Here is a 184,618-nt window from a genome sequence, read left to right on the forward strand (position 1 = left end):
TGTCATCGAAGGGTATGGAGCGCGTTCCCAGCCTGAGGCGGTGGAAGACCGTCTCCACGCCCGCCACCACGCCCGCGCGCGTGACGTAGCCGTCTCGGTCGTAGAACGTCACGCGGATGAGGTCGCCGCGACGCACCTGCACGAGTTCTCGTGAGAGCGTCTCGGCGGCCTCTTCGGTGAGCTCCCTCCGGGGCTCGACGACGCGCTCCTGCTCCCGTGCGAGCTCGTAGTAGCCCGTGAGGGCGGCGAACGGCATGAACTGGGCGGCCCGGTCTGCGCGGGGCCGCCCGTTTTTTGTGTACTCAGGCATGGTGCCCTCCCACCTGCTCGTTACGCTCGCGCCCGGTGGCGCCCGAGCGGAAGCTCGTGCCGCGCAGCAGCGCGTTCTTGCCGTAGCGCCCCTTCACCGCGTTGACCGTCTCGGCCAGCCGGTGCTCCTCTTCCTCGGCCGCCACGTCGGTGAAGAGGTCCAGGTCGGCGAACTCTTCGGGCATGAGGTCGCCGAAGCCTATGTTCACCCGGCGGATGGCCCGCGCGGGGTCCACCGTCTCGTGCAAGAGCGCGTCGAAGGCCGTCCAGAGCTTGCGGCGCGAGTTGGTGCGGCCGGGGAGCTTGCGCTGGCCGCCGCCGTGGCCAAAGCGCGCGGCCATGAGCCGCCGGGTGCCGTGCTCGCCCTGAAAGACGGCCCCCGCCGCCCGCGCCCCCTCGGCGGCCGCCACACGGGCCCGCCGGTCCAGGAGCAGCGTGTCGTCCTGCGCGCTCGCCCGCGAGGCGTCCACGCAGGCTGGTTCCGCGCCCGAGGGCGCCGGGCCCGACCCATAGCCCACGGAGAGCGAGATGACGCTCGCCACCGTACCGTGCTCCACCAAATCGAGCGCGCTGGCGTCCACCATCTCGCGGAGCACCGTGCGTGCCTCCTCGAAGCCGTAGTCGCGCGAGAGCACCTGCCCGGAGGTCTGGCTCGTGGCGGCGGGGCGGTAGGCGTGGATCTGGGCGATGGTGCAGGGCTCGCGCCCGTGCGCGTGGTCGATCAGGTACTCCGCGGCCACCCCGAACTCCCGATAGAGGATCTCCTCGTTCAGCGCGGCCACCCCCGCGAGGTCGTAGACGTGGTAGCGCGCCAGGCGGTTTGCGATGCCGGGGCCGATGCCCCAGATGTCCGTGATGGGGTGGTGCGGCCAGATGAGCTGGCGAAAGCTCTCCTGGTCGAGCACGCCGATGCCGTCGTTCACGTGCTTGGCCGTGACGTCCAGCGCCACCTTGGCCAGGAAGAGGTTGGGGCCGATCCCCGCGGTGGCGTAGATGCCCGTGGCCGCGCGCACGGCCCCCATGAGTTCGAGCGCGAACGCGCGGGCGTCCGTGTGGTAGAGCTTGAGATAGGGCGTGGCGTCTATGAAGCACTCGTCCACGGAGTACACGTGCACGTCGTCCGCGCTCACGTACTCCAGGTAGATGCCGTAGATGCGGGCCGAGACCTCCATGTAGTGCCGCATGCGCGGGCGCGCCATGATGTAGTCCACGCCCTGGGGAATCTCGAACACGCGGCAGCGGTTGCGGATGCCGAGCTTCTTCATGGCGGGCGATATGGCCAGGCAGATGGTATTGGGCCCACGATCGGGATCCGCCACCACCAAGTTGGTGGTGAACGGGTCGCGTCCGCGCGCCGCGCACTCCACCGAGGCGTAGAACGTCTTCAGGTCGATGCAGATATAGGTGCGTTCCTCTTCCATGGCCCTCCTTTAGGGTGTAGTATAGCGTAAAATACGAACACGCGTTCCTAACGAAAAACAAGTATATGTGTTCGGGCGGACACATCTTGCGTTCATCTGGGGACAGGGGTGGGGCGGTTACAATGACGGGGACGAAGGGAGATTGATGGAGAGATTCGACGACACCCGGATGACCGATGAGGAGCGCCGGAGCCTGCCGGCCCGGTTGGCGCGGCTCGTCCGCACGCATCGGCGGCTCGTGGTCGTGGCTTGCTGCCTGGCGCTGTTCCTGCTGCTGCTCGATGAGGTGCTCGAGCCCGACGCGCTCCGTATCGACCGATGGGCCTACGCGCTCATCGTGGAGCGCCTGCGCACGCCGTGGCTCACCCCCGTGATGGAGGGGTTCTCGGCGCTCGCGAGCCCGGTGGTGCTCGTGGTGCTGCTCCTCGTGATCGCCGCCTTCGCCCCGGGTGCCCGGCCGGGATGGTGCTGCGCCATCAACCTGGTGCTCGTGGCGCTCTTGAACGTGGGGCTGAAGACCCTGGTCCAGCGGCCCCGGCCCGAGGGTTTCCGCCTCATCGAGGAGACGGGCTTCTCGTTCCCCTCCGGGCACTCAATGGTGGCCATGGCGTTCTTCGGGCTCATCGTCTGGCTGGTGTGGCGCTACGAGCGGGACCGTCGCCAGCGGAACCTTCTGACCATCGCCTTCGGCATCGTGATCGCCGCGATCGGCATCAGCCGTATCTACCTGGGCGTCCACTACGCGAGCGACGTGCTGGGCGGCTTCTGTGCGAGCATCATCTGGCTGGCGCTCTACACCCGCCTGGTCGTGCCGCTCTTTTTGGGCGAGCGGGGGAGCGCGGCGTAGCACTGCGGCGCGCCCGGCGCCGCAGCCGCTCCTCACGGGCGCGTTCCCGCGCGCTCGCGCTACAATGGGCCTGTTTGCAAAAACGTCCAAGGAGGGACCGTACATGTCGAACATTCCCGCACCCGTCGATGCTGCGTCCACACCCGAGTGGGCCGCGCTCCAGGCGCATCAGCGGCAGATGGAGGGCTTCAGCCTGAAGGAGGCCTTCGCCGCCGATCCCGAGCGCGTGTCTCGCCTGAGCTACCAGATCGGTGACCTGCACTTCGACCTCTCCAAGAACCTCGTCACGAAGGAGACGGTCAAGCTCCTCGCCGCCTTGGGGCGCGCCGTGCACGTGGAGGAGCGCCGCGACGCCATGTTCGCCGGCGAGCACATCAACACCACCGAAGACCGCGCCGTGCTCCACACTGCGCTCCGCCGTCCCGCCAGCGAGGCCGGCGCGCTCATCGTGGACGGCCAGGACGTGGTGGCCGACGTCCACGAGGTGCTCGACCGCATGTACGCCTTCGCGGAGCGCGTGCGCTCGGGCGCGTGGAAGGGCATCACCGGCAAGAAGATCGAGCACGTGCTCTCCATCGGAATCGGCGGCTCCGACCTCGGTCCGGTCATGGTGTACGAGGCGTGCAAGCCCTACGCTGACGCGGGCATCGACTGCACCTACGTCTCCAACATCGACCCGAATGACATGGCAGAGAAGGTTCGCGGGCTCGACCCCGAGACCACGCTCGTAATCATCGTCTCCAAGACCTTCACCACGCTGGAGACCCTCACCAACGCGCGCGAGGCCAAGACCTGGCTGCTGAACGGCCTCAAGGCGGCGGGCGCCATCGACGGTAGCGCCGAGCAGGACGCCGAGGCGATCGAGAAGCACTTCGTGGCCGTCTCCACCGCGCTCGACCTCGTGGCCGACTTCGGCATCGACCCCGAGAACGCGTTCGGCTTCTGGAACTGGGTGGGCGGTCGCTACTCCGTGGACTCCGCCGTGGGCCTCTCGCTCATCATCGCGCTCGGTCCGGAGCGCTTCTCCGAATTCCTGGCCGGCTTCCATGACGTGGACGTGTACTTCAAGGAGACGCCGCTCGAGGAGAACGTCGTCGCCCTCATGGGCCTCATGAACGTGTGGTACGTGAACTTCCTGGGCTGCAAGTGCCATGCCGTGCTGCCGTACAACCAGTACCTGCACCGTTTCCCGGCCTACCTGCAGCAGCTCACCATGGAGTCCAACGGCAAGCACGTGCGCTGGGACGGCACGCCCGTCACCTCGGCTACCGGCGAGATCTTCTGGGGCGAGCCGGGCACCAACGGCCAGCACGCCTTCTACCAGCTCATCCACCAGGGAACGCAGCTCGTGCCGGCCGACTTCATCGCCTTCGTGAACACGCCGAACCCCGTTGAAGACGGGAACCAGGACGTCCACGAGCTCTTCCTCGGCAACTTCCTGGCGCAGACCAAGGCCCTCGCCTTCGGTAAGACGGCCGACGAGGTCCGCGCCGAGGGCACGGCCGAGTGGATGGTGCCCGCCCGCGTGTTCGCCGGCAACCGTCCGACCACGAGCATCTTCGGCGTGGACCTGACTCCGCGCGCCCTGGGTTCGCTCATCGCGCTCTACGAGCACATCACCTTCGTCGAGGGTACCGTGTGGGGCATCGACTCCTACGATCAGTGGGGTGTTGAGCTCGGCAAGCAGCTCGCCAAGCAGATCACCCCGGCGTTCCACGACGATGAGGCGCTCGCCGCGCAGGACGCGAGCACGCAGGCGCTCATCGCCTTCTACCGCGCGAACCGCCGGTAAGTCTGACTCCTCCATAGACCTCTAGACCTGGCTCCGAAGGGGCGGGACGACATGTTCGTTCCGCCCCTTTGCCGTTGTCAGGAGCGGTGTCTGCCTGCACCGGGGGAGGGCGCTGGCAGTTGCTAAGCAAACTTGTCCACCTAGGGGGACGTTGCAAAGCGGGCTGTCCACCGAGGGGGACGTTGCTAAGCGGGCTGTCCACATAGGGGGACGTTGCTAAGCAAACCTTCCAGCTAGATGCGCTTGCTAAGCATATTTTCCACGAAGGGCGCTGAAACGGGCCCTTCGTGGCAGAAGTGCTTAGCAACCGCCCCTTGGTGGCGTATCTGCTTAGCAACCGCTCCTTGGTGACGGATGTGCTTAGCAACCGCCCCTTGGTGGACAGTCTGCTTAGCAACGGCCCGGGGAAGCTCGGGGAAGTCCGGGGGAGGGGGTTTCCGACGGGTACGATTCGGCAGCTCGGTAGCTGCCACTCGTCCGTTCTGTGGCCTGGTGCGGCGGGAGCCCTGGAGTACCGGGGGTATCATGGTTCGGACCAGTGAAGGGGGGCATCGTGACGATCAAGGAAGTGGCGGAGCTCGCAGGCGTCTCCAGTGCTGCGGTGTCGCGCTATCTGAACGGCGGCTACCTGGCGGATGACAAGCGCGAGCGGATTCGCCAGGCGATCGAGCGCACCGGGTACGCGCCCTCCGCGCAGGCCCGAGCGCTGCGCACCGGTTCCACGCGCATCGTCGGCGTCATCGTGCCCAAGATCAACTCCGAGTCCATCAGCCGCATCACCGCCGGTATCGGCCAGGTGCTGCGTGAACGCGGCTGCCAGATGCTCCTGGCCAACACCGATAACCACGCCGAGCGCGAGCTCGAGTACCTCGAACTCTTCCAGGGACATCCCGTGGACGGCATCGTGCTCCTCGCCACGATCCTCACACCCCGCCACCGTGCCTTCCTGCGCGAGGCCAAGGTGCCCGTGGTGCTCGTGGGGCAGCGCGCCCGCGGCTTCAACTGCGTGTACCACGACGACGCCGGCGCCGCACGAGACCTCGGACGCCATGTGGCCGAGCAGGCGGGCCCGAGCGGACGGGTGGCCTACCAAGGGCGTGACCCGCGAGGACCGCGTCGCCGGCCGCGCTCGCATGGACGGCTTCATCGCGGGTCTGGAGGCAGGCGGCATCGGTTTCGACGAGCGCCTCTACCGCGAGGGCGCCTTCACCATGGAAGCCGGCTACGAGGGTGCCCTGAGCCTGTTCGATGACGGGTTCGCCGTTGCATCTGAACGAGGATCTGGAGCCGATTTCATATCCTGTGCCACCGACACCATCGCCGCTGGCGCCATCCATGCGATCGCCGAGCGCTTCGGCGGCCTTGCCGCGCACGGTGCGCCGCGCGTCTCCGGTTTTGGCGACGACCGGTTCCTCCGCGCGGCGACCGGTGGCATCCCCACCGTGCACTTCGGCTACATGACGAGTGGCATTAAGGCAACGCAGATGCTCATGGACATCATCGACGGCGAGACCACCGTGGCCAGGCAAATGGAACTCGGCTACCAGCTCGTGGGCGTGTAGCAACTATTTGCTGCCGCGTGAGTGCCCCGCCCCGGCCGGAGGGCCGTTGGGGGTTCTGCTCGCTGCTCGCGAGACTGGATGACCTCGGGGAGAACAGAACCCATGAGCAACGCTCTCGGATGCGACCTTGCCCGCCTCGTCGGCGCAGCTGAGCAGGCGCACGACGCCTGCATCGGTAACGGGCGCTTTTCGCAGCGCATCCACGTGCTCGATCGCGGGGGGCTGGCAGCACTGCCTGGGCCTTCCCCGCGAGCTCACCGCCGGCCAAAACGGAGCGCTGCGCCAGCAGCCGGTGCGCGAGGTCGAGGGGATGCGCGGCGCCGAGACGGCTGCCACGGGCGAGCTCGCCATCGAGGGCGATGCGGCCCGGTGCTTCGACTTCATCGCCATGGGTATCGATGCCTCCTTCGAGCTCGTGCTCGCGGACGGACTGCGCCTGGCGTGGCTGCCGGCGGGGGAGGGCCTGCCGGCGCGGCTCGAGCTGCGCTTCCTGGACGAGTCGCGCGGGGGCATCGGGTGCGGTTCTGGCCCTTGGGGTAACGGCGTGCGTAGGCGGCGTCTCCGCTTTTCAGGAGCGGTCGCTATTGCCTGTGGCCCTTGCATGGTTCCTCTCGGATTCCCCCGTGCGGCGCATCGCGGCACGGGGGAATCCGCTACACTGGAAAAACTTTGCAATGCGAGAGGGGGCGGCGCCATGGGGCTTTCATTCTCTGAGGTTGCCGAACGGTTCGCCGAGGCGCATCGCGGCCGCGCCGCCTGGTTTCTTTCTGCGCGCAACGTCCCCGAGGCCATCGCCAAGCTGGGGCTCGTGGGGCCGACGGACCGGCTGGTCGTCTGCGCCGACGATTTCGCGCACGCCTTCCACCGGGGCTTCCATGAGGGGACCGTTCGGTTCGTCGATGAGCCCACGCCGGAGGCGTTCACCGAGGCGTCCGATCCGGACGAGGAGCCGGAGCCCGATCCCGCTCGGACCTCCTACGCGTCCGCTCCCGAGCCCGCCCACCACGCGAGCTACGCGCACGCGGCGGGGGCCTGCGTGGATCGCCTCTTCTGGTTCGTGAACGCCATCGGCTGCCGGGGGCTTCGCGTACCCGACCTGCGCGCCCTCGTGCGCGCCGCCCAGGCGGCGGGCGCCGTCCTCATCGTGGACGACACCGTACCCTCCTCGTTTTGCTGCCACCCGCTCGCGCTCGGCGCCCATCTCGTCTTCGAGGCGCTCGACCGCGTGGCCGCGGGCGAGCTGTCGGAGAAACTCGTGGGCCTGGCTGTTGCGCCCTCCGTCACCGGCAAGGGCCGCCGGCGCCGTACCGACCCGCTCGCCGAGGATGCCTACCTGCTGCTCGCCATGCGCTTGGGCCAGGGAACGACGCCCTCGGCCTTAGCCCCTGCGGACCTGGATGCCGTCGCGCGCGGTCTCGAGACCCTCCCGGCGCGCATGCAGGCCCACCTGGACCATGCCCGCGCGCTCGCCGCCTACCTCGACTGCCATCCCGCCATCCCCTGGGTCGGCTATCCCGGCCTCGCCTCGCATCCCGACCACGACGTCGCCGCCGCGGTCCTCGAGCACGGGTTCGGTCCCGCGGTCGAGTTCGAGCTGCCGTACCCGGTCACCGCCGCCTCGCTCATCGCCGTGTGCGACCCCTCCTTCCGCGCGGCGCCTGCGGGCGGCGCCATAACGAGGATGTCGGCGCGCGACGGCGCAGAGGCGCGCTTCATCCGGCTCTTCGCGGGCGTGGACGACCCTCTGGCGGTTGCGGACAACCTGGACCAAGCGCTTCGCATGTTCTGCAACCCGCCGCAGCCTTAGCTTCGCCGGGCGCATCCGGGCGCATCCAATCTATCTCATCGTCAACCCCAAGCATCAGGGAGGGTGCCGTGGGTTCCTTCGACCTCGCCAATCTTGCCGAGGCGATGCTGCTCGGCGTCGCGCTCGCCATGGACGCCATGGCCGTCACGCTGTCCAATTCGCTCTGCGAGCCCCATATGCCGTTCTCCAAGAAGATTGCCATGCCGATCGCGTTCGCGATCTTCCAGGTCGCCATGCCTATTGCCGGCTTCTTCGGCGGCACGCTCATCGCGGGTCTCATCGACGCCTACGCGGGCATCGTGAGCCTCGCCATTCTCGCCTTCGTGGGAGGCAAGATGGTGTGGGAGGCGGTGCGCGAGCTGCGCGAGCCCGAGACGTGCGAGAACGCGAGCCTCACGTTCGCGACGATCTTCTTCGAGGCCATCGCCACGTCCATCGACGCATTCGTGGTTGGCGTCTCGTTCGCCGCCGCGCGCAAGAACATCGTCCTCTATTCCGGCGCCATCGGTGTGATGACGTTTCTCTGCTGCGGGTTCGTGCTCGTGCTCGGTCGACGCCTGGGCGAGCGATTCGGCGCGCGCGCCCAGGTAGCGGGCGGCTTCGTGCTCATCCTGATCGGCCTCAAGACGTTTTTAGGGTAGGATTCGGCGAGGAGGCTCGCCCTTCTCCGCGCGAATCCCTTACCGCGCGGAGGAGACGTTCGTGCGCAGCGCGCTAGAGCAGCTCCGGGAGGCGCCTCGCCACGAGCGCATCGACCTCTGCCTGGAGCTTCCGGTACCCGTCCACGGCGCGGTGGCCTTCCTCGGTGAGGGTCGAGCCGAGCGCGCCGTTGCGGTCGAGCAGCTTGCATCCCAGCTGGTCCTCGGCCTCGTTGACGATGCGCCAGGCCTTGGAGTACGCCATACCCATGCGCTTGGCGGCGCGGTTGAGCGAATGCTCCTCGTCCACGCCCTCGAGCAGCTCCACGCATCCGGCTCCGAAGCCGCCCGGCAGCTCTGCCTCGGCGTTGCGTACCGTGATGCGCGTGCTCGCCTTGAGTGCCATACGTGCTTCCCCTTGCTTTTTTCGCCCGCCTGGGCGCTCCCGCGCGGCGTGCAGATGTACATTCGACGAGTCGCATTGTAGCAGCCCCGCGTGCGCTACAATAGCTGCACTTGTACCGCTGCGTAGAATAGGAGCATCATGGCCACGATCTTCCCCGGTGAGTCGCATACCTTCTCTGAGTACCTGCTCGTCCCCGGTTACTCATCCTCGGAAAACGTGCCCGCCAACGTGTCGCTCAAGACCCCGCTCGTGCGCTACCGCAAGGGCGAGGAGCCTTCCATTACGCTGAACATCCCCATGGTTTCCGCCATCATGCAGTCCGTCTCCGGCGTCGACATGGGCGTGGCGCTCGCTACCGAGGGCGGCATCTCCTTCATCTACGGCTCGCAGAAGCCCGAGCAGGAGGCCGCCATGGTCAAGGCCGTGAAGGATCACAAGGCGGGCTTCGTCGAGTCCGATTCCACCCTCACGCCCGACATGACCATGGCCCAGGTCATGGAGCTTAAGGAGCGCACCGGGCACTCTACCATGCCCGTTACCGAGGACGGCACCTCGCGCGGCCGCCTGCTGGGCATCGTCACCTCGCGCGACTACCGCCCCTCGCGCGACGATCCCAAGATGCTCGTCGCCGACTTCATGACCCCGCGCGAGAAGCTCATCGTGGGCAGCTGCGACATCACCCTCTCCGAGGCCAATAACATCATCTGGGACCGCAAGCTGAACGCGCTTCCCGTGGTGGACGAGAACGACCACCTCATGGGCATCGTCTTCCGCAAGGACTACGACGCGCACAAGACCAACCCCAACGAGCTGCTCGACTCCGATAAGCGCTACATGGTGGGCGCGGGCATCAACACCCGCGACTACGCCGAGCGCGTGCCCCTGCTGCTCGAGGCCGGTGCCGACGTCCTCTGCATCGACTCCTCCGAGGGCTTCTCCGAGTGGCAGAAGCGCACTATCGAGTGGATCCGCGCCAACTACGGCGAGGACGTCAAGGTGGGCGCCGGCAACGTGGTGGACGCCGAGGGCTTCCGCTTCCTCGCCGACTGCGGCGCCGACTTCGTGAAGGTGGGCATCGGCGGCGGCTCCATCTGCATCACCCGCGAGACCAAGGGCATCGGCCGTGGCCAGGCCTCCGCGCTGCTCGACGTGTGCGCCGCGCGCGACGAGTACTACAAGGAGACGGGCGTCTACGTGCCCGTGTGCTCCGACGGCGGCATCGTCTACGACTACCACATGACGCTTGCGCTCGCCATGGGCGCCGACTTCCTCATGCTCGGCCGCTACTTCGCGCGCTTCGACGAGAGCCCCACCGAGCGTGTTAACGTGAACGGCCAGTACATGAAGGAGTACTGGGGCGAGGGTTCCGCCCGCGCCCGCAACTGGCAGCGCTACGACCTGGGCGGCGCGGCCAAGCTCTCCTTCGTGGAGGGCGTGGACTCCTATGTTCCCTACGCCGGCTCCCTCAAGGACGGCGTGGGCTCCACGCTCTACAAGGTCAAGTCCACCATGTGCAACTGCGGTGCCAACTCCATCAAGGAGCTCCAGGAGAAGGCCCGACTAACGCTCGTGTCCGCCACGTCCATCGTCGAGGGCGGCGCCCATGACGTCGTGGTCAAGGACTCCCAGCAGACGGTCGGTTTCAACTAATCCTTAAGCAGTAAGAAGGACAAGCGTATATGAGCGACATCATCTCTCGCGAGGTGCCCACCTATGATGCGCGGGCCATCGAGTCCCGCTGGATGAAGACGTGGGACGAGGAGAACCTCTTTGCCGTGGACACGGACCCCGCCAAGCCCAAGAAGTACGTGCTCGAGATGTTCCCGTACCCCTCGGGCGACCTGCACATGGGACATGCGCGCAACTACACCATCGGCGACGCCATGGCGCGCCAGGCCCGCATGCGCGGCTTCGATGTGCTGCACCCCATCGGCTTCGACGCCTTCGGCCTGCCTGCCGAGAACGCGGCCATCAAGCACAACACCCAGGCTGCGGCCTGGACCTACAAGAACATGGACCAGGCGCTCGCCACCATGAAGCGCATGGGCTTCTCCTACGACCTCGACCGCATGGTGAAGACCTGCGAGCCCAACTACTACAAGTGGGGCCAGTGGATCTTCGAGAAGCTGTGGGAGCGCGGGCTCGTCTACCGCAAGAAGAACCCCGTCAACTGGTGCCCCAAGTGCCAGACCGTGCTCGCCAACGAGCAGGTGACCGAGGGCCACTGCTGGCGCTGCGACTCCGAGGTGGAGAAGCGCGACCTCGAGCAGTGGTACATCAAGATTACCGCCTACTCGCAGGAGCTGCTTGACGACCTCGAGAAGCTGCCCGGCTGGCCCGAGCGCGTGAAGCAGATGCAGGCCAACTGGATCGGCCGCTCCGAGGGCGCCGAGGTGGACTTCACCCTCTGCGACGCCGCGGGCGAGCCGACGGACACCAAGATCACCGTCTTCACCACGCGCGCCGACACGCTCTTCGGCTGCTCGTTCTTCCTGCTCGCGCCCGAGTACAAGGGCCTTGCCGAGCTTGTGGCGGGCACCGAGTACGAGGCCGCCGTCATGAAGGTCGTGGAGGATTCCAAGCACGTCTCTGCGGTGGAGCGCGCCCAGGGCGAGCTCGAGAAGCACGGTGCCTTCACGGGCCGCTACGTGGTGAACCCGATCAACGGCGAGAAGGTTCCCGTGTGGGTGGCCGACTACGTCATCTCCGACTACGGCACCGGTGCCGTCATGGCCGTCCCCTGCGGCGACCAGCGCGACTTCGAGTTCGCCAAGAAGTACGACCTGCCCATCATCCCCATCATCCTCGCGGACGACGACCCACTCTACGCTGAGCTGAAGAACGAGCAGGGCCGCAAGGTCACCTCCGTGGACTGGGACGCCGCCATGGTGGCCGAGGGCACGCTCGTGCAGTCCGGCAAGTACACCGGCATGGAGGGCGGCAAGCACTCCGCGGGCGAGGCGGCCATCGTGGCCGACCTGGAGGCGGCGGGCTCCGGTAAGCGCTCCGTGCAGTACCGCCTGCGCGACTGGCTCATCTCCCGCCAGCGCTACTGGGGTAACCCCATCCCGGCCATCCATTGCCCGAAGTGCGGCATCGTGCCCGTGCCGGAGGAGGACCTGCCCGTCACGCTGCCCGAGGACCTGAACCTGGGTGCCGGCGAGACGCTTGCCGAGGACAAGGACTTCTACGAGTGCACCTGTCCCCAGTGCGGTGGCCCCGCGCGCCGCGAGACCGACACCATGGACACCTTCACGTGCTCCAGCTGGTACTACATCCGCTACACGGACCCGCACAACGATGAGCTGCCGTTCTCCCGCGAGGCCGCCGACCGCTGGATGCCCGTGGACAACTACATCGGCGGCATCGAGCACGCCATCCTGCACCTGCTCTACAGTCGCTTCTTCACCAAGGCGCTCCGCGACATGGGGCTGCTCGACGTGGACGAGCCGTTCACCAACCTGCTCTGCCAGGGCATGGTGAAGGACGAGAACGGTGACGTCATGAGCAAGTCCAAGGGCAACGTGGTGCCGCCGTCCTCCGTTATCGAGCCCTACGGCGCCGACACGATGCGCTTGACGATCCTGTTCATCGCCCCGCCCGAGAAGGACTTCGATTGGGATACGGACGCCGTGGCCGGCGCGAACCGCTTCATCAAGCGCGCTTGGCGCACCGTCTGGCAGCTCGTCGAGACGGGGACGGACGCGTCCGCCCTCGATAAGGCGGCGCTCTCCGAGGAGGGTCTGAAGCTCTACCGCGAGCGCCATCGCACGCTCGCCAAGTGCACCGAGGACTTCGACCGCCAGCAGTTCAACACCGCCATCTCCGCCATCATGGAGCTGGTGAACGCCGCGAACGCCTACCTCAACGCCGTGCCGGCGGGGGAGCGCGAGGCAGCCGACGCCGCCCTCGTCGCCCAGGTGGCCGAGGACATCGTCTGCACGCTTGCGCCCATCTGCCCGTTCGTCACCGAGGAGCTGTGGCATACGGCGCTCGGCCACACGGAGAGCGTCTACGTGGCGCCCTGGCCCACCTTCGACGCCGCGGAGGCCGCGGCCGACGAGGTCGAGATCGCCGTGCAGGTTCTCGGCAAGGTGCGCGGCCGCGCGATGGTGCCCGTCGTCGCGGATGCCGACGCCATGCGCGCCGCTGCCGAGCAGGTCGCTGCCAAGTGGCTCGAGGGCAAGACGGTCGTCAAGGCGATCTGCGTGCCCGGCAAGCTGGTGAACCTGGTCGTCAAATAGGCGATCCCACGGGGGAACCACAGCGGCGCGGCCGTCGCGGTTCCCCTGTGGACCTGAAGAGCGAGCTGAGAAAACTTCGGCGTAAACCCCAGGAACGAACCGCGGTATCGTGTCCCCTTACAAGCGTGGGCGCGATGTCGTTCGGTTCGTTCCTGCGGTTTTGCCCCATAGTTTTCCAGTTTCGCGAATCGGTCCGTCAAGGGAACCGCGACGGCCGCGCCGCTGTGGTTCCCCTGTAGGTTTTGAGCGGGCGTGGCTGCTCTTTCAGCAAACCTGATAAAGTGAAGTATCTCCGTGAATTGGTAGGCGGCATGATCCGCCTGTACATAGATGTTGTCGACAAGAAAGGATTTCAGCTACAACATGGCAAAAGACAACAACGCTAAGAAGAAGGCGCCGGCCCTCAAGATCATCCCGCTCGGTGGCCTCGACGGCATCGGCAAGAACATGACGGCCTTCGAGTACGGCGACGACATGATCCTGATTGACGCCGGCCTTATGTTCCCCGATGACTCCCAGCCCGGCATCGATCTCGTGCTGCCCGATTACACCTACGTTCTCGAGAACGAGGAGAAGCTGCGCGGCATCCTCATCACGCACGGCCACGAGGACCACATCGGCGCCCTGCCGTATCTGCTGCAGGATCTGAACAACCGTCCCGCGATCTACTCCAGCAAGCTCACGATCGGCATGATCCAGGGCAAGCTCGAGGAGTTCAAGCTCAAGAAGCAGAAGTACCACGACGTTCACGGCGGCAGCCATGTGAACCTGGGCGCCTTCGGCGTGGACTTCATCTCCACCACGCACTCCATCCCCGGCGCGCTCGCCATCCGCCTGAAGACGCCGGCGGGCACCGTGCTCCACACCGGCGACTTCAAGCTCGACAACACGCCCATCGACGGCGTGCGCCCCGACTACGCCACGTTCTCCAAGTTCGGCCGCGAGGGCATCGACCTACTGCTCGCCGACTCCACGAACGCTGTCAAGCCGGGCTACACGCTCTCCGAGGCAGCCGTGGGGCCGCAGCTCTACGAGGCCATCAAGAACGCGAAGGGCCGCGTGTTCGTGGCCTCGTTCTCGAGCCATATCCATCGCCTGCAGCAGATCTGCGACGCGGCCAAGAAGTGCCATCGCAAGATCGTGGTGACGGGCCGCTCCATGCTCACCAACACCCGCGTGGCGCGCGAGCTCGGCTACCTCAAGATCGACGAGTCCGACCTGATCGATGCCTTCGAGATCGGCAATATCCCCGAGAACCAGATCGTCGTCATGTGCACGGGCTCCCAGGGCGAGCCGCTCTCCGCGCTCTCCCGCATGTCCAACGGCGAGCACAAGACGCTCTCCATCCACGAGGGCGACACCGTGATCATCTCCGCCACCCCCGTTCCGGGCAACGAGAAGGCCGTCCAGGGCGTCATCAACAGCCTGGCCAAGCTCGGCTGCGACGTGTACGACAAGAGCCGCTGCCTGGTGCACGTCTCCGGTCACGGCAGCCAGGAGGAGCTCAAGCTCATGCTGGCCATGACGAACCCGCGCTACTTCATGCCCGTGCACGGCGAGGCCGTGCACCTGCGCGCCCACGCCCGCCTGGGCGAGCAGATGGGCATCCCGCGTGATCGCATCTTCATCATGGACAACGGCGACTCGCTCGAGATGCGCGACCACAAGGTCAAGCGCGGTCGCTCGGTTGAGTCCGGCGTGGTCTACGTGGACGGCCTGCGCATCGGCGACACCGATCCCATCGTACTGCGCGACCGCCAGAAGCTCGCCTCTGACGGCATGGTCACGGCGGTGGCCGTGGTCTCCATCAAGCGCAAGAAGATCGACGCGGTGGACTTCTCCGGTCGCGGCGTCTCGTTCCCCATCGACGAGGATTTCTCGGACGACGCCGCCGAGGCGATCATGCGCACCATCGAGCGCGGCAAGTTCAACTTCACCTCGAGCGGCTCCGACGCACTGCGCAAGGCCGTGCGCGACTCGCTCTCCAACTTCATCTGGAACCGCACCAAGACGCGTCCGATGATCATCCCCGTGGTGATGGAGGTCTAGCGTGGCCAAAGGGGGATCGGCGACAAAGGGGCGCGGCAAGGCCCGGGCGGCGAGCGCGCGCAAGCTGCGGGCCAACCAGGGCTGCGCCGTGGAGGTCGAGGCTGCTCCCGAGGAGCCCTTGATCGACCGCGACGCGGGGCGCGACATCGCCGGCGTGGTGCTCGCCATCGTCGCCGTGGTGTCGTTCTGCGCCGTGGTGATGCCCGCCTCCGCTCCCGTGGCGGCGGCGATTGCCGGCTTCTACCACCTGGGCTTCGGTTTGGGGGCCTATGTGCTGCCCATCGCGCTCCTCGCCGTGGCGGTGCTCCTGTTCCTGCGCGGCGGGGTCCCCGTGCGCGCCCGCACGGTCGTGGGCGTGGCCCTCATCTTCACGGCCGTGTGCACCTTCCTTTCCCTGCTCGTTCCCGGCACCGGTCAGTCCACGGACGCCATGTTCGCGCCGGAGAACCTCTCTGTCTCGGGTGGCTACCTGGGTGCCTTCGTGGCCTCCGCGCTGCAGGGCGCGCTCGGCAAGGTCATCGCCGTGGTGCTGGCGCTCGGCCTCGCCGTGCTGGGACTCGTGGTGATCGGGCTCTCCGTCTCGCAGATCGTGCAGGACGCCGCCGACCACGCTGCGGCCCTCTCGCGCCGGCGCCAGGTCGACGAGAACGCGAATCCCTGGGGCGAGGCCGTGCCCGCGCCCGTGACCGCGCAGGCCGCCGCGCCGCGCGCCCGCACCACCGGGTCCGCCGCACCGGCGCCCCAGCAGCAGCTCTTCGACGAGAGCGGCGCCGCTGCCACCACCTTCCTCGGCAACCGCGAGACCACGGTGCTCGAGCCCGAGGACCAGCCGGACGAGGATCCTTTCGTGGACGTCTCGGACGAGCTCTCCGCCGAGCGCGCCAAGACCACGCTCATCCCCGTGAAAGAGCGTTTCGCCGAGCATATGGACGAGGTCGACGCCATGCCCGTCGCGTCCGATGCCACTCCCACCGTACCCGCCGGCGCGGTGGGGGTCATCGGACGCGCGCGCCGCAAGCTCGATGGTGCCGGGGCCGAAGGCTCCGTCGCCGTCCCTCCCATCCCCGACTTCCTGAAGCCGGCTGCCGCCAAGGCGCCGGCCGACGAGACTCCGACGGGGGAGGATGAGGCCTCCGAGCTGCCGTGGGACGCCAAGCTGCAGGAGGGCCCGAAGCCCGCATCCAAGCCGAAGTCGAAGGTCGCCGCCGCACCCGTGGTGCCCGCCGCCGAGGATGCCGAGGACGGCCGCGAGCTGCCCCCGGCCTCCATGCTTCGGCACAGCCCGAACTCGGCCAGGGCCGCCGCGACCTCCAAGGAGCTCGAGCAGACCGCTGCGGCCCTGCAGTCCACCCTGCAGGAGTTCGGCCTCCGCTCCTCCGTGGTGGGCTGGATCGCCGGCCCCACCGTCACCACGTTCAAGATCCAACCGGGCGAGGGCGAGCGCGTGAGCCGCATCACCAGCTTGGAAGACGACATCGCGCTCACGCTCGCCACCGACTCGGTGCGTATCTTCGCGCCTATCCCGGGCACCTCGCTTGTGGGTATTGAGATTCCCAACCGGAACCGCCAGACGGTCTCCTTCGGTGACATCCTGCCCTATGTGAAGGGCGGCCCGCTCGAGTTCGCGCTCGGCCGCGACGCCGAGGGAACGCCCATGGTGGCCGACCTCGCCAAGATGCCCCACTTGCTCATCGCCGGTACCACCGGTTCCGGTAAGTCGGTGGTCATCAGCTCCATCGTCATGAGCTTGCTCATGCGCATCTTTCCCGAGGACGTGCGCCTGATCATGATCGACCCCAAGCGCGTGGAGTTCGCCCCCTACGACGGGCTGCCGCATCTTTACGTCCCCGTGGTGACCGAGCCCAAGCAGGCCGCCTCGGCGCTGCAGTGGGCCGTCTCCGAGATGGAGCGCCGCCTTAAGATCTTCGAGCGCATCGGCGTGCGCAAGATCTCGACCTTTAACGAGAAGCAGGCGGCCGGCGAGTTCGAGAAGTACGACAACCCGCCCGCCAAGCTGCCCTATCTGGTGATCGTGATCGATGAGCTCTCCGATCTCATGATGGTCGCCGGCAAGGACGTCGAGGCGAGCATCGTGCGCATCGCGCAGCTCGGCCGCGCGGCCGGTATCCACATGATCGTCGCCACGCAGCGGCCCAGCTCCAACGTGGTGACGGGCCTCATCAAGGCCAACATCACCAACCGGATTGGCCTCACGGTGGCCACGGGCATCGACTCCCGCGTCATCCTCGACCAGACGGGAGCCGAGAAGCTCACCGGTCAGGGCGACATGCTCTTCTCGCGCGTGGACTGGGGCAAGCCCAAGCGCATCCAGGGCTGCTACGTCTCGGACGAGGAGATTTTTTCTGTGGTGGAGTTCGTGAAGGAGCACTGCCACGCCGACTACCACGAGGAGATCCTCTCCGCCGTAGCGCCCGCCGCCATGGGCGGGGGAGCGGCGCCCGAGCCGCAGGAAGACGACCCGCTCCTCTGGGATGCCGCCCGTATCGTGGTCGATTCCCAGCTCGGTTCGACCTCTGGGCTGCAGCGGCGCCTCAAGGTTGGCTATGCGCGCGCCGGGCGCATCATGGACATGCTTGAGGAAAAGGGCATCGTGGGGCCGCCCGATGGGTCCAAGCCGCGCGAGGTCCTGCTCGATATGGAGGCTCTCAAGGCCCTCGAGGCGCTGGAGAGCCCGTTGACCGAGGAAGAGATTCGAGGTGACAACTGATGGCCATGACCTTTGGTGAGATGCTGCTCAACCGCCGCCGCCAGATGGGCCTCTCCATCCAGCAGGTGGCGAATACCATCAAGATGCGCCCGCAGATCATCGAGTACTTCGAGACGGACAACTTCGCCGCCATGCCCCAGCGCGGCTACGCGCAGGGCATGATCTCGAGTTATGCGCGCTATCTCGGGCTGAACCCGCGCGAGGTGGTCGAGGCCTATTTTGACGGCCTGCATCGCTATGAGCGCGGGATCGGCGGCAAGGGTGGCACGCTGCTCACGCCGGCCATGAGCGCCAGTCCCCGGAGCGCGAACGCGAACGGGCGCTACCTGCTCGCGCCCACCCAGGGCTCACGCTTCGGCCAGCGCCCGCCGCAGGCCGGGTACGTGTCGGACGCCATGCCGATGTATGGCGACCCGTCCGTCCTGGACCCCGCGGCGACGGGGCGCTTGGACCTGCGCCGCCTGCCGCCGCAGAGTCCAAGCGGCTCCCGCGACCCTCGCATGGGAACTGCTCCGCGCGATGGCCGTCGCCCGATGTCCCGCGGCGCCGCCGGCGACGGCACCGATCGCTCCCCCCTCGCGCGCCGTGCCGGAACTGACGGGCGCGTCCCCGTTCGCCAGGGCGTGCCCCGCAACGGCGCCCCCCGCGGCGGACGTCCCCAGGGCCGCGGTTCGGTACCCCCGCGGGGCGGCAACCGTCCCCGCTCCGGTGGTTCACGCGCCGCGCACGGCGGGCTCGACTTCTCGGCCCTTCAAGCCGACCCGCGTTTCGCCATGGGATGCCTCGGCGCTATCGGCGTGCTGCTCATCCTCGTGGTGGTGCTCGTGGTTCGCGGCTGCACGGGCGCGAACGCCCAGCCCTCGGCGGGTTCCGGTTCCGCTGGTTCCGCCCAGGGCACGGTGCCCCTGACCGATTTGGGGAGCACGACTGCCGGCTCCGGTTCCGCGGCGGCGGACTCGGCTTCCGGCTCCTCCGCGACCAACGCGACGCCGACCGAGTACACGGTCGTCATCAAGTACACCGGCGATTCCACGGCGTGGCTCGAGGTGCGCCAGGACGGCCAGTACGACAAGGACGTGGGAACCGTCACCAAGGGCTTCTCCAAGACCTACACCGTGACGGGTACGCTCGAGATCAGCACGGACAAGCCCTCCGACATCGTGGTCACCCGCGATGGGACGCGCGTCCGCTACGACAGCAAGTCATCGGGCGTGGGGCGCATCACGATCTCGGTGCCCAAGCAGGACACCGCGACGGACTCCTCCACGGACGGGACGGCGACGTCTGGCACGAGCTCCACGGACGGGACGGCGACCGGTACCACGGGCACCTCGACCTCGACGACGGCCACTGCCACGACGGGCGACGCCGCGAGTTCGACTACCGGAGCCACGGCCTCGTCGTCTCCCGCCACCGCGTAGGTTCCTCACCGCACGATCGGGCGGGGTCCGGACGGATCCCGCCCCTACCAGAAAGGAAGGTCCCATGGCCAAGGATTCAAGCTTCGACGTCGTGAGCCAGGTCGATATGCAGGAAGTCGACAACGCATACCAGCAGACCGCCCGCGAACTCACGCAGCGCTACGACCTCAAGGGATCCGGCGCCACCATCGAGCTCTCCAAGGGGGAGAAGCTCATCACCATCGCCGCGCCCGCCGACTTCGTGGCCCGTCAGATCATGGACGTGCTGAACGGCAAGCTCATCAAGCGCAGCATCGACATCTCGGCCGTGCGCTGGGACGACCCCCAGGCCGCCTCGGGCGGGACCGTGCGCGTGCTCGGCCACGTGGTCGAGGGCATCGACCAGGCCACGGCTAAGAAGATCAACAAGGACATCAAGGACACCAAGGCCAAGGTGAAGGTCACCATCGACGGCGACAGCCTACGTGTGTCCTCCGCCTCCAAGGACGCGCTGCAGGGCGTGATCCAGTTCCTGAAGGGACAGGATTACGGCCAGCCGCTCCAGTTTACAAACTACCGATAAGGGGGACGCCCGCACCATGTCCTTCGGCAAGCTCTTCTACATCACCCTCGGCTGCGCCAAGAACGAGGTGGACACCGACCGCATGCGCTCGCTTCTGAACGCGGGTGGCTATGATGAGGTGGACGCCCCGGCAGGCGCCGACCTCGTGCTCGTGAACACATGCTCGTTCCTCGCCGCCGCCACCTCCGAGAGCATCGAGACCACGATTCAGCTGGCCGAGGAGACCGCCGCGGGCGCCCGTTCGGTGCCCATCGTCATGTGCGGCTGCGTGCCTTCGCGCTACGGCTCGGACCTCCCTGCTGAGCTCCCCGAGGTCGCGGCCTTCGTGCGGACCGACGAGGAGGACGGGATCGTCTCCGTTGTGGACGGGCTTCTTGGGGTGGAGCGTCAGGCGCCGAGCCATGTGCCCAGCGTCAAGCGTACTGTGGAGGGCGCGGTCGCCTACCTCAAGATCTCCGACGGCTGCGACCGGTTCTGCAGCTTCTGCGCGATTCCCTACATTCGCGGCGGGTACCGTTCGCGCTCTGCCGAGAGCATCATCGCCGAGGTGCGCGACCTGGTGGCCGGCGGTGTGCGCGAGCTCGTGCTCATCGGCCAGGACACCGGCATCTGGGGCGAGGACTTCGATGATGGGCAAGTGGGCGACGGCCCGCGGACGCTCGCGGGGCTCTTGCGCGCCGTGGCTTGGGCCGTGCGCCCCGAGCACGTGTGGATCCGCGTGCTCTACCTGCAGCCCGAGGGCATGACCGACGAGCTCATCGCCGCTATCCGCGATATCCCCGAGGTGCTGCCCTACATCGATATCCCGGTGCAGCACTGCAGCGCCCACGTGCTGCGCGACATGAACCGTTCCGGTTCAGAGGAGGAGCTCGACCGTCTGTTCGAGCACCTGCGCGCCGAGATTCCGGGCATGGTCATCCGCACCACCTACCTTGCGGGCTTTCCCGGCGAGACCGATGAGGATGCCGAGGCCATGCTCGCCTTCATGGACCGGACGGGCTTCGACTACACGAGCGTCTTCGAGTACTCCCAGGAGGAGGGCACCGCGGCTGCCGAGATGGAGCAGCTGCCCGAGGACGTCAAGGTCGAGCGCGCGCAGGCCGGCATGGACCTGGCCGAGTCCCTCGGCTTCGCCGCCACCGCCGCGCACGTGGGCGAGGTCGCCGAGGTCATCGTGGACGGCATCGAGGAGGGCGACGAGGGCACCGAGCTCATCGGGCATGCCTGGTTCCAGGCGCCGGATTGCGACGGCGCCGTCCACCTGGACGCCTCGGAGGCTTCCGTGGGCGATATCCTGAAGGTCGAGTTCACCGACAGCTTCTGCTACGAGCTGGTCGGTCATGTTGTGGAAGGGGAGTAGTAAGCCAATGGCCCAAGCTCAGCAAAAGGAAATCAGGAGCATCTGGACGCCCGCGAACATCGTCACCTGCGTGCGCATCATCTTCATTCCGGTATTCATGCTGTTCGCCACCGATGCGTTCCTGGGCCTCGGCATGAGCTCCTATGCGCAGGCCGTCGTCGCATTCGTCCTCTACGTCATCTTGAGCCTCACGGACAAGGTCGACGGCACGCTGGCGCGCTCGCGCGGTGAGGTCACGGACTTCGGCAAGTTCCTCGACCCCATCGCCGACAAGCTGCTCGTGTTCTCCGCCCTTCTGGTGCTGCTCGCCCAAGGCGTGGTCAACGTGTGGCCGGTCTTCATCATCCTTTTCCGCGAGTTCCTCGTGAGCGCGCTTCGCATGGTGGCGAGCGCTAACGGCCAGGTCATCGCAGCCGACAAGCTCGGCAAGTGGAAGACGGCCACCACCATGATGGCGCTCTGCGGCTTCCTGCTCCTGCCTGTCGTGGCCGATTCGGGTATGCCCTTCGGGCTCTGGATGGTCTGCCAGGTTCTCTTCGGCATCGCCGTGGTCCTTACCATCGTTTCGGGCGTGCAGTACTTCTACAACGCGCGGCACATCGTGTTCCGCGTGTAGGGGAACTTACCGCCGCTACCCGCCGCGCGGCACCTTCCTATCCTCCGTCTGAGCTGCTGATTTAATCGTTCCCATATAGAGCCTTGCGGTATCGTTACCGACACTTTTCAGAAGTCGGTCCCTTGTACGCCACACTGGTTCCCGGATTGTTTCCACCGAAACATGAAGGGAAGGAACCTGTCATGAACAAGAAGCAACTGTTCGCGACGGCCATGTCAGCGGTGCTGCTGTTCAACTCAACGCCTACCTCAGCGCTTGCTGCCGAGCTCAATGCCCAGCAGCCCGCCGCCGTGACCGCCGGGCTCGCCGGCGCAGCCCAGGGCACTCCGGCGAGGGACACGGCTTCGCAGGCTGAGGAGAAGCAGGCCGATACTGCCCAGACCGATGCCGTAGACTCCGGTGCCGCGGCCGAGGACGGTCGGGCTGCGCAGGGTGATGCCTCCGCTGAACTCGCTCAGGCGGGTCAGGAGGCCGCAGCGCCCGGGGAGGTCCCCCAAGGTTACGAGCCGGCAGCGCCTGTGGCCGGCACGTCAGAAGGCGCCGCTGCCGCGGATGCCGCTGCAGCGCCGTCCGCGCCCGCGTTCAATGTGAACGACTACCTGACCAATGTCGGCGCGGTCTCCTACCGGTTCGTTGACGAGAACGGTAAGCAGGTCTATGCGGACTCCGTCACGCTCCAGACCGCGGGCGGCGCCACGCTCGTGTCCGGTCCGGCGGAGCAGGGCGGCAAGTGGGTCGCCCAGGTGACGCTCGACACCAGGAAGATCGACCCCGCGAACTTCGCGCCCAAATGGGCCGTGCCCGATCCATCCGACTACCAGCTCGACGCCGCTGGCTCCAAGCTCACCCTGGAGTACCGCACGAACGGCGTGAGTGCGGGATACAAGACGTACTACGCGAGCGGCAGCGATCGCGCATCCCTCGTCTTTAAGAAGAAGGCCGCCGCGCAGCCTGAGCTCGCGGTGCGGGAGAGCGCCAACCTGTCCCAGGCCGACCTTAAGGCCGCCTCAAGCATCTACGACCTCTTCAGGGTGACGGCCAAGGACGCCCAGGGCCAGGAGGTGGCGGACACCAAGGTCGACTACACGATCAAGGACGCCGCCGGCAAGACGTACGTGGCGGCAGACTGGTTGAAAGACACCACGGCGGCGGGCACCTACACCATCACGTGGACCTATGCGGGCATCACCAAGGTCACCACGGTGACCGTGCGCGCCGCCTACACGCTCGAGGCTCCCGCCACGGCGACGGTGGGCAAGGACCAGACCGACAACTTCAAGGCGTTCAACAAGGAGCTGGCGCAGCTGCTGGTCACCAAGGCGGTCGACGACAAGGGCAACGACGTGGTCGACCAGGTGCAGGTCTCCTACGCTGACGCCAACGGTCGAAGCGTGAGCTATAAGGCCTTCAAGAACGCAACGGTGGGCAGCGTGTTCACCGTCATGTTCACGATCGGCTCCGTCTCCGCGTCTACGAAGGTGACCATCGCCAAGACCTCCAAGCCGTCGGCGCCCGCATTCAACCTCGCCGACAAGATCAACACCTATGGTTCCGTGCGCGTTCGCGTCGACAGGGGTTCGGGCTACACCGACGCCACCTTCACCTATGTGCCGGCCACCGCACTTTCCCAGCTCGTGACCGCTCAGAGCGAGCCCGTGCAGCGCGCGAACGGCACCTGGGAGGTCACGGTGACCATCGATCCCTCGGTTGCCAAGCGGTACGTGAACCCCAAGATCGGCGACGACTACGCGCTCGACGCGGACGGCTCCCGTCTCACGGCGACCTTCGAGACCCTCAGCGCCACCGGTACCAGCTGGTATGTGAAGACGGGCTCCGGCGCCGAGCTGCTCTTCAAGAAGGCGCCCCAGAAGGCCGACCTGCACGTGTTCGGCAACCCTGAGAACACCGGCGTCGCATCCGTGATCCTCTCCGCCCGCGTGGGCGATAAGCTCGGTGACGTCGAGGGCTTCGAGATGGTCCCGACCCGCGAGGGCTGGAAGTTCGACGGTTGGTTCCTCGATGCGGGCTACCAGCAGCCGGCGAGCGCCGACACGGTGGTGTCCTCGCCGTGGTTCGCGGTCTACGCCAAGTGGGAGCGCACCACGAAGTACGAGCTTTCCGCGGTCGGTTCCGCCACGTACACGCCCGAGAAGGCCAAGGGCCTCTTCGGCTACAAGGGCTCCTATAAGAACGGAGACGCCAACATCCGTCGGGCGCTGGTGACGAGCGCGACGGCCGACGGCACGGCCGTCGACCTCTCGTCGGATGACGTGAAGGTGACCGTCTGGAAGAACGGCTCAAACGGCTTCTTCGACCTCGTCGCGGGCAAGGAGGGCACCTACCGGGTGGACTTCACCCTCGGCGACAAGACCGCGAGCACAGTCGTGACCGTGCGTGCCGGACAGCCCGTGGCCAAGGAGCATACGGTCACCGTGTACATCGGGTTCGACCGGAACGGCGACGGCAACGACGCCGACGATACCGAGGTCGTGAAGGTGCCCGACGGCCAGCTACTCACGATTGAGGAGGCGCGGCGCGCCGGCTACACGTTCGCGGGCCTGTCCTTTGACAAGGAGGGGACGAAGCCGTACGACCTCAGCACGCCGGTGACCTCCGACCTCACGCTCTACGCGCAGTGGAAGAAGGATGAGACGCCCGAGCAGCAGGGCGGTGCAAACGAGGCCAAGCCGGGGAACGAGAAGGCCCCGGGTACTAAGAAGGCCTCCGACGGCGAGGTGAAGGCGGCCTCCAAGAAAGCGGCGCTGCCCCAGACCGGGGATGCGTTCCCGGCGGCCATCGGCGCCACGGCCCTGGCCGGTGCCGCCGCGATCGCGTTGGGCGCCGCGGTGTCCAAGCGCCGTCGCGCTGAGTAGCGCGCTGCAGCGTCGACCTTTCGGGTCGCACGCGGTCATACGGTCTTAGGACGGCCGCACCGAGCGCATCGGTGCGGCCGTCCCCGTTTCGTGCTATGTTCGGGTGCGGTACATGAATGCGCACGGATGAAGCGCGACACCAGACGGCGCGGACGTCCACGCCCGTGAGGGGAGAGAAATCCATGACGAGTCAATGCAGCGCTGATGATCTGGCAGCGGAGCTCGTGCACAGGGCATCTCAGGCGGGCCTGACCGTCGCCACGGCGGAATCCTGCACGGCGGGTATGGTCGCGTCCACGATCGCGGACATTCCCGGATCGTCTGCCGTGTTGCGCGGCGGGGCCGTTACCTATTGCGACGAGATCAAGCACCGCGTGCTCGGGGTGGCGAGTGAAACCTTGGTCGAGCATACAGCGGTGTCCCATGAGACGGCGGGGGAGATGGCCGCGGGCGCGCGCCGGCTGTTCGAATCCGACCTCGCCGTGAGCTTGACGGGATATGCGGGGCCCGGCGGGGGTACTCCCGAGGACCCGGCCGGGACGGTCTACATTGGACTTGCCTCCGCAGGGGGTGTTCAGACGCTTCGCTGCACGTTTCCGGGGGAGCGCAACGTCGTGCGGCGTGCCGCGGCGGCACGGGCACTCGAGCTCCTGCTCGAGTTGCTGTAGTGGGGAATCTGGCGGTTTCGTCGCCTTTTGATGGTGACGGCCGCCGTTTAGGCTGGCTGGTTGGCCCTCTGAGCTGCGAGGTGTAGGTTGCCCCGGCATCTGGTTCAGCAATGTGTCAGATCGCTCGTAATCTGGTTCAGAACTTCCCTGATACGATGTCCGCAAGGTCTTGCAACGAACAGCTGTTCGTTGTAAAATGCGCGGGACAGCAACGCGAGGAGGAGAGCCGCATGGCCAAGAAGGACGCACCCGTTAAGGAGATCCACCAGCCCTCGACCGGCGAGGAGCGCGAGAAACGCATCGAGGATGCCAAGGCTGCCATCCTCAAGAAGTTCGGCGAAGGCTCCATCATGAAGTATGGGGACGACGATCCGCAGCTCGAGGTCGAGGCCATTCCCACCGGGGCCCTCGCGCTCGATTGCGCGCTCGGCATCGGCGGCGTGCCCCGTGGCCGTATCATCGAGATCTACGGACCCGAGTCCTCGGGTAAGACCACGCTCTCGCTCGAGATCCTGGCGGAGGCGCAGGCGCGCGACGGCGTCGTCGCCTTCATCGACGCCGAGCACGCGCTCGATCCCTCGTATGCGGCGCGCATCGGCGTGGATATCGACGAGGTACTGATCTCACAGCCGGATACGGGCGAGCAAGCGCTCGAGATCTGCGACATGCTCGTGCGCTCCGGTGCCATCGACGTCATCGTCATCGACTCCGTCGCCGCGCTCACCCCGCGCGCCGAGATCGAGGGCGAGATCGGAGACTCCAGCGTCGGCCTGCAGGCCCGTCTGATGAGTCAGGCCCTGCGCAAGCTCGCGGGCTCGCTGGCAAAATCCAAGACCACGTGCATCTTCATCAACCAGCTGCGCGAGAAGATCGGCGTCATGTTCGGCAACCCCGAGACCACCACGGGCGGCCGCGCGCTCAAGTTCTTCTCTTCGGTCCGTATCGACATCCGTCGTATCGACAGCATCAAGAACGGCAACGAGATCATCGGCAACCGCGTGCGCTGCAAGGTCGTCAAGAACAAGGTTGCCGCGCCTTTCAAGACCGCTGAGTTCGACATCATGTACGGCACGGGCATTTCCAAGGAGGGCTCGGTCCTGGACATGGGCGTCGATTACGGCATCGTAACCAAATCCGGTGCCTGGTACACCTACCGCCAGAATCCCGACGACGCTGAGGAGGCGCCGGAACGCCTGGGCCAGGGCCGCGAGGCCGCGAAGGAGACCCTGCGACAGAACCCCGAGCTCATGGACGAGATCGAGCACAAGGTCCGTGTCGCCTGCGGTCTCGACTTCGAGGATGAGCCGGTGGGTGTGGCCGTCGATGTGCCGGCGGATGCCGCGCTCGGCGACGTCTCCGACGCCCCGAAGGCATAGCGACCCATGACACAAGCCGTCGGTATGGAGATCGCGCTCCCGACGAAGGAGGAGCGGCGTGCCCGTTCCTCCTTCAGTCGGAGCAAACCCATGGCCCAGGTCGCGGTCAAGCTCGATAACGGCGGCGTCTGCGACATCGTCGTCCCCGTACGGGCCGCACGGCTCCTCCGCGATGAGGGCCTGTCGTTCCCCCTTGACGTGGACGATGCCTTCGATGCCATTCACGCGCTCGAGGGTCGAGTCTGCCTCACCATGCTCGTCGAGCTCCTAGGGCGTCGGGACCACAGCGCCGCCGAGGCACGAGAGAAGCTCGCCGCGTACGGATTCCGCGACGAGGAGCTCGATGCCGCGATCGCGCGCGGTATCGAGCGCCGTTACCTCGATGACGCTCGCTTCATGTCCTACTTCATCGAAGAGCGCAAGCGGCGCGGATGGGGGAGGAGAAAGATCGAGGTGGAGCTCAAACGGAAGGGAACCGACCCTGCGGAGTTGCCCGGTTACCCCGATGCCTACTTCACGTCCGAGGACGATGGCGCCCGCGCCACGGCGTTGCTCGAGCACAAGCGCGTCCCCGAGAACCGCGCTTTCGAAAAGCTCACGCGCTTTCTCATGACGAAGGGTTTTTCCTACGAGGTCGCTTCTGCCGCGGTGCGCGAGCGATTGGCCGATACCGCGTCGTGAACGGTCGCGCTGCTGGTACGGTCCCTGATCCAGTTCGCCTCGTTTGACATCGACCCTGCCACACCTTACGATGGGTACATCATTTGCAAGGCGTATGCGCTCATCACAGATGAGCTTGATGATACAAATCCGGTTCCCGGGGATGACCATATTCCGGCAGATGCAGCGCCCGTCGAGAGACGGGTGCGTTTTGGTATGCACAGGAAGTCTTAAAGGAGTCACAACCATGGAAATCATTATCGGCATCGTCTGCCTCGCGCTCGGGGTCGTCGTCGCCGTGGTTGCCATGCGCAGCTCGAAGGCCAGCAGCATCCGTGAGGCGGACAGCAAGGTGCAGTCCGCACACGCCGAGGCTGAGCAGGTCGTGAGCGATGCACGGCGGGCCGCGGAAACCCTGAAGAAGGAGGCGCTGCTCGAGGCCAAGGAAGAGATCCTCAAGAACCGCCAGGCGGCAGAGGCCGAGGACAAGCAGCGCAAGGCCGAGATCCGTACCCTCGAGAACCGCGTCATGCAGCGCGAGGAGTCCCTCGACCGCCGCAACGATGTTCTGGACAAGCGCGAGCACCAGCTCTCCAGCCAGCAGGGTCAGCTCGACCGTCGCTCCCGCGAGCTCGACGACCTCTACGAGCGCCAGACGGCGGAACTCGAGCGCATCGCCGACCTCTCCCGCGAGGACGCCCACCAGGAGCTGCTCGACAACGTTCGCTCCGAGGTGACCCACGAGGCCGCGAGCATCATCCGCGAGTCCGAGCAGAACGTGCGCGCCGAGTGCCATAAGACCGCGCAGGAGATCATCTCCCTCGCTATCCAGCGCTGCGCGAGCGATCACACCGCCGAGGTCACCGTCACCTCCGTGCATATCCCCTCCGATGACCTCAAGGGCCGCATCATCGGTCGCGAGGGTCGCAACATCCGCACCTTCGAGCAGGTCTCAGGCGTGAACCTCGTCATCGACGACACTCCCGAGACCGTCGTGCTCTCGAGTTTCGACCCCGTCCGTCGCGAGACGGCGCGCGTGGCGCTTGAGAACCTCATCGCCGACGGCCGCATCCATCCCGCGCGCATCGAGGAGATGTACCAGAAGGCCGAGTCGCTCGTGAAGCAGCGCGTGCAGGAGGCGGGCGAGCAGGCCTGCTTCGATGCCGGCATCCACGACCTTCATCCAGAGCTCGTCAAGACGCTCGGCGCGCTCCGCTACCGCACCTCGTTCGGCCAGAACGTGCTGCGCCACTCCATCGAGGTCGGCGAGCTCGCCGCCATCATGGCATCCGAGCTCGGCGCCGATGAGCGCACCGCCCGCCGCGCCGGCCTGCTGCACGATATCGGCAAGGCCGTCGACCATGAGGTCGAGGGCCCGCACGCCACGATCGGCGCCGACCTCGCCCGTCGCTACGGCGAGAAGCCGGTCATCGTCCACGCCATCGAGGCGCACCACGGCGATGTCGATCCCGAGACCGTGATCGACGTGCTCGTGCAGGCCGCCGACGCCATCTCCGCCTCCCGTCCCGGCGCTCGTCGCGAGTCCGCCGAGAACTACATCAAGCGCCTGGAGAAGCTCGAGGAGATCGCGAACTCCTACGACGGCGTCGAGCGCACCTATGCCATGCAGGCCGGCCGCGAGGTCCACGTCATGGTCCAGCCCGAGAAGATCTCCGATGCCCAGTCCACGGTCCTCGCGCACGACATCGCGCACCAGATCGAGGAGGAGATGGAGTATCCCGGACAGGTTCGCGTCGTGGTGATCCGCGAGAGCCGCGCCGTCGATATCGCCAAGTAGGTGCCCATGGCCGAGACGAACGACCTCATCTCCTTCATCGCCTCCATGTCGGGTGAGGGAAACCTGCGCGTTGAGGAGAACCTCGGCGAGGGGTTCGTCCGCCTTCGCGTCTCCGAGGCCGAGCGTCGCCAGGCCAAGCACGATATCCAGCATGTTGAGGATATCGTCATCGAGATGCTGCGCAACGCCCGCGATGCGGGCGCGAGCAAGATCTATCTCGCCACGTCCAAGGAGGAGGGTGTTCGCACCCTCCTTTTCCTTGACGACGGGGCGGGTGTTCCCGCGGACATGCGGGAGCGCATCTTCGATGCGCGCGTGACCTCCAAGCTCGAGTCGATGAAGATGGACCGGTGGGGCGTGCACGGGCGTGGCATGGCGCTCTTCTCCATCCGCCAGAACACGCGGGTGGCCCGCGTGGTCGCCTCCGCTCCCGGGCTGGGTTCGTCGTTTCTCGTGGTTGCCGACTGCGAGGTGCTTCCGGAGCGTGCCGATCAGTCCACCTGGCCGCAGGCCGCTCGCGACGAGGAGGGTGCCTGGGCCTGTTCCCGCGGCCCCCATAACATCGCCCGTGCCGCCGCCGAGTTCTCGCTCGAGGAGCTGAACGGCTGCGACGTCTACCTCGGTACTCCCACCGAGATCGCCGCGACGCTCTACGACCACGCGCAGGGCAAGCTCGACGCGAGCCGTCTGCTTTTCATCGACGATGCCTCCGAGCTGCCCGTTATCGATCGCGTGGGTTCCGCAGCGGATGCCGAGGACCTCATGCGCATCGCGGGCTCCCTCGGCCTCACCATCTCCGAGCGCACCGCCCATCGGATCATCGCGGGGCAGATCGCCCCGGTGAGAAGCGTTGCTGCGCGGCTTCTCCGGCAGCGCGACCGCTCCGCCACGCCCAGCGCCGTCGACCTTACGCGCGACCGGCGCGGACTCAAGATCTCGCGTGACGACCTCTCAACGTTCTCCCGGGCCGTGGAGCGCGATTTCTCGACTCTGGCCGAGCGCTACTACCTGAATCTTTCCGGTACGCCCCGCATCCGCGTCACGCGCGACCGCATCACCGTGACGTTCGACCTGGGTCAGGAGGAATAGCCTGCTTGCCCGTCGGTCTCGCCGGTGATAGAGTTACCGCGTATGAAAAACGCAGCTTAAACGCAGGAGAACACGTGGAGTTCCTCAAAGTCTCTTCAAAGTCATCCCCCGCATCCGTCGCCGGCGCCATCGCCGGCATGGTAAAGGACGGTGTCCCCGTCAACCTGCAGTGCGTGGGCGCTGGTGCCGTCAACCAGGCCATCAAGGCGATCGCCATCGCGCGCGGGTTCCTCATCCCCATGGGTCTCGACATCTCCTGCGCCCCCGTCTTCTCCGATATCCTCATCAACGGAGAATCCCGGACCGCGATCAGGTTGTCGATCTACGTGCACCACCTTTCCGTCTCGAGCGTGGACCCCGATGCCTCCATCGGCGGCATGCGCGAGGTGGGGTAGGAGATGACGACGTCCACTCTTCGCGGCAAGACCTACTTCATCCGCACCTTCGGCTGCCAGATGAATCTGCACGACTCCGAGCGCGTGAGCGGGCTCTTCGATTCGCTCGGCGCCCTCGAGGTCGCGGAACCCGCTCAAGCCGATATCGTCGTCTTCATGACCTGCTGCGTGCGCGAGGCCGCCGACACGCGCCTCTACGGTCAGTGCAACTCCTGCAAGAGCCTGCCGCCCGCGCCATCCGGCACGCGTGTGATCGCGGTGGGCGGTTGCATTGCGCAGCGCGATGGCGAGGGGTTGCTCACGAACGTTGATAACGTCGACGTCATCTTCGGCACGCATTCCATCGCGCATGTGGGGGAGCTGATCGCGGACGCCTTCGAGCAGGGCGGCCGCCAGGTGCGCACCGAGGAGCACGAGGCCGTCGATGCCACCAGCATGCCCTGGCACCGTGCGACGAGCTACCATGCGTGGGTTCCCATCATGACGGGCTGCAACAACTTCTGCACCTACTGCATTGTCCCCTACGTGCGCGGGCGCGAGAAGAGCCGGCCCATGGAGCAGGTAGTCGACGAGGTGACGGGGCTCGTGCGACAGGGCGTGCGCGAGGTCACGCTGCTCGGTCAGAACGTCAACTCCTACGGGCGCGACCTCTTCGGCGAGCCGCGCTTCGCTGAGCTGCTGCGGCGCGTTGGCGATACCGGCGTGGAACGCATCACCTTCACCTCCTCGCACCCAAAGGATCTCCTGCCTGAGACCATCGACGCCATGGCCGAGCTTCCGGCTGTCATGCCCCATTTGCACCTGGCGGTCCAGTCCGGCTCCACGCGCGTGCTCAAGGCCATGAACCGACGTTACACGAGGGAGTATTACCTCGAGCTCGTAGACGCCGTGCGGGAGAAGGTCCCCGGCATCGCGCTCACCACCGACATCATCGTGGGCTTCCCCGGTGAGACCGAGGAGGATTTCGAGGAGACGCTCAGTCTGGCCGAGCAGGTCCGCTATGCCCAGGCTTTCACCTTCATCTACTCCAAGCGCGACGGCACGCCTGCCGCCAAAATCGACGATCCCACGCCGCGCGAGGTGATTCTCGGTCGCTTCGATCGCTTGGTGAAGGTCATCGAGTCCACGGCGTACGACTTCAACCAGGGTGCCCTGCACACCCGCGTGCCCGCGCTCATCGAGGGCTCCTCCAAGAAGAACGATCGCGTCCTCCAGGGCAAGAGCCCGTGGAACCAGACGGTCCACTGCCCGCTGCCCGAAGGCGCGCAGGTGGAGGACTATGTGGGCAGGATCGTTGACGTGGACGTCGACCTCGCGCGCACCTGGTACCTTTCAGGTCAGCTCGTCGGTGGGCCTCGATGACCGCTGGGGATTCGGATCCTCGCCCCTCGGTGCTGGCTGTCGTTGGTCCAACGGCGGTAGGGAAGAGCGCCGTCGCCGATGAGGTTGCCTGCCGTCTGGGCACCTCTGTGATCTCTGCCGACGCCATGCAGGTGTACCGCGGCATGGATATCGGCACGGCGAAGACGTCCGAAGCCGAGCGTCGGGCGCCCCTGTTGCTTGTGGATGTGGTGGAGCCTCGCGAATCCTATTCCGCCGCCTTGTACCAGCGGGATGCCCGTGCGGCCATCGATGCCCTGCTCGATCGGGGCGAGATACCGGTGCTCTGCGGCGGCACAGGGCTCTACGTACGCGCTGCCTTGGATGAGATGGCGTTCCCGGCAGGCGATGTTGAGGGGGCTGCGCGCGGTCGCTACCAGGAGCTTGCCGAGGAGCTTGGCCCCGCGGGCCTCCATGAGCTGCTCGCCCGGCGCGATGCCGCGAGTGCTGAGGCCATCCATCCCAACAATGTGCGGCGCGTGGTGCGCGCCCTCGAGATGCTCGATGAGGGGAAGAGCTACGCTGAGCAGAAGGTGGGGTTTTCCACGCCCGTGGCCCATTACCCGTATCGGCTTTTCGCCCTTACCCGCGATCGTGATCGGCTCTATCGGCGGATCGACGCACGCGTTGACGCCATGATGGCCGCGGGCCTTCTCGACGAGGTGCGCGGTTTGGTCGCCGAAGGGGTTGGTGAGGCGATTACCTCTCGCCAGGCGATCGGTTACAAGGAGATCATGGGTGCCCTTGCAGGCTCCTGCAGTCTGGACGACGCCGTGGAGGCCATCAAACAGCGCTCTCGGCGCTATGCCAAGCGGCAGCTTTCCTGGTGGCGGCGCGATTCGCGGACGATCTGGCTCGATATGGACGAGCTGGGCGTGGCGGGCGCTGCGGATGCGATTCTCGAGGGGTTGATGGGTTAGCTCATGGGTAGGTTCTCCTACATCGAGACCGCGCCCGTGCCCGAGCGCGCGCTGCTTCTTGGAATCGATCGCGCCTCATCGCCCTGGCCCGTCGACCGCTCGCTCGATGAGCTCGAGCGATTGGCGTATACGGCGGGAGCCGAGGTCGTCGCCCGCTTGACGCAGCGTCTGGACCGACCGGTGCCACGCACCTTCATCGGTTCCGGAAAGGTCGAGGAGCTGGTCGGCATGGTGCGCCGGCTCTCGATCGACGTCGTGATCTTCGACGACGAGCTGACTCCCTCGCAGCAATCGAACCTTGAGCACGCCGTGGGCGAACCGGTGAAGATCATCGACCGCACGGCGCTCATTCTCGATATCTTCGGGCGGCACGCAAAGACGCGCGAGGGCCGCCTGCAGGTCCAGTTGGCGCAGCTGCAGTATCTGCTTCCCCGGTTGCGGGGCATGTGGACCCATCTCGCCAAGGAGCAGACCCGCGGCGGTATCGGCAGCCGGTTCGGGCAGGGCGAGAGCCAGCTTGAGGTTGACCGCCGTATGGTCCGTAACCGAATCGCGGCGCTCCGCCGGCAGCTGGAGACGCTGGAACGACGCCGCGAGGTGCAATCCCGGGCCCGCGTGGAATCCCCGGCGTTCCGCATCGCGCTCGCAGGCTATACCAATGCGGGGAAGTCCTCGTTGCTGAACCGTTTAACGGGCTCGAGCGTGCTCGCGCAGGACAAGCTCTTCGCCACCTTGGATCCGACGACGCGCTCCCTTGCCCTGCCCGGTGGCCGGGTCGTTACCGTCACCGATACGGTCGGTTTCATCCAGAAGCTGCCGACCTCGCTCGTCGAATCGTTCAAGTCAACCCTCTCCGAGGTTCTGACCGCCGATCTGATCTGCAAGGTCGTGGATGTTTCTGATGATGACTGGAAGCGCCATCTTGCAGCGGTGGAATCCGTGCTCGCCGACATCGGCGCCGACGAACGCCGTGCGATCACCGTTTTCAACAAGGTCGATCTGCTTGAGCCCTCCGAGCGAATGGGGCTTGCGAGGAGCCACCCCGATGCCGTGGTGGTTTCTGCAAGCTCGGGTTTCGGCATCGACGAGCTCATGGAGCGATTATCTCGCGAGGCGTCGTCGGCGGACAGATTGCTCACGGCGGTCATACCGTATCGTGAGGGCGCGCTCCTTCAGACATTGCATGAGCAAGCGCTCGTTTTGAACGAGGAGTACCTGCCCGAGGGAACGCGCCTCGTCGTTAAGGCGGCCCCCCGGCTCGCAGCAGAGCTTGAGCGCTATCGGGTTCTGTAGGGTCGCAAGGCCTCGAATACGTCTTGGCACGCCTGGAGGGTTCGGTCGGTGCAGGTTCCTTACGAGGAAGTCGACGTCGAGCGTACGGATAGTGGGGACGAACCCGGGCAGGATCCCTGCTTCCCGGTAGGCGAATTCGGCCCAGGAGCCTACGAGAATCACGTGGTTCAGGCATCCAGCCTCTTTCAGGAGCGAGGTGATGCGCTCGAACGCGCGTTGCTTCATTCATCATGAAGCTTCACCTGAGTTGGGCGAGCGCGTTGAGAACGTCTTGGCGCCGAACGGCTAGGAGCCGAACACGATGTTCAGCGCCAAGAGGGCGAGCGGTTGATGTGCAAGGTAGATGAGCAGACTATGCCGCCCGATTGCTTCGAGCGGTGACACACGGCGGGCATACATCCATGCGGGGGCTCCTGTTCCGAAGTGCCTCTTGAAAAGGTTCGCGGCATATGACCCGGCAAGATACATGAACGTGAAGGGTACGAGCGGGTAGTAGTCGCCCGAGGCGAAGGTGGGGCTCGGGAATCCGAGCCAGCTGAGTCCCCAGACCTCATAGGCTCGATGCGGTACCTGCCAGGTGAGGGCAAAGAGCGCGAGCAACACGATAAGGGCCGGAAGGGGAGGGACGCGTTTCAGGACCGGTTCCGCAAGCGCGAAGATGAGCGTGCTCGCCGCCATGCAGAAGAGGATGCCGAAGTTCACCGGCGTATCCACGGCTGCGACCGTGGTGGCTATGTAGACCGTGAGCGCCGAGAGCCCGTAAACGCCGGCACGCTTGAAGTTGTCCCGTGAGTAGATCGTCATCCATCCCGCGAGGGCGAGGAATGTCCAGCTGATACTCGAGCGCCAGATCTCCTGGAACGGTCCCACCGTGAACCACGGCATGCTTATGCCGTAGAGATACGCGAGGTCGTAGGATGCGTGGAATGCCACCATGGAACAGATGGTGAGACCGCGTAGCGCATCGAAGAAGGGTATGCGGCGGTGCGCGGTCTCGGGCGTTGCCTGGTGTTCAGGGGCGTGCGACATTGCGAGAACCCGCTAGAACCGGCGCATGAGCGCGACGACCTTGCCGAGGATGGTCGGGTTGTCCGCGTAGATGGGCTCCATCGCGTCGTTCTCCGGCTGGAGGCGAACGCGGCCGCGCTCCTTGTAGAACGTCTTCACCGTGGCGTCACCGTCGATCATCGCCACGACGATCTCGCCGTTCATGGCGGTCTTCTGCTCGCGTACGACGATGTAGTCGCCGTTGAGGATGCCTGCGTTGACCATCGAGTTGCCGTGGACCTCGAGGACGAACGAGCTCGCATCCGTGGCGATCTCGGTGGGAAGCGTGAAGGTGTCCTCGATGTTCTGCTCGGCCAGGATGGGAAGACCTGCCGCGACGCGGCCGACGAGCGGGAGCGCCACGGTGCCGTGCGGGGTCGCGTTCGCCGACTCCGTGGGCTTGGTGGAGGTGCCGTCCTCGTTAAAGACCTCCAGCGCGCGCGGCTTGGAGGCGTCGCGCTTGATGAGTCCGCGCTCCTCGAGAGCAGAGAGGTGCGCGTGCACCGTGGAGGGGGAGGAGAGGCCGACGGCGCTCGCCATCTCGCGGACGCTCGGCGGGTACCCGTTCTCCTTCTGATACTCCTTGATGTACTCGTAGATCTGCCGTTGGCGCTTCGTGACCTTGCGCGTCATGGTCGCTCCCTTCAAGCGTTGACGGACTATGCAAACAATTGTTCGAAATCTGATTGACAGGAACAACTGTTCGAAGATAATGATACACGAACACTCGTTCCGGCGCTAGAGAAATATGTCCGCGCCGCATCGTACGCTTTCACCGTCTAAACGTTTGGAGAGGAGTAAGAACATGAACGCTTCATATGCCATCGAGGGAAACCTCGCACTTGCCCTGCCTGCGGCTCAGCCTGCATCCGATCCCAAGCCGCATTTCGTCGTTGTTTCTGTAGGGAAGACCCAGCCTGCCTTCCTTCGGGTACACCAGGGCGGTTTCGTCCAGCATGCCCGGATCCGGCACGTTCTCATGTTCGGCATCGTGTTTGCCGTTCTCGCGGCAACCTGCGTCACGCTCGCCCTCCGCTTTGAATTTCATGCAGCTGCCATCGCGAACGCTACCTACGAACGTATCGAGGTGCACTCGGGTGATTCCCTCTGGGGTATTGCCGAGGATCACGGTATCGACGGGTTGACCACCGCCGATGTCGTTGAGGCCATACGGCAGCGGAACGACCTTTCTTCGGGTTCTCTGAATCCAGGGCAGATGCTCTCGGTTCCCGCCGTCGCGCGCTGAGTTCCGCGGTTTTGCCGCTCTACTCACTCGCGTGGTATTCTTGCCACGTTGCGAGCGGCTAGATGAGGAGGATGCGTGTACTGCCCTCAATGTGGAAGGGAGAACACCCGTGTGGTCGACTCCCGTATGCAGGAATCTTCGAACGCTATCAAGCGTCGTCGCGAGTGCCGGGATTGCGGGTATCGGTTCACCACCTTCGAGCGCTGCGAAGATCCGATCGAGGTGCTGAAGAGCTCGGGTGCCACCCAGCCCTTTGACCGGGGAAAGCTTCTCGCCGGTTTGATGCGCGCAACGTCGAAGCGCGATATCGACGTCAAGAGCTTGAATGAGCTCATTGACGATATCGAGCGCGAGCTGCGCTCCCGCACCCGTACCACGGTCACGTCCCACGAGATCGGCGACATGGTGCTCAAACGACTCGAGTCCCTCGACAAGGTCGCCTACATCCGCTTCGCATCCGTGTACCGTGACTTCAAAGATATCGATGAGTTCGTGAACGAGCTCGATAAGCTGAGGTGATCCATCGTGTCCCAGGTGAACGTCAACATCAAGCGCCTCGATCCCGAGGTTGAGCTTCCGCGCTACGCCTACGAGGGCGATGCCGGGCTCGATATCCGCGCGAACGAGTCGGTGGATATTCCGCCCCACGAGCGCGCGCTCATCTCAACCGGGCTGGCAATAGCTCTACCCGATGGCTATGCCGGCTTCATGCAGCCCCGCAGCGGCATGGCGCTCAAGCGCGGCCTCTCCATCGCCAACACCCCCGGTCTGATCGATGCGCACTATCGCGGCGAGCTCAAGGTCATCGCGGTCAACCTCGATCCACGCGAGACCGTCCATATCGAGCGCGGCGAGCGGATCGCACAGCTCGTGATCCAGGAAGTGCCCCTGGTGAAGCTCATCGAGGTCGACGAGCTCGATGAGACGGACCGTGGCGAGGGCGGCTTTGGCTCCTCGGGTACGCGATAGGAGCCGAACTCACTTGTAGGGCCGTTCACCCCATCTGTTCGATGCGATGGGCGGCACGTGTTCGGAAGCGTGCGGATTCATCGGTCGCGCATGGAGCCGTCTCCCTCATGAGGCCGCATCCGCCTACCGAATATGCGCAGGCTTTCCGCCCCAATAGAATTCGGCGAAGTGGCGCTCGCGCTCGCGCGGCACCCCCACGAGCTTCATCGTCGCCTCCACGATGTCCTCTGAGGCGCGGGGGCGGCGCAGTCCGTCGGCGTTCACGAGCAGCGCGTGGAGCGCTTCGGGGTTGCCGTGCAGGTGATCGAGCGTCGAGACGAGCTCGCGCGCCGTGGTGGCGTGCATGCTCGCGCCGAACGAGGTCAGCATGGTGGTGTTGGCCTTCTCCTGTCCGTATGATTTGCCCAGGAGCACCATCGGCAGGCGGGCGCAGAGGCATTCCGTCACCGTGAGACCTCCCGACTTCAGGATCGCCAGGTCGGAGGCGTGCATGAGCGCCGCCATGTCGTTCACGTAGTCGAAGACCGATACGTTGCCGAGCTTCATGCCGGCGAAGAGAGCCTTGAGGTTGTCGGAGTACTCGGTGTCGCGCCCCGGCAGGAACACGAAGTGCATGTCGTCGAAACGCCTGAGGAAGGGGATGGCCTGCTCGATTTCGGCTCGAAAGCGCACGTAGGGTTGGGGAAGGCTCGCGCCGGCGAAGATGAGCACGATGCGTTTGTCGGCGGGGAGGTTGAACTCCCGGCGCGCTTCTTGACGGTCCGCGGCCAGTTCGAATCCGTGTCGCACGGGGATGCCGGTGATGGCGATATGGTCCTCGGGCACCTTGCGCGGGCGGAGCGTCTCGGCCATGAACTCGGTGCCCACGCAGAAGAGGTCGCATTCGAGGTGCGGCCACCAGCCCTCGATCTCGTAGTCCGTGGGCACGCAGACGATGGGGTACTCGATGCCTGTGATCATGCGGGCGCCCACGGCTACGTTGGCTGCGGTGATGTGTGTGCAGATGATCGCGAGAGGGCGCTTCTCGGCCACATAGCGGTTGAAGGAGGGGAACATCACCTTGGACCAACCGGTACCGCCGCCCCAGAGCAGGCGTCCGGTGAGCACGTAGCGCCATGTCCAGTCGTAGATGGGGCGCGTGGCGCCGGTGAAGGACGCCGCGGTCTTGTTGCCGTCGATGCGCACCCGGCCGAAGTCGAGGATGTCGAGGACCTCGACATCCGCATCTTCGGGGACGCCGGCCTGCCCGCGCATGCGCTCGACCGCGCTCGCGATGGCCATCGCGGCAGCGCGGTGGCCGGAGCCCACGGACGCGTGCATGACGGTGATGAGGGGTGCCGGACGCGAGGAATCGCTGCGGCTTGTTGCCATCGGTAGCTCCCTGGCGAATCGACGGACGAATCAAGTATAGGATTATAGTACTCAACGGTTGGATGGTTGGGTACCAAGGGTGTGATTGAATCTATCGAGAAGGAGATGAACCATGGAACAAGGAAACGAGTGCGAGCTGCTCATCGTCGGCGGAGGCCCGGCCGGATACGCCGCCGCTCTCTACGGTGCGCGCGCGAGTCTCGACACGGTCGTGCTCGAGCAGGGCATGCCCGGAGGTCAGATCGCCACGTCGGACGAGATCGATAACTATCCCGGCATCCCGCATATCGGCGGGGCCGAGATCGGCCAGCGCATGCAGGAGCATGCCGAGGAGGCCGGCGCGCGGACGGTCTACGGCATGGCCACGGCCATCAGTCCCGCGGAGATTGGGTTCTCCGTGCAGCTCGGGGACCGAAGCATCACCGCTGGCGCCGTCGTTGCCGCCATGGGTGCCACGCCCCGCCCGGGAGGTTTCGAGGGCGAGGACGCCTTCCGGGGCCGCGGCGTCTCCTACTGCGCCACCTGCGACGGCATGTTCTATCGCGGCAAGCGCGTCTTCGTGATCGGCGGCGGCAACACCGCCGTGGAGGAGGCGCTCTACCTCTCGCGCATCGCAGATCGCGTGACCATGGTCGTCCGTCGCGATGAGTTCCGCGCCTCACGGGGCGCCGTCCAGCGCCTGGGGGAGCGGGGTAACATCGATGTGAGACTCCTCACGAGCATCGTCCGCATCGAGGGGCAGACCTTCATCGAGCGCATCGCCTTTCGCGACAACCGTACGGGGGAGGTTTCCGTTGAGGCCTTCGACCCCGGCTCGGTGGGCATCTTCGTCGCGACCGGCCAGGTCCCCCAGACGGAGCTGGTGAGCGGGCTCGTGGACCTCGCTCCGGACGGCGGCATCGTCACCGATGATGCCATGGCCACGCGCACCCCCGGCCTCTTCGCCGCGGGCGATATCCGCTCCAAGGGGCTTCGCCAGGTGGTGACCGCCGCCGCGGACGGCGCCATCGCCGCCACTTCCGCGTACCGCTATCTCGAGGGTCGTCTTTAACTGGCCGTCCAGGCCGGCAATCCGAGAACCGCCCTCTCTGAGTCCCTCTTCTGCAAATTCACTGGAATGGCCCCTCGCGTCGTCGTGAACGGCGCGGGGGCTTATACTGTTCGGGTTCAAAATCACGATTCGCATCCAGGGAGAAGCGCATGCCTGCTGACTTTCCTTCCATGACCACCGCCGAGATCCGCTCGGCCTACCTCAAGTTCTTCGAGGACCGCGGCTGCAAGCTGTACCCCAGCTCCAGCCTCGTGCCCGACGATCCCTCGCTGCTCCTCGCCAACGCCGGCATGAACCAGTTCAAGGAGTACTATCAGGGTAAGAAGACCATGAAGGAGATCGGCGCGTGCTCCTGCCAGAAGTGCGTGCGCACGAACGACATCGACGTCATCGGTTCCGATGGCCGCCACCTCTCCTTCTTCGAGATGCTCGGTAACTTCTCCTTCGGCGGCGTCTCCAAGGAGCAGGCGTGCTCCTGGGCCTTCGAGCTCATCACCAAGGTCTTCAAGCTGCCGGTGGAGCGCCTCTACTTCACCGTCTTCACGGAGGATGACGAGACGCACGACATCTGGCGCTCCCTCGGCGTGGAGGAGGACCACATCTCACGCCTGGGCGAGGACGACAACTTCTGGGCCGCCGGCCCCACCGGCCCCTGCGGCCCCTGCTCCGAGATCTACTTCGACCAGGGCGAGGAGTTCGGCTGCGGGAGTCCCGATTGCGCTCCCGGCTGCGACTGCGACCGCTTCCTCGAGTTCTGGAACCTCGTGTTCACCCAGTACGACCGCCAGGAGGACGGCTCCATGCCCGAGCTGCCCCACCGCAACCTCGATACGGGCATGGGCCTGGAGCGCATGGCGGCCATCATGCAGCACGCGAGCTCCAACTACGACGGCGACCTCATGCAGGGCCTCATCGCCCTCGGCGTGAAGATCTCCGGCAAGGCCTACGACCGCACGAGCTACACCGGCGCCTCGCGCAGCCTGCGCATCATCGCCGACGCCGCCCGTGCGGTGGACTTCCTCATCGCCGACGGCGTCCTGCCCGGCAACGAGGGCCGCGGCTACGTGCTGCGCCGCCTGCTTCGCCGCGCGGTGTTCCACGGCCGCCTGCTCGGCATCGAGGGCGCGTTCCTCGGCCAGTTCATCGACGAGGTCAACGAGCTCATGGGCGACGCCTACCCCGAGCTCCGCGCGAACAGCGCGCTCGTGCACGGCATCGTGAACGCCGAGGAGGAGCGCTTCTCCGCCACCCTCGAGCAGGGTCGCGCCACGCTCGACGAGGCCCTCGCCGCGCTCGCCGAGGGCGCCGTGCTCGACGGCGGCACCGCCTTCAAGCTGCACGACACCTTCGGCTTCCCGATCGACCTCACGGTCGAGATCGCCGGTGCCGCCGGCCACGAGGTCGACATGGACGGCTTCAACGAAGCCATGGCCGAGCAGAAGGCCCGTGCCCGCGCCGCCGCCGAGGGCGACGCCTGGGGCTCGTTCAACGACGTGTGGACCGAGCTCTCCGACAAGCTGCCCGCAACCGTCTTCGACGGCTACGACAACGATTCGCTCGATGGCGCAAAGGTCCTCGCCATCGTGCGCGAGGGTGTTTCCGTCGAGCGCGCCGCGGAGGGCGAGGAGGTCGAGGTCGTGCTTGACCGCACGCCGTTCTACGCCGAGATGGGCGGCCAGGTGGGCGACACCGGCGAGCTCGTCTCCGCCGGAGCCCGCCTCGCGGTGACCGACACCAAGGGCCATAACGGCCTCTACGCGCACGTGGCCCGCGTCGACTCCGGCGAGCTCTCCGTCGGCGACGAGGTGAGCGCCTCGATCGACGCCCATCGTCGCGAGCTCATCCGTCGCAACCACACGGCGACCCACCTGCTCGACGCCGCGCTGAAGCACGTGCTCGGTGAGCATGTGAACCAGGCTGGCTCGCTCCTCGACGACGAGCGCCTGCGCTTCGACTTCACGCACTTCGAGGCCTGCACCTCCGAGCAGCTCGAGACCATCGAGCGCCTTGTGAACGACGAGATCTTCGCCGCGAAGCCCGTCGTCACGAGCGTGATGGGTATCGAGGAGGCCAAGGCCTCCGGCGCCACCGCGCTCTTCGGCGAGAAGTACGGCGACGTGGTGCGCGTGGTCTCCGCCGGTACCGAGGACCAGCCGTTCTCCCGTGAGCTCTGCGGCGGCACGCACGCCCGCAACACCGCCGAGCTCGGCCTGTTCAAGATCGTCTCCGAGTCCTCCACGGGCTCCAACGTACGCCGCATCGAGGCAGTGACGAGCCTGGGCGCCGTGCGCTTCCTCGAGGAGAAGGGGCGCGTGCTCGCCGAGGCGGCCGCGACCCTCAAGTGCCGCGACGAGGAGCTCCCCGCGCGCATCGAGGGCCTCAAGGGCGAGGTCCGTGAGCTCAACCAGAAGCTCAAGGCCGCGCTCGTGGGCGGAAGCTCCGACAAGATCCAGTCCGCCGTCTCCGATGCCATCGACCTCGGTGCCTACCGCGCGGTCATCGCTCGCATGGACGGCCTTGCTGGCGGCGAGCTGCGCGACGCGTGGGACGCCATCCGCAACAAGCTGCAGGGCGCCGACGCCGCCTGCGTGCTCGCTTCCGCCACGCCTGATGGCAAGGTGGCGCTCGTCGCCGCCGCGACCGACGGCGCCGTGAAGGCCGGTTTCAAGGCGGGCGACGTGATTCGCCAGGTTGCTGCGTACGTGGGCGGTCGCGGTGGCGGCAAGCCCGCCATGGCCCAGGCCGGCGGCAAGGACGCTGCCGGTATCGACCGTGCGCTCGACGCGGCCCGCGAGCTGCTGCGGGCCTAGCCGGCTCGGCCCGCTCCCAGGACATGGTCGCGCTCGCGCTCGACATAGGGGAGGTCCGCATCGGAATCGCGGCCTCCGATCGCTCCGGCCGCGTCGCGGCGCCGGTGAAGGTGTTGCCTGCGGCCGAGGTTGAGGCTGTGTCCCGTAGCTTCCGGACCATCCTCGAGGACTATGAACCCGATATCCTCGTCTGCGGGCTTCCGCGCACGCTCGCCGGCGAGGAGGGGCCCCAGGCCGCTCGCGTGCGCGACGTCGCCCGGCGGGTGGCGGAGCAGACGGGGATTCCCATCGCGTTCACCGACGAGCGCCTGTCCTCAGCCGAAGCCAAGCGTATCCTGCGTGCCGAGGGTTTGTCCGAGCGCAAGATGCGCGGTAAAGTCGATATGATCGCCGCGTCGCTCTTCCTGCAATCGTGGCTCGACGCTCGAGCGGAGCGGAGCGGAACGGCTGACGGCCGTCCCTGTCCCTCCCTTCACGAAAGGACCGACCGTGGCGAACGGATACCGTAAAGATGAAGGCCGGGTAGCCGGTCGAAGTAGTCGCCCCGCGGGCGCCCGGCGCGCTGCCGGCGCGCGCTCGCGTATCGGCTCACACAGCGCCGTGCCTATGAAACGTGCCCGTCGCACGCCTACCGGTGCCCCGGTGGCGCGAAGGAACGCCACGCGCAGAAGGCCCACGCGCCCCGCCGCCCCCGCCGCCATCATCATCAGCTCCGTGCTCGTCCTCGTTCTGGCGGGTATCGCCATCTTCGTGGTGCCGCCGATCCATCGCGCGGTCTTTGGCTCCGGCGTCGCCTCCGGCCAGGAGGTGAGGGTGACCATCCCCGACGGTTCCGGCGGAGACACCATCGCCGGCATCCTCGTCGGCGCTCACGTGATCGAGGACCCCAAGGATTACTACGCTGCCGTCACCGCGCTCGGGGCGGAGCAGTCCATCAAATCCGGTTCGTACCAGTTCACGACCGGCCAGGATGCCGAGTCGGTGGTGCGTCAGCTCATGGAGGGGCCGAACGTCAGCGGCCTCAAGGTCACCGTTCCCGAGGGGCTCACCGTCTCCGAGACTGCCGCGAAGGTCCAAGATGCCCTGGGCGTGTCCGCGGACGATTTCATCGCCCAGGCCAAGGCCTCCACGTACGCCGCCGATTATCCCTTCCTCGACGGTGTGGCGCATGACGGCTACGACACGCTCGAGGGCTTCCTCTGCCCCAAGACCTACACCTTCGAGAAAACGCCCACGGTCGATACCGTCATCCGCGCCATGCTCGACCAGTACGCCAAGGAGTACGCCGCCCTCGACTTCTCGGGTGCGGAGAGCCTGATCAAGAGCCGCTACGGTCTGGACATGAGCGACTACCAGATCCTCATCATGGCCTCGATCGTGGAGCGCGAGGGGCTTACCGACGAGCAGCGCTTGAACGTCGCCTCGACCTTCTACAACCGTATGCGCGACGGCATGGCGCTCCAGAGCGACGCCACCCTCATGTACGAGACCGGCGGCGAGGTCACGGCATCCGACATCCAGACCATCGAGAGCCCCTACAACACGTACAAGAACTCCGGGCTCACGCCCACGCCCGTGTGCTCGCCTTCCAAGAACTCCCTCAAGGCGGCGCTCGCACCCGCCGACACCAACTACCTGTACTTCTACATCACCTCGGATAAGGCCGTCTTCTCCGAGACCTACGACGGCCACCTGGCCGCCATCGGGGAGAACAGCCAATGAGCCTTCTGAGTCCTACCCGCTACGTCGCCCGCGTCGAGCTGATCGACCTCGACGCGCTCTTCGCCTCCGGTAAGCGTGCCATCCTCCTCGATCGCGATAACACGCTCGTGCCGCGCGACCGCACTACCGCACCCGATACCGTCGCCGCATGGCTCGACCACGCCCGCGAACTCGGCTTCGAGCTCATCATGGTCTCCAACAACATGCACCGCGACGAGGTGGCGTGCTCCGCGGGCGAGCTCGGCATGGACTACATCTGCGGTGCCATGAAGCCGGCGCCCTTCGCCATCCGCTCCGGCATGCGGCGCCTGGGTGCCGAACCCGCTGAGTCCGTGCTCATCGGCGACCAGCTCTACACCGATGTCTGGGGCGGCAACCTGGCGGGCATCGATACCATACTCGTGCGCCCGCAGACCACTGTGGACCTGTGGTACACGCAGATCTTCCGTATCTTCGAGCGCCGCGCGCTCAGGAACCTGCCGTGCGAGGAGTGAGCGCGGTGGCCGAGGGTACCCTTGAGGATCCATCCGTCCCCGACCGGGTGGAGAAGCGCGGACGCGATCACATCTTCTTCGTCGGGTTCCACGGGGCGGGTAAATCCACGTTGGCGAGAAACCTGGGCGGGATGTTCAACCGCCGTTACGTGGATACCGACCGCCTGGTCGAGCGCCGGGCGGGGATGTCCGTGGCGATGATCTTCGAGTCCCAGGGAGAAGCGCGCTTTCGGGAGTTCGAGACGGCGGCGCTCGCCTCGCTCCGCGTCGAGCGGAGCCTGCTCGTCTCCTGCGGGGGCGGGATCGTCGAGACGCCGCGGAACATCACCCTGATGCGCGAGATGGGCTACTGCGTCTACCTCGACGGGGACCTCGACGACAGCCTTCGCCAGATCAGGCGCAGCGATACACGGCCCGACCTCGTGTCCGAGTCGCACGCTGCCCGCCTGCTCGAACGCCGCCGCCCGCTCTACCGACGCGCGGCCGATTACGTAGTGGATATCCGCGGCAAGAGCTTCACCGAGGTCTCGTACGCCGTGGCCGAGTTGCTATTGGAGCGTGGTCTTCTATGATCAGACGCAAGCTCATCAACTATGCGCAGGGTAGCTGCGACTTCCGTATCGGCGACGGCGCCTTGGAGGACCTCTCCAAGTTCGCTAAGTCGCTCGTCGCCGTGCCCCGCAGCGCCGTTCTCGTCACGCGGGCCGACCTGGCCGCCGGTCCCGCCGTCGCGGTCTCGCGCGGCCTGGCCGACGCCGGCTTCACGGTCCGGGACCTCTCGCTTCCCGCCGGGGAGGACGTCTGCACCGCCGCGTATGCCTTCCAGCTGCTCGAATTCCTCGAGGGCATGGCGCTGACCGCCGACGACCTGGTGGTTGCCGTGGGCGACGCGGAGGTCCTCGGCGTCGCCCAGTTCTGCGCCGGCATCTGGTGCGGGGGCACCGCCTCTCTGCTCGTGCCCACGACGCTCGATGCCATGGTCACCTGCGCCACCGCCTCGCGCGGGCTCGCCGTGGGCCCCTCCGAGCAGATGGCCTGGCTGCCCGCCCGTCCCGGCATGACGGTCTGTGACCTCTCCTTCGTGCGCGAGGCTAGCGCCGAGGAGAACCGTTTGGGTTACGTTCAGCTCATCGCCTCCGCCATGATGCAGAGCCGCCGCTCGTGGGAGCAGCTCGCCGAGAAGCTGTCCGACATCCTAGCCTCCGACGAGCTCTCGCTCATCGAGGCGGTGAACGACGCCCAGACCTCCCGCCTCTCCGTCGTCAAGGCTCCGAGCCTCTCCGGTAAGAGCGCGCTGCTCTACGGCGAGACCACGGCCCGCGCCCTGCGCTCCCTTCTCGGCCCCGAGGCTCCCTGGTGGCACCTCCTCGCCGAGGGCATGCGCTTCGAGGCGCGCCTGGGCGTGGAGGCCGGCAAGCTCGATGCGGACGACATGTTCGACCAAGACGACCTCCTGGACGAGGTCGGCGCCGAGGAGCTTCCCTTCGACGTGGCCCCCGAGGCGTTCATCGAGGCGCTCCGCGCCGCCCGCTTCAAGCGGTCCAACCGCTTCATGCTCGCCATCCCCCAGAGCGTGGGCACCGTGCGCCTGACCGTGCTCGAGGAGGACGTGCTCGAGCGCCACGCCCGTGCGTACGTGGCCAGCAGGGCGGAGCTCCTGTAGCGTTCCGCCGCGGTCCCCGGACGACCTCTCCGCCTTCTTGCGAGACCGGAAATCCCTCCAGCGAACCCGCAGGAAACGTATGAGCGAACACGTGCCCGGCTCTCCCAGCGAGCACCGGGCCGCGTTCGTTTCCTGGAGTTCGCCGGAGGGATTTCTCAGTTCGGTCGAAAGGCTCCGCGGCCGTCCAGGGTCCGCGGCGGCACCTCCGGGAAACTCGTATTAGAATCGTGGACGTCATTGTCGTGGAAAGGACTTTACGATGACCGATCAACTCGTAGGACCTGCCGGCCGCATCGCTCGCGTGCGCGCCCTCATGGAGAAGCGCGGCTACGACGCCGTCTGCGTGCGCGACGAGGCCAACCTGCGCTGGCTCACGGGCGCCCAGGGCGTCTTCGACTACACGGGCGAGTTCCCGCACGCGGCGCTCATCACAGCCGATGCGTGCCTGCTGCACACCGATTCCCGCTACTTCAACTCGTTCATCGAAAAGCTGCCCGAGGGTACGCCCTGGAAGGTGGACATGGATGAGATGGAGATCCCCAAGTGGGTCGCCAAGCACGCGGCTACCGCCCGCGTTCGCGTGCTCGCCGTCGAGGACGACATGCAGGTAGCCTTCTACCGCGGCATCGAGCGCGCGGCCGAGGACCTCTCCGTCGCGCTGGCGCTGCCGCTTATGCACCACGATATCCAGCTCATGCGCGCCGTGAAGGACGCCGAGGAGATCGAGCTCATGAAGCACGCGCAGTCTATCACGGACGCGGCGTTCCAGCACATGCTCGGCTTCATCAAGCCCGGTCTCACCGAGAAGGAGATTCGCCTCGAGCTCGAGAACTACATGTTCAGCCACGGCGCCGACGCGCTTGCCTTCGGCTCCATCGTGGCCGCGGGGGCGAACGCCGCCAACCCGCACGCGGTGCCGAGCGACTACGTGGTGCAAAAGGGCGACTTCGTGCTCATGGACTACGGCGCGGGCTATCACGACTACCGCTCCGACATGACGCGTACCGTCTGCCTGGGTGAGCCGAGCGCCAAGCAGCGCGAGATCTACGACCTCGTGCGTCGCACCCACGAGGAGTGCGCAGCCGCCGTGCACGCGGGCGTGGACGGCCATGACATCCACCTGCTCAGCAAGAAGATCATCGGCGACGCCGGTTACGGTGCCTTCTACGGTCACGGCCTCGGGCATGGCGTGGGCATCGACATTCATGAGAAGCCCATGTTCGGCCGTGTCTCCAACGAGGTGAAGGCCGGTGCCGTCATCACGGTGGAGCCAGGCGTGTACCTGCCGGGCGAGTTCGGCGTGCGCCTGGAGGACTTCGGCCTTGTCACCGAGGACGGTTACGAGCCCTTCACGCAGTCCCCGCACGAGCTGCAGATCATCGACTGTTAGGATCTTCGCTTTTCTACCTCGGGCCGCTCACCATCCGGTGGGCGGCTTTTTTATATGCAAAGTTGCAGGTAGATGCTTGTAGACAGGTTTGGTTGACAACTCTGTCGGCCTTGTTGACAGACGTATCGTACGCGTATTCACATACTCGAGGTGACTGAAGGCCGAATAGCTGAAAGGAGGCAATGGATTAGTACGTAAGACATCGATAGTTTGGAGATCGAAATGTCGATGAGTAGGAAGCCATTCTCACGCGAACGGCAAGAGCAAGGTGTATCGGAAAATGGTCAGTTCCGTTGTTTATCGGAACGCATTCCGAGCAGTTCGCGCCTAGGTCATCTCAATGTAGTTTTGGAGGCAGCCGCATGTCTTTGATTCCTTGGATACAGGGTGTTTCACGGAATCGTCTTGAGGGCTGTTCCATTGAGGATTCCCTCGCTCAGCGTCTAGCTCAGGATTACTCCCTTCCCGCTCGCGAGGCCGAGTGCTTGGCGTGTGCGCTGCGTGGGGAGCCGTCTTCATCGATTGCGAAGCGGCTTGGCATTTCTCCCTCGACGGTCCGTACCTACCTCGTTCGGTCCTACGGTCATGTGGGTGTTTCGTCTTTGGAAGGGGCCAAATCGCTGTTTTTACCCGAGCTCATGGTCGAGCCGGGCAAACTGCCCGAAGATGCTCGTTCATGGAGCTCGGTTTCCATCCGTATGGTGCGCCGGCTCTCAGAAGCGCCCTTTCAACGAGTAGTTTGCTCCATCGTATCCATTGCTGTTGTCGTTGCCATTTTCTGCCGGACCTCTTTTACCGCCCAGCTCACTTTCGTCATGGTTATATGGGGTTTCTTCGTTGCTGCATTGGTGCTCGCTCGCATGCTGCGGCCGCCTGCATCCTCTCGTTCTTCAACGTGCTCAGGTACCGTTTCAACAGTCCTTGTAGGGTTGGTCTTTGCCTGGGTCTTCCTCGACATGAACTCTGGTTATCCGCTCATGGGATTCGAATTCGTCGCTGTGCCCCCGCTCATCGCCTGCCTGACCTGTTCCGTGCTCGTCCCATTGTTTCGGTGCGAGCTGCACGACATGTCCTGGGTCGACATCGTACTCATCGTCGCCTGCCACATGCTCTTCTTCTGTGCCAGCGTGCTTCTTGACCAGGTATACGTCCTGTTCTTCGCTGCACTTGCCGCATTGCTCGCGTTTGGTGCAAGAGGGGCTGGGGAATACGTTGATGCTCCAGCGCCATTCAAACCTCTGATGCTGCTGGTCGGGTTCGTCGCCGGACTTCTCGCATATCACGTGTTCCAAGGGCTTTCTGCGTTGTTCCTTCCGCTTCTGTCCGAGGTGGAGATGTCTCAGGCCTTGGTAACCGCTGCGTTTGGCATCTACGGTGTCGGCGGCATGATGTTGGTCTCGATGTCGTTCTTTCTCTGGCCCATCATAGCCGCCGCTGTTTCCGGCACGCGCTCCTTGGACGATGACCTCGCCGGTCATTACTTGCGCGGAAGAGGTCTTAACGAGCTTGAGGCGGCAACGGCGCTCGGTTTGCTGCAGGGCCGAACGCTCGCCCAGCTCTCCGACGAGCTCGGGTATTCGGTGAGTTCAATCGGGGCCGCGCGGACCTCGTTGTTCAGGAAGCTCTCCGTGGCGTCTCGATGGGAGTTGGGGGGGCTCGTGGCGCGAGAAGTCCCCGGCATTCGCCCCGATCAAGTTTGAAAGTGAGGGACACTGTGACTGTGAAATCTAAGTTGAGCGTCATTCTCGCCGTCTTCCTCGGGATGATCGTCCTGGAAACGTCGATGTTCGCGCTCAATCTCTACCAAGAAAGCCGCTCCGTTGAACGGGGCGCGGAGCGTGGCTTCGACCTGGCGGGCACCTACGGGTATGGCGGCGCATCCCAAGAGAACGATGAGGACGGCTCCATTCGCTCGGCATCCTTCGTGCCGGGCACCTCGAACGATGGCCAGGGCTCGTACCAGCTTATTGGCGAATTCGACGGTGATCTCGGGTACCGGAACGGCACCTTCCGCAGGACCTTCGATCCCAACGTATTCGATCTCTATAGCGAGGACGGTTCCCACATGGGGTCGGCGCACCTGGCGTACGCGCGTCCCGATGGCTCGGGATTGATCTATCTCTCCGTGGACGGCCTGGACTGTTCGCTGTCCAAATGGAGTGCGACGCCCGGATTCGTCGAATGACGCCGCAGCGCATCGGAATCGACCAAGCGTGCAGCTTCTAAGGAAGGCCCCTGCGGGGGCCTTTCCTCGTTGTATAATTCACGGGTTTATGAATCATGCGGGTCGTCTTCCCGCAGTTAAGAGGAGAGGTAGTTCCATGGCAGCCATCACCACCGCCGACTTCAAGAACGGCATGGGTCTCAAGATCAAGGACAAGATCTACACCATCGTCGAGTTCCAGCACGTCAAGCCCGGCAAGGGTGGCGCCTTCGTGCGCTACAAGACCAAGGATCTGAAGACCGGCCGCGTGGTCGAGAATACCTGCAACGCCGGTTCCAAGTTCGAGAGCGTCCAGCTCATCACCAAGGAGATGCAGTACCTCTACCACGACGGCGTCTCCTACATCTTCATGGACAACGAGACCTACGAGCAGGTGCCCGTGCCCGACGATATGGTGGGCGACAACGCAAAGTGGCTGCGTGAGAACGACGTCTGCCAGCTGCTCTACGCGGACGATGACCTCATCGGCGTGCAGCCTCCGATGTTCATCATCGCCACGGTGACCGAGACCGTACCGGGCGCCAAGGGCGACACCGTTCAGGGCGCCTACAAGCCCGCCACCATCGACACGGGCGCCGAGGTCCAGGTCCCCATGTACCTCAACGAGGGCGAGCAGATCAAGGTCGACACGCGTACCGGCGAGTTCGTCTCCCGCGCGTAGGTCTGCCCGGACCGTCCGTTCCCATTTGTTTCGAACCGAGGAGCTAGCATGCCAGAGATCAAGATCGCGGGCATCGGCATCGCGCCCGAAGTCATCCAGGCCATCGTCTCCCGCGCCGCCGAGGGCGTCGAGGGCGTCGCCTCCGTGGGGTCCAAGGACCTCGCCCAGAACCTCGTCCAGATGTTCACCGCGCGCACCGCGGCGCCTGCCGGCCCCTCCGTCGAGGCCGAGGTCGAGGACGACCGGCTCGTCCTGACCGTGCACCTCACGGTCTTCTACGGTTATCCCTTCAAGCAACTGGCCGAAGCGGTCCGCGAGGCGGTTGCCGCCCACATCGACGCCCAGGTCGGCGTGGACGTGGCGCGCATCGACGTCTGTATCGACGGCCTCGTCTTTCCGAAGGAGTAGCGGGTGGGTGTCACTGAGACGGTCATCAAGGGTGACCAACTTGCCAGCTATCCTTCTCTGCGCGCGCTTATCAAGGGGGAGACGCCCGATGAGGTTCGCGTTGAGAGCTACGACCGCGCCGGCCGCACGGCTCGTGGCCGCACTCGTGCCCGCGCGCAGGCACTTCAGCTGCTCTTCCAGGCCGAGGCACTCGGTGTGAGTGTGGATTCCCTGCTCGATTCCCGCACGGAGCTCCTCTCCCAGCCGCCGCTCGACCCGTTCGCGGCCGAGCTCGCGCGTGGTTGCTTCGCCTCCATCGCTGCCATCGACCTCGCACTGCGCGACGCCGCCGACAACTGGACCCTCGACCGCATGCCGGCGATGGACCGGAGCCTGCTCCGCCTTGCCATCTACGAGATGCGCGTCATGCCCGGTGATGACGTTCCCGCGGACGCCGTGGTGATCGATGAAGCCGTGGAGATCGCCAAGGCGTACGGTACCGAGGAGAGCCCCAAGTTCGTGAACGGCGCGCTCGGGCGCATCGCCCGCGAGGTGCCGAGCGACCCTGACGCCCAAGGCGGTGTGATGGACCGCTTCCGCGCGAGCATCGTCGCCGCCGCGGCCGCCGAAGCTGCCGTGGCTGCCGGCGACGAGGCTGCCGAAAGCAACGAGGCCCTCGCATCCGACGAGTCCGGTGAGTAGCATGGCCGAGACCGGCGGCCGCACCTTCGACGACATCACGGCGCGCTTGGACGAGATCGTGTCCGCCGTGAAGTCCAAGGATACCTCGCTCGAGCGTACGCTCGACCTATTAGACGAGGCGATCGAGCTCGGGTCCAAGGCAGTGGAGATGGTCGATCGCGTGGAACTCTCCCCGCGCGAGGCCGACCTCCTCGACGCCAAGGAGGCCGAGGCGCGCGCCGCGTCCGGCGAGGATGCGGACGCCGTCCCAGTGAACGGCCCGCAAGATCCGCCGGCGGGGGAGTGACGATGAAACGCGTTCGTCTGGATGACGAGCTCGTGGCGCAGGGCATCTGCCAGGACAAGGCGGATGCCCTGCGCACCCTTATGGCGGGCCTGGTTTCCGCCCGGGGCGAGCGCCTGACCTCGCCCGGTCAGCTCGTCGTCCCCGGCATCGAGCTGCATGTGAAGGGTCGCTCCGCCTACGTGGGGCGGGGCGGGCTCAAGCTCGCCGGCGCGCTCGACTCGTTTCAGGTTGATCCCGCGGACCTCTCATGCCTGGATGTGGGATGTTCCACCGGCGGGTTCACCGACTGCCTGTTGCAACGCGGCGCGGCGCGCGTCCTCTCCGTCGATGTGGGCCGGGCGCAGTTTGCCTGGAGCCTGCGCAACGACGGTCGCGTCACCCTGCTCGAGCGCACGAACATCGCGGACTTGCCCGCGCTCGGATATACCGGATGCTGTGACCTTGCGGTCTGCGATGTCTCCTTCACGAGCGTGGAGCATGTGCTGCCGGCCGTGCTCGCCGCCCTGAACGGGGAGGGCCGCTTCCTCACCCTCGTGAAGCCCCAGTTCGAGGCAGCGCCCGAGGACGTGGGGGCCGGCGGCGTGGTCAGCGATCCCGCGGTCTGGGCTCGGGTGCTCCAACGAAACATCCACCTGTTCGCCGAGAACGGCCTGTTTCCCGTGGACATCTGCACCTCGCCCATCAAGGGCGCCAAGGGCAACCATGAGTTCTTCCTTCTGGGCGATCGCGCGCGGTTCGCCGCCACGCAGCCCCAGGAGCTCTCCGCGCATATACGAACGCTCGAGGAGAAAGCGGGTCGTCTATGAAGGTCTTCCTGGTTCCCAACTTCTACAGCAACGAGGCCGTCCAGAGCGGTCTCACCCTCGAGCTGTGGCTGACGCGTCAGGGCTACGAGGTCGCATGGGCCTCGGACCAGCGCTCGGGTATCCTGACGCCGCCCGAGGCGACGGAAGGGGCAGATCTCGTCATCAGTCTGGGCGGGGACGGCACCCTCTTGCGCGCGGTCCGCATCCTCGCCGGTCGCGAGGTGCCGGTGCTCGGCCTCTCGTACGGCCACCTGGGCTTCCTCACTGCCGCGAGCCCCGAGGAGCAAGACGTGCTCCAGGTGGTCTCCGACGCGCTCACCGGCGAGATGCACGTCAGCCGGCGCGCCATGCTCTCGTGCGAGGTCTTCTCCACGCGGGCGGGCGGCAGCGAGTCGGTGGTCACCGCCACGGGCCTGAACGACATCGCCCTCACGCGCGGGCCCCTCTCTGATATCGTCGAGTACGACATCACCGTCTCGGGCCACCACATCGACCGGCTGCGGGCCGACGGCGTGGTTGTCTCGACCGCCACGGGTTCCACCGGCTACGCCCTCTCTGCGGGCGGGCCCATCGTGAGTCCCGACTACAAGGGTTTCGTCTGCGTGCCCATCGCCCCGCATACCATCCAGGCGCGCGCCTTCCTCACATCCCCCTCCGACGTGGTGGAGGTCGCGCTCTCTAAGGATCGCCCCTCGGTGCCAGCGATCGCGGTGGACGGCCAGCATCTGGAGACCGGGGGCACGGTGGAGCGGCTTCTGGTGCGCCGCAGCGCCTCGGACGCGCTCTTGCTCGACTACGGCCCCGAAACCTTCTACGCGAGCGTCAGCCGGGTCTTCTACGGGGTGCGTCGGGGAGGTGTCGCGGATGATCGATGAGATCCACGTCGAGAACCTCGCGCTCATTCGCGAAGCGGCGCTGGCACCCTGCGCCGGGCTCACCGTGCTCACCGGCGAGACGGGAACGGGTAAGACGGCGTTGCTCAGCGCGCTCAAGCTGCTCATGGGCGAGCGTGCGGACGCCTCGCAGGTGCGCGAGGGCACCAAGCGAGCCATCGTCGAGGGGCGCGTGTTCAACGGCGCGCACGACTTAGAGGGTTTCACGGTCGCGCGGAGCGTCGGCGCGGACGGCCGCAGCAGGGTGAAGATCGACGGCTCGATCGCCGGCGTGCGCGAGCTCGCCGACCGCATGCGGCCGCTCATCGACCTCTGCGGCCAGCACGAGCACCAGCGCCTGCTCGATGCCCAGAGCCACGTTGACATGGTGGATGCCTGGGGCGCCGCGACCATCACGCCCGCACTCGAGGCGTATCGATCCGCGCTGCATGATGCCCGTGCCGCGGCCGCCGAGCTCGCGCGCATCGAGTCGGCGGCGCGTACCCAGGGATCGCGCGTTGAGGAGGCCCGGTTCGTCGTGGAGCGCGTGGGCGAGGTGGATCCCAAGCCCGGTGAGCTCGAGGAGCTCGAGGAGTCCCTTCCCCGTGCCGAGCACGCGGAATCGCTGGCCAGAACCGCCAACGACGCCCAGGAAGCCGTCTTGGGCGAGGGCGGTGCGCTCGATGCGCTGAACGGTGCCATCTTCGACCTGCAGCGTATGGGGCGCGTGGACCCCAAGCTCTCCGAGTTCGCCGACACCCTTTCCAATGCCGCCATCATCATGGAGGATGCCGCCTCCGACCTGCGCCGTTACCGCGACGAGGTGGACTACGACCCTGCTGAGCTCGCGCAGGCACAGGAGCGTTTCGGGGCGCTGCGCGGCCTTCAACGCAGCTTCGGGCCGACCATGGACGACGTCTTCCGCCGACGCGATGAGGCGACTGAGCTGCTCTCACTCGTAGATGACGGCGAGGAGCGGGTGCGCCGCGCCCGCGCTGCCGGAGATGCCGCCGAGCAGGCGCTCGCCACCGCCGCCCGCAAGCTCAAGAAGGCCCGTGCCGCCGTGGCGCCCCGGTTCTGCCGCGAAGTCGGTAAGCAGATGGCCCGGCTTGAGATGTCGCGCGCCGAGCTCGTGTGGGAGAGCCGTCCGCTCCCGCGCGCCCAGTGGACCGAGCAGGGAACCGAGAGCTCGGAGCTCCTCTACCGGAGTGGCGCCGGCCTCACGCCGCGCCCGCTCAGGAAGATCGCGTCGGGCGGCGAGCTCTCGCGCGTCATGCTCGCGTGCAAGGTCGTGCTCGGTGAGGCGGATGCCGTGGACACGCTCGTCTTCGACGAGGTGGATGCCGGTGTGGGCGGTGCCGTGGCGCGCTCGCTCGCCGCCGTGCTCGCGGATCTGGCACGCACGCACCAGGTCATCGTCGTCACGCACCTGGCCCAGGTGGCCGTGCTCGCCGAGACGCACTACGTTGTCTCACGCCTCGACGGCGACCTTCCGGAGACCCAGCTCACCTCGGTGACCGGTGATCAGCGCGTGCGAGAGGTCGCCCGCATGCTCTCGGGTGACGCCTCCGAGGAGTCGCTCGCCCATGCCGAGCAGATGCTTCGCGAGGCCGGGCGGCTGTAAGCGGAATGGGCTGTAAGCGGAATCCCATCGAATCTGTTTGAAAAGGGGGGAGGCCATGAAGGCGCTCGTCATCAACGGTCCCAACATCAACTTCGTGGGCATCCGAGAGCCGGGCATCTACGGCTCCGATTCCTACGACGACATCGTGGCGCTCTGCCAGCGCACCGGTCTTGAACTGGGCTTCGAGTCCGTAGAGTGCTTCCAGTCGAACCACGAGGGCGATATCGTGGACAAGATTCAGGAAGCGTACGGTGCAATCGACGGCATCGTCATCAATCCCGCGGCGTACACGCATACGAGCGTGGCGATTCTGGATGCGCTCAAGGCCGTGAGCATCCCCGCCGTGGAGGTGCACATCTCCGCCGTGGAGAGCCGTGAGGACTTTCGCCAGGTGAGCTTTGCCGGCATGGCGTGCTTCGCCAAGGTGACGGGCGAGGGCATCCAGGGTTACGCGCACGCGCTCAGGCTGCTCGCCGAGAAGCTTGACGAGCCGGCGGCGTAACCCGGGTGTTTCGAGCAGGTGAGCGGGCGGGTCCGGCGGGCATGCCCTCCCACCTGCTCACCTCATCATCTAAAGCATGGGTGGGAGCATGGCCGCCAGGTTCTCCGCGGTGTGCTCAGCGCGATCGGTGGAGCTGACTACCAAGTCCGCCCAGGCGCGGTAGAGCGGCATACGGCGCTCGGCGAGGGCCTCCACGCCATCGCGGGCGGTGATGGGGCGGTTCTTGCGGGCGAGTTCGCCGATCGGCCGGTCGATCATGCAGATGAGGCCGTTCTGGTGCAGCAGCGCGTAGTTCTCCGAGCGCTGGACCACGCCTCCGCCGCAGGAGATCACGCGTCCCGAGCGGGCAGCCACGTCGGAGAGCACCCCGGTCTCCACACGCCGGAAGTCGTCCTCGCCGTGCTCGCCGATGTACTCCGGGCAGCTTTTGCCGGTTCGTGCTTCCAGCTCGTGGTCGATATCCACGTGATCGCGGTTGAGCAGCCGTGCGAGACAATGTCCCACGTGCGTCTTTCCCGAACCTGGCATACCGATGAGCACGATGTTCTGCTCGGTTGCGGAGAGGCGTTCCGTGAGCTCCGTGACCTGCGCGAGGTCCACGGGCTGGCCCGTGTAGCGCTCCACCGCCTGTGCCGCCTGCGCCACGAGCATGAGGAGCCCGCCGGCGTGGGGGATCCCCCGCTCCTCGGCCTGCATCATGAGACCGGTGCGGGCCGGGTTGTACACGATGTCGATGAGGCCTTCGAGCGCCGGGAACGGATCGAGCGTGCAAGGGCTCGCGGGGCATTTCGGCCACATGCCCACCGGCGTGCAGTTGACCACGAGCGCCACGTCGTCTGCGCGTCCGGGCAGCTCGTCGTAGGTGAGCGCGGATGGGCCTCCCGCATGGTGCTCGCGTCCGACGAAGCCCGCCTGCAGTCCTAAGTCCCGGAGCACCATGGCGCAGGTGGAGCCGGCGCCGCCATGCCCGAGCACGAGGGCGCGCTTGCCGGAGAGCTCGAGGCCGAGGGATTCGGCGAGTACCTTGAAGCCGAAGTAGTCGGTATTGTCGCCGCGCAGGCGTCCGTCGGGCAGGCGGGTGATGGTGTTGACGTTGCCCATGCGCTCGGCCACGGGCGAGAGCTCGTCCAGATAGGGGAGGACGGCCTGTTTGTACGGGATGGTGACGTTCACACCCTCCCACTCCGCGCCGGTGATGAAGCTCTCGAGCTCGCCGGGCTCGCGCTCGAACCGCACATACTCAAGGCCCGCGAGCTCGCGGTAGATGGTGGGCGTGTAGCTATGACCCAGTACGCGTCCGAGCACACCGTACGGTCGGTCCATGTCGTCTCCTTTCGGGAACGTGGCGAAGCGGGACCTTCCCCCGCGCCACTGAGCCGGAACTATGACTAGAGCAGCTCCTGGTAGCTGCCAAGGTATTGGCAGCTGGCGCACACGCTCGGCAGCGAGTCAATGAGCTCCAGGAAAGCGGTGCTCCCCACCGGGCTCTCCACGTCGAAGTAGAAGCTGAACTCGAAGTCGCGCCCGGGGATGGGACGGCTCTCGAGCTTCACCAGGTTGATGTCGAGCGCGTAGAAGCGCTCGAGCACGTGGTAGAGCGAGCCCGGCTCGTGCTTCAGCGTGAGCATGAGCGAGGTTCGGTTGGCGCCGGGGTAGATCTTCGGGATGGCGGAGATGACGACGAAGCGCGTGTAGTTGTTGTCGGAGTCCTGCACGTCCTCGTCCAGGATCTGCAGGTCGTAGAGCTTGGCCGCGCTGCGCGAGGCGAGCGCCGCCCAGTCGCCGCGCCCGGAGGTGGCGACCATCTCGGCTGCCATGGCGGTGTTCTCGCACACGTTGGCGTGCAACCCGAGCCCCTCCAGATAGCCCGTGCACTGGCCGAGCGCCTGCTCGTGGCTGAACACCTCGCGGATGTCCTCGAGGCGGGCGCCGGGGATCGCCATGAGGTTGTGGTCGATCTTAAGGCGGAGGCTGCGCACGATGATGAAGCCGTACTCCGCGAGCAGGTCGTACACGGCGTTCACGGAGCCGGCGGTGGAGTTCTCGATCGGCAGCACGCCGTACTCGCAGAAGCCGTCGCGCACCGCGCGGAAGACCCCTTCGAAGGTGGTGAAGAAGCTGATGGCGGGCACGCTGAACAGGCGCGTGGCGGCGATCTGGCTGTAGGCGCCCTCCACGCCCTGGCACGCGACCGTCGCGGCGGCGGGGAAGGGCGCGTCCACCTGCTCGAAGGCGGCGCGCACGGAGTGCGAGGGGCTTGCCGGGTCGTTCCGGGAGAGAAGACGAGCCTGCTCGGCCTTGCTCATGCTCATGAGCAACGAGAAGAACGAGACCGTCTGGGCCTGGCGCGTATCCTCGGCAGCCTGGGCCAGCCCGTAGAGCTTCTGGCGCTCGCGGGCGGGGTCGTAGATCGCCTTGCCCATGGCGCGCTTGGCGGCGGCGACGTCGGCGGCAAGGTCGAGTCGCTCGTTGAAGAGGGCGAGCAGCTGGGCGTCCACGGCGTCGATGCGCTCGCGCGTTTCCTCAAGCGTCATGCGGATGGCTCCAATCATTCGCCGGCCGGCGCGGGCTCGGCGAGGGGTCGAGGGTCGGGTGTGGGATAGCGTCCGTCTTCGAGCAGGGCGTCCAGGAGGGCGAGGGCGCAGGCGGCCTCCACCACGGGAACCGCGCGCGGCACGATGCACGGGTCGTGGCGGCCACGGACCGTGAGCTCGGCGTCCTCGCCGCGGGCGAGGTCGACCGTGTGCTGCGCCTGCCCGATCGAGGGCGTGGGCTTGACGGCACAGCGCCACACGAGCGGGGCGCCCGTGCTGATGCCGCCCAGGATGCCGCCCGCGTTGTTGGTAACGGGCCGGGCGGCGCCGTTCGGGGCCGCGGCGTAGGGGTCGTTGTCCTCGCTGCCGTAGAGGCCGGCTGCAGTGAACCCGATGCCGAACTCCACGCCCTTCACCGCGGGAATGCCGAAGGCGATGTGCGCAATGCGGTTCTCCAGGCCGTCGAACATGGGGTCGCCCACGCCGGCAGGCAGTCCCCACACGCCGCACTCCACGATGCCGCCCACGGAGTCGAGGTCGTCTTTCGCCTCGAGGATAAGCTCGCGGGCACGGTCGGCGGCGTCCCCGTCCACCATGGGGATGCCGCAGCGCTCGAAGGTGTTGTCGCGGCGGGAGATCTCGTCTACCGGGGCCGCGGAACCGGATAGCGCGAGGAAGCTCGGCTCGGAGACGCCGGCCTTCGCGGGGCCGAGTACCTGGATGTGCGCGGCGATGGTGATGCCCGCCCGCTCGAGGGCCTGCAGCGCCACGCCGCCGGCGGCGCAGAGGGGGGCGGTCAGGCGTCCGGAGAAGTGGCCGCCGCCCGCCACGTCGTGCCAGTTGCCGTAGCGCTCGAAGGCGGGCCAGTCGGCATGTCCGGGGCGCGGCTTCCGGCGCAGCTCAGCGTAGTCACGGCTGCGGGTGTTGGTGTTCTGGATGATCGCGGCGAGCGGCGCCCCGCAGGTGTGCCCGTCGGCCACGCCCGCGATCAGGTGGACGGCATCGGCCTCGCCACGCTCCGTGGAGGTGTCGCGCGCACCGGGCGCGCGGCGGTCCATGAAGCGCTGCAGCCGCTCAGCGTCCACGGGAATGCCGGCGGGCAGGCCGTCGAGCGAGCAGCCGATCGCCGCGGAGTGGGACTGTCCGAAGATGGAAAGCCGGAGCACGTTTCCTATGCACGAGGACATGGGCCGACCTCCTCGTCTCGCTTGAGCACGACGTCGCCGCCGAGCAGCTTGTAGTGGTCGAAGAAGGCCGGATAGCTCTTGTTCACGGCCTCGGCGCCGAGGATCTCAACCGGACCGGCGCACCGGCTCGCGGCAACGGCGGCCATCATGGCGATGCGATGGTCGTTGTGCGAGCTCACCGTGCCGCCGGACAGTTCGGGCACGCCCGTGACCACAAGGTCATCGCCCTCGATCCGCACGTCCGCGCCCAGGTTCGAGAGCTCGGCGCGTACCGTCTCCAGGCGGTCGGACTCCTTGATGCGCAGGCGCGCGCAATCGCGGATGCGTGTGGTCCCCTCGGCCACGCTCGCCACGGCGGCCACCACGGGCACGAGGTCGGGGATGTCGGCTGCGCTTATGTCGAAGCCCCGGAGCTTGTCAGGGCGCACGGTGGCAGATTCCGGGTCGCGCCCGATGCGCGCGCCGAAGCGGGAGAGCACGGCGAGGATGGTCCGGTCGCCCTGGGCGGAGTTCATGAGCACGCCACGCACGGTGATGGGATGGCGCGCGAGCGCGCCCGCGCAGAGCCAGAAGGCAGCGTTGGACCAATCACCCTCCACCGAGACGGAACCGGGCGTGCGGTAGTCGCCAAGGGGGCGGAAGGTGGTCGTCTCCACTCCGGCCTCGGTGGCCCCGTGCTCGATCGCGACCTCGATGCCGAAGCTCGCGAGGGCCTGGATGGTGAGGTTCACGTAGGGCCGGCTCTCCAGGCGGCCGATCACCACCACTTCAGAGTCGCCCTCGAGGAGCGGGGCGGCCATGAGGAGGCCGGTGATGTACTGGGAGGATACGTTGCCGGGGATCTGGAAGCGCCCGGCACGCAGCCGCCCGCTGGTGCGGAGCGGGAAGCCGCCGAGCCCCGCGAGGTCGCAACCGCCGGCGATGAGCTCGTCGGAGAGCGGTGCGAGCGGGCGGGCGCCCAGGCGCCCCTGGCCGGTAAAGGTGGCGTCGGCGCCGAGCGCGCAGGCGATGGGCAGCATGAAGCGGAGGGTGGAGCCGGACTCGCCGCAGTCGAGCGTCTGGCCGCAGCACGCCTTCAGGATGCCGAGCGCGCGGCTCTTGGGGATGGGATGGATCTCGAGTCCGCCGTCCACGGGGTCCACGCGGGCACCCAGGGCCTCGAGGCAGCGCACGGTGGCCTCGATGTCGGCGCAGGTGGTGTTCAGCGCCACGTGCGTGACGCCGTTCGCGAGCGCCGCAGCGATGATCAGGCGGTGGGCCACCGACTTGGACGCGATGGCGGGGACAATGCCCGCGAGCGGGCGGGGGGTGATGACGGCACGCATGTTAGCGGTCCTTTCCCGCGGAGACGCCCGCGCGGATGAGCTCGTGGAAGCGGGGGAGCGGCGTGCGTTCGATGACGCAGTCGCCCACGGCGTGGGGGATGACGAGATCGATGGCGTCGCCCGCACGCTTCTTGTCGTGGAGGGCGGCCTCGAAGAGTTCGTCGGCGTCCCAGGTGCAGGCCGTGGAGAGCCCGTGTGCGCGGCAGACGGCGTCGATGCGTTCGGCGAGGCCCGGCTCGCAGCCGCCCTCGGCCTCCACGGCGCGCGTGATGGCGACCATGCCGGCGGCCACGCACTCGCCGTGTCCGCGCTGGAAGTGCTCGCAGAGCTCGATGGCGTGGCCGATGCTGTGGCCGAAGTTCAGGAGCTTGCGCATGCCGTGCTCGTGCTCGTCGGCATCCACCACGTCGCGCTTGATGGCGACGTTGCGCGCCACGATGGTCTCCACGGCCGGCACGTTGGCCATGAGGAGGTCGAGCGTGAGCGGGGTGCCCTCGAGCACGGCGAAGAGCTCAGGGTCGGCGATCACGCCGTGCTTGATGACCTCGCCGCAGCCGTCGGCGAACTGGGCGGACTCGAGCGTGGCCAGGCAGCCCACGTCTGCGAGCACCGCGCGGGGCTGCCAGAAGGCCCCCGCCAGGTTCTTGCCGGCCTCGAGGTCGATGGCGGTCTTGCCGCCCACGGAGGAGTCCACCATGGCGAGCAGGCTCGTCGGCACCTGGACGTACGCGATTCCGCGCAGGTAGCTCGCCGCGGCAAAGCCCGCGAGGTCGCCCACCACGCCGCCGCCGAGGGCCACCACCGCGTCGCCGCGGGAGAGCTCGCTCTCGGCCAGGAACTCCAGGCAGTCCACGAGCGTGGCGGCGCGCTTTCGCTTCTCGCCCGCCTCGAAGGTGAAGGTATGGGGCTCGAGCCCGGCTTGCGTGAGGGAGGTGCGGACCACCTCGGCGTAGAGGGGGCCGACGTTCGTGTCGGTCACGATCGTGGTGCGCGTGGCGCCGGGACACGTCTCGCGCACGGTCTGGCCCACGCGCTCGAGTAGGAACGTGCCCACGTGGACGTCGTAGGGAGTGTCGGTATGTACGGGAATCAGCTGCATGGTTTCTCCTTGTATCGGGCGCCGCCGAGCGTCCGCGGGCCTATTCGTCGTCGAGCGCGCGCTTGATCCGATCTCCCTCGGCCAGGAGTTCCCGCAGGCGGTCGCGGTCGCCTGCGGCGAGGGCCTCGCGGTAGGCGGTGAGTGCACCGATGATCTGGTCGAGCTCGTACCCGAGCGGGCCGGCGTCGTCCATCATGAGCTCCGCCCACATGCCCGGGTTGAGGTGCGCCACGCGGGTGAGGTCCTTGTAGCTGCCTGCCGAGAAGCCGGCGTGGACCTGCGCGGTCGGACTCTTCACGTAGGCGTTCGAGACCACGTGGCAGAGCTGGCTGGTGAAGGCGATGACCCGGTCGTGCTCGGCGGGCGTGGTGACCGAGAAGCTGCCGAAGCCACAGGGCGCGAGGAGGCCGTGCACGCGGTCGAGCAGGTCCAGGCGCTCGGAGTCGGTGAGGTCCTCGGGGGGCACCAGCACCATGGGCGCCCCCCGGAAGAGGTCGGCGCGGGCGTGGGCGAAGCCGGAGAACTGCGTGCCCGCCATGGGGTGCGCACCGCAGAACGAGAAGCCGTGATCGCGCGCGAGCGGGAAGGCGGCGTCGCAGACGCGCTGCTTCACGCCGGCGGTGTCGATGACGACCGGGTGCGGGCCCAGGTCGTCGGCGCGCGCGACGAGCCAGTCGCAGCAGGCCCCGGGGTACGCCGCCAAGACGATGAGATCGCAGGTGGCAGCGGTCTCGGCTTCGAGGACGCCGGAGACCGTCTCCACGCGGGCCACGTCCATGACGTCGTCGCTCACGTCGTAGGCGAGGACGCGCCAGCCGGCGCGGGCGTACGCGCGGGCGAAGGAGCCGCCGATGAGGCCCAGGCCGAGGATCCCGACGGTGCCGGGCGCCGTTGTATCGGGCACCGCTGCGTTGCCGTCCGGCGTGTCCAGGGGACGCTCGGGGATGCCCATGCTACTCGGCCTCCGGGGTCACGACGGAGCGGATGTCGCGGATGCGCTCCATGGTCTCGTCGAACTGGTCGGGCGTTAGGGCCTGGGCACCGTCCGACCAGGCATGGCTCGGATCGTCGTGGACCTCGATCTCCAAGCCGTCGGCGCCGGCGGCGGTGGCGGCGAGCGCCATGGGCTCCACGTAGCGGGTGTAGCCGGTGGCGTGGCTCGGGTCCGCGATGATCGGCAGGTGCGAGAGGTAGTGGACCACGGGGATGGCGTTCAGGTCGAAGGTGTTGCGGGTGCGCGTCTCGTACGTGCGGATGCCGCGTTCGCAGAGTATGACGTTATCGTTGCCCTCGCTCATGATGTACTCGGCCGCCATGAGGAGTTCGTCCACCGTGCCTGAGAGCCCGCGCTTCAGGAGGATGGGGGTCTTGGTGCGGCCGACTTCCTTGAGCAGCGGGAAGTTCTGGGCGTTGCGGGCGCCGATCTGCATGACCTCGATCTTCTTGTCCAGGAAGAGCTGGACGTCGCGCGGATCCATGATCTCGGTGACGATGGGCATGTCCAGCTCGTCGGCCGCCTCGCGGAGCAGGTCGAGACCGTGCTCGCCCATGCCCTGGAAGGCGTAGGGGCTGGTACGGGGCTTGTAAGCGCCGCCTCGGAGCATGGTGGCGCCGGCGGCCTTCACGCGGCGAGCGATGCGGATGAGGTTCTCGCCCTCCACCGAGCAGGGTCCGGCGATGACCTGGAAGTGGCCGCCGCCGAGCAGCACGCCGTGCCCGCAGTCCACCACGGTGTCGGCGGGATGGAATTTGCGGTTCGCCTTCTTGAAGGGCTCGGAGACGCGCTGCACGCGCTCCACGATGTCCATGGACTCGAGCAGGAACGGGTCGATCTTGGTGGTGTCTCCCACGAGGCCGATGATGGTCTCGTTCTCGCCGTGGCTCACGTGGGTCTGTAGACCCTTCTTGTGGATCCAGGCGATCAGGTGCTCCTCGGCCTCGGGAGCGGCGTTCTTCTTCAGGATTGCGATCATATGTGCGGTCCTCCGTGCGGATTCGTTCTACAAAAGTCTCGTTAGTTTACTCCATCGCGATGGAGGGCGAGAGGTGGCGCGCGGAACGACGAGAGGCCGTCACATGCGGCGGGGGTGCGCAGGTGCGGAGCAAAACCACGCGATACTTTATCGGTTTATTGCGGCGCGGAAGAAAGCAGGCCGATACTTTATCGGTTTTCGATGGGCGCACCGGGTATCGCTCACTCTGACGCGCGTCTAACCTGATGTTTTATCTCCGAGCATCGTGTTCCTACTCATCGGGAGCCCGAAAACCGATAAAGTATCGGCCTGCTTTTTCTTGTTACGCGTTGAACCAATAAACTATCGTCGAGTTTTCGGCTAAGCAGCATGCGCCATCGAGTCTAGCCTGCTTGCTCCGGTTCCGCGGGCCGTTGCCAAGCGGATGTGCCGCCACGAGGGCTGCGTCCCGAACTTTGGTGTATGAGCACCGCGCGATGTAGCGCGGCCGCCCCCTTTGGAATCGTCATCACCACAACAACCGGTTCTGAAGAAAGGACAGCCGCTATGGACAATTTAACTGAAAACACCGCAGCGAACCGCGTCGTTCTCAGGGAGGACGGTACCATCGACCCGAACGCCGCCGCGCTCCTCGAGGGCGCGCTGAACGCGGTGATGGACGAGCGGGCCTCCGAGCTGGGCGCCGTGCGCGCCGGCTACCGCGAGCGCGCCGGCTGCACCTGCGTCGGAAGGATCGCGCCGCGCCGTTCGTGCTCGCCTACCTCGACTTCCCGCGCGAGCACGGCAGGTGCGTGTTTGTTAACGTCGTGATTGCGGGAAGGGAAGGTCGCGTGGACTGGACCACGATCGACGGGCCCGAAGGGGGATGTACGCCACTTTTCGCCGCACGCCTCTGGAACCGCATCTACCGCACAAAAGACGTCATATGAACCCTAAAACGTTGCGTACCCGTCGCAGCCATACCCAGCGACACGCCAGGTAAACCCCATCAAATTGTTGCTCAACGGATTCAGACTTCGCGCTCGTAGACTGTAGTCGCCATTCCTGCAATGAGAAAGGAACACAGCTATGGCCATGACTACCTGCCTCGAATGTGGCAAGCCTGTATCCGATAGCGCCCAGACCTGCCCGAGCTGCGGATACGCGCTCCACCCGCATGACACAAACCACATAAGGCGTGCTGCCTTCCGATCGGGCGGCATCACCGGTTTCATCGGCGGTATGGGATACATCGTGCTCTTAGCGCTTCTCTCTGCTGGCATCTTCAACAATCCTGCGAATGACACCACAACGAGCGATGTCAGCGTCAGCGTGGAGTCCGGTCAGAATCCGCTCATGTTCGAAGTCGGACTCATTGCCGTCGTCGCTGTTACCGCTCTGTTCCTTGCGGGCATCATCCTTGGTAACCGGCTTCACAAGCGCCCCGCCATCATCCTTGCCTCCATCACCCTCGTTATATCGGTCATCGGCATGCTCGGCACCTTTTTCTTCTTCGGCATGCTCGCCCTCTGCGGTGGTTGGCTTTTCATGTGGCAGCCGGCCCTGGAAGTTATCGGTGCGTACAAAATGCTATCAAGCGCGTTGAAATATGAAGCGTGATACCCGGAGCAACAGGGTGTTGCCCAATAGAATCTGCGTGATATGGTTCGACCCCGCTTTCACGGGCGCCCGCACGACCACGTATACCGTCATCCTTGCCCTGTCCATGTTCATGATGGTCGCGCACGTGCATTATGCCTATTCAATGAGCGGTGAACCGTGCCTCGGTTGTGGGTTCAGGACTGCCGTGCGCCTTCTCTTGCAGGGCGATATAGCAGGATCGGTGATCTTGAACCAGCTCATCCTCCCTGCCGTTGTGTTCACCTGCTTCGCCCTCATCGATACGCTGGCAATCTTCCGAGACCGTCGCAGCAAAGTCCAACGAACGACCTCTGTGGAGCTCCAAAAGTAAGCCGAACGATACGGTTGGTTGGCTCAGGTTAGGTTGACTCACTCGCGGCAAAACCACGTCCATGCCAGAAGTGGAGGCATCTGAATGAAAATCGTCGGTGGAAATGCCAGATGCCGGGGGGATGTGAACGCTTGAGCCGCCTCGTATCGTTCACACCCCAAGCAACCTGGCATCCACGGTTCCTGTGCGGTAACCAACCGTGGCAACCAACCCACCGCCACCGCACCGGCTCCACACTCTAATTTGCGCTCATCCCCGATTGCCGTATAATGATTTCCGTCGTGCCCCGTTAGCTCAGTGGATTAGAGCGTCTGCCTCCGGAGCAGAAGGCCGTAGGTTCGAACCCTATACGGGGCACCAGCGTCGCACGTCCGCGCCCGTACCGGCCCCCGGTCCGGGCGCTTTTACTATCGCGGCTCCGGGACCGCGCCATCGGAGGACCCATGTCTGAACCGGTAGGGGAAGCGCGCGGTCTCACCTCCGCAGAGGTCGAGCAACGCATCGCCACGGGCAAGGTCAACGTCAACACGGGCATCAAGACCAAATCGGTCCGGGAGCTCTTCGCTGAGAACCTCTTCACCATCTTTAACCTCATCAACCTCGTCCTCGCCCTCTTGGTGCTTGCCACGGGCTCGTGGAAGAACATCGGCTTTTTGGGCATCGTGGTGCTGAACACGGGCATCGGCGTCGTGCAGGCGCTTCGTTCCAAGCGCATGGTGGACAAGCTCACGCTCCTCGCTACCAAGAAGGCCGTGGTCGTCCGCGACGGCGTCGAGGTCGAGCTCGACCTCGAGCAGATCGTGCAGGACGACCTCGTGAAGCTCGGCCGCGGCGACCAGATCCCCGCCGACGCCGTGGTGGTCTCGGGCGAGGCGAGCGTGAACGAGAGCCTCCTCACCGGCGAGAGCGACCTCATCCGCAAACAGCCGGGCGACCATCTCATGTCGGGCAGCTTCCTCGACTCCGGCCTGGTCTTCGCTCGCGTTGAGCACGTGGGCGCCGAGAACTACGTGGCCAAGATCAACGCCCAGGCCAAGTACGTCAAGAAGGTCAACTCCGAGATCATGAACTCGCTGAACGGCATCGTGCGGTTCGCGGGCGTGCTCATGATCCCCATCGGCATCGGGCTGTTCTGGGCGAGCGCGTCCGAGCTCCAGCGCCGTGCGGGGGACACGGGCGGGCTCCTGCCGTGGCTCGCCGCGGAGGTGCTCGCCGGCCGCGTGCCGAGCTCGGCCATCCTCTCCACGGTGGGGGCTCTTCTGGGCATGATCCCCCAGGGCCTGGTGCTCCTCACCTCCTCGGTCCTCGCGATCGCCACCGTCCGCCTCGCCCGCAAGAAGGTGCTCGCGCAGCAGCTCTACTGCATCGAGACGCTCGCCCGCGTGGACGTGCTCTGCCTGGACAAGACGGGCACCATCACCTCGGGCCACATGGAGGTCGCCGGTACCTACACGCTGGACGAGGTCGGCGACGCCGCCCCCGCCGCCGATGACGCGGCGTCCCGTCGGCTCGCCCTCGCCCTCTCCGGCGTGGCCCGGGCCACGGCGGAGGACGCCAACGAGACCTGCCAGGCCATTCTTGCGCATTACGCCAGCACGGACCTGCACGAGCCCTGCGTGGAGCGCGTGGTGCCCTTCTCCTCCGCCAAGAAGTGGAGCGGCGCCAGCTTCGACGGGACGAGCTTCGTCATGGGCGCCGCGCAGTTCGTGCTGGCGCCCGAGGCCTTCGCACGCATCGAGGGCGCGGTGTCCGAGCTTGCCCAGAGCTGCCGCGTGCTCGTGGTGGCCGAGGTGGACGGCTTCACCGAGGAGGGCGACCTGGTGGGGGAGGCCCGCCCGCTCGGTCTCGTGACCATCCGCGACGAGATTCGTTCCTCCGCGGCCGAGACCATCGGCTACTTCAAGGACCAGGGCGTCACCCTGAACGTCATCTCGGGCGACGATCCGCGTACGGTCTCGGGCATCGCCGCCACGGTGGGCATCCCCGGCGCCTGCGCCTACGTGGACGCCACCAAGCTCGACACGCCCGCCAAGATCGACGCCGCCGTCGACCGCTACCACGTCTTCGGCCGCGTGACTCCCGAGCAGAAGCGCGAGCTCGTGTGCGCGCTCAAGCGGCGCGGCCACACCGTGGCCATGACGGGCGACGGCGTGAACGACGTGCTCGCGCTGAAGGAGGCCGACTGCTCCGTGGCCATGGCCGCAGGCTCGGACGCCGCGCGCAACGTGGCCGAGATCGTGCTCGTTGACAACGACTTCGCAAGCATGCCGGCCGTGGTTGCCGAGGGCCGGCGCTCCATCAACAACCTGCAGCGCTCCGCGGCGCTCTTCCTCACCAAGACGCTCTTCTCCATGATGCTCGCTGTGATCTGCATCGCATTTCCGCCGTACCCCTTCGAGCCCATCCAGATGACGCTCATCAACTTCTTCTGCATCGGAATGCCGGGCTTTGTACTGGGCCTCGAGCCCAACCGCGCCCGGGTGGAGGGCAAGTTCATCCTGAACGTGGTGCGCCGCGCGCTGCCGGCGTCCGCGGGCGTGGTGGCCGCCGCGCTCCTCTGCATGGCATCCGCCTCGTTCTTCGGCTACTCCGACCTGCAGCTCTCCACCATGTGCCTGGTGACCACGAGCGCCGTGGCGACCTGCCTCATCTGGCGTATCTCGCAGCCCTTCACGCCACTGCGCCGGGCGCTGCTGGTCGTCGTGGTTGCGGGGCTCGCCGCGGGCGTGCTCGGGTTCCCCGGCATCTTCAGCATCGCGCGGCTCTCCGGGGGGATGGTCGGGCTCATGGCGGTGAACGCCACCGTGGGATGCGTCGTCTTCAAGTACTTCGCCGACTTCATGTCGCGTCAGACCGACCACGGCCGGCGCGTCCCCGCCACGGGATTCGGCCGCGGCGTGCAGGTGCGCATGGGGAAGCGGAGCCGTCGCACGGTCTCGAGCACCGGCTCGAGCATGCGCCGCTGGGCCAAGAAGGTTCGCTCCACGGTCCAGCGTCGACGCGAGGAAACGGCGAGCGCGCGCGCCCAGGAGCGGGCCGAGGAGTCTGCCGAGCGGGGCTTGGAGCAGGCTCGTCCCCAGGAGCCGCGGCGCGTCGCCAAGCGCGTCTCGCGCGCCTCGGATGGTATCCGCGTGAAGATGCCGCGCAAGAAGAAAACGGACAAGTAGGGCGCGTACAACAGATACACTGATAGCGCTTTAGCAAACAAAAGCAGGGGAGATCGATATGTCCGAGGAACGCTTCGCCGAACATGAGCTGGTCGCGGGTGGCTGCGCGTACACCTACTATGCTGTGCACGATATTCCCGGCGCGGACCGGCTGCCCGTGTCGCTGCAGGTCCTCGTGGAGAACGTGCTCCGCTGCGTGGCCGACCCGGTCGAGGCGCGCGCCCAGGCCGAGGCCATCGTGCGCGCGGGCCTTGCCGGCGAGGCGGGTCCCGAGATCGAGTTCATGCCGGCGCGCGTGCTCTTCCAGGATTTCACCGGCGTGCCCGTCTTCGTCGACTTCGCCGCTATGCGCGATGCCGCTGCGGCGCGCGGGGGAGACCCCGAGCGCGTGAACCCGCAGATTCCCTGCACGCTCGTCGTGGACCATTCCGTTGCCGCCGACGTGGTCTCCTGCGCCTGCGCCGCCGCCGAGAACGCGCGGATCGAGGCCGAGCGCAACGCCGAGCGCTTCGCCTTCCTCAAGTGGAGCCAGGTGTCCTTTGAGAACGTCAAGATCGTTCCGCCCGGACAGGGCATCTGCCACCAGCTGAACATCGAGCGCTTCTGCCGGGTGGCCATGGAGGGGCCCGCCGCGCACCGCGTCGCGGACGCCCCCGCGCTCGCGTTCGACACGCTCGTGGGCACCGATTCCCACACCACCACGGCCAACGGCATGGGTGTGCTCGGCTGGGGCGTGGGAGGTATCGAGGCCGAGGCTGCGGCGCTTGGCCAGCCCATCACCATGCTCGTGCCCGAGGTCGTGGGCGTTCGCCTGGTGGGCGAGCTCGGCCATGCGGCCTCGGCCATGGACGTCGCGCTCACCTTCGCCGAGCGCTTGCGCGCGCTGGGCGTGGTGGGCAAACTCGTGGAGTGCTTCGGCCCCGGCGTCTCGGCGCTCACGGCCACGCAGCGCGCCACCATCTCCAACATGACCCCCGAGTACGGCGCCACCGCCACGCTTTTCCCCGCGGACGCGGCCGTCCTCGCGCAGCTCGAGCTCTCCGGCCGCGCGCCGGAGCAGCTCGCCATCACGCGCGCCTACCTCGCCGCGCAGGGCCTGGACGACGCCGCGCCCCAACCCGAGCGCGTGTTCTCGCAGGTGGTCGAGATCGACCTCTCGGCCATCCGTCCCACGCTCGCCGGCCCCTCTCGTCCGCACAACCGGGTGGACGTGGCCGCCCTTCCCGCGCGCTTCGAGGACGCGCTCGCGGGGCACGGCCGCACGCCGGGCGGCAGCTTCCCGGTCGCCTTCGATGGGGAAACCTACGAGCTTCGCCATGGTGCCATCGCCATCGCCGCGGTGACCAGCTGCACCACCGCCACCGACCCGGCCATGATGGTGGCCGCCGGCCTCGTGGCGAAGCGCGCCTGCGAGCTCGGCGCCGAGCCCCTGCCTTGGGTGAAGAAGGTGCTCGCTCCCGGCTCCCATGCCACCACGGAGCTACTCGAGCGCGCGGGCCTGCTCGAGTCGCTCGCACGTCAGGGTTTCGCCACCTGCGGCTACGGCTGCATGAGCTGCATCGGCAACTCCGGCCCCGTCTTCGCCCCGATGCACGAGATCGCCGGCGACTGCGAGCTCACGAGCGTGCTTTCGGGCAACCGCAACTTCGACGGGCGCATCTCGCCCGACGTCGCCCAGAACTACCTGGCCGCTCCGGCGCTCGTGGTCGCCTACGCCCTCGCCGGGACCGTCGAGGTAGACCTTGAGCACCAGCCCGTCTGCCAGGGCACCGACGGTCCGGTCTTCCTTGCCGACCTGCTGCCTTCCGACGAGGAAGTCGCCGACGTTCTTTCTCGCGTGCTCGACCCGAGCCTCTATGAGGGCGCCGACGCCGCGCTTTACCAGGGCGACGAGCACTGGCGCGCGCTCGCCGCGGAACCCAGCCCCACGTTCTCATGGGACCCCGCCTCCACCTACGTGCGCCGTCCCTCGTACTTCGAGGACGCGCGCCCCGGTACCTCGTTCTCGCTCGAGGGCGCGCGCTGCCTGGCGCTCTTGCCCGACTTCGTGACCACCGACCACATCTCACCCGCCGGCGCCATCGCCCCCGATTCGCCCGCCGCGGCCTACCTGCGCGAGCGCGGCATCGCCGACGCCGATTTCAACACCTACGGCAGCCGTCGCGGCAACCACGAGGTCATGATGCGCGGCACCTTCGCTAACGTGAAGCTTGAGAACGCGCTGGCCAGTGGCCGCGTGGGCGGTTGGACGCGCGATCCCTTCTCGGGCGAGATCGTGAGCATCTTCGACGCCGCCGAGAGCGCCCGCGCCCACGGTGCCCCGCTCGTGGTCGTCGCCGGCAAGATGTACGGATCCGGCAGCTCGCGCGACTGGGCCGCCAAGGGTCCGGGCCTGCTCGGCGTGCGCGCCGTCATCGCCCAGAGCTTCGAGCGCATCCACCGCTCCAACCTGGTCGGCATGGGCATCCTGCCCCTCCAGTTCCTGGAGGGCGAGAGCGCGCAGTCGCTCGGCCTCACCGGGCGCGAGGTGTTCGGCATCGACGACGTCTCGTTCCCGCCCGCGGGCCCGCTTCCCATGCTCGCCCAAGTGCACGCGGTGCGCGAGGACGGTTCCGAGGTGGCATTCCAGGCGCGGGTGCGCGTGGACACGGCAACGGAGGCGGCGTATCTCCGCGCCGGTGGCATCCTGCCCTTCGTGCTGAATAGCCTGCTCGATCGATAGGGATTCCGAAAGGTGGGACATGATCTGCCCCCATTGCCTGAAAAGCGTTGACGACGACGTGTCGTTCTGTCCGCATTGCCATTCGTACCTGGGTTCTGGCGCTTCGAGCCATTCCGAGTTCGTCTTCTGCGAGGGCTGCGGCGCGCGCCTCCACCCGAAGGACCGCACCTGTCCCAAGTGCGGGCGTCCGGCCCCCGGCATCCTCTCCGCGGATTCGGCCTCCTCTGACCTGGCGGCTGGACGGACGGCGAGCTTCCCGCGTCTTTCGCACCAGATGATCGAATCGGAGCTTCCCGACCTCAAGCACGATGCCATGACCGCGTCCCGGACCGTCCATGAGGAGGTTGACCCGTTCGCCACGAGCGTGCTCGACGCCGGCGACATCGCCGCCGCCGAGCGTTCCGGGGAGAGCCGCGTGGCTCCCGCGGCGACGTCGGACGACGAGACGGCCGACCCGTACCACAAGCCCCGCCGCCGGTGGGTCCGGCGCCTCCTTGCCTGCCTGGTCCTGGTGGCGCTCGTGGGCGGCGGCGTGTGGTTCGTCCGCGAGGACCCACTGGGAGTCATGCCCACCGCCGTCTCGCGGCTCAAGAGCTCGGCGAGCCAGATGTTCCCCAGCCGCCAGCGGGCCGAGGCGGGCTCGGCGGGCGGGGCCGCGGCATCGACGGCGGAGCAGCCGCAAGACGAGGTGCTCACCGACGCTCAGGCATACCAGCGGCTGGTCACCCTGTACGAGACGATTACCGCGCAGCACGACGCGCTCTCCCAGATCGTGGACGACTACAACGGCGGGTTCATCGCCTCGGACCTGAATCGTCGCAAGAGCGCCTCCGAGGGGGCCTACGCCGCGCGCGACGCCCTGGATACCGCGATCGATGAGCTGAAATCACTCAGACTCGCCGATGGTTCCGCCTACTCCCAGGAGGTTCAGAACCTGCTCGAGCTCGCGGGCTGGGTCCGGTCGCGCGTGGACATCTACTGCGTCTCCTGGGATATCTCGCTCTCCTTTACAGGGGACGACCTCCCGCGCGAGCATCAATCCGAGATTCTCGCCCCCCTGCGCGAGCGCGCCCAGGAGGACGAGGACGCCAAGACGAGCTTCTACGCCCACGTGAACGAGTACAAGCCGCAGCAGCCCGCCGCCTGAGAGCGGGCGGCGGCATGGCGCGACCGCCGTTCCCCGCTCGGGCGGTCGCGCCATGCCGAATATGTGAATGCCCCTGCTTCTTGCTAGAATCATTGGGATACGACGATTCTTCCCGGGAAGGGGATGTATGTTCGGACAGAAGCTCCATCAGCCCGACTACCAGCTCGCCGGCGACGAGGGTGCCGTCATCACCACGTCAAAGGGGACCATCAAGGTCAAGCTCGACACGGTGGGCGCCCCCATCCACGCCGCAAACTTCTGCGAGCTCGCCACCATGGGGTTCTACGACGGTCTCAAGTTCCATCGCTACGTGCCCGGCTTCGTGATCCAGGGCGGTTGCCCCAACACGCGCGACATGACGCCCGAGCAGGTGGCGGCGGGCGAGCCCGGCCCCGACGGCATGCCCGGTACCGGCGGCCCCGGCTGGTGCATCAAGGGCGAGTTCGCCACCAACCCCAATAACAGCCATGTTGACGGAGCGCTCGCCATGGCACGCTCCATGAACCCGGATTCCGCGGGCTCCCAGTTCTATTTCTGCCTGGGTGCCCAGCACAACCTCGATTCCGGTTACACCGTCTTCGGCACCACGCTTGAGGGCCTCGACGTCATTCGCCGGCTGCGCGCGGGCGACGTCATCGAGCACGTGGAGATCATCCACGAGGCTTAAAGCCCAGCGGGCGGGGCTTCCCGCCACCCATTCGCACGCTCAAGGTAAGGAGCACACGTGAACGCCCAACTTCTCGAGAACGCTCGCAACGCCTATCGCGCCGGGGACTTCGCCCAGGCGGCCCAGCTCTTCGCCGCGGCCAAGCAGCCCGGCGAGGCGGCGGGGGAGGCTGACCACCTGCGCGGCAACTCGCTCATGCGCCTGGGTCTCTTCCGTGACGCCGCCATCGCCTACGGCGAGGCGCTTGCCGACGCCTCCTACGGCCGTCGCGGCGCGCTGCTTACCAACCAGGGCAAGGCCTACGCCGCCTCGGGCGACTTCGCGAGCGCCCAGGCGAGCTTCCAGGCCGCCACGCAGGACGCGAGCTACGCCACTCCGTACAAGGCGTATCTCGGCCTTGGCGACGCGCTGCTCGAGTCGGGCGACCCCACCAACGCCGGCGTGGCTTTCCGCCAGGCCGCCATCGACGGGACCAACCCCGCCCCCGCCCTGGCGCTCGCCAAGCTCGGTGCCTGTTTCCTGAAGATCGGTCGCGCCCAGGACGCCGCCGAGTCCTACCGGACCGCCGTCGACTACGCCGGCCCGCAGGACGACACGCGCTCCATCCAGGCCGGCCTGGGCCAGGCCCTCGCCGCCTGCGGTCGTCCGCAGGACGCGGTGGACGCCTTCCAGCGTGCAACGTCCGATGGCCTCTACCAGCTTACCGCCGAGGAAGCCGCCTCGTTCCAGTCGGCACAGGACGCCCTCTCGACCAGCCGCTCCATGGCGCCTGTCGCGGATGCGCCCCTGACCCCCGCCGTGGACCCACTCGACCCGCTCGGCAAGTCCGGACAGTTCATGCCCGACCCTTCCGACACCGGCTTCTTCACGCTCTCCGAGTCCGAGATGATCCAGCAGGACAAGGTCCAGCAGAAGGTGCGTCGCAAGCACAACCACACCGGCCTCAAGGTGTTCCTCACCATCTTCGTGCTGCTCGTGATCGTCGCGGGCGGTCTCGCCTTCGCCTACACGCGCGGGTTCGGCTATCCCAGCCAGCAGAGCTCGCTCACGGGCCTCTTCACCGCGGTGACGGATGGTTCCAGCACCGATGAGTACCTCGCCTCTGGGCTTTCCGACGATGCCAAGGCCGTGATCACGTCCACCATCCCGCAGGGCGCCACGCCCGCGATCGAGGGCATGGACCAATCCATGACGGAGTCCACGGCCACGGTCAAGGTGACGCTCTCCAAGGGCGGTACCCAGACCTACGAGGTCGGCTTCGTGCGCGAGGGTCTGGGCTGGCGCGTCTCGAGCGTGACCGTCGACCTCTCCGGCAACGGGAGCGACGCCACGGGCACTACCACCAATTCCACGAAGACCGATACCGGCTCCGCGGCCACGGACGCCTCCGCGGCGGACACGGCGGCTACCGATGGCGCCTCCAGCACCGATACCGCCGCGACGACCGACGGCACCGCTGCGACGACCGGCACCTCCAACTAGACCCTGACGACCACCTGGGAGCGTACCTGTGTTTTCCCTCATGGACATGTTCTTCGGACAGTACGACGGAGACCTCGCTATCGATCTCGGCACCGCGAACACGCTCGTGTCGGTTCGCGGCAAGGGCATCGTCCTTCGCGAGCCCTCCGTGGTCGCCATCAACAAGGACGATGAGCGCATCCTCGCCGTGGGCATCGAGGCCAAGCGCATGCTCGGCCGTACCCCCGGCAACATCGTGGCCGTGCGTCCCCTGAAGGACGGCGTGATCGCCGACTTCGACGTCACCGAGGCCATGCTTCGCTACTTCATCGACAAGGCGAGCGAGAAGCGCTATCCCTGGACACCGCGGCCCCGCGTGGTCGTCTGCGTGCCCTCGGGCGTGACGTCGGTGGAGAAGCGTGCCGTCTTCGAGGCGACCATCCAGGCCGGCGCGCGCCAGGCGTACCTCATCGAGGAGCCCATGGCCGCCGCCATCGGCGCCGACCTTCCCGTTGAGGAGCCCACCGGCTCCATGGTCATCGACATCGGCGGCGGCACCACCGAGGTCGCCGTCATCGCCATGGGCGGCATCGTCGTCTCCCAGTCCATCCGCGTGGCGGGTGATGAGTTCGACCAGGCCATTCTCACCCATGTTCGCGACGCCTACAACCTGGCGATCGGCGAGCGCACAGCCGAGGACATCAAGATCAAGGTCGGTTCCGCGGTGCCGCTCAAGGACGAGCTCGATGTGGAGGTCAACGGCCGCGACGTGATCTCGGGCCTGCCCAAGACGGTTCGCATCGAGAGCGAGGAGATTCGCCGCGCCCTCCAGAAGCCGCTCGACGAGATGACCAAGGCCGTGAAGGACGCGCTCGACGCCACGCCGCCCGACCTCGCCTCCGACCTCATGTACTACGGCATCCTGCTCACCGGCGGCGGCGCGCTCCTGCGCGGTCTCGACATCCGCCTGCGCGACGAGACCGGTGTGGCCGTGAACGTCAGCCCCACCGCGCTCGACAACGTCGTCAACGGGTGCGCGCGCGTGCTCGAGGCGAACGCGTTCGACGGCGGCTTCGTTCAGAGCAACGCCTAGAAGGAGACCCTGTTTTGGCGAAAAGCCCCAGGTACTCAGCACAACTGGGCGGCAAGCGACAGTCTTCGGGCATGGCTCAGCTCGTCGTTTGCTGCCTGATATCCCTGTTGCTGCTCACGTTCTACGTGCGCGAGGGCGACGGCGGCATCGTACACGGCGTGCGCGGCGCGGTCGAGACCGTGACCACGCCCGTGCAGATGCTCGGTTCTCTCGTGACCGCGCCCTTCGGCGCGCTCGGCAACGCGGCAGAGAACCTCTCCGCCTCCCGGGAGACGCTTTCGGACCTCAAGAAGCAGAATGCCGAGCTCACGGCCAAGGTGGCCGAGCTCTCGGAGGCCGAGGCCACGGCAACCCGTTTGGAGGGGCTGCTCGGCCTGCAGTCAACCTATAAGCTGAAGTCCACCGCCGCCCGCATCATCGGCGGCTCCGGCAGCTCGTGGTCGAAGACCGTCACGATCGACAAGGGCTCGGCCGCCGGACTCACCGTCGGCATGCCGGTCTGCAACTCCGTGGGCGTGATCGGTCAGATCGTGGAGGTCTCGGCCACCTCGGCGACCGTGCGCCTGATCACCGACGAGCAGTCCGGCGTCTCCGCGATGATCCAGAGCTCGCGCGCCCAGGGTATGCTGCTCGGCCAGTCCGACGGCACGCTTCGCCTGTCCTACGTGTCGGCTGACGCCGAGGTGAAGGCCGGCGATATCGTGATCACCTCGGGCATCGGCGGCGTCTTCCCCAAGGGTCTGCCGCTCGGCACCGTCTCCTCGGTCACCAAGGATTCCAACTCCTCGTACTACACCATCGTGGTGCGCGCCCAGGCCTCGGCCGAGAGCAACGAGGAGGTGCTGGTCGTCACCGCGCTGAGCGATGACCAAGTGGCCTCCGATGAAGAGGTGGCGGGCGCCAACGCCACGCCGCAGGGCAGTTCCTCCACCGACGCTTCAGCGGGAACCTCGACGGATGGTTCGTCCGGCTCGTCCTCGATCTCCACCGATTCCCAGTCCACGGATTCCAAGAGCTCGTCCACGAATACCCCTTCCACCTCGACCACTACCACGACGGGAGGGCAGTAGCATGCCGCTCAGCGGTCTCGGTTCCAATCCCAGCTCTTCCAAAAGCCGCTTCATCGCCCCCGTCGTCATCTCGCTCGTTCTGCAGGTGGCGCTCGCCTCGCATATCTCGATCCTGGGCGGGACCTTCAACCTGGCCGTCGCGCTCGCCTGCGCGCTCGCCCCGGCGCTCGCTCCGGGCCAGGCCGCGCTTGCGGGCTTTGCCCTCGGCCTCTTCTTCGACCTCACCAATGCGGTTCCCGTGGGGCTCATGTCGTTCTTGCTCACCATCGCGGCGTTCGCGCTCGCAGGTGCTTCGGGCGGCCATGCGCTCGGGTTCACCAGCGATGGCATCCGCCTGACCGCGGCCGCGGTGCTCGTCGTCTGCCTCGCTTACGGATTCGCCTCCTTCCTCCTCGGCGTCGACACGAGCTTCGTGAGCTCTGTTTTCGGTCACGGGCTCGCCACGGGCATCTTGAGCGTCATCGCCAGCCTGCCGCTGCTCGCCTGCTTTGGCTCGGGCGACGCGGGCCGGGGCTTCAGCGCGGCGCGACACGGCTCGCGGTACAAGGGGCTGAGGTAGGTAGCCGCCATGGATGCCAAGCTCATCGTCATCATCGCCGGCGCCATTCTCATGCTGGCGATCCTCATCTCGCTCTTTGTGCTGCGCAGCTATTCCGGGCGTTTTACGTTCGACACGGTTACCGGCACCCGGCCGAAGGCTTCGGAAGGGGAGGGCAACACCTCCGGCTCCCAGCTCAAGGGGCGCTTCCAGATCCTGTCTTTCGCCGCCGGGGCATCGCTCGTGGCGCTCATCGCTAAGCTCTGGAGCATGCAGATGGTCTCCTCGGACCATTACGAGACGCTTTCCGAGGAGAACCGCACCCGTACCGTCACCACCGCGGCCCCGCGCGGGCGTATCCTCGACCGCGACGGCGTGGAGCTCGTCACGAATCGGGCCACGCTGAACGTGTCCTCGTACCGGTCGCTCGCCGACGATACCGTGACCGTGCGCCATCTCGCGAATGTGCTCGGCTTGCCCTACATCGCCGTCATGCGGAGCATCCAGGACTACAGCCAGAGCGCGCAGAGCCTGCACGCCATCGCGTCCGACGTGCGCCGCTCCACCGTGGCCTACATCCAGGAGCACGCCGCGGAGTTCCCCGGCGTGAACGTGGTGGAGGGCTCCGAGCGCTCCTATCCCTACGGCACGCTCGCGTGCCACCTGCTCGGCTACACCGGCACCATCACCCAGGAGCAGCTCGATAAACAGAAGAAGGACTCCTCCAAGAGCGCCGGCGATATCACGTACGAGTCGGGCGATATCGTGGGCCAGGCCGGCGTGGAGGGCCGCTACGAGTCGCTGCTCCAGGGCATTCGGGGCGAGCAGACGGTGCGCGTGGACTCTGCCGGCACGGTGGTGGGCCAGGCAGGCTCCGTGGATCCCCGGCCCGGCAGCGATATCAAGCTCACCATCTCGCTCAAGATCCAGCAGGCATGCGAAGAGGGTCTGAAGATCGGCATGGAGCGCGCCCAGGGTACGGCCCGTGCCGGCGACGCCGCCGCCATCGTGTGCCTGGACTGCACGAACGGCGAGATCCTGGGCATGGCGAGCGCGCCGACCTTCGATCCCTCGGCGTTCGTGGGCGGCATCTCGAGCGATGATTGGGACAAGCTCAACTCCGAGGAGCACCGCACGCCGCTCGTTAACCGCGCCATCGGCGGCCAGTACATGTCGGCCTCGACCATCAAGCCGCTCTCCTCGCTCGCCGGCATGGAGTTCGGCGTCTACTCGGCTTCCCAGACCACCAACTGCACGGGCTTTTGGACGGGCTTCGGCAAGTCCAGCGGCAAGTGGTGCTGGAACCATAGCGGACACGGCACCATCAACCTGAGAAACGGCATCGTCTACTCCTGTGACTCCGTCTTCTACGACGTGGCCAAGGGCTTCTGGAACGCCAAGAGCGACAACGACGGCCTCCAGCAGGTCTTCCGCCGTCACGGCCTCGGCGAGGCCACCGGTGTCGATTTGCCGAGCGAGGAGCCGGGCCGCGTGCCCGACAAGGACTGGAAGGAGTCCTACTTCAAGGACTGGACGGACGACCAGCGCTCCTGGAACGCGGGCGACCTGCTGAACATCGTCATCGGCCAGGGCGATATCCTCGTCACCCCGATCCAGATGGCGTGCGTGTACGCCGGTATCGCCAACGGCGGCACCCAGTACGTACCGCACGTCTTCCTCTCCGCCGTCGCCCGCGACGGTGAGGGGGATGCCGCCACCTACCAGAAGAAGGAGCGCCTGACAGCGAAGATCCACGCCAAAGCCGATCTCGAGCTTATCCGCGATGGCCTCCATGGCATGCCCTACGAGGAGTCAGCCTCGGTCGCGGCGCACTTCAACAACCTTCCCGTGAGCGTGGCGGCAAAGACCGGTACCGGCGAGAAATCTGGTGAGGACGAGTATGGCTGGTTCGTCGCCTACGCGCCCTTCGATAAGCCGCAATACGTTGTGGCGTGCATCATCGAGCGCGGCGGATTCGGCGCCGAGTGCGCGATGCCCGCCGTACGCAACGTGCTCGGCGCCATCTACGACTCGCCCGATACGTCCTATAGCGGCACGTCCGATCAGACCATGTAGGGGGTGGATGCCATGTCTTCGAATGCCAGCAGCCTCAAGCGTGTGAACAAGCAGCGATCTTCCGTGCGCGGGGGAATCTCGCAGCAGGTGAACGTCACCGTGCTCCTTGCCACCGCGGCGCTCATCGCCTACGGCTCGCTCATCATCTGGACCGCCTCGCTCTCCATCGCTGAGGCGTCGTTCCCGCGCCACCTCCTGGGCATCGGCCTCGGCCTCGTCCTCGCCGTGCTACTCGCCCGCACGGACCTGCGGGGGCTCGCCGGGATGTCCACGGTGCTCCTGGCGATCGACATCCTGGTGATCTTCTCGCCCTACATCCCCGGCCTCTCGTACAACGCCAAGGGCATGACCGGTTGGATGAAGCTGCCCGGCATCGGCCTCACCTTCCAGCCGGTGGAACTCGCGAAGATCATCACGGCGTTCTTCATGGCCGGGTTGGGCGCCCAGTACAACGGTCGCATCGATTCCGTGCGGGAGTACGCTAAGCTCTGCGGCATGCTCGCCATTCCGTTCTGCTCGGTCGTACTCGCGGGAGACCTGGGCAGCGGACTCGTGGTCTTTATGGGCGGCGTGGTGATCATCTGCATGAGCGGGCCCCGCAAGGAATGGGTGCTCGCCACCATCGCCATGCTCATCGGCCTCGTCTCGCTGCTGCTCGCCGCCGACTCCGTACTCGACGGCCTGCTCGGGCACGACGTCCTCATCAAGCAGTACCAGATGAACCGCCTGCTCGTGTTCATCGACCCTGAGAACGCTAACTCCGACGACGCGTACAACCTCATGCAGTCGCTCATCGCGGTGGGTTCGGGCGGCTTTTTCGGCAAGGGCATCGGGCACGCCACGCAGTCGGGCTCGGGCTTCCTCCCCGAGGCGCACACGGACTTCGTCTTCGCCCTGCTCTCGGAGACCTTCGGCTTTCTGGGCGCCTTCCTCCTGATTGCGCTCTATGCCGTGCTCATCCTTGCCACCATCCGCGTGGCGTACAAGGCCGATTCGCCCTTCCAGCGGCTCGTATGCGCAGGCATCGTGGGCATGTGGACGTTCCAGATCTTCGAGAACATCGGCATGTGCATCGGTCTCATGCCCATCACGGGCATCCCGTTGCCCTTCATCAGCTTCGGCTCGTCGTCCATGATGATGCAGTGCGCCACGGTGGGTATCGTACAATCGGTGTGGCGCCATCGCGCCAAGTCATCTTAGGCGCACCGGTCGGTCGGGTATCCCGGGGCCGAGCGCTTCTCATAAGGGGGAGAGAACATGAACGTACCCATCGATAAGATCGCCGGTGCCTTCAAGGCGGCCGGGTCCGCCAAGAAGGATTCCGACGTGCCCGTGCGCGTCTCCGTCTTCGTGGACGGCAGCGCGAGCACCTTCCTGCTCCGGACGGTTCGAGAGGCGCTCGTGCCGCAGACCACCTCGGCGATCGTGCGCGTGGAGCGCCTGGGGGAGACGCCGGTGACGGTGAAGCCCGACACTGACGTCTCCATCGTCATCTCCTGCGGGTCCGAGCACCTGCAGCAGCGCGTGCAGGAGATCGTCATCGGCGGCGCCCCCACGGTCGTCCTCGCTGAGAGTGCCGTGGAAGTCGGCTTCATCCAGGAGGACACGCCCATGCTCGGACTCGTGGCCGCCACCAACAAGACGTACCTACTCGAATCCCTCGCCCGCTGGATTCTCGACCGCACGGAGAAGGACACCGCCTTTGCCGCGAACTTCCCGTTCATGCGCGTCGCCGCAGCCAACCGCATCATCCTGAATGCCTCGGCGGCGAACCTCGTCACGGGCGCGCTGCTCTTCGTTCCCGGTGCCGACTTCCCAGTCATGGCCGTGGCCCAGCTGGGCATGATGGCGCAGCTGGCGCTCGTGTTCGGCAAGCCCGTGCGCCCCGAGCGCGGCTACGAGGTGGCGGGGGTACTCGTCGCGGGGCTGCTCATGCGCGCCCTGGCGCGGGCGGTCGTGCCCGCCGCCGGCCATCTCGGCTTCGTGGTGAAGGCGCTCGTCGCAGGCTTCGGCACCTATGCCATGGGCCGGGCGCTCACCGCGCTCTACGAGGCCGATGTTGATTACGCGCGCGCGAACCAGGCCGTCGCCTCCGCGGCTCGCCACGGGCGCGATTTCATCTCGCTCGTCTCCGGACGCGCCCGCGCGGCCGATTCCGCCGACGTCGCCCAGGCAGCGTAAGCGCATGCGGGTCGCCTACGAGGACCGCTTCCACGAGCTCGAGCCGCTGCTCGCGCATGTTGAGAAGCCCAGCCGCTACATCGACCACGAGTGGGGCGCCATCCGCAAGGACGACGCGGACTACCGGTGCTGCCTCGTGTATCCGGACGTCTACGAGGTCGGCCTGCCCAACCAGGGACTCGCCATCCTCTACCAGTGCGCGAACGCCGTTCCCGGCGTGGCGTGCGAGCGCGCCTACGTTCCCTGGATCGACATGGCCGACGCGATGCGCGCGGCCGGCGTGCCGCTGCTCTCACTCGAGGGCGCGGCCCCGCTCGCCTCATTCGACCTCGTGGGCTTCCAGATCCCCCACGAGATGGCCGCTACCAACTACCTCGAGGCCCTCGACCTTGCGGGCATCCCCCTACATGCCGACGAACGCGGGGAAGGGGACCCGATCGTCATCGGCGGCGGTCCGAGCGTCTTCAACCCCGAGCCGCTCGCGGCCTTCTTCGACGCCTTCCTGATCGGTGAGGGCGAGGAAGCGATCGCCGAGATCTGCCGGGAGCACCGCCGTCTGCGCGACGCCGGGGCCAGTCGCCTTGAGGTCCTGCGGGGCTTGGCGCGTCTGCGCGGCGTCTACGTGCCGTCCCTGTACCGGCTCAGCCACGAGGGGCCCTGCACCCCGAGCGGCTACGCCGTCCCGCGCGTGGGCGAGGACGTTCCCCCTGTGGTGTACAAGCGCGTGGTGGAGGACTTCGGCGGCACCGACGCGCTCACCCAGTCCGTGGTGCCGTTTGCCCAGCTCGTGCACGACCGCCTCTCCGTGGAGGTGCTCCGCGGCTGCGCGCGCGGCTGCCGGTTCTGCCAGGCGGGCATCACGTACCGCCCGGTGCGCGAGCGTACGCCCGACCAGATCGTCTCCGCCGTCTCGCGCGGGCTCTCCGCCACGGGTTACGACGAGGTCAGCCTGACCTCGCTCTCCACCACCGACCACTCCTGCTGTCGCGCCATCCTGCGTCGCCTCAACCGCCGCCTGGAGGACACGGGCATCTCGGTGAGCATCCCCTCCCAGCGCCTCGACTCCTTCGGCGTCGACATGGCGCTTGAGGTGGCGGGCGAGAAGAAGGGTGGTCTGACCTTCGCGCCCGAAGCCGGAAGCCAGCGCATGCGCGACATCATCAACAAGAACGTGACCGAGGAGGACCTCGACCGCGCCGCCCGCGCCGCCTACCTCGAGGGATGGAACCGCATGAAGCTCTACTTCATGATGGGTCTCCCCGGAGAGACCGATGACGACGTAGTGGCCATAGCGAACCTCGCCGACCACGTGCTCGAACTCGGCCGCGAGGTCGTGTCCAAGGCGCGGCGCGGCAGCCTCTCCGTCTCCATCTCGGTCTCCGTCTTCATTCCCAAGCCGCACACGCCCTTCCAGTGGTGCGCGCAGCTCGATTACGAGGACGTGAAGCGCAGGCAGAAGCTGCTGCTCGAGAGCGTGCGCAACCGCGCGGTCCGCGTGCACTGCCACGATGCCTCCACCTCGCTCGTCGAGGCCGTGCTCTCTCGCATGGGGCGCGAGGCCGCGGGCCTCATCGAGGGCGCCTGGCGCCGTGGCCAGCGCTTCGACGCCTGGACGGAGCAGTTCAACCTGGACAACTGGATCGCCGCGGGCGAGGAGCTCGGGCTCGACCTCTACGGGATCGCGCACGAGCCGTTCGACCTCGATGCGCTCCTCCCCTGGGACCACGTGAGCCCCGGTTCCTCCAAGGGGTTCATGCAGCGCGAGTACCGCCGCGCGCTCGCCGGCGAGACCACGCCCGACTGCACGCGCACGAGCTGCACCGGATGCGGCGTCTGCCCCACGCTGGGCGTGAGGAACGTGTTGGTGGGTGAGCGCGTATGACGAGGAAGGCAAAAGGGTCCGGGAATTCGAATACTGCCGAGAAGACCGCCAAGCAGCTGCGGAGCGCCCCGCGGCCCGCTATCGAGCAGACGCTCTTCCGGCTGCGCGTCCGCTACGTGAAGCAGGGGCGCCTCGCCTATCTCGGCCACCTCGAGGTCATCCATTCCATCGAGCGCGCCATCCGCCGAGCCGGGCTTCCCTATGCGGTGAGCCAGGGCTTCTCGCCCCACATGCGCGTGGGGTACACCTCGGCGCTTCCAGTGGGGACGAGTTCCACCTGCGAGTGGTTCGACGTGTTCCTGACCGCGCTCGTCCCCGGACCCGAGGCGCTCGAGCGCCTGGTCCGGGCGAGCGCCCCCGATCTGCGTCCGGTCCAGGCAGGCTACGTGGGCGTGCGCGATCCGGCCCTCACGGCCCTCATCACCCGCGTGGGGTATCGGATCGACCTTTCCTGCGGCATGTCCCTGGAGGAGCTCAAGGCATCCATGGCCGCCGTTTCCGAGCTCGCCGAGATTCCCTACGAGCGCTCGGGCAAGCAGAAAGTTCTCGACCTCGCGAAGACCCTCGGCTCCTGGGAGCTCGAGCCGGCAGGGGAGGGCGCGTTCCATCTCGTGCTCCACACCCGCGCCGACAACGAGGGGTCGCTTCGGCCCGAGATCCTGCTCGCCCGGCTCGACCGCGAGCTCAGGGGGAGCACCGACGCGATCGCGTCCACGGGCATCCAGGACCTCGAGAGCATTCCCGTCTACCGGGTGGAGCGCATCTACCAGCGGGGCATGGGCGAGCATGGCGCGACCGTCGACCCGCTCTGAGCGCGGGGCCGTCAACGTCCTCCGCGTGGCTTCGCTCCGTTCGCTGTCGGGCGCACAAGTTGTGCATCCAGCGAAATCCCACAAATTGCCTGTTGACGGGCTAGGGGGACGCTGGTACCATGAACGACCGTTGCCAAGATACACCAGTGCATGAAGGGCAAGGAAATGTACGCAATCGTGAAAACCGGCGGCAAGCAGTATAAAGTCGCCACCGATGACGTCATCACCGTCGAGAAGCTCGAGGGCGAGGTCGGCTCCAAGGTCACCCTCCCCGTCGTGTTCCTGAACGACGGCAAGAAGATCGTCACGGACCCTGCCAAGCTTGAGAAGGCCAAGGTCACTGCTGAGATCCTCGACCAGTTCAAGGGCGAGAAGCAGCTCGTCTTCAAGTTCAAGAAGCGCAAGCGCTATCGCAAGCTGCAGGGTCACCGCCAGCAGCTCACCAAGGTGAAGATCACCAAGGTTCAGGCCACGAGCCGCGCAGCTAAGAAGACCGCATCCGTCGAGGAGCCTGCTCAGGCCCCCGAGGCCGAGTAGCGCACGCTGCTTCGGACGTTCTGTTTAGGAAAGAGGTACAGACATGGCACACAAGAAAGGCCTTGGTTCCTCCCGTAACGGTCGCGACTCCCGCGGCCAGCGCCTTGGCACCAAGCGTTTCGATGGCCAGACCGTGAAGGCTGGCGAGGTCCTCGTTCGTCAGTGCGGCACGCACATCCACCCCGGCGAGAACGTCGGCCGTGGCAAGGATGACACGCTCTTCGCGCTCGTCGAGGGCAAGGTCAAATTCACCAAGGGTCTCAAGCACCGCGTGAACGTGCACCCCGTCGTCGAGGCCTAATCGATCCTTCACGCACAAGGTTCACATGGGAGGCTCCCTGGCAGCGCTGGGGAGCCTCTTTTGATACCATCGGGAACAGCGGCGCCTGAGCGTTCGCTCCCGGTCTCACTCATCGTTCGAAAGGACCCTATGGGCCAGTTCACCGATATGTGCCGCATCAATGTGTGCGGCGGCGACGGCGGCGCGGGCTGCATGTCGTTCAGACGCGAGGCGTTCGTGCCCAAGGGAGGACCCGATGGCGGCGACGGCGGGCGCGGCGGCGACGTCGTGGTCGTTGCCGACCCCCAGCTCTCCTCACTGATCGACTACCGTTTCAAGCACCATTTCCGTGCCGAGCGCGGGACGCACGGCCAGGGCTCTAAAAAGGATGGTAAGGACGGCGAGGACCTGTTGCTGAAGGTTCCGCTGGGGACTGTGGTCTGGGAGCTCGACCCTGCCACCATGGAGCATACCGAGCGCCTGGCCGACCTCACGCACCCCGGCGAGCGCATCGTGGTCGCCCCCGGCGGCGCCGGGGGACGCGGCAACCCCCATTTCGTCTCGTCCACGCGCCGCTCTCCCGCCTTCGCCGAGAAGGGCGAGCCCGCGCATGAGCACTGGATCGAGCTCGAGCTCAAGCTCATGGCTGACGCCGCGCTCGTGGGCCTTCCCTCCGTGGGGAAGAGCTCGCTCATCGCTCGCATGAGCGCCGCCCGGCCCAAGATCGCGGACTACCCCTTCACCACGCTCGTTCCCAACCTCGGCATGGTGCGCGCCGGCGACTACAGCTTCGTCGTGGCCGACGTGCCCGGACTCATCGAGGGCGCGAGCGAGGGCAAGGGACTCGGGCACCAGTTCCTCCGGCATATCGAGCGCACGGCGCTCATCATGCACGTGGTCGATATCACCGGCGGCTTCGAGGGGCGCGACCCCCTCGAGGACTACCGCGTCATCAACCGCGAGCTCGAGGCCTACGCTCCCGAACTCGCCGCGCGCCCGCAGGTGGTGGTGGCCAACAAGTGCGATGCCTCCGGTATGACCGAGCGCGTGGAGGAGCTGCGCCGAGCGGCGGTGGCGGACGGCCATCGGTTCTTCGCCGTCTCCGCGCTGACCGGGGCCGGCATGAACGGCTTCAAGCTCGCCTGCGGCGAGATGGTCGCCAAGCTGCGTCGCCAGATCGCCGAGGAGGCCGCCGCCGAACCCGTGGTGGACGAGGGCCTCTGGGAGCGTCGTCGTCTCGCCCGCGAGCGCGCCTTCGCCATCCAGCGCGAGGAAGCGCATGCCTGGCGTGTGCGGGGCACCCGTATCGAGCGCCTGGTGGTCCAGACGGACTGGGAGAACGATGAGGCCGTCACCTACCTCCAGCACCGCTTCTCACGGCTCGGTCTGGACGACGCCCTGGTGAACGCCGGGGTGCAGCCGGGCGACGAGGTGCGCATCTGCGGTTTGGCCTTCGCCTTTGAAGGCGCCTCCGAGCTCGCCGACGACGATGACGAGCTCTCGGCCGAGGATATCGCGCAGATCGAGGCCATGAGCGTGGACGCTTCCGAGGACGGCGAGTAGGGTGTCCGTTCGCCAGCCGGGCCTTCCCGAGCTCGGTGCCGATCCCAGCCGGACCTATCGCCTGGGCATCATGGGCGGCACCTTCGACCCCATCCACTACGGCCACCTGGTGACCGCGGAGCAGGCGCGCGAGGCGCTTCGCCTCGATCTCGTGCTCTTCATGCCCGCCGGCCAGCCCGCCTTCAAGCAGGGGAGGGGCGTCACCCCCGCCGAGGACCGCTATGCCATGACGCTCCTCGCCACGGCTGCGAACCCCGCGTTCGACGCGAGCAGGTTCGAGATCGACCGCGAGGGCATCACCTACACGGTGGACACCCTGCGCGCGCTCCGGGCCCACTATCCCGAGAACGTGCGGCTGTTCTTCATCACCGGGGCGGATGCCATCCTGGACATCCTTTCCTGGCGAAACGCCGCCGAGATCGCGCGCCTCGCCACGCTCATCGCGGCGACGCGCCCCGGCTACGACATCAACCAGGCATGCGAGCGTGTCGAGGGTTCGGGCCTGCCGTTCGACGTTCGCTACATCGAGATCCCCGCGCTCGCGGTGAGCTCGTCCTACATCCGCGAGCGGGTGGCCGAGGGCAAGAGCGTCCGCTACCTCACGAGCGAGTCGGTCATGGGCTATATCAAGAAGAACGGCCTCTATCGCCGCGATCACCAGGAACGCGTGGAAGGAGCCGAGGTATGAACGGAAAGTCCACGATGACCGCCGCCGAGCGCGAGCGCTTGGACCAGATTCGCGGGGCACTCGAGGCGCATATGGAACCCGTCAAGCCCAAGCGGTACGAGCACTCGCTCGGCGTGGCGGAGACCGCCGGCCGGCTTGCGCGGACCTACGGCGTGGACGAGTTCCAGGCCACGGCCGCCGGGTACGTGCACGATTGGGACAAGGTGCTCACGAACGAAGAGCTGCTCGCCCGTGCCGAGCGGTACGGCATCAAGATCGTCGGTCCAGCCGAGCGCTCCGTGGCCCTGCTCCACGGCCCCGTGGCCGCCGTCGAGCTCCCGCGTCTTTTCCCTGACTTGCCGCCTGCGGTCTTCCAGGCCGTCGACCGGCACACCGTGGGCGCCGAGGACATGTCGCCCCTCGATATGGTAGTCTTCGTGGCCGACGCCATGGAGCCCCACCGCAAGGGCGATTACGCCGACCGCCTGCGCGAACTCGCGGGGAAGGTCTCACTGACCGAGCTCTTCTTCCAGTGCTTCTCCCAGGGGCTCGTCTACGTGATCCAGACGGGCCGCTACCTCTATCCCACCGCGGTGGGTATCTACAACACGTACGCTATGATGGACGGGCGAAACGAGCCCGCCTCGAACTGAAGGGATTTCATGAGCGATTCGATCGAGACGACAGAGCTGCCCGAGCTGGGCGAGGCCCTGAACACCGAGGATATCCAGATGCCCGTTGCCGGGGACCGCAGCTCGGCATCGCTTTCGAGCACGGGCGTCGACGCGCGCTCCGTGGCCGAGGAGGCCGCGCGCGCCGCGGACGCCAAGAAGGCCGAGGACGTCGTCGTGCTCGACCTCACCGAGCTCTCCGATGTCTGCGACTACTTCGTGATCTGCACCGGCACCAACGCCCGCCTGGTGGACGCGCTGGTTGACGAGGTGGAGGAGAAGGTCGCCAAGGCCTGCGGTGAGCACCCCTTCAGCATCGAGGGCCGCGACCAGCGCCAGTGGATCCTCATGGACTACGGCAGCGTCCTCGTGCACGTCATGACGACCGAGGCACGCGAGTACTACCGTCTCGAGAAGCTCTGGGGAGACGCGCCCAAGCTCGACTTGGGACTCGAGTAGCCCTCAAACATCCTTGTACTTATCGCGCCGGACGATGTCATCCTTGAATCGTGCGGCGCGTCCGTATGCAACGGCGTCCGCGCCAAAGCGCTCACGCAGCCGGTCCACGGCAACGGAGAGCTCACGACGGTTGCTGCTGACCGCTCCGCGCTCGTCTAGGTCCTCGAAGAGGTCCGCCTGCACCGGCGCGTCCGCATCCGAGAACCCGCTCATGCCGAGGCCGGCCAGGCGTACGTGCATGCCCTCGTGCCAGATCCCGCGCAGGAGCTCGAGGGCAATGGGAACGAAGAGGTTCTCGTCGTCGGTGGGATGGGCGAGCCGGCGCTGCATCGTGTGCCCCTCGCCATAGCTGTGCTTCAGCTTGACCGTGACCGTTCTGCCCGCGAGCCCCTTGGCGCGCAGGCGCCGGCCCACGCTTTCGCCGATGAGCGCGAGCGCGGCTTTCACGTCCGCGAGCTCCACGAGGTCCTTGGCGAAGGTCCGCTCGTTGCTTACGGATTTCACGTCCTCGGGCGCGTCGATCGCGTGCACGTAGCTCACCTCGGCCCCCGCAGCGCGCCTGCGGACCATCTCCGCGTTCACGCCGAAGATGGGGGAGAGCTGGGAGACGGGAGCCCCCGCGAGCTGTCCAAGCGTGCGGACGCCGATCTTGGCGAGCGCGCGGTCCGCAGAGGCCCCGATGCCGCTCATGGCGCGCACCGGGAGCGGGGCCAGGAAGCCGTGCTCGGTTCCCGGTGGCACCACGGTAAGGCCGCGCGGCTTGTCGCGCTCGCTCGCGATCTTGGCGACCGTCTTGTTGCATCCGAGTCCTATGGAGCAGGTGATGCCGAGCTTCGCTACCCGATCTGAGATGCGGCGCGCGATCTCGACCGGCCCCTCCACGGAGTAGCGTCCCGGCGTGATGTCGAAGAAGGCCTCGTCGATGGAAACCTGGTCCACGAAGGGCGTCTCGTCGGCGAGGATGGCCATCACGCGCGCGCTCATCTCGCGGTAGCGGTCGAAGTGCCCATGGGTCCAGATGGCCGCGGGGCAGAGGCGCTTTGCCTGGGCGCTGGACATCGCCGAGTGCACGCCGAACCTCCGCGCCTCGTAGGAGGCCGTCGAAACTACGCCGCGTTTCTCGGGGTCGCCGCCCACGATCACGGGCTTACCTCGCCATTCGGGATGGTCGAGCTGCTCCACGCTCGCAAAGAAGGCGTCGAGGTCCATGAGGCCGATGGCAGGCCCCTTCCAGCCGCCGAAGAGCCCCTCGGCGAACCGCAGTGCATCGATATCGTATGTATGTTCGGTATCCATGCTTCCAGTATATCTCAACCAACCCGTCCGTCCCCCGGTATCGGATGTCGCCGGCACCATCCGATACCGGGGGACGAGTCGGTCGGGACACCTTGCGCGCTCCTGCTCCTCCAGCTAAGATGTGGAAACGTTGTCGGCCATCCCGAAGAAGTGCCCGTAAGGGGCTTCACCTGCTCCTGCCGATGACGTATCATATCTAACGTTTGTTTATCGGTGCGGCCCGTGGTGGGTTGCAAAAGATGGAGGAGTTTGCATTGGCAGTCAAGATTCGCCTTGCCCGTCACGGCTCGAAGAAGCGTCCGTACTACCGCGTCGTCGTGGCTGATTCCCGTTCGCCCCGCGATGGTCGCCTGATCGAGGAGGTGGGCCGCTACAACCCGCTCACCAATCCCAAGACCATCGATCTGGACCTCGAGAAGATCGCCGACTGGCAGGGCAAGGGCGCCCAGCTCACCGATGCCGTTGCCGCTCTGGTCAAGGCCGCGAACGAGGGCCCCAAGGCCGAGGTCGAGAAGAAGAAGTCCAAGAAGCAGCTCGCCAAGGAGGCCAAGGCCGCCGAGGAGGCCGCTGCTGCCGAGGGCTCCGAGGAGTAAATCGTGGCCGAAGAGCTCATCTCATCTGATTTCGAGGCCACTGACGCCGCTGATGAGCAGCTTCTCTCCGATCGCATCGCCGATCTTGTGGAGTACCTTATCGTCAACATCGTGGACGATATCGACTCCGTGAGCCTCGAGGTTATCGATGGCGAGGACTCCTCGACGATCGAGGTGTCCGTTGCCGAGGATGACGTCGCCAAGGTCATCGGTCGCCATGGCCGCACCATCAAGGCCATCCGCACCCTCGCTCGCGCCCTCGCGGCGCGTCTGGGGACGAGCGTCGAGGTTGAGGTCATTGGCTAGCGTGCTGGCCAGGCCGTACAGAAACATTGCCCGCATCGTGAAGACGCAGGGCAGAAACGGGGAGGTCGTCGCAGTCGCGCTGCGCGGCCTTCCTTTCTCTCTACGGCCCGGCATGCAGGTTGCTCTCACGCCGCCGGCGCTCGACCGAGATCGCTTCGTTTCCGTCGAGGTCGTCTCGGCGCTCGATGACGATTCCGCGCGCGTGCGCTTCTCTGGCTGCTTGAGCATCGCGGATGCCGAGGGCCTGGTGGGGTGCCTCGTGCTCGCCCATGCCGAGGACCTCGAGCTCAGCGAGCTCGATATCGCCTTCGACGAGCTCATAGGGCGTGCGGTCGAAGATGTGCGCTATGGGAACCTCGGCTCCATCCGCGAGGTCATGGAGACGCCCGCTAACGATGTCTGGGTTGTGGACGGGGGAGGGTACGGCGAAGTGCTCCTTCCGGTGATTCCTCAGGTCGTCGATGAGATCTCTCCTGCGGGACCGATTACCGTCCGGGCGCTCGACGGGCTCATCGAGGCCTGATCGCTCTTCTCATCTGCCGTTTAACGCCTTACCGTTCGCCCCGCCTTTTCAGGGAGGTCATCCTATGCTCATCGAGACGCTTTCCGTTTTTCCGGAGGTCTTTGAGCCCTATATGTCCTCCTCCATCATGGGGCGCGCGCGTCGTGCGGGATTGTTCGACTTCCGGGCCCACGATCTTCGCGATTGGACCCATGATCGTCATCGCACGGTGGACGATGCACCCTTTGGCGGCGGTGCGGGCATGCTCATGAAGCCCGAGCCCATCTTCGAGGCCGTCGAGGCGCTCTCAGCAGACTCCGGACTGCCGAAGCCCCATGTGGTCTTCTTCACGCCCTGCGGCGATGTCTTCGATCAACACGTGGCCGAGCGCCTCGCCCGTAGCGAGCGCATCCTCATGGTCTGCGGTCGTTACGAGGGTATGGACGAGCGGGCCTACGAGCTCGCGGACGAACGCCTCTGCATCGGCGACTACGTGCTCACCGGCGGCGAGCTCCCGGCGCTCATCGTGGCGGACGCCGTGGTGCGCCTGATTCCCGGTGCGCTCGGCGACGACATGAGCAACGTGGACGAGAGCTTCGCCACGGCCTCCGGCGGAGGCCTCCTCGAGTACGAGCAGTACACGCGTCCCGCTGATTTCCGCGGCATGGGCGTGCCCGACATCCTGCTTTCCGGCGACCATGCCAAGGTCGATGCCTGGCGTCGCCAAAACGCCGTCGAGCGCACCTGTCGCTGGCGGCCGGATCTCATTTCCACGGCCGAGCTCACTGCCGATGAACGCGCGTATGCCGAGGATTTGTTGGAACGCTTGGACGCCTCTGCCGGTAAACCCGGTTCCCCTTTGGATGAAAGGTCGTAGTCTATGGCTCCCACGGGTAATTCGCTCATCCGCTCGGCCCTCGAGTGGGTCCTTGTCCTTGCCATCGCCTTCGTGGCTTCGTTTCTCATCCGCGAGTACGTGGCGAGCCCCTACACCGTGCCCACGGCCTCCATGGAGCCGACGATCCTCGTGGGCGACAACCTGATCGCCCAGAAGGTGACCCTCGAGATGGGCAAGGGCGTCTCTCGGGGCGATATCGTCGTCTTCCATAATCCTGATGGCAGCTCCGACCACGATATCCTGGTGAAGCGCGTCATCGCCACCGCCGGCCAAACCGTCGATCTTCAGAACGGTACCGTCTACGTGGACGGACAGGCCTTGGACGAGCCCTACGCCTCGGGGAGCAGCTATCCGCTCGACGTGCAGGCGCCGGGCGTTGAGGTGAGCTTTCCCTACACGGTTCCCGAGGGGTGCGTGTGGGTAATGGGCGACAACCGCGAGAACTCCGCGGACTCGCGGTACTTCGGTGCCGTGAGCGAGGACGACCTCATCGCCGTCGGGGTCTTCCGCTACTGGCCGCTCGATCGCATCGGACCGCTCGAGTAGGTCCATCCCCCCCTCGGTCCCCGGCCGCCCGCCGGCGCGATCTCCGCCGTTTCACCGCGGGCCTTACGAGCGAACTGAGAAGATATGGGTGTGAAGTCCAGGAACGCGCCGCGGCCCTGAACTTGTTGGGAGGACAGGGCCGTCTTCGTTTTGGCGCGTTCCTGAGGCTTCGCGCCCGTATCTTCCAGTCTCGCGAGAACGGCCCGCGGTGAAACGGCGGAGACCGCGCCGGCGGGCGGCCGGGGACCTCCATTTGCGCTATCATGCAGGCTCGTATGTCAACTGACGAGAAGGGACTTTCGCGTGGCATCTCAAGCCCTCACCTTCCAAGACATGATCCTCGCCCTCGAGCACTACTGGGCGGGCCATGGTTGCACCGTCATGCAGCCCTACGATTCCGAGGTCGGCGCCGGCACGTTCCATACCGCGACGCTCCTGCGCTCGCTCGGCAAGGATCCGTGGCGTACCTGCTATCCGCAACCCTGCCGTCGTCCGGCGGATGGCCGCTACGGTGAGAACCCGAACCGCATGCAGCACTACTACCAGTTCCAGGTGCTCATCAAGCCGAGCCCGGTGAACTCGCAAGAGCTTTACCTGGGGTCTCTCGCTGCCATCGGCTTGGACCCCGCTAAGCACGACGTGCGCTTCGTGGAGGACGACTGGGAGAGCCCGACGCTCGGCGCCTGGGGACTCGGCTGGGAGGTCTGGCTCGACGGCATGGAGGTCACGCAGTTCACGTACTTCCAGCAGGTGGGCGGCATCGAGTGCGATCCCGTGCCCGTTGAGATCACCTACGGCCTCGAGCGCATTGCCATGTACGCCCAGGGCGTCACCTCCGTGTACGACCTGGTCTGGAGCTATCTCCCCGACGGCACTCCCATGACCTACGGCGACGTTTTCCTGGAGAACGAGCGCGAGTTCTCGGCCTACAACTTCGAGATAGCGAACGTCGAGATGATGCGCCAGAAGTTCGACGACTACGAGCGCGAGTGCCATGCCTGCCTCGATGCGAACCTGCCGCTTCCGGGCTACGACTGCGTGCTCAAGTGCAGCCACGCGTTCAACCTGCTCGACTCGCGCGGTGCGCTTTCCGCCACGGAGCGCGCGGCGTACATCCTGCGCGTACGCACGCTCGCCAAGGCGTCGTGCGAGTGCTACCTCAAGCACGTGGCGTCAGCTCAAGATGACGAGAAGCAGGGCGCTGCCCTGGAAGGGGAGGTGGCGTAGATGTCCGAGTCCCGCGACTTTCTGATCGAGGTCGGCGTCGAGGAGATGCCGTCCGCACCGCTCAACAACGCCGTCAAGCAGTTCGGCAAGCTCGTGGCCGGTGGTCTCGACGCGGCCGGCCTCTCCCACGGCGAGGTGCGCGTCATCTCCTCACCCCGCCGCCTGGCCGCCTACGTTCGCGACGTCGCCACGGCGACCGAGGAGCTCCATGAGGTGAACCGCGGCCCGGCTGCGAACATCGCCTTCGACGCCGAGGGCAACCCCACCAAGGCCGCCCAGGGCTTCGCCCGCAAGAACGGCGTCGATGCCTCCGAGCTCGTGCGCCGCGAGGACGCGGATGGCCGCGAGTACGTCTTCGCCGAGCGCAACGTTCCCGCCAAGCCCGCGCTGCCCATCCTCTCCGCCCTGGGTCACGACGTGATCGCCAACCTGGAGTGGCCGAACTACCGCAGCCAGCGGTGGGGGAGCGAGCGCGAGACCTTCGTGCGCCCCGTCCGCTGGATCTGCGCGCTGCTCGGTACCGACGTGGTGCCCGTCGCCTACGCCGACGTGGAGAGCGGCAACACCACGCAGGGCCACCGCGTGCTCGCCCCCGGCGCGCACACCGTCCCCACGCCGTCCACCTACGAGCTCGTGCTGAAGGATGCCTTCGTGCTTACCGCCGAGGAGCGCGAGCGCGTCATCCGCGAGGGTATCGCCAAGGTGGAGGAGGAGCTCGGCGTCCGCGTGGACACGCCCAAGAAGGTCTTCGACGAGGTCGTGAACCTCTGCGAGTGGCCCACGGTGCTCGTCGGTCACTTCGACGAGGAGTTCCTGCACGTGCCGCAGGAGATCATCTGCGAGTCCATGCTCACCAACCAGCGCTATTTCCCCACCTACGACGCGGAGGGCAAGTTGACCCGCGCCTTCGTGGTGGTCTCCAACGCCGATCCGGCCGTCTCGGACACGGTCATCGACGGCAACGAGCGCGTGGTGCGCGCCCGCCTCTACGACGCCAAGTTCTTCTACGACGAGGACCTGCGAATCCCGCTCGACACCTTCCGCGAGCGCCTCGCCAACGTGGGCTTCCAGCAGAAGCTCGGTAACGTCCTGCAGAAGTCCGAGCGCATCGAGGACCTCGCCCTCGCAATCGCCCGCGAGGCGCGCCTGGGTGCCCAGCTCGCCGCCTCCTGCGCACGTGCTGCCCACCTCGCCAAGGCCGACCTCGTCTCCTCCGCGGTGATCGAGTTCACGAGCCAGCAGGGCGTCATGGGCGGCTACTACGCGCTCGCCCAGGGCGAGGGCGAAGAGGTCGCCGAGGGTATCCGCGACCACTACCGTCCGCGCTTCGCCGGAGACGACCTGCCCGCCGGCATCTGCGGCTGCGTGGTCGCCGTAGCCGATAAGCTCGACACCATCGCCGGCATGTTCGCCATCGACGAGCCGCCCACCGGTTCCAAGGATCCCTTCGCGCTACGCCGCGCCGCGATCGGCGTCGTGAACATCCTGCGCGACCGCCTGCACATCGGCTACGAGGGCATCGTCCGCGCCGCGCTTGCCGTCTACGCCGAGCAGGGCATCGAGTTCGACATGGACGCCACCGCCGATGCGGTCTGCGCGTTCATCCTCGGCCGCATGCAGCAGATCGCGCGCGACGAGCACGTCTCGCCCGACGTGGTCGCCGCCGTCTCGGCGGGCAACGTCACCGCCCCGGATGATTTCTTCGCGCTCGCCCACGCCCTCGAGGACGCCCGTGAGCAGGATCCCGAGGCCTTCGAGAACCTGGCCACGGCCTATGCCCGCGCTGCGCACCTGGCCCAGGCCGATCTTGGCTGCGAGGTCGACACGGCCCTCGCCGGCGACGCCGAGCGCGCGCTGATCGAGGCCGTGGACGCCGCCGGCGCGAGCATCGACTCCGCACTCGCCGCCAAGGACTTCACCTCTGTGATCGCCGCCCTCGCCGCGCTCCGCGAGCCCATCGACGCCTTCTTCGGCGATGTCATGGTGATGGATGAGGATCAGGCCCTGCGCGAGAACCGCCTGCGTCTGCTCAACCGCTTCGAGCGCGTCTTCGCCGGCGTCGCGAACATCGGCGAGATGGCCAAGAAGAAGTAACTCGTCAGCTGGCAACCCGCGCGAACCGCTCACCGGCTACTTTCGTGAAGATTTCGTGGCCGCAGCAGTACTCAACGCCCGGGTGCGTGGATATAGAGCACCTCATCTACCAGCGTGTGATATGATTTATAAGGAATTGAACGCAAATTTGAGTGGGAGTGGGGTTTCGGCCCCGCTCCTTTTTCGTGAACGAGGAGGTGTCCCATGGTGAAGACCGAGCTTGAGCAGCGGATCATCGACGCACTCGAAGCAGTGGCCGTACAGCATGGCATCGATGTCGTGGACGTTGAGGTCACGGGCGCCACCAAGGCTCCGTGCGTCCGCGTGCGCATCGACAACCTAGACGGGGGCCCCATCACGCTCGACGAGGTGACCGCGCAGAACGCGTGGGTCTCCGCCGTGGTGGAGGAACTCGACCCCGTGTCCGGCAGCTACACGCTCGAGGTCTCGAGCCCTGGTATGGCGCGCCCGCTGCGTCGGCCCGCGGACTTCGTCCGCTTCGCCGGTCAGGAGGTCGAGCTTGCCACTTCCGCCGTCTCGGGGCGCCGGAAGTGGACGGGGACCATCGTCGCCTCAACGGACGGGGGCGTCACCCTCGAGCTCGAGGACGGCGAGCGCCGTGATTTTCCGTTCGACACCGTCAAGAAGTGCAACCTGAAGCCCGTCTACGACTTCAAGCCCAAGAAGGAAGGGGAGTAACCCATGGCATCCAAGATGATGGAAGCCCTCCAGGAGCTCTGCCAGGAGCGTCATATCGACCAACTCGCGCTCATCGACAGCCTGGAGCAGTCGCTCGCCAAGAGCTACGCCGAGATCCTGCACCTCGACTGGGGCGCCAAGGTCACCATCGACCGCGATACCGGCAAGATCTACGTCTACAAGCTCGTGCCGGACGATGATTCCATGGACGAGGAGGGCAACTACACCCGCTTCGACGAGATCGACGTGACCCCCTCCGATACCTCGCGCATCGCCGCCCAGCACGCCAAGGCCGAGATCAACGCCATCGTGCGAAACGCCGCCCGCGAGCAGATCTACGAGGAGTTCTCCGGTCGCATCGGCGAGCTCATCAACGGCACCGTGCTGCAGTCCACCTCCGACTTCACGATCGTGAAGATCCGCGAGGGCGTGGAGGCCGAGCTGCCCCACTTCGATCAGCGCCGCTTCGAGAACGAGCGCAACGAGCGCCCGCAGGGTGAGCGCTACATGCACAACCAACGCATCAAGGCCGTCATCATCGACGTGCGCGACCCGAACTCCACGCTGCCCCCGGTGCGCGGCGAGCACAGCCGTCCGCCCATCGTCATCTCCCGCACGCATCCCGCCCTCATCAAGGCGCTCTTCGAGCAGGAGGTGCCCGAGATCTACGAGGGCACGGTCGAGATCAAGTCCATCGCACGTGAGCCCGGCCAGCGCTCCAAGGTGGCCGTACACTCCCTGGACGACCGCCTGGACCCCGTGGGCGCCTGCGTCGGTCCCAAGGGTAGCCGTGTGCGCGCCGTCGTGGGCGAGCTGCGCGGCGAGCGCGTCGACGTGATTCTCTGGAACGAGGATCCCGCCGTCTACGTCGCCAACGCGCTCTCCCCGGCGAAGGTCTCCCGCGTGCTCATCGACGAGGAGAAGAACTACGCCGGCGTGATCGTGCCCGACGACCAGCTCTCCCTCGCCATCGGCAAGGAGGGCCAGAACGCGCGCCTCGCCGCCCGCCTGACCGGTTGGCACATCGATATCAAGAACGAGACGCTCGCAGCCGACATCCTGAAGAACGTGCCCGCCCCCACCTCCGAGCCGGAAGACCTGCTCGATTCGAGCGAGGGCGACCTCGAGCCCGAGCGCTGCGCGTACGTGTCCGAGTCCGGCGTCCGCTGCCGCAACCAGGCGCGTCCCGGCTCCCGCTACTGCGGCGTGCACGAGGCCATGGCCGCCGGCGAAGACGCCGTCGAGGGCGTCGAGGACCTCGTCTAAGCGCTTTCGCGCCCGTCCGTTTGACCATTTGAACGAGCACGACCGTGCTTGAGAGGTAGGTAGATGCCCATGGCGAAGGTTCGCGTTTCCAAGCTCGCCAAGGAGTTCGGCATGACGTCCAAGGAGCTCCTGGAACAACTCGCCGAGATGAAGATTCCCGCGTCCACGGCGTCCTCGATGCTCGAGGACGTGTACGTGACCATCGTGAAGCGTAAGCTCGCGCCCATCCTCGAGGCGCGCGCCGCCGAGGTGGAGGCCGCCAAGGCCGCCGAGGCCGAGGCAGAGCGCGCCGAGGAAGCCGCTAAAGCCGCCGAGGCCGAGCGCCAGCGCCTAGCCGCCGAGGCGCGCCGACAGGAGGAGCGCCGCATTTCCCAGGAGCAGCGCGCCGCCGAGGAGGCCGCCCGCGCTGCCGCCGCGAAGGCCGAGGAGGAGGCGCGTGCGAAGGCCGAGGAGGAGCGCCGCGCCGCGGAGCTCGAGGCCAAGCGGCGCGCGGTTCCCGCTACCGATTCCGGCGCGCGCTTCCGCTCGTTGCTCGACCAGATCGCCGCGCAGGAGGCCGTCCTCGAGCAGAAGAAGGAGGAGAAGGCCGCTGCCGCCCCCGCCGCCGAGGAGCGCCCCCGCGGTCGCGGGCGCCGCGGTGAACGGACCGAGCGCCCCGAACGCCCCGAGCGCGGGACTGCGCCCGCGCACCGTCGCAGCAACGCCACGCCCGCCGTGCCCGCCGGTATGGACGTTCCCAATCCCGAGAAGGCCGGAAAGGGCGGCAAGAAGCGCCGCGGCGGCCACGATCACGGGGACGAGGATCACTACAGCCGCATGGCCCGCGAGGCCGAGGAGTACAGCCGTGAGAAGGTGCTCGAGGAGGCCCGTGCCGCCGTCGAGGAGGCTGGCCGCGAGAGCACCGGTCGCCGCAAGAAGCGCAAGGAGAAGCGTGAGCGCGAGGCTGCCCGCGCCGAGCTGCAGCGCAAGGAAGAGGAGGCCAAGAACCAGGGCATGACCGTCGAGGAGCTCGATGCCATCAAGGTCCCGCAGGGCGTGACCGTGGCCGAGCTCGCCGAGGCGCTGGGCGTCTCCGCTAACGACATCATCAAGCGTCTGTTCCTCCTGGGTACCCCGCTCACCATGACGCAGTCCATGTCCGACGACCTCGTGGAGCTCGTCGCCGACGACCTGGGCCGCCAGATCCGTATAACCACGCCGGAGGAGGAGAACTCCTATTCCTTCTACGATGACCCGGCCGACCTGAAGCCGCGCCCGCCCGTGGTCACCGTCATGGGACATGTCGACCACGGCAAGACCTCGCTGCTCGACGCCATCCGCCACACCGGCGTGACGGCCACCGAGGCCGGCGGCATCACCCAGCACATCGGCGCCTCCCAAGTGAAGATCAACGGCCGTACCATCACGTTCGTCGACACCCCGGGGCACGAGGCGTTCACCGCCATGCGTGCCCGCGGCGCCAAGGTCACCGACGTGGTCGTGCTGGTCGTGGCCGCTGACGACGGCGTCATGCCGCAGACGGTCGAGGCCATCAACCACTCCAAGGCCGCCGGCGTGCCCATCGTCGTCGCCGTGAACAAGTGCGATAAGCCCGACGCGAACCCCGACCGCGTGCGCCAGGAGCTCACCGAGCACGGCGTCATCCCCGAGGAGTGGGGCGGCCAGAACATGTTCGTGAACGTCTCGGCCAAGAAGCACCAGGGCATCGACGACCTGCTCGAGACCATCCTCCTGCAGGCCGACGTGCTCGACCTCAAGGCCAACCCGGACACCTTCGCCTCAGGCTACATCCTCGAGGGCAAGCTCGACCGCGGCCGCGGCCCGGTGGCCACGGCCCTCATCAACCGCGGCACCCTGAAGATCGGCGACGCCATCGTGGCCGGTCAGTGCTGGGGCCGCGTGCGCGCCATGCTGAACCCGCGCGGCGAGCAGGTAAAGGAGGCCAGGCCCTCCGATCCGGTCGAGATCCTGGGCCTGAACGCCGTGCCCGTGGCCGGTGACGAGTTCCGCGTCTTCGAGGACGACCGCGACGCCCGCGACCTCGCCGAGCAGCGCGCCCTCAAGGCCCGCATCGAGGAGCAGAACAAGGTCAAGCACGTCACGCTCGAGACGCTCTTCTCCGAGATGAGCGAGAACGAGCTCAAGGAGCTCAACCTCGTGGTCAAGGCCGACGTCCAGGGTTCCATCGAGGCCCTCGCCGACGCGCTGGGCAAGATGGACCAGTCCGAGGTGCGCATCAACATCATCCACTCCGCGGTGGGCGCCATCAACGAGACCGACGTCACGCTCGCCGACGCCTCTAACGCCATCATCATCGGCTTCGGCGTCCGCCCGGACGCCAAGGCGCGCGCGCAGGCCGAGAAGCAGAACGTGCAGATCAAGACCTACTCGATCATCTACAAGGCGATCGAGGACATCGACGCCGCGCGCATCGGTATGCTCAAGCCCACCGAGGAGGAGCGCCAGACCGGCTTCGCCGAGGTCCGCGAGACCTTCCGCGTGCCCAAGATCGGCCTCATCGCCGGCTGCATGATCACCGAGGGCGAGATCAGCCGTGACGACCGCGTCCGCGTGGTCCGCGACGGCGTGGTCATCTTCGACGGCAGCTTTGCCTCCATGCGCCGCTTCAAGGACGACGTCAAGAGCGTCAAGGCCGGTTACGAGTGCGGTCTCGGCATCGAGAAGTTCCAGGACATCAAGGTGGGCGACGTGCTCGAGGCGTACAAGATCGTCCAGGTTGCCCGTACCGAGTAGCAAGGGGGTCCCGCTATGAAGCAGACGAACGCCACGCGCCGTCTGGGGCAGCAGCTCCAGGAGAAGCTCGGCTACATCCTGCTCTTCGAGGTCGCGGATCCCCGGCTCGACCTCGTCACGCTCACCGGAGTGGACGTCGCGCCCGACCGCAGCTACGCCCGCGTGTTCGTGAGCTGCGACGAGGCCCGCTACGACGAGGTCCTCGAGGCGCTCGCCGCCGCGAAGGGCCGCATCCGGAGTCTGCTCGCGCACGCCCTCGACTGGCGCGTGACGCCGGAGCTCGACTTCCGGATCGATCGCTCCACCGATGAGGCGGAGCGCATCACCGAGGCGCTGAAGCAGCGTCCCGCCACGATCGATGTCGAGAAGGACGAGGAGGGCTATCCGATCGCCCCCGCGGACCCTGCCGACGCTACCGATCAGGAAACGGACTAGGAGGCCGCTCAAAGCAATGGGTGTTTCATCCCAGGCATGCTCGGACGCCAGCGTCGCAGCCTTTCAGGGCATCTTCAAGCTCATTGAGGGCGCCCATCGCATCGCCATCTCGGGTCATACGGCCCCCGATGGCGATGCCCTCGGCTGCGTGCTCGGTCTCGGACTCGCCATCCGCGAGCGTTATCCGGAGAAGGACGTCTCGTTCCTCCTTGCGGATGACGCCCCCGTGCCGCGAATCCTCGCCTTCATGGCGGGTGCCGACGAGCTAACGCCCGCCTGTCGCTATCAGGGGTCTCCTGACCTCTTCATCTCGGTGGACGTGCCCACGGTGGAGCGTTTGAAGGACGCTGGGCTCGTACTCTTGCGCTCCCGGCATGTCGCGTGCTTCGACCATCATCCCGCACGCCAGGAGTTTGCCGACATCGCCGTCAGGAGAACGGACTGCGCGGCGTGCGGTGTCATCATCGAGCGCTTCCTCGCTGCCACCGGCTTCACGCTCACGTCCGATGTGGCGACCTGCCTGCTCTGCGGTATCGTGACCGACACCGGGCGGTTCCAGTACCAGAACGCCGATCCGCTCGCCTTCCACGTTGCCTCCAAGCTCGTTGCCCATGGCGCCGAGCCCGCGCGCATCGCGCTGGAGGTCTACCAGAGCCAGCGTCTGGAGTATCTGCATCTGGAGTCCGTGGTCATGGGGCGCATCGCCTCGCTCGCCCATGGGCGCGTGGCGTATAGCTACAGCTTCGCCGGCGACCTGGCGCGCTTCGGGGTGGGCATGGACGAATGCGACGGCCTCGTGGACGTCGTTCGCTCCGTGGGAGGCGTCGAGGTGTGCCTCTTCCTCAAGGAAGCTCCCGGCGGGGGAGAGGTGCGCGGAAACCTGCGGAGCAAGGGCCCGCTCAGCGTCTCCGGCATCGCCGAGCGCTTCGGCGGCGGCGGGCACGCCGCCGCGGCCGGCTTTACCTACCATGGCACCGTCGCGCAGGCACTCGATGAGATCCTCCCCCTGCTCGTGCAGCTGGTGGGCGAAGATCCCACGGGCGTCTGCTGCCAGGCGCTTCCCGATGGTCGGTTGGTGCCGTTCCGCTCCACCGCCGTTGGGCGCACCTCGATGCTCTCCGCCGGAAACACCGGCATGTTCCCCCGTCCCTGAACGTCTTCTGCACCCATGTAGACGAGGCGATGCCGTCTCCCCGCCCTGCCGGGCACCGGGGAGACGGCATCGTGCTCGAACCCTGAAGGGAGCCAGTCCATGGCACGTCGCGGACAACCGTCGCAGCTGAACGCGCTCATCGCCATCGATAAGCCCGAGGGCTGCACCTCGCATGACGTGGTCGCCCGCGTGCGCCGCGCGTGCGACGAGCGCCGCGTGGGACACGCCGGGACGCTCGACCCCCTGGCATCCGGTGTGATGGTCGTCGGAATCGGCCAGGCGACCCGTCTGCTCGGGGCCCTCACCCTCGATACGAAGGGGTATGTGGCCCGCATCCGCTTTGGATCCGAGACCGACACCGATGATGCCGAGGGCCGGCGAACCGCGGCGGCCCCGTGCGCCGACGAGCTCTGGGACGAGTCGTTCGCCCACGCCGTCCTCAAGCGCTTCCTCGGCTCCTCGATGCAGGTTCCTCCCGCGTACTCCGCCATCTCCGTCAACGGCGTCCGTTCCTATAAGCGGGCGCGCGCAGGGGAGGACGTGGACCTTCCCGCCAGGCCCATCGAGGTGGGCCTGGCTGCGCTGCTCTCGATCGAATCCGAGGAGCTACCCGATGGGGAGGCGGGGCCGCGCCGAGCGGTTCCCGTCTGGACGGTCGCCTTCAGCGTGAGCAAGGGTACCTATATCCGCTCGCTCGCTCGCGACATCGGACGCGCGGCGGGGTCCGCCGCCCATGTCTCCGCGCTTCGGCGCACCTCGTCGGGATGCGTCGACCTCGGCCGGAGCGTTTCCCTCGAGGGGCTCGATGCCGATGTCGCGCGCGCCCACGCCCTTGACCCGGTGGCGGCGCTCGGCCTCACCGCGCGCGAGGTAGGGGAGCGCGAGCTCGCGGACATCTCCTTCGGCCGTTCGCTTCGCTGCGATGTTAGCCTGACCGATCTCGACGCGGCGACCCCTGCTTCCATCGCGCTCGTGCACGGGGGAAAGCTCCACGCCATCGCGCGGCCGGATGCCGGCCTACTCGTGATGGAACAGGTATATCCGCAGCCTATCGAAGGGGTTCGACTATGAGTGACGTTTCCCTGGCTCGGAAGCTCGCACGCGATTTCATGCTCTATGGAACGGCGGCCCCGCTGCTCCGTTTGGATCCAGGCCTTCCATCTCGTCCCGGCGCGACGGCTCCGCTGCCCGCCGCGATCGCCATCGGCGCCTTCGACGGCGTGCACCGCGGCCATCGCCACCTCCTCGACGGCCTTATCGCCGACGCGCGCGCCCGCGGGGTCGAGGCCATCGCGGTGACCTTCGACCCCGATCCCGACACCGTGGTCGCCCCTGCCCCGGCGCCCAAGCTCATGACCCGCCACGACCGCCTCGCGGCGCTGGCGCGCAGCGGCGTCGATCGCGTCGTCGTAGTGCCCTTCACCCCCAAGCTCGCGGCGCTCGACCATCGTGCGTTCTTCGATGACGTGCTCGGGCGCATCCTGGATATCCGCTCCGTCCACGTGGGCTCGAACTTTCGCCTAGGCGCCCACGGCGCGGGCACCGTCGAGGTGCTGAAGCGCTGGGGCGAGGAACGCGGCATCGCCGTGACCGGGCACGAGCTCGTTTGGGAGGACGGCTCCGCCATCTCAGCCACCCGCATCCGCGAGCTCATCGCCCAGGGCGATCTTCCCGAGGCCCATCGGCTGCTCGGGCGTCCCTATGCGGTGCGCGGCACCGTGGTCCATGGGCGCGGGAAGGGCACCGGCATGGGCTTCCCCACCGCGAACGTGGCACGCTCCGAGCTCATCCAGATGCCTGCCGACGGCGTCTACGCCGGCTGGACCCTCGTTCCCGGTATGCATGGCGATCCCGACGTTGCCTATCCCTCCGCCGTCAACGTCGGACTACCGCCCATGTTCGCGAACGATCCGAGTTCCGCCACGCTCGAGGCCACGCTGCTCGGCTTCTCCGGCGACCTCTACGGCCGCGAGGTGACGGTGCTCTTCACGGAGCGCCTGAGGCCCCAGATTCACTTTTCCTCGATCGGCGAACTCGTGTCTGCCGTACGGGGTAACATCGAGGATGTACGGCAACAGCTCGGTAGCGAAGGCGTCTCCCTTGCTCGATAAGCCGGGGAATCGGTTGGCATTGGTTCGGTTGTTGAAGGTTCGCTGCTATGGGGAGGTTCCCACATGATCTCTGACGAGGACATCGAGCGCGTGCGCGCTGCGACGGACCTGGTTCAGCTCGTGCAGGAAACCGTCGAGCTCAAACCGCGCGGTCGCGAGTTCTGGTGCTGCTGCCCTTTTCATGGTGAGAAGACCCCGAGCTTCCACATCATCCCCGCCACCCAGGTGTGGCACTGCTTTGGCTGCGGCGAGGGCGGCGACGCCTTCAAGTACGTCATGAAGCGTGAGAACCTGAGCTTCCCCGAGGCCATCCACTACCTCGCCGACCGGGCGAACATCGAGATCAGCGACACGCAGGGCCAACGGGGCTCCGGGACCAAGCGTGCTCGCCTCATCGCCTGCTGCGAGGAGGCGAGCACCTTCTTCCACACGATGCTCATGCGGGGCAAGGACGATACCGGCCGGGCGTACTGCAAGAAACGCCAGCTCGACGCCGCGGTGTGCAAGCGCTATCGACTGGGTTACGCGCCCGGGCGCGGCTCGCTCGTAGCGCACCTCCGCGCCGCGGGGTTCACGCCGCGGGAGATGATCGACGCCAACGTCGCGGTCTCTCGGAACCGCGGCCTCGCGGATCGCTTCTTTGACCGCGTCATGTTCCCCATCTTCGACGAGCAGGGCCGCTGCATCGCGTTCGGCGGGCGAATCACGGGGGATGGCGAGCCCAAGTACCTGAACACGGCCGAGACGCCCCTCTTTCACAAGAAACGCAACCTCTACGGCTTTAACTGGGCTAAGGAGCACATCGTCGCCCAGGATGAGGCGATCGTGGTCGAGGGCTACACCGATGCTATCGCCTGCTGGGAGGGCGGTATCGGCAACGTGGTCGCCACGCTCGGAACCGCGCTCACGGAGCACCACGTGAAGACCCTCACGCGCTTCGCCAAGCGGATCGTCTACCTCTTCGATGGCGACGCGGCCGGGCAGAAGGCCGCCGAGCGCGCGATCCAATTCGTCGAGGGTGCCGACGTTGACCTCCGCTGCGTGATACTGCCCGATGACATGGATCCCAACGACTTCGTCCACGCACGGGGCGGTGACGCGCTGCGCGCGCTCCTCGAAAAGGCCGAGCCGCTCCTGGACTTCGTGTTCCGAAAGCTTGAGGATCGAAGCGACGTCTCCACTCCGGGCGGTCGCGCCAAGGCGCTCGACGACGCGCTTCGACTCATCTACCCCCTGCGCGCGAGCTATATGATCGACTCCTACTACATGCGCATCGCGGACTTGCTGGACATCGACGTCGCCATGGTGCGCGAGGCTGCGCCCAACGTGTTCCGCGAGGTTGCACGGTCGGAGGAGCGTGCCCGAGTGCGCGAGGAGCGCTTTGAGGCTTCCGCCGCTGCGCGCGCGCGTCGAGGTGGCGCCACCGGTCACCAGCCTGCCGGTCGTCCCGAGTCCGCCGGCCCCGTGATCTCAACCGATTCCAGCGCGCCCTCCGATGAGGAGGTCCCGCTGGATACCTACGACGACATGCCGCTTCCGCCGGAGGACGGGGGCTTCGATGTCCCCAAAGCAACAGGGGCCGCCGGAGCCCCCTCGCCCTGGGCCCAAACGACCGCCGTGCCCGTCCTCACCGACCTCGAGCGCCGCGCGCTCGGCTGCGAGCGCGAGCTCCTCACGCTCCTCACGTCGTATCCCGACGTGTTCCGTCCCTATGCCGAGCGTATCGCGGACTTCAACTGGGTGGAGCCGAGAAACGAGGCGATCGCCTGGGCGGTGCTCTCAACGCCCGAGGGCACCGACGGCGCCGGGGCCATGGAAGCGGCGCGCGCCGTTTGCCCCGAAGCCGCCGAGCTCGTCTCGAGCGGAACCCTCGAGGCCACGAGCGCGCATCCCACGACGACCAACGTCAAGTTCCTGCTCGACACCCTCGAGCTCTATACCGTCAATCGCCGCATGCGCTCGACGCAGGCTAAGATCCGCAGCGGCAGGGTGTCTGACGCCGGCGAGCGCCGCGAGCTCACCATTCAGGCGACGCGCGACGCGGCACGGGCGCGCGAGCTTGCCAGAGAGCTCGAGGGCGTGGCCGACCCGTTCCGCAACGACGAGTAACCTTCGGGCCTTGCTGCGATTCCCTTGCCGGAAGACGCGAAGAAATACCGCGCGTTCGGGTATGGAACCCAAGGTAGCGGGGTAAAGCCAAGTATGCTAAAGTAATGTGTCCTTTTGTGTTATGGAGGGAGAACTTGTGCCCAAAAAGTCCGTGAACCCCGGTACCGCTCTCGACCAGTACGTCGACCTTCTCCTCAACAGGAGCGAGCGCACCGGAACCGTCACCGAGGACGAGATCCAGATTGCTCTCAAGGACATCGACGTCAGCGATGCGCAGTTGAATTCCCTGTACAAGAACCTTCGCGAGCGCGGCATCGAAATCGTCTCCGCGGGTGACGAGGACGCGTCCCTGGACGACGATGCCGGCTTGAACCAGGACGATGACCTCGAGATCGACGGGGATTCCGACGAGGAGACGAGCGAGGACCACGACCTCAAAGTCGCCAAGATGGCCGACGCCGAGATGTCCTCCGAGAAGCCCAAGAAGAAGTCCCGCGTGCGCACCACGCGCAACCGCACGCGCCCACGCGGCATCGACGCCTCCACCGTCATGCTCACCGGCGACCCGGTGCGCATGTACCTGAAGGAGATCGGCAAGGTCGACCTCCTCACCGCCGCCGACGAGGTCGATCTCGCCATGAAGATCGAGGCCGGTCTCGAGGCCACCGAGAAGCTCGAGGCCCAGAACCAAGGCGAGCTCGAGCTCACCCGGGCCGAGATGCGCCGCCTCTCCCGCGTGGAGCAGGTGGGTCTAGATGCCAAGCAGGCGCTTATCAGCGCGAACCTTCGCCTGGTCGTCTCCATCGCCAAACGCTACGTGGGCCGCGGCATGCTGTTCCTCGATTTGATCCAGGAGGGCAACCTGGGCCTCATCCGCGCCGTCGAGAAGTTCGACTACGAGAAGGGCTTCAAGTTCTCCACGTACGCCACCTGGTGGATTCGCCAGGCCATCACGCGCGCCATCGCCGACCAGGCCCGAACGATCCGCATCCCCGTCCACATGGTCGAGACCATCAACAAGCTCGTGCGCGTCCAGCGCCAGCTGCTCCAGGACCTCGGTCGCGACCCGACTCCCGAGGAGATCGCCAAGGAGATGGACATGACGCCCGAGCGCGTCCGCGAGATCCAGAAGATCAGCCAGGAGCCCGTGTCCCTGGAGACGCCGATCGGTGAGGAGGAGGACTCCCAGCTCGGCGACTTCATCGAAGACTCCCAGGCCGTGGTCCCGCCTGACGCCGCGAGCTTCTCTATGCTGCAGGAGCAGCTCACCCAGGTTCTCGACGGCCTCGCCGAGCGCGAGCGCAAGGTCATCGAGCTACGCTTCGGCCTGGCGGACGGTCATCCGCGCACGCTCGAGGAAGTGGGCCGCGAGTTCGGCGTCACGCGCGAGCGCATCCGCCAGATCGAGAGCAAGACGCTCGCGAAGCTACGCCATCCGAGCCGGTCTTCCAAGCTGAAGGACTATATCGAGAGCTAATCGCTCCAAATAGGTCGCATCGGACCCGTGTACCTTGCGCTCAGTCCTCGCGAGACTGGAAAACGGCTGCGCCGTTTTCGCAGTTCGCTGCGGAGTGTCGCTTCAGGTACACGGGTCCGATGCTTTTTCGGGTCGATGATTCTCGGCTCAGCTCATGCAAAAAGAAATAGTTCGCTGCGGAGTGTCGCTGTAGGTATGGAGGCCGGGGCTTTTTGCGGTTGATGACGCTCGCTCAGGTCGCAGAGCCGAAGGAAAAAAGAGTTGCAGTTCTCAACGAAAAAGAAAAAACCCGCCGGTTGGCGGGTCGATAATTCTGGCTCCCCGGGTAGGACTCGAACCTACAACAACGCGGTTAACAGCCGCGGGCTCTACCATTGAGCTACCGAGGAATTCGGTGCTGCCTCTTGGCAACGAAATCTAGTATACGGATTCTCCGACGCATGGCAAGAACCAATTTTGAAAAAATGCGTCCGCGGAAAGGAATCCGAGGATTGGGGTACTATTGACGGGTATGTGACTGCCGTCTGAAAAGGGGAGGACATCCATGGACCCCATCCAGATCGCCCTGATCGTTCTTATCGTCGCCGCTATTTGGGCTGTCGTCGAACTCGCCCGCGTGCTGCGGAGCACCCGCAAGACGATTAATTCGCTCGACCATACCGTCGCCGAGCTCAACGGGACCATCAACGAGGCTCGTCCCATGGTCGCCAAGCTCGATGGCGCCGTCGATGAGCTGCAGCCCGCGCTCTCCCAGATGGAGCCACTCATGAAGCAGGCAAACGTCGCCATGGAGGCACTTTCCGCCGACCTGCTCGAGGTGAACGGCGTGCTGCGCGACGTTTCCCAGGTGACGGACACCGCCGCTTCGGCTTCCAGCGCGGTCTCGAACATCACCGACGCCGCCGCGAGCAAGGTTCATCGCCTGTTCGGCAAGAAGGATTCCAAGGCCGCCGACCATGCCCTGGAGCAGGCTGTCCCCATGGCTTCCGAGCACGGCGGCGATGCTATCGCCCCCGATGCTCCGGCCGATTCCGAAGCGGGGGAGGAAGCCGCCTCGGCCAACCGGTACTACACCTACACCGACGCCCAGTCCACCTCGGAGGATTCTCATGAGTAGCGCACCCATTACCCTGACGCTCAACGCCGACCCGTCCTATGCGCGCCTGGTGCGCATGACCGCCTCCAACGCCGGCCTGCTCTCATCCATGTCCATGGACCGCGTGGAAGACATCCGCATGGCCGCTGAGGAAGCCTTCATCTACGCCTGTACGGTTCAGGCCGGCCATCCGCTCACCATCTCCTTCCTGGTGACCGACGAGGGACTAACCATGCGCTTCCAGCTCGCTGTGGACGAGTTCTCCGAGCCCGATCCCGAGAACCCCACCTCCCTCTACGCCGATCTCATCCTCGGGTCCGTATGCGACTCTTACCAGAAGCTCTGCTGCCCAGCCGCTCTCGTCCTCGAACTCGAGGCTGATGTCCGATGACCGAGGAACGTACCGATACCCCGGCTGCGGGTACCGCCGAAGCTGCTGACGCGCGTGCCGAGCGCGCCGCGGCCCGCGCCCGGGCCCGTGAGGCCGATCGAGAGGAACGGGCTGCCAACGCCGCGCTCGAGACCCAGCGCCCCGGCTCCCAGCCGCGCGCAGCCTGGGACAAGGAGAAGACCCGCGAGCTCTTCCGCCGCTACAAGGAGGAGGACGACCAGGAGGCGCGCCAGCAGTTGGTGATGTCGCACATGAACCTGGTGCGCTATCTGGCGAACAAGTACAAGAACCGCGGCGAGCCGCGCGAGGATATCGAGCAGGTGGGCTACCTCGGCCTGCTAAAGGCCATCGATCGCTTCGATCCGTCGCGCGGCCTGGAATTCACCACGTTCGCCACGCCGACCATCCAAGGCGAGATCAAGCGCCACTTCCGCGACAAGGGTTGGAGCGTGCGCGTGCCGCGCCGCCTGCAGGAGCTTTCCGCCAAGGTGAACCAGGCGCAGGACACGTTGACCACCAAGTTGCAGCGCTCGCCGACCATCGATGAGGTTGCGAACTACCTCGATGCCACGGTCGACGAGGTGCTCGAGGCCCAGGAGTCCTCTTCGGCGTACAGCTCCGTGCCGCTCGAGGGGTCCGGTAACACCGATTCCGACGATGCTCCCAGCATCATCGACCGTTACGCGACCGAAGACACCGACCTTGCCTTCACGGACGATCGCATGGCCATCGAGGAGGCGCTCAAGGGCTTCAGTCCGCGTGAGCGCGAGGTGATCGAGCTTCGCTTCATCGAGGGCATGACCCAGATCGAGATCGCCAAGAAGCTCGGTATCTCCCAGGTTCAGGTTTCCCGGCTGCTTCGACGGACGCTCCGCAAGATGCAGGAGAAGATCGACCCCGATAGCCCTTCGGCGGGCGCATGACGGCGCGCAGGAGGGAGGAGTACGCGCGGCAGTCGGCCCGCGCGCTCCCGGGTGCCCGGCTCGCGTTGTACCGCGTGTGGATCGTGGTCGGCGCGATCATCATCGCTGCCACGGTCCTGAACGTCATGAACGTGCTCGCGCCCATGATCCTGTTCCTGACCGTCGGCTCGCTCGTGGCGTTCGTCGCCTCGCCGATCGTGAACGCGCTCGATCGGCATCGCGTTCCGCGCGCGCTCGGGGCGTTTCTCGGCCTTGTCGCCGTGGTCGCGGCGGTGGTGGCGCTTTTCATGGTGATCGTACCGGTCTTTGCCCAGCAGCTGCTGGAGGTCCTCTACCAGGCCCCTGCGCAGCTGAGGGAACTCGGTAACTGGGTGCTTGAGCTCTCCAGCACACTCTCCGCGCTTTCCAGCTCTTCGGCCGAGTTCGGCTCGCAGATCGACAGCGCCCTCGGATCGCTCGCCGATTTCGCCTCCAAGCTCGGGGGAGATGTCGCCTCCAATCTCGGTAGCGGCGTGGTCCCCTTCATCTCCGACCTCGCCTCGACGCTCTTCATCGTGTTCCTCGGCCTTGTGCTCGCGTACTGGCTCGCGCTCGACTATCCGCGCATCCACCGCGAGGTAGGCCTCATACTCGGTGAGGGCAAGGAGGCGAATTACCGCCTCATGATGGCGATTCTCTCGCGCTCCATCGGCGGCTACATGAAGGGGATGGTCATTACCTCGCTCGTGGACGGTGTCATGACCTGGATCGGCCTGCTCTTCATCGGACACCCGTACGCCGCGCTCATGGGCGTGCTGACCGGCCTCTTACACCTGGTTCCCGTTATCGGACCGGCCATCTCCTCCGCGATGGCTGCGCTCATCGCGCTCTTCGTCAGCCCGATGATGGCTATTTGGACGCTGGTCTGGACCATGGTGGCGCAGAACGTGACCGACAACGTGATCAGCCCCAAGGTCATGCAAAATTCCGTGCAAGTGCATCCGGCCATGAGCCTGACCGCACTCGTGGTGGGCTCCGCGCTGCTCGGTCCCATCGGCATGGTCATCGCCATCCCGCTCTCGGCGGCCATCAAGGGCGTGTTCGTGTTCTACTTCGAGACGGACACCGGTCGCCAGCTCGTGAGCTATGAGGGGGCGCTCTTCCAGGGCACGCCCTTCCACAACGCCGACGGGAGCCCGGTTCCCGCCTTCGACGCACTGGGGGATGACAAGCTCGCCACGGATTCCCAGATCATCGACGAGGATCTTGCACCCGATGCCCACGCGGCTCCCAAGCCAGCCTTGGACAACCCCTGGGAAGGTCTCATCGACATGATCCACAAGGAGCATCGCGAGGGCGGCGCCGGTTCGGGGGATTCGAAGTCCTCGTAGCCATTTCTCGTTAGCAATGTGGACGGGCGGACTCTCTACGGATTTTCGCCCGTCCGTTGTCTCAGATAACTACTTTACATAACATATATTATCGTGATTTTACAGATATTTATGGGGAGTGCAATCGGCACTCACGGGTCCGCGTATAACCTCAGGCCCACTCGTAGCCGATGATGAGTCCAGACTCTTCGGCGTAATACGAGCAGAGGCCACCGCACGGAATCACAAAGACCTCGGCCGTGGGCCAACGGGTTTCGATGGCCGTGCGCAGCGCCATCGCGCCGGACTCGTTGTCTACATGGTCGATGTAGACCATGCCGCCGCGGTAACCGTCGGCCTCCATGACGTCCATGATCTTCTTGAACATCTTTTTCTCGCCGCGCGTGGGACCGACGATCTTGATGGTTCCCTCGGAGCTTGCCGTACCCAGAATGCGAATCGAAAGCTTGGTGGCAACGGCGCCCACCAAGCGCGGCATACGGCCGTTCTTCATGAGGTTGTCATAGCTCGAGAGCGAGTACTGAACCTGGGAGTTCTGCACGAGGTTCTCAACATATGCCACGGCACCCTCAAAGGTTGCATCCTTTGTAGTTAGGTACCTATCTAATAGGCGAACGATGACTTCAAGCTTGCCACCGGCGGCACGGGTATCCACCACCTGTATGTTCTTGCCGGTGATGATACCGCCGTTCTCACGCATGTACTCCTCCATGACGAGGTTGCGGGCGGTACAGGCGGCGTCATAGCTTCCGGAAACGTTGGACGAGATGCAGATGGCAATGATATTGTCCGCCGTGCGGAATATCTCGGCCCACTCCCCTACGCTCGGACAGGCACTCGAGGTGGCCTGGTCCTCGAGTGCCATGGCATCGAGCAACGCGCGAATATCCAGGTGCTCGTCATCAGTGTACTCAGTTCCGCCAACGTTGATCTTCAGTGGCGCGAGCCGGTACGTCGCCTCTGACTCCGGGGTGAAGGTACGGATGTTGCAGCTGGAATCTGCGGCGATGCACCAAGTCATGACGAACCCTTTCCTGACGCGTACTTTGAACGTAGTATAGCGCGTGCACCATTATCTAGTATTGAAAACTAGGTGAACCGGTATGCATCACTAGAAATTCTCGAACTTGAGCTTTATGCTGTGTGGCAAGGGAAAGGAGCGCGTATGGACGGCATTAGAACGGTCATACCCATGTCCGACGAATCAAAGCGCATCTCAGCCGAGGACATCTCCAGCCAAATACAGCCTGCAGCCTTTCTGGCATCCCCGGTCGCTCGCGATGCAATGGGGTTTTCTCTCCCCCGCTACGAGGATCTGCCGGCACTCGAGCTCTATCGAGATCAGGTCATCTCCTTCATCGAAGAAGTCTTCGCACCGCTGAGCGCGTGGTCCGATGGCCCCTGGCTCACGCCAGCGATGGTCAACAACTACGTCAAGGCCGGTGTGGTGCCCCCGCCCGTCAAGAAACGCTATGGACGCGAACATGTCGCCAAACTGCTTGCCGTCTGCGTGATGAAGCAATTGCTTCCCATAGCGGCCATCCAGCGCCTGATGCGAGCGCAGTCGATCACGTATCCGGTCGATGTCTCCTATTGCTACTTGGCGACGGAGGTCAACAACGCGCTCATCGCCGCGTTCAACCCGGGGGAGCCGTCGCCGGAGGACACCGCCACCACCATCACACGCGAGACCATGCTCGTGCACAGTGTCGCCGGTGCATTCGCGGCGCGGGCGTACCTTATGTCGTATCTCTCCTATGCGGGGTACGAAGGCTAGTGACCCACGCCTGTCTGTAGGTTCGTTACATGGCTTACGATAAGGCGCCCTGACCGGAAGAGCCGACCAGGGCGCCTCGATGTTCACTGCGAGACCAGCGAGCCTAGTACTCGATCCGCATCAGCTCGTTCAGCGCGACGATGTAGATCTTGAGCGAGAGCTTGAGCTGCTCCTCGCTCATGCCTTCGTCGTCACCGTGCATGGGGCCCACCCAGTCGGGATAGGTCACCCATGGCATTTCGGGGCCAAAGGCGGCCGCGTTCTTGAACTCACGGGCATAGGTGCCGCCGCCGATGGTGAAGGGCGTGCGGTCCTCGCCGGTCACGTCGTTGTACACGCGGATGAGCCGCTGGATCTCCTCGCCGTTCGGGTCGATGTAGAAAGGTTCCGTGTCGTTGTCCGTCGCGTACGTGGCGCCATAGCGCTCGGCCACGCTCGCGAGCGCCTGTTCGAACTGCTCGCGCCCGAACGTGGTGGGATACCGCGAATCCACGGACTGGTGCAGCCGACCGTCCTCGAGCCAGGCCATGCCGCCGATGATGGTGAGGTCGCCGAAGAGCTCGTCGCTCGCCGCGCAGTCCACGCCGGAGCCCGTGTAGTCGTCGATAAGCGCCTTCTGCAGCTCGAGGAAACGGCGCTCACTGGGAGACACCGTATCGTTTTCGAGCATGTAGTCCACGAGCATGCCGATCGCATTCACCGTGCCCGCGGGCATGGACGCATGGCCACCCTTGCCCTTGGCGGCGATGGTCACGGTGCCATCGCCGTTATCGGAAAGCGCGATGCCGGAACGCTCGGGCAAACCTGCAAGGTCAGCCTGGACGGTCACGCTCGCGTCCGTGGGGATGGCGTTGAAGGCCTCACCGGCTCGCCAGGAAACGATCTTGCCGTCCGCGATGGGACCAGAGGTAAAGACGCCCTGATAGATGCCTTTCTCCCCATAGCACACCGGGAACTCGGCGTCGGGCGTGAATAGGAACGTGGGCTGTTCAAAGTGCTCGTTGTAGTACTCCACGTCGCGAAGCGAGGTCTCCTCGTTGGAGCCGAGGATCATCCGCATCGTGTAGGGGAACTGGATGCCCTGCTCGTGCCAATACCGCATGGCGTAGAGACCGATGACGAAGGGGCCCTTGTCGTCGAGCGTGCCGCGTCCGATCAGGAAGCCATCTCGGCGCGTCATCTTGTGCGGATCTTGCGTCCAACCCGGCCCACAGGGCACGGTATCTAGATGCGCGATCTGGCAGATTTTCTTGGAGTCGTCGAGGCCCTTGTAGTCGGCAGTACCAACGTAACCCTCATGGCATTGGGCATCCATGCCGAGGCGCGCCGCGAGGTCCAAGCCAGCGTCGAGTGCCTTCCGCGGACCGGGACCAAAGGGCATGCCCGGACCGGCGTGTTCCAGGTCTTCCTGGCTCGGGATATTGACAAGCGTCTCGATCTCGGAGACGATCTCCTCCCATTTGGAATCGATCCACGCGTCGATGTTCTTCAAAAACTCGGTATCTGCCATAGCGGTTCCCTTCAACGGAGCCAACGTTCTAACACCCTCACCCTACCCGAGCGTATTCAGTTTTAGGCCGGCTATATTCATTATTCGGCGAAGGGTTGGGAAAGACGACGCCGCTTCAATACCTTTCAGGGGACCTCCGTGTCTCCGGCCCCGTCCCGGTTGGGATTCAGGCGTGAAGATTTCGAGCGAACCGAGGAAACCTCCCGAGAACAGCGCTGATGCACGCAGCGGCTCAGGAAACATCTGAAGGACGTAACCATCGTCGTTTTGCGCGCATCAGCGCTTTTCTCGGAGAGGGGCTCCAGTCTCGCGAGGACCGAACGCCCGAATCCCAACGGGGACGGGGCCGGGAGCGCCTAGCGCACCTTCACCAGGCTGTAGAGATCACTGACGCCGACCTTCTCCAAGGCCTTGCGGGGGTTCAGGAAGCAGAGCTCAAGGATGCAGCCGAAGCCGATGACCTCCGCACCCATGCTCTGAGCGAGCTTGGCGCAGGCAGCTGCGGTTCCACCCGTAGCGATGAGGTCATCCACCACGATCACGCGGTCGCCGGGTTCGATGGCGTCGGCGTGGATCTCGAGCGAATCGGTGCCGTACTCCAGCTCGTAGCTCATCGAGACGGTCTTGCGGGGAAGCTTGCCGGGTTTACGCGCGGGAATGAACCCGGCGTCGAGCACGAGGGCGACGGGGGTACCGGTCATGAATCCACGGGCCTCGGGTCCGATGACCTTGGTGACGCCCGCGTCCTTGAAATGCCCGGCGATGTCGGCCACGGTGCACTGGAGCGCGTGCGGGTCGGCGAAGAGCGGCGTGATGTCCTTGAAGATCACGCCGGGCTCGGGGTAGTCAGGGATGTCGGTGATACGGGACGCGTAGTCGAACTCAGCCATGAATCGCCTTTCTCAACGTGCTAGTGGTTCTTGCGAACAACTTTGGAGCTGGTTTTGCCAGCGTGCATGTCGCCTAAATCGAGCTGGTGCGTGGCGGGGGTGTGGACGGAAGCTGAGCCAGCCGCCGCGGTCTCGCGCTGCTTGTCACGTGCGGTGATCTGGGCATCCAGGGCATCTACGTCGGCATCGTCGATCTCGGCGTTCAGCGATTCGAACACGCGGTTCTTCAAAAGCGAGGTCCGGACGCCGTCTGTGAGGTCATGGAGCTTGTTGAACGCGCGCTCAAGCTTGCTCGCGCGGTCCTCATCGGAATCATCCATGCCGAGCATGCCCACGAGGACTTGCTCGAACATGGTGGATTCACGATTGGCGGCGCTCACGTACTGGCGCAGGTTGCGCGGTTCGATATGAAAGCGGGAGAGCTCGGCTGCGTAGCGAATGATCTCGAACTCGCGGCCGTCGACGAGCTCGCGGTTCTGCGGGCTCTTGATAACGCGGATGAGATCGTTGTCGGCAAGGTCGCGGATGAAGGAGATATCCACGCCGAGCATATCGGGCAGATCCTCGATGGGATGAAGCTTCTGCTTCGTCTCCTTGGGCTCAGCCTTCATGGGGACGTCGGAGAGCAGACCGACCTCGAAGGCGAGCATGGAGAGGTCCTGCGCGGCATCAAGCTTGTCCTTGATGACGTTCAGGGGCATGTAGCGGGTCTTCTGCAGGTGCAGGATGACCTCGAGACGGTCGACGTCTTCCTTGGAGTACTGGCGATACCCCTTGGGCGTACGATGCGGCGTGATGAGACCCTCGTCTTCGAGGAAGCGGATTTTTGAGTTGGAGAGGTCGGGATACGCTCCACGGAGCAGGTTCACCACCTGCCCGATGGAGAGGTAGCTGCGCTCAGCCACGTCTACTCACCGGTCTCGATGCGCTCCGACAAGCTCTCATGGTAGACGAGCGTAAAGGTGCCGATCTGAACCGAAGAGCCGTCGTGCAGCGGTGCGGAGTTCACGATCGCACCATCGACCCAAGTGCCGTTGAGCGAGCCGAGGTCCTCGATCACGGTGCCCGCGACGGAGCGGATGATCTTGGCATGGCTGCGGGAGACGGTCATGTCGTTCAGGAAGATGCCGTTGGCGGGATCGCGGCCCACCGTGGTCTCGGTACCCTCGAGCTCGAAGACATTGCCGGTCTGCGGTCCCTTGATGATGGTCAGGACCGGGGTGCTGACCATGGTGCTCTTGAGCAGGTCAGGTGCGGTGGCATCGTCGAGGGGAATGCGGAAGACGCGCGTGGAGTCTGCGGATTGGTTGGCATTGATATCGGGCATGGGTGCTCCTTCGCGCACGAAAACGGTAACAGAATCTATTCTACCCCACTGGTATCGGAATCAACGATCTCGGGGTTGAGGAAGTCCTCCTCGTCCTCGGGGTGCTGTTGGGCATGCCGAATGGCGAGAGCACCTCTAACCGTGTAGATGACACCGGTGGTCAGCGAGAAGATGACACCCAGGTAGACGAAGTAGATGCCAAGGGGAGCCGGCGTTCCGTTCAAGCCGGGAAAGGCGGTGGCGGAGGGGTTCAACAGGTCGAGGCCGGAGAGGATGGGCAGGCCGAGCAACATGAGCGAAAAGCCCGTCATGAGGAGCGCCGTGGCAATCTTGCCGGTGTAGACGACGTCGATGGGGCGCTTATGCCAGTGCTTGACGATGAGCCCGCCCGCGGCAAGGTAGACGTCGCGACCGATGATGGCGATGCAGATCCAGATGGGAAGCTCGCCCCGGGCAACGAGCCCGAGCACACCGGTGAATAGCAGGGCTCGGTCCACGATCGGATCCATGGTCTTACCGAGCCAGCTGACGGTGCGGGTCATACGGGCGATCTGACCGTCCATCCAGTCCGTGGACGCGGCGATGGCGTAGACCGCGAGCGCGACGTACCGATTGCCGTGTTGAGTGAACAGGTAGAGGAAGACGAAGGTAAGAATCAAGCGAATGAACGTGATGAGGTTGGAGATGGTAAAGATCTTGTTCGAAGGATAATCGGATGTTCCGATCAACTCCTTCTTAATCTTCTTCCTGAGGCTCACGTTCCCTCGCAATCGATTGGCTCGGTCTTTACAACGTAAGCATGGTACCCCACCGCGCGCGGCATAACCAAATAACCATGCGCACACGGGGTGCATGACATGCGAAACCTGCGGCTTAATATGCGTGGAACAGGAAATCTTGTAAATTTGCCTTGCACTTTGGAAAACGTTTCGCTAAAGTAACTCCTTGCGACGGGTGGTGGCGCAGCTTGGTAGCGCACTTGACTGGGGGTCAAGGGGTCGCTGGTTCGAATCCAGTCCACCCGACCAGAACTTTGAAGGGCACCTGCTCCGGCAGGTGCCCTTTTTCATTTGAATTGAAATGACCCTCAGTACGATGAGGACACGACGAGGGCTGAATGAGTGAAGGGGAAACGATGAGATCCCCTTCTTATCTACCTCAACGTCACGGCGCGATGAAGGATGTCGTACGCAAGCCCTTCTTTGGATTTCACGCCCAGATCTTCTTCGCCTGCTGCTGTGACCCAGGTCACCGCATCCGTGGCGCTGCCGAAGCCGGAATCGGCGCGTGAGACGTCGTTGGCGACGATAGCGTCGCAGCCCTTACGCTGCAGTTTGACGCGGGCATTCGCGAGCAGATCGTTCGTCTCGGCGGCAAACCCGACGACGACCTGGCCCGGCTGCTTACGCTCGCTCATGCGCGCGAGGATGTCCTCGGTCTCCACGAGCTCGATCGAATCGAGGCGCTCGTGCACCTTCTTGAGCTTATGGTCTGCAACCGTACGGGGCGTGTAATCCGCGACCGCGGCGGCTGCAACGAACATGGTGCACCGGTCGAAGCGAGTATCCACGGCGCGAAACATCTCGGCGGCGCTCACGACGGGAAAGACGTCGACCCCCGCGGGAGCATCGAGGTTGGTGGGAGCGCTCACGAGCGTGACCTCGGCGCCGAGCGCCCGCGCCGCGCGGGCGATGGCGTAGCCGAAGGTGCCGCTCGAGCGGTTGCCGATGAAGCGCACCGGGTCTATGGCCTCCTGGGTACCCCCGGCGGTCACGAGCACATGCTCGCCCTTGAGAATCTGGTCGGGCTGGAGCAGCTCGAGTGCTCGGTGGGCGATGTCCTCCACCGCAGCGAGCTTGCCGGAACCCACGTCTCCGCAGGCGAGACGGCCGTTAACGGGTTCCACAAGATGGACGCCGCGCTGGCGAAGAACCGAGACGTTCGCTTGCGTGGCGGGATTCGTCCACATGCCGGTGTTCATGGCAGGGGCTACCAGGATCGGTGCCTGGGTGGCGAGGAGCGTGGAGCTCATGAGGTCGTCGGCGATACCGTTCGCAATCTTAGCGATAACGTTCGCCGTGGCCGGGACCACGAGTACCAGGTCCGTCTCCTGGGCGAGCGAGATGTGATGGATGGCGTCGCCCGGTTCATCGAAGAGCTCCACGGCGACGGGCTCGCGCGTGAGGGCGCGGAACGTGGTCGGACCCACGAACTCGCAGGCGTGCTCGGTCATGAGCACCTTGACGCGCACACCCGCCTTCTGGAGCAGACGCAGGACCTCGCAGGCCTTGTAGGCGGCGATGCAGCCGGTCACGCAGAGCAATACGCATGGTTGCGACTTCCCCGCGTCCTTTCCCGTCACGGCCTACTCCTCGTCCGTTTTGATGACGAGGATGCGGTGGCAGTAGGGGCACTCCCCCACCTCGCCGGCGTGCGCGAGCCCGTCTACGGAGGAGGGCTGGAGCGCCATGCGGCAGGTGCTCGGCATCCAGCGGACCGTCTTAGAGCGACCGCGACCGACCTCTTCCTGCAGGAGCTTTTCCACCGCAAGGCCGTTGAAACGCTTGTAGGCGGTGTCGTACCGGACTGCCATCTCGGGACCGATCTGCTCCACCAGGCGCGCACGCCGCTTCTCGGCGTCGTCGATGCCCGCTCGAAGGTTGGAAGCACGGTTGCGGGCGGTTTCGGCACCTTGTAGGATGGCGTCGCCCACAACCTTCATGTGGGCGCGGTTCTCTTGCTCCTCGAGCTGAACCTGCTGCAAGTCTTCCTGAGTGCGCTCGCGGGCGAACGAGATCTTGTCGAGCTCCTTGGCGAGCGAGGAGAGCTTGATTTCGAGCTCCTGAACGGAACGGTAATCGGAACCGTCCACTCCCGCCTGAGCGGCGGCGATATCTTCCTTGCAGGTACGCTCCTCCTCGTCAAGATCGGCGAGGTCGGTCTCAAGATCCTTGCGACGTGCCAGGATGCCCGTGGCCTCGTGCTTGAGCTTGGCGTAGGCGCGGCGACGCTTGGCAAGGTCGCGCACCTCGGGCAGCTCTTCAAGGGTCTTTCGGTCGCGCATGAGGCCCAGGTCGAGTTCCTGCAGGTCGAGTAGGTTGCGTCCCAAGCTCATGAGCGATCTCCCCTTGTCAGTGTCCACCATTGCATTGGATGCTCTATTGTAGCGATGCAATCCCCGGACACGCCAGTACGGGCGAGCGCGTCCTTCAAGATATTCACGAACACCTCTTCCGACCGGTCGTGCCCGAGCAAGATGACCGAACAGCCCCTGAGGGAGAGGTCCTGGCACACGTGGTAACCCGCCTCGCCACAGACGATCGCGTCAGCGCCGGCAGCGAGGGCGAGCTCGCCCAGGTCTCCGAGAGAGCCGCCGAGGAAAGCCACGCGCTGGAGCGCGAGGTTTGGATTCCCCCAGATGCGCGGATCGGTTCCGAAGACGGCGGCGCAGCGCGCAGCGAGCGTTTGCAGGTCGAGGCCGTCCGCTTCGGCGATCGCTCCCAAGCCAGTGCGTTCGGGCTCTTCGGCGTGCTCGAGCGAAGAGATGGCCGTAAGCCCTGTGAGCGAAGGAAGCAGCCGTCGCGCATCCAGGCTCCGGTCGAGGTTGGTGTGAAGCGAGATGATGGAGACGCCGAGCTTTACGGCGGCGTACACCGTGGCAGCCGGCGCGGTGTGAGCGGCATCTGAGCGCGGCGTGAACGCGGCTGGCGCCTTGATGTACACCGGATGGTGCGTCAGGAGCACATTGGCACCCAGCTCAGCTGCCTCGCGCACGTTCTCCTCGCTTGCATCGAGCGCAACGACAACGCGGGCGACGGGCGCATCGGGGTCGCCGACGGAGAGGCCCACATGGTCCCAGTTCTCGGCATCGGTGCGTGGGAAAAGCCGGAGCAGCCGTTCCTCGAGTTCCCCTACGTTCATGGTTATCGGCCCCTTCCGGTCAATCTTCGCGAGCCCGTTTTAGCAGACGATCTGCAGCAGCGCGTCGGCAAACCGATCCAGGTCGGCCGGATCAGCGCGGTCATCGAAGGAGATGCGGAGGGAGCCGAGCGCCTGCTCGCGCGGCACGCCCATGGCGGTGAGGACATGACTCGCGTCGAGGGAGCCCGAGGAGCAGGCACTCGCCGCGGAGACCTCGAAGCCCGCGGCATCGAGCTTGAGGATCAGCTCCTCGGACTCGAAGCCGTCGACCGTGATGGAGACGATACCGGGCAGGCGGTCCACGGCAGCGGGGTCTCCCATGGAGGCTTTTATCTTGTCTGAAACGGTCAGGCGCGCGTAGAGGCCATCGGCGAGCTCGCGCACGCGGCGCGCATCCTTTTCCAGGCGCGCATGGCAGGCGAGGGCTGCCCCCTCCAGGCCCACGATGGCTCGCAGGTCCTGGGTGCCCGGTCGGCGTCCGGCCTCCTGCCCTCCCCCGCGCAACTGCGGCGAGAACGGGGTGCGCCCCTTGAGGTAGAGCGCACCGATGCCCACGGGGCCGCCGATCTTATGCCCGGCCACGGAAAGGGCGTCGACACCGAGGCAAGCGACGTCGAAGGGCGTGTGAAGCCATCCCTGCACCGCATCAGCGTGAAAGGCCGCACCGACTCGATGCGCCGACGCGGCGAGCTCGCGGACGGGCTGGAAGACGCCCGTCTCGTTATTGGCGAGCATGACGGAGACCAGAGCCACGTCGTCGCCGAGGGCGGCTTCCAGCGCCGCCGGCTCGACGTATCCCGCGCGACAGGGCTTGACGAGCTCGGTCTGAAAGCCCCAGTCACGCAGGCGGGGCAGGTTGTCCAAGATGGAATCGTGCTCGATCGCCGAGACGATGACGCGCGTGCGCTGCGGATGCTGGCGCCGCATGCCCTCGGCCATGCCGAACAGGGCGAGCGCGTTGGCCTCGGTGCCGCCCCCGCAGAAGACGACCTCGCTCGGACGGGTGCGCGAACCGAAGGTGGACGCGATCGCTCGCCGCGCCTCCTCGAGCCTCGTCTGGGCCGCGCGGCCGAGCGTGTGGAGCGAGTTGGGATTTGCGCCCGCGTACGCGCTTTCGTCATATGCGCGCTGGGCGGCGACGGCCTCCGGCCTCATCGGCGTGGAGGCAGCGTAATCGAGGTTGACGAGCTTTTCCATGCTGGTTACTCAGCTCCCCTGAGCGCAGCCGTGCCGATCGCGCGCAGGAGCTCGACCTCGGCGGCGGGGTCATCGGAACCGAACACGGCGGATCCGGCGACGAGCACGTCGGCGCCCGCCTCCACCACCTGCGCGGCGTTCTTGGCTGAGACGCCGCCGTCAACCTCGATCATGGGCGCGACCCCGTGGAGCTCACAGAGGGCGCGGAGCTCACGGAGCTTGGACAAGGTACCGGGAATGAAGCGCTGTCCGCCGAAGCCGGGGTTCACGCTCATCAGCAGCACCATGTCCACGTCCTCGATGACGCTCTCGAGCAGGCAGACGGGTGTTGCGGGGTTGAGCACCACGCCGGCTTTCACGCCGCGCTCCTGAAGGTGGCGGATCGTGCGGTTGAGATGCGTGGAGGCCTCCCAGTGCACAGTGATGATGTCCGCGCCGGCATCGGCGAACCAATCGGCCATATGGTCGGGGTCGGTCACCATCATGTGGACGTCCACCGGGACGTCGCTCACGCGCTTGACGGCCTTCAGCACGTCCACGCCAAAGGTGAGGTTACCGGTGAAGTGACCGTCCATGACGTCGAAGTGAATGAAGTCGGCGTTGGCTATGCGGTCCAGATCGCGCTGAAGGTTGGCCATATCGGCTGAGAGGATGGACGGGGCGATTCTGATGCTGTCGGCCATGGTGCGTCGCCTTTCTCGGTGCGTGCGGATGGACCCCGCGCGTTAGTCGATACCGTAGAACTCGGAATTGGGAATGCGTTCGACGAGCATCTTGAGGGCGTCGTCCACCGCGAGCCCGTGGTACAGCGTCTCATCGAGGGCAAAGGTCAGGGGAAGGTCCACGTTCAGCGAGCGCGCGAGCTGACTCACCGAGCGCGCGGCGACGGCGCCCTCAACGATCATGTGGGTGCGCGCCTGGTAGTCCGTCAGGCTCTCGCCGTGCGCGAAGGCCTCGCCGAAGGTCCGGTTGCGCGAATGGTGCGAGGTGCAGGTTACGACGAGGTCGCCCATGCCCGCGAGGCCCATGCAGGTCATGGGGTCGCCGCCCTGCGCGTGCACGAGGCGGCTGATCTCGGCGATGCCCCGGGTCATGATCATGGCGAGCGTGTTGTCGCCGTACCCAGCGCCCGCGGCGATGCCGCAGACGATGGCGATGACGTTCTTCACCGCGGCGCAGGTCTCGATGGCAACGGTGTCGTGGCTGAGGTAGAGGCGGAAGGTCGGCGAGATCAGGAGGTCGCGGAAGAAGCGGGCGCAATCCTCGTCCTCGCTCGCGATCACGGCGGCGGAGAGGCAGCCGCGGCAGACCTCCTCGGCATGGTTCGGGCCGGAGAGCGCCGCCACGCGCTCAGGCGCGCCGATCTCCTCAGCCACGACGTCGGTCATGAGCATGCCGGAGTCGGCTTCGATGCCCTTGGTGAGCACCAGCACAGGGGTCTTCTCGGGCACGTAGGGAGCGGCCTCGTGCATGGTGGCGCGCAGGAAGGGCGAAGGTACGACGACGATGACGCCGTCCGCGCCGGCGAGGGCCTCCTCGAAGCTTCCGGTAGCGGTCACGTTCCCCGGCAGCTCGTAACCCGAGAGGTAGAGGGGGTTTACGTGCCGCTTGTTGATGCCCGCGGTGGACGCGTCATCATGGGACCACATCACCACCTGGTCGGCGCGCTGGGCAGCGACGCCGGCAATCGCGGTGCCCCACGAACCGGCGCCGATGACGGTAATCTTCATCAGGAACTCCTTTCGAGGCGAGGCGGGTCTCCCCGTATCCCCCGGTTATTTATCGAGCGTGGTGACGCGTTTGGTGAAGCTCAGCTTGGATTCCGTGCCCTGGCGCAGGCGGCGGATGTTGCCCCTGTGCGCCCAGACGACCGTCCAGCCCAAGAGCGCCCAGATGGCGAGGGCGCCAGGCGTGGTCTGGGGGAAGAAGGCCCACATGGTGAGCGGTACCACCGCGGCCGTGGCGATGGATCCAACGGAGACGAGCTTGGTGAGGGCGACGAGCACGATGAAGATCGCGAGGTGCAGCAGCGCGAGCGGCCAGGAGAAGCCGAACAGGATGCCTACGCCCGTGGCGATGCCCTTGCCGCCGTGGAAGCGCAGGTACGGGCTGAACACGTGCCCGTAGAGGCACGCGAGCGCGACGAGCGCGACGTGCCAGTCCAGGGCGTCGCCTGGGGCTATGCCCGAGAGATGGCGGAAGAGCGCCACGCAGATGCAGCCCTTGAGCACGTCGAAAAGAAGCGTGATGGCTGCCACCTTGGGTCCCGCCACGCGGAGCGCGTTGGTGGTGCCGATGTTGCCGGACCCCGCCTGGCGGATGTCCTTATGGCCGAGCACCCGTCCGACGATGAGTCCGAACGGGATGCCGCACACCAGATACGAGACGACGATGAACGCGATAAGGCGAATCGATTCGGAATCCATGGTCGCCCTACGCCTCCTTACCCTCGTTCTTCTTACGGAAATGCAGGCGAACCGGCGTACCGGCGAGCTCGAACTTGGCGCGCAGGCGGTTCTCAACGTAGCGACGGAAGCTGTCGGTCACCAGATCGGGGGCGTTCACGAAGAAGGCGAAGGTGGGCGGGTTCACGGCGACCTGTGTGGCGTAGTGCATCTTGAGACGGCGCTTGCCGTCGACCACCGTGTGACCGAACTCGCGCAGCTCGGTGAGGAACTGGTTCAACTTGGCCGTGGGGATGCGCGAGGCGCGATGCTCCGCCGCCGCGTCCACGAGGGCCCAGATCTTCTCGACGGAGCGGCCGGTGAGCGCGGAGATGCGCAACACGCTCGCCCAAGGCGCGAGCGTGAGACGGCGCGCCACGGTCTCCATGACCTGCTCGCGGGCATGGTCGTCGGGCAGGAGGTCCCACTTGTTGAGGAGAATCACGAGCGCGCAGCCGCGCTCGATGGCAAGGTTCGCCACCTTCTGGTCCTGCTCCGTCATGCCGGTGGCGGAGTCCACCACGAGCAGGGCCACGTCGGCTCGGTCGATGGCGCGCAGGCCGCGTACCATGGAGTAGTACTCGATGTTCTCGTAGACGGTCGACTTCTTTCGGATGCCCGCGGTGTCGACGAGGCGGTAGCTGCGCTCACCGCGCTCGATCACGGTGTCGATCGCGTCTCGCGTGGTGCCGGCGACGTTCGAGACAATCGAGCGGTCGGACCCGATGATCTTGTTGAAGAGCGAGCTCTTGCCCGCGTTCGGGCGCCCGATGATGGCGACGGAGAGGATGCCGTCGTCGACGGGGGCCTCGGCCTCTTCTTCCTCGGGCGGCAGTAGCGCCACGACCTCGTCCAACAGGTCGCCGGTTCCATGCCCGTGCAGGGCGGAGAGCGGGCGCGGCTCGCCGATGCCGAGCGAGTAGAACGGCCAGGTTGCCTCGTCCTCGCGTGCGGGGTTGTCGAGCTTGTTCACGAGCAGGAAGATGGGCGTCTTCACGCGCTTGAGCATGCGCGCCACGCTCTCGTCTTCCTCCGTCACGCCCACGGACCCATCCACGACGAAGAGGATGACGGCCGCCTCCTCGCAGGCGGCGAGCGCCTGGTCGCGAATGGAACCCGAGAAGATGTCCTCGGACTTGAGTGGCTCGATGCCGCCGGTGTCCACGATGGTGAACGAGCGGCCGTTCCAGTCGGCCTCATGGTAGCTGCGGTCGCGCGTGACCCCGCGGCTCTCGTGCACGATGGCGTCCTGCGTCTGGGCCAGGCGGTTGACGAGGGTCGACTTGCCCACGTTGGGGCGTCCGACGATCGCGACGATGGGTTTCATGTACTTCAAGGCTCCTTACAAAGTCTTATACATCAGCGTTCGATGCCGAGGGTCCGCTCCAGCGAATCGAGGAGGTCGCCCGGCATCGTGGGGGCGACGAGCATGCTCGCCCCGCGCCCTTCGAGCTCCCGCAGAAGGGCGTCTTGATGATACCCGTCCAGCGTCAGGCGGTCGGCGTTGAACATGACGTCCGGCAGAATGACCATATGGCCGGAAAGCGCCCCCGGCAGCTGGTCCAGAAGGTCGCCGCCGCAGATGAGCCCCGTCACGTCCACGTTGCCGCCGAAGTAGCGGTTCTCGATCGCGCGTACCTCGCCCAGAAGCGGAGGCGCTTCCACGAGCCGGGCGACCGTGCCCTGGGCGGCGGCTCCGGAGACCACGAGGAGACGTCTCCCCTCGTCCGCAAGCGCACGGTGCACCGCGTCCAGTCGCTCGCGCTCGCCCGCAAGAAGCGCCTCGGCCTCGTCCAAGTATGCTCTGATCATACCGATCCCGTCGTAGAACTGGGGATAGCCGTCGTAGAAGTCGGCCTCGGGCGGGTCGACGTGCGCGGCGAGGTAGAACTCGTCGGACATCTGGAACGTGTGCCGACCGAAGCGCTCGAACGCGCGGTCCTGATAGGGACGAACCTGCTCGATGACGGCGCGGGCGGAGGCAGGGTCATCGGAGTAGGAGGTAGAGAAGCGCTTCTGATGCTTGGTGAAGCCCAGGGGGACGATGCCCAGGCTCGTGACCTGGGGATGCTCCTCGCAATAGGCCAGCGTACGGGCGAGCTCCTCACCGTCGTTCAGACCGGGGCAGAGCACCACCTGGGCGTGGATCTCGATGCCAGCGTCCATAAGCCGCTCGAGCACCTCGATGCCGCGGGCGGCGTTTCGACCGATGAGCCGCCGGCGGACATCCGGCGAGATAGCGTGCACCGAGACGTTCATGGGACTCAGGTTCTTCTGAATCACGTTCACCACGTCCTCGTCCGACATGTTGGTGAGCGTGACGAAGTTGCCTTGGAGAAACGAGAGGCGGTAGTCGTCGTCGCGGATCGAGAGGGTTTTACGGCTCTCCTTGGGCAGCATGGTCATGAAGCAGAAGACGCAGGCGTTCACGCAGGTGCGCATGCCGTCGAACACGGCGTCCCCGAAGGTGAGGCCCCAGTCCTCGCCCGGATAGCGCTCGAGCACGGTGGAGGCGAGCGTCTGGTCGCGCGGGTCGAAGACCTCGAGTTCCACCTCGTCTTCGTCGGCCTCCCAGAGCCAGACGATCATGTCGGTGAGCGGCTGGCCGTTCACGCTGGCGACGAACATGCCGGGTTCGATACCGGCGTCGTCAGCGGGGGATTCGGGCCGCACGGCGGTCACGGGCCCGCCGTGGAAGGGGACCGATCCCCAGGCGGCGCGATTGGTCGCCCCGTAGTCGGCGAAGGTTCCAAACTCGGCCATGATGCGATCAGCGTCCGATGCGATCGATAACCTCGCGGATATGGCGCTCCGGCGTGGATGCGCCGGCGGTGACGCCGACCAGCTCGGCGTCCACGAACCAGGAGGGGTCGATCTCGTCGGCGGACTCGATGTGGTACGTGCGCGGGCACGCCGCGGCGCAGATCTGCGCGAGGCGACGGGTGTTGCCGGAGTTCCTGCCGCCGATGACGACCATCACGTCGGCGCGGGCGGCAAGTTCCGCGGCGCTTTCCTGGCGCTCGTGCGTGGCCTTGCAGATGGTGTTCACGACGCGGACCTCGCGGGTACGCGGCAGCAGCGCCGAGACCACGGCGGCAAGGCGCTCGTCGGTCTGCGTGGTCTGGACCACGACGCCCACCTTGGGGGCGAGCTTCAGGCCATCGAGGTCCTCACGCCCAGAGACGACCACGGCCCCCTCCCCCGCATGTCCCATGATGCCCTCGACCTCGGCGTGACCCGCCTCGCCCACGACGATGACCTGGTAGCCTGCGGCGCGCAGGCGCTCAGCGGCAACGTGGACCTTCTTGACGTAGGGACAGGTCGCGTCAAGCACGGAGAGACCGCGCTCGCGCGCTTCGTCCTCGACGGCCGGAGCCACGCCATGGGCACGGATGATGACGGCGCCGGCAGGGATGTCCTCAAGGCGATTCGCCATCTGAACACCGGCCTCCTCGAGCTCGTTCACCACGCGGGGGTTGTGGATGAGCGGGCCCAGGGTGTGAACGGGCGGCAGTGCATCCGCGCCGGCGCGATGCGCGAGCTCGAGCGCGCGCTCGACGCCGTAGCACACGCCGGCGTGCCGGGCGATCTCTATGCGCGGGGTCACGGCTACTTCCTCCCCGGATGCTCGGCCTGCAGGGCATCGCGCAGTTCGTAGACGCGGCGCATGCCCTCGTCCTCGAGCCATTGCAGGCGATCGCGCCGCTTGAGCGAGGCGGGGGCGTCATCGAGCGAGAGCTTCTCGCCAGCGCGCATCCAGCAGGTACGCGGGCGCATGATGTGCTTCCCCTTGGGCGTGATGTCGCGGAAGCCGCAGACGGCCATGGGCGCCACCGACGCCTTCGCCATCTGGGCCATAAGCGCGAAGCCGCCGTGGATCTCGACCGGCTGGTCATCGGTGCGGATACGGGTGCCCTCCGGGAAGATCAGCACGTCCTCGCCTCGCTTGAGCGCGTGCTGGGCGCGACGGAGCGCGCGCATGTCGGCGGTGCCTCGGTCCACGGGAATGGTGCCCGCACGCGAGAAGAGCCAGACGACGATGCCCGTCCGATAGAACTCGCTCTTGGCGATGGCGCGCACGCGGCGGCCATGGGTGTATTCGTGCACGTAGATCGCGACGACCTCCGCCATGGAAGTGTGGTTGCAGATGATGATGGAGCCGGTCTCGGCGCCGGCTTCGGGTAGGAGCTCATCCGCGTTTTGCATGCGCCAGCGCCACATGAGCTTGGAGAAGACCCAGAGCACGGCGACCACGAAGGCAAGCACCATGCGGCTGCCCAGCGGGAACTCGCGCATGCCACGGTCGGCGTAGTCATCGGGCGACCAATGCGCCATGGCTACCGCCTCTCCCGGATGAGCTCGCCCACGCGCTCGACGATCTGGTCGATCGTGTGGGCGGTGGAGTCGATGTGCACGGCGTCCTCGGCGGCCTCGAGCGGGGCGACGGCGCGGGAGGAATCGAGCGCGTCGCGGCGTTCGAGGTCGGCGAGGGTCTGGTCGACCTCGGCCTCGATGGCCTCGGCGCTCGGCGCCTCCGCATCGTGCTCATGGCGTTGGAGGACGCGACGGCGCGCTCGCTCGCGGGGGTCGGCCGTGAGGAACACCTTGAGGTCGGCCTCGGGGAAGACGACGGTGCCGATGTCGCGTCCCTCGGCGACCACATCCCGGCCCTCGGCAAAGCGGCGCTGCACGGGCAGCATGGCCTCGCGGACGCCGGGGTACGCGGAGACCTGGGAGACGATGCGATCGATGCGGGGCGTGCGGATCTCATCGGAAACGTCGCGCCCGTCGGCGGAGATTCTCGTAGCCTCGCCGTGGGCATCGAAGCGGATGTCGATCTCGCGGGAGCGGTCGACCACCGCGGCCTCGTCGTCGAGCTCCACGCCCTCGTCGGCGCAGACGGCGGCACAGGTGCGGTAGAGCGCGCCGGTATCGAGCTTCTCGAAGCCGTAGCGCTCCGCGACCTCGCGTGCGATGGTGGACTTGCCCGAACCGGCGGGCCCGTCGATGGCAACAATCATGGGGGTTCCTCGATTCTCTCTTGTAGGTCGATTGTACCTGAGCTGTTGGCATCGGTCATGCCCTGCGCCCAGTCCTCGCGAGACTGGCAAACGTCTTCGCCGTTTGCGCAGTTCGCGGCGGGGTGTCGCTGCGGACATGGCCGGCGGCCGCGTTCCATGCCCAATCGAAGGCACGGCAGAAGGTTCGCATCGCAGGGGGATGTTCTGGTTGATTCTTTAACGATTCCGGAGGGATGAGACTTCTTCGGCGGTCAGTTCTCTCCAGGAACCGAGTTCGAGGTCTCCGAGCTCCAGGGGGCCGAAGCTTCGACGGTGGAGGGAGAGGACGGGGTGGTGAACGGCTCCGAGCATGCGCTTCACCTGGTTCTTCCGGCCTTCGTGGATCGAGACCTCCACCCAGGTGGTGGCCGGCTCGTCCCCTGCTCCCAGGATGCGGCAGCGGGCGGGTTGGCAGGGTCCGTCGTCGAGCCGAATGCCGTCGCGGAGTGGATCGAGCTCCCGCTCCCGCATCCGTCCGTCCACGAGCGCCTCGTAGGTCTTCCACACATGGTGCGAGGGATGCAGCAGGAGCTGGCCAAGATCCCCGTCGGTGGTGAAGAGAAGGAGGCCCGTGGTGTCGAGGTCGAGGCGACCCACGGGGAAGAGCCCGGGATAGCGGTCACAGGGCATGAGTTCGGCCACGCAGGGCCTTCCCTGGGGGTCGCGCATGGTGGTCAGGTAGCCCGCGGGCTTGTTAAGCATGAGATAGGCGGCGCCGGCGCCCAGGCGCACCGGGCGCCCGTCGACGGCCACCTCGTCGACGGCGGGGTCTACCTTGCTGCCCAGCTCCCGCGTCACGATCCCGTTCACCGTCACGCGTCCGGCAGTCATCAGGTCCTCCGAGCCGCGACGGCTCGCCACGCCGGCGCGCGCCAGGAATCGCTGTAAGCGCATGGGAACCAGGCGCTCATCGCCCTCGTGGACGCGGACTTCGGTATCGGACACGTCCCTCGTCTCCCTATTCATCGTTCTCGTTCGTGGCGTCGCCGATGACGTAGAGGTCATCATCGTCATCTCCGGTGCCGTCGATCAGCTCGCGCTCCTCGTCCAGATCCTCTTGGGTCTCTTCGAGCGTGGACTGGATGGTGCGCCCCGAAAGCCGCTCGCGAATGAAGCGTCGGCTCTCCTCGTCGGGGGCGAATTGCTCAAGATCAGGCAGTTCGCGCGTGCTTTTGAGGCCGAACTTCTCCAAGAATGCGTTGGTGGTGCCGTAGATGATGGCCTGGCCCCGCTGGGGATCGCGGCCCATCTCGCGCACCAGGCCCTTCTCCACGAGGGACGAGATCACGCCATCGGAGTTGACGCCGCGGATGCCCTTCACCATCTCGCGCGTGACGGGCTGGTGGTAGGCGATGACGGCGAGCGTCTCGAGCGCCGCCTGTGAGAGCCGCTGCGTGTCCCAGGAAAGGACGAGCGCCTCCACCTGCTCATGGTAGGCGGGATGGGTGAAGAGGCGCCAGCCACCGGCGACTTCGCGGAGCTGGAAGCCCCGGTTAGCCTCCTCGTACTCGACCTTGAGCTCAGCGAGGAGCGACGCCACCTCACCGGGCGTCACGTCGAGGATCTTGGCGAGCGCGCTCGCGGACACGGGGTCGCTGGAGACGAGGAGCATGGCCTCGAGCGCCCCCTTGAGCGAGTTGGGATTCAGGGTATCCAGATCTGCCATGCGGTCAGTCCTCCTCTATGGCAAGGGATTCGCCGGGTTGGTAGGCAGGCGCCCCCTCCACGCGATCGATGGTGATGGTGCCGAAGTTCTCGTCCTGCTCGAGCGTCACCGAACCGCGCTTGGCGAGCTCGAGAATGGCGAGGAACGTGGCAACGACCTGCTCGACCGTGGCCTCGCCGTCCAGCAGGTCGCGAAAGGTCGTGGTTCCCTTGCTGATGGTGACGCGGTCCACCGAGGCGACGGTGAGCTCGAGGGGGAGCCGGTGCGGGGCCACGTGCTCGGCCTCGAGCAGGAACTTCTGTCGCTTGCCGTCGATGTCGGCGCAGATCACGGCGAGCCCGCGCAGGGTCATATCGGACAGGTAGTCGGGCATGAGGTTCATGAACTCGGGATCGGGCCCGGCCACGCGCGGGTGCATGCGGCTCTCCGCCTCCATGCGGGCGCCGAGCGCGGCGGCCGCCCCCTTGAACTGCTTGTAGGCGATGAGCCGCTGGATGAGCACCTCGCGCAGCGCATCACCGTCAAGCGCGTCGTACTCGGCCTCGTCCTCCTCATCGAGGACAACGCGCGGGGCGTCGTCGGGAACCAGGCTCGAGGCCTTGATCTCGAGCAGGGTTGCGGCAACGAGGAGAAAATCGCTCGCAACGTCGAGGTCGAGGCTCTGCAGGCGCTCAACCTCCTCGAGGTACTGCTCGGCAACCTCCGCGATGGAGATGGACCCGATATCCACCTTCTGGCGCGAAACGAGCTGCAGCAGCAGGTCGAAGGGCCCGGAATAGGCCTGCGTCGTCACGCGATAGCTCACCGGAACCCCCTCATGGTGCGTGTGCTGATAGACCTGAGCAAGTGTAGCGCAATCATCCGATGCCGAAGGAAACCAGCTGCGAGGCGAGCGGGTAGACGGTGACGTCGAAGTAGAGCGAAACGAGGTCGATGTTCAGCACCATGGGGAGCAGGTAGAGCACGGTGAGCAGAATGGGCATGGAGTAGCGCTGGACCTTGTAGTACTGCTCGAGCGCGCGTCCGCGCAGGAACGGCACCAAGATGGAGGAGCCGTCGAGCGGCGGCAGCGGGATGAGGTTGAAGAAGCAGAGCGACAAGTTCATGAAGATGGCGATGTAGAGGAAGTAGACGAGATGTCCGGGCGCGACCTCCCCCATGCCGGCGGTTGCGTCCGCGATGCCCACGCCGCGCATAATGAGCGCGGCAAGCACCGCGAGCAGCAGGTTCGAGGCGGGACCGGCGAGCGAGACGAGCACCTCGTCGCGCTTGGGATGCCTGAGGTTGCCAAGGTAGACCGGAACCGGCTTGGCGAAGGCGAAGACGGGCCCGCCCGCCAGCAGCATGAGCAGCGGGAGGGCGACGGTGCCGAAGGGGTCGATGTGGTTGAGCGGGTTCAGGCTGATCCTCCCCTGCTCGCGCGCGGTCCGATCGCCCAGCAGGTAGGCGACGAACGCGTGCGCGCTCTCGTGCACGACGAGCCCGATGAGCAGGGCCGCGAGCTGAAGCAGCACGAAGGGTATGTCCTCGAGCGAGAGCCCCATGGGAACCTCCTAGCGAAGCACCCGCGAGATGCGGGTACAGAGATAGTCCAGCAGGAACAGGAGGCCGGCCACGATGGCGAAATCGAGGCGAAACACCCCACCCATCGGCGTGGCGACGAGCCCGTACCCGGCGATGACGCTCGGAAGGGCGCGAGAGAGATCGACCACGAACCCGACGAGATTCAGATGCGCCGAGAGCCCGCTGAAGCAGAGGACGACCGTGAGGGCGCAGAGCGCGATGGCGCACACGCGCGCCGCCCAGGCCACGACCATGAGGGCCACGGCCCCCGCTCTACGCCCCTGCACGCTCGGTCTCCTCCTCGATCGTGGACGAAAGCTCCAGCCACTCGTCCTCGAGAGCCGGAAGCTCCTGCTTGAGCTTGTTGTATTCCCCAAGCGCGGCCGAGAACTTCTCCTGGTCGGCGTAAAGCTCCTCCGAGGCCATCAACTCCATGAGCTCGTCATAGCGGGCGCGCTTGACGCTCATGTCCCGCTCGACCTTTGCCAGGCGGTCCTTCACCTTCTTGAGCCGCTGGTTGAGCGCGCGCCGGGCTTCGGCTTCGGCGCGGCGCTGCTCGCGGGTCTTCTTGCCGGCAGGCGCGGCGTCGGCGGCGGAGTGCGTCCGGGGCACGCTCGCCGCCGGCGCAGCCGGAGCAGGCGAGGTACGGGTTGCGGGCGCCTGGCTCTCCCCTGCCGCCGCGGCGGCGCGGGCGGCCAGGTCCTCGCGTTTGAAGAGGTAGTAGTCGTAGTCGCCGTCGTACACGGTCACGCGCCCGTCGCGGATGTCGATCACGCGGTTCGCCACGGCGCGCACCAGGTGCTCGTCGTGGCTGATGAGCACAATGGTGCCGGGGAAGTTCTTGAGCGCGTCCTCGAGCATGTCCACGGAGTCGATGTCGAGGTGGTTGGTGGGCTCGTCCAGGCAGAGCAGGGCCTCCGGTGCCACGAGCATCTTGGCGAGCGCCAGGCGCGCCCGCTCGCCGCCGGAGAGCACGCGGACCTGCTTCTCCACGTCATCCCCGTGGAAGAGGAAGGCGCCGAGCAGGCTGCGCTCCTGGGAGCTCGTCCATTTGGGGGCGACCGAGTCGATCTCCTGCAGCACGGTGTTGCCCTCGGCCATGCCCTCGAGCTGGTGCTGGGCGTAGTAGGCGACGCCGACGTGCAACCCGAGCTCGCGGGTGCCCGTGGTGGGGGCCTCCTGGCCCAGCAGGATCTTCAGCAGCGTGGACTTGCCGGCGCCGTTGGGACCGACGAGCGCCACCTTGTCGCCGCGGTAGAGGGTCAGATCGACGTCGGTGTAGACGGTCTTGTCCTCAAAGGCCTTGGATACGCCCTCGAGCTTGGCAACCATGTCGCCCGAGCGGGGCGGGTCGGGGAACTTGAACGTCACGCGCTTGTGTCCCTCGGGAAGGATCACGAGCTCGCGCCGGATCTCCTCGATGCGACGCATGCGCTCCTGGGCTTGGGCGGCCTTGGTGGGCTTGTAGCGGAACTTGTCGACGAAGACCTGCATGTGGGCGATCTCGCGCTCCTGCGCCGCGCGCTTGGCGCGCATCTGCTCGAGGTTATCCTCGCGCTGCTTGAGGTAGCTCGAGTAGTTGCCGGTGTAGACGGTCACGCGACGGTTCTCGAGCGCGGCCACGTGGTCCACGCAGGCATCCATGAACGCGCGGTCGTGGGAGACGAGCAGCACGGCGCCGTCGTAGCCGGCGATGAACCCGCGCAGCCACTGCACGCTCTCGAGGTCCAGGTGGTTGGTGGGCTCGTCCAGGAGCAGCAGGTCCGGGTGCCGGAGGAAGAGCTTGGCGAGTGCGATGCGCATCTGCCAGCCACCCGAAAACTCCTTGCAGGGTTTGTCGAACTCGTCAACGGGAAAGCCGAGGCCCGCGAGGATCTGGCGGGCATTCGCCTCGAGCTCGTAACCGCCCAGGTGCTCGAAACGATCCTGCACCTGACCGTACTCGCCGAGCAACTGGTCCAGATCGGGCGAGTCGGCCTCCTCGGCGATACGCGCCTGCAGCTCCTCCGCGCGACGCCCCAGCGCTTGGATCTCGGTGGCGGCGTCCATCACCTCGTCGATCACGGCGCGGTCGCTCGCAAGCTTGGTCTCCTGTTCCAGGTACCCCACCTGCACGTCCTTGGCATACTGGATGGATCCCGCATCCGGCGTGTCGATGCCCATGATGATCTTCAGCATGGTGGTCTTACCGGCGCCGTTGGGGCCAACGAGCGCGTAGCGCTCCCCTTTGTTGATCTGGATGGTGGCTCCCTGGAACAGCACCCGGCTGCCAAAGCTCTTCTCGATCTTGTCGGCGAGGAGAATCATGTCTTCAGCTCCTACAGAAAAAGGGAGCCGCTTGCGCGACTCCCCATTGTGCTCTGGTGGGCGTTACAAGATTTGAACTTGTGACCCCATCCGTGTGAAGGATGTGCTCTACCCCTGAGCCAAACGCCCGTGTGCCTTTCGGCGAGAAAAGATAATAGCACAGCATTTCGGCAAAGCCAACAAAGAATTTCTAAGTTGGCAAAGTCATGCGCCTGCCTTGGCAAACGCCTTGCGCCATGCCGCTTCCCCTACCGATCGCCCCAGACTTCCTGCGCGATCTCGCGAACCAGATCGAGCTTGGCCCACTGCTCGCGCTCCGTCAGCTTGTTGCCGATCTCGCAGCTGGCGAAGCCGCACTGCGGGGACAGGTACAGATTCTCCAGGGGCACGTACTTGGCAGCTTCCTGAATGCGGGCCTTCACTGCTTCCTTATCCTCGAGCTTGGGGCTCTTGGTGGTGATGAGGCCGAGCACCACCTTCTTGCCCTCGGGAACGTATGCCAGCGGGGCGAAGCTGCCGGAGCGGGCGTCGTCGAACTCCAGGTAGAAGGCATCCACGTCTTCGTGGGCGAAGAGGTACGGTGCGATCGGGTCGTAGCCGCCGGTGAAGGCGTAGGTGGAATGGTAGTTGCCGCGGCACACGTGGGTGGTCACGGTCAGGTCATCGGGCAGGCCGGCGAGCGCCTTGTTGTTCAGCTCCACACCGAGGGTGCTCACCGTCTTGAGGTTGATCTGCGTCAGCCCGGTCTTCGCGGCGAAGTCCTTATCGCAGTAGATGCCCCAGGTGCAGTCGTCGAACTGCACGTTGCGGCAGCCGGCCGCGTAGAGCTCGAGGAGCACCGTGCGATAGGCTGCGGCAATAGCATCGGCGAGCTCCTCATTGGTGGCGTAGACGGCGCGAAGGCTCTGCTGCTGGCCGGCGACGCGCTCGAGGGTGACCTCGGAGTAGGTTTGGATGGGCGCCGGGAGTGTCTGCTTGGCGATGACGCCCTCCTCCTCGAACTGCTTCAGGAAAATGAAGTCGCGCACGAAGGGATGGTTCTCACCGGAGATGGGGCCGGTGACGACGGCGGTGTCGGCCGTGGTCTCCTCGTCCTTGAACTGGTAGCCGGCGTCCGCCACGCTGTGGGAGATGCCGGTGAGCCCCCACATAAAATCAAGGTGCCAGTAGCTGCGGCGGAACTCGCCGTCGGTGATGACGTGGTAGCCCGCGGCCTTCTGCTTCTTCACGAGGTCGCGGATGGCGACGTCCTCCACGAGTCGCAGCTGGACGTCGTCGAGGTAGCCGGCGGCATGGTCGGCGCGGGCCTGCTTCAGGACGTCCGGGCGCAGGAAGCTGCCGACGTAGTCGTACCGAAAGGGTGCGTGCTGGGTCATGGAAATCTATCTCCTTAGGTTCGTAGTCCTTGTTCTAAGGTCTTGGGAACCTTACCAGCCCACCATTCCCGTGGGAAATATATGTTGTCGATATTCGGCTATAGGCTCTGTCTATAGACGCAGGGTAAGGCGCTTAAGAGCATCGATATAGAGCGTTCCGAAGCGGCCCGGCGCGATGCGGGAATGCGTGAGATAGCCAAGCTCCATATAGTCGTCAACATCCAGGGGGACGGAGACGATGTTCGGTCCGTTCAGCTCCGACGAGATGACGCCCGAGCAGATCGTGTAGCCGTTCAGCCCCACGAGCAGGTTGAAGAGCGTGGCGCGGTCGCGCACGACGATGTCCTTGGCGCACTCGCGGGTGCTCTGCAGCTCCTCGGCATAGAAGAACGCGTTGTGCTCGCCCTGCTCGTAGGAAAGGCGCGGATACGGAGCAAGGTCATCGAGCGTGACAGAAGCGCGCCCCGCGAGCGGGTTGCCGGCGCCCAGGAACACGTGGGGCTCGGCGCGGAAGAGCGGGTGGAAGACGAGGTCGTTGTCTTTGAAGGCGCGCATGAGGGCCTCACGGTTGAAATCGTTGAGGTAGAGGACGCCCACCTCGGAACGCAGGCGGGCAACATCCTCGATGATCTCGTAGGTCTGCGTCTCGCGGATGCGGAAGTCGTACTCGTCGCCCGCATGGGCGCGGATGAGCTCCACGAAAGCCTCGACGGCGAAGCTGTAGTGCTGTGCGGAGATGCAGAAGCGGTGCCGCACGGGAGCATTGCCGGCGTAGCGCTCCTCAATCAGGCTCGTCTGCTCGATGACCTGGCGAGCGTAGCCGAGGAACTCCTCGCCGTCGGTGGTGGGGACCACGCCCTTGCTCGTACGGTTGAAGATCTCAATGCCGAGTTCGTCCTCAAGCTCGCGCACGGCGGTGGAGAGGCTCGGCTGGGAGACGAATAGCTCCTTGGACGCGGCGCTCATGGACCCGGTGCGGGCAATGGCGAGGATGTACTTGAGCTGGGTCAAGGTCATGGGGACTCCTTGGCGAGGCGGCTGATGCGGTGCGACAGAGATGCTGTGCCCGCTGCCATTGTGACAGATGGAGCGGGCTAGATTCATGTTATGAAGGCTGATGCGAGCGTAGACGCGCCGCTTGCTGGATGGGATTACCGGTTGAGAGGAGATACACGCTTAAGTGTAGAGTTTTGGATGCCGTTGCCTGATAGGGCAATAGGTACAACAAGAAACCAGCAGGTCAGGGGCCTGCGGGTTTCTTGTTGTATGGCTGGCTACAGGGACGGGCGCGGTAAAACTCTACACTTTAGCGTTTATCTCTCGACGGCAACGAGAAAGCCGACTTACGCCACCAGAAACGTAGCCACAAAAGGATAGAGGCCCCGTTTCCGGAGCCTCTATCAAATGAATCATGGTGGGCCCTCCGGGATTCGAACCCAGAACCCAGGGATTATGAGTCCCCTGCGCTAACCGTTGCGCCAAGAGCCCGAATACGAAACAGGCTCCGAATCGCTTCGGAGCCTGTAACTTACTCTGGTGGAGACGAGGGGAATCGAACCCCTGACCTCTTGACTGCCAGTCAAGCGCTCTCCCAGCTGAGCTACGCCCCCAGACAACCAATGGTGGAGACGAGGGGAATCGAACCCCTGACCTCTTGACTGCCAGTCAAGCGCTCTCCCAGCTGAGCTACGCCCCCATTTGGTGCGAGGGATACTATACGGGAACCGCGGCGTGGATGCAAGGTTATTTTCAAAGATTTTGAAGCGACCATGCCACCCGCGTTCCCTGGTCCGAAAACCCTAGGCGCGCTGCGCCTCGACGAGCGCCGCGACCTTGGCCACAACCTCGTCGATCGCCACGTCTTCGCGCTCACCCGTCGCACGATCCTTGAGCTCAACGGTCCCGTTCTTGAGCCCGCGCTTGCCCAGGATGATCTGATACGGGAAGCCCATGAGGTCGTTGTCGGCGAACTTGACGCCCGGACGCTCGCTGCGGTCGTCCACCACAGTTTCCACGCCTGCATCGAGCAGCTCGGCGAAGAGCTTGTCGCAGACTTCCTGACAAGGCTCCTTACCGGGGTCGAGCGGGATGAGCGAGACCTCGTACGGCGCAATGGAGACGGGCCAGATGATGCCGTGCTCGTCGTTGTGCTGCTCTACCACGGCCGCCAGCGTACGGGACACGCCCACGCCGTAGCAGCCCATGAGGAAGGGCTTCTCCTCGCCGTTCTCGTCGGCGAAGGTAGCGCCCATGGCCTCGGAGTACTTGGTGCCGAGCTGGAATACCTGGCTCACCTCGATACCGCGGGCACCGGTCAGCGCATGCCCGCAATGGGGACAGGGATCGCCTTCGTGCACGGTGATGAGGTCCGCCCACGCATCGGGCGTAAAGTCGCGACCGGGAACGATGCCGACGTAGTGATACCCGACCTCGTTGGCGCCGCAACCCCAGCTCGTGGCGTGCTTGAGCGACTCATCACAGACGATGCGGATGTCCTCGGGCAGGTTCACCGGCCCGATGAACCCCTTGTGCAGGTGATTTTCCTCAAGTTCCTCATCGCTCATCAGGTGGTACTCGCCGAAGACGTGCTCGGCCTTGCAATCGTTCAGCTCGTGGTCGCCGGGTACCAGTGCGAGAACCGGTTTACCCTCCCCATCGATGAGGCAGAGCGACTTGACGGTGGCGTTCTCGGGAGCCTTCAGGAACGCGGCAAGCTCGGCGATGGTGCCGCAGTGCGGCGTCTCGATCTTGGTGAGTTCGGCGTTGCCGGGGCCGTCGAGCACGGCAACATTCGTCGTGGCGGCTTCCTCGTCAGCGGCGAACCCGCAGTCATCGCAGTATACGAGCGCGGCCTCGCCTGCGTCGGCGAGCGCCATGAACTCAACGGAGGTGTCGCCACCGATCTGGCCGGAGTCGGCCACCACGGGCAGCGCCTTCACGCCGCAGCGCTCGCAGATGTTGGCGTAGGCGGCCTTCATGGCGTCGTAGGTCTCCTGCAGGCTCTCCTGCGTGGCGTTGAAGGAATAGCCGTCCTTCATGATGAACTCGCGGCCGCGCATGAGGCCGAAGCGCGGGCGCATCTCGTCGCGGAACTTGTCCTGGATCTGGTAGAGGTTCACCGGGAGCTGCTTGTAGCTCTTGAGCTCGTTGGTGATGAGGTCGGTGACCGTCTCCTCGTGCGTGGGACCGAGCACGAAGTCGCGCTCGTGACGGTCGTGAAGACGCATGAGCTCGGGTCCGTACGCGTTCCAGCGACCCGACTCGCGCCAGAGCTCCGCGTCGGTAAGAATCGGCATGAGCAGCTCTTGTGCACCGGCGGCATCCATCTCGTCGCGGACGATGGCTTCGATCTTACGGAGCGAGCGCCAGGCCAGCGGAAGATAGCTATAGAGGCCAGCTGCCTGCTTGCGGATAAAGCCGGCGCGCAGCAGCAGACGATGGCTCGCCAACTCGGCCTCGGCGGGATCCTCTTTGAGCGTGGGGGCGTACATCGCGGACATCCGCACGTTGGCGGTCTTCACTTTATTGGACATGGCTCTCCCCTGTCAGCGTTGATTTAGACGGTTCTGCATGATAGCACGGTTATCGCACGTACCTCTCCGGTGCCGGATGCCCGACGGTCCCGGTGGCGTATGCGGCATTCCGCAGCGAGCTGAGGAGACGCCCTGCTCGCCTCCGGGAACGTGACGCCGACCCGTCCCACCTGAAAGCATGGGGGCATAACCGTTCGGAGCGTTCCTGAGGGGCGAGCAGAGCGTTTTCCCGTCTCGCGAGGACGGAGCAGACGACACCGGGGCCACCGGGCACCCGGCGCAGGCAGGGCTACAGCTTCTCGATCTCGGCCATGAGCTCGTCGACGATCCGGTCTTCGCGGACCTTCCGGATAACCTCGCCATGGCGGAACAGGAGCGCCTGCCCCTTGCCGCAGGCAACGCCGATGTCCGCGTCGGCAGCCTCGCCCGGTCCGTTGACGGCACAGCCCATAACGGCCACGGAGATGGGCTTCTTGCAGGCTTGGAGTCTGCGCTCCACCTCGTCGGCGATGGCGACCAGATCGACCTGGGTGCGCCCGCAGGTGGGGCAGCTCACCATCTCGGGGCCACGCCGGCGAACGCCGACGGCCTGTAGGATGCCCCAGGCAACGGGCACCTCTTCGAGGGGATCGGCGGTGAGCGAGACCCGCATGGTGTCGCCGATGCCTTCGGCGAGCAGGGCCCCCAACGCAATCGAGCTCTTGATAGTGCCCTGACGGATGCCGCCGGCCTCGGTGACGCCCAGGTGCAGGGGAACCTGCGGCAGTTCGCGCGAGAGGGCGCGGTAGGTCTCGAGCGTGGTCATGACGCTATGCGCCTTGGCGGAAAGCACGATGTCGGTGAACCCGCGCTGCTCGAAATGCCCCACGAAGGCAAGGGCTGAGGCGCAGAGCTTCTCCGCTTGCGTGAGGTCCTGGCGCTCTACCACGTCCTTCTGGAGCGAGCCGGCGTTCACGCCGATGCGGATCGCGCAGCCGTACTCCCCCGCCGCATCGATGACCGCGTCGACCTTGGCCCAGTCGCCGATGTTGCCGGGATTGATGCGAAGCTTCGCTGCCCCAGCACGTGCTGCGGCGATGGCAAGGCGGTAATCGAAATGGATGTCGGCGACGATGGGCACGGGGCTCTCCTCGCAGATACGGGCGAAGGGGGCCACGGCGTCGGCCGCGGGAAGCGTGACGCGCACGATGTCGCAGCCGGCCTCGGCGAGCGCGCGTACCTGGGCGAGGGTGGCGTCGGCGTCGCGGGTATCGGTGCAGGTCATGGATTGCACCACCACGGGGGCTCCCCCGCCGATCGTCACATCGCCCACCTGAACGGGGCGCGTCAATTCGCACGGGAGCTTACCCATGGCAATGCCTTTCTGTGATGGTTTCGGTTTGAGAGCGCGTGCGTTGGACACCGGCTGATAGTCGGACCCCTACAAGAAGCGCAGGATATCGGTGCGCAGCATATAGATGAACAGGATGCCGAAGAGCGCCACACCCGCGTACGAAAGGTAGGTCTGCGCGCGAACGGGAACCTGTCGGCGCGAGACGGCCTGAATGACCTCGATCAGCAGCTTGCCGCCATCCAGCGGCGGGATGGGAAGCAGGTTCATGAACGCGAGCGAGAACGAGATGAGCGCGGCGAAGGAAAGGAGCGTCGAGGGTCCGCTCTCGGCCGCCTGCGCGGACATCACGGAGATGCCCACGATCGAGGTCGAGTTGTCGAGGACCTCCATCGTATGAGCCGGTTGGAGCATCTGCATCACGCCCTCGGCGGTACCCGCGATGTAGGCCCAGGTGATCCGTGCGGAATCGACCACGGAGAGACGTTGCGTCTCAACCTTGGCGGTGATGCCCAGAAGCCCCTCGTCGTTGAGCTTCACCTGCGCGGTCTCATCGGCGCCATCGTGCGTATAGGTAAGCTCGACCGTCTCCCCGGCCTTCGTACCCTGGAGGGCGGAGACGATATCGGTGAACGAGGAGACGTCCGCACCGTTGACGGCGGTGATGGTGTCACCCGTCTGGAGGCCGGCCTCCTGGGCGGCGGACGATGCGGTGAAGCCACCGATCTCGTTCGTGTCCACGGTCACCTGAACGCCGAGCACGGAATAAGCGAACATCATGATGAGGAAGCCGGTGAGGAGGTTCACGCCGATGCCCGCAAGGAGCATGAGCGCGCGCGCCCAGAAACCCTTGCCCTGATAGGTGTGGGAACGCTCGTCGGCGAGAAACGCCTCCGGTGTCTTGGGGCACTCCCAGGCCTCGCCTTCTCGCGTGGCGTGGGCGCGGTCGAATGCCCGACCGTCGAAGATCGTGTTGCCCTTCGCGTCGCGCGGCATGGCAGCGTACGCGGTGGGATAGTAGGCGCTCCCCGGATGCTCGCCCTTATCGGCATCGTAGACGGGGGCGATGGACCCCCAGCCGAGCAAGAGCACGCAGGCATCCATCACGTCCTCGGGCGAGGCATCGAGCTCGGCAGCGAGGTCGTCCACGGACACGGTGCCATGCCTGTGGATTGCCGAGAGCACGGGCGCGGCAAGGGGCTGGTTGTCGGGGTCCATGCCGCAGATCGCCGCGTAGCCGCCCAGCAGGAGCGGCGTCACACCGAACCGCGTGCCGATGCGCTTGGATGCGCGCGAGAGGCGCCAGCGGCACGGCAAGCCCAGGAAGAACTCGGTTACGCGAACGCCGCATGCACGGGCGGCGAGAAAATGACCGCCCTCGTGCACGAAGACGAGGACGGACAGGACGACGACCCCCCAGAAGATGGTCGTCAGCACGTTGATAATCGCGGTCATGAAACCCCGTTTCTACCGAAGGCGCGCTCGCACAAGCTCACGTGCGCGGACGCGCGTTTGGGCGTCGATATCGAGTAGCTGCTGAAGCGACTGAACGACCTCGACCGTGTGGGCGTCCATGCAGGCGTCGATTACCTCATCGATGCCGGTGAACGGCAGGTTCCCGGCGAGGAACGACGCAACGGCGATCTCGTTGGCCGCGTTCAGCACACAGGGCATGGTTCCCCCTGCCCGGGCAGCGTCCTCGGCCAGCTTGAGACAACGGAAGGTCTCCATATCCGGGGCGCCGAAATCGAGGGCACCGAGCGTGCGGAAGTCCACGCGGGGCGCGGGCGTCTCCCAGCGCTCGGGATAGCTGAACGCGTACTGGATGGGAATCCGCATGTCCGAAGCGCCCAGATGGGCGATGACCGAACCGTCGGCGTACTCGACCATCGAATGGATCTTGGACTGGCGCTGGATGAGCACGCGCACATCGTCGATGCCCACATGAAAGAGATGCATGGCCTCGATGCGCTCGAGCCCCTTGTTCATGAGGGTGGCGCAGTCGATGGTGATCTTGGGTCCCATATGCCAGGTGGGGTGTGCCAGCGCGCGCTCGGGGGTGACGCCGGCGAGGCCGCCGCGCGAGGAGCCGTAGAAGGGGCCACCGGAGCAGGTGAGCCAGATGCAGTGGGCCTCCTTGGGATCCTCGCCGCGATAGCACTGGAAGATGGCGGCGTGCTCGGAGTCCACCGGAAGCAGCTGGTCGGTACCGACGATCGGCATGATGAGCTCGCCGCCCACCACCAGGGATTCCTTGTTGGCGAGCGCGATCACCTTGCCGGCGCGGGCCAGCTCGAAGGTGGCCCTGAGTCCGGCAGCGCCCACCACGGAGACGAGCACGATATCGACGTCGTCGGCAAGGCACATCTCGATGGCACCGTCCATGCCCTGGAAGCGATGACAGCCGTCGGGGAGCTCATCGAGGATTGGATCGTTCGCATGGGCCGCATCCGTCACGCAGGCCCGCACTGCTCCGAACTCGCGGGCAGCGGCAACGAGCGCATCGGTGCCGGCATGGGCGGAGAGGGCCACGACCTCCAGGCGCTCGGCGTGTTGACGGCACACGTCGAGCGCTTGGCGCCCGATAGAGCCGGTGCAGCCGAGAATGGCGATACGCTTGCGAGCAGCGGTCATAGGATCCCTCCCAAGACGAGGAGCAGATGCGCGGTCAGGCAGCCGAAGATGAGCGAATCGGAGCGGTCGAGCATACCGCCGTGACCGGGCATGAGGTTGCCGGAGTCCTTCACGCCCACCCCGCGCTTGATGCGGCTCTCGATGAGGTCGCCGAAAACGCCCATGATGGAGACGATGACGGAGCAGACGAACGCGATCGGCAGGGAAAGCCCGGCGTACAGATGCGTCGCGTAGAGGATGAGCCAGATGAGGGCGGAGCCGACGATGCCGCCGACAAAGCCCTCCCAGCTCTTATGCGGGCTGATCTTCGGGGCCATCTTGTGCTTGCCGAAGCGGCTGCCAACAAGATAGGCAAAGGAGTCGCTCACCCACAGCGAGGCGCAGACGCCCACGGAGAGGAGCGCGCCGGGAAAGCCCTCCATCGAAACGCGGGTCAACACGATGGCGGAGAGCATGAAGCCCGTGTAGACCGGCCCAAAGAACGTGACCGCCACATCGGCGAGGCGCGTGCGGGGAGACCAGACATACCACAGGCCAACGGCGAGCATGAGCAAGAACATCACGCCGATCTCCACCTCGCCGCGAAGGAGCGCGGAGATCGGGAACAGGGCGGCGGCCACGAGGCCCAGCTGCTCGTTGGGAACCTTGCCATCGCGGCGCATCATACGGTAGAACTCAAAGCAGCAGAGCACGCTCATGATCGCGACCCAGATAGCCGTGGTATAGCGGCCGAGTGCGAGGCAGCCGATGAAGATCGCGGCGTATCCAAGCCCATACGCGGTGCGAACCGCAAGGCCACTCAGCGACTTGCGCGCCTTCTGCTCGGTGGGAGCTCCGGCGTTCGCCTTCGTGTCCTCAGACCCGTTTTGTTCCAAGATGTACTCCTCTTGATGTGCTCGCTCGAGCGATGAGCGTTAGGCTTTGGCGGACTGGGAGAGTCCGCCAAAGCGACGATCGCGATTTTGGAAGGCACGGATGGCGCGCAGCAGTCCCCAGCGGTCGAAGTCCGGCCAATACGTGTCGGTGACGTAGAACTCGGAATAGGCGACCTGCCAGAGCAGGTAGTTGGAGACGCGCATCTCCCCCGAGGTGCGCACGACCAGCTCAGGATCGGGTAGGTCGGCCGTGTAGAGCTTGCCTGCAAACGCCCGCTCGTCGATATCCTCGGGAGCGAGGGAGCCGGCGGCGACCTCCTGGGCGAGGAGCCGCGCCGCACGGGCGATCTCGGCGCGCGCGCCGTAGTTCACCGCGAGCGCGAGTACCATGCCGGTATGGTCGGCGCACTCTTCGAGGCCCCGTGCGAAGACGTCCCTCGTGCGCGTGGGCAAGGCGGAGATATCGCCCAGGAACTCGACGCGCGCGTTCTCGCGATGAAGCAGCGGCAGCTCGTCGATGAACGTCTTGGCGAAGAGGTACATGAGCGTATCGACCTCGTATTGCGGCCGATTCCAGTTCTCCGTGGAGAAGGCGTAGGCGGAGAGCACGTCGACACCCAGCCGAACCGCGGTGGTGATGATCTCGCGAAGCGACACGATCCCCGCCTTGTGGCCCTCGGTGCGGGCGAGCCCGCGCGAGGTGGCCCAGCGACCGTTGCCATCCATGATGCACGAGATATGCCGGGGGATACGGGCGAGGTCTATGTCGGCGAGCGAGATGTCTGAGGGCGGCTCGGCGAAATGGTCGCGCAGCTTGGTCTCATCGAACTCCAAGGCTAGATCTCCATGACCTCTGCTTCTTTGACCTGCAGCATCTCATCAACCTTCTTGACGTAGTCGTCGGTGTGCTTCTGGACCTTGGCCTGCTCGCGGCGGATCTCGTCCTCGGTAAGCTCCTCATCGCGCTCGAGCTTGCCGTTGGCCTCGCGACGGATGTTGCGGATGCCGACCTTAGCCTGCTCGGCCAGCTCGCGGCACTCCTTGACGAGACCGCGACGACGCTCCTCGGTGGGCGCCGGGAACGGCAGGCGCACCACAATGCCGTCGGAGTTGGGGGTGATGCCCAGATCGCTCGCGGAAACAGCCTTCATGATGGCGTTCACGAGCGCCTTGTCCCACGGCTCGATGACAAGCAGATGAGCCTCGGGGGTCTTGATGGCGGCAACCTGCGTGATGGGCGTGGCGACACCGTAGTAATCCACCGTGATGTCGTTCAGCACGTTGGCGTTGGCGCGACCGGTGCGGACTTTGGCGAAGTTGTGCTTCAGGGACTCGAGCGTCTTGTCCATGTTCTGGGTGATGTCCATGGTCTAATCCTCCTGATAGACGACGGTACCGACGGGTTCGCCGGTCAAAGCCTTCTTGATGTTGTCGTCCCCGTCGATGTTGAGGACGATGATGGGCATGTGGTTGTCCTGGCAGAGCGCTGTGGCCGTGGAGTCCATGACCTGGAGGCCGCGGACGAGTACCTCATGGTAGCTGATGGACTCGAAGCGCGTGGCGTCGTCGTTGGCCACGGGGTCCATATCGTAGATGCCGTCGACCTTGGTGGCCTTGAGCAGGCAGTCGGCACCGATCTCGCAGGCGCGGAGCGCAGCGGCGGTATCCGTGGTGAAGTACGGGTTGCCGGAACCGGCGGCGAAGATGACGATATCGCCCTTGGAGAGATGGTTCATCGCGCGCCGACGGATGTAGGGCTCGCAGACCTCGTTCATGGCGATGGCGCTCATGACGCGGCAGGAGCAACCCTGCTGTTCGAAGGCATCCTGCAGCGCAAGCGCGTTCATGACCGTGGCGAGCATACCCATGTAATCGGCCTGGGCGCGGTCCATGCCCTTGGCGGACCCGGCGAGGCCGCGGAAGATGTTGCCCCCGCCGACGACGATGCCGACCTCGACCCCGTCATCGTGCAGCTCCTTGATCTGGCGGGCGAGCCGCTCGGTCACGCTTGGATCGATACCGTAACCGCCGTCTCCCATCAGGGCCTCGCCGGATAGCTTGAGCAGCACGCGCTCGTATCGGTAGTCAGACAACGCGGGTCCTCCTTCAGTAGGCATTTCATCTATTGTATCAGGGTTGCCCTGGGCACCCATGAAAAAGCAGGCCGGGGGGTGGATACCCACAGCCTGCTCGTAAGGCATCTGCTCGTTGTGGCTACTCGCCGCGGGTCAGACGGTCGAAACCCTTGACGACGATGGTGTCGCCGAGCTCCTTGGAGACCTTCTGGGCGTAGGCCTTGATGGTCATGCTGGAATCCTTGATGAACTCCTGCTCGGTGAGGACGGAACCCTTGTAGAACTTCTCCAGGCGGCCGATGGCCATCTTCTCCTGGATGGCCTCGGGCTTGCCGGACTCGGCAGCCTGGGCCATGTAGATCTCCTTCTCGTGGGCCACCACGTCGGCGGGCACGTCCTCGCGCACGGCGCAGATGGGAGCGGCCGCGGCGATCTGGAGGGCGACGTCGTGGGCGAAGGTCTTGAAGGCCTCGGCCTCGGCGGTCTCGGCCTTCTCGAAGCCGAACTCGGCGAGGACGCCGATCTTGCCGCCCATGTGGATGTAGCTGGAAAGCGCGCCGGCCTCGGTGGAGCGGACGGTGAAGCGGGCGATCTTCATATTCTCACCCATAACGTGGATGAGCTCGGTCAACTCGGCCTCAACGGTCTCCTCACCCATCTTGGCGGCGAGCAGCTCCTCGACGGTCGCGGGCTTGGCCTCGGCGGCCACCTTGGCAACGTCGGCAATGAAGCCGGTGAACTTGGGGTTGGAGGCCACGAAGTCGGTCTCGCAGGAGACCTCGACGAGCGCGCCGGTCTTGGCGTCCTCGGACACGAAGGCGTTCACAGCCCCCTCGTTGGTGGCACGGCCGGCCTTCTTGGCGGCGGCGGCCAGACCCTTCTTGCGCATGATGTCGACGGCGGCGTCCATGTCGCCCTCGGCCTCGACGAGCGCCTTCTTGCACTCCATCATGCCGGAGCCGGTCATCTCGCGGAGCTCCTTGACCATAGCGGCGGTAATCTGGGCCATGTTAAATCCTTTCTTTTGGTAAGAAACGGAAAAAACGCGGTTCCGACCTCACCGGAACCTCCGGCGGGTGCCGGAACCGCGCACGAACCTAGGGTATGCGAACGGGCGCTACTCGGCAGCGGGAGCCTCGACAGCCTCGGCCTCGGCGGGAGCGGCCTCAGCGACGGGAGCGGCCATCTCGGACTCTGAGATCTGCTCCTTGCCGGAACCGGCGAGGCAGGCGTCGGCGAACAGGTCGCACATGAGGGAGATAGCGGAGATGGCATCGTCGTTGCAGGGCACGCCGTACTCCACGTTGTCGGGATCGGAGTTGGTGTCGATCAGCGCGACCACGGGGATGCCGAGGCGCTGGGCCTCCTTGATGGCGTTCTCCTCGCGGTTGGTGTCGATGACGAAGAGCGCCTGAGGCAGGGCCTTGAGATCGCGGGCGCCACCGAGGTTGGTCTGCAGCTTGGCGAGCTCCTTGCCAAGAACGGCCTGCTCCTTCTTGACGCGCAGCGCCATGGAACCGTCGGCGACCATGCCCTCGAGCTCCTCCATGCGGTTGATGCGGGAGCGGATGGTCACGAAGTTGGTGAGCATGCCGCCCAGCCAGCGCTGGTTGATGTAGGGCATGCCGGCGCGCTCGGCGGCGGACTTCACGGCCTCCTGAGCCTGCTTCTTGGTGCCAACGAAGAGTACCTTGCCGCCCTTGGCGGTAACGCCCTTGAGGAAGCTGTAGGCGCGGTCGGCCTCCATGATGGTCTGCTTGAGGTCGAGGATGTAGATGCCGTTGCGCTCACCGAAGATGAACGGCTTCATCTTGGGGTTCCAGCGACGGGTCTGGTGACCGAAGTGGCAGCCAGCCTCGAGCAGCGTGCGGATATTGATCTTGGTAGCCATGTTTACCTCCTGTGGTTTGCCTCCGCGCGAGGTCAGCCTCGAGTGCCACCCGGGCTTAGCTACCAGGCCCGGGCACCACAGCGCCACGAGTAGTCGCGCGTGCGTGATGGATGCTGTGCTTGTGCACAACGGCCGATATGATAGCAGCTACGTTACCGGTGCGCAACGCGGCCGCGAGGCTCGCAATTTATCCATCCGCCCTCGGGTGCGCCTGCTGTACCGCAGATTTCAGGCGGTCGGGGGTGAGATGGGTGTAGAGCTGCGTGGTGGAGAGACTCGCATGGCCGAGCAGCTCCTGCACCACGCGAAGGTCGGCGCCCCCGGCGAGCATATCCGTCGCGAAGGTGTGCCGCATGGCATGCGGGGTGATATCGGCGGGGATGCCCGCAACGAGGGCCAGTTTGCGGAAGCGATACCTGAGCGCAGCGGCGTCCATACGGTTTCCGCGCTTCGAGATGAAAAGGGGCCTGCGCTCGGCGTCGCGCTCGTGGCGTCCGGACATCTCCAGGAGCGCGGGCCTGCCCTCGTCGAGATATGCTTCCACGGCATTGAGGGCGCGCCGGTACACGGGGACGATGCGCTCCTTCGAACCCTTGCCGAAGAGTCGCACCGTCCGGCCGGGGAAGTCGAGGGAGGCGATGTCGAGCCCTGAAAGCTCCGAGATGCGCGCGCCCGTCGCGTAGAAGAGCTCGAGCATGCAGGCATCTCGCAGCCCCTCCGGGGTAGTCGCGTCCGGCGCTGCAAGCAAGTCGTCTATCTGACGGGCCGCGAGCGTGCGCGGGAGGTCGTGCGGCGTCTTCGGGGTGATGAGCGCCGAGGCCGGATCCTCGTCCGAGACGCCCTCGAGTACGAGCCAGCGAAAGAACGTCCGGATGGCGGAGAGGTGGGCCGCGATGGTTCGCGGCGCGTAGCGGGCCTGGCGAAGCTCCCCCAAGTAGCGCCTCAGCTCGCGCACGTCGGGGTGGAGCGCGTCAACCTGGACTCGGTCCGTCCAGCGCACGTAGGCCTCGAGGTGCTGACCGTACGCGCGCACCGTGTTGGGCGAGAGGCCCGAGACGCCGGCGACGTAGGCCACGAAGTCGTCGACGGCGTCGAGCGGCTGCAGGGTTTGATCGGCCCTCGCGTTGGGTGAGCAGTCGTCCAAAGGTAAGCCCGCCCCCCCTCTTACAGCCGGATCGAGGGATGGTTTTGATCGAACAAATCGGAGCGCGTGGCGAGGTACGCGGCAAGGTCCGCCTCCGCCCGCGCGGCATAGGCGGCGTAGCGGTCGCGCTTGGAACGGCGCTTTCCGTCTTCGAGGGACGGCACGATGCCGAAGTTCACGTGCATGGGCTGGTAGGACTCCGTTGCCGGATCCGTGGCGTAGGCGACGAGCGAGCCGAGGGCACCCGTGCGCGGGAGCTGCACGGCGGGCACTCCGGCGAGCTCAGCGGCCGTGTTGAGCGCGGCGAGGAGTCCGGACGCCACCGCTTCCAGGTAGCCTTCGGTGCCGGTGATCTGCCCCGCAAGGCGGACGCGCGTCCCGGGGACGGCGAAGGTGGCATCGAGTACGTGCGGGGCATCGACGAAGGTATTCCGGTGCATGACGCCGTAGCGGAAGAACTCCGCGTTCTCCAAGCCGGGAATCATGCGAAAGACGCGGCGCTGCTCTCCGAAGGTGAGGTTGGTCTGGAAGCCGACGAGGTTATAGGCCGTATGCTCGGCGTTCTCGGTGCGCAGCTGGACCGCGGCCCAGGGCCTCCTGCCGGTCCGAGGATCCGTGAGTCCCACGGGCTTCATCGCACCGAAGCGGATTGCGTCCGTGCCGGTGCGCGCGACCTCCTCGGCGGGCTGACAGGCCTGGAAGAGCTCGCGGCGCTCGAAGTCCTTCAGGACCACGCGCTCCGCCGAGGTGAGCGCCTCGATGAACGCCTCGTATTCCTCCTTGGTGAAGGGCGCGTTGAGGTAGTCACCCGTGCCCTCCTCCCCGTAGCGCGACTGCGTGAAGAGGACGTCCATGTCGAGGGTCGAAGCGTCGACGATGGGGGCGGCGGCGTCGAAGAACGAGAGGGCGTCGCCGCCGACGAGCCGCTGGATCTGCGCGGAGAGGGCCGGTGCGCACAAGGGACCCGCAGCGATGACGCAGGGGCCGTCCGGCAGCTCGGTAACCTCATGGCGTACGACCTCGATCGCAGGCCGCGCGGCAACCTCCCGCTCCACGAGCTCGGAGAACCGATGGCGGTCGACCGCGAGCGCACCGCCCGCGGGCACCGCGGAGCGCCGGGCGCAATCGAGGAGGACCGAGCCCATCATCGCGAGCTCGAGCTTAAGAAGGCCCGCCGCGGAGTCGGGGCGCGTGGACTTGAAGGAGTTCGAGCACACGAGCTCGGCGAGGTTGCCGGTATGGTGCGCGGGCGAAAGCGTGTCAGGGCGCATCTCGTGCAGGCGGACGCGCACGCCACGGTCGGCGAGCTGGCAGGCGCACTCGCAGCCGGCAAGGCCGCCCCCGATGACGTCGATCACGACAGACTCCATATACGAACCCCTCTCAGCGTAATTTACCTCCAGCATTGTGCCCGAACGGCGTGCGTGCGAGGAGCGCGATTTTCGTCGGCGCAAAACGTCCGTCAAGAAGTCGTTCGATCAGCCCTCGAACCATAAGATCCGAGAGGAAGGTGAGGCATGCCCGCGCGTCCATCTCAAGCATGCGCGCGAGCTCATCGGCCCGCATGGGACTCGCGATAAGTGCCTCGACCACGCACTCCGCACGATCGTCGAGGTCCGGGACTCCGTCTACCCGCGGCCTCGAGAATCGCAACGTGCCGTAGATGCGCGAGATGGCCATCTCCAGATCTTCCTCATCGGCGATGCAGGTGGCGCCGAGCCCAATGAGGTGGTTGCTTCCGCGCGACTGCGGCGAGAGGATCGATCCCGGGACCGCGAGCAGCTCGCGACCGAGGTCCATGGCCGTCTCGGCCGTGCTGAACGTGCCCGAGGGAAGCCCCGCCTCGGTGATCATCACGGCGCTCGAGAGCGCGGCGATCACCCGGTTCCGCCTGGGAAATGCCCATTTGCGTGGCGGCGAGCCCCAAGGGTCGAGCGAGAGGATGAGCCCTCCGGCCTCGATGGTTCGCGCGAGCAGCGTCGCCGATGAGCGCGGGTAGACCACGTCCGCCCCGCAGCCGAGCACGGCGATGTGAACGCCTCCCGCGTCGAGCGCGGCGGTGCCCGCAGCCGCATCGCAACCGCGGGCACCGCCCGATACCACGGCCACGCTCGACTGCGCCGCCACACGCCCGGCGATCTCGGCAACGGCGATCCCGTAGGGCGTGGCCGAGCGCGCACCGATCACGGCCAACGCAGGCGCGTTCAAGACATCGAGGTTCCCCCAGGCGTAGAGGCGCTCGGGAGCGTCTTCCAGCTCACGCACGCCGTCGGGAAAGCGCTCGTCATCGAGGGTAAGCTCAAACCGGCTCGAGTTATCAGGCATGAGAGGACCTTCCCTGGTACATGGAGGCTTCGAGCACGTGCTCGCACGCGACCTCCTTAGATTCCTCGATATCCGCGATGGTGCGCGCCACCCGGCACAGGCGGACGATGCCGCGCCCGGTCAGGTGGACCCGACGGGCGATCTCCAGCAGCGAGCAGCGTGCCCGCGCATCGAGCTCAAACGGCGCGATCGCGCCCTCGATGCCCTTACCCGCGCACTGGCCTCTCCCACTGTCGACCCGACGCCTTCTACGCTGGGCCGCGAACTCTCTCCCACCCTTGACGATGGTCGCAAGGTCCTTCGATGAGAGCCCGCGCTCCCCTTCCACGATGAGTTTGGGATCCGGTCGTTGGATGTCGAGCATCAGGTCGATGCGGTCCGCAAGGGGCCCGCCAAGCTTTGCCTGGTAGCGCTCGACGGCGTAGGGCGGGCAGGTGCACGCAACCTCGCGATCGCCCAGATACCCGCAGGGACACGGGTTACTCGCCGCAAGCAGTTGGAACCGGGCGGGAAAGGTGTAGGCCCCCTCGGCCCGGACAATACGCACGCTTCCCCGCTCCATCGGCTGCCTGAGCGACTGGAGCACGGTGGAAGGGAACTCGGCGAGCTCATCCAAGAAGAGAACGCCCCCGTGTGCCAGACTGATCTCTCCGGGATGCACCGGGCGCCCGCCGCCCACCAGACCCGCTGTCGAGATGCTGTGGTGCGGGCTCCGGAACGGCCGCTCCCCTTGCAGAAGCCGGGAGACATCACCCTCCATCACGGAATGGATGCGCAGCGCCTCCTGCCGCTCGCTCTCGCCGATGGGCGGCAAGATGGTGGTCATGCGACGCGCGAGCATGGTCTTCCCCGCTCCCGGGGAACCGACCATGAGCATGCCGAGTCCGCCCGTCGCCGCGATGGCCAGGGCCCGCTTCGCCACCTCCTGCCCGATCACGTCGGCGAAGTCGAGCGAATCATGGGAGTGCCCGTCGGTTAGCGCGGAGGCATGGTTCGTAAACGCCCGTAACGACTCACCCGCCCCGCGGCGCAGATCCCCCACGTGTTCGAGGAAGGTGGCCGTTACGCCCTCGAGCTCAACATGATCGCTCGAGAACCCGCCCACGAGGGTGAGCCCCTCCTCGCGGGCGAGCAGGGCGTAGGGCACCTCCGCGCGCATGGGCAGGACGCCGCCGTCGAGCGCGAGCTCGCCGTTGAACAGGCACTGGTCGAGTCCGGCCTTGGGAATCTGCCCCGATATGGCGAGAATCGCGACCATGATGGGCAGGTCGAAGCCCGTGCCCGTCTTGCGCATATCCCCAGGCGCCAGGTTGACCGTGATGTTCCTTCGCGGCATCTCGTACCCACCGGCATGGAGCGCGGAGCGGATGCGGACGCGCGCATCCATGACCGCGGTATCGCCGAGCCCGACGATGCAGATACCAGGAATGCTGCCCGTCATCGACACCTCGACCGTGACGGGCACGGCCTCGACGCCCCTGATGCAGGCGGCATGCACCGCGAACGTTGTGTCCGACGCCGCGCTCATATGCCGGCTTCCCAATCGAAGGCGCCCACGATATGGTGCACGCGGCTCAAGCGCTTTGGCAGGACCGTAACGGCGATGACATCGAAGCGGACGCTCGGGAGCGGGAAGTTCTGCATGACGTAGCACGCGGCGATACGGCGGTAGCGGCGGCGCTTCTTCTTGTTCACCGCCTCTTCAGGGTAGACGCCATCGTCAAAGCGCTCGCGTCGCCTCGTCTTGACCTCGACCATCACGATGCACTCAGCGGCCGGGTCGTAGGCGACGATATCGGCCTCGCCCTCGGGACAGCGATAGTTGCGCTCGACGATCTCGTACCCGATGCTCTCGAGGTGCGCGACCGCGATCTGCTCGCCCAGGTCGCCGAGCTCCTTGGTAGTCAGCTCCTCAACGGATGGCTCGGCATCGGCCGGAGCGGTCCCCTGTTCCGGCTGACCTTGCAGCTCCGGTTCCCGCTCCGCGGCCTCCTCCCCCTCGCTCTCAACCATCTTCTGGACGAAGTACAGCTCGGTACTGCTCGTGACGAACTTCATGGGCGCTCCCTTCACTCGGTGGTGGGGAGAGTGTCCACCCGGCAATCTGAACTAGATTCCGCTTGAACTTGCAAATCGCTGAACTAGATTCGACGGGGATTCCGAGACATCTGATATGCGCAGGTCAGCGGACAGCTTCGTGCGCCTCCACGACCCGGCGGTCGCCGTCACCTACACGAATCCTCTAGGAAGTTTCCACAGAAGCTCACGCGGTGGATGGGGGTCAGCCCGTGCGCACGAATCGCTGCGATGTGCTCGGGCGAGCCATATCCCTTGCATTCGGCCAGGTGGTAGCCGGGATACGCGGCATCGAGCGAGACCATGAGGTGGTCTCGGGTCACCTTGGCGACGATGCTCGCGGCCGCGATGCAGGCGACCTTCGCGTCACCATGGACGACGTCGACCTCGTTGGGCACAGCACCCAGGGGGTTCCCATCCATGAGCACGCGATCGGGCTGGAGGCCCAGGTCGGAGACGGCGCCCGCCACCGCTTCACGCAGGGCGTGCGCCATCCCCACCTCGTCGATGCGCTCAGGTGGGATATGGCAGATGCCGATGCCCAGGGCAACCTCCGCGATACGCTCCGCGAGCTCCTCGCGCCGCGCGGGCGTGAGCTGTTTGGAATCGTTCACGCCCCACACGACGGGCTCAGCGGGAAGCTGGACCGCGCACACCGTGAGGGGGCCGGCGATCGAGCCGCGACCGACCTCGTCGACGCCCACGACCACGCCGGGACCGCCGAGCTCGTCCATCAGCTCGTACATGGCGCGCACGCGCTCGCGCTCCGCGGTCTCGCGGGCATGCCGCCTGAGCGCTCGCTCGCAGGATGCCTGTACCTGCTTGCGGGGGTCTCCGGCGTATTGCCGAGCCAGATCAACCACCTGCTCGAACGGAGCGCTCGCGAGCGCCTCGGCAATGGCGCGCGCCGTTGCTTTTGAGGAATCCAGGGTCATCTCCCCACCTTCTCGAAAAAGAGGAGCCGCCCCAACGGGACGGCTCCTCACATGCAGCAATACCTGACGGTACCGAGAACCTAGCGCTTCTCGGGGATGCGGGCGGCCTTGCCCACCTTGTCGCGCAGGTAGTAGAGCTTAGCGCGACGAACGCGACCGTGACGCACGACCTCGAGCTTGGCGATCTTGGGGCTGTGCAGGGGGAACGTGCGCTCCACGCCGATGCCGAAGCTGAGCTTGCGGACGGTGAAGGTCTCGCGGGAGCCGGCACCGCTCATGCGGATGACGTCGCCCTGGAACACCTGGATACGCTCGCGGTCACCCTCCTTGATGCGGTAGTGCACCTTGACGTTGTCGCCAACGCGGACCTGAGGGATGTCCTCGCGGATCTGCTGACGCTCAATTGCGCGGATGTAGTCCATGTTTCTTCCTCACTTCTGCCAGAGGTGCCGCGCGCGTACGCCGACACATGGGTTTTACAAACAAAACGATTATACGCAGGAGCTACCTACGTGCAAGCACCAAATCCGAGACGCTTCCCCATCAAGAGATATCCATCAGGAGGAGCGTCTCAGGTGAGATGCCTACTCGCCGTCGTGGTGACGGCGCGGGCGACGGCGCTCGCCGCCGTTGTCACCGGGACGACGCTCGGGACGGTCCTCGCGATCACGGCGCGGACGCGGGCGATCGCCGCGCTCACGACGCTCATGGCCGCCGTTGCCGCCCTCGCCGCGGCCGGAACCCGCCGGCGCCTCGGGCTTATCCAAGCGGTCGAGGCTGATCTTGCCGCGGTCGTCGACCTCGATGACCTTGACCTTGACCTCGTCGCCGATGTTCAGCACGTCCTCGACCTTCTCCACGCGGCCCTTGGCGACACGGGAGATGTGCAGGAGGCCGTCCTTGCCGGGCAGCAGGTTCACGAAGGCACCGAAGGGCTGGATGGAGACCACGCGGCCGGTGTACTCCTCTCCCTCCTCGGGAACCTTCACGATGAGCTGGATGCGCTCGATGGCCTGGTCGACGGCATCGCCGACGCCGCCGACGAAGATCGTGCCGTCCTCCTGGATGTCGATGGAGGCGCCGGTCTCGTCCTGGATGCCGCGGATGGTCTCGCCGCCCTTGCCGATGACCTCACGAATCTTGTCCTGTGGCACGCTCGTGGTCACGATGCGCGGAGCGGTGGGCTGCATGGCCTCGCGCGGCGCGGCGATCTGCTCGAGCATCTTGCCGAGAATGAAAGCGCGGCCCTCCTTGGCCTGCTCGAGGGCGGCCTTCAGGATATCGAACGTGAGGCCGGTAGCCTTGTTGTCCATCTGCAGGGCGGTGATGCCCTTGGAGGTGCCCGTCACCTTGAAGTCCATGTCGCCGAGGAAGTCCTCGAGACCCTGGATGTCGGAGAGGACGACGGTCTTGCCCTCCTCCTGAATGAGGCCCATGGCGATGCCGGAGACGGGAGCCTTGAGGGGCACGCCGCCGTCCATGAGCGCCAGGCAGCTACCGCAGGTGGAGGCCATGGAGCTGGAGCCGTTGGACTCCATCACGTCGGAGACCACGCGGATGGCGTAGGGGAACTCGGTCTCGTCGGGGATAACGGGCAGCAGCGCGCGCTCGGCGAGGTTGCCGTGGCCGATCTCGCGGCGCTTGGGCGCGCCCACGCGGCCGGTCTCGCCCGTGCAGTAGGGAGGGAAGTTGTACTGGTGCATGTAGCGCTTGGACGTCTCGGGGAAGATGGTGTCCAGGCGCTGGCCCTCGTTCAGCATGCCGAGCGAGAGCACGGAGAGCACCTGCGTCTGACCGCGCTGGAAGAGGCCGGAGCCATGCACGAGCGGCAGGTAGCCGGGCTTCACCATGATCGGGCGGATCTCGTTCGCGGCTCGGCCGTCAACGCGCTCGCCCGTCTCCACGACCATGCGACGCATGGCCTGCTTCTCGAGCTTCTTGAGCTGCACGGGGATGTCGCGCTCCCACTCGAGCTGCTCGTCCTCGGTGAACTCGGCCTTGATGCGGTCCTTGAGCTCGGCGACCTTGTCCTGGCGCGAGAGCTTGTCGGCGTCGCGGAGCGCTGCGGACATCTCGTCGTAGTGGGCGAAGACGCGCTCGTGGACCTCCTCGGAGGGCACATCGAGCGGGTACTCGCGGCGCACGATCGGGCCGTTGACCTGCTCCCACTCGGCAACGAAGTCGAGCTGGGCCTGGCAGAAGGCGCCGATGGCCTGCTGGCCGAACTGCATGGCGGCGAGCATGTCCTCCTCGGTCACCTCGTTGGCGCCGGCCTCCACCATGGAGATGAAGTCACCGGTACCGGCCAACTCGAGGTCGAGGTCGGAGGCCTCGCGCTCCTCGTAGGTGGGGTTCACGATGAACTCGCCGGTCTCGGTGTCGCGTGCGATGCGCACGCAGGCGAGCGGGCCCTCGAACGGCACGCCGCCGAGCGTCATGGCGAGGGAGGCGCCCATGGTGCAGATGACGTCGATCGGGTTCTCAGGGTCGCACACGAGCGTGGTGGCGACGATCTGGACCTCGTTGCGGAAGCCATCGGGGAAGCTCGGGCGGATGGGGCGGTCGATCATACGGGCCATGAGGGTGGCCTTGTCGGAGGGACGGCCCTCGCGCTTGAGGTAACCGCCGGGGATGCGCCCCACGGCGTACATCTTCTCGGCCACATCCACCGTGAGCGGGAAGAAGTCGTAGTTCTTGCGCTCCTTGGAGACCACGACGGTCGTGAGGGCGGTGGTGTCGCCCTGCTTCACGATCACGGCGCCGGTGGCCTGCTTGGCGAGTTCGCCGGACTCGAGGGTGTAGGTCTTGCCGAAGAGTTCGAAGGTCTTGCTTACTTTGGTCATTGTTCCTCTCATCTCCCCGCACCGCATTGCACGGGGGCTGCTTCGTGTCCGGAGCCGGTGGACGCGTCCGGACGATGTGAGTTCGGGCGGCGCCCGGACCCTACATGAAAAGGGGCGCGGTTGTTTCCGCGCCCCGCATGTACGACGTTACTGGATGTTGTCGCGGATGCCGAGCTCCTTGATGAGCTCACGGTACTCGTTGATGTCGTTCTTCTTGATGTAGGAGAGGAGACGACGACGCTTACCGACGAGCATGAGCAGGCCGCGGCGGGTGTGGAAGTCCTTCTGGTGGGACTTCATGTGCTCGGTGAGCTCCTTGATGCGGTCGGTGAGGATGGCCACCTGCACGCGGGAGTTGCCCGTATCCTGGGCGTTCTTGCCGAACTTAGCGGTGAGCTCCGCCTTGCGCTCCTTGGAAATCGTCATGATTTCACCTTTCTCTCTGGGGCTGAGCGGCCCCGATTCACCCAATACTGGGTAGGCCGTCGGTGATTCGGCCAACCAAGTAGGGGCAGTACCTGCGGTATGGTAGCACGACGCCCCCGTTCTCGCAGGATATCCACACCCTCGGGAACGGAATGGGCGCCGCTCCGGTTTAGACGCCGAGCAGGAACTCGAACGCGCGCAGACGGGCGTCGAGGTGCGTCGCGGCCCAACTATGGGCGAGCGAGAGCAGAAAGGTCGCCGTCATCGGGGAGATCTCCATGCCCGCGAGCTCATCGAAGCGATAGGCCATGAGGGCGCGCAGCCACGATATCGTGGCTGCATCAACTTCCTCCGCCCCGGCGACGGTATGGGCGCACGAGCCGCAGAGCAGGCCACCGGCCTGCGCGGAGAAATAGGTGACCGCCTCATCGCCGCAGGCGACGCAGGAGGAGAGGTCGGGCCGGTACCCGATGTGCGCGAGCAGCTTGAACACGAAGGCGGCGACCACCAGGTCGAGGCCGCCCTGGGTAGCCGCATCCCCCAAACCGCCGAGCACCTCGATGGCGCGCCGGGTGATCTGGAACACGAACGGGTCCTCGGCATCCTCGAAGGAACAGAGCCGGGCGACCTCGAGCACGACGGAAGCAGCCGAGAGCACTTCGTAGGCGGGCATGGCGCCGAGCGGCGCCCCGACGAGCTCCGCCTGGGAGACCACGTCCAGGTTCCGCCCGCGCGCGAGCAACAGGTCCGTCATGCAGCCAACCTCGCAGCGCGCGGCCGTGGCGGAGCCCGGCTTCCGCGCCCCCTTGGCAACGGCGCGGATCTGCCGGCCGTCCTCGGCGAGCAGGGCGAGAATCAGGTCCGTCTCCTTGAGCTTGGTCTTATCGAGCACCAGCGCCTGGATCCGGTACGTGCGCGCGCCGGCCATCTAGCGGCCCTTTGCGGTGGAGGCGCTCGGATGATGCGCCAGCAGTCCCACCACTACTCGTCCTCGGCGGCGTATCCGAACGCGCGGATCTCGCGCTCGCTCTCGCGCCAATTCGGCTTCACCTTCACGCCGAGCTCCAGGTACACCTGGCACCCGAAGATGCGCTCAAGGTCCGCCCGGGCATCGGTGCCGATGCGCTTCACCATCTCGCCACGTCTTCCGATGAGGATGCCCTTCTGGCCCTCGCGCTCCACATAGATGGTGGCACGCACGCGAAGCAGCCCCTTGCGCGGGCGCTCGATGGAATCGCACATCACGCCGACGGCGTGGGGCACCTCCTCCTTCGTGCGCAGCAGGACCTTCTCGCGCACGAACTCGGCCACGGTCATCTCGTCGGACTCGTCGGTGGCCATGCCCGTCGGGAACCAGCGCGGGCCCTCGGGAAGCAGAGCCGCCACCACGTCCACGAACCCGTCGACGTTGAAGCCCTCGGTCGCCGAGGTGACGATCTCGTCATCGAAGTCGACGAGCGCGTGGGCGGCCTCGAGCTGCGCGGTGAGCACCTCGGGGTTTGCGCGGTCCGCCTTCGTGAGCACGAGCACCTTCTTGGCCCGGCTCTTGGCCACGTGCTCGGCAACCCAGGCATCGCCCCGGCCGAAGGGCGCGCTCGCATCTACCAGGAAGGCCACAACGTCGACGTCGGCGATCTCGGCCAGGGCGGTCTTGTTGAGCTGGGCACCGAGTCCGTCCTTCGGCTTGTGAAGCCCCGGCGTGTCTACGATCACAAGCTGGCAGTCATCGCGGTTCACCACGGCGCGCAGGCGGCGGCGCGTGGTCTGGGCCACAGGCGAGGTGATGGCCACCTTGCTGCCCATGCAGGCGTTCAGCAAGGTCGACTTGCCGGCGTTGGGCCGGCCCACGAGCGCCACGAAACCACTCCGGAAGCCCTCGGGAACGTCGCCGATCGGCATCGCGCCGACCTCCGCGGCGACCCCGGCAACGGTCCCGGGCACCCCGCCGACGTCGAGCAGGGCGTCCAGCTCGTCATCGCTCATGCCCTCGAAGGGGTCGAACTCCTCGATCTCATCCATGTTGAACACCTTTCCTAATGACGCGAGACACTCGTCCACGCCCAGAATATGAATCGAGCCCGCCTACAGCAGGCCAAGCGCGTGCGCGTAGACCAAAAGTCCCACCACCGCAGACATGAACGAGAGCACGTACACGCTCGCCGCGGCGATGTCCTTGGCGCGCTTGGCGAGCGGGTGGAGCTCGTCGGTAGCGAGGTCGACCACGGCCTCGATGGCCGTGTTCGCCAGCTCGGCATGGATCACCAAGCCGCAGCAGATGAGGATGATGCACCACTCGGTCACGTCGAGTTGCAGGAGGAAGCCAACGATCAGCGCGGCCGCGCCCATGGCGAGCATCACCTTGATGTTGCGCTCCGTGCGCACCGCGGTGACGAACCCCTCCCAGGCGTAGCCGAAGGAACGGATGAAGGTGGGATGCTCCTTGTTGGAACCGGGGATCATCGCGTGAACCTCCTAAATATCGCGTCAGTCATCGAGATGGCGGGTCGTGGGACCGATGCGCACGGCGTCCGGGTCGTCTCCACGGCTCTCAGCGAGCGCGCGCAGGACCTCGAGCTCGCGGGCCTCCATGGCGAGCGCGCTCTCCTCGTCCACGTGGTCATAGCCGAGCAGGTGGAGCAGGCCGTGCACGAGCATGAGCCTGAACTCCTCAACGAACGTGTTCCCGAAGGTCGGGGCCTGGGCCTCGATGACCTCGGGGCAGAGCATCACATCGCCGAGCTCGACCGTCTCGTCAGCGGGCACCTCGCCTTCGAACGGCGAATCGCATTCGAAGGAGAGCACATCCGTGGGCACGTCGATGCCGCGCCACGCGGCGTTGAGCCCCTGCATCTCATCAGGGCCGATGATGGAGACGGAGACCGCGCAGGGGCGCTCGACGCCCTCGGCAGTCAGAACGGTCTGGAGCGCGAGCGTCATCTCGTCATGGGAAACGGGCGACCCCAGCCCGTCGTCGACGGAGAGCAGGACGGTAACCTGCGGCGTGTCGCTCATGAACGGCCTCCTTGCTGAGTATCCCAGGCGTCGTAGGCCTCGACGATGCGTCCCACGAGCTTATGACGGACCACGTCGCCGCGGCCCAGGTGCACGAAGGCGATGTCATCGACGTCGCCAAGGATGCACTCGATGTCGGCGAGCCCGCCGCGGCGCCGGGGGAGGTCCACCTGCGTGGCGTCACCGGTGATGACGAACGTGCTGTTGAAGCCCAGGCGCGTGAGGAACATCTTCATCTGCTCGGGCGTGGTGTTCTGCGCCTCGTCCAGGATGACGAAGGCGTCATTCAGGGTGCGCCCGCGCATGTACGCGAGCGGCGCGATCTCGATGACCCCGCGCTCGACCAGCTCGTTGGCGCGCTCGGCGTCGGTGAGGTCGTAGAGGGCATCGAGCAGCGGGCGCACGTAGGGATCCACCTTCTCCTCGAGCGTACCGGGGAGAAATCCCAGGCTCTCCCCTGCTTCGACCACGGGCCGCGTGAGCACCAGGCGACCGACCTCGTGGCGTTTGAGCGCCGCGACCGCCATGGCCATGGCAAGGTACGTCTTGCCCGTGCCCGCGGGCCCCAGGCAAAACGTCATCGTGTTGCTCCGGATGGCGTCGATATAGCGCTTCTGGCCGAGGGTCTTGGGCCGAATCGCGCGACCGCGGTACGTGAGCAGGATGTCGTTGGCAAAGCCAGCGCCAGCGGCGCCCTCGGATGCCAGCGCGTCGGCGATGCGCAGCGCGTCGTCCTCGCTCGGCGTCCTGCCCTCGGCAGCCATCTTCATGAGCTGGGTAAAGAGACGGGTGAGGAGTTCCACCTCGTCGGGCGTGCCGGACAGGGTGATGTCCCCGCCGCGCACGACCACGTTCCCCGGCACCCCGCGCTCGATGGCGCGGAGCACCGCATCCCCCGCGCCCGTCACGCGTGCGGGATCGACGTCTCCCGGAATGGACAGCCGAACCTGTGCGGTATCCAAAGGGCCTCCCTTACCGTCGCTCATCCCTCGACCAACCGGCACCGAACAAGGCCGGAATCTTCCACGCCCATGATACCAACCTTGGAGACCGAGCCCGGCGTGAGGTGCTCCGCGCCTTCGATAACGGCGCGATGGAAGGAACCGAGCGTGCCGCGGCCCGGATACTCGATCACGCAGCGCTCCCGGGAGCCGACGCGGCGGCGGGCGTCGTCGCGCGCAAGCCTGGTTGCAAGATCCCGCATCCGCACCGACCGCTCCGCCATCATCTCGGGCGGGACCTGCCCCGGCATGGTCGCCGCGGGGGTTCCCGGACGCTTGCTGTAGCGGAACACGTGCATCCGCGAGAGCCCCATGGCCTCGCAGAGCGCCAGCGACTCCCCGAACTCCTCATCCGTCTCACCGGGAAACCCGACGATCACGTCGGCGGAGAGCGCGATGGCCGGCAGCGCGGCACGGATGCCCTCGGCGAGCGCCAAAAGGTCATCGGCGCCATAGGGACGGTTCATGCGGCGAAGGGTGGCGGAGCAGCCCGATTGGATTGGCAGGTGCAGAAACGGGGCGACGCGCTCGCCGCCCTCGGCCATGGCAAGGATCAGGTCCTCATCCACGTCCATCGGCTCGATCGAGGAGAGCCGCAGCTGCGGGACCGCGGTGCGCCCGAGGATCTCGCGTACGAGACCCGCCGCTTCGCAGGTGCCGCCCCAGCCGTCATCCCCCCGGTACGCGCCGAGGTTCACGCCGGTGAGCACCACCTCGCCCGCACCGGCCGCGACGGCACCGCGCACCTGGCAGAGCACGTCTTCCACGGAAAGGGAGGTCTCGGGCCCGCGCGCCTTCCACACGATGCAGTAGCTGCAGCGATGGTTGCAGCCATCCTGAATCTTGACGCCCAGGCGCACGCGCCCATCGGAAACGCGGGTGCCCGCGGACGCATGACTCACGGGCACGGCGCCAAGCGTCCTGCATGCGGCGTCGACGATGCGCGCCTTTGCGGGTTCCACCACGACGCGCGGTGAGATTCCCTCGAGTTCCTCGGGGTTCAGGTTGACCGCGCAACCGGTCGCGACGACCCAGGGCTCAAGCGGGAGGGCGAGCGCATGGCGCACTGCCTTGCGCGTCTTGGCCTCGGCCTCGCCGGTGACTGCGCAGGTATTGATGACGACGAGCTCGGCATCCTCTTCCGCAGCCATAGCGAAGCCGGCGGCCGCGAGATCCGAGGAGATTCGATCGCTTTCCACGCGGTTCACGCGGCAGCCCAGGTTGACCACCGCAACGCGGCGTTCCGTCACGCGCACCGCCTAGTCGAGGATGTCGTCGATGGCGTCGCGGATGCGGTCGCCCACGGACCTCTTGCGCTCGAAGTCCTCGCCCACGGCTTCCTCATAGCGCTCGAGCGCCTGGCGCGCCTCGGCGGAAAGCTCGGTGGGAACGACGACCTTGACGCGCGCGACCAGGCGACCGCGCGCGCCGCCTCCGCCGATGCGCGGCATGCCGCGACCCTCGACGGTGACGAGCGCACCCGGCTGGGAGCCGGCGGGGACATGCATAGAGACGCGCTCGTCGGGCATGATGCCGTCGACCTCGACCGTGCAGCCGAGCGCAGCCTGGACCATGGAAACCGAGAGATCGAGGTAAAGGTCGTCGCCATGGCGCTCGAAGCGGTCATGGCGCTCAACCTCCACGGAGACGATGAGGTCGCCCGCGGGAGCGCCGCGGTACCCGGCCTCGCCGTAGCCCGAGACGCGCAGCTGACGCCCCGAGGAGATACCGGCGGGAACCTTGATGTCGAGCTTCTCGTGCGTGGGCGTCCGGCCCTGGCCATCGCACATATCGCAGGGATGGTCGATGACGGTGCCCTCGCCGTGGCAGTCGGGGCACGGTGCGCTCGACTGCACCTGGCCGAAGATCGAGCGCTGCACCTGCGTGACGTACCCGGTGCCATGGCAGCGCTTGCAGGGCTCCTCCTTGGCGCCCTCGGCGAGACCGGTACCGTGGCAGTCCTCGCAGGGAGCCAGGCGGTCGTAGCTGATCGTCTTGGTGCAGCCCTGAGCCGCCTCCTCGAGGGTGACGGAGAGCGAGATGGCCATATCGCGGCCCTGACGCCGCTGCTGGCGGCCAGCGTGCCCGCCGGCGGCGCCCCCGCCGAAGAACGACGAGAAGATGTCATCCATCCCCATGCCGCCGAAGATGTCGGAGAAGTCGACGTAGCCGGAGCCGCCCATGCCGTCGGCGGTGCCGAAGCGGTCGTAGTTGGCGCGCTTCTGCTCGTCGGAAAGCACGGAGTAGGCCTCGTTGACCTCCTTGAACTTCATCTCGGCATCGGGATCGTCCGAGACATCGGGGTGGACCTCACGCGCCTTCTTCAGAAACGCGCGCTTGATGGTCCGCGCATCGGCATCGCGCTCGACGCCCAGCACCTCGTAGTAGTCCCTCTTATCCGACACGGTGGAGATCCCCCTCGTACAACCTATGCGATATACCTCATAAACCTGCCCGTATGCGGACAGCGCACCACATTATGCCCAAGGATGCGGGAAATAACCAGCCCGTGGGAGAATCGCACCCCGCCCCCATGCGGGTCCGGGGCGTCGAGACCGTTCCAGTACCTAGTGGCCGTACGGAATCAGCATGGCCCGCTGCGAGCAGCTCACGAACCACACGAGCACGAGCGCCATGAAGAGGCTGTTGGCCGCGCCGTTGGCCAGCACCAGGGCGCCGTTTCTCCACCAGCGGCTCGAGCGGCGGAGCACGCCGTCGGAGACCACCATGGCCGTGCCGCAGACGACGGCTCCGATGCAGATGAGCGCGAAAATGGAGAACACGCCCATAAGGGCGGCGAGCACGAGGAACGGCAGGGCGAACCCCACGACGTAGAAACCGGTCCGAGCGCGTCCCTCCAAGCGCTCGGCGGCGACCTTGGCCCGGCCGACCAAGTCGCCCGCCGCGGCGCCGTTGGTCCCCGCGTGCCCCAGGCCGGGCAGGCGGACGGCGTCGCCGTCATGCGTGCCCGCCGGGAACTGGATCACCGCCTCTGACATGACGGGCGTGCGCCCGGTACCGCCGCAATCGGGGCACGGGTCGGCCACCACCTTGCCGGAGCCGCCGCACTCGGGGCAGACCATCTGCACGCGCCCCATACCGAAGAGCGAGGACATGTCGACGTCGATCGCGCCGGAACCGCCGCACGTGGGACAAGTGCGGGCGTGCTCGGCCGCCACCGAACCCGATCCGTGGCAATGGCTGCACGGCTCGTAGCGCCGGTACTTCACCGCGGTCTTGAGGCCGTTTCTCGCCTGCTCGGCGTTGAGCGTGACCTCCACGACCACGTTAGCGCCCTCTTCAGGGTTGTAGGCTGAAGCGGGGCGACGCCTTCCGGCACCAGCCATGTCGAATGGGAAGCCGAAGGGTGACCATCCACCAGGGTACCCGCTGTAACCGCCGCCGTACGGACTGGAGGAAGGTGCCGTCTGGCCGGTGCCGGCAAATGGGTTGCCGGAGCGCATGGCATCGTAGCGGGCGCGCTTCTGGTCATCGGAGAGGACGGCGTAGGCCTCGGAGACCTCCTTGAAGCGGTCCTCGGCATCCGACGCCTTATTGACGTCCGGGTGGAGCTTACGGGCCTTTTGCTGGAACGCCTTCTGGATCTCCTTCTTGTCGGCGTCCTTGGAGACACCGAGGATGGCGTAATAGTCTTTTTCGTTCATCGCTGACATGCGGATGGAAACCTCCGAAAGGCGGGCGCGCGGCCGAGAATCGAATACGGCTTCAAGCATACCCGCAATGACGCTGGTAAAACCGAGGGGATGGAACAGGGGATGAAGATTCCCTTAACCCCCGCCGCGCGATGCGGGTGAAAGGGAACGATCCGGGCACAGACGTGAATCGGCCACCTAGGAGGCGAGGTCCCAGAAGAGGCCGTAGAGCTCGTTGCCGAGGAGCCAGCCCTGCTCGGTGGGAACGAGCCTGCCTTCGCGCTCGGATGCGAGGCCGCGGCCAAGCGCCTCCTCGACGGCGCGATCGAGGAGTCCGGCCGGCACGACGTCGCGAAAGCGCTCGATCTGGGCGAGGGACACCCCCTGGGTCATGCGCATGCCGAGCATGAGGTCCTCGGCCGCGGCCTCGCGGGCCGTGAGCTGCTCCACCTCGAAGGCGAGATCGGCCAGGCAACGGGTGTCGGCGACGGCGCGAGCGTCGGAGGTCACGGTGATCCGAAAGCGCGTGGAGGTCTCCAACGGTCGGGGAAGCTGCGGGACCGCGCCGAGCAGGCCATCGTACCCTCCCCTGCCGAGCATGCTCGCGGCGGAGGTGCCGAGGCCCAGGTACTCGACCCCGCTCCAGTACGCGATGTTGTGCCGGCACGCGCGGCCCGGTCGGGCGTAGCTCGCCACCTCATAGCGCGCAAGACCCGCGCGGTTGAGCGTGGCCTCGGCGATCTGCATGAAATCCGCCTCGGTATCGTCCTCGGGCCAGGGAAGCTCGCCCTCCTCGCACAGGCGCTCCATGGGCGTTCCCTCCTCGATCATAAGGGGATAGCAGCTCACATGGTCCACGCCGAGGCCGACGGCCGTGTCGAGCGAGCGCTGCCAGCTCTCACGCGTTTGAAACGGAATGCCGCACATAAGGTCGATCGAGACGTCGAGGCCGGAGGCGCGGGCGGCGGCAACGCGCTCCCGCGCGCGGCGGGCATCGTGGATGCGGCCGAGGGCGCGCAGCTCGCGATCGTCGAAGCTCTGCGCCCCGAGGGAGACGCGCGTGAATCCGCTGCGCCGTGCTGCAGCGAGCACGTCGTCGGTAAGGGATTCGGGATTCGCCTCGAAGCTCGCCTCGAAGAAGGGTGTGGAGACCTGATCGTCACAGGCTTCCTTGAGACGGGCAAGCCCCTCGGCCCCGAGCATAGTCGGCGTCCCCCCGCCCACGTAAAGGGTGTTCGCCCCAGCGAGCAGGCCCGTCGCACCCGCCTCGCCGACGAGCCCGGTCAGCGATCGCGCGTAAGCGTCCACGAGGGCATCGTCCCGGCGTAGGGCGCTCGTCGCGAAATCGCAATAGCGGCAGCAGGCGGCGCAGAAGGGAACGTGGAGGTAGAGGGAGCCAACCGGCATGCTAGACGCCGGCTTCCGGGACCGCCTGCGTCGCCGCAACTGCATCCCGAATCTCATCCACCAGGGCACTGAAGTCCTCATACGACTCGCATGCGACGGAGCGGGCCCGCCACGCGGCGGCATTCGGCATCCCCTTGAGATACCAGGCAGCGAAGGTGCGCGCTTTGCGCATATGGAGTCCGAGGTCGCGCAGGAGGTCGAGGTGCTCCTGCAGGGCGTCGAGGCGTTCCGCCCAGCCGTGCTCCTCAACGCATCCACCATGAAAGAGCGCCTGAGCATCGTGGAAGATCCAGGGGTTACCGTACGTGCCGCGCGCAATGAAGACGGCGCTCGCAGCCGTGTCGGCGAGCATGCAGGCCGCGTCCCGCGCGCTGAAGACGTCGCCGGATCCGATGACCGGCACCTGCACGCGCGCGGCCACGGCGTCGATCACCGACCAGTCGGCCTTGCCCGTATAGAGCTGGCGCGCCGTACGGCCATGCACCGCGACGGCGGCGGCGCCCGCGGCCTCCATGCGCGCGGCGAAGTCCGGCGCGGTCGCCGGTCCCTCGCGGAAGGATTTGCGCAACTTCACGGTGACGGGAACCTGAGCCTCGGAGACGGCGGCGCGGACGATCTCCTCGGCTACCTCGGGCGCCTCCATGAGCGCCGAGCCCTCGCCCTTGGTGATGACCTTGCGGGCCGGGCACGCCATGTTGATGTCGATGGCCGTCAGGCGCTCGCCCACGCGCTCCTGCACGGCGCAGACGGCGGAGGCGAACTGCTCGGGCTTGCTCCCGAAGAGCTGGACGCAGATCTGCGGCTCCTCGGCGGCAGGCAGCACCAAATCCCAGGTCTTCTCGCTCGCATACGCGAGGCCCGCGACCGAGACCATCTCGGAATACGCCATCGCGGCGCCCCGCCGGCGGCACATGATGCGGTAGGCGGCATCGGTAACGCCAGCCATGGGAGCAAGGAGGAACGGCTGGGCCGAAAAGCGTTCGGGCAAAGACGCGGTGCACGGGAACCGCACCTCGGCACCGCGTTCTACGGGATTACTCATCGACCTTGAGGATCGCCAAGAAGGCCTCCTGCGGCACGTCGACGGAACCAACGGCCTTCATGCGCTTCTTACCCTCCTTCTGCTTCTCCAGCAGCTTGCGCTTGCGCGAGATGTCGCCGCCGTAGCACTTGGCGAGCACGTCCTTGCGCAGCGCGCGCACGGTGCTCCGCGCGATGATCTTGTTGCCGATGGCACCCTGGATGGGCACCTCGAACTGCTGGCGCGGGATGATCTCCTTCAGCTTGTCGCAGAGACCGCGCGCGAGCTGGTAGGCCTTGTCCTTGTGCACGATGAACGAGAGCGCGTCCACCTCGTCGCCGGAGAGCAGGATGTCGAGCTTGACGAGCTCGGAGGGCTGGTAGCCGGAAAACTCATAGTCGAGCGAGGCGTAGCCCTTGGTACGGCTCTTCAGCTGGTCGAAGAAGTCGAGGATGAGCTCGGCGAGCGGGATCTGGAAATGCATCTCGACGGAGCGCCCGGAGAGGTGAATCATATCCTCCATCACGCCGCGGTGCTCGATGGCAAGCTGCATCACGGCGCCCGTGAACTCGGGCGGGCAGATGACCTTGGCCTTCAGGAAGGGCTCCTCGATATGGTCGATGCGCGTGACATCGGGGAGGTCCTGCGGGCTTCGCACGCCGATCTGCGAGCCGTCCGTCAGGAAGACATGGTAGTCCACGCTCGGGCTCGTGGCGATGAGGTCGAGGTCGAACTCACGCTCCAGGCGCTCCTTCACGACCTCCATGTGCAGTAGCCCCAAAAAGCCCACGCGGAAGCCGAAGCCGAGGGCCACGGAGGTCTCGGGCGTCCAGGTGAGCGAAGGGTCGTTGACGTGGAGCTTCTCGAGCGCGTCGCGCAGGTTCTCGTACTCTTTGTTGTCGATGGGAAACAGGCCGGTGTAGACCATGGGCTTGGCCTCGCGGTATCCCGGCAGCGCCTCGGCGCACGGACGGTCGCGATACGTGAGGGTGTCTCCCACGCGCACGGCCTCGGGACGCTTGAGGCCCGTCACCACGAAGCCGACCTCGCCCACGCCGAGCTCGTCGACCATGACCTCGGCGGGACGCTTGACGCCCACGCCGTCCACGAGGAAGTCCTCGCCGCGCTGCATCATGAGTAGCTGGTCGCCCTTGCGGATGTGTCCGTCGAGCACGCGGACCATGGCGACGACACCCCGGTACTCGTCAAAGTAGGAGTCGAGGATGAGGGCCTTGAGCGGTGCCTCGGCGTCGCCGGTCGGCGGCTTGATGAGGAAGACGATGGACTCCAGCAGATCGTGGATGCCCTCGCCCGTCTTGCCGGAGACGAGCACGGCGTCGTCCGCGGGAATGGCCAGCTCGTCCTCGATCTCGGTCTTGACCTCGTCCGGGTGGGCGGAGGGAAGGTCGATCTTGTTGATGGCGGGCACGATGTCCAGGTCGGCGTTCATGGCGAGGTTCGCGTTGGAGACCGTCTGGGCCTCCACGCCCTGGGTGGCGTCCACCACGAGCACGGCACCCTCGCAGGCGGCGAGCGAGCGGGAGACCTCGTAGGTGAAATCCACGTGACCCGGCGTGTCGATGAGGTTGAACTGGTAGGTCTCACCGTCGTCGGCGTCGTACATCACGCGGACGGCGTTGGACTTGATGGTGATGCCGCGCTCCCGCTCGATGTCCATGGTATCGAGCAGCTGGTTCTCCATGTCGCGCTCATCGACGGTGCGCGTGAGCTCCAGGATGCGGTCGGAGATGGTTGACTTGCCATGGTCGATGTGGGCGACGATGGAAAAGTTCCTGATATGTGAGGTATCTGTAGTAGCCATGTCGGCCATTGTAGCGGAATCTGCCGTCCGCTGGGGTGTGGCGGGAGAATATCATCCCGTGCTCAGACAGCGCTTGGCGAGCTGCGCGCGGGATGATATTCCCCCGCCCGTCCGCTGCGAAGCGCCTGCTTCAATTTGTCAGTCATCACGCTAAAAAGAAAAAAGACCCGCACGGGGCGGGTCTTTTGAAAGCTATGGTTTGGAAACCTAGGCGATCTTGTTGACCAGGTTCTGCACGCCGCTCTTGCGGTTGGCGGCCTGGTTCTTGTGGATGACGCCCTTGGCAACGGCCTTGTCGAGCGCGCGGTAGCAACGCGTGGCAGCGGCGGCGGCGGCGGCCTTGTCGCCGGCCTCGGCGGCGGCCTGGACGTGCTTGATGAGGGTCTTCAGCTCCGAACGGACGGCCTTGTTGCGAACGCGGGCAACCTCGGCGGTACGGATGCGCTTCTTCTGGGACTTGATGTTAGCCACTTCTGGTTTCCTTTCAAAAACTGTCGTTGTATCCGGAACTGAGACACGGTTTCCGTCAAACAGGGGAAGAGTATACCATCTGCGTTGCAGATGCAATCAACGGCAAGAAAAACGCAAAGGCAGGGACGGTAATCCGGGCCAACCGGTGCGCACTATCACGACGCCCGACGTTCCACGCGCGTCAGCATGCCGATCACCCACAGCTGCAGGGCCAGCCGAGAATCGCGCGAGCCCTTTACCGCGAGCTCGACGTCGACGGCGGAGCGGAGAGCGTCGGTGAGCTCGGACATCTTCCACCTGCGAGCCCAGGCAGCATGGTTCTTGATCTGCCATTGCTGCACGCCGAGCGTCTTGGCAAGCTCACCCGACTGCCCCCGGACGTCGAGCGCCTTGGCAACGACGAGCTGGCGGATACGGCCGACGAGCAGGGTGTAGAGCAAGACCTCGCTCTTATCGGGCTGGAGCCTGAGGTTCTCGAGCGCGCGGCGCATATCGCGTGCGCTCACGGCATCGAGCAGCGGCCAGGGCTTGGCCTCGGCGGTGCGCACCACGAGCCGTTCCACGTCCTCGCGCGTGATGACGGCCCCGGCAACCTGCTGGGCCAGGCGTTTCACCTCGTTATCGAGGAGCCTCGTGTTCTCGCCCGCGCGGCTCACGAGTTCCTCCGCAGCCTCCATGTCCATGGTCTTGCCGTGGGCACCGGCCATGGAGACCACCTGGCGCGGCAGCTCCCACGCCTTCTTGGGGGCGCAGTCCACCACGGCCTTGGCTCCGAGCTTCGCCATCGCCTTGTACAGGCGGGTGTTCTTGGCAAGCTTCTCGGCCACAACCAGACAGACCGTCGTGGGAGACGGGTTCTTGAAGTAGTCCACCAAGGGCTCGCTCACTGCCTTCGGCAGCCGGTCGCAGTTGAGAAGTATCACCAAGCGGAAGTCCGTGCCCATAGGGAGCGTGTTCAGCGAGGCGATGACGTCATCGACGGGAGCATCTTTGGAGAGATCGCGTTCGTCGATGTTGAAGTCGGCCATGCCAGTCTTCTCGAGGCGCGCCTTCATGCGATCCACGGCGGTCGAGCGCTTGAGCTCGTCCGCCCCGACGATCAAATAACCCGGGAGCAGCTGGTTGTCTGCCATGGCCCCTCTCCTTCCAAGCACGGTTCACCCCTATGCTACACGCCCGCCCGCAAGCGCTCAACGGTTCGAAACCGCTTGCGCGACATCTACCCGAATCCCCTCACGGCCGGGGAAAACCGTGATATCGCCCTGGTCCTTCGTACAGAAGAAGGTGACGTCGCGTTCCTCGAGTGCCTCCATGCACGCCTTTGAGGGATGCCCATAGCGATTCCCCTCCCCCGCGCTCGCGATAGCCGCCTCGGGCTTGAGCTCTTGCAGAAGCTCGTCGCTCACGGATACCTTCGAACCGTGATGCCCCACCTTGAGGACGTCGATGTCTCCCACATCCGGGGCATAAAGCTCCTCCTGGTCGCGCTCGGTGTCTCCGGTGAGCAGGACCGAGAGCGTGCCCTTGGCCCCCTGGTAATCGACGTCGAGGCAGAGCGAGTCGGCGTTCTCGAGGCCGGCTACCGGCTCGCGGGGCCATACGGCCCTGCAGGTGAAGCCGCCCACCTGCAGGGTATCGCCCACTTCGATTTCCTCGATTGCACCGCGCCATCGTTCGCGCACGTCATCGGGTACGTTCTCCGCCGCCCCCTTTGCCACGAGTAACCTGCCCACGCTGAAGTTCTCGAGCACGTCGGGTAGTCCGCCCCAGTGATCGCGATCCCAGTGGGTGATCGCGATCGCATCTAGGCGGAACACGTGCTGGCGCGCGAGCGCCGAGACCACATCGTCATCGACGCCGGCATCCACGAGCAGCGTCGAGGCCCCATCTCGTACCAGGATGGCATCCGCCTGGCCGACGTCGAGCACGGTTACGGCGGCAGGTGCCAAAAGCCCCCACCGGACCGCCCATCCCACGACCAACACGAGGAGCGCGCCGGAGAGCGCGGCCAGACGACGGGCGCGCCACACCCGCCAGGCACGTGCGAAAACAAGGACCGCCCCCGCGTAGCAGATGAACAGCGGGGCCGATGAGGCTGAGACCGTCACGGATGCCGCGGGTATCCGGCTCATAACGTCAGCGATCCACAGGGACGCGTTGGCAAGGCCCTCGGGTACGCAGAGAATCGGCACCAGAGCCGGGGAAATGGCGCACAGCGCGGCCGCGGCGAGACCGGTGACCAAGAGGAGGTCCATGACGGGTCCCGCGACGAGGTTCGCCACAGGCGCTATGAGCGACACCGACTCGAATACGGGAACTGCGATAGGTATCGTCGCCCATTGCGCGGAGAGTGTGAGCGCAAGCGCCTCGGAGAGCGAACGCGGTAGGCCCCTGAGCTCAAGCTGGTAGGAGAGCAGCCGACTGAACAGCGCGATGAAGAGCACGGAGACCGCCGAGAGCTGGAAACCAAGGTCGAACACCACTCCAGGCTGCACGAGCACGAGCAGCATCACCGCGAGCGCCAGGCCCGAGATCGCATGCCCCCGACGCCCCGCAGCGCCGCAGGCTAAAGCGGCGGAGACCATGACGAGCGAGCGCACGGCGGAAGGTGCACCCCCGGTGAAGACCACGTAGGACGCCATGACGATACCGAGCGCCACGGCTCGAACGCCGCGCCGGCAACCGAGACGGCGAAGCGCGATCTCGATCAGGCCCGACACCTGGGCAAGATGGCTGCCGGATACCGCCACCAGATGTGAGAGACCGGTTCTGGCGAACTGGTCCGAGGCATCGGTCTGGGCGAGCTCCGTCGTGCGTCCGCAGACGATGCCGGTCATCAGGGCGCGGGCGGTGGAGCGAGCGGGTTCGATGCACCTGAGAATGCGCGCACGCACGCTCCCGATCAGGCCGCGACGCTCCCCCTCCCAGCGCTCCGTCACCCGTACGAGCCTCACGGTCGCCACCTCGCCGTGCAGGTAGCGCGATCGCTCCCAGTCGCCCTCATCGAAGACATCGATGGTCCCGATACCGCGCACGACGTCACCGGCCTCGAACATAGCCTGGGAAGATAGGCGGACGCGGCCGAGCAGACGACCCTCACGCCCCAGCACTTTCGCCGTCGATGAGATGCCAGTGCTGGAGACGCTCGGATCGCCTTCGACGACGAAGCTCAGCGCCGAGACCGCCCCCGCAGCGGCAATCGAATCGCGCGCCGCCGCCATGCGAACGGAGAACAGGCCCGCCGCGCAACTTCCGAGCACGATCGCGACCAGGAGCCAGCGGACATATCGGAGAACGTGCTCGGAGCCGTTGCGACGGCCGCGCGCGAGCATCCCGATGGCCCCGAGCGCGAGGGCACCCATGCACGCCAGCGACACGAGGGGAAGCACTGCGAATCCCTGCCACGCAAGCTCGCACACGGTGGCAGCGGCGATGCAGGTGCCGACGGCCCCGGCAGCGGAGGGCGGCACATAGGGACGCGGCGGCAGACCCTCGTGCGATCTCACACGCATGCTGCCGACCTCAAGCGCTCGAGCTTTTTCTCCCCGATGCCGCTCACGCGCAAGAGGTCGTCCACGCTGTTGAAGGGGCCGTTCTGCTCGCGATCCTCGACGATGGCCGCCGCGGTGGATGGTCCCACGCCGGGAAGCGCGTCGAGCTCCTCGGCAGACGCGGAGTTGATATTCACGAGTCCGGAACCAGACGCGCTCGAGTCATCGGCAGATCCGATTGCGCCGGAAGAGTCAGCTGATCCCGGGGCGACAGAAGCCTCCCCCACGCGCGGAACACTCACCTTCTGCCCGTCCGCGACCTTGGCCGCCTGGTTGAGCGAGGATGTATCCGCATCGGCTGCCAAACCGCCGGCCGCAGCGATGGCATCGGCCACACGCGAGCCTTCGGCCAGGGTGACCACCCCGGGCTGCATCACCGCCCCGCCGACATCGACCATGACCTGGGTGGGCGCTTCGTCTCCGGTATCATCATCGGAAGCGGCATCGCCCTCGACGGAGCCTTGCACCTCCTCGCTCCCGGCAACCGCATCAGAAGGAGGAGCGCGCTTCAACTCAACCCCGCCCTGCGCCATACCAAAGCCGAACCCGCCGACGATCACGGCCAGCACGAGCACGAGCACGGCTGAGCCAACGGCCCACGGCCTCGCCTTGAACCAGGTGAATAGCTTGTTGATTGCCCCCGCGCGACCTTGGACCTGCATATTCCGTACCTCCTGCAACCATGCTCGCAAAGCCCGGGTCCACCGAGGGCATGAGTTTCAGAAAGTGGAACGCAATATGCGGAGATGTGTACCAACCATCTACTTCTCGCAGGTAAAGGCACCCGTCGTGGCACCGCACGGTAAAGAACAAGGCCCCATCCGCTCGCATTCCCGCAGGAGATGCGAGCGGATGGGGGGCCATGCAGGGCCGGTCCTAAACCCAAAGGACCGGCCCGGGCAAACAAGCAGCGACTCTACCAGCGGTTTCTACTCGGCATGCGCGGGCCGGTACTTTGCCTCGAGACGGTCGTGCCGGTCATGCAGGGGCCGCGGACGATGATAGGTGGGGCCGCCGAAGTCGATCCACTCGACGTTCCGCACGAGATGTTCGATCATTGCCTCATGGTCGAACATCTCCCACGCTGCATGCACCTCATCCATCTTTGCATGCGTCTCGGGACGACGGGGCATGAAGAGCGTGCAGCAGTCGGGCGCCGTCTCGCAGCTGATGTCGTACGTCCCGATCGATTCGGCGCGCTCGATGATCTCCTGCTTATCGGAACCGATGAGCGGACGGAGCACGGGCGTGTCAACGACCTCGTTCACCGCGGCGATGTTCTCCAGGGTCTGGGAGGCCACCTGGCCCAGGCTCTCACCGGTGACGATGGCACGCGCGCCCTCGAGCTGGGCGATCCGCTCGGAAACGGCGTACATGACGCGGCGGTACATGATCACTCGCAGGTCGTTGGGGCACGCCATGGAGATCTCGCGCTGGCAATCGCCGAAGGGCACCACGTAGAGCCGTCCCACCTGGACCGCCGGGGCGAGCGCCCGAATGATGTCCTGCACGAGATATTCGCTCGTATCCGCTGTCTGCGGCCTGCCGGAGAAGTGCACGGGCACGGGTACCGCGCCGCGCCGGGCGATCATCCACGTGGCAACCGGCGAGTCGATGCCGCTCGAGAGCAGGGTGACCACCTTGCCGGCGCTCCCCTGCGGAAGGCCGCCCACGCCGCGGTCGCTCTTGGCGTACACGTAGACGCTCCCCTGCACCACGAGTACGTGCACGCGGGCGTCGGGGTCCTTCATCTTGACCTTCTTCTCGGGGAAGGCGTGGCAGAGGACCTCGCCCACCTGGCGGTTAAGGTCCATGGTGTGCAGCTCGTAATCGGTGTTCGAACGCCGGGCCTCCACCTTGAAGGTCTCGAACGGACCAAACTCGTGGAGCGTCTGAACCGCGGCGGCACAGTACTCTTCCGGGTCGCGATTACAATGCAGCGCCAGCGAGACACGCGCCACGCCGGGAACGCGACGAATCGTGTCGTACGCGGCCTCGGCCTCGCCCTTCTTGGAGAACGTGACGAGGATGTGCCCGGAGATGCGCGTGCACGTCGCCACGGAAAAGGCGGCCAGAGCCGCCTTGAGGTTGTCCATGAGAATGCGCTCGAAATGGGCGCGGTTCTTGCCCTTGAGCCCTATCTCGTGATAGTGCACCAGGCAGACACGGCTTGCCATCCGCTACTCCTTGATCCCGGCCTTGTGGCCCAGGGCCTCCTCGTAGCGATCGGCGTTGTAGGTGATGTCGCCGTCCTCGATCTCATCCATCGCCATGGAGATGGTGTCCTTGCCGGAGAGTGCGACGGTGATGTCGTCAACGGCCTGCACGTTCAGCACGCGGCTATGCTGCTCGCGCAGCATGGAGTTGATGTCGCAAGCGCGCTTGGAAGCGAGCGAGGCGAGCAGGAAACGGTTGTGATCCGTCTTCTGCAAAAGGTCGTCGATCTTAGGGCTAACAACGGACATGAACTATATCCTTTCGTATCGATCGAGCGTGTCGAGGAGCTCGCGCGTGGCCGTTTCCAGATCGTCGTTCACGATGCGAGCGTCGTAGCGGTCGGCGCACGCAAGCTCGTGACGAGCCGTTTGAAGGCGAAGCTCCATGCTCTCGGGAGATTCCGTTCCGCGATTCCGCAGGCGCTCCTCGAGCACCTCGAGCGAGGGCGGCTCGATGAAGATGAGCACGGCCTCGGGAAAGCGCTCGCGAACGTTAAGAGCACCTTGGACGTCGATCTCGAGAATCAGCGAGCCTTCCTCCAGGCGATGCTCGACCTCGGAGACGAGTGTGCCGTACCGATGGTCGAAGACCTGGGCCCATTCAAGAAAATCACCGGTCTCGACGCGGCGCGTGAACTCCTCATCGGAGAGGAAGTGGTAGTTGACGCCATCGACCTCGCCGGGGCGCGGGGCCCTCGTGGTAGCGGAAACCGTCAGGCCCAAGTCGGGGCGACGCTCGCGCACGCGTGCGACGAGTGTCCCCTTCCCTGCTCCTGACGGTCCGGAAATAACGAAGAGCTTGTTCGTACGCAAGCTCACTTACTTGGTGAGCATGGCGAGGAGCTGCTCGCGCTGGCGAACGCCCAGGCCCTGCACGCGACGGGTAGCGGAGATACCAAGCTCATCCATGATCTTGGCAGCCTTGGCCTTGCCGTAGCCGGGGAGCGACTCGATGAGGGTGGTGACCTTCATGCGAGAGGCGATGGGATCCTCGGAATTCAGCACAGACTCCAGGGTGATCTCACCCTTCTTGATCTTCTCACGCAGCTCGGCACGGGCGTGACGGGCGGCAGCGGCCTTCTCGAGAGCGACCTTGCGCTGCTCGTCGGAGAGCTGAGGAAGAGCCATTAGTACCTCCAATAATCGAATCTCTTACACACGTAATTCATGGAAAACGCCTGCTCAAAGGCGTAACCAATCTTCAACGCCCACATAGAGTAGTGGAAGCGAGCGCCAGTTTCAAGCACTTTGGTCTGAAACGGCGCGCCAATCCTGCAACTTCATAGAACGTTCGCCATGTTTCCGCAGGATTGACGCGGGGTCATTCAGACCGTTAGGACGGGGCGCGACGACGCTCAGGCAGCCTCGCCAGCCTCCACGAGCTCGGCCACGATGCCCTCGAGGGCGGCTATGGGATCCTCGGCCGCGGTGATGGGACGGCCCGCCACCAAGTGGCTGGCACCGGCGGCGATGGCCTGGGAAGGGGTGGCCACGCGACTCTGGTCTCCGAGCGCCGAGCCCGCGGGACGCACGCCCGGGGTGACGATGAGAGCGTCCGGGCCGAGGAGCGCGCGCATGGCCTCGGCCTCGCGCGGCGAGCAGACGATGCCGTCGAGTCCGCTCTCGTGCGCGAGGGTCGCCAGACGCGATGCCTCAACGTCCACGGGATCGGTGACGCCGATGCTCGCGAGCGCATCTGCGTCCATGCTCGTGAGCACGGTGACGGCGATGACGCGCGGGCGCTCCCCGCGCACGGCAGCAGCCTCCTCGGCCCCCTCGCGCGCCGCCTGGAGCATGGGTCCGGAACCCAGGCCGTGGACGGTGATCAGGTCAGCACCCGTGAGCGCCGCGGCCCGTACGGCGCCGCGGACCTGATGCGGGATGTCGTGCACCTTCAGGTCGAGGAAGACCTTGAACCCGCGCTCCTTGAAGGCGGTCACGATGGAAGGCCCCTCGGCGTAGAAGAGCGTCATGCCGATCTTCACCCACTGGGCGCGACCTTTGAGCTCTTCGCCCAGGGCGAGCGCCTCCTCGCGGCCGCAATCCAGCGCCACGATCACGCGGTCTCGGGCTTCGGCCTCTAGCATTCGAAGGCTCCAATCAGCTCGTTGATATCGGAGACGCCCTGGCTCTCGGCCCAAGCCTCGAGCTCGTGCAGGATGCGCACGCTCGCGTCGGGCTCGGCGAAGCTCGCCATGCCCACGGCCACGCAGCAGGCGCCGGCGAGGATGAACTCAGCCGCGTCCTCGCCCGTCATCACGCCGCCCACGCCGCAGATGGGGATATCGACCACCTGGACGGCTTCCCACACCATGCGCACGGCGATGGGGTGGCAGAGCGGACCGGAGAGGCCGCCCTTGGGCTTGCAGAGGCGCGAGCGGCGCGTGTGGACGTCGATCGCCATGCCCTGGATGGAGTTGATGATGGTGAGGCCGTCGGCACCGGCCTCCTCGAGCGCGACGGCGATCTCGGGCACGCGCACCGGGGCCATCTTCACGAAGAGCGGGCGCTTGGTGACCTTACGGCAGGCGCGCATGACCTCGGCCGCGCCCTCAGGCGTGGAACCGCAGGCCGCGCCGCCGGCGGCGATGTTGGGGCAGCTCACGTTGATCTCGAAACCGGCGGCCCAGGGGCAGAGCTCGTCGAAGAGCTCGAGCGCGCGGACGTACTCCTCGGTGGAGTGGCCCGCCACCTGGCAGATCACGCGCGTGCCCTTCTCGGCGAGGTCGGCGAGCCAGGGACCGGACTGCTCGGCGAAGGCGCGGACGCCGGGGTTCTGCAGGCCCACGGAGTTCATCATGCCGCCGCGGAGCTCCGTCATGCGCGGAGCGGGGTTGCCCTCCCACGGCTCGGCGGCGCAGCCCTTGGTGGTGATGGCGCCCAGGGCGGAGACGTCCATGAGCTCGGAGAACTGCCAACCGTAGCCGAAGGTACCGGCCGCGGTGTTGATGGGGTTCTTCATCTTGACGCCGCCGAAGTCGACGGCCATGTTCACATTCGCCATTAGAAGACCACCACCTTGGAGGCATCGAAGACGGGGCCGCACATGCAGGCGCCCTTCATGCCGTCCACCGTTTGGACGTTGCAGGTGTTGCAGGCACCGAAGCCGCAGCTCATCATGCGCTCGAGCGAGGCCTCGCAGAAGACGCCCGCCTCCTTGGCAAGGCCGGCCACGCGCTCCATCATGGGCGCGGGACCGCACGTGGCCACGTAGTCGTAGGCGTTCGCGGCGAGGAGCTCGCGAGCGGGATCGGTCACGAAGCCATGATGGCCGGCGGTGCCGTCGTCGGTGCAGACGCGAACCTCGCCGGCGCCCAGCACGCGGGCCTCGGCCTCGCCGACGAGCTTGGCAGCCGTCGCCGCGCCGAAGACGACGTCGACGGCAACGCCGGCGGCGGCGAGCTCGCGCGCGAGGCAGAGCACGGGGGGAACGCCGATGCCGCCCGCAACGAGCAGCGCGCGGGCGCAACCCGCGGGAGCCCCCCAGCCACGGCCGCCGGGGCCGAGCAGCGTGGAGGTATCGCCCGCCGCCATGTGGGACAGGCGCTCGGTGCCGTCCCCCACCACGGCGTACCAGATCTCGATCGTGCCCGCCTGGGCATCTGCCGCGGCAAAGCTCAGCGGCACGCGAAGCAGGCTCATCGCGTTGCCGGGGACGGCGATGTTCACGAACTGCCCGGGCTTGAGCGCCGCCGCGCAGGCGGGCGCGCTCACCACGAGCTTGAAGATGCCGTCGGCGATCGGCTCGTTGGAAACGACGGTGAAGTCGTGCACCCGAGCCGGCGAAGGATTCGGCATGTCTCCCCTCCTCAAATACAAAAGTGGTACATCGGGACAGCCCCAATGTACCACTTACAAGTTGATGCTAGCAGATGGCGCCGTTGCGGAGCGTCGGCTCGCCGCCCACGAAGACGTCGGTGGCACGGCCCGTCAGGTGCGCGCCGATGAAGCCGGAGTTCTTGGCCTTGGACTCAAAGCCGTCCTCGGTCACGTCCCACTCCTGCGCCGGGTCGAACACGGTGATGTCTGCCGTGGCACCAGCAGTGATGCTCGCGGCCTCCACGCCCAGGATACGGCGCGGGGCGACGCTCATGAGCTCCACCATGCGGGCGACGGAGATCTTGCCGGTCTCCACCAGGTTGGTAAGCACCAGGCCGAGCGAGGTCTCGATACCCGTCATGCCGAAGGGCGCGAACGCGAACTCGCGGGCCTTCTCCCACTCGGCGTGCGGCGCGTGGTCGGTCACTATGGCGTCCACGGAGCCGTCGATGACGCCCTCGAGCAGCGCGGCGGCGTCCTCGGCCGTGCGCAGCGGCGGGTTGACCTTCAGTGCAGTGGGATAGGTGGCGTCGATGTCATCCTCGGTGAGGAAGAGGTGATGCGGCGTGACCTCGCAGGTAACGGGCAGGCCCTCGGCCTTGGCGGCGCGCACCATGTCCAGGCCGCGCTTGGTGGTGATGTGCTGGATGTGCAGCTTGGCACCGGTCAGGCGTGCGAGCGCGATATCGCGCTGGATCTGCAGCTCCTCGCCCTCGGCCGGCCAGCCGAGCATGCCCAGGCGTGTGGAGACGACGCCCTCGTTGACCTGGCCCTCGCCCACGAGGCCGGCGTCCTGGCAGTGGCTCATGAAAACCTTGCCGAACATGATGCCGTAGTCCATGACGCGGCGCATCATGCCGGCGTCCTGGATGCCGCGGCCGTCATCAGTGAAGGCAACGGCGCCGCGGGCGACCATGTCGCCCATCTCGGCGAGCGCCTCGCCCTTGAGGCCGCGCGTGCACGCACCGGAGGGGTACACGCGGCAGTGGCCCACTTCGGCGGCGCGGGTCTTGATGTACTGGACCACGATGCCGTTATCGGTGCAGGGGTCGGTGTTGGGCATGGAGCACACGCCGGTGAAACCGCCCTTGGCGGCGGCGCGGGTACCGCTCTCGATGTCCTCCTTGTACTCCTGGCCCGGGTCGCGCAGGTGCACGTGCATGTCCACCAGGCCGGGGACGAGGTACTTACCGGTCAGGTCCACGACCTCGGCATCGGCGGGAGCCTCCAGACCCTCGCCCACCGCCGTGATCTTCTCGCCCTCGAGGGCGACGTCCATAACGCCGTCAAGCCCGGCAACCGGGTCGACCACGTGTGCGTTCTTAAGCAGAAAGGCCATTATCGGCACCTCCAAGCAGCAGGTAAAGGGCGGCCATGCGCACGCAGATGCCCGCATAGACCTGTTCCAGGATGACGGAGCGCTCGGGATGGTCCGCCATGTAGCTATCGAACTCCACACCGCGGTTGATGGGACCGGGGTGGCAGATGATCGCGTCGGACTTCATGAGGTGCTCGCGGCGCTTGGTGAGACCGTAGAGATCGTGGTACTCGCGGATGCTCGGGAAGGGCGCGCCCTCCAGGCGCTCCATCTGCACGCGGAGCATGTAGACCACGTCGAGGTCGGGCAGCGCGTCGTCCAGGTTGAAGACCACGTGGTCGGCGCCCAGCACGTCCGGACGGGGCGGGATAAGCGTCTGCGGGCCCACGAGCGTGACCTCGGCGCCCATGATCTTGAGCGCGGGCACGAGCGAGCCGCACACGCGGGAGTGCGAGATGTCGCCGACGATACCCACCTTCAGGCCGTCGAAGCTGCCCTTATGGTTCCAGATGGTGTAGAGGTCGAGCAGCGCCTGCGTGGGATGCTGGTGCTTGCCGTCACCGGCGTCGATCACGGCGGCGGGACTTGCCTGCGTCACCATGTAAGGGGCGCCGGCATGCTTGTCGCGGATGACGATGCAGTCGATCTTGTAGGAGTCGAGCGTCATGACGGTGTCGATGAGGCTCTCGCCCTTCACCGTGGAGGTGGAGCTGCCGCCGAAGTTCATGGTATCGGCGGACAGGCGCTTCTCGGCCAGCTCAAAGGAGCTGCGGGTGCGCGTGGAGGGCTCGTTGAACATGTTGACGATGGTCTTGCCCTTGAGGGTGGGGACCTTCTTGATGGCGCGCTCGTTCACGGAGCTGAACGCGCGGGCGGTCTCCAGGATCGTCATGATATCGGTATCGGAGTACTCCGTGATATCGATCAGGTGCTTGTGGTTGAAGGCCATGTGCTACTCCCCTCCCAGCGGCGCGGAGCCGATGTGGCTGCCCGGTGCCGCAGCGGAAACCTCGACGGTCGTACGGCCGTCAACTTCATCCAGGTACAGGCGGACGTTCTCCTCGCGCGAGGAGGGCACGTTCTTGCCCACGAAGTCAGGGCTGATGGGAAGCTCGCGATGGCCGCGATCCACGAGCACGGCGAGCTCGATGGACTGCGGGCGGCCGAGGTCCATGATGGCGTCGAGCGCACAGCGGACGGTACGGCCCGTGTAGAGCACGTCGTCCACGAGCACGATGCGCTTACCGTCAACGTCCCAGGGGATGTTGGTGGCGTGGATCTCGGGCGCGATGTGCGTGGCGAAGTCGTCGCGGTAGAAGCTGATGTCCAGGCTTCCGAGCGGGACCTCCACCCCCTCGATCTCCTTGATGGCAGCGGCCAGATGGCGCGCCAGGATGTCGCCGCGGGTGACGATGCCCACGATGGCGAGGTTCTCGACGCCCTCGTTACGCTCGACGATCTCGTGCGCGATGCGCGTGAGCGCGCGCTGGATGGCGGTCTGGTCCATGATGACCGTCCCGGTTTCGGTGGTTCCCACAGGTCTCCTTCCTTTGCTCTGACAGTAAAAACAATGCCCGACCGCTCAGCGCGGCACGGGCACCCAAGGGAAGGAATCATCTGTTTCCTTGCGGGTGTCTCGCACGCGCTTAAAGGTCTTGGACAGTGTAGCACAGGGCAGATGAAGGGATGTTGATGAGGTGGATGCGGAGTGTTCGGGTTGTCGGACCCTTGATTATCAACTTTATCCGAACACCTCCCACATTCATCCGCACATGTGCGGATGAATGTGGGAACCCGATACCCTGAGGGCCGGATCGGCCGGCCCCGGGAGATCGGAGGACGGCATGTCCGGA

At 66.1% G+C, this 184,618-nt stretch carries 172 protein-coding genes and 7 tRNA genes (1 of these 179 running past the window's edge); 90 read left to right on the plus strand and 89 right to left on the minus strand.

Annotation, left to right across the window (positions count from 1 at the left end):
- Both GDJ97_RS03980 and GDJ97_RS03985 read right to left on the minus strand, forming a co-directional pair.
- On the minus strand, window positions 1-310 hold the 5' portion of the coding sequence (locus tag GDJ97_RS03980; RefSeq protein ID WP_152069923.1) for a hypothetical protein. The gene continues 32 nt to the left of window position 1, outside the view; the window shows 310 of its 342 coding nt (coding positions 1-310); its start codon is at window positions 308-310; the stop codon falls past the left edge of the window.
- A complete protein-coding gene (locus tag GDJ97_RS03985) occupies window positions 303-1,730 on the minus strand; it encodes a DNA repair protein (protein ID WP_152069924.1) in 1,428 nt (475 codons plus the stop codon). The genes GDJ97_RS03980 and GDJ97_RS03985 overlap by 8 nt, the downstream gene beginning before the upstream one ends.
- 145 nt (window positions 1,731-1,875) lie before the next feature.
- On the opposite strand from GDJ97_RS03985, the gene GDJ97_RS03990 reads away from it, so the two are divergent.
- The 6 genes from GDJ97_RS03990 (at window position 1,876) to GDJ97_RS04010 (ending at window position 8,379) form a co-directional block, all read left to right on the plus strand.
- On the plus strand, window positions 1,876-2,577 hold the full coding sequence (locus tag GDJ97_RS03990) for a phosphatase PAP2 family protein (RefSeq protein ID WP_152069925.1): 702 nt from the start codon (window positions 1,876-1,878) through the stop codon (window positions 2,575-2,577).
- 103 nt (window positions 2,578-2,680) lie between these two features.
- A complete protein-coding gene (gene pgi / locus GDJ97_RS03995) occupies window positions 2,681-4,369 on the plus strand; it encodes a glucose-6-phosphate isomerase (protein WP_152069926.1) in 1,689 nt (562 codons plus the stop codon).
- 553 nt (window positions 4,370-4,922) lie between these two features.
- Complete coding sequence (locus tag GDJ97_RS04000) at window positions 4,923-5,621, plus strand: LacI family DNA-binding transcriptional regulator (protein ID WP_226808807.1); 699 nt, start codon at window positions 4,923-4,925, stop codon at window positions 5,619-5,621.
- Window positions 5,581-5,931: a hypothetical protein gene (locus GDJ97_RS09540; protein WP_226808809.1), complete on the plus strand. Its 351-nt coding sequence runs from the start codon at window positions 5,581-5,583 to the stop codon at window positions 5,929-5,931. The genes GDJ97_RS04000 and GDJ97_RS09540 overlap by 41 nt, the downstream gene beginning before the upstream one ends.
- Before the next feature lie 127 nt (window positions 5,932-6,058).
- Complete coding sequence (locus GDJ97_RS04005; protein ID WP_152069927.1) at window positions 6,059-7,738, plus strand: PLP-dependent transferase; 1,680 nt, start codon at window positions 6,059-6,061, stop codon at window positions 7,736-7,738.
- A 68-nt stretch (window positions 7,739-7,806) separates the two neighbouring features.
- The gene (locus tag GDJ97_RS04010; protein ID WP_152069928.1) at window positions 7,807-8,379 is read left to right on the plus strand and encodes a manganese efflux pump MntP family protein; all 573 of its coding nucleotides are present in this window, start codon (window positions 7,807-7,809) and stop codon (window positions 8,377-8,379) included.
- A 73-nt stretch (window positions 8,380-8,452) separates the two neighbouring features.
- On the opposite strand, the gene GDJ97_RS04015 is transcribed toward GDJ97_RS04010, so the two are convergent.
- On the minus strand, window positions 8,453-8,782 hold the full coding sequence (locus GDJ97_RS04015; RefSeq protein ID WP_152069929.1) for a winged helix-turn-helix domain-containing protein: 330 nt from the start codon (window positions 8,780-8,782) through the stop codon (window positions 8,453-8,455).
- A 138-nt stretch (window positions 8,783-8,920) separates the two neighbouring features.
- Between GDJ97_RS04015 and GDJ97_RS04020 the strand changes: the two genes are divergently transcribed.
- From GDJ97_RS04020 to hflX, 18 genes are all read left to right on the plus strand, one after another.
- Window positions 8,921-10,432 carry an IMP dehydrogenase gene (locus tag GDJ97_RS04020; RefSeq protein ID WP_152069930.1) on the plus strand — a complete coding sequence of 504 codons (1,512 nt, stop codon included), beginning with the start codon at window positions 8,921-8,923 and terminating at the stop codon, window positions 10,430-10,432.
- Window positions 10,433-10,461: 29 nt separating this feature from the next.
- Complete coding sequence (leuS, locus tag GDJ97_RS04025) at window positions 10,462-13,026, plus strand: leucine--tRNA ligase (protein WP_152069931.1); 2,565 nt, start codon at window positions 10,462-10,464, stop codon at window positions 13,024-13,026.
- Window positions 13,027-13,389: 363 nt separating this feature from the next.
- Window positions 13,390-15,075: a ribonuclease J gene (locus GDJ97_RS04030; protein ID WP_152069932.1), complete on the plus strand. Its 1,686-nt coding sequence runs from the start codon at window positions 13,390-13,392 to the stop codon at window positions 15,073-15,075.
- 1 nt (window position 15,076) lies between these two features.
- A complete protein-coding gene (locus GDJ97_RS04035) occupies window positions 15,077-17,803 on the plus strand; it encodes a DNA translocase FtsK (RefSeq protein WP_226808811.1) in 2,727 nt (908 codons plus the stop codon).
- On the plus strand, window positions 17,803-19,224 hold the full coding sequence (locus GDJ97_RS04040) for a RodZ family helix-turn-helix domain-containing protein (RefSeq protein ID WP_152069933.1): 1,422 nt from the start codon (window positions 17,803-17,805) through the stop codon (window positions 19,222-19,224). The genes GDJ97_RS04035 and GDJ97_RS04040 overlap by 1 nt, the downstream gene beginning before the upstream one ends.
- Before the next feature lie 64 nt (window positions 19,225-19,288).
- Window positions 19,289-19,786 carry a YajQ family cyclic di-GMP-binding protein gene (locus GDJ97_RS04045; RefSeq protein ID WP_152069934.1) on the plus strand — a complete coding sequence of 166 codons (498 nt, stop codon included), beginning with the start codon at window positions 19,289-19,291 and terminating at the stop codon, window positions 19,784-19,786.
- A gap of 16 nt (window positions 19,787-19,802) precedes the next feature.
- Window positions 19,803-21,146: a 30S ribosomal protein S12 methylthiotransferase RimO gene (gene rimO / locus GDJ97_RS04050; protein WP_152069935.1), complete on the plus strand. Its 1,344-nt coding sequence runs from the start codon at window positions 19,803-19,805 to the stop codon at window positions 21,144-21,146.
- 7 nt (window positions 21,147-21,153) lie between these two features.
- Complete coding sequence (pgsA, locus tag GDJ97_RS04055; protein WP_152069936.1) at window positions 21,154-21,762, plus strand: CDP-diacylglycerol--glycerol-3-phosphate 3-phosphatidyltransferase; 609 nt, start codon at window positions 21,154-21,156, stop codon at window positions 21,760-21,762.
- A gap of 182 nt (window positions 21,763-21,944) precedes the next feature.
- Entirely contained in the window at window positions 21,945-24,635 is a 2,691-nt protein-coding gene (locus GDJ97_RS04060; RefSeq protein WP_152069937.1) for an InlB B-repeat-containing protein, read from the plus strand.
- Window positions 24,636-24,817: 182 nt separating this feature from the next.
- Complete coding sequence (locus GDJ97_RS04065) at window positions 24,818-25,303, plus strand: CinA family protein (protein ID WP_152069938.1); 486 nt, start codon at window positions 24,818-24,820, stop codon at window positions 25,301-25,303.
- 230 nt (window positions 25,304-25,533) lie between these two features.
- The gene (recA, locus tag GDJ97_RS04070; RefSeq protein ID WP_152069939.1) at window positions 25,534-26,679 is read left to right on the plus strand and encodes a recombinase RecA; all 1,146 of its coding nucleotides are present in this window, start codon (window positions 25,534-25,536) and stop codon (window positions 26,677-26,679) included.
- A gap of 6 nt (window positions 26,680-26,685) precedes the next feature.
- Window positions 26,686-27,360: a regulatory protein RecX gene (locus tag GDJ97_RS04075; RefSeq protein WP_152069940.1), complete on the plus strand. Its 675-nt coding sequence runs from the start codon at window positions 26,686-26,688 to the stop codon at window positions 27,358-27,360.
- A gap of 226 nt (window positions 27,361-27,586) precedes the next feature.
- The gene (rny, locus tag GDJ97_RS04080; RefSeq protein WP_152069941.1) at window positions 27,587-29,137 is read left to right on the plus strand and encodes a ribonuclease Y; all 1,551 of its coding nucleotides are present in this window, start codon (window positions 27,587-27,589) and stop codon (window positions 29,135-29,137) included.
- Between the two features lie 6 nt (window positions 29,138-29,143).
- Window positions 29,144-30,226 (plus strand): ATP-binding protein, encoded by a 1,083-nt coding sequence (locus GDJ97_RS04085; protein WP_152069942.1) that lies wholly within the window; start codon window positions 29,144-29,146, stop codon window positions 30,224-30,226.
- A 74-nt stretch (window positions 30,227-30,300) separates the two neighbouring features.
- Window positions 30,301-30,621, plus strand: a complete 321-nt coding sequence (locus tag GDJ97_RS04090) for a stage V sporulation protein S (RefSeq protein WP_152069943.1) — start codon at window positions 30,301-30,303, stop codon at window positions 30,619-30,621.
- A 3-nt stretch (window positions 30,622-30,624) separates the two neighbouring features.
- The gene (miaB, locus tag GDJ97_RS04095) at window positions 30,625-31,983 is read left to right on the plus strand and encodes a tRNA (N6-isopentenyl adenosine(37)-C2)-methylthiotransferase MiaB (protein ID WP_152069944.1); all 1,359 of its coding nucleotides are present in this window, start codon (window positions 30,625-30,627) and stop codon (window positions 31,981-31,983) included.
- A complete protein-coding gene (gene miaA / locus GDJ97_RS04100) occupies window positions 31,980-32,921 on the plus strand; it encodes a tRNA (adenosine(37)-N6)-dimethylallyltransferase MiaA (protein ID WP_152069945.1) in 942 nt (313 codons plus the stop codon). Before miaB ends, miaA begins: the two co-directional genes overlap by 4 nt.
- A gap of 3 nt (window positions 32,922-32,924) precedes the next feature.
- Window positions 32,925-34,214 carry a GTPase HflX gene (hflX, locus tag GDJ97_RS04105; RefSeq protein WP_152069946.1) on the plus strand — a complete coding sequence of 430 codons (1,290 nt, stop codon included), beginning with the start codon at window positions 32,925-32,927 and terminating at the stop codon, window positions 34,212-34,214.
- Between the two features lie 285 nt (window positions 34,215-34,499).
- Here hflX and GDJ97_RS04115 read toward each other — a convergent pair whose 3' ends face one another.
- A complete protein-coding gene (locus tag GDJ97_RS04115; protein WP_226808813.1) occupies window positions 34,500-35,243 on the minus strand; it encodes a heparan-alpha-glucosaminide N-acetyltransferase in 744 nt (247 codons plus the stop codon).
- A 12-nt stretch (window positions 35,244-35,255) separates the two neighbouring features.
- Window positions 35,256-35,894 carry a transcriptional repressor LexA gene (lexA, locus tag GDJ97_RS04120; RefSeq protein WP_152069947.1) on the minus strand — a complete coding sequence of 213 codons (639 nt, stop codon included), beginning with the start codon at window positions 35,892-35,894 and terminating at the stop codon, window positions 35,256-35,258.
- A gap of 172 nt (window positions 35,895-36,066) precedes the next feature.
- Between lexA and GDJ97_RS04125 the strand changes: the two genes are divergently transcribed.
- The 3 genes from GDJ97_RS04125 (at window position 36,067) to dut (ending at window position 37,476) form a co-directional block, all read left to right on the plus strand.
- Entirely contained in the window at window positions 36,067-36,507 is a 441-nt protein-coding gene (locus tag GDJ97_RS04125; protein ID WP_193221305.1) for a LysM peptidoglycan-binding domain-containing protein, read from the plus strand.
- A gap of 75 nt (window positions 36,508-36,582) precedes the next feature.
- Complete coding sequence (nrdR, locus tag GDJ97_RS04130; RefSeq protein ID WP_152069949.1) at window positions 36,583-37,026, plus strand: transcriptional regulator NrdR; 444 nt, start codon at window positions 36,583-36,585, stop codon at window positions 37,024-37,026.
- A gap of 6 nt (window positions 37,027-37,032) precedes the next feature.
- Window positions 37,033-37,476, plus strand: coding sequence for a dUTP diphosphatase (dut, locus tag GDJ97_RS04135; RefSeq protein WP_152069950.1), 444 nt, complete (start codon window positions 37,033-37,035; stop codon window positions 37,474-37,476).
- Between the two features lie 123 nt (window positions 37,477-37,599).
- On the opposite strand, the gene GDJ97_RS04140 is transcribed toward dut, so the two are convergent.
- Window positions 37,600-38,847 (minus strand): glycosyltransferase, encoded by a 1,248-nt coding sequence (locus GDJ97_RS04140; RefSeq protein WP_152069951.1) that lies wholly within the window; start codon window positions 38,845-38,847, stop codon window positions 37,600-37,602.
- Window positions 38,848-38,959: 112 nt separating this feature from the next.
- Here GDJ97_RS04140 and GDJ97_RS04145 point away from each other — a divergent pair, with 112 nt between their 5' ends.
- The 18 genes from GDJ97_RS04145 to aroQ all read left to right on the plus strand — a co-directional run bounded on the left by GDJ97_RS04145 (window position 38,960) and on the right by aroQ (window position 56,041).
- Complete coding sequence (locus GDJ97_RS04145) at window positions 38,960-39,898, plus strand: NAD(P)/FAD-dependent oxidoreductase (protein WP_152069952.1); 939 nt, start codon at window positions 38,960-38,962, stop codon at window positions 39,896-39,898.
- 149 nt (window positions 39,899-40,047) lie between these two features.
- Complete coding sequence (gene alaS, locus GDJ97_RS04150) at window positions 40,048-42,708, plus strand: alanine--tRNA ligase (RefSeq protein WP_152069953.1); 2,661 nt, start codon at window positions 40,048-40,050, stop codon at window positions 42,706-42,708.
- Between the two features lie 23 nt (window positions 42,709-42,731).
- On the plus strand, window positions 42,732-43,217 hold the full coding sequence (gene ruvX, locus GDJ97_RS04155; protein WP_152069954.1) for a Holliday junction resolvase RuvX: 486 nt from the start codon (window positions 42,732-42,734) through the stop codon (window positions 43,215-43,217).
- Window positions 43,218-43,314: 97 nt separating this feature from the next.
- Window positions 43,315-44,430 (plus strand): endolytic transglycosylase MltG, encoded by a 1,116-nt coding sequence (gene mltG / locus GDJ97_RS04160; protein WP_152070091.1) that lies wholly within the window; start codon window positions 43,315-43,317, stop codon window positions 44,428-44,430.
- Window positions 44,427-44,924: a YqeG family HAD IIIA-type phosphatase gene (locus tag GDJ97_RS04165; protein ID WP_152069955.1), complete on the plus strand. Its 498-nt coding sequence runs from the start codon at window positions 44,427-44,429 to the stop codon at window positions 44,922-44,924. Before mltG ends, GDJ97_RS04165 begins: the two co-directional genes overlap by 4 nt.
- Before the next feature lie 5 nt (window positions 44,925-44,929).
- Complete coding sequence (locus GDJ97_RS04170; protein WP_152069956.1) at window positions 44,930-45,496, plus strand: shikimate kinase; 567 nt, start codon at window positions 44,930-44,932, stop codon at window positions 45,494-45,496.
- Window positions 45,493-46,587, plus strand: a complete 1,095-nt coding sequence (locus GDJ97_RS04175; protein ID WP_152069957.1) for a hypothetical protein — start codon at window positions 45,493-45,495, stop codon at window positions 46,585-46,587. The genes GDJ97_RS04170 and GDJ97_RS04175 overlap by 4 nt, the downstream gene beginning before the upstream one ends.
- Before the next feature lie 259 nt (window positions 46,588-46,846).
- On the plus strand, window positions 46,847-47,977 hold the full coding sequence (locus GDJ97_RS04180; RefSeq protein WP_152069958.1) for a Xaa-Pro peptidase family protein: 1,131 nt from the start codon (window positions 46,847-46,849) through the stop codon (window positions 47,975-47,977).
- Between the two features lie 362 nt (window positions 47,978-48,339).
- The gene (locus GDJ97_RS04185) at window positions 48,340-49,677 is read left to right on the plus strand and encodes a helix-turn-helix transcriptional regulator (RefSeq protein ID WP_152069959.1); all 1,338 of its coding nucleotides are present in this window, start codon (window positions 48,340-48,342) and stop codon (window positions 49,675-49,677) included.
- A 32-nt stretch (window positions 49,678-49,709) separates the two neighbouring features.
- On the plus strand, window positions 49,710-50,162 hold the full coding sequence (locus GDJ97_RS04190) for a hypothetical protein (protein ID WP_152069960.1): 453 nt from the start codon (window positions 49,710-49,712) through the stop codon (window positions 50,160-50,162).
- 136 nt (window positions 50,163-50,298) lie between these two features.
- On the plus strand, window positions 50,299-50,862 hold the full coding sequence (gene efp, locus GDJ97_RS04195) for an elongation factor P (RefSeq protein WP_152069961.1): 564 nt from the start codon (window positions 50,299-50,301) through the stop codon (window positions 50,860-50,862).
- A gap of 48 nt (window positions 50,863-50,910) precedes the next feature.
- A complete protein-coding gene (locus GDJ97_RS04200) occupies window positions 50,911-51,270 on the plus strand; it encodes an Asp23/Gls24 family envelope stress response protein (RefSeq protein ID WP_152069962.1) in 360 nt (119 codons plus the stop codon).
- A gap of 3 nt (window positions 51,271-51,273) precedes the next feature.
- A complete protein-coding gene (gene nusB / locus GDJ97_RS04205; RefSeq protein WP_226808817.1) occupies window positions 51,274-51,951 on the plus strand; it encodes a transcription antitermination factor NusB in 678 nt (225 codons plus the stop codon).
- 1 nt (window position 51,952) lies between these two features.
- Window positions 51,953-52,237: an exodeoxyribonuclease VII small subunit gene (locus GDJ97_RS04210; protein WP_152069963.1), complete on the plus strand. Its 285-nt coding sequence runs from the start codon at window positions 51,953-51,955 to the stop codon at window positions 52,235-52,237.
- 2 nt (window positions 52,238-52,239) lie between these two features.
- Window positions 52,240-53,043: a TlyA family RNA methyltransferase gene (locus GDJ97_RS04215; RefSeq protein ID WP_152069964.1), complete on the plus strand. Its 804-nt coding sequence runs from the start codon at window positions 52,240-52,242 to the stop codon at window positions 53,041-53,043.
- Window positions 53,040-53,918 (plus strand): NAD(+)/NADH kinase, encoded by an 879-nt coding sequence (locus tag GDJ97_RS04220; protein WP_152069965.1) that lies wholly within the window; start codon window positions 53,040-53,042, stop codon window positions 53,916-53,918. The genes GDJ97_RS04215 and GDJ97_RS04220 overlap by 4 nt, the downstream gene beginning before the upstream one ends.
- Complete coding sequence (locus tag GDJ97_RS04225) at window positions 53,908-55,539, plus strand: DNA repair protein RecN (protein WP_152069966.1); 1,632 nt, start codon at window positions 53,908-53,910, stop codon at window positions 55,537-55,539. The genes GDJ97_RS04220 and GDJ97_RS04225 overlap by 11 nt, the downstream gene beginning before the upstream one ends.
- 55 nt (window positions 55,540-55,594) lie before the next feature.
- Window positions 55,595-56,041, plus strand: coding sequence for a type II 3-dehydroquinate dehydratase (aroQ, locus tag GDJ97_RS04230; protein ID WP_152069967.1), 447 nt, complete (start codon window positions 55,595-55,597; stop codon window positions 56,039-56,041).
- 69 nt (window positions 56,042-56,110) lie between these two features.
- Here aroQ and GDJ97_RS04235 read toward each other — a convergent pair whose 3' ends face one another.
- The 7 genes from GDJ97_RS04235 to aroF form a co-directional block, all read right to left on the minus strand.
- The gene (locus GDJ97_RS04235; RefSeq protein WP_152069968.1) at window positions 56,111-57,364 is read right to left on the minus strand and encodes a shikimate kinase; all 1,254 of its coding nucleotides are present in this window, start codon (window positions 57,362-57,364) and stop codon (window positions 56,111-56,113) included.
- A 65-nt stretch (window positions 57,365-57,429) separates the two neighbouring features.
- A complete protein-coding gene (locus tag GDJ97_RS04240) occupies window positions 57,430-58,575 on the minus strand; it encodes a bifunctional chorismate mutase/prephenate dehydratase (RefSeq protein WP_152069969.1) in 1,146 nt (381 codons plus the stop codon).
- 14 nt (window positions 58,576-58,589) lie between these two features.
- On the minus strand, window positions 58,590-59,762 hold the full coding sequence (gene aroC, locus GDJ97_RS04245) for a chorismate synthase (RefSeq protein WP_152069970.1): 1,173 nt from the start codon (window positions 59,760-59,762) through the stop codon (window positions 58,590-58,592).
- Entirely contained in the window at window positions 59,747-61,087 is a 1,341-nt protein-coding gene (gene aroA, locus GDJ97_RS04250; protein ID WP_152069971.1) for a 3-phosphoshikimate 1-carboxyvinyltransferase, read from the minus strand. The genes aroC and aroA overlap by 16 nt, the downstream gene beginning before the upstream one ends.
- A gap of 1 nt (window position 61,088) precedes the next feature.
- The gene (aroB, locus tag GDJ97_RS04255) at window positions 61,089-62,186 is read right to left on the minus strand and encodes a 3-dehydroquinate synthase (protein WP_152069972.1); all 1,098 of its coding nucleotides are present in this window, start codon (window positions 62,184-62,186) and stop codon (window positions 61,089-61,091) included.
- Window positions 62,187-62,226: 40 nt separating this feature from the next.
- Window positions 62,227-63,138 (minus strand): prephenate dehydrogenase/arogenate dehydrogenase family protein, encoded by a 912-nt coding sequence (locus GDJ97_RS04260; protein ID WP_152069973.1) that lies wholly within the window; start codon window positions 63,136-63,138, stop codon window positions 62,227-62,229.
- A 1-nt stretch (window position 63,139) separates the two neighbouring features.
- On the minus strand, window positions 63,140-64,159 hold the full coding sequence (aroF, locus tag GDJ97_RS04265) for a 3-deoxy-7-phosphoheptulonate synthase (RefSeq protein WP_152069974.1): 1,020 nt from the start codon (window positions 64,157-64,159) through the stop codon (window positions 63,140-63,142).
- A 546-nt stretch (window positions 64,160-64,705) separates the two neighbouring features.
- Between aroF and GDJ97_RS04270 the strand changes: the two genes are divergently transcribed.
- From GDJ97_RS04270 to rsfS, 23 genes are all read left to right on the plus strand, one after another.
- Window positions 64,706-64,969 (plus strand): hypothetical protein, encoded by a 264-nt coding sequence (locus GDJ97_RS04270; RefSeq protein WP_152069975.1) that lies wholly within the window; start codon window positions 64,706-64,708, stop codon window positions 64,967-64,969.
- A gap of 258 nt (window positions 64,970-65,227) precedes the next feature.
- Window positions 65,228-65,758, plus strand: a complete 531-nt coding sequence (locus GDJ97_RS04275; RefSeq protein WP_152069976.1) for a zinc ribbon domain-containing protein — start codon at window positions 65,228-65,230, stop codon at window positions 65,756-65,758.
- Between the two features lie 145 nt (window positions 65,759-65,903).
- The gene (locus GDJ97_RS09820; RefSeq protein WP_226808825.1) at window positions 65,904-66,110 is read left to right on the plus strand and encodes a DUF2752 domain-containing protein; all 207 of its coding nucleotides are present in this window, start codon (window positions 65,904-65,906) and stop codon (window positions 66,108-66,110) included.
- A 283-nt stretch (window positions 66,111-66,393) separates the two neighbouring features.
- Window positions 66,394-66,470: transfer RNA gene (locus GDJ97_RS04285), tRNA-Arg, on the plus strand.
- Window positions 66,471-66,553: 83 nt separating this feature from the next.
- Window positions 66,554-69,277 (plus strand): HAD-IC family P-type ATPase, encoded by a 2,724-nt coding sequence (locus GDJ97_RS04290; RefSeq protein WP_152069978.1) that lies wholly within the window; start codon window positions 66,554-66,556, stop codon window positions 69,275-69,277.
- A 58-nt stretch (window positions 69,278-69,335) separates the two neighbouring features.
- The gene (gene acnA / locus GDJ97_RS04295) at window positions 69,336-71,999 is read left to right on the plus strand and encodes an aconitate hydratase AcnA (protein ID WP_152069979.1); all 2,664 of its coding nucleotides are present in this window, start codon (window positions 69,336-69,338) and stop codon (window positions 71,997-71,999) included.
- A gap of 19 nt (window positions 72,000-72,018) precedes the next feature.
- Window positions 72,019-73,146, plus strand: a complete 1,128-nt coding sequence (locus GDJ97_RS04300; RefSeq protein WP_152069980.1) for a zinc ribbon domain-containing protein — start codon at window positions 72,019-72,021, stop codon at window positions 73,144-73,146.
- A 127-nt stretch (window positions 73,147-73,273) separates the two neighbouring features.
- On the plus strand, window positions 73,274-73,813 hold the full coding sequence (locus GDJ97_RS04305; RefSeq protein ID WP_152069981.1) for a peptidylprolyl isomerase: 540 nt from the start codon (window positions 73,274-73,276) through the stop codon (window positions 73,811-73,813).
- A 57-nt stretch (window positions 73,814-73,870) separates the two neighbouring features.
- Window positions 73,871-75,295, plus strand: a complete 1,425-nt coding sequence (locus GDJ97_RS04310; RefSeq protein ID WP_152069982.1) for a tetratricopeptide repeat protein — start codon at window positions 73,871-73,873, stop codon at window positions 75,293-75,295.
- 40 nt (window positions 75,296-75,335) lie between these two features.
- A complete protein-coding gene (locus GDJ97_RS04315; protein WP_152070094.1) occupies window positions 75,336-76,367 on the plus strand; it encodes a rod shape-determining protein in 1,032 nt (343 codons plus the stop codon).
- A gap of 71 nt (window positions 76,368-76,438) precedes the next feature.
- Entirely contained in the window at window positions 76,439-77,437 is a 999-nt protein-coding gene (gene mreC / locus GDJ97_RS04320) for a rod shape-determining protein MreC (protein WP_152070095.1), read from the plus strand.
- 1 nt (window position 77,438) lies between these two features.
- Window positions 77,439-77,996, plus strand: coding sequence for a hypothetical protein (locus GDJ97_RS04325; RefSeq protein WP_152069983.1), 558 nt, complete (start codon window positions 77,439-77,441; stop codon window positions 77,994-77,996).
- Window positions 77,997-78,005: 9 nt separating this feature from the next.
- Complete coding sequence (mrdA, locus tag GDJ97_RS04330; RefSeq protein WP_152069984.1) at window positions 78,006-80,051, plus strand: penicillin-binding protein 2; 2,046 nt, start codon at window positions 78,006-78,008, stop codon at window positions 80,049-80,051.
- A 12-nt stretch (window positions 80,052-80,063) separates the two neighbouring features.
- A complete protein-coding gene (locus GDJ97_RS04335; protein ID WP_152069985.1) occupies window positions 80,064-81,251 on the plus strand; it encodes an FtsW/RodA/SpoVE family cell cycle protein in 1,188 nt (395 codons plus the stop codon).
- A 57-nt stretch (window positions 81,252-81,308) separates the two neighbouring features.
- Window positions 81,309-82,232 (plus strand): hypothetical protein, encoded by a 924-nt coding sequence (locus GDJ97_RS04340; RefSeq protein WP_152069986.1) that lies wholly within the window; start codon window positions 81,309-81,311, stop codon window positions 82,230-82,232.
- Window positions 82,233-82,236: 4 nt separating this feature from the next.
- Window positions 82,237-84,114 (plus strand): TIGR03960 family B12-binding radical SAM protein, encoded by a 1,878-nt coding sequence (locus GDJ97_RS04345; protein WP_152069987.1) that lies wholly within the window; start codon window positions 82,237-82,239, stop codon window positions 84,112-84,114.
- Window positions 84,111-84,926: a TIGR03936 family radical SAM-associated protein gene (locus GDJ97_RS04350; protein WP_152069988.1), complete on the plus strand. Its 816-nt coding sequence runs from the start codon at window positions 84,111-84,113 to the stop codon at window positions 84,924-84,926. The genes GDJ97_RS04345 and GDJ97_RS04350 overlap by 4 nt, the downstream gene beginning before the upstream one ends.
- A 165-nt stretch (window positions 84,927-85,091) precedes the next feature.
- Window positions 85,092-85,463: a 50S ribosomal protein L21 gene (gene rplU, locus GDJ97_RS04355; protein ID WP_152070097.1), complete on the plus strand. Its 372-nt coding sequence runs from the start codon at window positions 85,092-85,094 to the stop codon at window positions 85,461-85,463.
- A gap of 43 nt (window positions 85,464-85,506) precedes the next feature.
- Entirely contained in the window at window positions 85,507-85,764 is a 258-nt protein-coding gene (gene rpmA / locus GDJ97_RS04360; protein WP_152069989.1) for a 50S ribosomal protein L27, read from the plus strand.
- Between the two features lie 129 nt (window positions 85,765-85,893).
- A complete protein-coding gene (gene obgE / locus GDJ97_RS04365) occupies window positions 85,894-87,306 on the plus strand; it encodes a GTPase ObgE (RefSeq protein WP_152069990.1) in 1,413 nt (470 codons plus the stop codon).
- Between the two features lies 1 nt (window position 87,307).
- On the plus strand, window positions 87,308-87,994 hold the full coding sequence (gene nadD, locus GDJ97_RS04370) for a nicotinate-nucleotide adenylyltransferase (protein ID WP_152069991.1): 687 nt from the start codon (window positions 87,308-87,310) through the stop codon (window positions 87,992-87,994).
- Complete coding sequence (gene yqeK, locus GDJ97_RS04375) at window positions 87,991-88,626, plus strand: bis(5'-nucleosyl)-tetraphosphatase (symmetrical) YqeK (RefSeq protein ID WP_306437636.1); 636 nt, start codon at window positions 87,991-87,993, stop codon at window positions 88,624-88,626. The genes nadD and yqeK overlap by 4 nt, the downstream gene beginning before the upstream one ends.
- Window positions 88,627-88,704: 78 nt before the next feature.
- Window positions 88,705-89,103 carry a ribosome silencing factor gene (gene rsfS / locus GDJ97_RS04380; RefSeq protein ID WP_226808829.1) on the plus strand — a complete coding sequence of 133 codons (399 nt, stop codon included), beginning with the start codon at window positions 88,705-88,707 and terminating at the stop codon, window positions 89,101-89,103.
- 3 nt (window positions 89,104-89,106) lie between these two features.
- Here rsfS and dinB read toward each other — a convergent pair whose 3' ends face one another.
- Entirely contained in the window at window positions 89,107-90,399 is a 1,293-nt protein-coding gene (dinB, locus tag GDJ97_RS04385) for a DNA polymerase IV (protein ID WP_152069993.1), read from the minus strand.
- Between the two features lie 254 nt (window positions 90,400-90,653).
- On the opposite strand from dinB, the gene rpsP reads away from it, so the two are divergent.
- The 16 genes from rpsP (at window position 90,654) to rpoD (ending at window position 108,569) form a co-directional block, all read left to right on the plus strand.
- Complete coding sequence (gene rpsP, locus GDJ97_RS04390; RefSeq protein ID WP_152069994.1) at window positions 90,654-90,992, plus strand: 30S ribosomal protein S16; 339 nt, start codon at window positions 90,654-90,656, stop codon at window positions 90,990-90,992.
- Between the two features lie 3 nt (window positions 90,993-90,995).
- Complete coding sequence (locus GDJ97_RS04395; RefSeq protein WP_193221307.1) at window positions 90,996-91,298, plus strand: KH domain-containing protein; 303 nt, start codon at window positions 90,996-90,998, stop codon at window positions 91,296-91,298.
- Between the two features lie 112 nt (window positions 91,299-91,410).
- Window positions 91,411-91,821, plus strand: coding sequence for a ribosome maturation factor RimM (locus GDJ97_RS04400; RefSeq protein WP_226808819.1), 411 nt, complete (start codon window positions 91,411-91,413; stop codon window positions 91,819-91,821).
- Between the two features lie 64 nt (window positions 91,822-91,885).
- Window positions 91,886-92,677 carry a tRNA (guanosine(37)-N1)-methyltransferase TrmD gene (trmD, locus tag GDJ97_RS04405; RefSeq protein WP_152069995.1) on the plus strand — a complete coding sequence of 264 codons (792 nt, stop codon included), beginning with the start codon at window positions 91,886-91,888 and terminating at the stop codon, window positions 92,675-92,677.
- Window positions 92,678-92,680: 3 nt separating this feature from the next.
- Window positions 92,681-93,244, plus strand: a complete 564-nt coding sequence (lepB, locus tag GDJ97_RS04410) for a signal peptidase I (protein WP_152069996.1) — start codon at window positions 92,681-92,683, stop codon at window positions 93,242-93,244.
- A gap of 333 nt (window positions 93,245-93,577) precedes the next feature.
- Window positions 93,578-94,471 (plus strand): glycine--tRNA ligase subunit alpha, encoded by an 894-nt coding sequence (locus GDJ97_RS04415; protein WP_373422662.1) that lies wholly within the window; start codon window positions 93,578-93,580, stop codon window positions 94,469-94,471.
- On the plus strand, window positions 94,472-96,565 hold the full coding sequence (glyS, locus tag GDJ97_RS04420; protein ID WP_152069998.1) for a glycine--tRNA ligase subunit beta: 2,094 nt from the start codon (window positions 94,472-94,474) through the stop codon (window positions 96,563-96,565).
- Window positions 96,566-96,769: 204 nt separating this feature from the next.
- Window positions 96,770-97,264, plus strand: coding sequence for a ribosome maturation factor RimP (gene rimP / locus GDJ97_RS04425; RefSeq protein WP_152069999.1), 495 nt, complete (start codon window positions 96,770-96,772; stop codon window positions 97,262-97,264).
- Window positions 97,265-97,267: 3 nt separating this feature from the next.
- Window positions 97,268-98,530, plus strand: coding sequence for a transcription termination factor NusA (nusA, locus tag GDJ97_RS04430; protein WP_152070000.1), 1,263 nt, complete (start codon window positions 97,268-97,270; stop codon window positions 98,528-98,530).
- 69 nt (window positions 98,531-98,599) lie between these two features.
- Window positions 98,600-101,284, plus strand: a complete 2,685-nt coding sequence (gene infB / locus GDJ97_RS04435) for a translation initiation factor IF-2 (RefSeq protein WP_152070102.1) — start codon at window positions 98,600-98,602, stop codon at window positions 101,282-101,284.
- Between the two features lie 15 nt (window positions 101,285-101,299).
- The gene (gene rbfA, locus GDJ97_RS04440) at window positions 101,300-101,719 is read left to right on the plus strand and encodes a 30S ribosome-binding factor RbfA (RefSeq protein ID WP_152070001.1); all 420 of its coding nucleotides are present in this window, start codon (window positions 101,300-101,302) and stop codon (window positions 101,717-101,719) included.
- 16 nt (window positions 101,720-101,735) lie between these two features.
- Window positions 101,736-102,872, plus strand: a complete 1,137-nt coding sequence (locus tag GDJ97_RS04445) for a bifunctional oligoribonuclease/PAP phosphatase NrnA (RefSeq protein ID WP_152070002.1) — start codon at window positions 101,736-101,738, stop codon at window positions 102,870-102,872.
- 99 nt (window positions 102,873-102,971) lie between these two features.
- Window positions 102,972-103,943, plus strand: coding sequence for a tRNA pseudouridine(55) synthase TruB (truB, locus tag GDJ97_RS04450; protein ID WP_152070003.1), 972 nt, complete (start codon window positions 102,972-102,974; stop codon window positions 103,941-103,943).
- Window positions 103,940-104,983, plus strand: a complete 1,044-nt coding sequence (gene ribF / locus GDJ97_RS04455; protein WP_152070004.1) for a riboflavin biosynthesis protein RibF — start codon at window positions 103,940-103,942, stop codon at window positions 104,981-104,983. Before truB ends, ribF begins: the two co-directional genes overlap by 4 nt.
- A 63-nt stretch (window positions 104,984-105,046) precedes the next feature.
- Window positions 105,047-107,092 carry a DNA primase gene (dnaG, locus tag GDJ97_RS04460; protein ID WP_152070005.1) on the plus strand — a complete coding sequence of 682 codons (2,046 nt, stop codon included), beginning with the start codon at window positions 105,047-105,049 and terminating at the stop codon, window positions 107,090-107,092.
- A gap of 121 nt (window positions 107,093-107,213) precedes the next feature.
- Complete coding sequence (gene rpoD, locus GDJ97_RS04465) at window positions 107,214-108,569, plus strand: RNA polymerase sigma factor RpoD (RefSeq protein WP_373422660.1); 1,356 nt, start codon at window positions 107,214-107,216, stop codon at window positions 108,567-108,569.
- A 314-nt stretch (window positions 108,570-108,883) separates the two neighbouring features.
- Here rpoD and GDJ97_RS04470 read toward each other — a convergent pair.
- A tRNA-Asn gene (locus GDJ97_RS04470) sits at window positions 108,884-108,958 on the minus strand.
- A gap of 155 nt (window positions 108,959-109,113) precedes the next feature.
- Here GDJ97_RS04470 and GDJ97_RS04475 point away from each other — a divergent pair.
- From GDJ97_RS04475 to GDJ97_RS04490, 4 genes are read left to right on the plus strand one after another with little or no spacing between them, the layout of a single operon-like run.
- Window positions 109,114-109,686 carry a DUF948 domain-containing protein gene (locus tag GDJ97_RS04475; protein ID WP_152070007.1) on the plus strand — a complete coding sequence of 191 codons (573 nt, stop codon included), beginning with the start codon at window positions 109,114-109,116 and terminating at the stop codon, window positions 109,684-109,686.
- Window positions 109,679-110,056 (plus strand): ATP-binding protein, encoded by a 378-nt coding sequence (locus GDJ97_RS04480; RefSeq protein ID WP_152070008.1) that lies wholly within the window; start codon window positions 109,679-109,681, stop codon window positions 110,054-110,056. Before GDJ97_RS04475 ends, GDJ97_RS04480 begins: the two co-directional genes overlap by 8 nt.
- On the plus strand, window positions 110,053-110,979 hold the full coding sequence (locus tag GDJ97_RS04485) for a SigB/SigF/SigG family RNA polymerase sigma factor (RefSeq protein WP_152070009.1): 927 nt from the start codon (window positions 110,053-110,055) through the stop codon (window positions 110,977-110,979). The genes GDJ97_RS04480 and GDJ97_RS04485 overlap by 4 nt, the downstream gene beginning before the upstream one ends.
- Window positions 110,976-112,349 (plus strand): AI-2E family transporter, encoded by a 1,374-nt coding sequence (locus GDJ97_RS04490; RefSeq protein WP_152070010.1) that lies wholly within the window; start codon window positions 110,976-110,978, stop codon window positions 112,347-112,349. The genes GDJ97_RS04485 and GDJ97_RS04490 overlap by 4 nt, the downstream gene beginning before the upstream one ends.
- Before the next feature lie 151 nt (window positions 112,350-112,500).
- Here the strand turns inward: GDJ97_RS04490 and GDJ97_RS04495 are convergent, their stop codons facing one another.
- Window positions 112,501-113,370, minus strand: a complete 870-nt coding sequence (locus GDJ97_RS04495; RefSeq protein WP_152070011.1) for a DegV family protein — start codon at window positions 113,368-113,370, stop codon at window positions 112,501-112,503.
- A 144-nt stretch (window positions 113,371-113,514) separates the two neighbouring features.
- On the opposite strand from GDJ97_RS04495, the gene GDJ97_RS04500 reads away from it, so the two are divergent.
- On the plus strand, window positions 113,515-114,126 hold the full coding sequence (locus GDJ97_RS04500) for a DUF1836 domain-containing protein (protein ID WP_226808821.1): 612 nt from the start codon (window positions 113,515-113,517) through the stop codon (window positions 114,124-114,126).
- Window positions 114,127-114,229: 103 nt separating this feature from the next.
- Here the strand turns inward: GDJ97_RS04500 and GDJ97_RS04505 are convergent, their stop codons facing one another.
- The 5 genes from GDJ97_RS04505 to GDJ97_RS04525 form a co-directional block, all read right to left on the minus strand.
- Entirely contained in the window at window positions 114,230-115,636 is a 1,407-nt protein-coding gene (locus GDJ97_RS04505; RefSeq protein WP_152070012.1) for a Sapep family Mn(2+)-dependent dipeptidase, read from the minus strand.
- A 356-nt stretch (window positions 115,637-115,992) separates the two neighbouring features.
- Entirely contained in the window at window positions 115,993-116,526 is a 534-nt protein-coding gene (locus GDJ97_RS04510; RefSeq protein ID WP_152070013.1) for an adenine phosphoribosyltransferase, read from the minus strand.
- Window positions 116,527-116,546: 20 nt separating this feature from the next.
- Complete coding sequence (locus tag GDJ97_RS04515; RefSeq protein ID WP_152070014.1) at window positions 116,547-117,431, minus strand: MerR family transcriptional regulator; 885 nt, start codon at window positions 117,429-117,431, stop codon at window positions 116,547-116,549.
- Between the two features lie 2 nt (window positions 117,432-117,433).
- A complete protein-coding gene (locus GDJ97_RS04520) occupies window positions 117,434-117,853 on the minus strand; it encodes an FHA domain-containing protein (RefSeq protein WP_152070015.1) in 420 nt (139 codons plus the stop codon).
- A gap of 35 nt (window positions 117,854-117,888) precedes the next feature.
- On the minus strand, window positions 117,889-118,611 hold the full coding sequence (locus GDJ97_RS04525) for a CDP-alcohol phosphatidyltransferase family protein (protein ID WP_152070016.1): 723 nt from the start codon (window positions 118,609-118,611) through the stop codon (window positions 117,889-117,891).
- Window positions 118,612-118,804: 193 nt separating this feature from the next.
- Here GDJ97_RS04525 and GDJ97_RS04530 point away from each other — a divergent pair.
- Window positions 118,805-118,881, plus strand: a tRNA-Pro gene (locus GDJ97_RS04530).
- A gap of 125 nt (window positions 118,882-119,006) precedes the next feature.
- Here GDJ97_RS04530 and coaBC read toward each other — a convergent pair.
- The 68 genes from coaBC to pyrR form a co-directional block, all read right to left on the minus strand.
- Window positions 119,007-120,215, minus strand: coding sequence for a bifunctional phosphopantothenoylcysteine decarboxylase/phosphopantothenate--cysteine ligase CoaBC (gene coaBC, locus GDJ97_RS04535; RefSeq protein ID WP_152070017.1), 1,209 nt, complete (start codon window positions 120,213-120,215; stop codon window positions 119,007-119,009).
- Window positions 120,216-120,218: 3 nt separating this feature from the next.
- Window positions 120,219-120,968 carry a zinc ribbon domain-containing protein gene (locus GDJ97_RS04540; protein ID WP_152070018.1) on the minus strand — a complete coding sequence of 250 codons (750 nt, stop codon included), beginning with the start codon at window positions 120,966-120,968 and terminating at the stop codon, window positions 120,219-120,221.
- Complete coding sequence (locus GDJ97_RS04545; protein WP_152070019.1) at window positions 120,965-121,774, minus strand: Nif3-like dinuclear metal center hexameric protein; 810 nt, start codon at window positions 121,772-121,774, stop codon at window positions 120,965-120,967. Before GDJ97_RS04545 ends, GDJ97_RS04540 begins: the two co-directional genes overlap by 4 nt.
- 39 nt (window positions 121,775-121,813) lie before the next feature.
- Window positions 121,814-122,971, minus strand: coding sequence for a cysteine desulfurase family protein (locus tag GDJ97_RS04550; RefSeq protein ID WP_152070020.1), 1,158 nt, complete (start codon window positions 122,969-122,971; stop codon window positions 121,814-121,816).
- A gap of 5 nt (window positions 122,972-122,976) precedes the next feature.
- Window positions 122,977-123,654 (minus strand): ribulose-phosphate 3-epimerase, encoded by a 678-nt coding sequence (gene rpe, locus GDJ97_RS04555; RefSeq protein ID WP_152070021.1) that lies wholly within the window; start codon window positions 123,652-123,654, stop codon window positions 122,977-122,979.
- A gap of 42 nt (window positions 123,655-123,696) precedes the next feature.
- Window positions 123,697-124,701, minus strand: a complete 1,005-nt coding sequence (locus tag GDJ97_RS04560) for an NAD(P)H-dependent glycerol-3-phosphate dehydrogenase (protein WP_152070022.1) — start codon at window positions 124,699-124,701, stop codon at window positions 123,697-123,699.
- Window positions 124,702-124,746: 45 nt separating this feature from the next.
- Window positions 124,747-125,397 carry a glycerol-3-phosphate 1-O-acyltransferase PlsY gene (gene plsY / locus GDJ97_RS04565; protein WP_152070023.1) on the minus strand — a complete coding sequence of 217 codons (651 nt, stop codon included), beginning with the start codon at window positions 125,395-125,397 and terminating at the stop codon, window positions 124,747-124,749.
- Window positions 125,398-125,404: 7 nt separating this feature from the next.
- Window positions 125,405-126,742 (minus strand): ribosome biogenesis GTPase Der, encoded by a 1,338-nt coding sequence (gene der, locus GDJ97_RS04570; RefSeq protein WP_152070024.1) that lies wholly within the window; start codon window positions 126,740-126,742, stop codon window positions 125,405-125,407.
- A gap of 32 nt (window positions 126,743-126,774) precedes the next feature.
- Window positions 126,775-128,178: a DUF512 domain-containing protein gene (locus tag GDJ97_RS04575; protein ID WP_152070025.1), complete on the minus strand. Its 1,404-nt coding sequence runs from the start codon at window positions 128,176-128,178 to the stop codon at window positions 126,775-126,777.
- Window positions 128,179-128,185: 7 nt separating this feature from the next.
- The gene (gene ispH, locus GDJ97_RS04580) at window positions 128,186-129,022 is read right to left on the minus strand and encodes a 4-hydroxy-3-methylbut-2-enyl diphosphate reductase (protein ID WP_152070026.1); all 837 of its coding nucleotides are present in this window, start codon (window positions 129,020-129,022) and stop codon (window positions 128,186-128,188) included.
- A gap of 2 nt (window positions 129,023-129,024) precedes the next feature.
- A complete protein-coding gene (locus tag GDJ97_RS04585) occupies window positions 129,025-129,750 on the minus strand; it encodes a lysophospholipid acyltransferase family protein (protein WP_152070027.1) in 726 nt (241 codons plus the stop codon).
- Between the two features lie 2 nt (window positions 129,751-129,752).
- Window positions 129,753-130,436, minus strand: coding sequence for a (d)CMP kinase (cmk, locus tag GDJ97_RS04590; protein ID WP_152070028.1), 684 nt, complete (start codon window positions 130,434-130,436; stop codon window positions 129,753-129,755).
- A 216-nt stretch (window positions 130,437-130,652) separates the two neighbouring features.
- The gene (locus tag GDJ97_RS04595; protein ID WP_152070106.1) at window positions 130,653-131,369 is read right to left on the minus strand and encodes a pseudouridine synthase; all 717 of its coding nucleotides are present in this window, start codon (window positions 131,367-131,369) and stop codon (window positions 130,653-130,655) included.
- Window positions 131,370-131,433: 64 nt separating this feature from the next.
- The gene (gene scpB / locus GDJ97_RS04600) at window positions 131,434-132,141 is read right to left on the minus strand and encodes an SMC-Scp complex subunit ScpB (RefSeq protein ID WP_152070029.1); all 708 of its coding nucleotides are present in this window, start codon (window positions 132,139-132,141) and stop codon (window positions 131,434-131,436) included.
- Window positions 132,142-132,145: 4 nt separating this feature from the next.
- Window positions 132,146-132,946 (minus strand): ScpA family protein, encoded by an 801-nt coding sequence (locus GDJ97_RS04605; protein WP_152070030.1) that lies wholly within the window; start codon window positions 132,944-132,946, stop codon window positions 132,146-132,148.
- A gap of 52 nt (window positions 132,947-132,998) precedes the next feature.
- The gene (locus GDJ97_RS04610) at window positions 132,999-133,685 is read right to left on the minus strand and encodes a site-2 protease family protein (protein WP_152070031.1); all 687 of its coding nucleotides are present in this window, start codon (window positions 133,683-133,685) and stop codon (window positions 132,999-133,001) included.
- A gap of 9 nt (window positions 133,686-133,694) precedes the next feature.
- Window positions 133,695-133,991 carry a hypothetical protein gene (locus GDJ97_RS04615; protein ID WP_152070032.1) on the minus strand — a complete coding sequence of 99 codons (297 nt, stop codon included), beginning with the start codon at window positions 133,989-133,991 and terminating at the stop codon, window positions 133,695-133,697.
- Window positions 133,978-136,011, minus strand: coding sequence for an ABC-F family ATP-binding cassette domain-containing protein (locus GDJ97_RS04620; RefSeq protein ID WP_152070033.1), 2,034 nt, complete (start codon window positions 136,009-136,011; stop codon window positions 133,978-133,980). The genes GDJ97_RS04615 and GDJ97_RS04620 overlap by 14 nt, the downstream gene beginning before the upstream one ends.
- A 54-nt stretch (window positions 136,012-136,065) precedes the next feature.
- A tRNA-Val gene (locus GDJ97_RS04625) sits at window positions 136,066-136,140 on the minus strand.
- A gap of 119 nt (window positions 136,141-136,259) precedes the next feature.
- Window positions 136,260-137,387: a 5-methyltetrahydropteroyltriglutamate--homocysteine S-methyltransferase gene (locus tag GDJ97_RS04630; RefSeq protein WP_152070034.1), complete on the minus strand. Its 1,128-nt coding sequence runs from the start codon at window positions 137,385-137,387 to the stop codon at window positions 136,260-136,262.
- A 111-nt stretch (window positions 137,388-137,498) separates the two neighbouring features.
- The gene (locus GDJ97_RS04635; protein ID WP_152070035.1) at window positions 137,499-138,404 is read right to left on the minus strand and encodes a LysR family transcriptional regulator; all 906 of its coding nucleotides are present in this window, start codon (window positions 138,402-138,404) and stop codon (window positions 137,499-137,501) included.
- A 395-nt stretch (window positions 138,405-138,799) separates the two neighbouring features.
- Window positions 138,800-138,875, minus strand: a tRNA-Ile gene (locus GDJ97_RS04640).
- Window positions 138,876-138,921: 46 nt separating this feature from the next.
- Window positions 138,922-138,997 (minus strand) — tRNA-Ala (locus GDJ97_RS04645).
- Window positions 138,998-139,007: 10 nt separating this feature from the next.
- Window positions 139,008-139,083, minus strand: a tRNA-Ala gene (locus tag GDJ97_RS04650).
- Window positions 139,084-139,186: 103 nt separating this feature from the next.
- The gene (locus GDJ97_RS04655) at window positions 139,187-140,920 is read right to left on the minus strand and encodes a proline--tRNA ligase (RefSeq protein WP_193221311.1); all 1,734 of its coding nucleotides are present in this window, start codon (window positions 140,918-140,920) and stop codon (window positions 139,187-139,189) included.
- A gap of 289 nt (window positions 140,921-141,209) precedes the next feature.
- Window positions 141,210-142,271: a flavodoxin-dependent (E)-4-hydroxy-3-methylbut-2-enyl-diphosphate synthase gene (gene ispG / locus GDJ97_RS04660; protein ID WP_152070036.1), complete on the minus strand. Its 1,062-nt coding sequence runs from the start codon at window positions 142,269-142,271 to the stop codon at window positions 141,210-141,212.
- Between the two features lie 69 nt (window positions 142,272-142,340).
- Entirely contained in the window at window positions 142,341-143,705 is a 1,365-nt protein-coding gene (locus tag GDJ97_RS04665; RefSeq protein ID WP_152070037.1) for an RIP metalloprotease, read from the minus strand.
- Between the two features lie 12 nt (window positions 143,706-143,717).
- Window positions 143,718-144,884 (minus strand): 1-deoxy-D-xylulose-5-phosphate reductoisomerase, encoded by a 1,167-nt coding sequence (gene dxr / locus GDJ97_RS04670; RefSeq protein WP_152070038.1) that lies wholly within the window; start codon window positions 144,882-144,884, stop codon window positions 143,718-143,720.
- Window positions 144,881-145,759, minus strand: coding sequence for a phosphatidate cytidylyltransferase (locus tag GDJ97_RS04675; RefSeq protein WP_306437637.1), 879 nt, complete (start codon window positions 145,757-145,759; stop codon window positions 144,881-144,883). The genes dxr and GDJ97_RS04675 overlap by 4 nt, the downstream gene beginning before the upstream one ends.
- A gap of 39 nt (window positions 145,760-145,798) precedes the next feature.
- Window positions 145,799-146,593, minus strand: a complete 795-nt coding sequence (locus tag GDJ97_RS04680) for an isoprenyl transferase (protein ID WP_152070039.1) — start codon at window positions 146,591-146,593, stop codon at window positions 145,799-145,801.
- Window positions 146,594-146,595: 2 nt separating this feature from the next.
- Window positions 146,596-147,126: a ribosome recycling factor gene (frr, locus tag GDJ97_RS04685; RefSeq protein ID WP_152070040.1), complete on the minus strand. Its 531-nt coding sequence runs from the start codon at window positions 147,124-147,126 to the stop codon at window positions 146,596-146,598.
- A gap of 3 nt (window positions 147,127-147,129) precedes the next feature.
- Entirely contained in the window at window positions 147,130-147,852 is a 723-nt protein-coding gene (gene pyrH / locus GDJ97_RS04690) for a UMP kinase (RefSeq protein ID WP_152070041.1), read from the minus strand.
- Window positions 147,853-147,973: 121 nt separating this feature from the next.
- Window positions 147,974-148,843, minus strand: coding sequence for a translation elongation factor Ts (gene tsf, locus GDJ97_RS04695; protein ID WP_152070042.1), 870 nt, complete (start codon window positions 148,841-148,843; stop codon window positions 147,974-147,976).
- Window positions 148,844-148,951: 108 nt separating this feature from the next.
- Window positions 148,952-149,725, minus strand: a complete 774-nt coding sequence (rpsB, locus tag GDJ97_RS04700) for a 30S ribosomal protein S2 (protein WP_152070043.1) — start codon at window positions 149,723-149,725, stop codon at window positions 148,952-148,954.
- Window positions 149,726-149,912: 187 nt separating this feature from the next.
- The gene (locus GDJ97_RS04705; RefSeq protein ID WP_152070044.1) at window positions 149,913-150,869 is read right to left on the minus strand and encodes a tyrosine recombinase XerC; all 957 of its coding nucleotides are present in this window, start codon (window positions 150,867-150,869) and stop codon (window positions 149,913-149,915) included.
- A 20-nt stretch (window positions 150,870-150,889) separates the two neighbouring features.
- Complete coding sequence (gene trmFO / locus GDJ97_RS04710) at window positions 150,890-152,239, minus strand: methylenetetrahydrofolate--tRNA-(uracil(54)-C(5))-methyltransferase (FADH(2)-oxidizing) TrmFO (protein ID WP_152070045.1); 1,350 nt, start codon at window positions 152,237-152,239, stop codon at window positions 150,890-150,892.
- Between the two features lie 13 nt (window positions 152,240-152,252).
- Window positions 152,253-153,194 (minus strand): DNA-processing protein DprA, encoded by a 942-nt coding sequence (locus GDJ97_RS04715; RefSeq protein WP_152070046.1) that lies wholly within the window; start codon window positions 153,192-153,194, stop codon window positions 152,253-152,255.
- Window positions 153,187-154,722 (minus strand): YifB family Mg chelatase-like AAA ATPase, encoded by a 1,536-nt coding sequence (locus GDJ97_RS04720; protein ID WP_152070047.1) that lies wholly within the window; start codon window positions 154,720-154,722, stop codon window positions 153,187-153,189. The genes GDJ97_RS04715 and GDJ97_RS04720 overlap by 8 nt, the downstream gene beginning before the upstream one ends.
- Window positions 154,719-155,252, minus strand: a complete 534-nt coding sequence (locus GDJ97_RS04725; protein ID WP_226808823.1) for a YraN family protein — start codon at window positions 155,250-155,252, stop codon at window positions 154,719-154,721. Before GDJ97_RS04725 ends, GDJ97_RS04720 begins: the two co-directional genes overlap by 4 nt.
- Before the next feature lie 167 nt (window positions 155,253-155,419).
- Window positions 155,420-156,205 carry a ribonuclease HII gene (locus tag GDJ97_RS04730; protein ID WP_152070048.1) on the minus strand — a complete coding sequence of 262 codons (786 nt, stop codon included), beginning with the start codon at window positions 156,203-156,205 and terminating at the stop codon, window positions 155,420-155,422.
- Between the two features lie 80 nt (window positions 156,206-156,285).
- Window positions 156,286-156,627, minus strand: coding sequence for a 50S ribosomal protein L19 (gene rplS / locus GDJ97_RS04735; protein ID WP_152070049.1), 342 nt, complete (start codon window positions 156,625-156,627; stop codon window positions 156,286-156,288).
- A 162-nt stretch (window positions 156,628-156,789) separates the two neighbouring features.
- On the minus strand, window positions 156,790-159,048 hold the full coding sequence (locus tag GDJ97_RS04740) for a polyribonucleotide nucleotidyltransferase (RefSeq protein WP_152070050.1): 2,259 nt from the start codon (window positions 159,046-159,048) through the stop codon (window positions 156,790-156,792).
- 147 nt (window positions 159,049-159,195) lie between these two features.
- Window positions 159,196-159,474 carry a 30S ribosomal protein S15 gene (gene rpsO, locus GDJ97_RS04745; RefSeq protein ID WP_152070051.1) on the minus strand — a complete coding sequence of 93 codons (279 nt, stop codon included), beginning with the start codon at window positions 159,472-159,474 and terminating at the stop codon, window positions 159,196-159,198.
- Between the two features lie 169 nt (window positions 159,475-159,643).
- On the minus strand, window positions 159,644-160,402 hold the full coding sequence (recO, locus tag GDJ97_RS04750) for a DNA repair protein RecO (RefSeq protein WP_152070052.1): 759 nt from the start codon (window positions 160,400-160,402) through the stop codon (window positions 159,644-159,646).
- Window positions 160,403-160,455: 53 nt separating this feature from the next.
- On the minus strand, window positions 160,456-161,493 hold the full coding sequence (gene era, locus GDJ97_RS04755) for a GTPase Era (protein ID WP_152070053.1): 1,038 nt from the start codon (window positions 161,491-161,493) through the stop codon (window positions 160,456-160,458).
- A 63-nt stretch (window positions 161,494-161,556) separates the two neighbouring features.
- Complete coding sequence (locus tag GDJ97_RS04760) at window positions 161,557-161,934, minus strand: diacylglycerol kinase family protein (protein ID WP_152070054.1); 378 nt, start codon at window positions 161,932-161,934, stop codon at window positions 161,557-161,559.
- A gap of 24 nt (window positions 161,935-161,958) precedes the next feature.
- Entirely contained in the window at window positions 161,959-162,486 is a 528-nt protein-coding gene (gene ybeY / locus GDJ97_RS04765; protein WP_152070055.1) for an rRNA maturation RNase YbeY, read from the minus strand.
- Window positions 162,483-163,448: a PhoH family protein gene (locus GDJ97_RS04770; RefSeq protein ID WP_152070056.1), complete on the minus strand. Its 966-nt coding sequence runs from the start codon at window positions 163,446-163,448 to the stop codon at window positions 162,483-162,485. The genes ybeY and GDJ97_RS04770 overlap by 4 nt, the downstream gene beginning before the upstream one ends.
- Before the next feature lie 20 nt (window positions 163,449-163,468).
- Entirely contained in the window at window positions 163,469-164,737 is a 1,269-nt protein-coding gene (locus GDJ97_RS04775; protein ID WP_152070057.1) for a MiaB/RimO family radical SAM methylthiotransferase, read from the minus strand.
- A gap of 9 nt (window positions 164,738-164,746) precedes the next feature.
- Complete coding sequence (dnaJ, locus tag GDJ97_RS04780; protein ID WP_152070058.1) at window positions 164,747-165,892, minus strand: molecular chaperone DnaJ; 1,146 nt, start codon at window positions 165,890-165,892, stop codon at window positions 164,747-164,749.
- 162 nt (window positions 165,893-166,054) lie between these two features.
- Window positions 166,055-167,161, minus strand: a complete 1,107-nt coding sequence (locus tag GDJ97_RS04785; RefSeq protein ID WP_193221313.1) for a DnaJ domain-containing protein — start codon at window positions 167,159-167,161, stop codon at window positions 166,055-166,057.
- A 177-nt stretch (window positions 167,162-167,338) separates the two neighbouring features.
- A complete protein-coding gene (gene hemW / locus GDJ97_RS04790) occupies window positions 167,339-168,547 on the minus strand; it encodes a radical SAM family heme chaperone HemW (protein ID WP_152070059.1) in 1,209 nt (402 codons plus the stop codon).
- Window position 168,548: 1 nt separating this feature from the next.
- A complete protein-coding gene (gene dusB, locus GDJ97_RS04795) occupies window positions 168,549-169,589 on the minus strand; it encodes a tRNA dihydrouridine synthase DusB (protein WP_152070060.1) in 1,041 nt (346 codons plus the stop codon).
- The gene (gene lepA, locus GDJ97_RS04800; protein WP_152070061.1) at window positions 169,582-171,390 is read right to left on the minus strand and encodes a translation elongation factor 4; all 1,809 of its coding nucleotides are present in this window, start codon (window positions 171,388-171,390) and stop codon (window positions 169,582-169,584) included. The genes dusB and lepA overlap by 8 nt, the downstream gene beginning before the upstream one ends.
- A 207-nt stretch (window positions 171,391-171,597) precedes the next feature.
- Window positions 171,598-171,861: a 30S ribosomal protein S20 gene (gene rpsT / locus GDJ97_RS04805; RefSeq protein WP_152070062.1), complete on the minus strand. Its 264-nt coding sequence runs from the start codon at window positions 171,859-171,861 to the stop codon at window positions 171,598-171,600.
- A 155-nt stretch (window positions 171,862-172,016) separates the two neighbouring features.
- Window positions 172,017-172,994, minus strand: coding sequence for a DNA polymerase III subunit delta (gene holA / locus GDJ97_RS04810; protein WP_152070063.1), 978 nt, complete (start codon window positions 172,992-172,994; stop codon window positions 172,017-172,019).
- A gap of 57 nt (window positions 172,995-173,051) precedes the next feature.
- Complete coding sequence (locus GDJ97_RS04815) at window positions 173,052-175,373, minus strand: DNA internalization-related competence protein ComEC/Rec2 (RefSeq protein ID WP_152070064.1); 2,322 nt, start codon at window positions 175,371-175,373, stop codon at window positions 173,052-173,054.
- Window positions 175,364-176,074, minus strand: a complete 711-nt coding sequence (locus GDJ97_RS04820) for a ComEA family DNA-binding protein (RefSeq protein WP_152070065.1) — start codon at window positions 176,072-176,074, stop codon at window positions 175,364-175,366. Before GDJ97_RS04820 ends, GDJ97_RS04815 begins: the two co-directional genes overlap by 10 nt.
- Window positions 176,075-176,341: 267 nt before the next feature.
- Window positions 176,342-177,589, minus strand: coding sequence for a tRNA uracil 4-sulfurtransferase ThiI (gene thiI, locus GDJ97_RS04825; protein WP_152070066.1), 1,248 nt, complete (start codon window positions 177,587-177,589; stop codon window positions 176,342-176,344).
- Between the two features lie 3 nt (window positions 177,590-177,592).
- Window positions 177,593-177,877: a DNA-directed RNA polymerase subunit omega gene (locus tag GDJ97_RS04830; protein WP_152070067.1), complete on the minus strand. Its 285-nt coding sequence runs from the start codon at window positions 177,875-177,877 to the stop codon at window positions 177,593-177,595.
- Window positions 177,878-177,880: 3 nt separating this feature from the next.
- On the minus strand, window positions 177,881-178,447 hold the full coding sequence (gene gmk, locus GDJ97_RS04835; RefSeq protein WP_152070068.1) for a guanylate kinase: 567 nt from the start codon (window positions 178,445-178,447) through the stop codon (window positions 177,881-177,883).
- Window positions 178,448-178,756, minus strand: a complete 309-nt coding sequence (mihF, locus tag GDJ97_RS04840; RefSeq protein WP_152070069.1) for an integration host factor, actinobacterial type — start codon at window positions 178,754-178,756, stop codon at window positions 178,448-178,450.
- Window positions 178,757-178,983: 227 nt separating this feature from the next.
- On the minus strand, window positions 178,984-179,715 hold the full coding sequence (gene pyrF, locus GDJ97_RS04845; RefSeq protein ID WP_152070070.1) for an orotidine-5'-phosphate decarboxylase: 732 nt from the start codon (window positions 179,713-179,715) through the stop codon (window positions 178,984-178,986).
- Window positions 179,709-180,632, minus strand: a complete 924-nt coding sequence (locus GDJ97_RS04850; protein ID WP_152070071.1) for a dihydroorotate dehydrogenase — start codon at window positions 180,630-180,632, stop codon at window positions 179,709-179,711. Before GDJ97_RS04850 ends, pyrF begins: the two co-directional genes overlap by 7 nt.
- Window positions 180,632-181,426: a dihydroorotate dehydrogenase electron transfer subunit gene (locus tag GDJ97_RS04855; RefSeq protein WP_193221314.1), complete on the minus strand. Its 795-nt coding sequence runs from the start codon at window positions 181,424-181,426 to the stop codon at window positions 180,632-180,634. The genes GDJ97_RS04850 and GDJ97_RS04855 overlap by 1 nt, the downstream gene beginning before the upstream one ends.
- A gap of 67 nt (window positions 181,427-181,493) precedes the next feature.
- Window positions 181,494-182,786, minus strand: coding sequence for a dihydroorotase (locus tag GDJ97_RS04860; protein ID WP_152070072.1), 1,293 nt, complete (start codon window positions 182,784-182,786; stop codon window positions 181,494-181,496).
- Window positions 182,770-183,714 carry an aspartate carbamoyltransferase catalytic subunit gene (locus tag GDJ97_RS04865; protein ID WP_152070073.1) on the minus strand — a complete coding sequence of 315 codons (945 nt, stop codon included), beginning with the start codon at window positions 183,712-183,714 and terminating at the stop codon, window positions 182,770-182,772. Before GDJ97_RS04865 ends, GDJ97_RS04860 begins: the two co-directional genes overlap by 17 nt.
- 3 nt (window positions 183,715-183,717) lie before the next feature.
- Window positions 183,718-184,272, minus strand: a complete 555-nt coding sequence (gene pyrR, locus GDJ97_RS04870) for a bifunctional pyr operon transcriptional regulator/uracil phosphoribosyltransferase PyrR (RefSeq protein ID WP_152070114.1) — start codon at window positions 184,270-184,272, stop codon at window positions 183,718-183,720.
- Window positions 184,273-184,618: the final 346 nt, after the last annotated feature.

Source organism: Collinsella sp. AK_207A, assembly GCF_902501965.1.
Taxonomy (GTDB): domain Bacteria; phylum Actinomycetota; class Coriobacteriia; order Coriobacteriales; family Coriobacteriaceae; genus Collinsella.

Coding starts and splice junctions, on each gene's coding strand:
- cmk (WP_152070028.1), bottom strand. CDS start 130,436: ATGATTGTTGCCATCGACGGGCCCGCCGGTTCGGGCAAGTCCACCATC.
- rimP (WP_152069999.1), top strand. CDS start 96,770: ATGGTGAAGACCGAGCTTGAGCAGCGGATCATCGACGCACTCGAAGCA.
- GDJ97_RS04145 (WP_152069952.1), top strand. CDS start 38,960: ATGGAACAAGGAAACGAGTGCGAGCTGCTCATCGTCGGCGGAGGCCCG.
- holA (WP_152070063.1), bottom strand. CDS start 172,994: ATGGCAGACAACCAGCTGCTCCCGGGTTATTTGATCGTCGGGGCGGAC.
- dusB (WP_152070060.1), bottom strand. CDS start 169,589: ATGAGTAATCCCGTAGAACGCGGTGCCGAGGTGCGGTTCCCGTGCACC.
- obgE (WP_152069990.1), top strand. CDS start 85,894: ATGGGCCAGTTCACCGATATGTGCCGCATCAATGTGTGCGGCGGCGAC.
- aroB (WP_152069972.1), bottom strand. CDS start 62,186: ATGCAGCTGATTCCCGTACATACCGACACTCCCTACGACGTCCACGTG.
- aroA (WP_152069971.1), bottom strand. CDS start 61,087: ATGCGTGCCGTCATCACCCCCCGCCCGCTCGCGGGCATTGTCCCCGCC.
- GDJ97_RS04165 (WP_152069955.1), top strand. CDS start 44,427: ATGAGCCTTCTGAGTCCTACCCGCTACGTCGCCCGCGTCGAGCTGATC.
- GDJ97_RS04325 (WP_152069983.1), top strand. CDS start 77,439: ATGCCGCTCAGCGGTCTCGGTTCCAATCCCAGCTCTTCCAAAAGCCGC.
- rpsB (WP_152070043.1), bottom strand. CDS start 149,725: ATGGCTACCAAGATCAATATCCGCACGCTGCTCGAGGCTGGCTGCCAC.
- GDJ97_RS04480 (WP_152070008.1), top strand. CDS start 109,679: ATGAGTAGCGCACCCATTACCCTGACGCTCAACGCCGACCCGTCCTAT.
- GDJ97_RS04850 (WP_152070071.1), bottom strand. CDS start 180,632: ATGGCGAATGTGAACATGGCCGTCGACTTCGGCGGCGTCAAGATGAAG.
- acnA (WP_152069979.1), top strand. CDS start 69,336: ATGTCCGAGGAACGCTTCGCCGAACATGAGCTGGTCGCGGGTGGCTGC.
- GDJ97_RS04085 (WP_152069942.1), top strand. CDS start 29,144: ATGGCCGAGACGAACGACCTCATCTCCTTCATCGCCTCCATGTCGGGT.
- GDJ97_RS04655 (WP_193221311.1), bottom strand. CDS start 140,920: ATGTCCAATAAAGTGAAGACCGCCAACGTGCGGATGTCCGCGATGTAC.
- tsf (WP_152070042.1), bottom strand. CDS start 148,843: ATGGCCCAGATTACCGCCGCTATGGTCAAGGAGCTCCGCGAGATGACC.
- GDJ97_RS04140 (WP_152069951.1), bottom strand. CDS start 38,847: ATGGCAACAAGCCGCAGCGATTCCTCGCGTCCGGCACCCCTCATCACC.
- GDJ97_RS04560 (WP_152070022.1), bottom strand. CDS start 124,701: ATGAAGATTACCGTCATCGGCGCCGGTTCGTGGGGCACCGCGATTGCC.
- GDJ97_RS04540 (WP_152070018.1), bottom strand. CDS start 120,968: ATGAGCTTGGGACGCAACCTACTCGACCTGCAGGAACTCGACCTGGGC.
- GDJ97_RS04345 (WP_152069987.1), top strand. CDS start 82,237: ATGCGGGTCGCCTACGAGGACCGCTTCCACGAGCTCGAGCCGCTGCTC.
- rplU (WP_152070097.1), top strand. CDS start 85,092: ATGTACGCAATCGTGAAAACCGGCGGCAAGCAGTATAAAGTCGCCACC.
- rpsO (WP_152070051.1), bottom strand. CDS start 159,474: ATGACGATTTCCAAGGAGCGCAAGGCGGAGCTCACCGCTAAGTTCGGC.
- nusA (WP_152070000.1), top strand. CDS start 97,268: ATGGCATCCAAGATGATGGAAGCCCTCCAGGAGCTCTGCCAGGAGCGT.
- frr (WP_152070040.1), bottom strand. CDS start 147,126: ATGGACATCACCCAGAACATGGACAAGACGCTCGAGTCCCTGAAGCAC.
- GDJ97_RS04760 (WP_152070054.1), bottom strand. CDS start 161,934: ATGATCCCCGGTTCCAACAAGGAGCATCCCACCTTCATCCGTTCCTTC.
- GDJ97_RS04860 (WP_152070072.1), bottom strand. CDS start 182,786: ATGGCCTTTCTGCTTAAGAACGCACACGTGGTCGACCCGGTTGCCGGG.
- GDJ97_RS09820 (WP_226808825.1), top strand. CDS start 65,904: ATGAGCGGTGAACCGTGCCTCGGTTGTGGGTTCAGGACTGCCGTGCGC.
- glyS (WP_152069998.1), top strand. CDS start 94,472: ATGTCCGAGTCCCGCGACTTTCTGATCGAGGTCGGCGTCGAGGAGATG.
- rplS (WP_152070049.1), bottom strand. CDS start 156,627: ATGGACTACATCCGCGCAATTGAGCGTCAGCAGATCCGCGAGGACATC.
- GDJ97_RS04175 (WP_152069957.1), top strand. CDS start 45,493: ATGATCAGACGCAAGCTCATCAACTATGCGCAGGGTAGCTGCGACTTC.
- rny (WP_152069941.1), top strand. CDS start 27,587: ATGGAAATCATTATCGGCATCGTCTGCCTCGCGCTCGGGGTCGTCGTC.
- GDJ97_RS04235 (WP_152069968.1), bottom strand. CDS start 57,364: ATGGACCGACCGTACGGTGTGCTCGGACGCGTACTGGGTCATAGCTAC.
- lexA (WP_152069947.1), bottom strand. CDS start 35,894: ATGACGCGCAAGGTCACGAAGCGCCAACGGCAGATCTACGAGTACATC.
- hemW (WP_152070059.1), bottom strand. CDS start 168,547: ATGCCGGTTGGCTCCCTCTACCTCCACGTTCCCTTCTGCGCCGCCTGC.
- GDJ97_RS04815 (WP_152070064.1), bottom strand. CDS start 175,373: ATGCGTGTGAGATCGCACGAGGGTCTGCCGCCGCGTCCCTATGTGCCG.
- GDJ97_RS04020 (WP_152069930.1), top strand. CDS start 8,921: ATGGCCACGATCTTCCCCGGTGAGTCGCATACCTTCTCTGAGTACCTG.
- ruvX (WP_152069954.1), top strand. CDS start 42,732: ATGGTCGCGCTCGCGCTCGACATAGGGGAGGTCCGCATCGGAATCGCG.
- GDJ97_RS04125 (WP_193221305.1), top strand. CDS start 36,067: ATGAACGCTTCATATGCCATCGAGGGAAACCTCGCACTTGCCCTGCCT.
- yqeK (WP_306437636.1), top strand. CDS start 87,991: ATGAACGGAAAGTCCACGATGACCGCCGCCGAGCGCGAGCGCTTGGAC.
- GDJ97_RS04635 (WP_152070035.1), bottom strand. CDS start 138,404: ATGACCTTGACCCAGCTCAAGTACATCCTCGCCATTGCCCGCACCGGG.
- ybeY (WP_152070055.1), bottom strand. CDS start 162,486: ATGAGCGACACGCCGCAGGTTACCGTCCTGCTCTCCGTCGACGACGGG.
- GDJ97_RS04300 (WP_152069980.1), top strand. CDS start 72,019: ATGATCTGCCCCCATTGCCTGAAAAGCGTTGACGACGACGTGTCGTTC.
- GDJ97_RS04575 (WP_152070025.1), bottom strand. CDS start 128,178: ATGGCCGAGTTTGGAACCTTCGCCGACTACGGGGCGACCAATCGCGCC.
- GDJ97_RS04340 (WP_152069986.1), top strand. CDS start 81,309: ATGAACGTACCCATCGATAAGATCGCCGGTGCCTTCAAGGCGGCCGGG.
- GDJ97_RS04030 (WP_152069932.1), top strand. CDS start 13,390: ATGGCAAAAGACAACAACGCTAAGAAGAAGGCGCCGGCCCTCAAGATC.
- GDJ97_RS04445 (WP_152070002.1), top strand. CDS start 101,736: ATGGGTGTTTCATCCCAGGCATGCTCGGACGCCAGCGTCGCAGCCTTT.
- GDJ97_RS04830 (WP_152070067.1), bottom strand. CDS start 177,877: ATGTCCGTTGTTAGCCCTAAGATCGACGACCTTTTGCAGAAGACGGAT.
- recO (WP_152070052.1), bottom strand. CDS start 160,402: ATGGCCGGCGCGCGCACGTACCGGATCCAGGCGCTGGTGCTCGATAAG.
- rbfA (WP_152070001.1), top strand. CDS start 101,300: ATGAAGCAGACGAACGCCACGCGCCGTCTGGGGCAGCAGCTCCAGGAG.
- GDJ97_RS04610 (WP_152070031.1), bottom strand. CDS start 133,685: ATGGGGCTCTCGCTCGAGGACATACCCTTCGTGCTGCTTCAGCTCGCG.
- rimO (WP_152069935.1), top strand. CDS start 19,803: ATGTCCTTCGGCAAGCTCTTCTACATCACCCTCGGCTGCGCCAAGAAC.
- GDJ97_RS04715 (WP_152070046.1), bottom strand. CDS start 153,194: ATGCCTGATAACTCGAGCCGGTTTGAGCTTACCCTCGATGACGAGCGC.
- GDJ97_RS04060 (WP_152069937.1), top strand. CDS start 21,945: ATGAACAAGAAGCAACTGTTCGCGACGGCCATGTCAGCGGTGCTGCTG.
- GDJ97_RS04315 (WP_152070094.1), top strand. CDS start 75,336: ATGGACATGTTCTTCGGACAGTACGACGGAGACCTCGCTATCGATCTC.
- GDJ97_RS04180 (WP_152069958.1), top strand. CDS start 46,847: ATGACCGATCAACTCGTAGGACCTGCCGGCCGCATCGCTCGCGTGCGC.
- pgi (WP_152069926.1), top strand. CDS start 2,681: ATGTCGAACATTCCCGCACCCGTCGATGCTGCGTCCACACCCGAGTGG.
- mihF (WP_152070069.1), bottom strand. CDS start 178,756: ATGGCTCTTCCTCAGCTCTCCGACGAGCAGCGCAAGGTCGCTCTCGAG.
- rpe (WP_152070021.1), bottom strand. CDS start 123,654: ATGGCCGACAGCATCAGAATCGCCCCGTCCATCCTCTCAGCCGATATG.
- GDJ97_RS04665 (WP_152070037.1), bottom strand. CDS start 143,705: ATGACCGCGATTATCAACGTGCTGACGACCATCTTCTGGGGGGTCGTC.
- GDJ97_RS04210 (WP_152069963.1), top strand. CDS start 51,953: ATGGCCGAGACCGGCGGCCGCACCTTCGACGACATCACGGCGCGCTTG.
- dnaG (WP_152070005.1), top strand. CDS start 105,047: ATGATCTCTGACGAGGACATCGAGCGCGTGCGCGCTGCGACGGACCTG.
- rpoD (WP_373422660.1), top strand. CDS start 107,214: ATGGAGGGAGAACTTGTGCCCAAAAAGTCCGTGAACCCCGGTACCGCT.
- miaA (WP_152069945.1), top strand. CDS start 31,980: ATGACCGCTGGGGATTCGGATCCTCGCCCCTCGGTGCTGGCTGTCGTT.
- GDJ97_RS04215 (WP_152069964.1), top strand. CDS start 52,240: ATGAAACGCGTTCGTCTGGATGACGAGCTCGTGGCGCAGGGCATCTGC.
- era (WP_152070053.1), bottom strand. CDS start 161,493: ATGGATGAGATCGAGGAGTTCGACCCCTTCGAGGGCATGAGCGATGAC.
- GDJ97_RS04505 (WP_152070012.1), bottom strand. CDS start 115,636: ATGGCAGATACCGAGTTTTTGAAGAACATCGACGCGTGGATCGATTCC.
- efp (WP_152069961.1), top strand. CDS start 50,299: ATGGCAGCCATCACCACCGCCGACTTCAAGAACGGCATGGGTCTCAAG.
- GDJ97_RS04855 (WP_193221314.1), bottom strand. CDS start 181,426: ATGCCGAATCCTTCGCCGGCTCGGGTGCACGACTTCACCGTCGTTTCC.
- GDJ97_RS04595 (WP_152070106.1), bottom strand. CDS start 131,369: ATGCGCTTACAGCGATTCCTGGCGCGCGCCGGCGTGGCGAGCCGTCGC.
- dxr (WP_152070038.1), bottom strand. CDS start 144,884: ATGACCGCTGCTCGCAAGCGTATCGCCATTCTCGGCTGCACCGGCTCT.
- GDJ97_RS04550 (WP_152070020.1), bottom strand. CDS start 122,971: ATGGAAAAGCTCGTCAACCTCGATTACGCTGCCTCCACGCCGATGAGG.
- lepA (WP_152070061.1), bottom strand. CDS start 171,390: ATGGCTACTACAGATACCTCACATATCAGGAACTTTTCCATCGTCGCC.
- pgsA (WP_152069936.1), top strand. CDS start 21,154: ATGGCCCAAGCTCAGCAAAAGGAAATCAGGAGCATCTGGACGCCCGCG.
- GDJ97_RS04290 (WP_152069978.1), top strand. CDS start 66,554: ATGTCTGAACCGGTAGGGGAAGCGCGCGGTCTCACCTCCGCAGAGGTC.
- pyrF (WP_152070070.1), bottom strand. CDS start 179,715: ATGCTAGAGGCCGAAGCCCGAGACCGCGTGATCGTGGCGCTGGATTGC.
- GDJ97_RS04630 (WP_152070034.1), bottom strand. CDS start 137,387: ATGACCCAGCACGCACCCTTTCGGTACGACTACGTCGGCAGCTTCCTG.
- scpB (WP_152070029.1), bottom strand. CDS start 132,141: ATGGCAGATCTGGATACCCTGAATCCCAACTCGCTCAAGGGGGCGCTC.
- GDJ97_RS04350 (WP_152069988.1), top strand. CDS start 84,111: ATGACGAGGAAGGCAAAAGGGTCCGGGAATTCGAATACTGCCGAGAAG.
- lepB (WP_152069996.1), top strand. CDS start 92,681: ATGGCTCCCACGGGTAATTCGCTCATCCGCTCGGCCCTCGAGTGGGTC.
- GDJ97_RS04115 (WP_226808813.1), bottom strand. CDS start 35,243: ATGTCGCACGCCCCTGAACACCAGGCAACGCCCGAGACCGCGCACCGC.
- ispG (WP_152070036.1), bottom strand. CDS start 142,271: ATGGGTAAGCTCCCGTGCGAATTGACGCGCCCCGTTCAGGTGGGCGAT.
- mltG (WP_152070091.1), top strand. CDS start 43,315: ATGAAACGTGCCCGTCGCACGCCTACCGGTGCCCCGGTGGCGCGAAGG.
- rpmA (WP_152069989.1), top strand. CDS start 85,507: ATGGCACACAAGAAAGGCCTTGGTTCCTCCCGTAACGGTCGCGACTCC.
- GDJ97_RS04485 (WP_152070009.1), top strand. CDS start 110,053: ATGACCGAGGAACGTACCGATACCCCGGCTGCGGGTACCGCCGAAGCT.
- mrdA (WP_152069984.1), top strand. CDS start 78,006: ATGGATGCCAAGCTCATCGTCATCATCGCCGGCGCCATTCTCATGCTG.
- GDJ97_RS04475 (WP_152070007.1), top strand. CDS start 109,114: ATGGACCCCATCCAGATCGCCCTGATCGTTCTTATCGTCGCCGCTATT.
- rsfS (WP_226808829.1), top strand. CDS start 88,705: ATGCCCGTTGCCGGGGACCGCAGCTCGGCATCGCTTTCGAGCACGGGC.
- alaS (WP_152069953.1), top strand. CDS start 40,048: ATGCCTGCTGACTTTCCTTCCATGACCACCGCCGAGATCCGCTCGGCC.
- GDJ97_RS04865 (WP_152070073.1), bottom strand. CDS start 183,714: ATGGCCTTCAACCACAAGCACCTGATCGATATCACGGAGTACTCCGAT.
- GDJ97_RS04240 (WP_152069969.1), bottom strand. CDS start 58,575: ATGACGCTTGAGGAAACGCGCGAGCGCATCGACGCCGTGGACGCCCAG.
- aroF (WP_152069974.1), bottom strand. CDS start 64,159: ATGATCGCAATCCTGAAGAAGAACGCCGCTCCCGAGGCCGAGGAGCAC.
- GDJ97_RS04415 (WP_373422662.1), top strand. CDS start 93,578: ATGATCCTCGCCCTCGAGCACTACTGGGCGGGCCATGGTTGCACCGTC.
- GDJ97_RS04585 (WP_152070027.1), bottom strand. CDS start 129,750: ATGGCGCATTGGTCGCCCGATGACTACGCCGACCGTGGCATGCGCGAG.
- GDJ97_RS04490 (WP_152070010.1), top strand. CDS start 110,976: ATGACGGCGCGCAGGAGGGAGGAGTACGCGCGGCAGTCGGCCCGCGCG.
- der (WP_152070024.1), bottom strand. CDS start 126,742: ATGAAACCCATCGTCGCGATCGTCGGACGCCCCAACGTGGGCAAGTCG.
- trmD (WP_152069995.1), top strand. CDS start 91,886: ATGCTCATCGAGACGCTTTCCGTTTTTCCGGAGGTCTTTGAGCCCTAT.
- GDJ97_RS04720 (WP_152070047.1), bottom strand. CDS start 154,722: ATGAGCGCGGCGTCGGACACAACGTTCGCGGTGCATGCCGCCTGCATC.
- GDJ97_RS04520 (WP_152070015.1), bottom strand. CDS start 117,853: ATGCCCGATATCAATGCCAACCAATCCGCAGACTCCACGCGCGTCTTC.
- GDJ97_RS04225 (WP_152069966.1), top strand. CDS start 53,908: ATGATCGATGAGATCCACGTCGAGAACCTCGCGCTCATTCGCGAAGCG.
- trmFO (WP_152070045.1), bottom strand. CDS start 152,239: ATGGAGTCTGTCGTGATCGACGTCATCGGGGGCGGCCTTGCCGGCTGC.
- hflX (WP_152069946.1), top strand. CDS start 32,925: ATGGGTAGGTTCTCCTACATCGAGACCGCGCCCGTGCCCGAGCGCGCG.
- GDJ97_RS04270 (WP_152069975.1), top strand. CDS start 64,706: ATGGACAATTTAACTGAAAACACCGCAGCGAACCGCGTCGTTCTCAGG.
- GDJ97_RS04260 (WP_152069973.1), bottom strand. CDS start 63,138: ATGGGCATCCCCGAGCGTCCCCTGGACACGCCGGACGGCAACGCAGCG.
- GDJ97_RS04045 (WP_152069934.1), top strand. CDS start 19,289: ATGGCCAAGGATTCAAGCTTCGACGTCGTGAGCCAGGTCGATATGCAG.
- GDJ97_RS04400 (WP_226808819.1), top strand. CDS start 91,411: ATGCAGGTTGCTCTCACGCCGCCGGCGCTCGACCGAGATCGCTTCGTT.
- dinB (WP_152069993.1), bottom strand. CDS start 90,399: ATGGATACCGAACATACATACGATATCGATGCACTGCGGTTCGCCGAG.
- plsY (WP_152070023.1), bottom strand. CDS start 125,397: ATGGATTCCGAATCGATTCGCCTTATCGCGTTCATCGTCGTCTCGTAT.
- GDJ97_RS04040 (WP_152069933.1), top strand. CDS start 17,803: ATGGCCATGACCTTTGGTGAGATGCTGCTCAACCGCCGCCGCCAGATG.
- GDJ97_RS04335 (WP_152069985.1), top strand. CDS start 80,064: ATGTCTTCGAATGCCAGCAGCCTCAAGCGTGTGAACAAGCAGCGATCT.
- GDJ97_RS04545 (WP_152070019.1), bottom strand. CDS start 121,774: ATGAACGTAGGGGAACTCGAGGAACGGCTGCTCCGGCTTTTCCCACGC.
- truB (WP_152070003.1), top strand. CDS start 102,972: ATGGCACGTCGCGGACAACCGTCGCAGCTGAACGCGCTCATCGCCATC.
- GDJ97_RS04220 (WP_152069965.1), top strand. CDS start 53,040: ATGAAGGTCTTCCTGGTTCCCAACTTCTACAGCAACGAGGCCGTCCAG.
- GDJ97_RS03985 (WP_152069924.1), bottom strand. CDS start 1,730: ATGGAAGAGGAACGCACCTATATCTGCATCGACCTGAAGACGTTCTAC.
- GDJ97_RS03990 (WP_152069925.1), top strand. CDS start 1,876: ATGGAGAGATTCGACGACACCCGGATGACCGATGAGGAGCGCCGGAGC.
- GDJ97_RS04785 (WP_193221313.1), bottom strand. CDS start 167,161: ATGTCAGCGATGAACGAAAAAGACTATTACGCCATCCTCGGTGTCTCC.
- infB (WP_152070102.1), top strand. CDS start 98,600: ATGGCGAAGGTTCGCGTTTCCAAGCTCGCCAAGGAGTTCGGCATGACG.
- GDJ97_RS09540 (WP_226808809.1), top strand. CDS start 5,581: ATGGAAGCCGGCTACGAGGGTGCCCTGAGCCTGTTCGATGACGGGTTC.
- GDJ97_RS04725 (WP_226808823.1), bottom strand. CDS start 155,252: ATGAAGTTCGTCACGAGCAGTACCGAGCTGTACTTCGTCCAGAAGATG.
- GDJ97_RS04275 (WP_152069976.1), top strand. CDS start 65,228: ATGGCCATGACTACCTGCCTCGAATGTGGCAAGCCTGTATCCGATAGC.
- GDJ97_RS04065 (WP_152069938.1), top strand. CDS start 24,818: ATGACGAGTCAATGCAGCGCTGATGATCTGGCAGCGGAGCTCGTGCAC.
- ribF (WP_152070004.1), top strand. CDS start 103,940: ATGAGTGACGTTTCCCTGGCTCGGAAGCTCGCACGCGATTTCATGCTC.
- GDJ97_RS04500 (WP_226808821.1), top strand. CDS start 113,515: ATGGACGGCATTAGAACGGTCATACCCATGTCCGACGAATCAAAGCGC.
- aroQ (WP_152069967.1), top strand. CDS start 55,595: ATGAAGGCGCTCGTCATCAACGGTCCCAACATCAACTTCGTGGGCATC.
- GDJ97_RS04510 (WP_152070013.1), bottom strand. CDS start 116,526: ATGGCTGAGTTCGACTACGCGTCCCGTATCACCGACATCCCTGACTAC.
- pyrR (WP_152070114.1), bottom strand. CDS start 184,272: ATGGACCAGACCGCCATCCAGCGCGCGCTCACGCGCATCGCGCACGAG.
- miaB (WP_152069944.1), top strand. CDS start 30,625: ATGACGACGTCCACTCTTCGCGGCAAGACCTACTTCATCCGCACCTTC.
- aroC (WP_152069970.1), bottom strand. CDS start 59,762: ATGTCCTCGTGCATAGGAAACGTGCTCCGGCTTTCCATCTTCGGACAG.
- leuS (WP_152069931.1), top strand. CDS start 10,462: ATGAGCGACATCATCTCTCGCGAGGTGCCCACCTATGATGCGCGGGCC.
- thiI (WP_152070066.1), bottom strand. CDS start 177,589: ATGGCAAGCCGTGTCTGCCTGGTGCACTATCACGAGATAGGGCTCAAG.
- GDJ97_RS04075 (WP_152069940.1), top strand. CDS start 26,686: ATGACACAAGCCGTCGGTATGGAGATCGCGCTCCCGACGAAGGAGGAG.
- GDJ97_RS04495 (WP_152070011.1), bottom strand. CDS start 113,370: ATGACTTGGTGCATCGCCGCAGATTCCAGCTGCAACATCCGTACCTTC.
- GDJ97_RS04015 (WP_152069929.1), bottom strand. CDS start 8,782: ATGGCACTCAAGGCGAGCACGCGCATCACGGTACGCAACGCCGAGGCA.
- GDJ97_RS04620 (WP_152070033.1), bottom strand. CDS start 136,011: ATGATTCTCCTCGCCGACAAGATCGAGAAGAGCTTTGGCAGCCGGGTG.
- GDJ97_RS04305 (WP_152069981.1), top strand. CDS start 73,274: ATGTTCGGACAGAAGCTCCATCAGCCCGACTACCAGCTCGCCGGCGAC.
- mreC (WP_152070095.1), top strand. CDS start 76,439: ATGGCTCAGCTCGTCGTTTGCTGCCTGATATCCCTGTTGCTGCTCACG.
- GDJ97_RS04200 (WP_152069962.1), top strand. CDS start 50,911: ATGCCAGAGATCAAGATCGCGGGCATCGGCATCGCGCCCGAAGTCATC.
- GDJ97_RS04820 (WP_152070065.1), bottom strand. CDS start 176,074: ATGCAGGTCCAAGGTCGCGCGGGGGCAATCAACAAGCTATTCACCTGG.
- GDJ97_RS04740 (WP_152070050.1), bottom strand. CDS start 159,048: ATGACCAAAGTAAGCAAGACCTTCGAACTCTTCGGCAAGACCTACACC.
- GDJ97_RS04185 (WP_152069959.1), top strand. CDS start 48,340: ATGTCTTTGATTCCTTGGATACAGGGTGTTTCACGGAATCGTCTTGAG.
- GDJ97_RS04730 (WP_152070048.1), bottom strand. CDS start 156,205: ATGACCCTGGATTCCTCAAAAGCAACGGCGCGCGCCATTGCCGAGGCG.
- recA (WP_152069939.1), top strand. CDS start 25,534: ATGGCCAAGAAGGACGCACCCGTTAAGGAGATCCACCAGCCCTCGACC.